217 protein-coding genes and 1 tRNA gene (1 of these 218 running past the window's edge) are annotated in these 230,686 nt (G+C 33.9%); 123 read left to right on the top strand and 95 right to left on the bottom strand.

Annotated features, from left to right (window positions below):
- Positions 1–12 precede the first annotated feature (12 nt).
- From hemN to GJV85_RS04195, 4 genes are read left to right on the top strand one after another with little or no spacing between them, the layout of a single operon-like run.
- The gene (gene hemN / locus GJV85_RS04180) at positions 13–1,383 is read left to right on the top strand and encodes an oxygen-independent coproporphyrinogen III oxidase (protein WP_207562613.1); all 1,371 of its coding nucleotides are present in this window, start codon (positions 13–15) and stop codon (positions 1,381–1,383) included.
- 2 nt (positions 1,384–1,385) lie between these two features.
- Positions 1,386–2,669, top strand: a complete 1,284-nt coding sequence (locus tag GJV85_RS04185; RefSeq protein WP_207562614.1) for a (Fe-S)-binding protein — start codon at positions 1,386–1,388, stop codon at positions 2,667–2,669.
- Positions 2,670–3,440 carry a prolipoprotein diacylglyceryl transferase gene (lgt, locus tag GJV85_RS04190; protein WP_207562615.1) on the top strand — a complete coding sequence of 257 codons (771 nt, stop codon included), beginning with the start codon at positions 2,670–2,672 and terminating at the stop codon, positions 3,438–3,440.
- Positions 3,440–3,730 carry a DUF1294 domain-containing protein gene (locus GJV85_RS04195; protein ID WP_207562616.1) on the top strand — a complete coding sequence of 97 codons (291 nt, stop codon included), beginning with the start codon at positions 3,440–3,442 and terminating at the stop codon, positions 3,728–3,730. The genes lgt and GJV85_RS04195 overlap by 1 nt, the downstream gene beginning before the upstream one ends.
- A gap of 4 nt (positions 3,731–3,734) precedes the next feature.
- On the opposite strand, the gene GJV85_RS04200 is transcribed toward GJV85_RS04195, so the two are convergent.
- Both GJV85_RS04200 and GJV85_RS04205 read right to left on the bottom strand, forming a co-directional pair.
- Positions 3,735–4,223 carry a DUF2062 domain-containing protein gene (locus tag GJV85_RS04200; protein WP_207562617.1) on the bottom strand — a complete coding sequence of 163 codons (489 nt, stop codon included), beginning with the start codon at positions 4,221–4,223 and terminating at the stop codon, positions 3,735–3,737.
- The gene (locus tag GJV85_RS04205; RefSeq protein WP_207562618.1) at positions 4,204–6,330 is read right to left on the bottom strand and encodes a bifunctional diguanylate cyclase/phosphodiesterase; all 2,127 of its coding nucleotides are present in this window, start codon (positions 6,328–6,330) and stop codon (positions 4,204–4,206) included. Before GJV85_RS04205 ends, GJV85_RS04200 begins: the two co-directional genes overlap by 20 nt.
- 241 nt (positions 6,331–6,571) lie before the next feature.
- Here GJV85_RS04205 and GJV85_RS04210 point away from each other — a divergent pair, with 241 nt between their 5' ends.
- From GJV85_RS04210 to GJV85_RS04225, 4 genes are read left to right on the top strand one after another with little or no spacing between them, the layout of a single operon-like run.
- Complete coding sequence (locus GJV85_RS04210) at positions 6,572–7,861, top strand: DEAD/DEAH box helicase (protein ID WP_207562619.1); 1,290 nt, start codon at positions 6,572–6,574, stop codon at positions 7,859–7,861.
- Complete coding sequence (gene truC / locus GJV85_RS04215) at positions 7,861–8,604, top strand: tRNA pseudouridine(65) synthase TruC (protein WP_207562620.1); 744 nt, start codon at positions 7,861–7,863, stop codon at positions 8,602–8,604. Before GJV85_RS04210 ends, truC begins: the two co-directional genes overlap by 1 nt.
- A gap of 18 nt (positions 8,605–8,622) precedes the next feature.
- Positions 8,623–11,181 carry an aminopeptidase N gene (gene pepN / locus GJV85_RS04220; RefSeq protein WP_207562621.1) on the top strand — a complete coding sequence of 853 codons (2,559 nt, stop codon included), beginning with the start codon at positions 8,623–8,625 and terminating at the stop codon, positions 11,179–11,181.
- Between the two features lie 27 nt (positions 11,182–11,208).
- A complete protein-coding gene (locus GJV85_RS04225; protein ID WP_207562622.1) occupies positions 11,209–13,497 on the top strand; it encodes a hybrid sensor histidine kinase/response regulator in 2,289 nt (762 codons plus the stop codon).
- Between the two features lies 1 nt (position 13,498).
- Here the strand turns inward: GJV85_RS04225 and GJV85_RS04230 are convergent, their stop codons facing one another.
- Together GJV85_RS04230 and GJV85_RS04235 are read right to left on the bottom strand one after the other, a co-directional pair.
- Positions 13,499–14,239, bottom strand: a complete 741-nt coding sequence (locus GJV85_RS04230; protein ID WP_207562623.1) for a response regulator transcription factor — start codon at positions 14,237–14,239, stop codon at positions 13,499–13,501.
- A gap of 62 nt (positions 14,240–14,301) precedes the next feature.
- Positions 14,302–15,258 (bottom strand): 5'-nucleotidase, encoded by a 957-nt coding sequence (locus GJV85_RS04235; protein WP_207562624.1) that lies wholly within the window; start codon positions 15,256–15,258, stop codon positions 14,302–14,304.
- 53 nt (positions 15,259–15,311) lie between these two features.
- On the opposite strand from GJV85_RS04235, the gene GJV85_RS04240 reads away from it, so the two are divergent.
- Together GJV85_RS04240 and GJV85_RS04245 are read left to right on the top strand one after the other, a co-directional pair.
- Complete coding sequence (locus GJV85_RS04240; RefSeq protein ID WP_207562625.1) at positions 15,312–15,557, top strand: GIY-YIG nuclease family protein; 246 nt, start codon at positions 15,312–15,314, stop codon at positions 15,555–15,557.
- Complete coding sequence (locus GJV85_RS04245) at positions 15,550–16,002, top strand: YaiI/YqxD family protein (protein ID WP_207562626.1); 453 nt, start codon at positions 15,550–15,552, stop codon at positions 16,000–16,002. The genes GJV85_RS04240 and GJV85_RS04245 overlap by 8 nt, the downstream gene beginning before the upstream one ends.
- A gap of 18 nt (positions 16,003–16,020) precedes the next feature.
- Here GJV85_RS04245 and GJV85_RS04250 read toward each other — a convergent pair whose 3' ends face one another.
- Positions 16,021–16,641 (bottom strand): putative metalloprotease CJM1_0395 family protein, encoded by a 621-nt coding sequence (locus tag GJV85_RS04250; RefSeq protein ID WP_207562627.1) that lies wholly within the window; start codon positions 16,639–16,641, stop codon positions 16,021–16,023.
- A gap of 61 nt (positions 16,642–16,702) precedes the next feature.
- Between GJV85_RS04250 and GJV85_RS04255 the strand changes: the two genes are divergently transcribed.
- On the top strand, positions 16,703–16,924 hold the full coding sequence (locus GJV85_RS04255; protein WP_207562628.1) for an RNA-binding S4 domain-containing protein: 222 nt from the start codon (positions 16,703–16,705) through the stop codon (positions 16,922–16,924).
- Positions 16,925–17,065: 141 nt separating this feature from the next.
- Positions 17,066–18,064 (top strand): hypothetical protein, encoded by a 999-nt coding sequence (locus tag GJV85_RS04260; protein WP_242689832.1) that lies wholly within the window; start codon positions 17,066–17,068, stop codon positions 18,062–18,064.
- Between the two features lie 58 nt (positions 18,065–18,122).
- On the opposite strand, the gene GJV85_RS04265 is transcribed toward GJV85_RS04260, so the two are convergent.
- A complete protein-coding gene (locus tag GJV85_RS04265; protein WP_207562629.1) occupies positions 18,123–19,703 on the bottom strand; it encodes a peptidoglycan-binding domain-containing protein in 1,581 nt (526 codons plus the stop codon).
- A 143-nt stretch (positions 19,704–19,846) separates the two neighbouring features.
- Here GJV85_RS04265 and GJV85_RS04270 point away from each other — a divergent pair, with 143 nt between their 5' ends.
- The 19 genes from GJV85_RS04270 to GJV85_RS04360 all read left to right on the top strand — a co-directional run bounded on the left by GJV85_RS04270 (position 19,847) and on the right by GJV85_RS04360 (position 33,950).
- A complete protein-coding gene (locus tag GJV85_RS04270) occupies positions 19,847–20,329 on the top strand; it encodes an OmpA family protein (protein WP_207562630.1) in 483 nt (160 codons plus the stop codon).
- A gap of 282 nt (positions 20,330–20,611) precedes the next feature.
- Positions 20,612–21,025, top strand: a complete 414-nt coding sequence (locus tag GJV85_RS04275) for a hypothetical protein (RefSeq protein ID WP_207562631.1) — start codon at positions 20,612–20,614, stop codon at positions 21,023–21,025.
- Between the two features lie 3 nt (positions 21,026–21,028).
- Positions 21,029–22,213 (top strand): tyrosine-type recombinase/integrase, encoded by a 1,185-nt coding sequence (locus tag GJV85_RS04280; RefSeq protein WP_207562632.1) that lies wholly within the window; start codon positions 21,029–21,031, stop codon positions 22,211–22,213.
- Complete coding sequence (locus tag GJV85_RS04285) at positions 22,197–22,988, top strand: hypothetical protein (RefSeq protein ID WP_207562633.1); 792 nt, start codon at positions 22,197–22,199, stop codon at positions 22,986–22,988. The genes GJV85_RS04280 and GJV85_RS04285 overlap by 17 nt, the downstream gene beginning before the upstream one ends.
- 186 nt (positions 22,989–23,174) lie before the next feature.
- Entirely contained in the window at positions 23,175–23,378 is a 204-nt protein-coding gene (locus GJV85_RS04290) for a helix-turn-helix domain-containing protein (protein WP_207562634.1), read from the top strand.
- 243 nt (positions 23,379–23,621) lie between these two features.
- On the top strand, positions 23,622–24,335 hold the full coding sequence (locus tag GJV85_RS04295; protein WP_207562635.1) for a hypothetical protein: 714 nt from the start codon (positions 23,622–23,624) through the stop codon (positions 24,333–24,335).
- Between the two features lie 185 nt (positions 24,336–24,520).
- A complete protein-coding gene (locus GJV85_RS04300) occupies positions 24,521–24,895 on the top strand; it encodes a terminase small subunit (RefSeq protein WP_207562636.1) in 375 nt (124 codons plus the stop codon).
- The gene (locus tag GJV85_RS04305; protein ID WP_207562637.1) at positions 24,885–26,141 is read left to right on the top strand and encodes a PBSX family phage terminase large subunit; all 1,257 of its coding nucleotides are present in this window, start codon (positions 24,885–24,887) and stop codon (positions 26,139–26,141) included. Before GJV85_RS04300 ends, GJV85_RS04305 begins: the two co-directional genes overlap by 11 nt.
- A 564-nt stretch (positions 26,142–26,705) precedes the next feature.
- The gene (locus GJV85_RS04310) at positions 26,706–27,020 is read left to right on the top strand and encodes a hypothetical protein (RefSeq protein WP_207562638.1); all 315 of its coding nucleotides are present in this window, start codon (positions 26,706–26,708) and stop codon (positions 27,018–27,020) included.
- Positions 27,020–27,298: a zinc ribbon domain-containing protein gene (locus GJV85_RS04315; RefSeq protein ID WP_207562639.1), complete on the top strand. Its 279-nt coding sequence runs from the start codon at positions 27,020–27,022 to the stop codon at positions 27,296–27,298. The genes GJV85_RS04310 and GJV85_RS04315 overlap by 1 nt, the downstream gene beginning before the upstream one ends.
- Before the next feature lie 58 nt (positions 27,299–27,356).
- Positions 27,357–27,686, top strand: coding sequence for a hypothetical protein (locus tag GJV85_RS04320; protein WP_207562640.1), 330 nt, complete (start codon positions 27,357–27,359; stop codon positions 27,684–27,686).
- A gap of 242 nt (positions 27,687–27,928) precedes the next feature.
- Positions 27,929–28,168, top strand: coding sequence for a superinfection immunity protein (locus GJV85_RS13840; protein WP_430739171.1), 240 nt, complete (start codon positions 27,929–27,931; stop codon positions 28,166–28,168).
- A gap of 329 nt (positions 28,169–28,497) precedes the next feature.
- Entirely contained in the window at positions 28,498–29,178 is a 681-nt protein-coding gene (locus GJV85_RS04330) for a hypothetical protein (RefSeq protein ID WP_207562642.1), read from the top strand.
- A gap of 10 nt (positions 29,179–29,188) precedes the next feature.
- Positions 29,189–29,770 carry a hypothetical protein gene (locus tag GJV85_RS04335; protein WP_207562643.1) on the top strand — a complete coding sequence of 194 codons (582 nt, stop codon included), beginning with the start codon at positions 29,189–29,191 and terminating at the stop codon, positions 29,768–29,770.
- An 80-nt stretch (positions 29,771–29,850) separates the two neighbouring features.
- The gene (locus GJV85_RS04340) at positions 29,851–30,876 is read left to right on the top strand and encodes a hypothetical protein (protein WP_207562644.1); all 1,026 of its coding nucleotides are present in this window, start codon (positions 29,851–29,853) and stop codon (positions 30,874–30,876) included.
- Positions 30,877–31,368, top strand: coding sequence for a thermonuclease family protein (locus tag GJV85_RS04345; protein WP_207562645.1), 492 nt, complete (start codon positions 30,877–30,879; stop codon positions 31,366–31,368).
- Positions 31,369–31,371: 3 nt separating this feature from the next.
- On the top strand, positions 31,372–32,823 hold the full coding sequence (locus GJV85_RS04350; RefSeq protein WP_207562646.1) for a hypothetical protein: 1,452 nt from the start codon (positions 31,372–31,374) through the stop codon (positions 32,821–32,823).
- A gap of 39 nt (positions 32,824–32,862) precedes the next feature.
- On the top strand, positions 32,863–33,174 hold the full coding sequence (locus tag GJV85_RS04355) for an endonuclease (RefSeq protein ID WP_207562647.1): 312 nt from the start codon (positions 32,863–32,865) through the stop codon (positions 33,172–33,174).
- A gap of 32 nt (positions 33,175–33,206) precedes the next feature.
- Positions 33,207–33,950 (top strand): tetratricopeptide repeat protein, encoded by a 744-nt coding sequence (locus tag GJV85_RS04360; RefSeq protein WP_207562648.1) that lies wholly within the window; start codon positions 33,207–33,209, stop codon positions 33,948–33,950.
- Between the two features lie 87 nt (positions 33,951–34,037).
- On the opposite strand, the gene GJV85_RS04365 is transcribed toward GJV85_RS04360, so the two are convergent.
- From GJV85_RS04365 to GJV85_RS04375, 3 genes are all read right to left on the bottom strand, one after another.
- Positions 34,038–34,760, bottom strand: a complete 723-nt coding sequence (locus GJV85_RS04365) for an HNH endonuclease (protein WP_207562649.1) — start codon at positions 34,758–34,760, stop codon at positions 34,038–34,040.
- Between the two features lie 82 nt (positions 34,761–34,842).
- Positions 34,843–36,513 carry a DUF2075 domain-containing protein gene (locus GJV85_RS04370; RefSeq protein ID WP_207562650.1) on the bottom strand — a complete coding sequence of 557 codons (1,671 nt, stop codon included), beginning with the start codon at positions 36,511–36,513 and terminating at the stop codon, positions 34,843–34,845.
- Positions 36,513–36,857, bottom strand: a complete 345-nt coding sequence (locus GJV85_RS04375) for a nucleotide pyrophosphohydrolase (protein WP_207562651.1) — start codon at positions 36,855–36,857, stop codon at positions 36,513–36,515. The genes GJV85_RS04370 and GJV85_RS04375 overlap by 1 nt, the downstream gene beginning before the upstream one ends.
- Before the next feature lie 121 nt (positions 36,858–36,978).
- On the opposite strand from GJV85_RS04375, the gene GJV85_RS04380 reads away from it, so the two are divergent.
- The gene (locus GJV85_RS04380; RefSeq protein WP_207562652.1) at positions 36,979–37,476 is read left to right on the top strand and encodes a hypothetical protein; all 498 of its coding nucleotides are present in this window, start codon (positions 36,979–36,981) and stop codon (positions 37,474–37,476) included.
- A gap of 234 nt (positions 37,477–37,710) precedes the next feature.
- On the opposite strand, the gene GJV85_RS04385 is transcribed toward GJV85_RS04380, so the two are convergent.
- The 3 genes from GJV85_RS04385 to GJV85_RS04395 form a co-directional block, all read right to left on the bottom strand.
- Complete coding sequence (locus GJV85_RS04385; RefSeq protein ID WP_207562653.1) at positions 37,711–38,418, bottom strand: DUF445 domain-containing protein; 708 nt, start codon at positions 38,416–38,418, stop codon at positions 37,711–37,713.
- Between the two features lie 66 nt (positions 38,419–38,484).
- The gene (locus GJV85_RS04390; RefSeq protein ID WP_207562654.1) at positions 38,485–39,174 is read right to left on the bottom strand and encodes a response regulator transcription factor; all 690 of its coding nucleotides are present in this window, start codon (positions 39,172–39,174) and stop codon (positions 38,485–38,487) included.
- Positions 39,175–39,179: 5 nt separating this feature from the next.
- Positions 39,180–39,896 (bottom strand): sensor histidine kinase, encoded by a 717-nt coding sequence (locus GJV85_RS04395; protein WP_207562655.1) that lies wholly within the window; start codon positions 39,894–39,896, stop codon positions 39,180–39,182.
- Positions 39,897–40,040: 144 nt separating this feature from the next.
- Between GJV85_RS04395 and GJV85_RS04400 the strand changes: the two genes are divergently transcribed.
- The 10 genes from GJV85_RS04400 to GJV85_RS04445 all read left to right on the top strand — a co-directional run bounded on the left by GJV85_RS04400 (position 40,041) and on the right by GJV85_RS04445 (position 53,124).
- Positions 40,041–40,619: a hypothetical protein gene (locus GJV85_RS04400; RefSeq protein ID WP_207562656.1), complete on the top strand. Its 579-nt coding sequence runs from the start codon at positions 40,041–40,043 to the stop codon at positions 40,617–40,619.
- 6 nt (positions 40,620–40,625) lie between these two features.
- Entirely contained in the window at positions 40,626–42,275 is a 1,650-nt protein-coding gene (locus GJV85_RS04405) for an OmpA family protein (RefSeq protein ID WP_207562657.1), read from the top strand.
- Positions 42,262–42,762 carry a Rab family GTPase gene (locus tag GJV85_RS04410; protein WP_207562658.1) on the top strand — a complete coding sequence of 167 codons (501 nt, stop codon included), beginning with the start codon at positions 42,262–42,264 and terminating at the stop codon, positions 42,760–42,762. The genes GJV85_RS04405 and GJV85_RS04410 overlap by 14 nt, the downstream gene beginning before the upstream one ends.
- Positions 42,762–43,985 (top strand): sensor domain-containing diguanylate cyclase, encoded by a 1,224-nt coding sequence (locus tag GJV85_RS04415; RefSeq protein ID WP_207562659.1) that lies wholly within the window; start codon positions 42,762–42,764, stop codon positions 43,983–43,985. Before GJV85_RS04410 ends, GJV85_RS04415 begins: the two co-directional genes overlap by 1 nt.
- Positions 43,986–44,007: 22 nt before the next feature.
- Complete coding sequence (locus tag GJV85_RS04420; protein WP_207562660.1) at positions 44,008–47,109, top strand: efflux RND transporter permease subunit; 3,102 nt, start codon at positions 44,008–44,010, stop codon at positions 47,107–47,109.
- A gap of 48 nt (positions 47,110–47,157) precedes the next feature.
- Positions 47,158–48,090: a hypothetical protein gene (locus GJV85_RS04425; protein WP_207562661.1), complete on the top strand. Its 933-nt coding sequence runs from the start codon at positions 47,158–47,160 to the stop codon at positions 48,088–48,090.
- Positions 48,091–48,102: 12 nt separating this feature from the next.
- Positions 48,103–49,362, top strand: coding sequence for a hypothetical protein (locus GJV85_RS04430; RefSeq protein WP_207562662.1), 1,260 nt, complete (start codon positions 48,103–48,105; stop codon positions 49,360–49,362).
- Complete coding sequence (locus GJV85_RS04435; RefSeq protein WP_207562663.1) at positions 49,362–50,384, top strand: LPP20 family lipoprotein; 1,023 nt, start codon at positions 49,362–49,364, stop codon at positions 50,382–50,384. Before GJV85_RS04430 ends, GJV85_RS04435 begins: the two co-directional genes overlap by 1 nt.
- 13 nt (positions 50,385–50,397) lie before the next feature.
- Positions 50,398–52,188, top strand: a complete 1,791-nt coding sequence (locus GJV85_RS04440) for a lipoprotein N-acyltransferase Lnb domain-containing protein (protein ID WP_207562664.1) — start codon at positions 50,398–50,400, stop codon at positions 52,186–52,188.
- A gap of 66 nt (positions 52,189–52,254) precedes the next feature.
- On the top strand, positions 52,255–53,124 hold the full coding sequence (locus GJV85_RS04445; RefSeq protein WP_207562665.1) for a hypothetical protein: 870 nt from the start codon (positions 52,255–52,257) through the stop codon (positions 53,122–53,124).
- A gap of 177 nt (positions 53,125–53,301) precedes the next feature.
- Here GJV85_RS04445 and GJV85_RS04450 read toward each other — a convergent pair whose 3' ends face one another.
- Positions 53,302–53,697 carry a rhodanese-like domain-containing protein gene (locus GJV85_RS04450; RefSeq protein WP_207562666.1) on the bottom strand — a complete coding sequence of 132 codons (396 nt, stop codon included), beginning with the start codon at positions 53,695–53,697 and terminating at the stop codon, positions 53,302–53,304.
- Positions 53,698–53,753: 56 nt separating this feature from the next.
- Here GJV85_RS04450 and GJV85_RS04455 point away from each other — a divergent pair, with 56 nt between their 5' ends.
- The gene (locus GJV85_RS04455) at positions 53,754–54,125 is read left to right on the top strand and encodes a hypothetical protein (protein WP_207562667.1); all 372 of its coding nucleotides are present in this window, start codon (positions 53,754–53,756) and stop codon (positions 54,123–54,125) included.
- A gap of 17 nt (positions 54,126–54,142) precedes the next feature.
- Here the strand turns inward: GJV85_RS04455 and GJV85_RS04460 are convergent, their stop codons facing one another.
- The 23 genes from GJV85_RS04460 to GJV85_RS04570 all read right to left on the bottom strand — a co-directional run bounded on the left by GJV85_RS04460 (position 54,143) and on the right by GJV85_RS04570 (position 84,580).
- Entirely contained in the window at positions 54,143–55,609 is a 1,467-nt protein-coding gene (locus GJV85_RS04460) for a DUF1302 family protein (RefSeq protein ID WP_207562668.1), read from the bottom strand.
- Positions 55,610–55,613: 4 nt separating this feature from the next.
- Complete coding sequence (locus tag GJV85_RS04465; protein WP_207562669.1) at positions 55,614–56,396, bottom strand: outer membrane lipoprotein-sorting protein; 783 nt, start codon at positions 56,394–56,396, stop codon at positions 55,614–55,616.
- A complete protein-coding gene (locus tag GJV85_RS04470; RefSeq protein ID WP_207562670.1) occupies positions 56,396–58,777 on the bottom strand; it encodes an efflux RND transporter permease subunit in 2,382 nt (793 codons plus the stop codon). The genes GJV85_RS04465 and GJV85_RS04470 overlap by 1 nt, the downstream gene beginning before the upstream one ends.
- A gap of 56 nt (positions 58,778–58,833) precedes the next feature.
- Positions 58,834–60,750, bottom strand: a complete 1,917-nt coding sequence (locus tag GJV85_RS04475) for a methyl-accepting chemotaxis protein (RefSeq protein WP_207562671.1) — start codon at positions 60,748–60,750, stop codon at positions 58,834–58,836.
- A gap of 133 nt (positions 60,751–60,883) precedes the next feature.
- The gene (locus tag GJV85_RS04480; RefSeq protein WP_207562672.1) at positions 60,884–62,371 is read right to left on the bottom strand and encodes an NADH-quinone oxidoreductase subunit N; all 1,488 of its coding nucleotides are present in this window, start codon (positions 62,369–62,371) and stop codon (positions 60,884–60,886) included.
- Positions 62,368–63,846: a complex I subunit 4 family protein gene (locus GJV85_RS04485; RefSeq protein WP_207562673.1), complete on the bottom strand. Its 1,479-nt coding sequence runs from the start codon at positions 63,844–63,846 to the stop codon at positions 62,368–62,370. Before GJV85_RS04485 ends, GJV85_RS04480 begins: the two co-directional genes overlap by 4 nt.
- Positions 63,843–65,720: an NADH-quinone oxidoreductase subunit L gene (nuoL, locus tag GJV85_RS04490; RefSeq protein WP_207562674.1), complete on the bottom strand. Its 1,878-nt coding sequence runs from the start codon at positions 65,718–65,720 to the stop codon at positions 63,843–63,845. Before nuoL ends, GJV85_RS04485 begins: the two co-directional genes overlap by 4 nt.
- Positions 65,721–66,026 carry an NADH-quinone oxidoreductase subunit NuoK gene (gene nuoK / locus GJV85_RS04495; RefSeq protein WP_207562675.1) on the bottom strand — a complete coding sequence of 102 codons (306 nt, stop codon included), beginning with the start codon at positions 66,024–66,026 and terminating at the stop codon, positions 65,721–65,723.
- Positions 66,023–66,535 (bottom strand): NADH-quinone oxidoreductase subunit J family protein, encoded by a 513-nt coding sequence (locus GJV85_RS04500; RefSeq protein WP_207562676.1) that lies wholly within the window; start codon positions 66,533–66,535, stop codon positions 66,023–66,025. The genes nuoK and GJV85_RS04500 overlap by 4 nt, the downstream gene beginning before the upstream one ends.
- Before the next feature lie 39 nt (positions 66,536–66,574).
- Positions 66,575–67,099, bottom strand: a complete 525-nt coding sequence (locus GJV85_RS04505) for a NuoI/complex I 23 kDa subunit family protein (protein WP_207562677.1) — start codon at positions 67,097–67,099, stop codon at positions 66,575–66,577.
- Positions 67,096–68,391: a complex I subunit 1/NuoH family protein gene (locus GJV85_RS04510; RefSeq protein ID WP_207562678.1), complete on the bottom strand. Its 1,296-nt coding sequence runs from the start codon at positions 68,389–68,391 to the stop codon at positions 67,096–67,098. Before GJV85_RS04510 ends, GJV85_RS04505 begins: the two co-directional genes overlap by 4 nt.
- On the bottom strand, positions 68,388–69,761 hold the full coding sequence (locus GJV85_RS04515) for an NADH-quinone oxidoreductase subunit G (RefSeq protein ID WP_207562679.1): 1,374 nt from the start codon (positions 69,759–69,761) through the stop codon (positions 68,388–68,390). Before GJV85_RS04515 ends, GJV85_RS04510 begins: the two co-directional genes overlap by 4 nt.
- Positions 69,758–70,981 carry an NADH-quinone oxidoreductase subunit NuoF gene (gene nuoF, locus GJV85_RS04520; protein ID WP_207562680.1) on the bottom strand — a complete coding sequence of 408 codons (1,224 nt, stop codon included), beginning with the start codon at positions 70,979–70,981 and terminating at the stop codon, positions 69,758–69,760. The genes GJV85_RS04515 and nuoF overlap by 4 nt, the downstream gene beginning before the upstream one ends.
- Positions 70,978–71,415, bottom strand: a complete 438-nt coding sequence (locus tag GJV85_RS04525) for an NADH-quinone oxidoreductase subunit NuoE family protein (RefSeq protein ID WP_207562681.1) — start codon at positions 71,413–71,415, stop codon at positions 70,978–70,980. Before GJV85_RS04525 ends, nuoF begins: the two co-directional genes overlap by 4 nt.
- Positions 71,412–73,043: an NADH-quinone oxidoreductase subunit D gene (locus GJV85_RS04530; protein WP_207562682.1), complete on the bottom strand. Its 1,632-nt coding sequence runs from the start codon at positions 73,041–73,043 to the stop codon at positions 71,412–71,414. Before GJV85_RS04530 ends, GJV85_RS04525 begins: the two co-directional genes overlap by 4 nt.
- On the bottom strand, positions 73,033–73,551 hold the full coding sequence (locus tag GJV85_RS04535; RefSeq protein ID WP_207562683.1) for an NADH-quinone oxidoreductase subunit B: 519 nt from the start codon (positions 73,549–73,551) through the stop codon (positions 73,033–73,035). Before GJV85_RS04535 ends, GJV85_RS04530 begins: the two co-directional genes overlap by 11 nt.
- Positions 73,542–73,901 (bottom strand): NADH-quinone oxidoreductase subunit A, encoded by a 360-nt coding sequence (locus GJV85_RS04540; protein ID WP_207562684.1) that lies wholly within the window; start codon positions 73,899–73,901, stop codon positions 73,542–73,544. The genes GJV85_RS04535 and GJV85_RS04540 overlap by 10 nt, the downstream gene beginning before the upstream one ends.
- An 80-nt stretch (positions 73,902–73,981) precedes the next feature.
- Positions 73,982–76,912, bottom strand: coding sequence for an ABC transporter substrate-binding protein (locus GJV85_RS04545; protein ID WP_207562685.1), 2,931 nt, complete (start codon positions 76,910–76,912; stop codon positions 73,982–73,984).
- Between the two features lie 10 nt (positions 76,913–76,922).
- Entirely contained in the window at positions 76,923–77,315 is a 393-nt protein-coding gene (locus GJV85_RS04550; protein WP_207562686.1) for a response regulator, read from the bottom strand.
- On the bottom strand, positions 77,312–78,832 hold the full coding sequence (locus GJV85_RS04555) for a PAS domain-containing protein (RefSeq protein ID WP_207562687.1): 1,521 nt from the start codon (positions 78,830–78,832) through the stop codon (positions 77,312–77,314). Before GJV85_RS04555 ends, GJV85_RS04550 begins: the two co-directional genes overlap by 4 nt.
- A 3-nt stretch (positions 78,833–78,835) precedes the next feature.
- Complete coding sequence (locus tag GJV85_RS04560; protein ID WP_207562688.1) at positions 78,836–79,279, bottom strand: response regulator; 444 nt, start codon at positions 79,277–79,279, stop codon at positions 78,836–78,838.
- Positions 79,263–81,740 (bottom strand): ATP-binding protein, encoded by a 2,478-nt coding sequence (locus tag GJV85_RS04565; RefSeq protein WP_207562689.1) that lies wholly within the window; start codon positions 81,738–81,740, stop codon positions 79,263–79,265. Before GJV85_RS04565 ends, GJV85_RS04560 begins: the two co-directional genes overlap by 17 nt.
- Positions 81,737–84,580, bottom strand: a complete 2,844-nt coding sequence (locus GJV85_RS04570) for a PAS domain S-box protein (RefSeq protein WP_207562690.1) — start codon at positions 84,578–84,580, stop codon at positions 81,737–81,739. The genes GJV85_RS04565 and GJV85_RS04570 overlap by 4 nt, the downstream gene beginning before the upstream one ends.
- A gap of 217 nt (positions 84,581–84,797) precedes the next feature.
- On the opposite strand from GJV85_RS04570, the gene GJV85_RS04575 reads away from it, so the two are divergent.
- From GJV85_RS04575 to pyk, 9 genes are all read left to right on the top strand, one after another.
- Positions 84,798–85,529, top strand: a complete 732-nt coding sequence (locus tag GJV85_RS04575) for a fumarate reductase cytochrome b subunit (protein ID WP_207562691.1) — start codon at positions 84,798–84,800, stop codon at positions 85,527–85,529.
- Positions 85,529–87,514 carry a fumarate reductase flavoprotein subunit gene (locus tag GJV85_RS04580; RefSeq protein WP_207562692.1) on the top strand — a complete coding sequence of 662 codons (1,986 nt, stop codon included), beginning with the start codon at positions 85,529–85,531 and terminating at the stop codon, positions 87,512–87,514. Before GJV85_RS04575 ends, GJV85_RS04580 begins: the two co-directional genes overlap by 1 nt.
- Positions 87,511–88,245, top strand: coding sequence for a fumarate reductase iron-sulfur subunit (locus tag GJV85_RS04585; protein ID WP_207562693.1), 735 nt, complete (start codon positions 87,511–87,513; stop codon positions 88,243–88,245). Before GJV85_RS04580 ends, GJV85_RS04585 begins: the two co-directional genes overlap by 4 nt.
- 24 nt (positions 88,246–88,269) lie before the next feature.
- Positions 88,270–89,625 (top strand): NADP-specific glutamate dehydrogenase, encoded by a 1,356-nt coding sequence (gdhA, locus tag GJV85_RS04590; RefSeq protein WP_207562694.1) that lies wholly within the window; start codon positions 88,270–88,272, stop codon positions 89,623–89,625.
- A gap of 5 nt (positions 89,626–89,630) precedes the next feature.
- Positions 89,631–90,803 carry a mechanosensitive ion channel family protein gene (locus GJV85_RS04595; RefSeq protein WP_207562695.1) on the top strand — a complete coding sequence of 391 codons (1,173 nt, stop codon included), beginning with the start codon at positions 89,631–89,633 and terminating at the stop codon, positions 90,801–90,803.
- A gap of 72 nt (positions 90,804–90,875) precedes the next feature.
- On the top strand, positions 90,876–91,961 hold the full coding sequence (locus GJV85_RS04600; RefSeq protein ID WP_207562696.1) for a 4Fe-4S binding protein: 1,086 nt from the start codon (positions 90,876–90,878) through the stop codon (positions 91,959–91,961).
- A 2-nt stretch (positions 91,962–91,963) separates the two neighbouring features.
- Positions 91,964–92,719 carry a hypothetical protein gene (locus GJV85_RS04605; RefSeq protein ID WP_242689833.1) on the top strand — a complete coding sequence of 252 codons (756 nt, stop codon included), beginning with the start codon at positions 91,964–91,966 and terminating at the stop codon, positions 92,717–92,719.
- Positions 92,716–92,910, top strand: coding sequence for a YwbE family protein (locus GJV85_RS04610; RefSeq protein ID WP_207562698.1), 195 nt, complete (start codon positions 92,716–92,718; stop codon positions 92,908–92,910). The genes GJV85_RS04605 and GJV85_RS04610 overlap by 4 nt, the downstream gene beginning before the upstream one ends.
- A gap of 27 nt (positions 92,911–92,937) precedes the next feature.
- Positions 92,938–94,371, top strand: a complete 1,434-nt coding sequence (pyk, locus tag GJV85_RS04615; protein WP_207562699.1) for a pyruvate kinase — start codon at positions 92,938–92,940, stop codon at positions 94,369–94,371.
- A 16-nt stretch (positions 94,372–94,387) separates the two neighbouring features.
- Here the strand turns inward: pyk and GJV85_RS04620 are convergent, their stop codons facing one another.
- The 4 genes from GJV85_RS04620 to GJV85_RS04635 are packed head-to-tail and all read right to left on the bottom strand — an operon-like array spanning position 94,388 to position 98,083.
- Positions 94,388–94,894 carry a phosphatidylglycerophosphatase A family protein gene (locus tag GJV85_RS04620; RefSeq protein WP_207562700.1) on the bottom strand — a complete coding sequence of 169 codons (507 nt, stop codon included), beginning with the start codon at positions 94,892–94,894 and terminating at the stop codon, positions 94,388–94,390.
- A gap of 7 nt (positions 94,895–94,901) precedes the next feature.
- The gene (locus tag GJV85_RS04625; RefSeq protein ID WP_207562701.1) at positions 94,902–96,092 is read right to left on the bottom strand and encodes a sulfate adenylyltransferase; all 1,191 of its coding nucleotides are present in this window, start codon (positions 96,090–96,092) and stop codon (positions 94,902–94,904) included.
- Positions 96,070–96,957 (bottom strand): response regulator, encoded by an 888-nt coding sequence (locus tag GJV85_RS04630; RefSeq protein WP_207562702.1) that lies wholly within the window; start codon positions 96,955–96,957, stop codon positions 96,070–96,072. The genes GJV85_RS04625 and GJV85_RS04630 overlap by 23 nt, the downstream gene beginning before the upstream one ends.
- A gap of 1 nt (position 96,958) precedes the next feature.
- On the bottom strand, positions 96,959–98,083 hold the full coding sequence (locus GJV85_RS04635; protein WP_207562703.1) for a bifunctional 2-C-methyl-D-erythritol 4-phosphate cytidylyltransferase/2-C-methyl-D-erythritol 2,4-cyclodiphosphate synthase: 1,125 nt from the start codon (positions 98,081–98,083) through the stop codon (positions 96,959–96,961).
- Between the two features lie 191 nt (positions 98,084–98,274).
- On the opposite strand from GJV85_RS04635, the gene thiC reads away from it, so the two are divergent.
- Positions 98,275–99,669, top strand: a complete 1,395-nt coding sequence (thiC, locus tag GJV85_RS04640) for a phosphomethylpyrimidine synthase ThiC (RefSeq protein ID WP_207562704.1) — start codon at positions 98,275–98,277, stop codon at positions 99,667–99,669.
- Positions 99,670–99,779: 110 nt separating this feature from the next.
- Entirely contained in the window at positions 99,780–100,955 is a 1,176-nt protein-coding gene (locus GJV85_RS04645; RefSeq protein WP_207562705.1) for an Mrp/NBP35 family ATP-binding protein, read from the top strand.
- A gap of 259 nt (positions 100,956–101,214) precedes the next feature.
- Here the strand turns inward: GJV85_RS04645 and GJV85_RS04650 are convergent, their stop codons facing one another.
- The 3 genes from GJV85_RS04650 to GJV85_RS04660 all read right to left on the bottom strand — a co-directional run bounded on the left by GJV85_RS04650 (position 101,215) and on the right by GJV85_RS04660 (position 107,485).
- On the bottom strand, positions 101,215–103,062 hold the full coding sequence (locus GJV85_RS04650) for a GGDEF domain-containing protein (RefSeq protein WP_207562706.1): 1,848 nt from the start codon (positions 103,060–103,062) through the stop codon (positions 101,215–101,217).
- A gap of 86 nt (positions 103,063–103,148) precedes the next feature.
- Entirely contained in the window at positions 103,149–104,963 is a 1,815-nt protein-coding gene (gene glmS, locus GJV85_RS04655; RefSeq protein ID WP_207562707.1) for a glutamine--fructose-6-phosphate transaminase (isomerizing), read from the bottom strand.
- A gap of 17 nt (positions 104,964–104,980) precedes the next feature.
- Positions 104,981–107,485: a [protein-PII] uridylyltransferase family protein gene (locus GJV85_RS04660; protein WP_207562708.1), complete on the bottom strand. Its 2,505-nt coding sequence runs from the start codon at positions 107,483–107,485 to the stop codon at positions 104,981–104,983.
- 99 nt (positions 107,486–107,584) lie between these two features.
- Between GJV85_RS04660 and GJV85_RS04665 the strand changes: the two genes are divergently transcribed.
- From GJV85_RS04665 to GJV85_RS04765, 21 genes are all read left to right on the top strand, one after another.
- Positions 107,585–107,872 (top strand): putative quinol monooxygenase, encoded by a 288-nt coding sequence (locus GJV85_RS04665; RefSeq protein ID WP_207562709.1) that lies wholly within the window; start codon positions 107,585–107,587, stop codon positions 107,870–107,872.
- Positions 107,873–107,875: 3 nt separating this feature from the next.
- Positions 107,876–109,051, top strand: coding sequence for a class II aldolase/adducin family protein (locus GJV85_RS04670; protein ID WP_207562710.1), 1,176 nt, complete (start codon positions 107,876–107,878; stop codon positions 109,049–109,051).
- A gap of 199 nt (positions 109,052–109,250) precedes the next feature.
- A complete protein-coding gene (gene lsrK, locus GJV85_RS04675) occupies positions 109,251–110,813 on the top strand; it encodes an autoinducer-2 kinase (RefSeq protein WP_207562711.1) in 1,563 nt (520 codons plus the stop codon).
- Positions 110,814–110,821: 8 nt separating this feature from the next.
- The gene (locus GJV85_RS04680) at positions 110,822–111,433 is read left to right on the top strand and encodes a trimeric intracellular cation channel family protein (protein ID WP_207562712.1); all 612 of its coding nucleotides are present in this window, start codon (positions 110,822–110,824) and stop codon (positions 111,431–111,433) included.
- A gap of 35 nt (positions 111,434–111,468) precedes the next feature.
- On the top strand, positions 111,469–112,503 hold the full coding sequence (mqnE, locus tag GJV85_RS04685; RefSeq protein ID WP_207562713.1) for an aminofutalosine synthase MqnE: 1,035 nt from the start codon (positions 111,469–111,471) through the stop codon (positions 112,501–112,503).
- Positions 112,504–112,513: 10 nt separating this feature from the next.
- Positions 112,514–113,332 carry a glycosyltransferase family 2 protein gene (locus tag GJV85_RS04690; protein ID WP_207562714.1) on the top strand — a complete coding sequence of 273 codons (819 nt, stop codon included), beginning with the start codon at positions 112,514–112,516 and terminating at the stop codon, positions 113,330–113,332.
- Between the two features lie 3 nt (positions 113,333–113,335).
- On the top strand, positions 113,336–114,541 hold the full coding sequence (locus GJV85_RS04695) for a glucose-6-phosphate isomerase (RefSeq protein WP_207562715.1): 1,206 nt from the start codon (positions 113,336–113,338) through the stop codon (positions 114,539–114,541).
- Between the two features lies 1 nt (position 114,542).
- Positions 114,543–115,814, top strand: coding sequence for a nucleotide sugar dehydrogenase (locus GJV85_RS04700; protein ID WP_207562716.1), 1,272 nt, complete (start codon positions 114,543–114,545; stop codon positions 115,812–115,814).
- A gap of 1 nt (position 115,815) precedes the next feature.
- Positions 115,816–116,775 carry a Gfo/Idh/MocA family protein gene (locus GJV85_RS04705; RefSeq protein WP_207562717.1) on the top strand — a complete coding sequence of 320 codons (960 nt, stop codon included), beginning with the start codon at positions 115,816–115,818 and terminating at the stop codon, positions 116,773–116,775.
- 2 nt (positions 116,776–116,777) lie between these two features.
- Positions 116,778–117,347, top strand: a complete 570-nt coding sequence (locus GJV85_RS04710) for an acyltransferase (protein WP_207562718.1) — start codon at positions 116,778–116,780, stop codon at positions 117,345–117,347.
- Positions 117,344–118,429 (top strand): DegT/DnrJ/EryC1/StrS family aminotransferase, encoded by a 1,086-nt coding sequence (locus GJV85_RS04715; RefSeq protein WP_207562719.1) that lies wholly within the window; start codon positions 117,344–117,346, stop codon positions 118,427–118,429. The genes GJV85_RS04710 and GJV85_RS04715 overlap by 4 nt, the downstream gene beginning before the upstream one ends.
- Positions 118,430–119,692, top strand: coding sequence for a lipopolysaccharide biosynthesis protein (locus GJV85_RS04720; RefSeq protein ID WP_207562720.1), 1,263 nt, complete (start codon positions 118,430–118,432; stop codon positions 119,690–119,692).
- On the top strand, positions 119,692–121,416 hold the full coding sequence (locus GJV85_RS04725) for an asparagine synthase-related protein (protein ID WP_207562721.1): 1,725 nt from the start codon (positions 119,692–119,694) through the stop codon (positions 121,414–121,416). The genes GJV85_RS04720 and GJV85_RS04725 overlap by 1 nt, the downstream gene beginning before the upstream one ends.
- Positions 121,413–122,516, top strand: coding sequence for a glycosyltransferase (locus tag GJV85_RS04730; protein WP_207562722.1), 1,104 nt, complete (start codon positions 121,413–121,415; stop codon positions 122,514–122,516). Before GJV85_RS04725 ends, GJV85_RS04730 begins: the two co-directional genes overlap by 4 nt.
- Complete coding sequence (locus GJV85_RS04735; protein WP_207562723.1) at positions 122,506–123,615, top strand: glycosyltransferase family 4 protein; 1,110 nt, start codon at positions 122,506–122,508, stop codon at positions 123,613–123,615. Before GJV85_RS04730 ends, GJV85_RS04735 begins: the two co-directional genes overlap by 11 nt.
- On the top strand, positions 123,612–124,814 hold the full coding sequence (locus GJV85_RS04740) for a glycosyltransferase family 4 protein (RefSeq protein WP_207562724.1): 1,203 nt from the start codon (positions 123,612–123,614) through the stop codon (positions 124,812–124,814). The genes GJV85_RS04735 and GJV85_RS04740 overlap by 4 nt, the downstream gene beginning before the upstream one ends.
- Before the next feature lies 1 nt (position 124,815).
- A complete protein-coding gene (locus GJV85_RS04745; protein ID WP_207562725.1) occupies positions 124,816–126,912 on the top strand; it encodes an STT3 domain-containing protein in 2,097 nt (698 codons plus the stop codon).
- Positions 126,913–126,916: 4 nt separating this feature from the next.
- Positions 126,917–127,507 (top strand): sugar transferase, encoded by a 591-nt coding sequence (locus GJV85_RS04750; RefSeq protein WP_207562726.1) that lies wholly within the window; start codon positions 126,917–126,919, stop codon positions 127,505–127,507.
- Positions 127,507–127,911, top strand: coding sequence for an acyltransferase (locus tag GJV85_RS04755; protein WP_207562727.1), 405 nt, complete (start codon positions 127,507–127,509; stop codon positions 127,909–127,911). Before GJV85_RS04750 ends, GJV85_RS04755 begins: the two co-directional genes overlap by 1 nt.
- Positions 127,908–129,008 (top strand): aminotransferase class V-fold PLP-dependent enzyme, encoded by a 1,101-nt coding sequence (locus GJV85_RS04760; protein WP_207562728.1) that lies wholly within the window; start codon positions 127,908–127,910, stop codon positions 129,006–129,008. Before GJV85_RS04755 ends, GJV85_RS04760 begins: the two co-directional genes overlap by 4 nt.
- A gap of 47 nt (positions 129,009–129,055) precedes the next feature.
- Positions 129,056–130,750 carry a UDP-N-acetylglucosamine 4,6-dehydratase family protein gene (locus GJV85_RS04765; RefSeq protein WP_207562729.1) on the top strand — a complete coding sequence of 565 codons (1,695 nt, stop codon included), beginning with the start codon at positions 129,056–129,058 and terminating at the stop codon, positions 130,748–130,750.
- Positions 130,751–130,753: 3 nt separating this feature from the next.
- On the opposite strand, the gene GJV85_RS04770 is transcribed toward GJV85_RS04765, so the two are convergent.
- The 12 genes from GJV85_RS04770 to GJV85_RS04825 form a co-directional block, all read right to left on the bottom strand.
- The gene (locus GJV85_RS04770) at positions 130,754–131,647 is read right to left on the bottom strand and encodes a glutathionylspermidine synthase family protein (RefSeq protein WP_242689834.1); all 894 of its coding nucleotides are present in this window, start codon (positions 131,645–131,647) and stop codon (positions 130,754–130,756) included.
- On the bottom strand, positions 131,640–132,218 hold the full coding sequence (locus GJV85_RS04775; protein ID WP_242689835.1) for a Cj0371 family chemotaxis-regulating polar lipoprotein: 579 nt from the start codon (positions 132,216–132,218) through the stop codon (positions 131,640–131,642). Before GJV85_RS04775 ends, GJV85_RS04770 begins: the two co-directional genes overlap by 8 nt.
- Positions 132,219–132,665 carry a hypothetical protein gene (locus GJV85_RS04780; RefSeq protein WP_207562731.1) on the bottom strand — a complete coding sequence of 149 codons (447 nt, stop codon included), beginning with the start codon at positions 132,663–132,665 and terminating at the stop codon, positions 132,219–132,221.
- Positions 132,662–133,093 (bottom strand): hypothetical protein, encoded by a 432-nt coding sequence (locus GJV85_RS04785; protein WP_242689836.1) that lies wholly within the window; start codon positions 133,091–133,093, stop codon positions 132,662–132,664. The genes GJV85_RS04780 and GJV85_RS04785 overlap by 4 nt, the downstream gene beginning before the upstream one ends.
- Complete coding sequence (gene carB, locus GJV85_RS04790) at positions 133,093–136,353, bottom strand: carbamoyl-phosphate synthase large subunit (RefSeq protein WP_207562733.1); 3,261 nt, start codon at positions 136,351–136,353, stop codon at positions 133,093–133,095. Before carB ends, GJV85_RS04785 begins: the two co-directional genes overlap by 1 nt.
- Before the next feature lie 75 nt (positions 136,354–136,428).
- A complete protein-coding gene (locus tag GJV85_RS04795; RefSeq protein WP_207562734.1) occupies positions 136,429–137,178 on the bottom strand; it encodes a MipA/OmpV family protein in 750 nt (249 codons plus the stop codon).
- Positions 137,175–137,936: a rod shape-determining protein MreC gene (gene mreC / locus GJV85_RS04800; RefSeq protein WP_207562735.1), complete on the bottom strand. Its 762-nt coding sequence runs from the start codon at positions 137,934–137,936 to the stop codon at positions 137,175–137,177. The genes GJV85_RS04795 and mreC overlap by 4 nt, the downstream gene beginning before the upstream one ends.
- A complete protein-coding gene (locus GJV85_RS04805; protein WP_207562736.1) occupies positions 137,929–138,966 on the bottom strand; it encodes a rod shape-determining protein in 1,038 nt (345 codons plus the stop codon). The genes mreC and GJV85_RS04805 overlap by 8 nt, the downstream gene beginning before the upstream one ends.
- A gap of 9 nt (positions 138,967–138,975) precedes the next feature.
- Positions 138,976–140,220 carry an ATP-dependent Clp protease ATP-binding subunit ClpX gene (clpX, locus tag GJV85_RS04810; RefSeq protein ID WP_207562737.1) on the bottom strand — a complete coding sequence of 415 codons (1,245 nt, stop codon included), beginning with the start codon at positions 140,218–140,220 and terminating at the stop codon, positions 138,976–138,978.
- 41 nt (positions 140,221–140,261) lie between these two features.
- Positions 140,262–141,047 carry an acyl-ACP--UDP-N-acetylglucosamine O-acyltransferase gene (gene lpxA / locus GJV85_RS04815; protein WP_207562738.1) on the bottom strand — a complete coding sequence of 262 codons (786 nt, stop codon included), beginning with the start codon at positions 141,045–141,047 and terminating at the stop codon, positions 140,262–140,264.
- Positions 141,048–141,057: 10 nt separating this feature from the next.
- Entirely contained in the window at positions 141,058–141,501 is a 444-nt protein-coding gene (gene fabZ, locus GJV85_RS04820; RefSeq protein WP_207563133.1) for a 3-hydroxyacyl-ACP dehydratase FabZ, read from the bottom strand.
- 52 nt (positions 141,502–141,553) lie between these two features.
- A complete protein-coding gene (locus tag GJV85_RS04825; protein ID WP_207562739.1) occupies positions 141,554–142,636 on the bottom strand; it encodes an epoxyqueuosine reductase QueH in 1,083 nt (360 codons plus the stop codon).
- Between the two features lie 150 nt (positions 142,637–142,786).
- On the opposite strand from GJV85_RS04825, the gene GJV85_RS04830 reads away from it, so the two are divergent.
- The 4 genes from GJV85_RS04830 (at position 142,787) to GJV85_RS04845 (ending at position 148,742) form a co-directional block, all read left to right on the top strand.
- Positions 142,787–143,668, top strand: a complete 882-nt coding sequence (locus tag GJV85_RS04830; protein WP_207562740.1) for an ABC transporter substrate-binding protein — start codon at positions 142,787–142,789, stop codon at positions 143,666–143,668.
- 36 nt (positions 143,669–143,704) lie between these two features.
- Entirely contained in the window at positions 143,705–145,666 is a 1,962-nt protein-coding gene (locus GJV85_RS04835) for a putative bifunctional diguanylate cyclase/phosphodiesterase (protein ID WP_207562741.1), read from the top strand.
- Positions 145,667–145,735: 69 nt separating this feature from the next.
- Positions 145,736–147,466 (top strand): sensor histidine kinase, encoded by a 1,731-nt coding sequence (locus tag GJV85_RS04840; protein ID WP_207562742.1) that lies wholly within the window; start codon positions 145,736–145,738, stop codon positions 147,464–147,466.
- A gap of 1 nt (position 147,467) precedes the next feature.
- Positions 147,468–148,742 carry a diguanylate cyclase gene (locus tag GJV85_RS04845; RefSeq protein WP_207562743.1) on the top strand — a complete coding sequence of 425 codons (1,275 nt, stop codon included), beginning with the start codon at positions 147,468–147,470 and terminating at the stop codon, positions 148,740–148,742.
- Positions 148,743–148,774: 32 nt separating this feature from the next.
- Here the strand turns inward: GJV85_RS04845 and GJV85_RS04850 are convergent, their stop codons facing one another.
- Entirely contained in the window at positions 148,775–149,278 is a 504-nt protein-coding gene (locus tag GJV85_RS04850; RefSeq protein WP_207562744.1) for a peptidylprolyl isomerase, read from the bottom strand.
- 146 nt (positions 149,279–149,424) lie between these two features.
- Between GJV85_RS04850 and GJV85_RS04855 the strand changes: the two genes are divergently transcribed.
- Positions 149,425–151,452, top strand: coding sequence for an ATP-binding protein (locus GJV85_RS04855; RefSeq protein ID WP_207562745.1), 2,028 nt, complete (start codon positions 149,425–149,427; stop codon positions 151,450–151,452).
- Between the two features lie 20 nt (positions 151,453–151,472).
- On the opposite strand, the gene GJV85_RS04860 is transcribed toward GJV85_RS04855, so the two are convergent.
- Positions 151,473–151,643 carry a diguanylate cyclase domain-containing protein gene (locus GJV85_RS04860; protein WP_207562746.1) on the bottom strand — a complete coding sequence of 57 codons (171 nt, stop codon included), beginning with the start codon at positions 151,641–151,643 and terminating at the stop codon, positions 151,473–151,475.
- Between the two features lie 135 nt (positions 151,644–151,778).
- A complete protein-coding gene (locus GJV85_RS04865; protein WP_207562747.1) occupies positions 151,779–151,976 on the bottom strand; it encodes a hypothetical protein in 198 nt (65 codons plus the stop codon).
- Between the two features lie 229 nt (positions 151,977–152,205).
- On the opposite strand from GJV85_RS04865, the gene GJV85_RS04870 reads away from it, so the two are divergent.
- From GJV85_RS04870 to GJV85_RS04915, 10 genes are all read left to right on the top strand, one after another.
- On the top strand, positions 152,206–153,450 hold the full coding sequence (locus GJV85_RS04870) for a sensor histidine kinase (RefSeq protein WP_207562748.1): 1,245 nt from the start codon (positions 152,206–152,208) through the stop codon (positions 153,448–153,450).
- The gene (locus GJV85_RS04875; protein WP_207562749.1) at positions 153,450–154,106 is read left to right on the top strand and encodes a response regulator transcription factor; all 657 of its coding nucleotides are present in this window, start codon (positions 153,450–153,452) and stop codon (positions 154,104–154,106) included. The genes GJV85_RS04870 and GJV85_RS04875 overlap by 1 nt, the downstream gene beginning before the upstream one ends.
- A 133-nt stretch (positions 154,107–154,239) precedes the next feature.
- Positions 154,240–155,604 (top strand): OprD family outer membrane porin, encoded by a 1,365-nt coding sequence (locus GJV85_RS04880; protein ID WP_207562750.1) that lies wholly within the window; start codon positions 154,240–154,242, stop codon positions 155,602–155,604.
- 61 nt (positions 155,605–155,665) lie between these two features.
- On the top strand, positions 155,666–155,980 hold the full coding sequence (locus GJV85_RS04885) for a DUF485 domain-containing protein (protein ID WP_207562751.1): 315 nt from the start codon (positions 155,666–155,668) through the stop codon (positions 155,978–155,980).
- A 1-nt stretch (position 155,981) separates the two neighbouring features.
- On the top strand, positions 155,982–157,652 hold the full coding sequence (locus GJV85_RS04890; RefSeq protein ID WP_207562752.1) for a cation acetate symporter: 1,671 nt from the start codon (positions 155,982–155,984) through the stop codon (positions 157,650–157,652).
- 2 nt (positions 157,653–157,654) lie between these two features.
- On the top strand, positions 157,655–159,469 hold the full coding sequence (locus GJV85_RS04895) for a putative nucleotidyltransferase substrate binding domain-containing protein (RefSeq protein ID WP_207562753.1): 1,815 nt from the start codon (positions 157,655–157,657) through the stop codon (positions 159,467–159,469).
- Complete coding sequence (locus tag GJV85_RS04900; RefSeq protein ID WP_207562754.1) at positions 159,469–160,083, top strand: 3'-5' exonuclease; 615 nt, start codon at positions 159,469–159,471, stop codon at positions 160,081–160,083. Before GJV85_RS04895 ends, GJV85_RS04900 begins: the two co-directional genes overlap by 1 nt.
- A 6-nt stretch (positions 160,084–160,089) precedes the next feature.
- Positions 160,090–161,283 (top strand): NAD(P)/FAD-dependent oxidoreductase, encoded by a 1,194-nt coding sequence (locus GJV85_RS04905; protein ID WP_242689837.1) that lies wholly within the window; start codon positions 160,090–160,092, stop codon positions 161,281–161,283.
- A 98-nt stretch (positions 161,284–161,381) separates the two neighbouring features.
- Positions 161,382–163,343, top strand: coding sequence for an acetate--CoA ligase (acs, locus tag GJV85_RS04910; RefSeq protein WP_207562755.1), 1,962 nt, complete (start codon positions 161,382–161,384; stop codon positions 163,341–163,343).
- Between the two features lie 38 nt (positions 163,344–163,381).
- Positions 163,382–163,903, top strand: a complete 522-nt coding sequence (locus GJV85_RS04915) for a PAS domain-containing protein (RefSeq protein ID WP_207562756.1) — start codon at positions 163,382–163,384, stop codon at positions 163,901–163,903.
- A gap of 25 nt (positions 163,904–163,928) precedes the next feature.
- Here GJV85_RS04915 and GJV85_RS04920 read toward each other — a convergent pair whose 3' ends face one another.
- From GJV85_RS04920 to GJV85_RS04930, 3 genes are read right to left on the bottom strand one after another with little or no spacing between them, the layout of a single operon-like run.
- Positions 163,929–164,579, bottom strand: a complete 651-nt coding sequence (locus GJV85_RS04920) for a hypothetical protein (RefSeq protein WP_207562757.1) — start codon at positions 164,577–164,579, stop codon at positions 163,929–163,931.
- Positions 164,569–165,009, bottom strand: coding sequence for a ribosomal protein S18-alanine N-acetyltransferase (gene rimI / locus GJV85_RS04925; protein ID WP_207562758.1), 441 nt, complete (start codon positions 165,007–165,009; stop codon positions 164,569–164,571). Before rimI ends, GJV85_RS04920 begins: the two co-directional genes overlap by 11 nt.
- Positions 165,006–165,986, bottom strand: a complete 981-nt coding sequence (locus GJV85_RS04930; RefSeq protein ID WP_207562759.1) for a DUF2156 domain-containing protein — start codon at positions 165,984–165,986, stop codon at positions 165,006–165,008. Before GJV85_RS04930 ends, rimI begins: the two co-directional genes overlap by 4 nt.
- A gap of 211 nt (positions 165,987–166,197) precedes the next feature.
- Here GJV85_RS04930 and ppk2 point away from each other — a divergent pair, with 211 nt between their 5' ends.
- Together ppk2 and pyrF are read left to right on the top strand one after the other, a co-directional pair.
- Positions 166,198–167,016, top strand: coding sequence for a polyphosphate kinase 2 (ppk2, locus tag GJV85_RS04935; RefSeq protein WP_207562760.1), 819 nt, complete (start codon positions 166,198–166,200; stop codon positions 167,014–167,016).
- A gap of 51 nt (positions 167,017–167,067) precedes the next feature.
- Positions 167,068–167,751 carry an orotidine-5'-phosphate decarboxylase gene (gene pyrF / locus GJV85_RS04940; protein WP_207562761.1) on the top strand — a complete coding sequence of 228 codons (684 nt, stop codon included), beginning with the start codon at positions 167,068–167,070 and terminating at the stop codon, positions 167,749–167,751.
- Here pyrF and GJV85_RS04945 read toward each other — a convergent pair.
- Positions 167,748–168,401, bottom strand: a complete 654-nt coding sequence (locus GJV85_RS04945; protein WP_242689838.1) for a transglutaminase-like cysteine peptidase — start codon at positions 168,399–168,401, stop codon at positions 167,748–167,750. The genes pyrF and GJV85_RS04945 overlap by 4 nt on opposite strands.
- 62 nt (positions 168,402–168,463) lie before the next feature.
- On the opposite strand from GJV85_RS04945, the gene GJV85_RS04950 reads away from it, so the two are divergent.
- Positions 168,464–168,553 (top strand) — tRNA-Ser (locus GJV85_RS04950).
- Positions 168,554–168,602: 49 nt separating this feature from the next.
- Here the strand turns inward: GJV85_RS04950 and GJV85_RS04955 are convergent.
- Positions 168,603–170,171 carry a hypothetical protein gene (locus GJV85_RS04955; RefSeq protein WP_207562762.1) on the bottom strand — a complete coding sequence of 523 codons (1,569 nt, stop codon included), beginning with the start codon at positions 170,169–170,171 and terminating at the stop codon, positions 168,603–168,605.
- Between the two features lie 4 nt (positions 170,172–170,175).
- Positions 170,176–172,407, bottom strand: a complete 2,232-nt coding sequence (locus GJV85_RS04960; protein ID WP_207562763.1) for a hypothetical protein — start codon at positions 172,405–172,407, stop codon at positions 170,176–170,178.
- 161 nt (positions 172,408–172,568) lie between these two features.
- Between GJV85_RS04960 and GJV85_RS04965 the strand changes: the two genes are divergently transcribed.
- Genes GJV85_RS04965 through GJV85_RS04980 form a run of 4 tightly spaced genes read left to right on the top strand, consistent with a single transcriptional unit; the run spans position 172,569 to position 174,933 of the window.
- The gene (locus GJV85_RS04965; RefSeq protein WP_207562764.1) at positions 172,569–172,718 is read left to right on the top strand and encodes a hypothetical protein; all 150 of its coding nucleotides are present in this window, start codon (positions 172,569–172,571) and stop codon (positions 172,716–172,718) included.
- A 60-nt stretch (positions 172,719–172,778) separates the two neighbouring features.
- A complete protein-coding gene (locus GJV85_RS04970) occupies positions 172,779–173,303 on the top strand; it encodes a tetratricopeptide repeat protein (RefSeq protein ID WP_207562765.1) in 525 nt (174 codons plus the stop codon).
- A 16-nt stretch (positions 173,304–173,319) separates the two neighbouring features.
- Entirely contained in the window at positions 173,320–174,078 is a 759-nt protein-coding gene (locus GJV85_RS04975) for a DUF481 domain-containing protein (protein WP_242689839.1), read from the top strand.
- A gap of 51 nt (positions 174,079–174,129) precedes the next feature.
- Positions 174,130–174,933, top strand: a complete 804-nt coding sequence (locus GJV85_RS04980) for an inositol monophosphatase family protein (protein ID WP_207562766.1) — start codon at positions 174,130–174,132, stop codon at positions 174,931–174,933.
- On the opposite strand, the gene GJV85_RS04985 is transcribed toward GJV85_RS04980, so the two are convergent.
- The 6 genes from GJV85_RS04985 to GJV85_RS05010 all read right to left on the bottom strand — a co-directional run bounded on the left by GJV85_RS04985 (position 174,899) and on the right by GJV85_RS05010 (position 179,533).
- Complete coding sequence (locus GJV85_RS04985) at positions 174,899–175,573, bottom strand: HesA/MoeB/ThiF family protein (protein WP_207562767.1); 675 nt, start codon at positions 175,571–175,573, stop codon at positions 174,899–174,901. The genes GJV85_RS04980 and GJV85_RS04985 overlap by 35 nt on opposite strands.
- Before the next feature lie 14 nt (positions 175,574–175,587).
- Positions 175,588–176,385 carry a carbon-nitrogen hydrolase family protein gene (locus tag GJV85_RS04990; protein ID WP_207562768.1) on the bottom strand — a complete coding sequence of 266 codons (798 nt, stop codon included), beginning with the start codon at positions 176,383–176,385 and terminating at the stop codon, positions 175,588–175,590.
- Positions 176,386–176,577 (bottom strand): exodeoxyribonuclease VII small subunit, encoded by a 192-nt coding sequence (gene xseB / locus GJV85_RS04995; RefSeq protein ID WP_207562769.1) that lies wholly within the window; start codon positions 176,575–176,577, stop codon positions 176,386–176,388. It abuts the gene before it with no gap.
- Positions 176,570–177,676: a homoserine O-acetyltransferase MetX gene (gene metX / locus GJV85_RS05000; RefSeq protein ID WP_207562770.1), complete on the bottom strand. Its 1,107-nt coding sequence runs from the start codon at positions 177,674–177,676 to the stop codon at positions 176,570–176,572. Before metX ends, xseB begins: the two co-directional genes overlap by 8 nt.
- 118 nt (positions 177,677–177,794) lie before the next feature.
- Positions 177,795–179,060 carry an O-acetylhomoserine aminocarboxypropyltransferase/cysteine synthase family protein gene (locus GJV85_RS05005; RefSeq protein ID WP_207562771.1) on the bottom strand — a complete coding sequence of 422 codons (1,266 nt, stop codon included), beginning with the start codon at positions 179,058–179,060 and terminating at the stop codon, positions 177,795–177,797.
- Between the two features lie 20 nt (positions 179,061–179,080).
- A complete protein-coding gene (locus tag GJV85_RS05010; RefSeq protein ID WP_207562772.1) occupies positions 179,081–179,533 on the bottom strand; it encodes a hypothetical protein in 453 nt (150 codons plus the stop codon).
- 76 nt (positions 179,534–179,609) lie between these two features.
- On the opposite strand from GJV85_RS05010, the gene GJV85_RS05015 reads away from it, so the two are divergent.
- A complete protein-coding gene (locus GJV85_RS05015) occupies positions 179,610–180,320 on the top strand; it encodes a YebC/PmpR family DNA-binding transcriptional regulator (protein WP_207562773.1) in 711 nt (236 codons plus the stop codon).
- 180 nt (positions 180,321–180,500) lie between these two features.
- Positions 180,501–181,685 (top strand): IS3 family transposase, encoded by a 1,185-nt coding sequence (locus GJV85_RS05020; protein WP_207562774.1) that lies wholly within the window; start codon positions 180,501–180,503, stop codon positions 181,683–181,685.
- Positions 181,686–181,705: 20 nt separating this feature from the next.
- On the opposite strand, the gene GJV85_RS05025 is transcribed toward GJV85_RS05020, so the two are convergent.
- From GJV85_RS05025 to GJV85_RS05110, 18 genes are all read right to left on the bottom strand, one after another.
- Positions 181,706–182,491, bottom strand: a complete 786-nt coding sequence (locus GJV85_RS05025) for a type II secretion system F family protein (protein ID WP_207562775.1) — start codon at positions 182,489–182,491, stop codon at positions 181,706–181,708.
- Positions 182,488–184,224, bottom strand: a complete 1,737-nt coding sequence (locus tag GJV85_RS05030) for a GspE/PulE family protein (RefSeq protein WP_207562776.1) — start codon at positions 184,222–184,224, stop codon at positions 182,488–182,490. The genes GJV85_RS05025 and GJV85_RS05030 overlap by 4 nt, the downstream gene beginning before the upstream one ends.
- Positions 184,225–184,233: 9 nt before the next feature.
- Positions 184,234–184,776, bottom strand: a complete 543-nt coding sequence (locus GJV85_RS05035) for a hypothetical protein (protein WP_207562777.1) — start codon at positions 184,774–184,776, stop codon at positions 184,234–184,236.
- Positions 184,773–185,621, bottom strand: coding sequence for a tetratricopeptide repeat protein (locus tag GJV85_RS05040; protein WP_207562778.1), 849 nt, complete (start codon positions 185,619–185,621; stop codon positions 184,773–184,775). Before GJV85_RS05040 ends, GJV85_RS05035 begins: the two co-directional genes overlap by 4 nt.
- Entirely contained in the window at positions 185,614–186,423 is an 810-nt protein-coding gene (locus tag GJV85_RS05045; protein WP_207562779.1) for an ATP-binding protein, read from the bottom strand. Before GJV85_RS05045 ends, GJV85_RS05040 begins: the two co-directional genes overlap by 8 nt.
- Before the next feature lie 12 nt (positions 186,424–186,435).
- The gene (gene mshL, locus GJV85_RS05050) at positions 186,436–188,067 is read right to left on the bottom strand and encodes a pilus (MSHA type) biogenesis protein MshL (protein ID WP_207562780.1); all 1,632 of its coding nucleotides are present in this window, start codon (positions 188,065–188,067) and stop codon (positions 186,436–186,438) included.
- Positions 188,068–188,080: 13 nt separating this feature from the next.
- Positions 188,081–188,527 carry a hypothetical protein gene (locus GJV85_RS05055; RefSeq protein WP_207562781.1) on the bottom strand — a complete coding sequence of 149 codons (447 nt, stop codon included), beginning with the start codon at positions 188,525–188,527 and terminating at the stop codon, positions 188,081–188,083.
- The gene (locus tag GJV85_RS05060) at positions 188,527–189,204 is read right to left on the bottom strand and encodes a hypothetical protein (RefSeq protein ID WP_207562782.1); all 678 of its coding nucleotides are present in this window, start codon (positions 189,202–189,204) and stop codon (positions 188,527–188,529) included. Before GJV85_RS05060 ends, GJV85_RS05055 begins: the two co-directional genes overlap by 1 nt.
- A complete protein-coding gene (locus GJV85_RS05065) occupies positions 189,201–190,736 on the bottom strand; it encodes a hypothetical protein (protein ID WP_207562783.1) in 1,536 nt (511 codons plus the stop codon). Before GJV85_RS05065 ends, GJV85_RS05060 begins: the two co-directional genes overlap by 4 nt.
- Before the next feature lie 11 nt (positions 190,737–190,747).
- Entirely contained in the window at positions 190,748–192,034 is a 1,287-nt protein-coding gene (locus GJV85_RS05070; RefSeq protein WP_207562784.1) for a M99 family carboxypeptidase catalytic domain-containing protein, read from the bottom strand.
- On the bottom strand, positions 192,035–193,018 hold the full coding sequence (locus GJV85_RS05075; RefSeq protein ID WP_207562785.1) for a L,D-transpeptidase family protein: 984 nt from the start codon (positions 193,016–193,018) through the stop codon (positions 192,035–192,037).
- The gene (era, locus tag GJV85_RS05080; protein ID WP_207562786.1) at positions 193,002–193,895 is read right to left on the bottom strand and encodes a GTPase Era; all 894 of its coding nucleotides are present in this window, start codon (positions 193,893–193,895) and stop codon (positions 193,002–193,004) included. Before era ends, GJV85_RS05075 begins: the two co-directional genes overlap by 17 nt.
- Before the next feature lie 66 nt (positions 193,896–193,961).
- Complete coding sequence (gene hslU, locus GJV85_RS05085; protein ID WP_207562787.1) at positions 193,962–195,290, bottom strand: ATP-dependent protease ATPase subunit HslU; 1,329 nt, start codon at positions 195,288–195,290, stop codon at positions 193,962–193,964.
- Positions 195,290–195,832 (bottom strand): ATP-dependent protease subunit HslV, encoded by a 543-nt coding sequence (gene hslV, locus GJV85_RS05090; protein WP_207562788.1) that lies wholly within the window; start codon positions 195,830–195,832, stop codon positions 195,290–195,292. The genes hslU and hslV overlap by 1 nt, the downstream gene beginning before the upstream one ends.
- Positions 195,832–196,278: a 50S ribosomal protein L9 gene (gene rplI, locus GJV85_RS05095; protein ID WP_207562789.1), complete on the bottom strand. Its 447-nt coding sequence runs from the start codon at positions 196,276–196,278 to the stop codon at positions 195,832–195,834. The genes hslV and rplI overlap by 1 nt, the downstream gene beginning before the upstream one ends.
- Positions 196,278–197,009 carry a ferredoxin-thioredoxin reductase catalytic domain-containing protein gene (locus tag GJV85_RS05100; RefSeq protein ID WP_207562790.1) on the bottom strand — a complete coding sequence of 244 codons (732 nt, stop codon included), beginning with the start codon at positions 197,007–197,009 and terminating at the stop codon, positions 196,278–196,280. The genes rplI and GJV85_RS05100 overlap by 1 nt, the downstream gene beginning before the upstream one ends.
- A gap of 21 nt (positions 197,010–197,030) precedes the next feature.
- The gene (locus tag GJV85_RS05105) at positions 197,031–198,266 is read right to left on the bottom strand and encodes an argininosuccinate synthase (RefSeq protein ID WP_207562791.1); all 1,236 of its coding nucleotides are present in this window, start codon (positions 198,264–198,266) and stop codon (positions 197,031–197,033) included.
- 170 nt (positions 198,267–198,436) lie between these two features.
- On the bottom strand, positions 198,437–198,820 hold the full coding sequence (locus GJV85_RS05110) for a flagellar protein FlaG (RefSeq protein ID WP_207562792.1): 384 nt from the start codon (positions 198,818–198,820) through the stop codon (positions 198,437–198,439).
- 118 nt (positions 198,821–198,938) lie between these two features.
- On the opposite strand from GJV85_RS05110, the gene GJV85_RS05115 reads away from it, so the two are divergent.
- The 4 genes from GJV85_RS05115 (at position 198,939) to GJV85_RS05130 (ending at position 202,052) form a co-directional block, all read left to right on the top strand.
- Positions 198,939–200,147, top strand: a complete 1,209-nt coding sequence (locus GJV85_RS05115) for an MFS transporter (protein ID WP_207562793.1) — start codon at positions 198,939–198,941, stop codon at positions 200,145–200,147.
- Positions 200,144–200,386 carry a hypothetical protein gene (locus GJV85_RS05120; RefSeq protein WP_207562794.1) on the top strand — a complete coding sequence of 81 codons (243 nt, stop codon included), beginning with the start codon at positions 200,144–200,146 and terminating at the stop codon, positions 200,384–200,386. Before GJV85_RS05115 ends, GJV85_RS05120 begins: the two co-directional genes overlap by 4 nt.
- Before the next feature lie 71 nt (positions 200,387–200,457).
- Positions 200,458–200,739: a hypothetical protein gene (locus GJV85_RS05125; protein WP_207562795.1), complete on the top strand. Its 282-nt coding sequence runs from the start codon at positions 200,458–200,460 to the stop codon at positions 200,737–200,739.
- A complete protein-coding gene (locus tag GJV85_RS05130; RefSeq protein WP_207563137.1) occupies positions 200,739–202,052 on the top strand; it encodes an MATE family efflux transporter in 1,314 nt (437 codons plus the stop codon). Before GJV85_RS05125 ends, GJV85_RS05130 begins: the two co-directional genes overlap by 1 nt.
- A gap of 36 nt (positions 202,053–202,088) precedes the next feature.
- On the opposite strand, the gene GJV85_RS05135 is transcribed toward GJV85_RS05130, so the two are convergent.
- Positions 202,089–202,334, bottom strand: coding sequence for a hypothetical protein (locus GJV85_RS05135; RefSeq protein ID WP_207562796.1), 246 nt, complete (start codon positions 202,332–202,334; stop codon positions 202,089–202,091).
- An 80-nt stretch (positions 202,335–202,414) separates the two neighbouring features.
- Complete coding sequence (locus GJV85_RS05140) at positions 202,415–203,452, bottom strand: coproporphyrinogen III oxidase (RefSeq protein WP_207562797.1); 1,038 nt, start codon at positions 203,450–203,452, stop codon at positions 202,415–202,417.
- A gap of 115 nt (positions 203,453–203,567) precedes the next feature.
- Between GJV85_RS05140 and GJV85_RS05145 the strand changes: the two genes are divergently transcribed.
- The 10 genes from GJV85_RS05145 (at position 203,568) to GJV85_RS05190 (ending at position 214,940) form a co-directional block, all read left to right on the top strand.
- Positions 203,568–204,356, top strand: a complete 789-nt coding sequence (locus GJV85_RS05145) for an MlaE family ABC transporter permease (protein ID WP_242689841.1) — start codon at positions 203,568–203,570, stop codon at positions 204,354–204,356.
- Positions 204,357–204,496: 140 nt separating this feature from the next.
- Positions 204,497–204,808: a hypothetical protein gene (locus GJV85_RS05150; protein WP_207562798.1), complete on the top strand. Its 312-nt coding sequence runs from the start codon at positions 204,497–204,499 to the stop codon at positions 204,806–204,808.
- Complete coding sequence (locus tag GJV85_RS05155) at positions 204,790–205,725, top strand: MlaD family protein (RefSeq protein ID WP_207562799.1); 936 nt, start codon at positions 204,790–204,792, stop codon at positions 205,723–205,725. Before GJV85_RS05150 ends, GJV85_RS05155 begins: the two co-directional genes overlap by 19 nt.
- Positions 205,722–206,378, top strand: a complete 657-nt coding sequence (locus GJV85_RS05160) for a hypothetical protein (protein ID WP_207562800.1) — start codon at positions 205,722–205,724, stop codon at positions 206,376–206,378. The genes GJV85_RS05155 and GJV85_RS05160 overlap by 4 nt, the downstream gene beginning before the upstream one ends.
- Positions 206,379–208,328, top strand: a complete 1,950-nt coding sequence (gene ligA, locus GJV85_RS05165) for an NAD-dependent DNA ligase LigA (RefSeq protein WP_207562801.1) — start codon at positions 206,379–206,381, stop codon at positions 208,326–208,328.
- 98 nt (positions 208,329–208,426) lie between these two features.
- On the top strand, positions 208,427–209,089 hold the full coding sequence (locus GJV85_RS05170) for an OmpA family protein (RefSeq protein WP_207562802.1): 663 nt from the start codon (positions 208,427–208,429) through the stop codon (positions 209,087–209,089).
- 2 nt (positions 209,090–209,091) lie between these two features.
- The gene (locus GJV85_RS05175) at positions 209,092–210,882 is read left to right on the top strand and encodes a TolC family outer membrane protein (RefSeq protein WP_207562803.1); all 1,791 of its coding nucleotides are present in this window, start codon (positions 209,092–209,094) and stop codon (positions 210,880–210,882) included.
- Positions 210,883–210,938: 56 nt separating this feature from the next.
- Complete coding sequence (locus tag GJV85_RS05180; protein ID WP_347402371.1) at positions 210,939–213,059, top strand: type I secretion system permease/ATPase; 2,121 nt, start codon at positions 210,939–210,941, stop codon at positions 213,057–213,059.
- A complete protein-coding gene (locus tag GJV85_RS05185; RefSeq protein WP_242689842.1) occupies positions 213,052–214,377 on the top strand; it encodes an HlyD family type I secretion periplasmic adaptor subunit in 1,326 nt (441 codons plus the stop codon). The genes GJV85_RS05180 and GJV85_RS05185 overlap by 8 nt, the downstream gene beginning before the upstream one ends.
- A gap of 2 nt (positions 214,378–214,379) precedes the next feature.
- Positions 214,380–214,940 (top strand): response regulator transcription factor, encoded by a 561-nt coding sequence (locus tag GJV85_RS05190; protein ID WP_207562805.1) that lies wholly within the window; start codon positions 214,380–214,382, stop codon positions 214,938–214,940.
- On the opposite strand, the gene GJV85_RS05195 is transcribed toward GJV85_RS05190, so the two are convergent.
- Entirely contained in the window at positions 214,932–215,375 is a 444-nt protein-coding gene (locus GJV85_RS05195; protein ID WP_207562806.1) for a GatB/YqeY domain-containing protein, read from the bottom strand. The genes GJV85_RS05190 and GJV85_RS05195 overlap by 9 nt on opposite strands.
- Before the next feature lie 73 nt (positions 215,376–215,448).
- Here GJV85_RS05195 and flgH point away from each other — a divergent pair, with 73 nt between their 5' ends.
- The 4 genes from flgH to GJV85_RS05215 all read left to right on the top strand — a co-directional run bounded on the left by flgH (position 215,449) and on the right by GJV85_RS05215 (position 220,170).
- Positions 215,449–216,174: a flagellar basal body L-ring protein FlgH gene (gene flgH / locus GJV85_RS05200; RefSeq protein WP_207562807.1), complete on the top strand. Its 726-nt coding sequence runs from the start codon at positions 215,449–215,451 to the stop codon at positions 216,172–216,174.
- Positions 216,119–217,708, top strand: coding sequence for a hypothetical protein (locus GJV85_RS05205; protein ID WP_242689843.1), 1,590 nt, complete (start codon positions 216,119–216,121; stop codon positions 217,706–217,708). Before flgH ends, GJV85_RS05205 begins: the two co-directional genes overlap by 56 nt.
- Before the next feature lie 11 nt (positions 217,709–217,719).
- A complete protein-coding gene (locus GJV85_RS05210; RefSeq protein ID WP_207562808.1) occupies positions 217,720–218,928 on the top strand; it encodes an EAL domain-containing protein in 1,209 nt (402 codons plus the stop codon).
- Between the two features lie 141 nt (positions 218,929–219,069).
- A complete protein-coding gene (locus tag GJV85_RS05215; protein WP_207562809.1) occupies positions 219,070–220,170 on the top strand; it encodes an ankyrin repeat domain-containing protein in 1,101 nt (366 codons plus the stop codon).
- 61 nt (positions 220,171–220,231) lie between these two features.
- On the opposite strand, the gene GJV85_RS05220 is transcribed toward GJV85_RS05215, so the two are convergent.
- Complete coding sequence (locus tag GJV85_RS05220) at positions 220,232–221,203, bottom strand: NAD(P)-binding domain-containing protein (RefSeq protein WP_207562810.1); 972 nt, start codon at positions 221,201–221,203, stop codon at positions 220,232–220,234.
- A 176-nt stretch (positions 221,204–221,379) separates the two neighbouring features.
- Positions 221,380–222,918: a SulP family inorganic anion transporter gene (locus tag GJV85_RS05225; protein ID WP_207562811.1), complete on the bottom strand. Its 1,539-nt coding sequence runs from the start codon at positions 222,916–222,918 to the stop codon at positions 221,380–221,382.
- A gap of 224 nt (positions 222,919–223,142) precedes the next feature.
- Between GJV85_RS05225 and GJV85_RS05230 the strand changes: the two genes are divergently transcribed.
- From GJV85_RS05230 to GJV85_RS05240, 3 genes are all read left to right on the top strand, one after another.
- On the top strand, positions 223,143–223,280 hold the full coding sequence (locus GJV85_RS05230; protein ID WP_207562812.1) for a hypothetical protein: 138 nt from the start codon (positions 223,143–223,145) through the stop codon (positions 223,278–223,280).
- Positions 223,281–223,347: 67 nt separating this feature from the next.
- Positions 223,348–223,731: a phosphate-starvation-inducible PsiE family protein gene (locus GJV85_RS05235; protein ID WP_207562813.1), complete on the top strand. Its 384-nt coding sequence runs from the start codon at positions 223,348–223,350 to the stop codon at positions 223,729–223,731.
- Between the two features lie 26 nt (positions 223,732–223,757).
- Positions 223,758–224,384, top strand: coding sequence for a tetratricopeptide repeat protein (locus tag GJV85_RS05240; protein ID WP_207562814.1), 627 nt, complete (start codon positions 223,758–223,760; stop codon positions 224,382–224,384).
- Positions 224,385–224,404: 20 nt separating this feature from the next.
- On the opposite strand, the gene GJV85_RS05245 is transcribed toward GJV85_RS05240, so the two are convergent.
- Positions 224,405–225,196 (bottom strand): magnesium transporter CorA family protein, encoded by a 792-nt coding sequence (locus tag GJV85_RS05245; RefSeq protein ID WP_207562815.1) that lies wholly within the window; start codon positions 225,194–225,196, stop codon positions 224,405–224,407.
- Positions 225,197–225,358: 162 nt separating this feature from the next.
- Between GJV85_RS05245 and GJV85_RS05250 the strand changes: the two genes are divergently transcribed.
- The 3 genes from GJV85_RS05250 to GJV85_RS05260 are packed head-to-tail and all read left to right on the top strand — an operon-like array spanning position 225,359 to position 228,946.
- Positions 225,359–226,318 carry an ATP-binding cassette domain-containing protein gene (locus GJV85_RS05250; RefSeq protein WP_207562816.1) on the top strand — a complete coding sequence of 320 codons (960 nt, stop codon included), beginning with the start codon at positions 225,359–225,361 and terminating at the stop codon, positions 226,316–226,318.
- Complete coding sequence (locus GJV85_RS05255; RefSeq protein ID WP_207562817.1) at positions 226,311–227,591, top strand: HlyD family secretion protein; 1,281 nt, start codon at positions 226,311–226,313, stop codon at positions 227,589–227,591. Before GJV85_RS05250 ends, GJV85_RS05255 begins: the two co-directional genes overlap by 8 nt.
- Entirely contained in the window at positions 227,588–228,946 is a 1,359-nt protein-coding gene (locus GJV85_RS05260) for a TolC family protein (RefSeq protein ID WP_207562818.1), read from the top strand. Before GJV85_RS05255 ends, GJV85_RS05260 begins: the two co-directional genes overlap by 4 nt.
- Here GJV85_RS05260 and GJV85_RS05265 read toward each other — a convergent pair.
- On the bottom strand, positions 228,935–230,686 hold the 3' portion of the coding sequence (locus tag GJV85_RS05265; RefSeq protein ID WP_207562819.1) for a valine--tRNA ligase. The gene runs 879 nt beyond the window's last position; 1,752 of the gene's 2,631 nt are visible here — the last part of the coding sequence; its start codon lies beyond the right edge, outside the window; it ends in the stop codon at positions 228,935–228,937. The genes GJV85_RS05260 and GJV85_RS05265 overlap by 12 nt on opposite strands.

The raw sequence follows: 230,686 nt of genomic DNA on the forward strand, positions 1-230,686 counted from the left end.
ATAGAAAAGATAATGGAATTAGACTTCGCAAAATACATAAAGTACTCAAAACCAGGACCGCGTTATACTTCTTACCCTACGGCCTTAGAGTTTAATGACACATACAAATATGAGCAGTATATTCAAAAGCTAGAGTCTCAAGACAGCTCCCGTCCTATTAGCTTGTACTTTCACCTTCCATTTTGTAAAAATGCTTGTTATTTTTGTGGGTGTAATGTTGTATTTACTTCTAAGGAAGATAAAATGCTGCGTTATATCGAGTATCTTAAACGCGAACTAATAATTTTATCTGGGCATGTTGATTGTAAACGCGAAGTGATTCAGATGCATTTTGGCGGAGGGACCCCTACCTTTTTTTCAGCAGAGCAACTTAAAATCATTATCGATGAGATAAAGTCATACTTTCCAAATTTTGTTGATGATGCAGAGATATCTTGTGAAATTGATCCTCGTCATATCAATGAAGCACAAATGAAAGTAATGAGTGAGGCTGGTTTTAATCGTGTGAGTTTTGGTATTCAAGATTTTAATGAAAAAGTACAAATAGCAGTTCACCGTGTACAGCCTTATGAGATAACAAAAAATGCGATGGATTTAGCAAGGAAATACAATATGGTTTCCGTAAATGTAGACCTTATATATGGTCTTCCTTTTCAAACACTAGAGACTTTTAAAGAGACACTCTCTCTTGCTTTAAGTCTAAGTCCAGATAGATTTGCAGTTTTTAACTATGCACATGTCCCTTGGCTGAAAAAAACTATGAGAAAGATTGATGAGACGACACTTCCTCTTGCTGATGAGAAACTTCAAATCATGCAGTACACTATAGACTTTTTAACAAGCAATGGTTACAAAATGGTAGGAATGGATCACTTTGCAAAACCTGAAGATGAGCTTTTTAAGGCGATAGAAAAGGGTGAACTACATAGAAACTTCCAGGGCTACACTACTAAGGGTGGAGCAGACTTAATTGGTGTTGGCCTTACTTCAATAGGTGAAGGTGTCGATAGTTACAACCAAAATTTTAAAGATATGAAGCTTTATGAAGAGGCTATAGATGCAAATCGTTTGCCATTTGAACGCGGAGTAGTCTTAAATGAAGATGATCAAATTCGTCAGTATGTGATTATGGAACTTATGAGTAACTTTAAAATCGATATCAATAGATTCCAAAAGCTTTTTGACATTGAGTTTAAAGTATATTTCGCAGATGCTATTAAAGAATTAGAACCTTTTGCTCTAGAAGATTTAATTATTATGAATGACGAGAAAATAGAGTGCTCCCAAACAGGAACACTCTTGGTTAGAAACATAGCAATGGCGTTTGATGCATATATGCATCAACATGCAAGTAGCACAAAAACATTTTCAAAGACGGTGTAAAGATGGGTAAATTATTAGAAGATATTTTCAGTTTTGATGAGATACAAGATGATTGTGTCAAGTGTGGTAAGTGTATACCAGTATGTACGATTCATATCGTAAACCCAGATGAGGTGACATCTCCACGTGGTTTTATAGATCTACTTGGTGCTTATAAACGTGGTCAGTTAGACTTAGATAAAAATGCTAAAGATATATTTGAATCATGTTTTTTATGTACTAACTGTGTTGATGTATGTCCAAAAGAGTTGCCAACAGATATGATAATTGAGCAAGTTCGTTCAGATATAGCGGATAAATTTGGCATTGCATGGTATAAAAAAGCCTTTTTTCTACTACTACGTTATCGCTGGATGAATGATATAGCGTTTAAACTTGGTTGGGTATTTCAAACTTGTGGCTTTAAGATAAAAGCTGAAACTGACTCTATGAACTCGCGTTTTTCTATTCCAATGTTAAAAGCGGAGAGAACACTGCCTAGTTTGAGAAAAAAATCATTTTTAAACTCTCACCCAGAAAGTATAGATAATGGCGGGAAAAGAAAAGTAGCTATCTTTATAGGGTGTCTAGCAAACTATAACTATGTAGATATTGGAAATTCACTATTAGAAATCCTAGGAGCTTTAGAGATAGACGCTTTTTTAGCAAAATCTCAAAAGTGTTGTTCCGCTCCTGCATACTTTACAGGTGATTTTGATACAGTTGATAATAACGCGAAGTTTAATATCGAATACTTTGAGAGTTTTTCTAAAGACGTAGAAGCTATCATCGTTCCTGAAGCTACCTGTTCAGCAATGCTTAAAGTTGACTATGAACACTACTTTCATGACCAACCAGAGTGGAAGGCCCGTGCAAAGGCTATTATGGAAAAAGTTTATATGGCTACAGAGTGGTTGCAAAATCATACTGAGTTAGAAGCGCTTTTAGCCACTAAAAAACAAGATACGAAAATAGTTACTTATCATGACCCTTGTCATGCAAGAAAAGTTCAAGGAGTATATGAAGCACCTAGGAACTTAGTGAGACAAAACTATAACATCGTTGAGATGAGTGACCCTAATGCTTGTTGTGGTTTTGGCGGAGTGACTATGCAGACTGAAAAGTATAGATTTGCCAAAGCGGCAGGAGTTCCTAAAGCGGCTATGATTAAAAAAACAGGTGCTGAGATAGTAAGTGCAGAGTGTTCGGCTTGTAGAATGCAGATAAATAACTCTATGGGTTTAGCTGGAGTTGATACAGTCTTTAAGAACCCAATAGAGCTAATAGCTGAGGCACTAAAAAACTAGATGGAGCATTTTGTTTGGGGTACGGACCCAGTTGCACTCTCTTTTGGAAGCGTAAGAGTTTTTTGGTACGGTATTTTCTTTGCGAGCGCAATTCTCTCAGGTTTGCAGTTTATAAAATGGGTATATAAACGCGAGGGTAAAAGTGATGAGTCTATGGATGCTCTTTTTACTTATGCTGTTATTGGCATAGTTGTAGGGGCGAGGCTTGGACACTGTTTCTTTTATGACCCGGCATATTATTTAGCAAATCCTCTTAAAATTATTGCTGTGTGGGAGGGTGGTCTTGCCTCTCATGGCGGAGGCATCGGCTTTATCATTGCACTTTGGTTTTATGTAAGAAAATATAAAATGAACTTTATATGGTTACTTGATCGTGCGACTATGCCTACGGCAATCTTTGCATTTTTTGTTCGAATGGGTAACTTTATGAACTCAGAAATAGTTGGAACAAAGAGTGAACTACCGTGGGCTATAGTATTTAGTAGAGTTGATGAGTTTGCTAGACATCCTGCCCAAGTGTATGAAGCTATTTCGTACTTAGCTATATTTTTTCTACTTACGTATTTATATAAAACTAGAACTTCTTTAAAACCTGGAATTCTCTTTGGAGTTTTTTTAACTACAGTTTTTTCAGCAAGATTTTTAATAGAGTTTGTAAAAACAAAGCAGGCAGCATACTCAACTGAGATAGCTCTTAGTACAGGTCAACTGTTAAGTATCCCATTTCTTATTATTGGTGTGGGATTTATCATTTGGAGTTATAAAAAGTAGTGCAAACAGCTATCTTCATATACTTTATCTTTGTAAATATAGCTGCGTTTGTGGTCTATACTTTCGATAAGTTTCGCTCTCGTGTTGGAGCTTCTCGCATTTCTGAAAAAGAGTTGCATACTTTTTCACTTATAGGTGGATTTTTAGGAGCGACGTTAAGCATGGCTCTTTTTCATCATAAAGTCTCAAAAGTCTCTTTTTTGCTAATACATATCGCTATTATGATACTTTGGATAGCTTTAATTCTTTACTATTTTACTCAAATTGATGAGCTCAACTTTATCTCTTAAACTATTATCTATGATGTCTATGTTTTTTCTTTGCTGAATGCACTGAAGATTTCCAAAAATGATTTACCGCCCAGTAAGCTGATAATGACCCGATAACAGAGTAAAAGAGCGTTCCTACATAGAGTGGTATAAAAATATTGTCTATATTCTCACTAAACCAGTTAAGAGTCATCTCAACAGGAGCTATCTCAGAACCTAGAAAAAAAGCACCCGTCATATACTCCATATAGTACATTGGTGGCATTGTAAGGGGATTACTAAGCCAACACATAGCTAACGCGATGGGTACGTTAAAACGTACAAAGGGCATGAAAAGTAGTACGGCCGCCATCTGCATTGGCATAGGTATAAACGCTATAAATATACCTATAAGAACGCCACGAGATATCATTCTTCTATTAGTAGCTAAAAACTCTGGTGGTATTTTCGACTTTTTTATAAAGGCTTTTAATTTTTCACTTTTTGAAGTCTGTTTAAGTGTCTTTCTTATCATTACTTTTACCTAAAATAGCTTGAGGCTTATCAAAGTAGTATCCTTGAGATTTGTTCACGCCTAGAGTAATGAGTTTATCATTAATCTCTTTATTCTCTACATACTCGCCTATTGTTTCTATGCCCATCTCTTTGGCAAACGCTACTATTACTGAGGTAATAAGAGCAGAGCGTTTGTCATGGGCAATCTCTTTTATAATACTACCATCAATTTTTATGAAATCAGCTTGAAGACGCATTAGATGTTCAAAGTTTGAGTACCCTGTACCAAAATCATCAATGGATATTCTACATCCATAAGATTTTACCTTGTTTATAAACTCTTCAATTTTGTCAAAGTTCTCTATACTTTCACTCTCTACAATTTCAAATATAACTCTATTTGATATATTATATTTTTCTAAAGTTTTAATAATAAAGGCTGTTATATCTTTATCTAAAATATCATCTATTGTAATATTTATAGAAAATTCATAGTCTGTCTCTTTAAATACTTCAAAACTTTTTTTAATTACAATTTTTGTTAGTTGTTTATAAAGTTTTGCTTTTTTTGCAATTTCTAAAAAATGAAAAGGTATGATAGGGTTGCCATCCTTGTCAATGAGTCGTATAAGTGTTTCATATTTGTTAATTTTGTTATTTGCATTGTCAACTATGGGTTGGAAATAAATGGTGATTCTATCATCATAAATAGCATCTTTAATCTCTTTAATCCATCTTATATTATTCTCATACTCAGTTGAGAGCGATAATTCATCACTATAAATAACTAATATTTTTGATCTTCTTTTAGCTGCAATAAGCGCCATGTGCGCCGTTTGTAAAAGAAGTTTATTTTTTTCTAATGATATACCAATCGTTACATTAAGTGATATTTTTTGATCTCTAATCGTTATAACATTCTCACTATTATGATGAATTAAGTTTGTTGCTATAGCAATGATTGTCTCGGTGTTTCTCTGTGTACATGTAATTATAAATTCATCACCACTCTGTCTATATAGATTTGCGTTATCTATATGCTCTATTTCAGACAAAAGAAAGTTGGCAAACTCTTTTAGTACTTCATTACCAAAATCCTCACCGTAGAGATTATTGATTTGACTAAAGCTGTCTATATTAATAAGCATACATGACACTCTTGGAGGATCTTTAATTTTGTCTAAAAGGGCATTTCTATTTTTTAGTTTTGTTAGACTGTCTACATATAGCATCTCTATAAGCTTGTTTTTTTGTGCTATAAGTTTACTTATATTGTGCCTGATAGCGATAAACTCTACTATCTCATTATCTTTATTAAGGATAGGCGAAATAGTAGTATCGACCCAGTAACTGCTACCGTCTTTAGCAAGGTTTTCTATATGTCCATGCCAGGTTTTTTTTGAAAGTATTGTGTCCCAGAGCTCTACGAAAACAGACTTGTGAGTACTTGGATGGCGTACTATGTTATGGTTTTGTCCTATAACATCTGCTTGTGTATAGCCCGTTATGTTGTAAAAGTTTTGATTTGCAAAAGTAATAAAGCCATCAAGGTCCGTTCTAGTAACTATAAGGTTGTTGTCAATGTTTGATTTATAACTCTCAAGATATGAAATATTGTCACTGAGTCGCTGATATGCATTTTTGTCATTTTCATTTATAAAATACTTTATAAGATAGTATATACCCGACAAGGCAGCAGATATATTTAAAAAGATAAAAACTTCTATAGTACTTTGTGAAACTTTTTGTAGCGGAAGTTGCATCAACCACTGGTCAATAAAAACTGAAAAAATAACTAGGGCTATAAAGGAGTAGAGCCAGTATATGGATTTTGATTTTTTTTCATGTATAAGGGATGCTATAGGAGCAAAAAAGGCCCATAGAAATATATAACCACTCTGCGCAAATCCCCCAAGAGACCACATTAGAAAAAATGGCAAGAGTAAAATTAAGAACATTTGTGTTTTTTGCATTATAAGAAGGTTTTTATTTTTACTAAAACGCCAAATCGCATAGAGAGATGAAGTTGCATAAGCTAAAGGGATAACTGAAGAGAAATTATGACCTAAAGAGAGGTAGATAACAAACCACACAAGGCAGACAGGACCAATAATAACAGGAACCATTGTAATTGATATTTTTTTTAGTCTAATCTCTTCAGTATCATTGGATTCTAAGCCACTCTGTAAGGTCTTATCTAAATATTTTTTAATTATTTTAAATATAATTCGTTACCTGTTATGTGATATTTTTTTGATTATATCATAGATATATGAATATATTATGAATAAATTATGAATATATTGTGAATAATGTAAAGAGTGTGAATAATATGCTAAAATTACACATATAAATAGAAGGTAGAGAATGTCATTTGAAAAACTAGGAGTGTTTAAGCCCCTGCTTGATGCTATAAAAGATTTGGGTTATGAGAATCCAACATCTATACAAACAAAGGCAATACCTTATGTCTTAGCAAAAAAAGATGTTTTTGCTACAGCACAAACAGGAACAGGAAAAACTGCTGCATTTGCACTTCCTCTGCTTCAGCGTTTACGTAAACGCCAAGAGGGTAAGGGTGTGAGAGCTGTTATACTCTCTCCAACACGAGAACTCTCTATACAGATATATGAAGATATAGAGAAGTATGCTAAAAATATGGACATCAAAACTATGATTTTAGTGGGTGGAAAAGATTTAGACGCACAAAGAAACAAGCTTAAAGCGGGTGTTGAGATTGTTATAGCTACTCCTGGAAGATTGATGGAACATATGGAAACTGGACTTTCTTTAGTAGATGTGGAGACGTTTATACTTGATGAAGCAGATAGAATGCTTGACATGGGTTTTACTAAAGACATTAGAAAGATTCATCCACTTTTACCTAAACGCCACCAAACGCTTCTTTTCTCAGCAACATTTAGTGATAAGGTGAGAAAGCTTTCAAAGTTGATACTGACGAAGCCTATGTTTATAGAGACTGCAAAGAAAAATACAACAGTAGATACTATAAACCAAGTTGCCTACTTAGTGGATAAAGAGAGAAAAGCGGCACTTTTGGCTTACCTCATAGGTTCAAGAAACTACCCTCAAGTCTTAGTTTTTACGCGAACTAAAAAGAGTGCTGATGAGTTAGTTATAGAGCTTAAAAAAGATGGACTTAAGTGTGGAATCATTCATGGAGATAAAACAAAGGCAAATCGTCTTAAAACTCTTACTCAGTTTAAAGAGGGGCACTATAAAGTTTTAGTGGCGACGGACATCGCTTCTCGTGGACTAGATATTGAGCATCTTCCTTATGTTATAAACTACGAACTTCCATCTATTCCTGAGGATTACGTACATCGCGTTGGACGTACTGGTCGTGCTGGGCGTAATGGTGAAGCAATCTCTCTTATAGATATCTATGAGAAGTATGATATGAGAGACATTGAAAAGCTTATAGGTCAAAAAATACCTCAAGATACGGTTGAAGGTTTTGAGCCGGATCCTACTATTAGAAGAAAAGACGTAGACGAGGTAAAACTCAAAGCTGAACATAAACGTGCCTCAGATAAAAGAGAACGTAAACATAGTAAAAATAACTCCAACATGCCACAGACAAGAAAACAAGCGATAGCATCAAAGAAAAAAAGAAAAACTACAAAACGCGACTAATGTTTGAAGACTTCACTCTTGAGATAATCTACAAAGACGATTATCTCGTCGCAATCAATAAGCCCTCCGGACTTTTGGTCCACAAATCAATGATAGACCGCCATGAAATTTACTATGCTATGAAAATACTCCGTGACCAGATTGGGCAGTGGGTATATCCTATTCACAGACTCGATAAACCAACTTCTGGGGTACTTCTCTTTGCTCTAGATAGCGAGAGCGCAAAGCTAATGAGTGAGCAGTTTAAAAAACATACAATACAAAAAACGTATATTGCAGTAGGTCGTGGATATACACCAATAAAGGGCATTATAGACCATGCACTCAAAGAAAAATTAGACAAGATTGCAGATAAAGACATAAGTAAAGAAAAAGAGCCTCAAGAGGCAATCACAGAGTTTAAACTACTTGACACGGTTGAGATAAACGCCGCAGTGGGCAGATACGATAAAACGAGATACTCATTAGTGGAGTTAAAGCCTAAAACTGGCCGAAAACATCAACTCCGCCGCCATATGAAACATATGAATCATCATATTTTAGGCGATACAAAGTATGGAAGAGGAGAGCATAATAAATTTATACGAGAAAGATATAATATGAATAGATTGCTCCTTCATGCTATTGGCTTAGATATTTTACATCCATATACACAGGAACCATTATGTTTAAAGGCTTCTTTAGATGAGACATTTAAAAGTATTATTAATGAATTTGGGTGGAAGTTAGACTATAATAAATAAAAAAGATAAAGTGATATTATGAGCGAAATAGAAGCAATTTATTTAAAAGATTATAAGAAGCCTGCGTTTAGCATAGAGAGTGTAAATTTAGAGTTTGATTTGTATGAAGAGTTCGCTATTGTAACAAATATTATGAAGATGAATAAAGTTGATGGGAATGAGAAAACTTTAGAGCTTCATAGTACTGATTTAGAGTTAGTAGAACTTTATATCAATGATTTAAAACTCAAAGAGAGTCGCTACATTATTTCAAAAGAGTCACTGAGCGTACTTAACGTACCATCGGAGTTTACTCTCAAAGTAGTCAATAAAATTTACCCACAAAATAATACAGAACTCGAAGGCTTGTATAAGTCAGGTTCGATTTTTTGTACGCAAAATGAACCGGAGGGTTTTCGTAGCATAACACCATACTTAGACCGTCCTGACGTAATGAGCGTCTTTACCACTACTGTGATAGCAGACAAAGAAAGCTACCCAGTACTACTTAGTAATGGAAATAAAGTTGATACAAAAGACAGAGTCGATAAACGCCGTAGCGTTACTTGGCACGACCCTCATCCAAAACCCTCTTATCTTTTTGCGCTTGTCGCAGGTGATTTAGGAAGTATAACTGATGAGTTCACAACTGCAAGTGGTTCTAATGTAGAGTTAAATATCTACTGTGATAAAGGTAATGAGTCAAAGTGTTACCATGCAATGAAGTCGCTTAAAGAGGCAATGCTTTGGGATGAGCAGAAGTATGGTCGCGAGTATGACTTAGATATCTACAACATTGTCGCGGTAGATAGCTTTAACATGGGGGCAATGGAAAATAAAGGTCTGAACATCTTTAACTCCGCTTATGTTCTCGCAGATGAAGATAGTGCGAGTGACGCAAACTTTATGGGTATCCAGTCCGTTATAGCGCATGAATACTTTCATAACTGGACAGGAAACCGTATTACCTGTCGTGATTGGTTTCAGCTTACTCTTAAAGAGGGACTTACGGTGTTTCGTGATCAATGCTTCTCGGCTGATTTAAACTCTGCAGAGGTTCAACGCATAGATGACGTAAAATCTTTAAGAGAACGCCAGTTTGTAGAAGATGCGTCTCCAACGGCACACCCAATCCAGCCAAAATCATATATATCTATGAATAACTTTTACACCTCTACCGTTTACGAAAAAGGCGCTGAGGTTATAAGAATGATACATACCCTTTTAGGTGAAGAGAACTACCGTAAAGCTACTGACCTCTATTTTAAAAGTTTTGATGGACAAGCGGTAACTACGGATGATTTTTTATGGGCTATGCAAGAGGCAAGTGGAATTGACTTGAGTGCGTTTAAGACTTGGTATCATCAAAGTGGAACTCCAAAACTAAAAGTAGAGGAGAGTTTTAGTGATGGCGTTTATAAACTTACCCTAACGCAAGTTATTCCAAACGCCGTAGATTCAACTAAACAAAACCCTTATTATTATCCTCTTAAAATGGGACTTCTTGATGAATCTGGAGAGGAAATCCTCGCACAGACTTTAGTCGTGAGTAAAGAGAGAGAAGAGTTTATTTTCCAAAACCTAAAGAGCAAGCCTATTTTATCTATAAACAGAGCTTTTAGTGCACCTATTATCGTAGAACAAAAGAGTGCCGAATATGCATTTTTAATGAAGTATGATAGTGATAGTTTTGTAAAGTATGAATCAGCGCAAAACTTTGCCGTAGAGACTATAGAGTCCATGATGAGGGGCCAAGAGATAAACAGCTCCTTTGTTGAGGCTTATGGACATCTTCTTGATTTAGATATTGACCTCTCGTATAAAGCGCTGCTTTTGGAACTTCCATCAGTCTCAACACTTATGCAACGCCAAGATGAAGTGGATTTTGAACCTATATATGAGGCTAAAGAGAAGCTGGCTAAGCATTTAGCTGTGACCTTTGAAGATAAAGTAATGAAACTTTATGTTGATAATCATTTTCCAAATGTCTCGGCAATAGATAGTCTAAACATGGGTAAACGCTCCCTCAAAAATAGAGCTCTTAAAATACTTGCACCGTTAGAGACTCCAGCTATCGGTAAACTTACACAAGCACAGTATAATGAGTCTCTAAGCATGAGCGATAGAGTTGTTGCTCTTGATATTTTAGAGAACACCTTTAGTGATTTTGCACTTGAAGCACTGGGTGATTTTTACTCCAAATATAAAGATCAAACATTAGTTATGAACAAGTACTTCTCTATACTCTCAGCTTCACATAGAGAGGGTGTCTTAAAAAGGGTTATAGAACTGCAAAATGATGAGGTTTATGATGAAAAAGTTCCAAACCTTGTTCGTTCGCTCATAGGGGTGTTTGCAAGAAACTATAAGTACTTCCATGCAAAAGATGCAAGTGGATATAAGTTTGTAGCTGATAAAATTATAGAGATAGATAAAATAAATCCTCAGATGGCTTCAGGCCTAGCAGGTGCATTTAAAATTTATAGTAGAATAAACACTCTCAATAAAGAACTGATGAGAGTAGAACTTCAGAGGATATTAAACACTAAAGAGTTGTCAAAAAACTCTTTTGAAATAATTTCTAAAATTCTTAAGTAGATAAAACTAGATAAGAGGGGGACTTGTATGAAGAGTGAAATTCCTGTGTTATTCTCATCTATGGATAAGTTTATAGACTCAAAAGAGGAGATTTTAAAACAGTGGCTCGCTTATGAAACGCCAAAAAAGATACTCAAGCTTCACCTTATTGACAAAGAGTTTTTTATCCAAAATTATGCTGGTGGAGTGTTTGATTATTTTATAGGAGTTATCTCAGGGGAGCTTGAAATTGGTAACTGTCCTATTATGCAAGATCTTTTATCATACCTCAAAAACAGAGAGATTGAAGCTGATGAGCTTTTTGAGATATGTAGTCATTTTAAGCGTGCTATGGTTGATTTTACATACGATGAGGGGTTTAATTCAAAAAATATTTTTGATGAGATATCCTATATCTTTGACAAAAACTTCAGAGGTATCTTAAAGTACTATACAGACACGATTTTTCAAAAACTTATAGATGCAAGACAAGAAGCGTTGAGTGCTTCTCAAGCAAAAGAGTATTTTCTCTCAAATATGTCTCATGAGATACGTACACCACTAAATGCTATACTTGGATTTGTTCAAGTACTCTTAGATGATGACGTATCAAAAACTCATCGAAACTATCTAGATATTATTCACAATAGTGGCCAAAATCTTTTAAGTATTATCAACGATATTTTAGACTTTTCCAAACTTCGTAGTGGAGAATTTACACTTGATCCGAAGGTCTTTTCACTTCATGATGAGTTAAGCCATACTATGGAGCTTTTTGTAGCAAGTGCAAATGCTAAAAACATTTCCATCATCTCTTTTATAGACCCTCGTATACCCATAGAACTCTATGGAGATGCTCTTAGAGTAAAACAGATTCTTTCAAACTTTTTAAGTAACGCTATAAAATTTACTCCAGAAAATGGAATGATTAAAATAGAAGCATCATATACAAGTGGTGTGCTTAACGTCAGTGTTAGTGATAACGGCATAGGAATCCATTCTCAAGATTTACAAACAATATTTTCAGCATTTGCACAATCTCAACACTCAGTAGATAGTCGTAGTGATGGAACAGGCTTAGGCCTCTCTATATGTAATCAGCTTGCACAATTAATGGATGCGGAGGTAGGTGTCGAATCAACATTAGGTAAAGGAAGTACATTTTTTCTAAAAGTACCTATGCAAATACACAATAAACAGAGTAAAGTATTTAAAAAGATAGAAGAGTTTCAAAAACTTAAAACTGTTTTTTATATAAAAGATAAAAAAATAGGCTACAAGCATGAGTCTTTTATCAAATATGCCAATATATTTAATATGAATATTTCAGTAGTAGATAATCTTGATGGGGAGTTTGATTTATGCCTTTTTATTCATGAAGAGAGTAGTGAAGACCTTTTACAAAAAATACTTTTAAGTGATAAAAAATTTATAGCTATTATGAGCAAAAAGTATGATCTATATGAAGAAAACTCACACATAAATAGTATCTGCTTTCCTCTATACTGCTCCAAAATTCATACAGCTTTTGAAGAGCTAATAAACCCTGAAGTATACATTCCTTATGCGAAGAAAATATCTCAAAGATATAAGGGACATCTCTTGATTGCTGAAGATAGTGAAGCGAATCAAGAACTTATGAAAATACTTTTAAGTAAGTATGGTTTGACATATGATATAGCCAATAATGGTCTTGAAGCTCTTGAGTTGTATAAAGCAAAAAAATATGAGATGATTTTGATGGATGAGCAGATGCCAGTAATGAACGGTAATGAGTCTATAAGAAAAATAATTGAGTATGAGGAGAGTAGAGGCTTGGGACATACACCATCCTCTGTACTCACTGCAAATGTACTAAAGGGTGCTAGAGAGCGAAATCTTCTGAGTGGCTTTGATGCTTTTTTAGGTAAACCCATTGTTTTAAAAGAGTTAGAGAGAGTCTTTTCATCTTATCTTAAAAGTGAAAGTATAAGTGCTCGTCTAGAGCAAAGAGAAGAGAAGCAAGAAGTTAAAATAATTCTAGGGCTAAATAAAGCGAAACTACAAAAAGAGCTTCTTTTAGAAGAAGATGAACTACTTATGCTTTTAAATCTTTTTTTAGTAAAAATGAAAAAAGTTTTAGCACAACTTAGTGAGGCTATAGCTGATAAAGATTATAAAAAAATCGGCTTATTATCTCACTCCATAAAGGGATCTAGTAGTAACTTTAGAATAAAGAATTTACAGGATATTTCGACTGAGATGGAAAAAGCTGCTAAAAAAGATAATAGTAGCTACTTATATGAAAAGAGTTTAAAAGAGATTGTGAGTATCGTTGATAAAATCAAAATAGTATAAATCACTTCTCTATATAATATCCAACGCCCGAAGCACTTTTTATAATGTCAGTTGCTAACTTATTTCTTAAACGCCAAACTAGTGTCCTTAGACTGTTTTGTGTAGCATCTCCATTTTGCCAAACATAAGTTACAGCCTGCTCAAATGTGATCACTTCATCTAACTTAGCAACTAAAAGTCTTAAAAAAGCATTCTCTTTTTTTGTAAGTTTTATCTTCTTACCTTTATAGAAAATCTCAAAACCAGAGACAAATATATGGTAACCATCTCCAAATTTTATAATTTCTTCATCACCTGTTTTTTGATTCTTGAGCATATCTCCAATACTATTATGAGATAAAACAATACTATTTTTTCGATTGTTTTCCATATCATATTTAAACAGAGCCATTTGAATGGTTGCATGTAGAGAGTTCGGGTCAAATGGTTTTACAATATAGCCGTAAGGTTCAGTTTCTTTGGCTTTTTCAATGACTTCATCATCACTATAAGAGGTAAGGTATATAAATGGGATATCGTACTTTTGACGTATGATATTTGCTAAGATGATACCATCATCACTCTCTTGTAGAGATATATCAATGATGACAATATCTGGAGTATGAGTAAGAATCTTATTTTCAGCTTGTTCTATATTGTCACAAGCACCAACAACACTATAACCATATTTTTGTAGCGACATGTTTAAGTTAAGTGATGTTATCTCATCATCTTCAACTATTATAATTTTGTTTTTATTCATATGAAATTATTATAATACAATTTGTAATAATTAACAAGAAAATTATATATTTTTATAATATTTTATTTTAAAAGCTGTAGCTTTGAACTTGATGGGTAAAGTACTTTTCCAGAAGGAACAACAAGCGAAGAGTTTTTCAGGTGAACATCTTGGTCATCAAAAAAGATATGTGCCTTAAATGATTTAAGAATCTTACTCTTCTCTAAGCCACCAAGAAAAAAAGCTTCATCTACATAAACACCCCAATGTCTTAATGTTTTTATCACTCTTAGATCAGAGGGTGCGTTTCTTGCAGTAACAATAGCTATACGGATAGGAGAGAACTCCATTTTCATAGGTAGACGCTCTTGAAGTTTTGCTAACTTCTTTAAGAAGGAAGCAAAAGGTCCCTCATTCATAGGTATATTTTGAGACTTTTGTTCGTTGTTATGAAAAGCTTCTATACCTTCTTCTTTATAGACTAACTCACTACTCTCATCAAAAAGTACAGCATCTCCATCAAAAGCAATCCTTACTTGTTCATCTGAAATATCAGGCTTATACTCTGGGGGTATATTTAAAACTGCTGAGGCACAGACACCATTGTCTATGACCTTTTGAGCATCTTCTTCATTAGTAGTTAAAAAAAGATCTACATCAAACGCTTCAAGATAATCAGCACTAGATTCCCCTGCAGTAAAGGCAGAGCGAGTGATACTTAGCTCTAACTCTCGAATAGTGTTAAGTACTCTAACACCAGTGTCAGGAGAGTTCCTTGACATAATGACAACTTCAACAAGTGGTGCCTCTCCCTTTTTTTGATATCGATTTAGATTCAGTAATGCTCTGACAAGTGGATAGCCTATACCCGTTTCAAGTAATACGTCCTCATGCTTTAGCATAAACGCTCTGTAGATATCTATCGCGGTGTTAGGGTGTCTTTTAAACTCCTCTTTATAGAGGTTGTCAGCTTCACAAAGATCAAAAAGTGCTGTTGCTGAGATACCTATTACCAGTGTATTTTCTAAATTAAATGCCAAAGTAAATCCTTTTGTAAATTTATTATAGTAAAATAATTACATTAAAGGAAAACATGGCTTATTTTACATACATACTTAAGTGTAGCGATGCAACTCTCTATACTGGAATCACTACAGATATTAAACGCAGAATTGATGAACATAATAACTCTGACAAGGGTGCAAAATATACAAGGTTGAGACGGCCAGTCGAACTTGTTTATAGTGAAAAGAGTGAAGATAGAAGTAGTGCCTCTAAACGCGAGTATGCCATAAAAAAGATGTCGCGTTTAAAAAAACTGGAGCTTATAAATGCTTAGCATATATGTAGATGGAGATGCTTTTCCAAATCCTCTTAAACCAATACTTTTTCGCTCAATTGAGCGTTTAGGTATAAAAACAGTAGTTGTAGCGAACAAAAAGATAGACATCGGAAAGTCAAAAAATATCACATATATGATAGTAGACGCTGGAGCAGACGAGGCAGACCACAAGATAGTAGAGATGGTCCAAGAGGGTGACCTAGTTATAACTGCTGACATACCACTTGCAGATAGAGTGATAAGTAAGAACGCACATGCGATAGACCATCGTGGAGAGCTTTATAGTGTTGATAACATCAAACAGTATCTTGCAATGAGAAATTTAATGGATAAGATTCGTGAGAGTGGAGAGATAACCAAAGGTCCTAAGCCTTTTTCAACTAAAGATGCACATGAGTTTGCAAATCAAATTCATAGGTTTTTGACAAAACATTTTAAATAACTAGAAATATAAAAAAATTTAGGCTGGAATATCTAGTCTAATAGTATTATCATCTTCTTTTTTTTCATTAATATCATTTAAATTATTTTTATAGGTATCTTGACCTTGTACTTTTTCTAAATCTTCTTTAGCTTTTTGCTGTTGTGCTTTCATCTCCATAACGCGAGCACTCGCCGCAACTGCAAAGTCTTGAGAAGATGGTTCACCCGCAGCCATTGCAGAAGCTATCACTTGTCTTGCATTTCTAATAGCCTCTTCAGGAGTGGATGCGGCTGGAGTAGTTATAGATACTTCTCCACCAATAGCATACATCTTTCCATCAGGACCCTGTTGGTAACTAAAAGAAGCTGCCCCCGTCATTCCACCACCAGCTCCTTGATGAGCTGACTCATGTGCTTTAACTTCAGCATCACGAGCTGCTAAATCTTTGACGAGTTTTTTTTCATCTTCGCTAAGCTCATCCACAGATGAAGCAGATCTTTGTTCTTTTTCTTTTTGGAGTTTTTCTATTTGAGCTTGAGGGCTTTTGTCCTCTCTTTTTCTAAGAGGGTCCTCTTCAACGACAAGCATCTCTTTGTCGTTAAGTCGAATAGTATAATTTGAACCGATATCGTAAAGTGTACTTAATCCTATCTGCATAATCTCCATTATAGCACTTAAACGCTATTATTTCAATAACTAATATTATATGGATAAATAAATGGAATTTGAATTAAAAGATGAGTATATAGAACTTTTTAAACTACTCAAAGTTTTAGATTTAGTAGATACAGGTGCTCAAGCAAAGATGATAGTCTCAGATGGTTATGTTCTTAGAAATGGAGAGGTTGAGTTAAGAAAACGAGCTAAGATAGTCGCCGGTGACCATCTAACAGTAGGTGGTGATGTAACTATAGACGTAGTTGCCGCTAAAAAATCATAAATAGATAGATAAAGAATATTTTGACTACTTCTAACTTCTAGTATGTCAAGATATTTTTTTATTAATTAAATAGTTTCCTTCCACAATCATTTCACAATTACTTCATATACTACCCTTGTAATAAAAATAAAGGATAGCAAAATGAAAACATTTAACAAAACTTTACTAAGCCTAACAATGATAGGTTTTGGACTTTTTTCAACAAATTTACTAGGTGCCCAAGGGGTTAGATTTACTATAGTTGATGGCGATGTTAGTCAAAAGTATGCAAAGATGATTAGCACAAGCCTTGAAGATACAGGCTTTGTCTTGTCTGATCCACATGAAAGAATTAATGATGCATATGCAAAAAGATATGGTAATCCAGAAGATCCAGATTATGATAAAGATGAGTGGAATGTAAACTTGGATAATCTTGGGTTTTACACTATAGCGCATGATGAGAAGTTAAATAAACTACTTAAGGTTGCTCCAGAGCTTGGTGGTTTTTCACCTTTTAATCATCTTATTTATAAGAATAAAAGTGAAAACAAAACATATGTAGGTCATTTAGACCCAAATACAATGCTTGATATTGTCGGGGTTAAAGATTCTAACGTAAGAGAAGAGTTTGTATCTCTATTTGATCCACTTGATAAATGGATTACTGATGAGTTGGGTGGTGAAGTAAAAACAACAACATTTGACTCGTTGTCTGCAAAACCAATGATGACATACGAATTTGAATTTGATAGACCAGAGGATATAACAGAGTTTACTGCAACATTTCAAGAGGAGTTTGAAGCTGCTTTTGAAGAGAACAAGTACATCATAGCCGGTTTTAAAGACTTCAAAGAGGGGTATGAAGATTTAGAGATGGAGTTTGAAGAGTATGATGCTTACTGGGTTTACTCTTTATGTCATTTTACATTCTCATACAACATGTTTAATAAGGGTCGTCCAGATACGGGAGTTTTTGCACCGTGTTCAATGTATATGTATATCAAAGAGGGAACAAACAAATTAGTGATTGGTATGCCAAAATTATCAAACTGGATTGCTGTAGGCAGTGTAAAAGATAGAGCAAAAATTGAGTGGACTAAAAAGATAGACAGCGAAATCATGTCGATTATGAAATCTCTTGGTGCTAGAGAGATTTAAATTTTAAGTGCACCACATTAATATGTGGTGCACTATATAGAGAATATGTTTATTAACCTTAAAGTCCTAAAGACTCTAAAGTTTTAAGTGTTAAAGCACCTTGAGATAACTGATTATCTTTTTGGTAAGCTTTTATAGCTTTAGTAGTTTCAGGTCCGTAAATACCATCAATGCTTGTAATAGCATACCCTTTTTCTTTTAGTGCAGTTTGAACTTTAGAAATTACAGCAGGATTTGTGTTTGTTTCACATAAAATTTCTTGCCATCTTAGGTATGAATCTGAAGTTTTTGAAACTTTTTTATATGAACTGTAAACAGCTGGAATCTCTTTTGTTCTTTCTTGAGCTGGTGTGTCAACAACTCTTGTTTTAACGATTTTACTAATACATGGGATTTCAACTTCTTTTGTAGTTGCTGGAGTAGCAATTACTTGTCTAGTGATTGTTTTGTAAACAGCTGGAGTTATAACTTCTTTTGTAGAAGCAGGAGTATCAACTACTTGTCTAGTGATTGTTTTGTAAACAGCAGGAGTTATAACTTCTTTTGTCGTTGCAGGAGTATCAATAACTTGCTTAGTTACTGTTTTATAAATAGCAGGAGTTACAACTGTTTTTGTACTCGGAGTAGTTGTAACATCTTTTGTACTAATTGTTTTATATACAGCCGGTGTAATTATTTTTTTAGTATGTGCTGCTACATCTACAACTTTTGTCGTAACAGTTTTATATTTTGCAGGTACTTCAACAAGACACATAATCTCACCTGTTGAATCATCCATCTTTTCTATTGCACCATGACCTCTCTTCCATGTTGAATATGCATTTGCAACAAGAACCTCTTCTGTTACTGTTTTATAAGTAGCTGGAATAGTAACTAGTTCTGTTTTTTCTTCTGCTACCATTACTTCTTGTGTTGAAGTCCCATAAGTTGCTGGAATAACTACTAGCTCTGTTTTCTCTTCACTAATAAGTACTTCTGAAGTTACAGTTTTATATGTAGCAGGAATAGCTTTAAGCTCTCTTTTTTCCTCTGCAACCATTACTTTTTCTGTTTGTGTTTTGTATGTAGCAGGAATAACTTTAAGCTCTCTTTTTTCCTCTGCAACCATTACTTTTTCTGTTTCATTTTTATATGTAGCAGGTACTGATATGAGCTTAGTACTAGGCTCTCTTATCATTACAGTTTTTTCTACTACTTTATAAGTAGCAGGAATAATTTCTATCTCTGTTTTAGCTTCTTCTTGTAATCTCTCAACTAAACTCTCTTCGTATACAGCTGGAACAAGAACACGTGCATAACACTCTCCAGTTTTTGCATTTGGTGGGATAAGTGCATTTGAAACTGCATTTGCATCTTGTATCTCTGTTGAATGCGTTTGAGCTTCAGTCATGCTAGCTTCCATAGGCTCTCTTGACTCTAAGTCTTTTATTTTACTATTAGCATTATTGAGCTGACTTGTAGTGCTATTTAACTGATTTGTAGTACTATCAAGTTTTCCTGCTTTCTCGTTTGCTACATTTAACTCTTGTGTTAACCTTTGTATCTCTTGATCTTTTTGAACGTCTGTCATAGTAGAACAACCTGAGATCGCTAGAGCGATAGAAGATGCAACTACAGATGTTTTTATATATTTATACATTTGAATCCTTTTTTATTTTGGGAATTGTAACCACAACAAATGAGTTATTAGTGAGTGAATATATATAATTTTTTTTAATATAAAAATCACTCTTTACTCATTAATCAATGGTATAGTTCTATTAAATTTATCAAGGAATGAAAATGAAAAAAATATTTATATCTTCGTGTATGGCGATGTCTCTTTTTACAGTTGGGGCAAATGCTAAAAATTGTATTATGGTTGAAGAGTTAAATGTAGAGTTTAAAAATGCTTCTACTATATATAGTAATGATACTGAGAAGAAAGAGGTTCATAATTTTGCTAAATTTATGAAAGAAACAGATGTTTATGCAGTTATTGAAGGTCATACTAACTCTATAGCTAATGCTAAGTATAACTACGACCTCTCTACAAAAAGAGCTGTAAAAGTAATGAGTGAACTAGAGGCTTTAGGTGTAGGCAAATCACATGTAAGAGCTATGGGTTTTGGTGAAACCACACCTTTATATGACAACAGTACTAAAGATGGAGCAGACAAAAACAGAAGAGTTATTGCTGAGGTATTTAATTCCGCAGAGGAACTTGATGCATATATTAAATCACAAAAAAGTAGAATTAAAGGTATTGTTTATAAAGAACAATAATACCTATATCCCTATTGGATAAATAGGGAGCTCACTAATCCAATAAGTCCACCAAAGACTAAACCCCCTACATTTACAATCTTTTACAATCTTCTATAGCTACCTAAATAAGGCATTTATAAGTCTTTCATTATTCTACCAGTATTTACAGTCTTTTGCAGTATTATGCTATTATCATCCTATTTGTTGTAAAACTTTGTTGTAAAAAATACTTATAGTAGGTATTTACAAGGGATAAATAATATTACAACATTTTATTTGTTGTAAAAAATAGGTTTTAGCATGAGTTTGAGACAAGAATATCCACACGAAAAAATTTTAGATAGATATATAATGAGTAACAAATTAATTGGTGAATCTATGCCACATATAACTAAATCACTTAGAGAATATATGAGTATTAAAGATATCGAATTACTAGAGTCTTTACTAGAGACAGTAACAATTTACAGAGCTACATCTATACTCGAAGCAAAAGGAGATATAAATGATATTGGACAAAGTTGGACACTTGATATAAAAATAACTCAATTCTTTGCTTATAAAAATATTCATCAAGAAACAGATAGATGTGTAATGACTTCAACAATCAAAAAAGAGTTTATTTTTGCTTATATTGGAGAAAGAGAAGAAAGTGGGTGTGTAGTTAATTATACAAAGTTAGAAAATATAAGTTATTCTAAAATAAAGGTTTGAAAAATGGGTTTTAGAAAGATAAGAGCTAAGAAATATAGTGGAATTTATGAGTATTTCAAAGACAGTGATAAAGATAAAAAAACTATAGCTTTTTATATTTCATATCGTGACCTTGATAATAAAGTTAAAAAAAATAGATGTGATGCTACAAGCAAAGAAGATGCTTTACAAATTTTAAATGATAAAAGAACAGAATTAACAAGAGATAGAAACGAAATACAAAAAGATGCTTCACTCCTACACCAAAAAGTAATGAATAAAAATTTAACGCTTGAAGATATTTCGAAACTTTATTTTCCTACTAAAACAGCTAAAACAATTAAAATGATTAGTGCAGGGTATTACAGTCATATTAATCCTATATTGGGAAAGATAAAAATAACTAAGATTAAAACTACTGATATAAAAAATCTCAGTGATGTACTTAAAGAGAAAAAATCAAGACATGGAACACCACTCAATCCAAGAACGGTAAAAAAACAAATTGCTAACTTAAGAGCCTTGTTTAATTGGGCAGTAAAAGAAAACTATGTTGATAAAAACCCTGTTGTTATAAAAGAAATCATTAAAGTGGATGCCAATGAAGCAGGACGGGTTTTATCAGATGAAGAACTTGAAAAACTATGGAACTTAGATGAGTTTCAACTAAAACCTAGATTATTATTGTTTTTAAAAGCTTGTTACCATACAGGAGCTAGACCGTCAGCCGTTATGGACATACAAGTAAAGCATATTAACTTTGATAAAGGAGCGATACATATTAGAGCCATGAAGCAAGGAAAACCCTACGATGCTAGAGTAAGTAAAGAGTTATTAGATTTACTTCATGAGTGGATACTAAAACATAACTTAGTACATGATAACTTCATTTTTTTCCCAATGCAGCTATATAAGAGATCTACAACTGACAAAGAACGAAAGTCTATTAAAAATAGTTCAACAAGATACTCAGGTTATGCAGAACTACTAAGAAAAATATTTGATAAATACTTTAATCAAAATATAGGAACTTATGATCATGCTTATAGAGTGACTGTTTATACTATGAGGCGAACAAGTGCAACAAATGTTTATAAAAAATTTGGAATAGTTCATGCAAAAAAGTTTCTAAATCATACCGAGATTAATACCACGATGAAATATCTAAATATTGATGATGATATGGAGGTAATTGATTATGGGCTTTAAATATAACACAGGCACTATTATAAATCAAACGAAAGAATATGAATACCGAATAACAGATAAACATGATGATATACTTAAAATATATCTTGGTATTGATGCTCAGGGGTATATTAATGAAGTTTTTGATTATGTAATGGAAAAAGATTTAAGCTTATTAGATAATGAACAAGATATAAAACTAAAAATAAAAAATTTGGAAAAAAAAATATCAGATATTGATAAAGAAGTAGTTGTTATTAAAACTGCTAAAGTTGGAGATATGACTGATGAAGAAGTCGAAGGCGCATTTAAGAGAATAGCTGAACAAGAAGGAGGATTTAGTGGTATGTTTGAATATAATAATCTTTGTTTTGCAAAATATGTGCTTGAAATGCCAATGCCTAAGTTTATTAAGTATATAAATCTAAGTACAGACATTGCCAAACATGCACAAAGTAACTTTCAAGCTCTAGTATTGTATTACATGATAGGAATATTTGATGAACATTATAGTGCTAAAACTTTGATGATTAAATCCAAAAATAAAACAGCAGAAAAAGATTCATTTATAGCATCACTTAATCATCTTAAAACATTACTTCCTGATTCTATTTTGGACTATGAGTCCGCTATCGATATTATTGATATGAATTTTAAAAATGAAACAGAATATGATAATAAATTTAAAAGTCGTATTAAGAATAAACTAAAAGAAGCGGGATTTAGTAAAAATAAAATAGATAGGCATATTATGTCTATTTTAGAACAATATATAAAAGTAGGTTCTTTAAACTAAATACAATTCTTTTACCCTCCATAACATTACATTCTGTCCTAATATTTAAGAATAGAATGTCTATTCAAACGAATTCAATTCTAGTAAAATTTCAGCATATTACAACATAGCTTTACTAACTTTAGCATTGGATAGCACATCCTTTTAGTTTAGTCAAATGTATAAATTAAAATATAAGGAATTACTATGACTTATGAAGAGTTTTTAGCCATGCTAAGAGACAATTACAATAAGATGCTGCTCACAAAAAAAGAAACAGCAAAAGAGTTAGGTACAAGTGAAGCAACTATTGACCGTTTGAGAAAAAATGGACTAATTACATCTAAAAAAGTGCTAGGACAAATAATGTTTTCTATAGATGAAATCGCTCGTTTTTTAACAGTAAGTTAGTTTATATTAGACTTGAACTCTAAAGTAGATATTAAACAATCTTTCTAAAAAAATATAGGAGATGTAAAATGTAAAAATAATCCTTATTAAATGAGATTAAGAAGAGAATATTTCTGTGTAGTTACTGAAATTCTACTCTATTAACTCATACAAGTCAATACAACAATGGTTTTTATTCATTATGAATAATCAAAAAAAATAGACACATTCTCGATGTCTATTTTTAAGCATAAAGGAAAAATTATGAGAATACAAACTGATAGTATTATTTTTCAACTTCAACATGAAAATGAAGGATCGTTACTAATTGCTGAAAGGCTAGCATCACATATGAAATGGAAACTTGAAATTTTAAAATCAATCCCTGTCCGGCCAATAAAAAAGCATAAAGAACTATGGAAAAAAACCTTTGGGCGAGATATACCTAAAAGTGCTTCTTTTATAGCTATTTTAGAAACATCTAGTGGTATAAAAATTATATTAATTAAATATGGAAATTCTAAGTTCCTACAAATAGAATTTCATGGTCTTGATGGCCTTACAAAAGATATATATTCTCGTAGTGATAATGCAGTATTATTAAATTCAACGTTAAAAGAATTTATTAAATTATGGAATGAGCCTGTAAGGTTAATGCGTTTAGATAGAAGTGTAAACATAGCTGGCCAAAAATGGGAAGATTATACTAATAGTAGACAGCATAGAAAATTATGTCGTAAACGTAAGCCTGAGTTATTTAAAACAACAACAATATTTTATCAGAATAAAAAAAGAAGATACATTAAAGTACTTGCCTATGATAAGCAACAGTGTAATGGTCTTGATTATGCTGTTACTCGTATTGAATGTAGATTTTTAGCTCAATACTGGAATAACTTGTCTGGTGAAATATCAAATGTGATTGATATAGCTATTAAAAAAGCAGATTTGTATATAGAAGAAAAACTATTATATTAAGTGTATGTAAAAAGTATTCTATATTAAACACCTACAAAGTATGTTTAGATGGCGATTGGAGGAGGATGAAAAAGTGTACATGAGATTTAAGTAAAACAGTATTTTAGAGAAAGATGTTAATTTGATAATCAACATAGTCACACAGTAATGAAGATGATGAAAAATATAGGTATAGGGTAGGTAACATGTCAAAGCAAGTAACTGAAAAACAACAAAAGTTCTGTGAAGAATTTATGCTTACAAGAAATCTTACAAAGTCTGCTCTAGGTGCAGGATACTCTAATACTTTCGCACTTAAAAAATCATATCAACTTATGAATGACCAGAAGATACTTAAGAGGATTGAAGAGTTGGAAAAAGAGTATTTCACCAACCACTTTAAAACACTTGGTATTAAAGCTGTTGAAGAGTTGATGGTAATCATAAACAGTGGTACTTCAAGTGAGAAACTTCGTGCCATTGAAATTGCCTTAAAGCTCAATGGTTTTACTCAAGGTATTTCCATAGAAGCCAATACGAATGATATATCTATAAAAGTGAAGTTGCCAGATGGAATATGATATAGATTTATCTAGTGCTAGTGATTTTATGAATAAAAAAGCATATGATATGCTTCATATTTTGGCATCTAGATACATCATTAGTTATGGTGGTGCAGGCTCAGGTAAAAGCTATGGAATTACACAATATATTTTGATTATGATCTTAACTTTAGAAGGGCATAGATTTTTAATAGCAAGAAAATATGCAACATCTCTGAAACGTTCAGTCTTTCAACTCTTTTTAGATTTAATTTTAGAATGGGGACTATCAGATCTTTTTAAAACCAATCTTACTGATATGACAATCACTTGTCTCAATGGTAATAAGATAATGTTTGTCGGCCTAGATGACGTGGAGAAGCTGAAGTCAATAGCAGGTGTTACAGGCATATGGATTGAAGAAGCCACAGAAGTTACAGTAGAAGATTTTATGCAACTTGATCTTCGTCTTAGAGGTAATACTAAACATCATCTGCAGATTTTACTTTCATTCAATCCTACTTCATCTAGATCATGGCTTAAAAAGAGATTCTTTGATAAAAAAGATGATAATGTTCATATTATCCATACTACATATAAAGACAACAAGTTTATTGATGAGCACTACAAACAGACACTTGAAAATTTAATAAATCAAGATGATAACTTTCATAAAATCTATGCCTTAGGTAAATGGGGTACCCTGAAAGGACGTATATTTGAAGAGTATAAGACAATTGATATATTGCCAGAAGATTATCAATTACGTAAGTATGGTTTAGATTTTGGATTTAATGCTCCGATGGCTCTCATTGAGATACGAGAAGACAATAATAACCTTTATCTATATGAGTGTTACTACAGAACAAAGACTACAACTGATGAGTTAATACAGTATATGAAACAAGAAGGTATATCAACCCGTGATTCTATTTATTGTGATAGTGCTGAACCTGACCGTATAGAGACGCTTAAAAATGCTGGGTTTAATGCAATAGCAGCAAAGAAGAATGTAAGAGCTGGTATTGATGCTGTTAAGTCTAAAAGTCTACATGTATCTAAACAAAGTACTAATCTAATAAAAGAATTTGATAACTATAGCTGGAAAGAAGATAAGGATGGCAATAGCTTAGAAGAACCAGTTAAGTTCAATGACCATCTTATGGATGCATTGAGGTATGCTGTATTTACTACAGAGAGACACGCTCGTCAAATTATTGTTAGTCCAAGAAGAAAGACACGCTTTGCAGGATATGGAGACTATAGTGGATTTAAAGGATTTTAAATTAGCCATCTTATACACAATTAAATACATAGGCAAAACAATACAATAATATTAGGACTATTAAATAATGCTAGAGTTAAGTTAGAGCATTGCAGATGATATTGTCACCGGCAGACCTAAAATAGGCATCCAAGATTATTGTTAAGTCCTGTTTTTGGATTTATCTCACATAGTCCAAAAGATACCTGTCCATTTTAGGTCCGCTAGTAACACTCAGATAGAAGTATTTGAATGTGTACTAAATGGATACATGAAAGAACCCACTAAAGAGAATAGAAGTTTAAACGATACAGTCAAGTTGTTAAGAGGCGAGTGCATGTATGCAATAATAAGGTATACAAGAAGCAGATAGAGAATATATATGGTCATTTTAATATCGTATTATGTAACTAAATATAATATTAAATAAAATTATAATACTTAAAAGAACTAATTACATTATTTTAAGTTTATGATTTGTTTTAAAAAGATAATATATGTTAATTGAAGTAATAATGTTATTTCTGCTAATAGTTTAAAATAAAGGATAAACCATGAAAATATCAAAAGTATTAAGTAGCGATAATGAGTAAAAAATTAATTACAATAATATCTATATTTATTCTTTCAATAGTATTTCTATCTCAGATTACTTTGTTTGTTATTCAACCAATGGGAGCAATACCAAAGGGCAAAACATTGGTAATATGGAAATTAAACAAGACTAATTTTATAGATAGTGCAGATGCAATGTGTGTAAGAGAAACTGGCAGTTTAAATATATTATGTAGAGGTATGATGATGTCCGCAGTAATAAGTAAAAGTTCTGTACTTATGAAATTACCTTATAGTAGCTCACTATATAGCATATCAACAGGTGGAAAGGAGTATAGCAGGTAATGGAAATAATTTTTTATGGAATGATATTAGGAGTAATACCAGCAATGATAGCTCAATCTAAAGGTCGTTCTTTTTTACTATGGTGGTTTTATGGAGCAATGATTTTTATAATAGCACTCCCCCATTCACTACTTATATCTAAAGACCAAAAATCAATAGATGAGCAGTCATTATCAGAAGGTATGAAAAAGTGTCCTTATTGTGCTGAACTTATTAGAAAAGAAGCAACTATATGTAGATATTGTCAAAAAGAACAAACAACTAAAGAGGAAATATAAATGAAAAACAGATTCTTAATATTAGCATTAGTAGTACCAATGTTATTAATAGCAGGAAATGCTAAGGATAGAAATAGACAATAATGAAAAGTATAATTCGACAGGCTCCTCTTATGTTGATTATGAAGAGATTAGTTCACTAATAAAAGGATTGAAATATATTGAGTCTATTACAAAAAATCCCACAAAACTTAAGAATTATGAAGCAATATATAAAACAAATGGTGAACTTGAGATAACAAATTTCAATTCCAGTAGTGGAAACTTAGTTGCAGTTCAAGCAGGTAGATATAGTGGTAAATCTATATATCTAGAATTAAGTCAAGTCAAAGAGTTAAAAGCAATTCTTAGTGAAGCATATACAAAAATAAAATCAATGAAAAAATAAACGTGTTTCATGGAAACATCATAATTTAGATTGTTTATGTAAGAATAAATTAGTAATAAAATGTAAATAACTTAGAAAAGGTTCTTTTGTGTTGAAAATTAGTAAGGTCGAATTAGTTATATTCTTAATTTCGTTGGTTGTGACTACAATTTTTTATTTTAGTAATCAGAATATGGCTTCTTTTCTTATTATTCCTCTTGCATTTGTTGCTACATGGATTTATATGATGCCAACAGTAATAGCTGAAAAGAGAGCATCCAAGCCTTTTTCTTATAGGAGTGCTGAATTTTTTATTAGGATTTACACTTTTAGTATGGGTAGCTTGTTTTATATGGGCTTCTACAAATAGAAATGAGGAATCGAATAATTCAATAAGAATAAATATTGCAGAAGAAATTGAAAAATTAGATGTATTAAGAAAAAAAGGATTACTAACGGATGAAGAATTTAAGCAACAGAAATTGAAAATATTAAACTCTTAATAGCCTCTTTAAGCTTCTAAAATAAAAGTCAAGAGAACTTGCATTATGTTAACCACTAAATCCCTATAAAAGCCACTTTAAGGTTTAAATTTCAATAATTAGTATTCTATGTGTTATTCTTAAGAGGGTAAAAAAGGATAAAACCCTAAATATAGGGATTTGCTACTTTAAGAAATAAAGTTTTTGTGAGTTTAAGTTTTACTGCTCCTTTATGGACTTTACTTCCATACATTGTAGCTCAAAATTAATATTAACCTTTTATATTAAAAAAGCTATTTGTAAGTAAATATGTAATACTGTTATATAAAATTAACTTACAATGGACAAACATGATATACAAGAAACTAAATTTTATAATACCTGTAGTAATAGCATCAGGATTAATGTTGTCTGGGTGTAACTCAGGACCAAAACCTACATTAGTGCATATACCTTCATTGAAAACTATATCAAAAGCTGAGATTGGACAGAATATGTTTGAAAGTATTTATGCTGTTTATAAGCATGAAAATGAGGTGAAATTCTTAGATAACATAGACAAAAGTAAATATACATATGATAGTGATAGATATACATTTTATATGAAAAAAATAGATAATCAATGTGTAATGATTAGAGAGAATGGTCGTACCCATCTATATGATAAAAATTGTGATGGTGTATTTACTCATGGAAATAATGATTTATTTAGTGATGGAAAACTTGATAAGGAAGTGAGATATACAACTGTTCCAGCTAAACCTAGTAGTATACTACCAAGTTCATGGAAATATGATGTCTTGTATCAAGGTAAAATTGAAAACAAGCTGAACATAACATTTCGTGAATACTATTACTCACCTACAGTTCGTAATTTTATGATACGAGATTCGTTTACACAAAATATACAGTATGAACTTAATGAAAATGGTAAGGCAATGATTGGTTTTAAAGGCTTGAGAATCAAAGTACTAAAAGCAACAAATTTGGATATTGAATATCAAGTAATTAAAGATTATGACAAGATATAGAAGGAAGATTATGACAAAGTTATTATTAATAGCCTTACTAATGGTCAGTTTATTACTTACTGCTTGTGGTGGTGGAGATTCTACTACTGGTACAAATACTTCAGACTATCTGATAGTAGCTGGGAATACTAAAGGTTTTGAAATGAAATCAAATGGTAAAGTTTTATCAGGTGGTACAGGTTGCATTAGTGCTAGGATATATGATAGTAATGCTAATAGCCTTGCTCTAAGTAATAAAGTCGTAGACCTCACTCCAGGAACATATACTGCTGTATTTACTTCAAGGAGTAGTACATCACCAAATTCAATTGGTGCATTATATACAACTGAATCTACTTTTCAGGTTCCAGCTGTAATTTATAATAACCTTTATTCAATCACTGCAGGTACTACACAACTATACAAACTTACCATATCACAAACTACATCTTTTGCAATGAGTAGAACACAAACAGCTTCAAGTTTATATGATGAAAATTTAAACTACATCACCACTTCAGATACATTTACATTAAATACAGGAACTTATTATTTATTAGCATATTCAATTAACTGTGGCGTTGCAGGTAGTTTCAATATGGCTGAACTTTAACATCTAAATACATGAGATAGTTACAAGGCTAGAGAAGATAAAGGCTCAAAAAGAGTACCAAGTAACCAAGGGATAATGAAATGATATTAGATGGTCTATATCTATATAGATATGCTAACAGTGATAGAATTGAATTAAATGGGATTCACAGTAAAGAATCAATTATTGAACTGATGGTAGACGAATGGATTTACTATATGGAATGTCATAAATGCGGTAAATCAGACTATTGTAAATACACGGAACCACATAATGTTAACCCTGATAAAAAAGCTGAAATTAAATGTGGAGTTGCAAAAGATTTTATTACTAATTATATAAATAACACTTTTGATAGTATCGAAGATTTAGAGATTGAACAAAAGCAAGCTTATTTAGATACAGCTTATTACTTATCTCAATATGTACAAAGTGCAGAAATAGGTATTGGTACTTTGATAAATGAAGATTATTTAAGTGTATGGGGAGAGTTTGCACCTGCACTGTATGGTTTTACTAAAGAGCCATTAGATTATTTAAACAAAGCTCATAAAGAAATGAAGCATGTAGGAATGTTTAGAAGTAAAAAGAGTTTGATATTAGTTGAAGGCTATAGTGAAAATATTTTTGTAGATAATTTTTCTGACATCAAGGTAGTGAATTATGAAGGAGAAGGTAGAATAAGATACGACAAGATAGAATTTTTAGTGCAAGAATATCAAGAAGATGGTTACGAAGTTTATTTACAATCTGATATGGATGGAAAACCACATAATGACAAAGTAAACAAAATAATTAATGGAGGATTAATAAAAGAAGAAAATATATTTCAATTTAAACACGACTTTGAATCCTCCATTCCAGCAAAACTTTTTTATACAATACTAATAGATAACGAATTGATTAGTGATACATTTGAAAACTTTGAAGAAGGTATAGATTTACAACGAGGTATAGTTCATTATGTTGAGACGAAATATGATATTAGTATTAATAAAAGAATGATAGCAACTGAAGTTAGTTTAGCAATACATAAATATTCTAGAAGAAGAAACCTATATCAAGATGAAAGGTTTTTAGATACTGAAATAGGAAAGTTTTGGAATTTTATAAGGAAAGTAAACTAAGTGAAATTATTACTACCTATTCTAATCTCAGTCAGTCTGAATGCAGATATAGGGGTACTAAAAAAAGTAGTTGATGGTGATACTCTTAACTTCACAAATGATAAATGCAGACTACTTTATATTGACACTCCTGAAAGTAAGAGAAACAAGAAAGCTAAGCTAGATACAAAGCAATGTAAAAACTTTACATTAGATACTATGGTTAGAATAGGCAAGCAATCAACAGAACATGCTCAAACACTTGTTGAGGTTGGTAAGTCATATAAGTATGAAGTGATTGGTAAAGATAGGTATAATCGTTCTCTATGTGTTGTATACACTCCCATAGGTATATTTAACGAGTTGATGGTTAGAGATGGTTATGCAATGCCTTATGAGAGCTATATGCCAAGTAAACTAAAAAGTAAATACCACAAATTATCTAGAGAGGCTAAGCGACTTAATCGTGGACTATGGAAGTCTTATGATATTGATTGTATAGGTAAATATTGATTAATGAAAAGAATACCATACAAAAAACTTCAAAAGTATAATAGAATAAGAAAAAATACATATTCAAAACTACTTCGTAAATATTCTGTTAGACAATGGTTGACTTGTATACGACAGATAAATATAAAAATGTATAACTATGAAATTTATGACCAAAATAGTAGACTTAAATATAAGCCAGAGTTCCTAACTGTTAATGCAGACATGGCGATTAGGGTGGCGAAAGATAATAACAATGATTTTGAACTTCCAGTACCTGGACAATGTGATTGGCTTACTAGCACAGAAATTAATCTAAGTGATGGTCCAAAAAGTTTAATTAAACTATTTGGGGTTGGTGGCATATCATTAATGGCGGTATGGCAAAACAGGCTTCTGTACAATCAATCAAATATGCTTGCTAGAATGCATGTCCTATATAAAAACTATGATAGCCAAGTTGTATCTGCTATAGGTATATCAATTAAAGATATTTATGTAATATTATTAGCTCTTTCAGTTGTATATCAAAAGAAAAAGAAGATTTATTTAAAAAAAGATGCTCTTATCCATCCTGAAATAGAAAGCCTAAGTAAAGATAAAATAATAAAATTTTTAGCTTATTTTTCAAGAACATCAGTTCAGTATAAAGCAGAGGCAAAACAAGAGAAAATATATGAAAACAGCTTTGGTAAGTTCAAGTATCTTATTAGATATCCAATTATAGAGCTAGAGGAAGATTTATATATAGTCCCCGTCTTTGAACAACTCCTTGATACTCTATCTAATAACTTGTATTTTTTATTATTGGAACATTTTCACAATATTAGTAAAAAGTCATCAAAGAAGTTTCTTGATAATTTTGGCAATATCTTAGAAAAATATGTTTTAGATTTGGCAGGAGATGTATTTGAAGCAAAAAATATAATTAGAGCCGACGATATTGTACCAAATGCTAATGAATTAAGATGTGAAGTTGTAGCATATGATAATAATAAGGCATTAGCTATAGAAGTTAAAAAAATGAACTTTAAACGAGATGCTATAATTGATATAGATAAAATTCATATTGATGATGTGTTAGAAAAACACTTAGTAAAAGCTTTCAAGCAAATTGAGAATACACTGAATTATGTAGATAAAGAAGTGCAGTACGGAATTATTGTAGTTCCTGATATTATGTTGAGTCTCTCAAGTATGATTGATTATATGAAGGTTCGCTTTAAAGGCACAGCAAAGTTTGATGATGGAATATTTATCTGTACATTATCATGGTATGAAGCTTTAATGGCTAATAAAGTCGACATTGTTTTTGATATATTAAATAAAGCCTTTGAGCGAGAGTTTCATGAAGGCAATGATATTATAATGGTAATGGATGATATGAAACAAAAAGGGTATAACATAAAAACACTCAATGAGAATTTAACAAACAGCACTTTAGATATATTAAAAACAATTGAAAAGAAATATTAAGAGGAGCATCTCTCTATAGCTTAGTATATTTTTTAGCACTTGTTCCCTGTAGTAGGTGAGTTAAATGCATATAGAAAGAACTTTAGATTTGATTTTGAAGAAGCGAGTGGTGGTCAATATGGTGAATGCAAGTTCGATGTTCTCTTTAAAGATAAAAGAGCTAGAGTAAAAGAAGAGCTTAGCGGTGTGATTGCAAGAGACTATCTATACTTCAACAAACAATATAAAATGAAACTCTCAAATCAAGAACTAAAGAAGTATCAAGCTTTGAATCACCAGTATCTTCTAAGATTATGCATTATTTACTGGAATGATAAAAAAAGTGGTGCTTTTAAAATATATTATGTATAATTTAGAAAATTTAATGGATACAGGTATTAATAATGAAATTTTTAGTTTTTTCTTTATGTCTTTTATTTCTTACTGGTTGTTTTGACAATCCAATAAAAAAAGCTGCTGAAGCTTTAAAAGTTGGTGATGTATCAAAAGCTTTTACTCTATATAAGATTGCAGCTGAAGATGGTAGTTCTAATGCACAATACGAGTTAGGGCTTATGTATGAGAAAGGTTTACTAGGAACACCAGATTATCAAAATGCTTTTAAATGGTTTGAGCAATCTGCCAAACAGCAAGACCCTCGCGGAGAGTTCAAACTAGCTTATTATTATGAAGGTGGCATGGGAATACCAAAAAATTATAAAAAGGCAATAAAATGGTACACTCTCTCAGCAAATAAAAATTATTCCTTCGCAATATATAATTTAGGAGTAGCTTATTATGAGGGCAGATTAATCAAGCAGGACATGCTGAAAGCACTAGATTTATGGAAGCAAGCTGCTATGTTAGGAGATGCATCTTCTCAATTTAATATTGGAGTACTGTATTCAGAGGGCAAAGTAGTCGCGAAAAGTTATAAGGAAGCAGCTGAGTGGTATAGGCTAGCAGCAGAGAAAAATTATACTCAGGCTCAGATGAATCTAGGTTACTTGTATGATGAAGGTTTAGGAGTTCAAAAAAATAAAATTACAGCTTATAACTTATATATTAAAGCAGCAGAAAAAGGTCATCAAGGTGCTCAAAATAATTTAAACATATTATGTCGAGAAAGTTCTTGGGCATGCAAATAACAAATCAAATAATTAATCAGTATACTATAATCTTCAAAACTAAAAGGTATTAATATGTAAAAAATAGTTCTTACATTGTGATGATTTTCATTTATATATAATTTCTTTTAATTTATCAATATTAATAGGTGGATTTTCTTTATGAAGCATTGCATGACAATTTGGGCATACTGGTCGAAGGTCCTTTATTGGGTTTAATCTGTATTCTTTTCCAATCTCAGAAATAGGTCTTATATGATGGACATGTATAAAACCTGTTCCAATAGCACCATATGTATCTTCAAAGTTAAACAAGCATACTTGGCATTTTAAGCCATAGTATTCAATACATTTTTCTCTTGCACTGGAGTCTCTTTCATAACGATTTACTGTAGTTTCTTTTTTTGCACCTTCGTAGTGAATTTCAGTTTCATCTATATCATCTGGGTAAATAATAGTTGCCTGACGATTTAGCATATTGGTGTACTTATGAACTATTTGTCTACTCTTATGCATATTGGTTGGAGATTTTTTTTCATAGTACTCGATATTTAACATTACAGATTGGAGTGCATTTTTAAGTATGCTTTCACCAAAGTCCTTTAAAAAGTTTTCAAAAAAATATTCCAAAGTTTCGGCATTATTTGTTCTGGCATAATGACGACCTTCATACATACATTTAAAGTTATAAATTATATCTGATGCAGAACCTCTATTCATACCAAGTTTTTCCGCTTCAATTAATGCATTTTTTTTACTAGTTTGATTAAAGTATACACTTTTGGCAAGTTCATAAATATATGTAATTTCTTTTATTGTAATTCTTGGCATGACTAATCCTCTTTTAATTTTTCAATTAAATTATACCTAGCTAGTAGTAATGCTACAAGTGATAGGAATATTAATAGTAATTTCATATGTTTATATACCTTCTAAAGTATGCTTCAAGCTTTTTATCGTAGCAATATACATATGTTCCCTTAATAGCTCTATACATTATAGTTTTATATATATTGATAATGTAGTCGTGAAGTTGACTCTCATTGATACTAGCTTTACCATTTCTATCGTGGTAATTCTCTTTAATAACTTCTATTTGCTTAGTAGTTTCATTGTATGTAATCTCACTACCAAATATAATTCCTGAATAGTTTAAGTCATATCCTTGTGTTGTATGTATACAACCCATTTCTGTAATGTCATTAACAGAATTAATCCAATCTTCTAGTTTTCTATTCCAATAAAGGTCTATGCCGTCAATAGTTACATCTGGTTGAGTACTTTCTTTTGAAACCCACTTCCACGAATAACCAGATATTATCCTAGTAAGACCATGCTCTTTCTCTTTTTCTTGCAAGGAGTCTAGCATAAATTTCATAGATGAAAATAACTTAAGTTCATAGTGAGGTGCATCCCACTTTACTAACTCTGATGTATTGTTTGTAAGTAGTTTATCAACAAATTCTATATAGTCACCACCACCTTCAACTCTCAACTGAGATTTTAATACAAGTACATTTGCTTGCTGTTTTATAGCATCAAATTTCTTTTTCTCTATATCCGAAGGTTTAATGGATTGCTTAGCATCATAGAAGAACAATTGATTATCACTTGATAACATTATCCAGTCTAATTCTGTACCTTCATACTTATCAAGATTAAAATGCTTATTTGTTTTATCAAACTCTCCGTACCCAGTGATGTTCTTTCTTCTTTTTAATCGGTGTGACTCATCAACAACAAGTAAATCATAATGAGCCTTCTTAACTTCATTGGGTCCAATAACCATACTAGGTGTTAGTCCATGTATACTTTTAAAAACTTTCTTGAGAGTCTTTCTAAGTGGTGTCATAGGAACAACTAAAGCTATATTTAACACCTTCTTCCCGATTTTTACTTTTACTCTTTGGGCTAATTCAATAAGAGAATTAACTTCTAAGTCACTTTCTTCATCTTCATCGACTTCACTCAATAAAAGCTTGATTAGATAAACAGCTAGTATTGTTTTTCCAGTACCAGCACTACCTTGTATGAATGTTGTATTTGTAATTTCAGGTGAGAGTAAAGTGTATAAATAACTCTTTAGAGATGTAAACTGGTCATCAGAGAGACTTTTATATGGAGAATATTTAAATAAATCAGAGTTTTGAATATCTAGAAGGTCATGTTTTACAAGGTTCTCGAACTGAAGGTTTTTCCATATATCTTTAAATGTATTTTCGTATTTCTCTTTTTGATAATACTGATGATTTACTATTCCATCATTTCCGTTAAGAAGTTTATAGTGACCATCTCCAAGCATGTTCTGAATAAGGTTGGACTCTATGTCTAGTACAGATGATTTATTAAAGTAATGGCTAAATATAATCTTGATATTTTTTAGTTTCTTTTTTTCTGGATGAGCTAAATGTTGCTTGAGCCGATTAATTATATTAGTTGTTTCACCAATGTAAGCTTGTTTATCTTTTTCACTATAAATTATATACACTGTAGGAAAATTATAATACGTAGGTGCTTTATCAAGAATATTATAAGAAGCAGTGTGGTCAAATATAAAGTCTCTAGTTATGCACTCAAATGACATTAAATATCCGTATACTTTTTAAATGAGCCTTTCACCTTATCAATAGGGTATTTCTCTTCATTCTTTTTCATCTTTTCGATAATTGCTTCTTCTAAGTCTATATCTAGCTTAGTGCATAGTTTCAATAAGTAAATGGCAATATCTGCTACCTCTTCTTTAGCATGTTGTTTTGTACCTGAAGGTAAATTATTAGATTGTTCTTCAGTTAACCATTGAAATATTTCGTTTAGTTCACCTACTTCTCCAGTTAGAGCCATTACAATATTTTTTGGTGAGTGGTATTTATTCCAATCTCGTTGTATTGAAAACTGTTCAATTTTATAATTAATCTTTTTTATATCCATGTAATAATAACCTTTTATAATGATATATGTTTAAATATTATAACTAAACTAAATCTTCTCAATATATCAATTTATTAGATAAATGAAAACTAGTGTAATATACAATGAAAAGGCTATAACTTTGTTAATAAAGAAAAAGATTGAAGAATATACTTCTTGTAAGCAACTAATTGAGGAGCATTTGGAGAAATTAGAAAACCATAAATTAATGTCATGTAAATTAGAAGATGTTCCAAGTAGTTCACATAATTATATTTATGCTGACGGTACTTTTAATATAATGAAAGTGAGGTCTATTGTTGGTGTCGGGGAAAAAACTTGGATGCAAGCATTAAATGACATTTTACCCCAAGGTCACAACTTTTCATCTGAATACAATTGTAGTGGAAAAAGAGATGGAAAAAATCCGTTTAGTTTAGCTTATTTTAATGCTTCTATAGAAAATAAATCTGAACTAGGTCAAGGTAATGAGACTGATAGGGAATGGGCAGTTGTTGAAATAGATGGTAGGATTCATGTTAGAAATGGAAAGCATAGAACAATCATTGCTCGAGCACTATATTGCTTAGGAATGATAAACTCAGAGATACCAGTCAATAAATTATGTAAAATAAGTTAGTTTATTGAGTTATAACAGTACATACCATCACCAGCATTCGTCTTAGTCTCTTTAGTACCATTGCCTATCATTTCATCTATCTTTTGTGTATTTTATGATTATGTAAAAAGAATTCTTTTTACATAAGTGAATATTTTGCAGTTTTTGTCAATATTTAGCATATTTAGAGTGATTTGTTGTAAAAATATGTTGTAAAATTAAATAAGTAATCTCTTTGTGCTACCTATTATAGGGCTATATGAAAAATGAACTAACAAGCCCAATTAGCCCACCAAAAACTCCACCCCAAACGACTAGCCACTCTAGATGTTCTTTTATGAGTTTTTGGAGAATCTCTTTTACGAGTTGTGGCGTTAGCTCGTTTAGTCTCGTGTCTATGACACTCTCAATCGACTTTAACATATCATCATTAAGTGATGAACTTTGCATATGAGTAGCTAATGTCGCGTTAAATGCTTGCGAGTTTACTATCTTTATTACTGCAGCTTTCATCTTTAGTGAAAATGGCTCTCGAAGATTATCTAGTGCTGCTTCTCCTCCAAACATACCGAGCATTCCACCAAATGATGACTCCATTACCGTTTTACTTAGTGCATCAAATGCAGGTGTGAAATCTGTCTCTTCTATGATAGGCTCTAGGTTTATTTTTTTCTCTTCATCTTCAAAAAAACTCTCTAACTGCTCTCGTGTAAAAAATTCACTCATCATTAGGTTTTTTATAGCCTCTTTGAAAGCCTCGAAACGCGAGGGAATGACGCCCGAGCCATAAAGAAAAGGAACTTTTTCAAATAGCATATGAACAGCAAGTTGGTTTGTAAGGGCTCCAGAGAGTGCAAAAAGACCGCTAAAGAGTAGGGCGGAGTGTAGTTCCAAAAGAAGATATGAGAGTGCGATTAGTGCTACTGCTATGAGGTTAGTTATTAAACTTTTATTTATTTTCAACATTTTTCCTATTGGGCATATTTAATAGTAATTATACAAACTGAGTGAATCTAGAGCTAATAAATGTTAAAGCTCTATTTTATATCCAACGCCAAAAACATTTTTTATAGTTCCCTCGGGAAGCTTCCTTCTTAAACCTTTGATAAGAGTTTTAAGAGCATCGCCTCTAGGTTCATCTGAGTCATACCATAACTCATAAATTATATCATCTGAGCTAAATATTTTGTTTATATTTGAAAATAGTAGACTTAAAAGTTCTATCTCTTTTCTTGTTAAAGTATCTACTACATCTTGATGCATCAACTGTTTGTTTTCTTGGTCCCAGTAGTATGAATCTTTCATTTTTATTATTGTGTTTGAAGTAATCGAAAAGTTATGTATCTCTTCTTGTGCCAACTCTATGGCACTTTTTAAGTCCGAGCGAGAAACAGGTTTAACAAGATATTTTGTCAGCTTTAACTCACTCGCATTTAGAAGTGTTTCGACATCAGAGTTGGCAGTTAACATGATAGCTCTTGTTGTGTGATCACTCTCTCGTATCTTTTGAAGAAATTCAATCCCGCTCATCCCCGGTAGATTTATATCTATAATTAAAATTGTAGGATGCTTTGTTTTATAAATTCTAAGTGCATCTTGTGCATCTTTAGCCTCATAGATGGTATCAAAAAAACGTTTTAAATACTCTACATAGTTACGTCTTACTTCAGTTTCATCTTCTACATATAGAAGTTTATACATTGACTTTTTCTTTTCCATTCTTCCTACTCTTTTGGTAGTGCTATATAAAAACAACTACCATCATTTTGATTTTTAACATTCAAGGAGCCATCTAGGCGTTCATTTAGGATTTTTTTTGCCATATAGAGTCCTAATCCGGTCCCTTGCGACTTATGCTTCGTTGTATAATAAGGCTCAAAAATCTTACTCATAACACTTTTAGTAATACCACCAGCATTATCACAAATAGCAATGAGATATTCACTTTCATTTTCAGTAAGTTCAAGCTCTATTTTTGCATTATAAGTGTTTCTGTTAAGTAGGGCATCTTTAGCATTGTTTAATAGTACAATTATTATCTGTTTTAATTCACCATGATAACATTCATGTTGAGCATCTATCATTAAGTTAGCCTTGAGTGTGATAGATTTCTCTTGTAGACCAGGCTTGAACATCTCTATTGCATCTTGTAGGGTTTCATTGAGGTTAGCTTTTGTTTTAAGAGTGTTTTGTGCAAAATAACCTCTGAAATCATCTATGGTATTTGACATGTATTTTGTAAGTGCTTCTATCTCTAAAAGTTTCTCTTCAATCAATGGTTCATTAATACCTTTATCATAAAGTATTTTATCTATCATACTTACTGAAGAGTTGATTTGAGAGAGTGGTTGTCTCCACTGATGTGCGATATTATCCATCATTGATTTGAGTGAATCTAACTTCTCAGCATCTATTTTTTCTCTTTGAATTTCATCAAACATTACAAACTAAAACCTCATATTTTATAAAACTATAAGTATATTATAGCAAATATTATAAAAAATCCACTCAATATTTATAAGTATAGTGTATACTACAAATATATAAAATCAGATGAAATTTAATCTGCTATTAAAAGGGTAAATATGAGTAAAGAAGCAAACACAAAACCAGATAATGACATTTCACAATTAGGGAATGTTGACCAGATAAGAGAGATACTTTTTGGTTCTCAGTCACGTGAACTAAAAGAAAAATTTGATAAAATTGAAGAGTCTATCAAGCTAATGCATGATGAAATGCGTAAAAAACTAGAGCAAAATCAGCTTGACTTTAACTCTAAAATAGATGCAGAAATAGATGGTATATCTAGAAAAATTAAAAATATGCTTTCAAAGCAACACGATGAATTCTCAGATGTTAGAGAGAGCGCGCTTAAGCAGGAAAAACGACTACAAACTTCTCTTGAAAATTTAGAAGAGGAACTTAACGCTAAACGCGAACAAGTTCAAAAACAACAAAATGAAAACAACTCTACACTTCGAAATCAAATGGATACTCTTAAAGATGAACTTATTGAAGTGTTAAACAGTAAAGTTTCTGAACTAGGAGAAGTGAAACTATCTCGTGATGATGCAGCTGAAATTATGATGGAAGCGGCTATGGCGATGAAAGGAACACAGATAAATCAACAACTTTCAATGGCACAGATAGATACGAAATAGTATACAATGAAAGAAAATGAAGAGACTATATCTCAAGATAAGGCTTTAGAGGAAGCTCTTAAGCCAATAGTTAACTCTCTTATTGATAAAAATTATGAGACATCTCAAGATAAAATAGCATCTCAAATGGCACCTCTTATTGGTAGTGCTATTCGTGAGCAGATAAGATCTCAAAAAGATGATGTAGTTGATGCCCTCTATCCTGTTTTAGGTAATATGATAAGTCGTTATGTGACTAAGACTTTAGAAGAGTTGTTAGAGAACATAAATAAGCAGGTTCAAGAAGGTCTCTCCTTTGAAGCTCTTAAGCGAAAAGTACAGGCTAAGATTCAAGGTGTGAGTGAAACTGAGTTACTATTTTCACAAAGTTCAACTTCTAATATTCAAGCCATACTTTTAATAGACAAAGAGACAGGTATAGTACTTGCACATGCCGAAAACCCTAACCATGCAGTAAGTGAACCTGAAATGTTAGCCTCTATGATGACGGCTATTAGAAGCTTCGTTAATGATTGGGTAGAGCAGAGTGATACTCATCAAGAGCTCGGTGAGATAGATTATGGCGGTAACAAAATAATTCTTGAAGCAAGTGGCTATAGTTACCTCGCAGTTATTGTAAAAGGGGCGGCAAGTAAAACTACCTATGACATGATTAGGGGTACACTTGAGAAAGTCGTATTGGAGTATGGTGAAGAGATAAAAGCATTTAATGGAGACCTAGAGAGTTTTTCTAACCTTGAAGTTACTAGGGAGTTAGCTAAAGTCTTAGATACTAAGCAGGTAGAAGAAGAGCCAAAAGAAGCTAAAAAAATTCATCCACTTATATTTATATTGCCGATTCTTTTATTGATTTGGATAGCTTATGCTATGTACAATAACTATCAAAATGATGCATTGCAAAGCCAAGCAAATGAACTACTCTATAAAACGCCACAACTTACATCTTTTCGAATAAATGCAAACCTAAAAGATGAGCAATTTACCCTGAGTGGAGAAGTTCCATTCTCTTACCATAAGCAACTAGCTCAAAAACTTTTAACTGGCATAGATGGAATACAAGAAGTAAAAAATAATATAATTGTCACTTCTGGACTTAAAGACCCAATGCAAATTAGTGCTAATATAAACTATCTATTATCTGGACTTAATACTCAAGAGGGGATAAACATTGATTATTATTACGACTATGACAATGTCACACTCATTGGTAATGTTTGGAGTAGTAACTATAAAGATAAAGTTTTAAATGCCATACAAAAGATAGATGCACAGATGAGCATAAAAGATGAAATTAAAGTTGTTCCACCAAAATTAGATAAGAGTATTTACTTTGATAAAGGCTCATCAAGCCTTACAAAAGAAGCTCATACATCTTTAATAGAGATAATAATACTTTTAGAAAAGTTAAAGGGTGATGGTTTGATAACAATTACATCTTATAGTGACTTGATTGGTTCAGTAAAACGTAACCGTGAGCTCTCTGAACAAAGAACTAGAAATATACTGAACTATCTTCAAGAAGAGGGAAAACTTAAAAATGAGTTTCTTCTTATAAATAAAGAGACCCCGCCAGAGGGAGTTGATCCAAGTGTGGATCCAGAGAAGGCGAGATGTGTCATAATCTCGTATAAAAAGGGAATAAATGATAGCATATAAAGTAGTTATGGTTGGAGACTTTGGTGTTGGTAAAACAAGCTTGGTCCGCCGTATTGTAGATAATAGCTTTAGTGATGAGTATCTCAGCACAATTGGCGTTTCAATATCAAAAAAAAATTTAGATAATGCAACTCTAATGCTATGGGATATTGAAGGACATACAGAGTTTAAACCAATATTTAAACAGTATTTACTGGGTTCTAAAGGCTTTATAATAGTCGCAGATATTACTCGTGAAAATACTATAGAATCTATAAAAAGGCATATAGAACTCTGTCACTCCATTATGCCTGGTTCACCAATCTGTGTGGCCCTTAACAAGTGTGATATGAAACATGATGTGTCTGAGGAAAATAGACAAGAGTTAAAAAAACTTAGTGAAACTATTGTTGATATCTACTTTACTTCTGCTAAAAATGGGGACTCTGTTTTAGAAATATTTACTGCATTAAATGATAGTATAGCCACACAAATAAAGAAAAGATAATGGAGATGATTACTAAGCTCATTTGTGAGAAAAATAAAATATCTTATGTGGTTTTTGACAAAAAATTCCTTATAAAAGATTTTAACTCTTCACTTGAGCTTATAGTAGATGAACCAGATAATTTAAAGCAAGCAACAGATATACGAGAGGTTATGTGGGAGTTTGTTGGTTTAGAAAACCGCATGGAAGAACTCTATAGTGGGCTTGAGAGTGTTATCCATTTTCCGATGATAAAAAAAGATGAGAACTATTATGACCTTGATGTTGAAACATATATCAATGAAGAGAATGAAAGAGTTTTTATCGCTTATCTTATACAAAAACCTAAAGAGTCTCTTGGTTATATAAATATGATAAAAGAGATAAATAGACGAACACTTATCTTAGAGAGTGATGATAAAAAAAATCAAGAAGAACACTATAATCTTATTAATAAAAAATTACTTAGTTTTAATGTTGATATGGATGGGATCATAACACTTAGCAATGATGCATTTTCTTATTTTTTTGACCTCTCAAGTGATCAAATTTTAGGAAAGCATTTCTCCTACTTTTTTAAAGCAAGAGATCTCACCTTACATGGAAACACAAGTATTATTTTTAATGCAATTAACCAAAAAGAGGAGATTATCTCTTTTCATGCTAATATTATTCCCTTAGCAAAAGAGGGGATAACTTATGAAAATATCATTATCTGTCAAGATGTAACTTATCTTAAGCGCATAGAAAAAGAGTTAGTGTTCGCCGCAAGTCACGATAGTCTCACAGGACTTGCAAACCGTTCTCAACTTTTAAAAAAAATGGATAGATCAATTACTAAACGAAATGGAGTTTTAGGTAATTTTTCGATCTGTTGTATTGATTTAGATAAATTTAAGCCAGTTAATGACAACTATGGACACCATGCAGGAGATATGTTACTCAAGCATATTGCAAAAGTACTTACAGATTTCGTACGTAAAAAAGATATGGTTGCGCGTATAGGTGGTGATGAATTTGTTATATTTTTTGATTCTTTAAGTGAAAAAAAATCTCTTTGTAAAATGATAGAAAGAATAGAAGAACTTCCATCTAAAAAACCTTTTATATACAGTGAAGAAGATATTATTGAGTTTTCTTTTAGTTTAGGTGTTGCCTCATTTCCTAGAGATGCTAAGGACTCTCAGACACTTTTAAATGTTGCTGATAAAGCTATGTATATGTCAAAGAAGAGTGAGCATTAAAAAGTATGATGTATAATACTTTATGATTAAATATATACAATACTTTATAGAAAACACAAGACTTAACTATGCTGTTCTAGTTTTTTTAGCATACTTAGGCATACAAGCTTACATAGATATTCCCAAAGAGATATTTCCCAATGTTGAACTTGACAAAATAAGTGTTAGAGGTACTTATGCAGGTGCTAGTGCATCAAACATGGAAAAAATGGCTGTTCGAGAGATCGAAGATGGAGTCAGTAATATAAGTGGTATAGATAAAACGGAGACTACTATAGCTCCAGGTGCATTTACTATGACACTTACTCTCAATGAAAATGCAAATAAAATAAATATTTTAAATAATGTCAAAGATGCAATTGCCCTAACAAAACAGTATCTCCCCTCAGATATGAACGAGCCAACGGCCACCATTATAGACAGAAACAGGCCCCTTGTAAAACTCTCAGTTTCATCTAAAAATCTTTCACGTGGAGAACTCACTGAAGTTGCCAAAGAGATAAAATCTAAAATTTCCAAGATAAAAGAGATAAGCGATGTGACAATTAGAGGGGACTCTGACCAAGAAGTTTCCATAAAGATAAACTCCCAAGCCATAATAGCCTATGGGATAAATCCTGCAAGTGTGATAAGCGCTATCTCAAACCTCTCATATATTTTCCCAATAGGAAATATAGAACAAAAGGGCAACTTCGCATTTATCTCCACGGTTAATGGCAAGGCAGATGTTTTAGCATGGCAAGAGAGTATACTAAACATTGAGTCTAAGTACATACGTCTTGGAGACATTGCAAAAGTTGAGATAATATATCCACAAACAACAACGCTCTCCTCTTTTAATAATAACGCGACATTAACGCTAGTCATCTCTAAAAGTGAAAAAGGAAACTCTCTAGAGCTCTCTAAAGAGCTTAAAAATTATGTTGAAAAAATATCTAAAAATTATGAGGATGTGAATTTTAACTTTTACGAAGATAGCTCAAAGCCAATTAAAAATCGTTTAGATACTGTTATATCAAACTTAATGTTTGGGCTTATTCTTGTTTTCTTAGCACTCTTTATATTAATAAATCTTCGTATAGCATTTATCGTTTCGCTGGGTATTCCATTCTCATTTATTATAGGCTTGCTCTTTATCTATCACATGGGCTACTCTATAAACATAGTCTCGCTTTTAGGAGCACTGATCGTCATAGGAATAGTCGTTGATGATGCTATTGTTGTTGGTGAAAATATCCAACGCCATATTGACGAGGGTATGGAGATTAAAGAGGCATCTATAGTTGGTGTTAAGGAGATGATGCTACCCGTATCACTTGCAACTATTACCACCGCAGCTGCATTTTTACCGATGTTTCTAATGCAAGGTGAGATTGCACTCTTTTTGATTTTGGTGCCTATAGTGGTCGTTATGATACTTTTAGGCTCACTTATCGAGAGTTTTTTCTTCTTGCCACTTCATGCAAGAGAACTTTTAAAAAAGAGTAACAACCTTGTTGATTGGAAAGGTTTTCAAAATTTTTATATGAGGGTTTTAGCTTTTCATATACACTATAAAAAAACATTCTTACTTACATTTTTAGTTATTATCCCTATAGTGACAGTTTTTACTGCAAAGTCTATGAAGTTCCAGTTTTTTCCAAATTTTGATGGAAACAATCTTTATGTGAGTGCAAAACTTGATATAAACACTCCTATAGAAGAGACTTTTTTAATAGCAAAAGAGATAGAAGCAGAGCTAATGAAGCATGCTGAAGAGTTCTCTTTAAAGTCGACGTCTTCGACTACTGGTTATAGACGAAGTCTTTCAGGTGAGACAGAGTTTAACAACAATGTTTTTTACATAACTATGGAGCTTTATGATAAGCAAGAAGAGAATTTTATAAATGCATATATTAACCCTCTACTCAATTTTAGTTTCGACTTTGATAACCCTGAAAAAATACGTGAAAAAAAGACGTTTGAGCTCTCTCCTCGAGCTAGAGAAATAGTAGAGCCCTTTAGAGAGAAGTACAAGATGCTCGAGCTTGGCGTTATGGAAGATAAACCAGGGCTTATAAGAAGCGATATACAAGTAAACCTCTCTGGAGCAGATGATGAACTTTTAGAGAGAAGTATAAAAAAACTAGAAAATGAGATATCACAAATTGAGGGAATATCTAACTTTAGTGACAATATTAAGTATGGAAAATTAGAATACAAAATAGAGATAAATAATTATGGTGAGAGTTTAGGGCTTAGTGAAGCTTCCATCTCTAAAGTACTGAGTGATTATTTCTTAGAACGCAGACAATCCACAACTTTTAATGTCAATGGCATCATGGAGATAAAAACGCAAGACTTAGCTAAGGATGAAACGCAGACATTTCTTGATTTTAACATTGCAGTTGGTGATGGTAGATATGTCAGACTGAGTGATGTTGCAAATATAAAAGAGATACGAGACTATGAAAAGATAGATAAACTCAATGGAAATATTGTAAAAACAGTCTATGCAAACGTAGATAAAAGAAAAATAACTCCTGATGAAATTTTAGAAATTTTAGAACCTACGTTTACAGAGATATCAGCTTTAGGCATAGAAGTAAACCTACTTGGCGAAAAAGAGAAAAATAAACAACTAGCAGGCGACATGAAAAAGAGTGTGATTTTGGCAATATTTTTGATATTTATAACGCTACTTTTAATCTTTTCAAAAATTAAATACGTTTTAATGGTTATGAGCGTGATACCACTTTCCATTCTTGGAGCACTTCTTGGGCATAAACTTCTAGGTATGCCACTTACTATGCCTTCTATAATCGGGATATTAGGATTGGCTGGCGTTGTAATAAATGATGGAATAATAATGCTCGATTTTCTTCATGGAACACATAAAAGTGAAGAGTTTTTTACTAGAGCAAAGCATAGACTTCGTCCAATTTTAATCACTTCTATCACAACATTTTTGGGACTGTTTACTCTTATTTTTTATGCTAGTGGACAAGCTGTAATTCTTCAACCAATTGCAATCTCTATAGGCTTTGGTTTGGTATGGGGAACATTATTAAATCTTATCTATTTACCGACTCTCTACGCCATGGTAAATGGGATAAAAAATTACAAGCCTTTAAGAGTAGGTTAAATAACTTTCCCCTATTATGGTGTAATCTAAAATACTGGAGAGTTATTAATGTTTTATAGTGTGAAAAAGACCTATTTACTTTTTTTACTTTTACTTTCATCAATTTTTATAATGAGTGGATGCGCTAAAAGTCAGATTTTGTTAAATACCTATGTTGGTCCCAAGAAACCCAAAGAAGTTACTCAAATGCTTGACAATAGTGACTCATCGTCTGGATACTTAGAAATAGAACTGGTGCATACTATTTTAAGTGCAGATGGAATTATCTCTGATAAGTCATTTGAAAGTAAACTTCTCTCGAGTCTTAAAAAGTTTATCACCCAAACAAACTTTATCTCTGTGAGTGAAGTTGAAGACAACAGTAATATGTCACTTGATATGAGAGTTTTAGTCTTTAACTATAAAGAGAGTACAAACAGTATTGATGGACTTATCGGTGTTGAATTTAACATTCGTAAAGATGGAACCGTTTTTTATACACAAAACTATAAACATAACATTAAACGCTACTCAAAAGCTGGAAAACAAGGACTCCCATCAAAAGGTGAACTATTCTCAGAGGCAGCGGATTATCTCGCTAAAAAACTTATAAAAGATATCTCTCCAATGCAAACGCGTAAACTTGTCGAGCTAATGCCACTTCCATCTTCTTTAGAGTATACGATAGCGTATGCAAAGAGGCAAAACTTTGAGGGTGCTATAAAGGGGATGAAAACGTATCAAGGAGAAAAAACTGCTGAGTACTATTTCAATTTTGGCGTTTATTGTGAGGCTTTAGCTTCCCAAACAGACGACTTAGCACTGCTTACAAAGGCAAACGAGTATTACGAAAAGGCGATGGAGCTTAGTCAAGGGGATAATGAGATTATAATCAAAGGCAAAGCAAAGTTTGATAAGTACTATAAGATAATCCAAAAAGTTGCTGATCAAAAAGCTAAAAATGCTGAAAAAGATAATAACAGCATGTTCCAAATATTATAAACAAGGTAATAGATGTTCAAAGAGTTTAAAAATAAATCATATAAATTAGCACTTATAACAGTACTTGCTATCTCACCATTGTCACTACAAGCTACATCAAGTGGTGGAATTATTGAGGGTTCATCTGAATCATCTAGTGCTGCTATAGAAGATCCTAGTTTTGAAAAGCAGATAGTAAGAATAAATGTAGGTATAAATCTAATACGAATAAATACAGATATCCTAGAAACTATGCCGGTGTCTGCAGATACAACTTGGGTTGATGAGATCATCTCCCCGATGGATTATAATGCTGTCAATAATTTAGAAGACGTAAAAAATGATGTATATTACTCAACTGTAAATATTACTAACCTTATTCAAGGCAAATATCTTAACATTAGAATGAGCCCTTTAGAGGCTAGACTCTATTGGGAAGCATCTATTCTTTATAAAAATGCTAGAAACAATAATCCTGATTATAAATTACCAAGTATGAATCAGTTCCCAGATATCACTGATACAAAATCATATACATCATTTAATGAAGATGAAAAAGTTGCAATTATCAATGTAGAAGCTACTAGCTCAAACCTGTATAATAATGTAGAGGCTGCTGTGATTTCATTACTCCCTGAGGATTTACAAGAGAGTGTAAGTTCTGCTAAAGCTGAGTATGATGTTTCAAAAGAGGAACTAGATGTAGCAAAATCAAATATTGAAAATATAAAAGCATGGCTAGATGACGATGCAAATAGCGACAGTGATGAGCGAGCTGAAAAAGAGGAAGAGTTAGAAGTGAGTAAAGCTTTTGAAGATGAAAAATCATTGGCATTTGATGAAAAGCAGAGTATCTACTTTGAACTTTTAGCAAGTGGAGCTGAAGCGATAGAGTCTAATTTTGATGAATCAAAGGTTCCTTTAGCACAAAAACTTGAGCATCTTTTAGATGCGGTTGATAATAATGCCATTGGCGCACTTAGTATGTTTGCAGCCGCATTCACAGGTATGGGAAGAGGCTATGGCGTTATAGATGATGAAGTTAAAGCTATGGCAATAGCTCAAGGTTTGACAACACTTATAGGAAATCAAAAAGAGTTTATCATACAAAGAGCTACTAGAATGGGAATTGGGACACTATTTGCCATACCAAATATAGGTATAGGTAGTTATTATGCTTCAGCCCAACTAAACAAAATTGGAAAATACCAAGATGTTGTAAACGCTGTTTTAGAGGCGGCAGAAGTTGCTGAAGAAATTGCTGAAGAGACTACTAAAGGAGCTGCTGAATAATGAAAATATTTTTAAAGATGATTTTTTTAACTTCACTTACTACCCTGTTTATAGGGTGTGGTGGAGCTACTGGACCAACACCATCGGCACTTCCACAATGGTATCTAAATCCGCCTCAGTCAAATCAGAGTTTTTACTATGGTGTGGGAGAGGGATCTTCTAAAGATGCTGCAAAAGCCAATGCTTTAGCACAAATAGGTGGAACTATCGCAGTAAACATCTCTTCTGAATTGGACATGAAGACAGAAGTACATAACGATGAGTATAGTGAAAATGTCAAGACTCAGACTAAAGCATCTGTTGAGAAGATAAAGTTCACAGGTGTTAATGTTATTGAAAATGCATATATAGCTGGGAAATACTACAGCTATCTTAATGTAGATAGAGCAGTTCTTTTTGATGCTCAAGAGAGTGCTATGAAAGTTGATTATGCAAATATTAAATCTTTGTATAAAACTTCAAAAGAGGGCAATATATTTGAGTTAATCAAAAATAGAGATAAAATAGAGTCGAAAATATCAACGCTAATGTCAAAGTTTCCGATTTTAAAAGCGATTAATTCAGGATTTAACGAATCTGTTTACTCAAGTGAACTCTCTAAGATAAAAGAAGATTTAAGAAACTCTCCTAGCCGCGCTATGGTCTATGTGAGTCATGAAAATTCAAAAGAGTTAGCTGAAGTTCTTAAAAATCATATCTCTACATATGGAATGACTCTCGTTGATACGCCTCGCAGCGCAAATGAGCAAAAGAATCTTCTTAAAGTAAACGTGAGTAGAGTAGCGCAAGAAAAAAACGTTAAAATGTCCGATCCAAGACTCATAGGCGCTAGTTTTGCCGACGTTACCGTCACGTTAACAACAAGAAATAGTACAAATAACATAATCGCTCAAAATAGAGTAAACATTATCAATATCTCAAAAGATGGATATGCAGCGGCTGTTGTTAAAACAGCAAAGTTTGAAAGAGAGATTCAAAAAAGAGGTATATTAAATATACTCTTAGAAAATGCGGCTAAGTAGCTAAACTTAATATATGAGAGATAGTTTTTATAAACTTTTTATACTACTATCTCTTATCCTCCTCACTCCTCTTTACTCCTTTGAATCATTAGAGTTACAGAAGCTTGCACAGGAGTCTTACTGGAGTAAACTACTCCATTTTAATGAAGTCAGTAGTATTAATAGTAGAGATTTTTTTCTATCAACAGATAAAGAGATAACTCCCTATGGTGAACTCACCTCTACCCTTGAAGCATTTAGAGCAGACCCCGCATTGATATGTAAGTATCCAGCACGTTACAAGTGGTTAAACTCAAAACTCAAATTAAATATTAAGCATAGTAAATGTGAAAAACTAGATATGTTTTTGGCTCATAAGTTTGAGAAAATAAGTATGGTTTTTACATCTGAGAGATATAACTCTTCCGCATCTGTATTTGGACATACATTTTTAAAGCTAAGCGGGAGAGAGAACTCTTTTGTCATTGACTATACTGCTAAGGTACCTGATAATGTTAATGGCCTCTCATATGCATATAACGGCATATTTGGTGGGTACAAAAGTAGCTATAAATTCTCTTCATTTATGTTAAAAGAGTATGAGTATACAAATGAAGAGTTTCGCGATTTAATCACATTTGATTTAAACTTTTCAAAAGATGAGATAGAAAATATTATGCTACATCTCTATGAAGTACTTGAAACTAGACAGGATTACTATTTTTTAAGTAGAAATTGTAGTTCAGAGCTTATCAAACTCTTAGATTTAGGTAGGGAGGAACTCTCTCTCTCAAAAGAGTTGGCTCTAGTAACTTTGCCCATAGAAGTTGTGTATATACTTGAGAAAAATAACTACATAAATAAAATCTCCATTACACCCTCAAAAATCAGACTTTTTAATTCTTTAACATCAACTCTAAGTAAAAAAGAGACAGAGCTTTTAAAAAAGATAGTTACAAAAGAGATAGGAGTGCATTACTTAAGAGATACTAAGGAGATATCAGATGTTCAAAAAAAGAAAATAGTATCTGCGGGAATCTCCTATATAGAGATAGACTCTTTGAGTGATGACTTTGATAAGAGTTTAGTCTATCCTCTGATGAAACTTATAAAACTTCAAGAAGTCTATGGCTACGAACTAGCTTTAAATGATGAAGTACTTAGTGAGATACCTATTTCAAATAAGTATCACCAACTTAGGCTGGGAGGAGTAGCAGGAGATATTCAAGATAGCTATGTAAATTTAGATTATAGATATCTCTATAGGCATAGGTTTGATCTACTTGATAGTGTTGAAAAACATGGAAGTGTAGAGTTTTTAGATTTATCATTGAGAGTTAAAAACAAAGAGTTAGAACTAAATTATCTTACTTTCTTTAACCTAGAGTCATTGCCAATATCCACAGACTACTTTTTTACTCCTACAAAGACAGTACAGATAGGCCTTAAACGAGTGTTTTATGATGAGAATATCTATAGTTATTTTAATTACTCTTTAGGCTATAGAAGAGAGTTGGCAAAAAATTTAACATATCATTTAAGTGCTAAAGTTGGGCTCTATTATTATGATAAACCATCTGCTATGGCTCAGGCTGGTGCATATCTCGAGTACAATAATATAGAAGATTTTAACCTTCAGCTTGCTTATGAAAGTAGCTGTTTTTATAATGCAGTAGATGAATATAAATACATGAAAACAGAGCGATTTTTAATAAAAACAAATATTGCTATTTTGGATAATTATAGGATTAACTTATTTATATCACATGAACGTGATATAGAGATTTACAATAGATTTGGTATTAAATATAGTTTAAATTTTTAATTTAGGTTTAATATCTAATTAATTTAACAAGAGTTATAATTTGTTATATTACTTTAAGGAATGACAATGAAAAGAATATCTTTAAGTTTAATCGCTTTAGCTCCATTTTTAATGGCTGCAGAGCAATATGTAAGTCCACATGATGGTGAAGTGCAAACAGTAATTACGAATCAAGCGGTTGTAAATGAAGTTCTTAGTACTCCTACGACTGTAGAAGCAGCGGAAAATGTCAAAATAGCTAATACTGGTAGTGTTGGTGCTCAAGTTGTGTTTTCTAACAAGATTAATATTGTAAATATTCCTTTGGCATACTCTATCACTGATAGTATTGCAGTAGATGTTGCAGTTCCTTTTGTTCAAAATAGTGTTAATGAGAAGAGTGGTATTGGAGATGTCTCAGTTGCACTTAGTTACAACTTTAGTAATGTAATCGATACAATAGGATTAAACACTACTAGCTTACGTTATAAGTCGACATCAGGTGGAGATGCCCTCGATGGCCTTGGTTCAGGTGCAAGTGCATTTACTCTTTCTCATGCTATAGTCAAGAGTATGGGTTCAATACTTTTACATGGATCGCTTTTATATACTTTAAATAGTGAAAATGATATTCAGGCGAGATATGGAGATGCATATAATGTCATGATAGGTGAGTCTCATTCATGTCTTTTAACGGACTACTTGACCACTACAACTAAGTTGACATATTTTCATAATGACGAATCTACTTTTGGTGGAAATGGAAGAAATGATGAGTTAACTACTGCTGATTTTTATTTAGAATTTAGTAGCGCAAAAATTTTAAGCTCTATTCCTTTAGCGATAGGGGTTAAAATACCTGTAATATATGAAGCCGGTACAGCAACCACAAACGGCTTTAGTCCTGATGCAGGGAACTCAGTTATGGCTTATTTCAGTGCTTCAAAAGCGTTTTAAAAAGAGCTTTCTTAGTGTGCATTAGCACACTAAGAGTATAAAAATCCACTCTAGTAAAACATCAAATATAAAGCTCCCCAGAGGAGAAATATGAAAATTCCTAAAATAGTAAAAGTTATTGAAAGTCTTACAAAAAGATAGAGAAGAAACTTTAAAAAAGGTGGCACTATTTATATTCTATTTGTAAGGAACTGTTTTTATCTTCAGTTCCTTCGTAGCATACTCAATGCCACCAAGTAGATTAATAACATTATATTTCATTTCATTAGAGAGAAAGTCTGCAACTATAGCTGTTCTACTCCCAACATGACAAATAAGAGCAAATGTTTTTGATGTATCTATTTTTGTATTTAGAACATGCAAAAAACCCTCAACATCATAGTTACCCTTTTCATTAAAAAACATGATTGGAATAGAACCCTCAATCAGCCCCATCTCTTTCCACTCACCGGGTGTTCTTATGTCAACAATTTTTATACCTGAGTCAATCATCTCTTGAGATATGTAACTGTTTTTTATCTCTGCAAAAAGAGAGATACTAAAGAGTATAAGTAGTAAAACAATTTTTTGCATAGGATTCTCCAAAATAAATTGTATAATTATATCTATAAAAGCTAAACAGGATAGAAATGGCAGCCTCACAAAAAGCGATAGACAACTCTAATAGACTACGTTACATAAGAGCACTGGAGCGTTTTCATAAAGGAATGGTTTCTTACCTTATGAATACTCCTGAGTTAACACATAAGGGACTTAATAAAAAGATAGAAAATAGCCTTAAACTACTTAAACGCACTCAAGAGATGGACCTTTATAAGGGTGAGTTAAAAGATCTTCAAATGCTTGTAAAAAAGATGATTAGCTATAAAGATTCTGAGGAAGACATAGAAAACATCAAAGAAGAGCTCTTACACAGCTCAAACCAACTTGATAAGAGTAAAAACGCTAAACGCTACAAAAAAGATAAACACTCGGGCTCTATGTTAGATGAGTGGGAGTAGAGAGTCAAAGACTCTCATTAAAAACTAAAAGTAATATCCATAAAGAGTCTGTCATTATTACTATTGGCTTGCATTATCTCTCTATCACCACCAATATAATCAACAATACCCGCATTTGCTACAACACCATCCATTAAATCATACTCAGCCCAAACTCTAGCAAAGCCACCTTTTTGCCAAGATGAGCCAAACATACTTACTAAGGCAGTTGCGTTTAACGTATCATTTAAAAAGCTTTTTGTAGCTCTTAGGGCAGTCTGTATCTCATCTTCATCTACAAAGTCAGGAACACCACCCATCTGAGTCTCATACTCGAAAATATGTCTGTTGGCTATCTCAAGAGATAAAACAGTGTCTTTAACTCCCATATAGTCAAATCCTACTAATAGATCAGCTCTATCTTTTTCATCCGCCGTTGAGTTATATCGCACACCATTTATAAACGCGACTTCGGATTTAAGTAACCAACTTCCACTTGCTATATTTATTGCACTTCCAAGCATATTTATCTTACTTACAACTCTTTTAACACTACTAAGCGGAGTGCTTGGTGATGGGATTTTGTCAAAATGCCATTTTTGATCTAAAACATTTGCCCCATAAAAAGAGAGGTCCCATCCTGAAAAGACACCATTAGCTCCAAGGGCATACTGAAGATTATCAAGCGAATGTTCAGGTTGGACTAACTCTATAAATGGATTTGGAGCGCTACTAAATATATCTAATGCTGGAAAAAACTCACCATTGGGAGTTGCTTCTAGCATAATTCTACTCTCAGCTATGAGCATAGTAGAAAAGTTCCAATCTTCGTGATAATAATCAAGTTTAGCCATAGTTGTGCTAAGGCGTAAGTCTTCAATATCAGTCAGACCTGGAAGACGATTATCAAGAGGGTTTATAACATCAGTGATACGGATACTATCAGATTTTCCCCATACAACTATTTGACGACCAATTTTTAAGTCTATATCTCTAGTGATACTTCCTTGAGCATATATATCATCGATTCTAAGTTGGGTTTGGTAGGCATCTAGAACATTTTTAGCATAGTTTTTATCACTATGAATATCATAAATGAGATCATAAAATGCATCGCCACTCGCACGAAGTTTCCATTTTTTTGATAGTTTATAGTCTGCTTGTAGATACAGAGCAGTTTGTGCTTGATTAAATCCACTATAGTCTATACCACTAACGGTGTGTCTTTGGTATCCATAGGATGATTTAAACGCTACATTACCACTAAGTGATAGCTTACTTGGCTCTTCTTGAAGCTCTTGGACTTCTTCTTCATTTGTGTAATCAGACTCTTCATCAAAACCATCAAGTTCACTCTCCTCTTCAAATCCAGAGATATCATCACTTGATATATCTTCATCAGTAGAAAAACCACTCAAGTCATCATCTATGCTCTCATTTGCTTGTATTTGTGTAGAGCAAAGTAGAGTTATGAGAAAAAGTGAAAGAAGTGATTTTTTTAGCATCTTCTTAGAGACCTTTCTCTAGCGATCTTGTAGTAAAAAGCGACTCATCTAAGTTCTGATTGTACTTAATGTCTGAGAATTCAAATGTAGTTTTATGAAGAGTTTTTTTACCCTTTTTAGTTGTCATTTGCATCTGTGTAGCAGTCCAAATGCCATCAATCTTCTCTAAACCCTTTACCATCATATACTTGAGCTTGTTCCCAGCTTTTATATAGTTAAGTGCTTGGATGATTACAAAGTTGTCTTGTCTTATAAACACTATAGACTTTGTATAACCCGTCTCTTCTATAGTCTTCTCAGACTTTGGCGTTACAAGCATTTGCCATGTTTTATGCCCTTTGATAGTTGGCTCTTTCATAATCTTATAAGTATAGTCTTGAACATTTCTTGAGGTCATATCTGAGTAAGTAAAATCACTTCCCATAAATGAGGAGCTCTTGTCACTTGAAGCGATGCGTTTTACTTTTTGAAGCTCTGGAAGGTAGAGCCACTGGTCATCATCAGCATTTGAATCCTCATAGTCATAAGTTAAAAAAGCTGTGTTTGCTACATCAGCAGGGGAGAGGAAGAACATCAACTTTAGTTTGTCTTCCCCCTTATCTTTAGTAAATGTTTGAAGATCTCTTACTCTTGTGTTTCCACTCTTATCTGTCATAATCATTTTCATTTTAGATGTTGAGTTGTCTCCATCATCTCTATCATGAACTTTTTGCGCTATCTCCTCTGCAGTAATTGCTAAAAGCGAACTCAGTGTTAAACTTGCTATGAGTAGTGTTTTTAAAATCATTATTTATCCTTTGTTATAAGTGTAAGTAGGGCAGGCCCTAATATAATGTTAGAAAATAGAGCGATAGTTATCGCTCCACCTGCTAAGATACCGAAGTTTATAAGGTTGTTAAGGGATGCAAACATATAAACATAAAATCCTAGTGAAAGTACTATAGAAGTCGCTACAAGTGCACGACCAGTTCCTAGCATTGTGTTTTCAACTGACTCTTTTACATGAAGTCCACGATGATGGTATTTTGCGAAGTTATGAAAAAAGTGAACAGTATCATCAACACTTAGTCCTATTACTATGGCACCAACAAGCATAGTAAACATATCTAGAGGCATGTTTACCATTGACATAAAGCCTATAGTCATGATGATAGGAAGTACATTTGGAATCATACTAATTAGTCCAATTTTAACACTTCCAAGAAGTATAACCATCATAATGGCAATGAGTATAAACGCCACTACATAACTCACAGCCATAGAACTCATAGCTGCTGAGAGCGTTCTTTGAAAAAGTGGTACCATACCTGTAACAGTAACTTCAACGCTATCTCCTAACTCAGACTCAAGAAGGTTTGTGAGTTTGTCACTTATCTCAGCATACTCTCCCGCTTCCATCCATGGAAGTTTAAATGTAAGACGAGCTTTTGAAAAACTACTATCTACTAAGTCTTCTAAGTCATCACTTCCACTGTTTTCAAAAAGTAAAAACTCTTGAGGTATAAGAGCATCATTGTCTGTTATGGCATAGTACTCCTCTTGATTTGCATGAAGTGCACGGTGAATCTCTTTAAGAACTTCTGCAACACTCCATCCTTTTCCAACAAAGTGCTTGTCAGTTTTGAGCTCTTGTGCTTCTTGAACGAGTCTATCTATTTTCTTTAAAAGATCAGAGTTATAAAGTCCATTCTCCTTTTTTGTATCTAGGATTACTTCCATAGTTACAGAACCACGAAGTGCATGGTCAACTTTTGCCGTTGAGAGTTTAACTGGTGAGTCATCTGGCTGCCAGCTTAGTGGGTCATGTTTGAACTCAACTGTTGATGCAAAATATACCCAAACTACAATGATAACGACACTACTTATAACAATCTTTTTTGCATGAAAAAAACTAAAATCTGCTATTGCTATTAAAATAGCATCCATCTTTTGAGACTTCTCTATCTGTTTTGCTTTTGCTGGTTTGATTGGTAGAGTAGCTAATATAGCAGGTAGTAATACTATAGTGTTAACAAGGGCTATCATAACACCAGCTGCTGCAAATATACCCAAGTCAGCAATAGGTGCTATAGAAGCAGTTGAAAATGATAAAAGACCAGCAGCCGTTGTAAGTGAAGTCATTATGATAGCTAGGCCTGAGTGACCAAGTGAGTAGCTTATTGCTTTGTTTTTATCCCCATTTGCATTTAGATGCTTAAAAAACATTGCAAGTAGGTGAACAACAGCACCTATACCAACTGCAAGTAAAAATGATGGAAGTATCTGCGTTGGTATAGTGATAGGAGTTCCAACAAGTGCCATAGTACCTACAGTTGTCAGAAGTGAGATAACAACTATAAATATAGGAAGTATAACCGCACTAATTCTACGAAATACTACAAAAAGAAAAACCATCATCATAAGGAGTACTAGTTTTACAAACTTTTGCATATCTTTTTGAACAGATTGTTTGTTATAGTCATTCACTGCGAGTGAACCTGCTATAAAAACATTGAAGTTCTCAGATTTAAACTCTTTGGCAATTTTATCCGCAGCTCTTACCATTTCACTCTTGGATGGATCAGTTAAAAACTCTAACTCTACATTGCTTGAGTCTTCACCAAAGCCTTCAAGCTCATTATTTCCTTTTGTAGCTTCATATGCACTAGGTTCTAAAATGATAGTAGTGAAAGTATGTGCTTCGTTAAAAAGAAGATTCTTATACATAGCGTTATTAAGAGCTATTTTTTTTATGGCTTGGAGCTCTTGCTCATTTTGTGGAAAATTCTCTAGAAGGTCTTCTACTATGAGTCTATCACCTTGACCTCTAGTGTTTCTTGCGTTTACTAAAGAGGTGATGTCATTTAGGTGTGGTACACTGTTTTGAAGTTCATTGTGCAGAGATTGTAGTTTTTTGAGTACTTCTAAGTCAAACACATTTTTAGTCTCAACTACAACCATAATCTTTTCATCTTGACCAAACTGCTCTTTAAACTTTTCATACTTGACTAACGCAGGGTCATTAGCATGTAAAAAGCCTTCAGTAGATGTATCGATAGTAATCTTAGGAATGTTTGATATTACTAACATACTTAGCAGTATCATAAGAAGGATGATTTTTTTTGGATGTTGGGTGATTTTCTCACCCATTTTTTCAAGTCTGTTTTCGCTCTTTGTTCGCCAGTTCATATACTCACCTTGGTATTAAATTATTATAATAATACAAGATTTGTATTAGTCAAACGTTAAGCACTCTCTTCACTTGATTCTTTTAACATTTTATCTAAAAGAACAAATAGCTCTTCAGACGCGTTTTCCATATTTTCAAAGTTACTTAAAATTTCATCTGTATTATTTAAAACGTTCTCTCTCATATTTTCTTTCTCAAGATAAGCTACGTTTTTGTTTGCATTTTTATGCACTACGTCATGAGGAAGAGCAACTTGTGAGTATGTTCTAGTATTTTGGAATCTACGTTTACCCTCTCCACTATACCAAACGCCTAGATTACACTCATGTGAGCTTAACTCTTTAAGTATCTTTTTCATTGACATCATAGAGTTGTAAGCACGAGACTTGTAAAGTATATGGTCTATTTTTGCAAGAACGATAAAGATACTGTTCTCCATGTGGTAAGAGTAGTCCACTATTTTTGTAGAACTTTCACTTAACTCAACAAGTGTTCCTTCAAAGTTTTCTATCTTCTTAGTTGACTCATCAACTGTTTCTTTCATACTCTCAGAGCTTGTTTGTATCTCGCTCATACCCTGTTGGAGTGATTTGATAGAGACTGAGATCTCACTTGTTGCCTTATGTGTTCTCTCTGCAAGTTTTCTTACTTCATCAGCAACAACGGCAAAACCACGACCATGCTCACCTGCACGTGCCGCTTCAATAGCAGCATTAAGCGCGAGGAGGTTTGTTTGATCAGCGATGTCAGTAATAAGTTCAATAACTGAAGTAATACTATTTGTCTGAGATGCTAACTCTTCGATATTCATATTATTTGCACTTACTTGCTCATTAAGTGTATGAAGTTCGCTAACAGCCTCATTGATATTATTTCTTGAGTCATTTGCTAAATCAGCTGCTGATTTTGTTTGATTTGTAACCTCTTTAAGGCTAGTAATATTCTCTTTTATCTCTGTTTGTATCATCGTTAATGATTCTGAAACATTTACACTTTTGACACTCAGTTTAGAGTTAAATGAATCTTGTTGTGTTTTTGCATGCTGCTCTTTCATGAAGTCTATACTTTTTGAAACATTATCAATAGCTTTAACAAACTCGCCATCCATACCTGCAGATGAAATTTGATGGGTAAATACACCTTTTGATGCATCCGTAATTGTTGTGTTTATCTCTTCTATTAAGTTTTCAACATGTTCAAGGAGTTTACTTAAGTTTGCACCCATAACGCCAAGCTCTGTGTCATCACTATGTGAGTCATCACATTTTTGTGAAAAATCACCTTTTTCAGAGTGACTTATAAGAGTTGTAAATCTTGCTATACCCTTAACAATTGATTTTCTAATAAGTGTAGCTACTACAAGAACTAAAGAACCAACAAGTATTCCTGAGAGTAAAACTAGATATTTGTAAAATGCAATTTCAAACTCTAAATCTTGTGATGAACTAGCTAGCTGCTCCTCTTTGATCTTTACAAGTTTCTTAAAAGACGTACGAGACGCGTTTGCGTATGGCGTTAATTCAAGCTTATATTGAGCATACACTTTTGAAGTATCATTTTTTATCTCATCTTCAGATAAGTTTTCCATCATTTCAAGAGAGTTGTTTAAAAATAGTAATGTTGAAGACTCCGCCTCTTTTACTAAGTCAAGGGAGTCATCTTCTGCCATAAGTGTTTCTATAGAGTTAAAATGAGCTTCTATCTCTTCAATCGTATCTTTAAGTTTACTTATTCCTTTGTCATAATCTCCACCGAGCATAATGTCTCTGGTTGTTCTACTAACATAGTTTAAGTTTTTCTCAATCTTTAAAGTACTAAGACCCGCTGACATTGAACTACTGCGTAGATGTTTATACTCTATTTCAATTTGAGTCATCGCACCAAATACAAAGATAGTGGCACCAAAGATAGAAAAAGAGGCCATGATGATGAGGTAATTCATCTTTTTTTGAATACTCATTTTGTCAAACATATAAATCCTTTAAAGTCTAATATTTAATCTGAGGTTTATATTAGCATAATGATTTTGGATATGATATAAATTTTAATAAATTATTAAATATTTCTACTGATTCTAGCTAACTAAACAACAAATAGGAATAATTTTAACTCAAAGACAATATAGCACTCCTCGCAATGTCTATAAAACCATCGGCACCAGGAACAAAAGGAATCAAAGACGTACCAATCCCACCCCAAATCACTAGTAGAGCCATTATGACAATTATTATTGTACTAATATCTATGGGAAACTTTTTTTGTGGGCTCTTTGATGGATAGAAATACATCATAGCAATGAGTTTAAAGTAGTAGTAAACAGAGATAAACGCGGTAAGGATTCCTAGGCCTGTGAGAAAAAACTGACCAGATTCTATAGCAGAGGTAAATATATAGAACTTTCCTAAAAAGCCTATGGTAGATGGAAATCCAGCAAGGCTCAGCATAAAGATACTCATCATTAGAGCTATATATGGGCGTTGCTGAGCAAAACCTTTGAAGTCTTCATAACTCATCTGTTTTCTACTTTTTGAAGCGATAAAACTCAAAACTCCAAAAGAACCAACAGCACTTATGAAGTAAGCGATGAGATAAAACATAATGGATGAGGCTGCAAACTGAGAGTCAAGACCTATAGATGATAAACCAATAAGTAGATATCCACTATGGACTATGGATGAGCCGGCAAGCATTCTTTTTACTAGCGTTTGACTGATCGCCAGCCATGAGCCACCAATAAGCGTTAGTATGGTAAGAACTTGGAGTATCTCTGTCCAAAAACCATTAATGGAAGCAAAGTTAACTATGTATAAACGTAGGGCTATGGCAAAGATGGCTATTTTAAAAGTAGACGCCATAAACATAGTAATAGGATAGGGAGCACCATGATAGACGTCAACTATCCATGAGTGAAAAGGAACAGCTCCAATTTTAAACATTATGGTTACCATAATAAATGTTGCGCCAACAACGAGTAGAGTCATATCTTCCATATTTGAGCTGTTTACATAGAGTGATATATCATCAAGTGTAGTTGAGCCTACTGCGGCATATATGAGAGCAGTTCCTAAAATGAAAAATGCTCCCGTCATGGAACCTAGAACCATGTACTTCATCATAGCCTCAGAACTTATCCCTTTGTTTTTATGAAAACCAACGAGAGTGTAGACACTCAGTGAAGCAATCTCTAGGGCTATAAACGCACTAAGAAGTTCATGTGCATGAGAGAGCATCATCATTCCAAAAACGCTAAAGAGAATGAGCGCAAAGTACTCTCCACTAAAGTATGTACGAGATTTGAAGTAGTCATTGTTTACGAGAAGGGTAAAAATAGCGCCTGCTGTAAACATCATGTCAAATATGCTAGCAAAATCATCAAGTATAAACGTATGCCCAAAGATATCTTCAAAAAGGTAAGTAGTGGTGTAGTTTGAGAGCGTTAAGTACTCCGTTATAAATGAGATACTTAAAAAGAATACGGCTATAAGATTAAAAGTATGAAGCGATATCTTAGTAGAGTTACTTAAAAGCATAAGAACAAACGCACCGATTACAACACTCATCATAGGGAGTGCAAAGTATAACTGCTCAATCATTGTAGTCCTTTTGTCGCAGATAAAACCGCTTCTAAACTAGAAAGGAGTTGTGGCTCAAATGAGCTAATAAAAAGAGATGGAGCGATACCAGTCACTAGAAGTAAAACCATAAGTGGAAAAAGTAAGAGCAGCTCTTTAATATCTAAGTCTTTAAAGTCTGTCTCGTTATTTGGAGTGCCAAAGAGTGTTCTTTGAAGCATCCAAAAGATATATATCATCGCCGATAACATTGTTAAAGCTGTAAATACTCCCACCCAGATATTATATTTAAATGCACCAATAATTATGAGCAGTTCCGCTACAAAACCACCAGTCCCAGGAAGACCGGCTATACTCAGTGCAAAAAAAGCAAAGAAAAAAGTAAAAAGAGGAGCCTTTGAAGCTATGCCTCCAAGCTCTTTTATATTTACAGTTTTAAATCTTTTGTATGTAAGACCTATCATGATAAAAATACCAGCAGATGCTAACGCATGTGTCGCTATAAAATATAGAGTACCACTCCAAGCATACTCATTTGTTAAAAAGAGACCTAATGCAATGAGTGAGAGATGCGACCCCGAAGAGTATGCAAACATCCTACGAAGATTGTCCTCTGTAATAGCTCTTATAGCATAGTATAAAAGTCCTACAAGTGCTTGTGCTATGATAATTTTTGCATAGTAAATAAGAGTGGTATCAAAAAGAGAAAACCCAAAACGCCAGATTCCATATATGCCTAGTTTTGCCATGATTGATGACATGATAACAACAGCAGGAGTAGGTGCTGAACCATAAGCTGGAGCCATCCATGTATGAAAGCCAACAAGTGGGATTTTTATAGCAAACGCGAGTAGAAAACCCGCTGCAAGAATTATGGAAGTTTTTGCGTTAAAATCAATTTTCATTAAGTCAACTAGTGCAAAACTCCAAATTCCAGTCGTCTCAAAGTGCATATATCCAATATAAAGGATTGAAAAAAGCATACTCATCGAACCTAAAATAGTAATGAGTAAAATCTTCATCGAGTTGTACTGATGCATACCGTTTCCATACTTACCAATCATAATGAAAATCGGTAGAAGCATAGTCTCCCAAAAGAGATAAAAAAGAATCAAGTCAAGTGATAAAACCGCTCCACTAACGCCAGTTTGAAGGAGCATCATGTTGTACCAGTACCCTTTTCTATCCTCTTTTAATATGTAGAGATATAAGGGAGGCATAAGAATGGTAATCAGTAGTAAAATTACTAAAGAGAGATAATCAAGGCCAAGGTAGTAGGATATACCACTATTTTTAATCCAAGGAAGATTTATTACAAATTGCATACCCCCATTTGGGTCAAACTCATAGCCAAGGTATAGGACAAGTATAAGCGTGCCAAGTGAAGAGAGAATAGCTCCAATCTTAAGTGTTTCGAGTGATGCTCTAAATACTCCGAGCATAATTGCCATAAAAAGTGGAAGAAAAATTATCTGAGTGAGGATACTTGACATCATAATTTCACTCCTAGTTTATAGATCATATAGAGGGACATAGCAGAGATGCCAACTAAAACATATAGAGCATAATAACGCACCTTTCCATTTTGAAGTTGCTCAAAAAGGTAGGCTGCTTTATGGTACCCGCTTACACTCAAGTTTATTGCGCCATCAAAGATTTTTGGATCGAGAGTTTGCGCTATAAAACTACTTAAGAGTAAAAGAGGTCTTACAAATATAAATGTATATATTTCATCAATGTAAAACTTGTTTATGATGAGTTTTCTTACTCTGTTATCAGGAAGTGTCTCTTTAGCATTTGTTGCAAACATCTTATAGGCTAAGAGCATTCCACAAAAAGCTAAGAGTACATTGAGTGCTCCGAGCATATACTCTACTTCATGAGTTATATGAAGCTCTATGTCTGGAAGCACTAAGAAGTTGTTAAACAAAGATGAGCCACCATAGGCCTCATTAAGACCTAGAAAGCCAACGGTAGTGCTTCCAAACGCCAAGACAACTAGTGGCAGAGTCATCGATGATGAGACATTTTGAAGTTCATGTTTATGCTCGCTCTTTGCATGAAAAACACTAAAGAGCAGTCTAAACATATAAAACGCCGTTAGAGCCGCAGTAAGTGAGCCCATAACCCATAAAAGATAGTTTTCTGAAGCAAACGCCATCACTAAAATGGCATCTTTAGAGAAAAAACCTGCAAATGGAGGGATACCACTAATGGCAAGTGTCGCTATAAACATAGTAATGTAAATAACTCTCAAATCCTTTTTAAGCCCACCCATTTTAAAGATGTTCTGCTCATGATGTAGAGCTATTATGACGGCTCCCGCTCCCATAAAAAGAAGAGCTTTAAAAAAAGCGTGAGTGAAAACATGAAAGATTCCACTACTATAAGCGCCTAGACCTACGGCTATAAACATATAGCCGAGTTGGCTCATAGTAGAGTAGGCGAGTATCTTTTTTATGTCACTTTGATATGAAGCGAGTATGGCCGCAAAAAGTGCTGAAAAAGCTCCTATATAGGCTATGAAAAGTCCAATATCAGGTATTTCACTGTAGATAAAACTGTATCTACTAACCATGTAAACGCCAGCTGTTACCATAGTAGCTGCATGAATAAGGGCAGAGACTGGAGTTGGTCCAGCCATAGCATCTGGTAACCAGACATACAGAGGAATTTGCGCTGATTTTCCCATAGCTCCAACAAAAAGTAAAAAACCTATGAGGCTAAGTCTCTCATTATCTATGAGCTGTATATTTGCTTTAATAGTATCAAAGGTAAAGCCACTCCCCTCAAGAGAGATAAAAAGAAGTGAAATACCTATGATAAAACCAAAATCTCCAACGCGGTTGAGTATAAAAGCCTTATTTGCCGCCGTTACGTTTGAAGACTCTTGGTGGTAAAAACCTATAAGAAGGTAAGATGAAAGACCAACAAGCTCCCAACCTATAAACATCATGATAGGATTATCAGCTAAAACTAAGAGAAGCATACTCCCCATAAAAAGGTTAAAGTAGGCAAAAAACTTTCCATATCCCTCATCACCTCTCATATATCCAGCCGCATAGATATGTATGAGTGTACCTATAAATGTTATAAAAGATATCATGATAACAGAGAGTCTATCAGCCATAAACGCGATAGAGATATTTAATTCTCCTATATGAAGCCATTCAAAGAGTGTTGAGTGGATAGTGGGTACACCATTTATAAGCTCAAAAAGAGTAAAAAGAGATAAGAGTGTGATGAAAACGGGAGATGCTATACCAATGAGAGTATATATAAAAGTGTTCTCTTTTTTTGTATTTAAAAGATAAATAATAGTCAAAATAAGAGCTGAGATAAATGGCGTTATTACGATGAGGTTTAGCATCTATTTCACCTTACTTAGTTTTTTATAATGATCACTATCTAAAGTTCTACTCTGTCTGTATAGATGTGTAATCATTGCTAAAAAGAGAGCCGCTTCAGCGGCAATGACTGCTATAAGAAGTAGTGCCATAACTGAGCCATTTGCATCGCCTAAAAGTTTTGAGAGCGTTGCTAAAAGTAAATTTACCGAACTTAGCATTAGCTCTATGGACATATAAATAACAAATAGATTTCGTCTACTGATAATTCCAACGAGTCCTATGCTAAATAGTATGGAGACTAAAAGAAAAAACATATTTGGAGTCATGATTTGTCTCCTTTATAGACTACTTTATCTCTAGCGATGATTATTGCTCCGAGCATAGCTGCCAAAAGGAGTATGGAAACTATCTCAAAAGGAAGGACCCACTCACTAAAAAGAAGCTTTCCTATGAGTTTAGAATCTATAGAGTCCCCCTTTGTAAAGTAATCAGGAAGAGTTGATAAAACTTTGTAGAGTAAAAGAGTAAAAGGAAGCACTAAAAGAGAAGTGAAAAATACCCATTTAAACTTGTTTGGCTCATCAGGGAGTGCTTCTTCTTTTGCGTTTACCGTAAGAATGGTTAGCATACTAAGAACTACTACTCCACCAACGGCTACCATGATTTGGGAGATCGCTAAAAATCTACTATCAAGTAGAGCGAAGAGTCCTCCAAGAGCTATCATGGCGAGTAAAAAACCAAAAGCACTAAAGAGGGTCTGCTTATTGAGTATCATAGCAAGTGCACCACCTATCATAAAGAGGGCTAATATGGAAAATATACTAATCTCTAGCACAAGTGAACTCCATAAAATCGGATATGAAAAAGCATGTTATTAGTCTCTGGCACATGAACAGACCTCCCCAAAAGCTCCCTTGTTTGCCAAGAGTTGCTCCTTGTCTAGTACAAAGTCCTCGCGTTTATTTCCAGTTAAAGAAAATATACCCGTATCCATTCGAATGGCATCACAAGGACAAGCCTCAACGCAGTAACCACAAAAAATACACTCAAGAGTATCTATTGAAAAGCTCTTTGGCATCTTCTCATCATGTCCATCTTCTCTCTCCTGCGCTTCTATAAACATACAGTTTGATGGACAGGCAGTCGCACACATAAAACAAGCAACACAGGCGATGCTATCATCTGGGCGGTGAGTGAGTCTATGAAGTCCACGGTATCTATCTGTTATATCTTGAGGTTGCTCCTCTGGATATCTTAGAACATCCACTGCGTTTATATCTGAGAGGTTCTTAAAAAAGTGTTTGAAGGTGATTTTCATCCCATCATATATAGCAGGAAGATAGAGTTTATCTCTAACACTACTACTGGCACGTTGTACTACTTTTACATTTTGACTCATAAGGAGACTCCCACAACTACTAGAGCTGTTACAAAGATGTTTAAAAGAGCTAGTGGCAGAAGATAGTACCAGCCCAATTTTTGAACTTGGTCATAACGAAACCTTGGCAAAGTCCAGCGAATAAGAATAAAGAACATATTAAAAATCATCAATTTTACTACAAAGGTAGCTATCTGAATAACTGTAACATATATAGACTGTGCTAAAAGATTTTCACTAAAAAAAGCGAGATAGAGTAAAATAAACTCAATGGCAATAGTCATCACTATAAATGCAATAGTGAAAAATTTTGTCTCAAACTCTCTTCCCTTGTCTTGTGCCATGCCAGGGCGGACTCTGTTGTTTTTTTGCATCCATTTTATAAACAAAGTAACAACTATAGGTGCCGCTATCATGACACAAATAGCGAGGGTAGTGAAGTTGTCAAGCATCATCTGCGTTGAGATGTATGGAAGCTGATAACCGCCAAATATCATGGTGATTATGACCGCACTTGCTGTGTTCATCGCGATGTACTCCGCCATAAAATACATAGCAAACTTCATAGCACTGTACTCTGTCATAAAGCCTGCGACTATCTCACTCTCTCCTTCAGCCACTGTAAAAGGGTTACGATTAGTTTCGGCAAAAAGAGTTATAATGAGTATGATAGAGGCTATAGGTTGCATAAATATCCCCCATGCTGGTAAAAATCCAAAGAGTAACTCACTTTGAGAAGTAACCATGGCGTTAAAGTCTACCGTGTCATATGTAATGATAAACGCGAGTATACTCAGACCTAAAGGCAACTCATAACTCACCACCATAGAAGCAGCACGAGCCGCTCCTAAAAGGGAGTATTTGTTATGAGAGAGCCATCCTCCAAAGATAACGCCAATAACGCCAATAGAGCTCACTGCTAAGTACCAAAATACACCAAAGTCTATAGGTAGAGGTTGGACTCTTAAGTGCTCATCGCCAATGATGAGTGTATCTGCAAAAGGAATGACCATAAACGCCAAGAGTGCTGCTACAAATGTGATGATGGGAGCGAGCATAAAGAGCCATTTTCCACTTTTTATATGCGATGGGTAGTACTCCTCTTTTAGAACGAGTTTTACCACATCTGCAAAAGATTGCACCACTCCACCAAGACGAAAGCCAAAAATGTTGGTTCTGTTAGGTCCGAGTCTATCTTGAACGAGTCCTGCAGTTCTGCGTTCTAACCACACTAGGACAGGTATGGTCATAAGGGCTAAAAGAGTCCCAAGAGCAAAAGAGGAAATGGCTACTATTATGGAAGCTGTACTCATACTTTTAGCCTCTCTAACCACTCTAGGATTTTAGGCATTGGAGTGTTTTTGCGTACCGCTTGTTGTGAGTACTGCGTTATGCCATCTTCATTTGTTAGAGTTCCTGCATTTTCACTATATGCCGCTATAGGCAGAGTAAGTGCGGAGTGTTCGCGTTTATGCGTTAAAAAGTTTATGTTTGAGCTTGCGTTAAAGTTTTGTGGGTGGTTAAAGTTTATGATGAGACTTGAAGTTTTTGGCTCATTTGTATCTATCTGTAGCGTCTCAATGCTCTTATAGTTAGCTCCGCGTTTAGAAGACTTCAGCATATCATCGCCAAAACTTTCATCTTCATATATAGCTAGTGGAGAGTGAACTCTCGCATTTATAGTTTTTGCAAAAAGAAGTATAGCTTCCATCTCTTCTGTATATAGATTTGCATCTATTACTATTGAGATACTATCTTTACTATTTTCTATCAACTGTATGGCATTTTGAAGGGCTTTGTCTTCATCTATCACTTCACCATTACGAGTAGCTGATTCTTGACGGTTCTCTTGAAGTTCTTTATAACTAAGTCGTCCCTCATCACAGATGAAAAATCCGTTAACGGCATCGTTTCTTCTTGGGCGAAATCTATAGACTACATCATCTTTATACTTTTGTTTGTTATGGTCTATGTGGATATTACACCCTTTCGCACACCCTTGACAGATGGCAGGAGTAGTCTCTAAAAACCAGACGCGTTGTGCAAATCTAAAGTCTTTAGAGGTAAGCGCTCCAACAGGACATAAATCCACGACATTCATGGCATAAGGGTTTGATAGTGGACGACCAGGCATTGTTGTGACTTTTGCATCATCACCACGACCGACTATTCCTAGCTCATGTGTTCCTGTTATCTTATCTGTAAAGCGTGTACACCTAGCGCATAAAACACAACGCTCTTGATCAAGCATAACATTTGCGCCAAGGTCTACGGCTTTAGCGTGTTTGACCTTCTCTTGGATTGTGACTTTTGTACTGTGTAGGCCATAGTCCATATAGAACTCTTGGAGTGAACACTCTCCCGCTTGGTCACAAATAGGACAATCAACAGGATGATTTATAAGTTCAAGTTCTAAGATGTCCGTTCTTACCTTACAAATCTCAGGAGTGTTAGAGAAGACTTCCATCTCTTTTTTTATGAGTGTATCACAGGCAATTTGTGGACGCTTTTGCCCTTTAATGCCAACCATGCACATTCTACAGTTCCCATCAGCTCCAAGAGATTCATGGTAGCAAAAGTAAGGAACTTTAACTCCCTCTTTTATAAGAAGATCTATAAGAAGTGAACCCTCTTTAGCTTCATAAGTTTTTCCATCTACAATTATATTTATCATTTCACTCATGATACCGCTCTTTCAAACTCATCTCTGAATTTTGTTATAAAGGATACTATTACGGTTGATACTGAAGGGGCAAAAACGCAGATGGTTTTTCCATTCATAGTGTCCGCTAGTTCTAGGAGTTTATCTATGTCATCTGCCGAGCCGCGTTTATCTAAAATCTTTGCGACTATCTTATCACTCCAACCAGTTCCCTCACGACAAGGTGTACACTGTCCGCAAGACTCTTCATGATAAAACTCTAGTATGTTTTTAAGAGCTTCAACCATGTCGGTATCTTCATCCATAAGTATCATACCGCCAGTACCTAAAGAGCTTCCAATATCTCTTAGAGCTTCATAATCAAGCGTCAGCTTTTCACACTCATCTGCAGTTAAAAGACCACATGAAACGCCACCGGGAATGAGGGCTTTTAGTTTTTTGCCATTTTTAACGCCACCACCGTAATGGTTTATATACTCCATCATGGATATGCCAAATTCAGCCTCGTAAACTCCAGGGTTTTGAACATGTCCACTCATAGCAAAAAGCAGTGTTCCTGGACTCTTCTGTGTCCCGTAAGCTCTATAAGCATCGGCTCCATTTGCTACTATGAAAGGTACGGATGCGATGGTTTCGACATTGTTTACAAGAGTAGGATTACCAAAAAACCATTCGGGCTCTTTTTGTTTTGGTTTTAGACGTGGGTGTCCGCGTTTACCCTCCATGGACTCTAATAGAGCTGATTTCTCTCCACAGATGTAAGCGCCAGCGCCACGGTGGATAGTGATATCCGTCTGATTTAGGAGTCCATCTTCATAAGCCTCATCAATGGCGTTTTGTAAAATATCTTGATACTCTTTATACTCTCCGCGAATATAGATATAAGCGTGTTTTGATTTTATAGCGTAACAAGTAAGAATAATTCCCTCAATAAGAAGGTGAGGGTCATAGGTAATTATCTTTCTATCTTTAAAAGTACCAGGTTCACTCTCATCACAGTTTACCGCTAGGTATGAAGGTTTATCACCATCTTGTGGTATTAACTCCCACTTCTCTCCAGCAGACGCTCCCCCTCCACCTTTACCGCGAAGGTTTGCGTCTTTGATGATTTTTATTATTTCAGTAGGAGTGAACTCTTGCATTTTTGTAAGAGACTCATATGCTCCATGAGCTTTGGCGACTTCTAACGTGTGGCTATTTTCAATATCGAATTTAGAAGAGACTATTTTGCACTCTCTCATAATAGCTCCTCTAAAATTTTATCAACTCTTTCAGTCGTAAGGTTTTCATAGTTTTTATCATCTATCTGCATAACGGGGGCGCTCCCACAAGAGCCTAAACACTCTACATGGATGACGTTTATGTCTTTAGATTCTAAATGTTTGAGTATCTCATCGCTTCCGCAGAGCTTACATGAGAGTGTTTTACACACCTGTACATCAACTTTTTCTACTGGTGAGAGTCTAAACATGGTATAAAAAGTGATGACTCTATAAATCTCCATCGGAGGAATTCCTATCTCAGCACTTATTACGTCTATGGCATCCATCTTGATAAAACCATCTTGATACTGAGCCATCCACAAGCAAGGTAGACAGAGCGCGGCTGGGTCTGGATATCTCTTTTTAAGTTCAGCTATTTTTGTTAGATTTTCTTGTGTAAAGTTAAAACTCATCTATCCATCTCCCCCGCTATGATATTAAGACTTCCTAAAGTCATTATGGCATCCGCTACTTGATAACTCTCTATTATTTTTGGATAAGCGGCTATATGATAAAAACTTGGTGGTCGTACTTTTACCTTGTAAGGTGTTCCACTTCCATCGCTTTGTATGTAAAAACCTAACTCGCCATTTGCCGCTTCAAAGGCTCCATAATACTCGCCTTTTTTTACCTTAACGCCATCTATGACGAGTTTAAACTGGTTCATCATATCTTCTATCCCACCATAAACGCAAGACTTGCTTGGCATGATGATGCGTCTGTCATCTATGTTGAAGTCGCCATCAGGGATTCGCTCTACAGCTTGGTTGATTATCTTTATGCTCTCGTTTATCTCTTCAAACCTAACCATGAGTCTGTCGTAAGTATCACCCACAGAACCCACGACCATATCAAAGTCAAAGGTATCGTAGTAGTAGTAAGGGTTCGAGAAACGCAGGTCGTAAGCGACACCGCTCGCACGTAGGTTTGGTCCGGTAAAACCATACTCTATTGCTTGCTCGGCACTTACTGGGGAGATATCTTGAACTCGTTCATTATAGATGCGGTTATGCGTTATCATCTTAAGTGATTCCGTTACGCCCTTGTCTACCTTGGTAAGTATGTCGGCTAAATCTTTTTGCCAACCATCATACAGGTCATGAGTCATTCCACCTATGCGCATAAAAGAGTTCGTGAGTCTTGCACCCGTAAGCTTGGACAAAAAGTCATAAGCATCATTTCGAGGGTTAAAAAGATACCAGTAGTTTGTCTGCGCTCCCATATCTAGAAGTGCGGCGGAGAGACAAACTAAATGGTCTATAACGCGAGAGAGTTCCGCTAAGATGACTCGTATAAATATTCCCCTATCGGGAAGAGTGATGTCCATCATATCCTCAACGGTTTTTGCAAATGCGATGTTGTTCATAAGTGCGGAACAGTAGTTGAGTCTGTCGGTATAGGGGATGATTTGGTTGTAGTTATGGTTTTCACAACTCTTCTCAAAACCACGGTGCAGGTAACCTACTTCAGTAACGCCAGCTACTATTTTTTCTCCATCAAGCGCTGCTAGCGTTCTGATAGTTCCATGAGACGCAGGGTGTGATGGACCAAGGTTTACTATCATCAGTTCATCTTTTTTCATGTCAAGACCTCTGGAGTCTAGAAGAGGTTTCATCTCGTCCATCAAGTCTTCTGAAGAGCTGCAGTACTGCCCTTTAGTGATTTCATAATCTTTTCTCATAGGATGCCCTACAAACTGATGATGATTAAGTAAGCGCTTGAGATTTGGATGGTTGATGAAGTTTATGCCGTACTGGTCATACACTTCGCGTTCAGCCCAATTGGCACTACTAAAGAGAGAAGATAGTGTCTCTACTCCCTGTTTTTCGTCCACTACATGAACTCTATACATCAGAGTCTCTTTAAACGCAGAGTGACGGAGTATGTAAATGAGCTCAAATCTACTCTGTGATGGATGAGTTTTATGAAGGTTATCTACCGCCGTTATATCTAGTAAAAGAGTAAATCCTAGTTTTTCTTTAGCGTTTGTGATGACTTCTAGGAGCTCATTAGGCTCTATGGTAGTGATGTTAGACGTCATCAAGCTTACCTTTAAACTCTTGATGCTTGACGCTAAAACTCTCTTCGCGTTTGAGTTGTTTTTGTATATCCATAACTGCGTCTAAAATAGCTTCAGGACGAGGAGGACATCCCGCTACATAAACATCTACAGGGATTATCTCATCTATGCCTTGAAGGGTTGTGTAGTTATCATAAAACCCACCAGTAGAAGCACACGCTCCAACGGCTATGACCCACTTAGGCTCAGGCATCTGATCATACACTTGCTTTAAGATGGGTGCTTGTTTGTAGCTTACTGTTCCAGCGACAATGAGAAGGTCCGCATGACGAGGAGAAAAACGCAGTACTTCAGCTCCAAAACGCGAGATATCATAACGCGAGGCTGCCGTTGCCATAAACTCTATGGCGCAACAAGCCGTTCCAAAAACAAAGGGCCATAGAGACGCTTCTCTTCCCCAGTTTACAACCGCATCTATCTTTGTTGTGACGATAGCCTCATCGAGCATATTTGCGTTACTTAAGTCCATTTTAACATTCCTGATTTATATACGTAAACGAGACCGCCTATGAGCAGCGTCATAAAAACAAACATCTCTAAAAGAGCAAAAAGTCCAAGTTCTCTTAGGTTTAATCCCCATGGAAACATAAAAAGAATCTCAACGTCAAAAATCAAGAAGATGATGCCAACAAGAAAAAACTTTACGTTAAAACCATCAAAAGAGTCTTTATGAGTGAGGCGTATTCCGCCCTCTACGGGTTCGTTTTTTCTGACATTGTCACTTTTTGAACCAAGATATTTAGTCAAGTGAAATAGGATAGGGAGCAGGGTGACAAGAACAAAAATCATAATAGATGCTAAAAAAATAGAGTCGGTCATTGCTCTCTCTTTATTATTTTATTTATTATTTATAATGTCCATTATAGCATTAGAATATATAAGATAGAGATTAATAAAGATTAAATATTAGACATATTTGTTTTTATAGGAATCTCAACTCTAAAACAAGTTCCTTTGTCAATGTTTTCCCAAGTAAGTGTACCTTTAAAGTGTCTCTGTAAAATTAGTTTACTCATATATATTCCCAGACCTCTGCCATTTTCCGCTTTTGTAGATACGTAAGGCTCACCAAGTTTTTCTAGCACTTGTTTATCTATGCCACGGCCATTATCGCATATAGTTGTGATTATGGAGTCCTCTTTTTCATCTATTGCTATAGATATCTTTGCATCAGGAGTTTTAGAGTTTAAAAGTGCCTCTTTAGCATTGTTGATGATGTTTAGATATACCTGCAGTAACTCATTTTTAAATATAAAGAGTTTAGTCTCGCTGGCATTGGTAAGTTCTAGGTGTATATTATTGTTCTCAAGACTTTTTTTAATAATCTCAATAGTGGAGTTTAGCACCTCTTGGAGTGTCGTCTCTTTTTTCTCCTCATCAGCTTGCAGGTATCCTCTAAAGTCATCTATGGTATTTGATAGTACCTGCGTTTGGTTGAGTATAATCTGGCAAGATTGTTGAATATCATCTTTTTGAATATCATCTTTAAGTTCCATATCTACTATGATATTGTTAGCCGTCATAGAGACTACTGTAATGGGTTGGCGCCATTGATGTGCTAGCATTGAGACCATATCGCCCATAGCCGCTTGGCGAGATTGGGCTATCATAAGTTCTTCTTTATCTTTGAGCTTATTTTCCAAAATCTTCTGTTGAGTCACATCCATAACTGTGCCAAAAATGTGAGTGACGTCACCTTTTTCATCTAGGTCAAACTCAGCACTCCCTGTGATATAGTGAACTTCGCCACTTTTATTTAGTATGCGGTAGTCGTACTTATAGGGGTGTTTCTTCTTTAGTGCAGATTTATATAACTTTTCTACTTTTTCTCTATCTTCAGGGTGTACTTTAGAGATAAAGTTTTGATGGGAAGCTTCAAACTCTAGTGGATCTTCGCCAAGTATCTCGTACATCTCATCTGACCACTCGGCTAAGTCATTATCTATCTTTCTGTACCACCATCCAGTGTGTGCTAGAGCCTCTGCACGTTGGAGTTTTCTTGTTTGACTTTGAATTAAGTCGCGTAGGTGCATTGTTTGCGTTATGTCTTGGAGTGTTCCCTCGGAGTGTATAAGCTTTCCATCGGAGTCAAACCTATGTCCACCTCTAGCCTCTATGTACTTTATGCGAGAGTCATCCATGATGACTCTGTATGTAAAGGAGTAAGTTTTTTTATGCTTTACAGCGCTCAAATATTTACGTAAAGAAGCAGTACGGTCATCTGGATGTACTTTAGCCCAAAAAATATTACGTGTTGTGGTCTCTGTAGTATCTTCATACTCAAAAATATCATAGATGCTTCTTGACCAATAAAGCTTATCTTCTTTAGCATCATACTCCCAACTTCCTAGCTTTGCTATCTCCTCAGCACGTTTAAGTCGTTTTGTCTCTTTTTTATAGGCTGATTGAATTTTTTCTACTTGTGTAATATCTTCAAAAATACAGTGTGTTTGTACAAAATTCTTATTTTTATCATAAATAGTATAGCCATTATACGAGGCGAGTATCTCCTCACCACTTTTTGTTTTCATCTTAAAGGTAACTCTTCTTGTAAAACCTTCTTTCTTGAAAAGCGGAAATTTTTTTTGAAAAATAGAGTGATACTCAGGCATGACAAACTCAGAAAAATTTCTGCCAAGTATCTCCTCTTCTGTATACTCTAGTAACTCAAGCCAAGCTTTATTTGCCTTTAATATATTTCCGTTTATATCAAGAGATTGGTAGGGGAGAGGAGCCAAGTCAAAAAACTGCTGATACTCATCTTTTAGTCTGTTTATAAGAACGCTTTTTCTATATTTATAAAAATGATAGAGAAGTAAAAGTGCGAGTAAAATGCCAAACAAAAAGAGAAGCTCTTGTAGGGCATCCTTATCCATATGGTATTTGTCATCATAGATAAACCCATCAAGTTTAATATCAACCTCTTTATCAATAAAGCCTAGAGCTTTATAATAGTGTGCTATATCTTTCCAGCGTGATTCACTCATATGACCTAAGGGAACGATGGGAGCACCTATGAGTTTTTGTAATTCATTTGCTTCAAAAAGAAGTAATTCTTGTGTCTTGTTCTGTGTATTGTACTTTTTTAAGATAAGCTCTACAGTCTCATCCATATGCTCAAATGCATACTCCCAACCCTCTAGACTTGCATCTGTAAATGCTTTGACTATCTCAGGGTGCTCATGAAGCATTAACTTAGAAGTAAACAGAACATCGTTATAAAAATCTATGCCATAATCTTTTGGATGCAAAATAGTATATTTGACTCCAAGAGTGTTTAGTAGATAGGGTTCGTTACTGACATAAGCACTAAAAGCATCTGTCTCATCATTTACAAGAGAGAGAATATCATGAGATGTATCTATAAGGTTTACTTCATCTGTAGCAATACCATTACGTCTAAGCATCGCTAATATCTCTACAGCCTGTATAGGATTTTTTGGTAGCATAATTCTCTTTCCAACCAAATCGCTCACTTTTGCGATTCCCGACTCTTTTTTAACGATAAGGTGTATTGGAGAGTGTTGAAAAATAGAGCTCAGCGCTATAAGTTGTTTTCCTTTGAGCTGTTCGACCACAATGCCTGAACCGTAAACGCCAAAGTCTATGTTACCACTGGCAACATCCGTTATAACATTTTTGTCCGTTCCCTCTAGTATCTTTACGTCAAATCCATGCTTTTCATAAAACCCCTTCTCTTTAGCCATATAGTAACCCGCAAACTGAAACTGATGTTTCCATTTGAGCTCTAACGTCACACTCTTGTCATGAGCATCTAGTAATGCAAAATTTACTACTAAGAAAAAGAGTGTTTTTAAAATATAGTGCATAAGAAGAGCCTTATACTTTCATTTTTTTTGAGACAACTTCCATCATCTGCAGGAGTGTGTCTAATGAAGCAGGCTTATCTATAAAAAAGTCAACTTCATCTTTTTTAATATCTGAGTCGCTTGATATACCACTCATCACTACAGTTATGGTGTCTGGTTTAAGTGCTACAATCTTTGAGAGCATCTCTTTACCACTCATTTTTGGCATCTTTAAATCCGTAATTACTAAATCATGAAGCTTTTTTGAAAAGAGCTCAAGTCCAGCTTCTCCATCTTCAGCAATATCCATCTCAGTGAAAAACTTTTGTAAAAAATTGGCGGTCTGATTGCGTATGCCCTCTTCATCTTCTACATAAAGAAGTTTTATATTGCTCATAGCATCATGAGATTCTTTTATATTCATCGTGTCTCCCTAGTATCTTTTAATGGCAACATAATCATAAAAGATGCACCATCTTCGTTATTTTCCCACTCTAGCTTTCCTAAAAGGTGTTTTTCTACTATTATTTTAGACATATAAACTCCTAGTCCGGTTCCACTTGCCGCTCTTGAGGAGACATATGGTTCTCCTAAGTGTTTTAGTATCTCTTTGGGGATTCCTCCTCCATTGTCAGAGATCTGTACTCTTACATATTCATCATCTTCACTCACCTCAATATCTACATAGGCATTTTTTACTTTATTGCTTTTGAGTGCATCTTTGGCATTATTTATTATATTTAAAAAGACCTGTAGGAGTTCATTTGCAAAGAGCAATATTTTGCTTTTAGAGTGATTTACTACATCTATTTTTATATTATTGTTTTCTAAACTTTTTTCTACCATCTCTACCGCACCATCGACTATGTCACAAACGCAGACTGAAGTTTTTTCTTTGTTAGGTTTTAAAAAGTTTCTAAAATCATCTATGGTTTTAGAGAGATGCTGAGTCTGAGTTAGTATCTCATCGCCCATCTCTACTAACTGCTCACTTGCTATCTCTTCTTCTAACTCGATGTCTACTTTTAGATTGTTTACAGCCATGGCTATAACCGTTATGGGTTGTCTCCACTGGTGTGCTATCATCGCTATCATATCACCCATGGCAGCTTGGCGAGATTGGGCTATCATAAGCTCTTCTTTGTGTTTAAGTTCAAGCTCAAGTTCGACGCGCTTTGAGATGTCTACATGAGTTCCAACCATTCTTAAGGGCTCTTCATTTTCGTCAAATTCAACTATTTTCGCTTTTGATTCTAACCAGATATAGTGACCATCTCTGTGACGGAGTCTAAATGTTTCATTAAAATAACCTCTTTTATTCTTAAGGTACTCTTCTAACTTTTTATCAAGACTTTGAACCTCTTGGGGGTGTAACCTGCTATGCCATGTATCTATAGTGTTTTCGAGTTCATCATTACTATATCCTAGTTGCTCTTTCCATCGCTCGGAGATATAGAGTTCGTTAGTCTGAATGTTCCAGTCATAGAGCCCATCATTTGTAGCAACTATAGCATACTCATAACGCTGTGTTAACTCTTGGAGCTCTTTTTTTTGTAAATGGCGTTGTAAAGCATAGTTGATACTCTTGTTTAGCCAGTATCCATCAAGTTTTGATTTATCTAGATAATCCTGTGCACCAAGTTCTAATGCTTTAATGGCTATGAGTTGATCTTCGATTCCAGAGAGAATGATGATAGCAAATTTATTTGTAAATGATGAGAGGGAGAGAAAAGTATCCATCCCATTACTATCGGGTAGATTTAAGTCCATAAGCATCAAGTCAGGCAAGGGGTTGTTATTAAGCCAATCATGAGACTCACCAAGCGTCATGACATGATTTATCTCATAGCTAGCCGTTTTGTCCTCACTCAGATACTCCTGAATCAGTCTTGCATCTGCTAGTGAATCTTCAAGTAGGAGTATTGAAAGCTTATTTTGCATGACTTATACCTTAGTAGGTAGTTTTACTATAGTAAACCAAAAATTTTCTATAGTCTCTACTATCTTAGAAAACTGCTCAAAATCAAGTGGTTTTTGAATATAAGAGTTTGCATGAAGAGAGTACATCTTTATTATGTCCTCTTCAGCCTTTGAAGATGTTAAAACGATGACGGGAATCATCTTCAGGTTGTCATCCTCTTTTATCTCTTTGAGCACCTCTCTACCATCTTTTTTAGGAAGATTTAAATCAAGAAGTACTAGATCAGGTGTAGGCGCATCGCTATATTTACCGAGTTTACGTACAAAGTCCATAGCCTCTTGGCCATCTTCAACTATATGGAGGTTATTAGCTATTTTTGAGTCATTCATAGCCTCTTTGGTTAGGCGGGCATCTGCGGGGTTATCTTCTACTAAGAGTATCTCTACTGCATTATGATTGGTCTGCATTTTTAATCCTTAAATTATTTGGTATTGTAAAGTAAAAGGTTGAGCCGCCATCTTCATTTGAGTCTATCCAAATCTCTCCGTGATGTCTCTGTACTATGCGTTTACACACGGCAAGGCCTACGCCCATTCCTTCGAACTCTCCACGTTTATGAAGCTGTTGAAATATCAAAAATACTTTTTCATACTGCTCTTTGGCAATTCCTATACCATTGTCTTTAAAGGAAAAAGTCCAAATCCCATCAGCTAGTTTAGCCTTTATCTCTATGCGAGGAGCCTCTTTAGAGTATTTTATCGCGTTTGAGATGAGATTTTCAAAGAGTTGTCGCATCTGTACTTCATCGGCAACTAAAAGAGGTAGTTTTTCACTGATAATTTCAGCGTTATGCTCTTGGATTTTTAGTGTTAAGTTCTGTTTGACATCCTCGAGTACTTGGTTCGTGTCTATCTTCTTAAAAGGAAAACCGTGCGTTTGAACTCTAGAGTACTGAAGCAGTCCATCGATGAGCATCTGCATTCTCTTAGCCCCATCAAAGGCAAAACCTATGAACTCTACGCCTGCCTCATCTAAAACACTCTCATAGCGTTTTTTGATAAGCTGTACATAACTTGAAACCATTCTTAGTGGCTCTTGAAGATCATGTGAAGCGATGTAGGCAAACTTTTGTAACTCCTCGTTTGAGTGTTGGTACTGTCTATTTAGGGCACTGATTTTTTGTGTGCTCTCTTCACTTTTTATAAAACTTACTATGTTGTTAAAGAGATTTTCACTAAAAGCTATCTCTTCGACTGAAAACTCTCTTGTCTCATTTAATCCCATATCATAGAGATCTATTGAACCCTCTTGAGTGTCGTTTATCATGATTTTTTTATGTATGTTTGAAAAAGCATCTGTGGAAATCTCTTCTCCAAGCTCGTAAGCCTTGTATTTGATAAATACTCTAATGTCATCTGCATGTAAAAAACCTGTTGGAATGATGCGAATAAGTTTCTCAAGTTTCTCTCTAAGCGTTCCCTCTTCGTTAAAAACTCGACCAATCTCATAAAGAGCGTTTACCTCTTGAACACGCTGTTTGAGTTGCTCGTCGATCTTTTTTTGAGTTGTAAGGTCATTATAAACGGCAACTATCTCGCCTGATGAGAGTCTAAACACATAGTTTTCTCTCCAACCAATTATCCTCTCATCTTTATAAAATGACATAGGAAAATGCTCCGAAACACCAGTTTTGTTAACTCTTTGTAGAACATCAAATATTCCCATCTCTTTAACGGCTGGAAATTTCTCAAGAAGACTTTGCCCTATTATCTCCTCCCTTGAGGTTTTCTCTATCTTTAACATAACGTCATTTACGCTATGAAAGATAAAATCAGTGCCATCTGAAGTGGGAGTATAGAGCACTATGGCATCATTTACGCTACTAAAGAGCTCTTCAAAGCGTTTTTCATTTTCCAGTATTTCTTGAGTTGCTTGTCTGTTTTGAGTGTTTATACTCTGCTCAAGTCGGTTAAGTCCTCGTCTTAATAGAAGCAGGATAAATACTCCAGAACTAAGTAAAATTGCGAACATAGAGATGATAGTCGTCATCCAGCTATCCAAAACTCCTATGGTGTCTTCTTTAAAGAGAATGATGTTTGCGGCGTACTCTCCACGCGAGTCATAAAGATGCTTCGTATGTATGGTGTACTTTTGAGAGTTATACTCAAGCTTGTAGTCATCTTCAAAGTGAAACTCTTGAGGAATGCTCTGCAACATTGCCATTATCTCTGGCGTGGTGGATGACTGTAGGACAAAACCGTTATGATCATATTTTTTGTCTTTCGCATAAAGGTCTAAGAGAGAGCTGTGAACAAAAAAGAGCGCTTGGGCGTCTAAAATATTTTTCATTTTATCTAAAAAGAGTTCAGTGCTTACCCCAATACCTAAGGCACCAAGATATTTCTCACCATCCATAATTGGCACGATAGCCCTGTATACAAGAGCATGTATCCCCGTCTCATAGCCATGTATAAGTTTATGGTCTTTATGTATCTCTTGAATCATTGGACGTAGGTTTGCTATGTTCTCTCCATATACATCTGGTTTATGCATACGTAAAAATGAAGTTCCATCGCTGTTGTGAAAATGTATAGTCTCTATGTATGGATTACGTTTTTTATATCGTTTGACTAATTTATCTGTATATGCATAAAGATTTTTTCTATCTTTTTCTTTAAAATATTTCATAATTTTTTTATCTTCTACTATAACATTAGCAAAATGTATGATGTCTGAAATATTATGGTTGATAACATGGTCAAATGTTTTATGCAGAGTGGTGTTAAAGTACTCATTTACATTATCTATTTTTTCACTTGAACGTAGATAAATGATACTTCCAATGGCAATGGCCATTATGAATGTAATGGCTACGACACCTATGATTAAAGAGCGTTTTAACTCCCGTACGTTTGCAATGGACTTCATGATGTCTCCTCGTTTTGTAGAGGTATCTTCAGTTCAAAGCAGGCACCCCTTTGTATGTTTTTCCACGTTAAGATACCTTGCAAATGTTTCTCAACTATGATTTTGGACATATATAAACCCAGACCTGTACCACTTTTAGCTTTGGAAGAGACATAGGGCTCGCCAAGATGTTTTAGTATCTCTTTTGGGATTCCCTCTCCGTTATCACAAAAAGTAGTTATGACATACCCTTCGTCTTCTCTAAGAGTAATCTCTATGGATGCGTCTTTTACTTTTGAACTCACTAGAGAGTCTTTTGCATTGTTTATAAGATTTAAAAAGACCTGAAGTAGCTCATTTGGATAGGTTAAAATTTTATGTTTGCATTGTGAGTCTACCTTTAGGAGAATATTGTTATTTTTTAAACTTTGGCTTATCATACTAAGTGCACTCTCAAGGACTCTGCAGACTTCGACAGACTCCTTCTCTTTGTTTGGTTTGAGAAAGTTTCTAAAATCATCTATAGTCTGTGAGAGATGTTTTGTCTGTTGTAAAATGCCATCGCCCATACTATGTAACATAGCGGGGCTTATCTCTTGTTCAAGTTCTAAGTCTACTTTTAGATTATTTATAGCCATGGCTATAACGGTGATAGGCTGTCTCCACTGGTGCGCTATCATCGCTATCATATCACCCATAGCGGCTTGGCGAGACTGTGTTATCATTATCTCATCTTTTTTTTGTAACTCTTTTTTTATACGATAATCTTCAGTAATATCTAGGCAGACTAAACCAATATCAAAATTTTTATCTTTATGCTCTATTTTAAACCCTAAGACGCGTTTGATATGCTCTTTTCCTTTTGCATCTAGCATCTTTTGAATCTCTTGTGCATATCCATCTTCTATGATTTTTTTCTCAAACTCAGATACTGAGTCTGCTATATCTGAAGGAAGAAGATCATAAGCTGTTTTGCCGATAATGTCCTTTGTATCAAAAAATTTAGATACAGGATCGTTCGCATATATGATATGGCGTTCTTTATCTTTTATGATTATACCTGCAGGTATATTTTGCATAAAGAGCTCAAAAAGGGCTTGAGACTCTTTGAGAGATCCCTCTAGCTCTTTTTGTTTTGTTAGGTCGGCTGTATTTGCAACCAAACCAATTATCTCTCCATCATCAGTTTTAAGAGGTGACTTGGAAGTAAGCATATATGCTTTTCTTCCATCTGGATACTTCACCCATTCAAAATTTGATAATGTTTTTTCTTGTTTAAATACCTCTTCATCCATCGCTCTGTAAAAGTCCGCTTCTTCTTTAGCAAATAGCTCATAGTCGGTTTTGCCAATAATCTCAGCTCTACTTTTACCTATAAGCCTCTCCATACTATGATTACACTCGAGATAGCGAAACTGCTCATCTTTTACAAAAAATATACTATCCATAGAGTTAATTGTATTGTTTAGTAGATATCCTAACTCCTCAAACGCGGTAATATCAGTAAGGGTTACAACACTACGTCTATTTTTGTCTAGTTTAAGCTCTTTTTCCCATACTAAAAACGTATGCTCTTTTTGCTCATGAAGCATCTTTACTCTATGTGTTTTTGTAGGATTTAAGCGGATATACTCCAACCAGTGAATACCATTCATATCAGTCTGAAGATAGCCTCTCTCTTCTAAAAAGAAATCGCAAATACAGTCATGCTCTGCGATAAAGTCCTCTTTTGACTCATAAGAGAAAAACTTTAGCATTGCAGGGTTGACCGTGTCAATATGCTCCCCATCGGTTGTTATCATAATGTCGGGAGTAACTTCAAAAATAGCCTGCGTTTTAGCCTCGCTCTCTTTGAGTGCTTGAATGTGTTTGTTATATATTTTACTCACTTGCGACTGATAAATATTTATGCGTATGTAGACAAACCAAATCAAAAATGAAAATAGACTCAAAAGTAAAAACGCTAAAGAAACTTGTAAGTAGCTACTAAAAAGCTTGGTATTACTCAAGTTTTGAAAAAAGAGAAGTTTTACTTTTTCTTTGTTGTTCCTATCGCTAATGGTAAAAAGATGAGTGAAATAGTTTGCACCATCAAGAGAGAACTCAACACTATCTTTAAGGGGTGAATGTGCAGTAAACGCTTTTATGAGAGAGCTTAAATGAGGTGTTGGGTTAGAGATTAGACCATATTGAGCAATATTGAGCAGTGTTGGTTTGTTAAATGTTTTTAAATCTACTTTATCAATAAAAACAAGGCCTTCAAAACCTGTAATCTCCTCTATGGAGTCAATGAGAAAATTTGGATTTACACCTACTTCTATAGCACCAATATAGCTGTTTTGTTTATCAAAAATGGGAATCATCACTCTAAATACAGTAGCGTGTTTACCTGTTTCATAACCCGTTATAATCTTATGTGAATTTGTTATCTCCTTAATCATAGGCCTTACTTGTGTTAAGTCATCACCAAAGAGTTCGGGTTTATGCATGCGTAAAAAGGAGTTTCCATTAGCGTCTAGTATGTGCAGAATATCGACGCTTGGCTCCTCTTCTCTAAAAGAGTTCCAACTCTTTTGTAAAGCGGCGTGAGCAGCTTCTCTATCTTTACTCTGAAATAACTCTACTATGTTTGTAGTGTCGATTAATCTTTTGATTCTGTATGTAAAATTGAGTTGATGATATTTTATAGAGTAGTTGATACTTCTTTGTATCTGTTCGTGATATTCACTTTTATGTTCGTCTCTAGTAGACTCTTCTATGTAGACTGTAATGGAAATAGCGATAAAGAGTAGTAAAAACATGGAAACTATAATGGATAAGATAACTTTTTTACGAAGAGAGTCTGTAGCTAAGGGGTTCATTAATATCACCTTTTGAGATTAAAAAAGATTGTACTTATTATAGTCTAACTAAATAATATTTTAAAAAAACTTTATTTTATTTAAGTGACTATTTATATATCGTAAAATATATTGAATAGAGTGAGAAAGTTTTTATATAAAATTATGTGAGTGTACAGAATACTCTTATCAATATTTGGGTAAAATAGATGAAAATAAATACTGTTTTGGAGAATAAATGAGAGATAAAAAGATAGATAAAACACCGGCAAGACTTGATTTTATTCAGAGTGCTACGGGTTTAATACTCGTTATTTTTATAATGGGGCATTTACTTTTTGAAGCCTCTATCCTTATCTCTGAGGAGATGATGTACAGAGTGACGATTATGTTTGAAGGGTACTACTTCTTTGGTGAAACATACCCTGGCATCGTATCATTCTTCGCTGGGGCGGTTGGCGTGATATTTGTTGTACACGCGGCTACTGCAATGCGAAAGATACCCTCTACTTATAAGAAGTACAAAATCATTAAAAACCATACAAATCAGTTAAAACATGAGGATACGTCTTTATGGCTTATTCAAGTTATAACGGGTTTCATGATGTTTTTTATCGCTCCTATTCACATCTATATCATGATGGTGGAACCATCGGACATAGGTCCTTATGCAAGTTCAAGTCGAATAGTAGACGAACTTATGGGGCCACTTTACTTTTTGCTTCTTTTAGCAGTCGTCTCTCATGCATTTGTCGGACTCTATCGTTTAGCTCTAAAGTGGGGCTTTATGGAGGGAAAAAACACAAAAGTTTCTCGTGCACGATTTAAACTTCTTATGAAGGTAATGATAGTGCTTTATATAGTTGTAGGTCTTGCATCTTTGGCAAAATACACTTACATAGGCTTGACTCATGACTTTAGTGATGGAGTGAAGTATAAATCAGAGAGTATTATTATGGAGAGACACTAATGAAAATTATATACACAGACGTTCTTATCATTGGTGGTGGTTTAGCAGGGCTAAGAGTTGCTACTGGCGTTAAAGAGAGAGGCCATGATGCAGTTGTTTTAACACTTGTGCCACCAAAGCGTTCACACTCCTCAGCAGCTCAAGGTGGAATGCAAGCATCTTTAGCTAACTGTAATATGGGCGAGGGTGACAATGAAGACATACACTTCTCCGATACTATCAAAGGAAGCGACTGGGGAGCAGATCAAGAAGTGGCTCGTATGTTCGTTCATTGTGCTCCAAAAGCCATAAGAGAACTTGCTCACTGGGGTGTTCCTTGGACTAGAGTTCATCGCGGAGATCATAACGCCATCATCAATGCAAAAAAAGTTACTATAACTGAAAAAGATGAGGCTCATGGGCTCATCACTGCAAGAGACTTTGGTGGAACGAAAAAATGGAGAACTTGTTATACATCTGATGGAACAGGTCACTCTATGCTTTACGCTATGGATAATCAAGCACATAAAGAAAAGGTTGAGATTCATGAACGCCAAGAGGCTATGTCACTTATAGTAGATGATGGACGCTGTTATGGAGCGATTTCAAGAAACTTAATGACAGGAGAGCTCGTAGCCTACGTAGCAAAAGCGACAACAATCGCTACAGGTGGTTATGGAAGAATATATAGCGTTTCTACAAACGCCATTATCTGTCAAGGAATGGGTCAGGCAATAGCACTTGAAACCGGAGTGGCAACCTTAGGAAATATGGAAGCCATACAGTTTCACCCTACAGCCATCGTGCCAGTTGGAATTTTGACAACAGAGGGGTGTCGTGGTGATGGAGGACTTCTTCTAGATAAAGATGGTTATAGGTTTATGCCTGACTATGAACCTGAGAAAAAAGAGCTTGCAAGCCGTGATGTTGTAAGTCGTAGAATGACTGAGCATATAAGAAAAGGTAAGGGTGTTAAGTCACGTTATGGAGATCACTTGTGGCTTGACATCACAATACTAGGGCGTGAACATATTGAGAAAAATCTTCGTGAAGTAAAAGAGATATGTGAGAACTTCTTAGGAATAGACCCTGCAGTTGACTGGATACCAGTTCGTCCAACACAGCACTACTCAATGGGTGGGATTCGTACGAAATATACGGGCGAGTCACAGACATTAAAGGGACTCTACTCTTGTGGAGAAGCGGCTTGTTGGGATATGCATGGTTTTAACCGCCTTGGAGGAAACTCTGTAAGTGAGACAGTTGTTGCAGGAATGCTAGTCGCTGAATATATCAGTGACTTTTGTGATTCGCATGAAAGTTCAATGCACATTCACTCTTCTAAAATTGAGATAGCTTTAAAAGAAGAGAATGCAAAAATAGATGCCCTTTTAGCAAATGAAAATGGCGAGAGTGCTTTTAAACTTCGTCGTAGAATGGAAGAGATACTGATGGACAAAGTTGGTATCTTTAGAAATGGAGAGGACCTTCAAGATGCGGTGAATGAACTTGAAGAGCTCTATAAACGCTCTAAAAACATAGAAGTAACAGCAAAGTCCCGTGCGGCAAATCCAGCGTTATTTAATGCCTATAGAACGCAAAGAATGTTGAAGTTAGCACTTACGGTAGCTTATGGAGCACTTCTTAGGACTGAGAGTCGTGGAGCTCACTCGCGTGAAGATTATCCATCTCGAGATGATGCAAATTGGCTCAAACGCACAATAACTTCATGGCCAGACCCTGAGCAAACTATGCCAAGTGTCTCTTATGAAGATATTCCTATAAGTAATATGGAAATGCCACCAGGCTTTCGTGGATATGGTAAGGATATGACTGAAGCACACCCTGATAGTAGAGTGAGACAATCAGCAGTTGATGCGATAAGAGAGAAGTTTGAGAAAGAGGGTGCAAGTCGCCAAGAAATCCAAAATGCGTTGATGCCATTTTTAGATAAACTGCCTAAAAAATATCGTGGTACTAATGAAAGATTAGGAGAGAATGTATGAGTGAAGAGAATAATAGAGTACTAAAAATCAGTATATTGCGTTTTGACCCTAATGACCCTGAAGATTTTCCACATATGGAGACATTTGAAATAGAAGAAGCTTATGGAATGACACTATTTGTCGCTCTAAATGAGATACGAGAGCACCATGATAACTCTCTAAAATTTGACTTTGTATGTCGTGCGGGAATTTGTGGATCTTGTTCAATGCTAGTAAACGGTAAACCCACTTTAGCTTGTAGAACACTTACTAAAACATTGGGTGAGAGTATCACTTTAGCACCACTGCCACTTTTTGAACTTATCGGTGACTTATCTATCTATACTGGTAAATGGATGAGAGGTATGAACGAGAGACTTGAGACTTGGATACATACAGAAGAGGGTACTTTAAATGTTGATAAGTTAGAAGAGAGAATGGAGCCAGCACTTGCTGATGAGATTTATGAGTTAGATCGCTGCATTGAGTGTGGTTGTTGTGTAGCAGGTTGTGGTACAATTCAGATGAATAAAGATTTTGTCGGTGCAGTCGGTCTTAATAAAATAGCACGTTATCATTTAGATCCAAGAGATAAACGCAGTGAAGATGATTATTACGAGATAGTTGGTGATGAAGATGGTGTTTTTGGTTGTATGACGCTTCTTGGATGTGAAGATGTTTGTCCTAAGGATTTACCTTTACAGAGTAAGATTGCGTACTTAAGACGAATGATGGTTAAAAATGCATATTAAAATTAATAATTTAGGAAAAGATAAATGTCTATAGCAGAAGAAGAGATAAAAAAATTTGAGAGAGGCGATTGTGGTGAAAACAAAGTTTTTTATCAAGCGATGGAAGAGGTTATATACTCTATTGCACCATTATTAGAGTCTGATGATAAATATACTAAACATGCAATTTTAGAGCGTTTAGTAGTTCCTGATAGAATTATAAAGTTTAAAGTAACATGGATGGATGATAATCAAAACATCATGGTTAACACAGGTTTTCGTGTGCAGTTTAACAACTCACTTGGGCCATATAAAGGTGGATTGCGTTTCCACCCTAGTGTAAATGAGGGGATACTTAAGTTTTTAGGATTTGAGCAGATTTTGAAAAACTCACTTACAGGTCTACCAATTGGTGGAGCTAAAGGGGGAAGTGATTTTGACCCTAAGGGTAAAAGTGACTTTGAAGTTATGAAGTTTTGTTCTGCATTTATGACAGAGCTTCATAAATATATAGGCTCTCGCATAGATATCCCCGCTGGTGATATTGGAGTTGGGGCTCGTGAAATTGGTTATCTTTTTGGAGAGTATAAGAAAATCACATCAACATATGAGGGTGTTTTAACTGGAAAGCCATTTATGTTTGGTGGCTCACTTATGCGTCCTGAAGCTACTGGATATGGTGCTGTTTACTTTACTGAGCAGATGCTTGAGATAGAGGGAAAAGAGCCATTGACTGGTAAGATATGTACTGTAAGTGGTGCAGGAAATGTTGCACTTCATGCTATAGAAAAACTACAGCAAATTGGAGCTATTCCTGTTACATGTACAGACTCAGGAGGAACTATTTATGACAAACGCGGAGTAGATATCCAGCTTCTTAAAATTTTAAAATTTGAAGAGCGTGCTTCTCTTGAAAAATACTTGGTAATTCACCCAGAAGCTACATATATTCCTGTATCAGAATACCCAGAGGGTGGGCATGCTGTTTGGGATATTCCATGTTATGCGGCATTTCCATGTGCTACACAAAATGAGCTTACAGATGTAGATGCTCAAAACCTAATAGTAAATGGTTGTGTAAGTGTTACAGAGGGTGCAAACATGCCATCAACTCCAAAGGCCATTAATGATTTCTTATCTCATAAGGTCTGTTTTGGTCCTGCAAAAGCTGCAAATGCTGGTGGTGTTGCGGTGAGTGAATTTGAGATGTCTCAAAATGCTTCAATGCAAAAATGGTCTTTTGAAAAAGTAGATAATAAGTTAAAAGAGACTATGCAACAGATATGTACAAGAGTTGCTCTGACAGCTAAAGATTATGGCGTTGAGGGTAATTATGTTGATGGTGCAAATATTGCAGGCTTTAAAAAAGTAGCAGATGCTATGATAGCTGAGGGCATATAGGTAAGATGTATGATGAGTTACTAGATAAGTTAATAGCACTTAATCTGAATTTTGATTTTTTTGGTTTAAATAGTGCAAAATTAATCTATATAGTTCTCCTAATCGCAGTAATATACTTTTTTAGAAAGATAGTTTATGTGACTTTAGAGAGAAATATTCTTAAAATATCCTCTATTAAAGACTACTCAACGCAGATACTTGGGAGTGTTCGAACTCCCATAGAATACATCATTATAATCATAAACATAAATATGATTGTCTATGTTTATGATGATTTTCATACTATAAACTCTATCGCAACTATTTTCAATATTATCTATGGCTTTTTCTTAACGCTTCTATTTTATAAAGTGCTTAATGCTGTTGCGTTAATCAAACTTAAAACTCTTAGTGATAACTCAAATATAAAAAGTGATGTAGTAAACGTAGCCCTTAAAATTGTAAACTTTATAATTTTAATCATTGGATTGCTTGTTGTGCTCTATTTTGCTGGAGTAGATCTTACTGCTGTACTTTCTGGTTTAGGGATAGGTGGACTCGCCGTTGCGTTTGCTGCTAAAGATACAATTTCAAACTTTTTTGGCACACTCTCTATACTTATGAGTGATGTTTTTTCACAAGGAGATTGGATAGAGATAGATGGAAGGGAGGGTGTTGTAGTAGAGATTGGTCTTCGCGTTACAACACTTAGAACTTTTGATAATGCCCTTATAGCAATTCCAAATGGCACCTTTGCTTCAAAAGATGTAAAAAACTGGAACAAACGCATACTTGGTCGTAGAATAAAAATGAAACTCAGTATTAGGTATGACTCAAAAAGTGAAGATATAAAAAATGCTGTAAATGAGATACGAATAATGTTAGAAAAGCATCCTAAAATTGCAGGTAAAGAGACTAAATATAAGTATCAGAGACTTAATCAGCATGTGGCTAAGCTTGTTTCTAAAGATGACTTAGAAGGTGTCAAAAGCACTCTTTTAGTCTACCTAGATGAGTTTTCAGACTCGAGTATAAATATCTTAGTTTACTGTTTTACAAAGTCTGTACTTTGGGATGAATGGCTTGCAACAAAAGAGGATGTGATGCATAAGATAATGCATATAATTGAAAAGAATTCATTAGCATTTGCATTTCCATCTCTCTCACTCTATAATGAGAGTACAAAAACACAAGAGTAAAAAAGTCTCGTTATTCTATCTTCAGTAAAATGTGATAAAATCGTTTTTTAAATCAATACAAAGAATTTTAATATGATAAATTTAAGTGCAGGTGCTTGTGTACGCTCTTTGAGTGTAGATAGCGAATGTAATAAATGTGAACTAGTATGTCCTACAAATGCAATAGTAATCGGTGATAATACACTCCCCTCTATAAACTTTTCAACATGTGTAACTTGTGGAGCCTGTGGGGGTGTTTGTCCTAATGAAGCTCTTGCATTAGAAGAGTTTAACACTACAAACTTCTTCTTTGATTTTTTAGAAGAAGAGAGTGACTTACTCTCATGTAGAAAAAACGTGCCATGTATCTCAGCCCTTAGTGTTGAGCATATTATCTCATTAGCTATTTTGAAAAAAGGTATTACTTTTGATATGGGCTATTGTGATGGCTGTGATATAGCATCTACATGTAAACCTCAAATTTTGAAAAACCATGAAGAGGCAACATACCTACTTGAAGCTATGGAGAGTGATGTTAGCATCAAGCTAGAAGATGTCTCTTATGAGAGTGAAACAAAAGAGAGTGGTAGAAGAGAGTTCTTAAGTGCTGTTAACCTTCAGAGCATTGCGAAGGTTAAAAAAGGTTTTGAGGATGAAGTACAAAAAGCCAATGATGAGTTGGTTGAGCACTCTTTAAGTAAGACAGATATCGCTCTAATTAGGAAAAAAAGTATACCAAATAAGAGAAAAATTCTTTTTACCGCAATAAAAAGAGTTGAAAAGCCATCACAGTTTCATGTAATTGATGGAAGTGAGTTAAGTTTTACTTCTACAAAACTAATGAAAGAGGATGCTTGTACAGCATGTCAGATGTGTTATAGAGTCTGTCCAACAGGTGCCTTAACATCTGATATGAAAAACTCTAAGATAGACTTTGATCCATTTATGTGTATAAAGTGTCATGTATGTCATGATGTATGTGCTCCAGATGCTATTACACTTTCAAGTTCATACAATGTTAAAGAATTTTTTGAACCAACTGTTCAAAACTTAGTATCTTTTAGCGTGCAACGCTGTGATGAGTGTAATGCATACTTTAGTACAAACTCAGGGGATAAACTCTGTTATAGATGTAAAATAGAAGAAGAAGAAGCCAAAGAGCTTTGGGGGATAGAATAATGATGAATAACGACAACCAGATTTCAAATCAGACAACACTATTTGGATATATTGGTGAGCATGCTGGCGCAAGTAGGTTTTCTGCCATAATAAACAAGACATTTAAAGAAAATGGTAGTGATGCGATGATGATTCCTATGAATATAAGAGAAGATGATTTATACTTTACAGTCTCTAATATGAAAAAGTCTCATGTTAATGGAGCAGTTATATCGAGTGAGTATGTTCATCTAATCCCTGAAATAGTTGACACTGCTAGTAGTATGGTTAAACGCAGCGGAATGTGCGACATAGTTTTTAAAGAGGGTGAAACTCTAAGAGGAGATATCTTTAGTATTCGTGTTTTAAGCGAGCACTTAAAAGATTTACTCGCATCTAAAATCGCTATCATAGGTGTAAATCCTTATGCTAAAGCTTTTTCATTCTTAGCATGTGGATTCGAGGTGAGTTACTTTAATGATAATCTTGAAGAGCTTATGGCATTCACTCAAGAGGTAGAACTTCCAAATGCAGATATTAATAGAATAGCATTTGATATGGAAGTTGACTTATCAGACTTTGATGTAGTTCTTGATTTTTCAAGTATGGATATATTGTCTATGATAAGTAAGCTCCCTAAAGTATCTATGGACATGAAAAACTCTAAACAGTTCTCAGCGCTTAAAAAAAGAGCAGATGAGTTAGGAAGTGAGTATGCAAGTTATGATACTATATTGGATAAATTAACAAAAAAAGTATATAAAGAGATAGTTAAATGATTGATGGGACTAAGCGAGTAAATATTAAGCATGGTCTATCAGTCGCAATAGTATTAAAACAAGACCAATCCACTGGACTCTTAACAGATGGAATAGTTCGCGACATACTTACAAAGTCTCCAAATCATCCTCATGGTATAAAAGTAAGACTCATGAGTGGTGAAGTAGGACGTGTTAAAGAGATATATTAGACATTTTATAAAACTAAGGATAGCTCCATGAAAAAACGTACAAAGATTTTAGCGACAATTGGGCCAGCATCGGATTCTCTTGAGACTTTAGTAGCGTTAATAAAAGCCGGAGTAAATGTTTTTAGACTTAACTTCTCTCATGGAACGCATGAGCAGCACTCACACGTACTTAAAAAAATCAAAAAAGCGATGGAAGTTACTGGACTTATAGTTGGAGTCTTACAAGATATAAGTGGACCAAAAATCCGTATTGGTGAGCTAGAAGAGGATTTCTTACTAGAAGAGGGTGATAAAATCATCTTCACGAAAGAAGAGATTATGGGGCATAAACAAGATGATGCTCTCTACCGCGTTTGTATTAACTACCCTCAAATTCTGCAACAATTAAAGATAGGCGACTTCATCTATCTTTACGATGGAATAATCAGAACAAAAGTGTCAGATATATCTAATGGGAATGTTGAAGTTGTAGTAGAAAATAGAGGTATACTCTCCTCAAAAAAAGGTGTAAACTTTCCAAATACACGTTTAGGTGTTGATGTTTTAACCCAAAAAGATAAAAATGATATGGAGTGGGGAGTTGTAAACGAAGTAGACTTTATGGCCATCTCTTTTGTTCAGAGTGCTGCAGATATGATTAAAGCTAGAGAGATTATTGAAGCACTTGGAGGACGACAAAACCTTATAGCAAAGATAGAGAAGTTTGATGCCATTGAGAATATCGATGCAATAATCCAAGCAAGTGATGGACTGATGGTTGCTCGTGGAGATTTAGGGATAGAAGTTCCCTACTATGAAGTACCAAATATCCAAAAAATGCTTATCAATAAGGCGAATGAAGCTTCTATACCTGTTATCACTGCAACCCAAATGCTTCTCTCTATGACAAAAAATCAAAGAGCAACACGTGCCGAGATAAGTGATATAGCAAATGCAGTCATGGATGGAACAGATGCTGTGATGCTCTCTGAAGAGAGTGCTGTAGGTGATTATCCTGTTCTTGCAGTTCAAACTATGTCTAACACAATTATAGAGACTGAAAAACACTACAACTACTATAAGTTTGATGAGTTTAAGATAACTGATAGCGGAGACACTATTAATAAGTCGGCAGTGAGCCTCTCTTGTGATCTAAATGCAAAAGGAATTTTCTCCATTACATCTTCAGGCTCATCTGCAAGAAAACTTGCACGTTATAGACCAAAAAAGACTATCTATGCGATAACACATGATGCATTGACAAGAGGACAGATGACACTTATATGGGGTGTTATTCCTCTGATGTCTGTGAGAAAAGAGAGCCTGGAAGTTATACTTGACTCTTTGATGGTTAGAGGACTTGAAAATGGTTCTATTAAAAAGAAATATAGCTATATTTTAACAGCAGGTGACCCTATTGGTAAAGTAGGCTCCACAAATATGATACGCGTTATTTCACAAGAAGATATGTATGCATATTAAAGAGACTATAAGATAGCTAGATAAGAGTAGAAATATAAAGATAAGCTTGCCAAAGAGCTGCACTCGATATTCCAGCAGCGGCTCCAGCTATGATATCATCACCCATAACACCAACTCCACCCTTAGCTTCACGATCAATCCTACCTATAATAGATGGTTTTGCGATATCAAAGTAACGAAATAGAGCAAATGAGAGTATAGATTGGATTAAAAATCCATTACTTAACACTACAACTTCTGTAAGTGACACAGTAATTGCCGGGGCAATACTTAGGGCAAACCACATACCTGCAAGTTCATCAATTACAATGCGTTTATCATCATGAATTTTACTTTTTTCTTCATATCTATTGATAGCTTTTATAGCTATTATGGAGATAAGAAGCGTTGCTAGAAAAAGTGTGCTTGCATCAAAGTAGATAAGGATTAGCATGCCAAGTGGAAGAGAAACTAGTGTTCCAAAAGTTCCAGGAGCCTTTGGAAATAGTCCACTATATCCAAGGGTAATAAAAAAGTAGTTCATGAGTTTCCTATGTAAGAGATGTAGTTTGATAGAGCTTCATAAGCTCAAGGTAGAAATCTTTTTCACTATGTTCTTCTAGTAGCCCTTTAGCAGCAAAAGTATCATAGTATAGTTTTTCAAGATTTTTAAATCTGTTTGGATAGAGTTTAGCTAGAAGTAGAGCAGAGATCTCTTTTCGAATAAGTACTGCAGGTGGAAGTATACCTGCTTCAAGCAGTTCTAAAATCGAGTCAGAGTGATAAGAAATCTGGTGGTGCTGGCCATGTGGGCAAGTATTTTTACTCACAAGCGTTGTACATTGATCACAATAAACATACTCACTAGCAATCTGTATCTCTATATCTATTCCTGTTACTCTGTCAATGATAGATTTGTTTGAGTTACAATCATAAAACATTCCAAGACCTGCATGGTTTCTTCCTATAGTCATTCTGTCGCAGCCGTAGTTTTTTGCGACAATAGAGTCAATTATAATCTCATTATATCCTGCAAAAATATAGCTATTTTCTAAAGGGACAACTATAACTCTATTTTTAGGTAAAAAGTTGTTAATGAAGTACTCTAGAGCCTCTTTTCTAATCTCATAATTAATATTATGACTGTCATATGGCTTGAGTAAAAATATAACCAAGAGGTCAGTACTCTCTAATGTTTGGCGTATTAAACGCTCATGACCACGGTGCAGAGGGTTTGCTGCCATAAACAGAGATGAAGTATGTTTAGCCTCTATAAGTTTTTTAGCCTCTTCTATTTTATTTTTATTGATATTCTCTTTAGGTTTTATTAATGTATACTCACCACTTATCGCCCATGAACCAAGTCTTTTTATTGTGGCCATAACTCCAGGGTGAGTTGCATCATCAGTTCCATAGATATGTTTGACTCTCTCATTTGGATCTATTTTATAAGTCTCTTCAATAATAAGAGTGGCAAACTCGTCTCCCTCGCAGAGTATAGTAATCTCTTGACCTATTTCAAGCTCTGAAATTGTTTTTTCATTTTTTTTGCCTGAAGGTGCGAGTATGAAAGGAAAAGGAAAAGATTTTCCATCTAAGAGGCCAGTTTTTAAAACCTCTTCAGAACCCTTTTCACACATAAGCTTTGTTACTGGAAGTAAAAGAGAGTTTGCAACAAGTTCTAAGACTGAAGCAGCTTCTTTATCTATATATATTGTTTTATTTTTTCTTGATGATGTCATACTTTTTACGTTTTTCCCATAAACTTTTACGTGAAATACCCAATTTTTTTGAAAGTTCAGTATCAGGATATTTGTCTTGATAGTTTAAAACAATAAACTTAACATAATCTTCGATAGGAAGAATTTCGCCCTTATCAAAGACATTTCTTTCACTCTCAATCTCAAGTACTCTATGTTCAACTTCTTCAACTTTATCAGTACTTGAAACTATAATATTTTTACCCGCAATCAGGTCACAAAAAGCTTTTTTATCAGCTTTTTTTAGAAGCTGATAGTCAATTATATATATAATAGAGTTCTGAGGAAGTGAGTTTACTTCAGTTAAAGTTTTTGCATCATTTAAAGTTAAAAAGTGAATAGGAAGGTCTCTCTTTTTTGCATAATTAAAAGCAAAAGCATCCGCATGTTTTTGAAAACTTGATGAGATAAATAGAGGCAACTCAACATCTTCAAAACTTTTTTCATATTTTGCATTTAAAAAATTATGTGAGAGATATTTTTCATATGCAACATTTCTATGTTTGAGTTTTTCATAATCTTGATAGTGATTTATCTTACGAATAAGCTCCTCAATCATAAATGGTTTTAGAATATAGTCCTTTGCTCCAGCGCTTAATGGTTTTGAAACAGTGTCATTACTAATATATGAGACCATAAGAATTACGATTGAGCTTTTAAAAGTCTCTATTACTGGATTAAAATCTTGACCGTTTATGTTTGTCGAAAGAAGTACAACATCATAATTATGACTTCTAATTGCATCTTTTGTTGATGTACACATTTCACATGTGTGCCCTAATTCGCCAAGTTTTGTTGCTATACTTTGTGCTAAATAAACTTCGTTTTCTATTATTAGTATCTTCATATTATCCTATAGTTTTCCAATTAAAATATTTTAAATTTGCATTTGCATAAACGCCAACACCCTCTTCTCGACCAATAAAGCCAAGCTTTTCAGTTGTTGTCGCTTTTACGTTTACTCTACTCATCTCAATTTTTAAAATCTCTGAGATGATTTTTCTCATAGCTTGTTTATAAGTGCCAACTCTCGGTTTTTGAGCGGCTATTGTAATATCTACATTTACTATGATGAAACCAAAGTTGTATATTTTTGTAACAACTCTGCGAAGTAACTCTTTTGAGTCTATACCTTTATAGCTCTCATCATTATCTGGAAACATCATCCCGATATCACCCATTCCAGCTGCACCTAAAAGAGCATCTATGAGTGAATGGAGTGCTACGTCCCCATCACTATGAGCCTTGAAACCAAGCTCAGAGTCTATCTTTACTCCACCTAGCCACATATCACCACTATCGTCAAATGCATGTACGTCAAAACCGTTTCCACTGAGAATATCTTGTGATGGAGCCTCTAAACATGGAATCTTATTTAAGTCTTCTATATAAGTTATTTTATGAGCAGACTCTTCTCCAAGAATAAACTCGCGTTTGCCACCATTTGAAACTATCGCGCTACTCTCATCTGTAAACTCTTCATCTTGATTTAACGCAGATTGAAGAACCTTAGTTCTAGATAACTGTGGAGTTTGAACTCTTTTTACTTGCTCTCTATCTATAGTCTCATCACCGTAGACTATAGTGTCAGTAACTTTTAAGTATGGAACTATAGAGTCACTAGAGCCTTTTTTGGCAATAATTCTTTGCAAAAAATCATCACTTATGCATGCTCTAGCTATATCACTAACTAAAACAAATTCTGTGTCCACTTCTACAAGAGCATTTTTTAATGACTCTTGACGTGTTTTGCCACCTGTTACAAAAGTATACTCAGCATAGTTTTTCATAAAACTTATATCTTCAGATGAAGAAACGATGATAATTTTAGAAAAATTGTTACTACTTTGAAGTCTATGTGCTACAAAATACCACAATGGTTTATGATCTATTCGTAACCACTGCTTTTTAACATCCATAGAAAAGCGACTAGAACTCCCAGCCGATAGTAAAATAAGTGTCAAATCCGACAATTTTTCTCCTAAATATCAAAAGTGTTACGATATTATACACTGTGTATTCTTTTTTTTATCTTCAAGGTGATTTTTATTACTCAATATATCCTAAATTATAAATGCAGTTAGGTAACTTTATCTTAGATTAACTTTATTTGATTATATTGCCACATATAGTTTAGTGTAAAATATATTATTTAGGAGAAATTATGAGATCTTTATGGTTAAAAGAGCGTGAAAATGATGCTGTTCGCACACAGATGTACTATGCAAAGCAAGGCATTATTACGGGCGAGATGGAATATGTAGCAAAAATAGAAGATTTATCTCCTGAGCTTGTTCGTAGTGAGATAGCACGTGGACGTATGATTATACCTGCGAATGTTAATCACGAGTCACTAGAGCCAATGGCTATTGGTATTGCAAGTACTTGTAAAATAAATGCAAATATTGGTTCATCTGCAATTGCAGCTGACATTGAAGATGAAGTTGAGAAAATGAAAGTTTCTCAGAAGTACAAAGCAGATACTGCAATGGACCTCTCAACTGGTGGTGATTTAGATGAGATTCGTAAAGCAGTTATAAATAACTCAAAAATCCCTATTGGAACAGTACCTATCTATCAGATTCTACACGATGTTGGAAATAAAATCGAAGATTTAACTATTGAAGTTATGTTAGAAGTTTTAGAGCGTCAAGCACAACAAGGTGTTTCTTACTTTACTATCCATGCAGGTTTCTTACTTGAGACTATGCCTAAGGTAGCTAAACGTAAAATGGGAATCGTTTCTCGTGGTGGTTCTTTAATGGCTGCTTGGATGATGCACTACCATAGAGAAAATCCTTTCTATACTGCATTTGATGATATCTTAGATATTTGTGCTAAGTATGATGTTTCTCTTTCTCTAGGTGATTCACTACGTCCTGGTTGTTTAGCAGATGCTTCTGATGAAGCTCAGCTTGGTGAGTTGAAAGTTCTTGGTGAACTTACACTTAAAGCTTGGGAAAAAAATGTTCAAGTTATGATTGAAGGTCCAGGTCACGTGCCTATTAATCAGATTGAACGTAATATGAAAATCCAAAGAGAACTTTGTCATGAAGCTCCTTTTTATATCTTAGGGCCATTAGTTACTGATATTGCAGCTGGATATGACCATATCTCTTCTGCTATTGGTGCAGCTGTTGGTGGATGGCATGGTGCTTCAATGTTATGTTACGTAACGCCAAAAGAGCACTTAGGTCTTCCAAATGCTGATGATGTACGTGAAGGTATCATTGCTTACAAAATTGCTGCTCATGCTGCTGATATTGCTAGAGGTCGTAAAGGTGCTAGAGATGTTGATGATGCTATGAGTGATGCTCGTTATACATTTGACTGGGAAAAACAGTTTGAATTAGCACTTGATGGAGATCGTGCTCGTGAATATCATGATGAAACTCTTCCTCAAGATGTATTTAAAGAAGCAGAATTCTGTTCTATGTGTGGACCAAAATTTTGTTCTTACAAGATAACTCAAGAAATTATGGACAATCCAGAGATGATTGCTCAGATTGCTGCTGATGCTAAACTAGCTGAAGATGCAAAATTTAGAGAAGCTATATAAATATATAAAAGCAACTTTAAATATGAAGAGTATTAAATAAGACAATTTTTGTCTTATTTAGATACGCTAAAGTGTCGAAATTATAAAATTTAACATAAGGAATAAACATAATGACTGAAGAAATTGTAAAGTCAGCACTTTCAAAAGTTATGTATCCAGGTTTTACTAAGGATATTGTAACTTTTGGTTTTGTAAATAATATAGAAATAAATGGAACTGATGTAAGTGTAACTATTGATATCACTTCTAGTGCTCCAGAAGTAGCACAACAGTTAAAAGATGAGGCAACAGCAGCACTAAAAAGTGCTGGTGCATCAGCTATAAATTGTAATATTAAAACTCCAGTAATTCCAAGAGAAGGTTCTTCTAAAGGCAAAAATATTGCTCCACAGATTAAAAACTTTTTAATGGTAAGTTCTGGTAAAGGTGGAGTTGGAAAATCAACTACATCTGTTAATATCGCTATTGCTCTTGCTGCACAAGGTAAAAAAGTTGGTCTTTTAGATGCTGATATCTATGGTCCAAATATTCCTCGTATGATGGGTGTAGACGGTATGAAGCCTGAAGTAAATGGAAATAAAGTTATTCCTATTAAGGCTTATGGAATCGAGATGATGTCTATGGGTGCACTTATGGAAGAGGGACAAGCTCTTATCTGGCGTGGTGCTATGATCATGAAAGCTATAGAGCAGTTCTTACGTGATATCTTATGGTCAGAGTTAGATGTGTTAGTTATAGATATGCCTCCAGGAACTGGTGATGCTCAGCTTTCACTTGCTCAGGCAGTACCTGTAACTGCTGGTATCACAGTAACTACACCACAAGGTGTTTCTTTGGATGACTCTCGTCGTTCACTAAACATGTTTCAAAAACTTGACATTCCTATCGCTGGAATCGTTGAGAATATGAGTGGATTTATCGCACCAGATACTGGTGTTGAGTATGACATTTTCGGTAAAGGTACAGCTCAGCCAATGGCAGATGAGTTTAATACTAAAATAATTGCTGAAATTCCAATAGAGCCAAGTATCCGTACTGGTGGAGATGAAGGTAAGCCAATTACCTTTGTTAACCCATCTTCTGAATCTGCTAAGCGTTACTTAGCTGCTGCAGAATCTATTTGGGCTACAATAGAAGAAGTAAATGCAAATGGTGGTGCTAACAATGAAGGTGTACAACCAACTACACCTCCAGGAGTAAGTGCATGTTCAACTGGAGCGGCTGCTGCTGCACCAGCACCTAAAGCAAGCGACGAAAGTTGTGGTACAGGATGTGGTTGTCACTAGTCTGACAGCTCCATCTTCTCTATTTTAAAATAGATTTATTTCTATTTTAAAATTTATATCTTCAATTCTTTTTCTTTTTCTATCTTCATAAAAAATACTTCTTTTAAATAAATTTTCTAATACCTTTAAACTCATGATGTAATAAACTTGATATTATATTGAAGTAAAGTTCATTTGAGGCTATCTTGCTTGATTGTGTATGGAGAAGATAATTGAGAGAATCCCCAATCATCTAGTAGAAGTTTTTATACCTTAAAGGTTAGCGTAGCTCATCACTCTCTGACATCTCTATCGTGTACTCAACTATTTTATTTCTTCCCGTAGTTTTAGCAACATATAGAGCAGTATCAGCAAACTTAATACACTTCCAGATAGTATCACCATCGGTAGGGTACTTTGAGATACCTATACTCATAGTTTTTTGGATAGTCTCTCCATTACCAACATCAAAAACAAGCTCAGAGAATGCAGAGTGTATAAGATTAGCAACTTTAAGAGTACCTTCGTCATCAGCATTGTGAAGCATAACGACAAACTCCTCTCCACCATATCTTATTGCTAAATCAGCTTCTCGGATACTTTCTTTAAGTAGTTTCCCTATCTCAACAATAACTTTGTCACCAATATCGTGCCCATAAGTATCATTAACACTTTTGAAGAAGTCAACATCAAGCATTAAAACACTATAAGTTTCATCTTTTCTATGTGCTTGATTAACTAATGTATCTATAAACTCTTCTAAAAATCTTCTGTTATATAGACTAGTCATTCCATCACGTAGAGATGTGTCGCGAAGTTTTGCCATTAAAATCTTACTCTCAATAACTGGTTTAGCAGCTTCTAAATAGTTCTTGATGCTTGGAATAAATACATTTACTTTACTTACTTCATCATTATTTAAATTATCTATCGAGATAATAAGTGCATTATCTTCATTTATATTAAATGGTATACATACATACTCAAGGTTTCTTGAATTACATGTTTTACATAGGTCAGTAAACTCCGTAGATATAACATCTGTTTTAGTTCTATGTGCACGGCAAAGTGAAGCCTCGTTATTAACTTCTTCATTACATATACTGCTTTTGGTTGTATATATAACCTTGCGTGTGTTTTGAATAACAGAAACTTCATAAAATGTAAAATCAAGTAGATTATATTTATTTTTCAGTACATCTACAATTCTTGAGTATACTAAGCTTTTTGATGAGTCAAGTTCTATTGTCTTTTTAAATTTATAGATATCAGATAACTCTCCGATAATAGTTTTCGCCTCATGAAGTGGGTCAGCAGATGAGACACACCCTTGAGGAATAAAAGTAGAGAGATTATATTTTATATCTCCAAAAGTGGATTGCATTTTATGAAACAGAGTATTAAGTTGCGATACTATATTCGCTCCATCCCCTTTTACTGTAGTTTCAAACTCATGAGTGAAATCTCCACTATACGCTTTTTTAATTCCTTTTTGCATATTTGAAAAGAGCTGCATATATGGTGATATATAGTGGTTGATAAGTATAAGAACTATGATTATAAAGAGTATATTTATAGCTAGAATTTTAAGGATAGTCATCATTCCACTGCTACGCATATCTGTGATATCTAAACTTATACTTACAGCACCAAGAGTGTCCCCACGTTGTACATCATGACACTTTAAACAGTTTGCTTCTCCACCACTAATAGTTGCCGTATATGGAATGGATACTCTTAGAATTATGTTACCTGTAGATTCATCTATCTTTTGAACCATTTTACCAGTTTTGAGTACCTCTTCATCTATCGCGTCTCTAACAGTTTCACTATAAAAGCCATCTCCGAACTGTTTTGATAGAGCTTCTGAACGCACTAACCATAAATCTTTAACTTCGTCATTATTATTTGATATTTGATCTAAAAAGTATTGGCGTTTGTCCATAATACCATTTACCATGTGTGCAGTTAAGCCATCTTTAACTATAGCGGCCGTTGTACTTGCACGTTGTACAGCATCTTTGATGCTATACTCACGAAAATTTAATGACACATTTATGATAGTTGCTCCACCTAGTGCTAGGAGCATCAGGGTGACGATGAAGAGTAGTTTAGATTTTGTTCGCATGCAGATTCACTTTATTTTGATTTTCCCTATTATATTAGCAAAACTAATATAAAACTAGAATGAATAAAATGAGAATAAGGCTATGTTTACTCTACGGTAACACTTTTTGCTAGATTTCTTGGCATATCAACATCATTACCTAATCTGATAGATATCTCAAGTGAAAGAAGTTGAACTGCAACCATCATCTCAAAAAATTCTAACATATAATGAGCATGTTCTTTTGTTCTAATATAATCATCTGCTTTGTCAAACTCTATAGGACTGATTGCACATATAGTAGAATCTCTTGCACTTAACTCTTCTACATTACTTTTTGATTTTTCATAGAGTAGATGTTGTGGGAGTAAGGCAATAGTAAAGAGTTCAGGGTCAGCCAACGCAATAGGACCATGCTTCATCTCTCCACTAGGATAACCCTCAGCATGGAGATATGAGATCTCTTTTAGCTTAAGTGCACCCTCTAGAGCTAGAGGATAAAAAACATCTCTACCAATAAAGAAAAAACCATGCCCATGTAAATAACGTTTAGAGAGTCTCTTTATTTTCTCATGCATAGCATCACTTACTTTTACAGAAGCTGGAACTTCGCGAAGAAGGTGTATCTGTGAAGCTATCTCATCGCTTGTTAGGGAATTTTTTAGTTTTGCTACATAAAGTGAGAGCATCCAAAAAATCGTTACTTGTGTAGCAAAGGCTTTTGTAGATGCAACTCCTTTTTCAACTCCCGCTCGCGTTAAAATAGAAGAATCAGCAAGGCGCACCATTGAAGAGTTATCAACGTTACAAATGACTAAAGTTTTTAGGCCAGCTTTTTTTGCCATCTTTAGAGTCTCTAGCGTATCGGCAGTCTCTCCACTCTGTGAAATGACAATAAAGAGTGTGTCGTTTGTCATTATTGGCTCTCTATAACGAAACTCTGAAGCTACTTCAACAGATGTTTTTATTTTAGAGTAGCGTTCAAACATATATGAAGCACTTAGAGCAGAGTGATAAGACGTTCCACAAGCACAAAGTTTTATCTCATTTATCCCCTCAAATAGTGACTTATCCAACTCATCAAAAATGACACTGTCCACACTTAAGCGCCCTAGAAGCGTGTCCGTTATAACATCAGCTTGCTCATAAATCTCTTTTTCCATAAAAAATCTATATCCATCTTTTTGAGCTGAGAGTTTGTTTGTTGAGAGTTTTGTAAAGTGTGGTTTTTGAAGTTCGTCATCTGAATTAAAAATGACAAGTTCATTAGGAGTTACATAGCCATAGTCGCCATCTTCAAAGTAGTTTACATCTGTACAGTGTCCTATAAGAGGAGTGTCAGAAGAAGCAAAGTATTTTTCATTTTCTTTATTAACTCCAACTAACATCGGAGAGCCATTTTTGGCAAAAAAGATACTCTCCCTCTCACCTTTATATACAAGTAAAATTGCATAAGCACCCTGAAGCTCTTTTATAGTGTTTTTAAAGGCTTCAAATGCATTTTTTGTGTTTTTAAGATTTTTCTCAAACTGATGAACAATAACTTCTGTATCTGTTTGGCTTAAAAAAGTAACACCACTCTCTTGAAGCTCTTTTTTTAACTCAGCATAATTCTCGATTATTCCATTATGTACAACATAAGAGCTCTCACCTAAATGTGGATGTGCATTTAACTCTGTTGGTTTTCCATGTGTTGCCCATCTTGTGTGACCAATTCCTATAGAAAATTTATCTGTGACAAAATCTTTTGTTTTTTCTTCTAAGTTTACTAGTTTGCCTATAGCTTTATAACTCGAAAAGTCACCATCTTGAAGTACTGCGATTCCAGCGGAATCGTACCCACGATACTCTAACTCTTTTAAGCCACTAAGAAGTATCTCTTTAGAATTTTTTTCACCCAAGTAACCGACTATTCCACACATATAAAACCTTTAATAACTTATTTTGACAACTTTTCGTAAATATCTTCGACATTATTGCATATATTGCTCTGTTTGTCCATTAAAAAACTATCTCTTACTTTCTTTTTTGTAGAGTGGATTTTTGCGGTTATGATGTTTATTTTTAACTCTTCAAAGCAGTTCATCACATAAGCGAGAAGTCCAGGCTGATTTGCAGTATGAATAGAAATTTCAGCATGAGTTAGAGAGTGCTCACAATCTATACTTATCTCTTCTCTTTTTATCTCTATACTTTTGACACTTATAACTTTATCCATGTCAAAGGATGCATGAATAATCTCTTCAAGTGCTATAAGTTCACTTCCATCAATATTTTTTATAAAGTCAATTTTAAAATATTTTATACCATCAAAGAGTGTAAAGATTTCCATTGAAGCAACATCTAGGTGAGAAAGTGAAGCGAGTAAAAAGCCAAGATTTAGTGGAACACGTCTGTATATCTCAATAGTTAAAGATTTATCCGCCTTAGTTATAAAGCTGTACTCTTTTGTCTCTTTAGCTTTTTGAGCAATATTTAAGATGTCAATTGGTGTATGTTTAAAGAAAAATAGATTTGATTCAACTCCAAGAATTTTTTTACCAAATGTTCTAGGCAACTCTTTAAACTCTTTAAGATTCTGAACTCTTTTTTCTATGATAAGGCGTTTTTTTGCATCGGTGATTCTGTCGCTATTTTGCGCTACTTCAAGAGAACTTTGATAAAGATCATATAGTAGTTTAGAGTTAAAAGAGTTATATGTGTCACCTCCAACACCATTTATGTCTGCATAGGTTAGTACATATAAAAGGTTTAGGTTTTTAACGTTTTCGATTTTTGACATGAACTTATAGAGCGTTTTCTCATTATGAATATTTTCTTTAAACGCCACATTACTCATGAGAATATGATGTTTTACAAGTATTACTGCACGATCTATAGAGTCTTGTTTGAGTCCCATCTTTTTAGCAAATGGAACGATGAGTTTTGCTCCAACTTCACTATGGTCTTGCTTTCTGCCTTTTCCAGTGTCGTGAAAAAATACAACAATTTTTAAAAAAAGTTTTTCTTCTTGGGTAAACGTATCATATAAATCTTTTATAAAAGGCTCTTTAATATTTTCATATGACTCAACGCATTTTATAGAGTGAATGTCTACTGGATAGTGGTGATAACCATCAAACTGAGGCAGATGTAAAACTTTTCTGAAGTTTGGAAAGAGTTCATGGAGAATACCCGCATCATAAAAGAGCCTTAAAAAGCTATAGGAATTTTGTTTCATAAGAAGTTGTTTTAAAAGTAAATAGGTTTTTTTCTCTAAAGGATGTGATATTTTAGAGTATGTAAATTTACTTAAAAAACCAGCGTCGAATTTATATACTTTATCTTCTAAGCTTATAAGGAGTTCTAATAGTCTATTTATATGAGGGATTTTTAAGCTAAACGAGACATATATTCTATTGTTAAACTCATATACGCCTTTTTGTATTCTGTTTTTCCTAAGTGTGGGAATCATCTCTTTATCATAGATATATGGACGGATCATCTTTTTCGTAAATATTCTTGTGAAGTTATCTATTCTCCATCCCGCTTCAATAACCTTTGAAGAGAGTTTTTTTTGATTTTTTATTCCGAGTAATTTAGCGACGCTTGGAACATACTCAAGTCTAAGAGTGTCCTCCTGTTTACCAGTGACAAGGTGAAGGGCGCTTCGTACGCGATAAAGAAGTTCTAGCGCAATTCTATACTCTTTATAAGAGTCTTCTTGAAAGAGTTTACCTGAGAGTTCACGAAGACTATCTGTTCCATAAATGGTATGAGAAATCCAGTGAAGAAGATGTGAGTCGCGAAGACCTCCAACGCACTCTTTTATGTTAGGCTCCATTGAAATTGGGAATTTTTTTCTTCTTATTTGAGCTTCTTGTACTTTTGCAAGAAGGAACTCTTTTTGATTATATAGTCTTAGTCTTGTAAGTTCACGTTGCGTTGATCCCCAAGTAAAAGGAGAACCTATTATTAAACGCGACTCCATTAATGACGTACGAATCGTGATATCTTCATTAGCGGCTCTGAAGAGGTCCTTTGTTTCATGAACACGATGTCCAAGTTTGAGACCTGCATCGAGCGCTAGATAAAATAGCTTTTCTATAATAAGCTGAGTGTTATAACCCTCTACCTCTTCAAAAACTATAAGTAGGTCTATATCGCTATGTACACAGAGCTGTTCACGGCCATAACTTCCAAGTGCGACTACAGCTATGGGAATGGAGCTTCTCATGGGAAGATAGTCTCCAAACATACGTCTAAGTATAGTTTTATACATAGTTGATATGATGGAGTCTAAGGCTTTTGTATGTTTTACTAAAAAGTCTTTTCCTTGATTTTTTGTAAAAAGTTCAGGAAGTGACTCTTTGTACTCTTTTATATATTGTTTAAAAAGTTTAGAGAGTTCAAAGTCTGAACCATTCTCATCTATGACGTCTTCTATTTCGGCTAATAAATTCATCTTTAAATCTCGATTGTATTTTTTATAGAGTATATTATAGTTATTTAAATTTGATATAATCTTTTAGATTAAAAATTATGCAATAAGGAACTAAATAATATGACAATTACTAAGAGTGTAACATTTATAGCCAAAGAGGGGAGTGAAGAGAAGATGAAAGAACTCCTCACAGCAATGGTAATCCCTAGCAAGGCAGAAGATGGTTGTATATTTTATGAGATATTTCAGTATGAAAAAGATAGAAAAAGATTTATGGCAGTAGAGACTTGGAGAGATGAAGCTGCACTTGATGGGCATAAAGCTTCAGCACACTATAAAGTATACAAGTCTTCGTATGAGCCATATTGTGATGATAAATATTCAGATGAACTCGAAGTTTTAGGCTAAGCAATGCAAAATTTATTTGATGATAAAAAAGCGCAAGAGTGTCAAAGTGATTTAGATTTAAGAGTGTATACGTCAAACCTTTTAGGTCAAAGTGATGAGCTAGTACTTCATGGTGGTGGAAACACCTCTGTAAAGAGTAAGGTTGATGGTGAAGATATACTTTTTGTTAAAGGGAGTGGTTGGGACTTAGTAAGCATAAAGGCTGAGGGTTTTGCACCAGTTAAGTTAGATACTCTTTTAGAGATGGCAAAGTTGGAAAAACTGAGTGATAGTGAGATGGTAAGTGGACAAAAAGCGGCTATGATAGACAGTTCTGCTCCTAATCCATCAGTTGAAGCTATATTACATGCCTTAATCCCTTTTAAATTTGTAGACCACACGCATGCTGACGCTATTGTGACTATATCAAACTCTAAAACAGGTAAGGAGAGTATCAAAAAACTCTTTCCAAACTTTTTAATAGTTGATTACGTAATGCCTGGCTTCATACTAGCGCATACTATTTACAAACTAACGCAAGGTATTGATTGGAAAACTTTAGATGGGATAATTTTACATAACCATGGAATTTTTACTTTTGATGAAGACGCTAAAGCTTCATATGAGAAGATGATAGATGCGGTAACTCTTGGGGAAGAGTTTTTAGACGAAAACGCGATCTTAGAGATTTCGAGTGAGTTTAACAGTACTAAATGCGACATGTCAAAAATAACTGAGGCTATATCTGAATTAAAAGGTTATAGCGTTTCACTCAACATTAACCAAACGCCATTAGCGAACCATTATGCTTCACAAGAGAACTTAAGAGAGTTGGCCTCTCGTGGCGTTTTAACGCCAGAGCATATTATAAGAACTAAGCGAATCCCACTTATTATGGAAGATACAGACTTAGAAGCTGGACTTCAAAGATATATGGACTCATATAAAGAGTATTTTGATACGTTTGCCACAGATGAGATTATGCTAAACGCGGCGCCAAACTATATGGTGATAAAAAACATTGGTGTTATTTCTTTTGGAAAGAACAAAAAAGAGGCAGCCATAGTTAATGACATAGTAGAACATACTATGAAAGCTGTTCTAAGAGCCGATAAGCTTGGTGGGTATGAGAGTATAAGTCTTAAAGATAGTTTTGAGATGGAGTACTGGGAATTAGAGCAGGCCAAGCTTAAGAAATAGTTTTGGCTATCAAATAGTTTCATCGCTTTTAGAACTTTCCTTTGAGAGGACAAATCCTCTCTTAGCTCACGAGCCTCTAAAAGAAAAATTCAAAAAGCTATATATCTAGTTGTTTTTCAAGCTCAGACCGTAGGGAGGATTTGTCTTGTAAAATGACTAGATATATAGCTTGGATAGAGTAGATACATAAGGGAAATAAATGGAATACCTCATGGCCATAGATGCAGGAACGGGTAGTGTTCGCGCTGTGATATTTGATACTCAAGGAAATCAACTTGGAGTGGCCCAAGAAGAGTGGACACACCTTGAAGAAGAGGGCGTTGCTAACTCTATGAGTTTTGATTTTGAGTCAAATTGGGATTTGGTGTGCGAGTGTATAAAGAACTCGATTTCTGACGCTGGAATTAATACTAAGGATATTGTAGCGCTAAGTGCTACAAGTATGCGAGAGGGAATTGTACTTTATGATAGTGATGACAAAGAGATTTGGGCAGTTGCAAACGTTGATGCCAGAGCGAGTGAAGAAGTTAAGTATCTAAAAGAGAACTTTGAGGGTATAGAGGAGGAATTTTATAGAGAGAGTGGACAAACTTTTGCTCTTGGGGCTCTTCCGCGTTTGATGTGGCTTAAAAATAACAGAGCTGAACTTTATGACAAAGTAGCGCATATCTCTATGATAGGAGATTGGATTTTAGCTCGTCTCTCAGGTGTGATTACTAGTGATCCAAGTAATGGTGGAACTACGGGAATATTTTCTTTGGCTAAACGGGACTGGATGAGTGAGATGGCTACAAAAGTGGGCATCAAAGATGATATATTTCCAAGTGTTTTAGAAGTTGGAACTTTGATGGGAAACGTAACTGAAGCAGCTTCCGAAGAGACGGGACTCTCAACTTCTACAAAAGTGGTAATGGGTGGAGGCGACGTTCAGCTTGGTTCTGCTGGTCTTGGAGTTGTTAAAGCTGGAGAGGTTGCAGTGCTTGGTGGATCTTTTTGGCAGCAAGTTGTAAACATACCAAGTCAAACGCCACCTCCTAAAGATATGAATATACGAGTAAACCCTCATGTTATAAATGGACTCTCTCAAGCCGAAGGCATTACATTTTTCTCAGGTCTTGTAATGAGATGGTTTAGAGACGCATTTTGCGATATGGAAAAGTTAGAAGCTAAAGAGAGAGATATAGACGTATATGAAGTACTAGAGGAAAAGGCGAGTAGAGTTCCCGTAGGTTCATATGGAATTATGCCTATATTTTCTGACTCTATGAAGTACTCTAAATGGTACCATGCTGCACCTAGTTTTTTAAACCTGAGCATTGATGCTGAGGTGTGTAACAGAGCTTCAATGTTTAGAAGTTTACAAGAGAATGCTGCCATAGTCTCTAGCATTAATCTAGAAAATATAAAAGCTTTTAGTGGGATAGAGATACAAGAGATAGTTTTTGCAGGAGGAGGGAGTAAAGGAGCTCTTTGGTCACAAATACTTGCAGACGTCACAGGATATAGAGTGAAAATCCCTAAGGTGACTGAAGCAACGGCTCTTGGAGCTGCTATGGCTGCTGGAGTGGGCTCTGGAATATATGATTCGCTTGAGGATGCAGCTGAAAAACTTGTAGTTTGGGATAAAACATATGAGCCAAACCTGAAAAATAAAAAAATATATGATGAGATAAAAGTAAAATGGCAGAGTGCTTACAGGGCACAGTTAAATTTAGTAGATGAAAACATTACCACTTCTATGTGGCAAGCACCAGGGCTTTAGAGGGTTTAATGATAGAGTATACAGTTATCTTAGATATTATCGGTACCATCGCGTTTAGTCTCTCTGGCTATATCCTAGCCGCACGTGCTAAGTTTGATATATTAGGAGTGATGGTTCTAACATTTATTACCGCTTTTGGTGGGGGTGTAGTTCGTGACCTACTTGTTGATAGAATACCGTTTATATTTCATGCAACGTATCCAATCACTATAGTCCTTGTAACTATAATCATCGCATACGTATTTAAACTGCATAAGCATACAAAACTGACAGACAATATAATCTTTCACTTGAGTGATAGCATAGGTCTGAGCATGTTCGCGTTTACTGGTGCAATAGTCGGTTTTGATGCAGGGTTTAACCTTGCTGGTGTAGTCTTTTTATCATTTTTAACCGCTGTTGGTGGGGGAATTATTCGTAGTGTGATTATGAATGAAGTGCCTTTTGTTTTAACAAATGATTTTTATGGAACTATAGCTATTGTTTTAGGCTTTTTAGTCTGGTTGTGTAAAACTTTTGAGTGCTTGAATACTCCTAGTACTATCGCTCTTTTAGTCTTTGGTATCGTTATGCGACTCTTTGCTATAAAGTATCAATGGAAACTTCCAAAATTAATCTGATATAATTCGATTTAATAAAATAAGGTATATAAAATATGAATAGAATAAACTTTGAAGATGCTCTAAAACTTTATGATATGGATTTTTTTGAGCTTGGCGACCTTGCTGACAAATGCCGTAAAGAGCTACATGGCAATAAAACTTACTTTAATATAAACCGCCATATTAACCCAACAAACGTGTGTGCGGATGTATGTCTTTTTTGCGCATACTCCGCTACTCGTAAAAATCCCAATCAGTATACAATGAGTCATGAAGATATACTCAAGATAGTTGAAGAGATAGATAAAAATGGAGCTAAAGAGGTTCATATAGTCTCCGCGCATAATCCTAACGTTACGCTTGATTGGTACTTAGGAATATTTAAAAAGATTAAAACGCAGTATCCTCACATCCATGTAAAGGCATTAACTGCCGCTGAGGTAGATTTCTTGTCTCGTCATCATAAGTTAAGTTATGATGAGGTTTTAGACTTGATGATTGAAAATGGCGTTGACTCTATGCCGGGCGGTGGGGCTGAAATATTTGACGAGAAAGTAAGAGATAAGATATGCAAAGGAAAAGTGACGTCTGATCAGTGGTTCGAGATACATAGAAAATGGCATGAACGCGGTAAAAAATCCAATGTGACCATGCTCTTTGGTCATGTAGAATCTCGCGAAAATAGAATTGATCACATGATGAGAATTCGTGAGCTTCAAGATAAAACAGGCGGTTTTAACTGTTTTATTCCTCTTGTTTATCAGACAGAAAACAATTACTTAAATATAGAAGCTCCTATCACTGCAAATGAAGTACTAAAAACTATGGCAGTCTCGCGTTTAGTTTTAGATAACGTTCCTAACCTAAAAGCTTATTGGGTAACGTCTACCGTAAACCTTGCCTTAGTCGCGCAAGAGTTCGGAGCAAACGACCTTGATGGAACAATAGAAAAAGAGTCTATAAACTCAGCGGCAGGCGCAAAGAGCGCTAATGGCGTTAATCTAGAAGATTTTACTGCATTAATCAAAAATAGTGGTTTCTCTCCAGTTGAACGTGATAGCGTTTACAATGAACTTAAGGTTTGGTAAACATCTATAAATGAACATATCGGTTGTAATTCCTACATATAATCGATATGAGTTTTTGAAACGGGCGCTAAAATCCGTTTATGCTCAAACTTATGCTCCTCAAGAAATAATAGTCATCGATGATGGCTCAACTGACAATACTCAAAATATACAAATTGACTTTCCTGATGTTAAATACTTTTATAAAGAAAATGGCGGTGTTTCATCTGCTAGAAACTTAGGTATTAAAAACGCAAGTTTTGCGTGGGTGGCATTTTTAGATTCAGATGATGAGTGGGTAGAGATGAAGCTTGAAGAACAAGTAAACTTTCATAAAAAAAATAAAGATTATTTAATAAGTTATACCAACGAGATTTGGATTAGAGACGCTAAAGAGGTAAAAATACCAAAGAAGTTTCAAAAGCATGGAGGAGAGATTTTTAAAGAGTCGCTTTCATATTGCAATATCGCACCATCTTCTGTAATTATTCATAAATCACTACTTGAATTAATTGGAAACTTTGATGAAAATCTAGAAGTTTGTGAAGATTATGACCTATGGTTAAGAGTATCGTTAGAACATAAAATAGGATTAGTAGATAAAAAACTTATCAAAAAATATGCAGGACATGAGAATCAGTTAAGTTTTAAACACTGGGGTATGGATAGGTTTAGAGTTGCATCACTTGAAAAACTTTTAGAGTGTAACGATATCGAGAAAAAAGAACTAATAATAGTAGAACTTATAAAAAAATATACTCTGTTACTTAAAGGTGCTTTTAAATATGATAAAATTGATGATATTAGTTTTTACAGTGAAAAAATTGAAATAATGAAAAAGGAACTTTAACTCATGAACTACAATGACAACTATAATCCAAGCATATCTGATGAAGATGTATTTATAGAGATACTAAAAGAGAAAGAGCATATTGGCTATTATAATCTTGCACATCAAGATACAACTTCTTTTAAAGAGTATGCAAAAGGTGTGAAGCAGAGTAACGTTGTAGTGATGGGAATAGGTGGAAGTACACTTGGAACTTATGCAATATATAAGTTTTTAAAACACTCTAAGGAACTTAGTAAACATCTTTATTTTCTAGAAACTACTGACCCAATAGATATTCAGTCAAAGCTTGAAGGGATAGACCTAGAAGATACTCTTTTTATAGTGATATCGAAGTCTGGAACTACTGTTGAGACAATTTCAATATTTAAATATATTCACTCACTTGTTAAAATCGATAAAACAAATACTCTTATAATTACAGAACATGACTCAAAACTTAACACTTATGCTAAAGCTAATGATATGCAAACATTTGAGATTCCTAAAAACGTTGGTGGAAGATTTTCCGTTTTTTCTGCTGTAGGATTAGTTCCTTTAGCAATTGTTGGCATAGACATAGATGAGTTGCTTCGTGGAACAAAAGAGGTACATGATTCGTTTTTTTATAAAGAGGCGGAGTATAAAAGAATCTTAAAAAAGGCGAGATTTTTTGTAGAGTATAAAAATAGTTTTAACATTAACGTAGTTTTTTCATACTCTTCGCGTTTAGAGGGTTTCAACAAATGGTATATACAACTTTGGGGTGAATCACTTGGTAAGGTAGATATAAATAAGACAAATCAAGGTCTTACTCCTGTAGGAATTATAGGGCCCATAGATCAGCACTCCTTTTTACAGCTTATAGTAGAAGGCAAACGCGATAAGACAGTCACAGTAGTCAAAGTAGATAACTTTTACAATCACCTAAAAATTCCTCCAGTAAAACTAAAAGGACTTGAAGAGTTAGACTATCTAGATAACATAGAGTTCTCTTCACTTATAAACAAACAAGCAGACGCGACAATAGAGTCTATAAATAACCTAGGGGATATTCCATGTGACGTGATAAGTATAGATGGCGTTACAGAGTATGCGATAGCAAGTCTAATGTATGAGTATGAGTTACTTACCTCTGTATGTGCAAAATTTATGTACATAGATGCTTATAATCAGCCTGGTGTTGAGAGCGGAAAGATTATTTTAAAAAATAAATTAAAAAAGAAGTAAAATGAAGATAAAGATTGGAGTAGTTGGACTTGGGTATGTTGGTTTGCCCTTAGCGCATGCCTTTAGTGAAAAGTATGATGTAGTAGGAATAGATATTAATGAAGAGAGAATTAGTGAATTAAATAGTGGTTTTGATAGAACGCTAGAGTTAAGTAATGAACAAATTCAAGATGCTTTAAAATCAGGAATTAGCTTTACAGCAAATGTTGAAGATATTAAAGCATGCAATATTTATATAGTCACAGTCCCAACACCAATAGACTCTACAAATACTCCAGACTTAACACCACTTATAAAGTCTTCTCAGATGATAGGGAAGGTCTTAAAAAAAAGGGATATTGTTATCTATGAATCAACTGTATATCCGGGGGTAACTGAAGATGTCTGTGTTCCAGAACTTGAGAAAATAAGCGGACTTGTTTTTAATAAAGACTTTTTTTGTGGTTACTCTCCTGAGAGGATTAATCCAGGAGATAAAGAGCATACAGTTACGAAAATACTTAAAGTCACATCAGGTTCAACTCCAGAAATAGCAAACAAAGTTGATGAACTTTATAAGTCTATAATTACTGCTGGAACATATAAGGCTTCTAGTATAAAAGTTGCTGAAGCTAGTAAGGTAATAGAAAACACACAACGCGATGTAAATATAGCCTTAATAAATGAGCTCTCCTTTATATTTAGTGCAATGAAGATTGATACAAATGAAGTAATAGAAGCCGCTGCAACTAAATGGAACTTTATCAAGTTGAAACCTGGTCTCGTTGGTGGTCACTGTATAGGTGTTGATCCATATTACCTTACATATAAGGCGGAAGAGTTAGGATATAAACCAAATCTTATTTTAGGTGCAAGACAGATAAACAATAGCATGGGTAAATATATAGCAGAACAAACGATAAAAGAGATGATTAAAAAAGATAAAAAAATCAAGAACTCTAATGTATTAATTTTGGGTGTAACATTTAAAGAGGATTGTCCTGACATGAGAAATACAAAGGTAGTAGATATTATCGAAGAGCTAAAATCTTATGATTGTAATGTAGATGTGTATGATCCATGTGTCGATCCAAAAGAGAAAAAACAACACTATAAGCATGGAGTAATTGACAACCCATTTACGAAGGATAAAAAGTATGACTCTATTGTTGTAGCTGTTGCTCATAAGGAATTCATTACATTAGAAATGAAGGATTATGAGTCTATTTTGTCTGGAGAGAGTGTAATAATGGATGTGAAGGGTATAGTAAAAAAACCCTCTTGGAGATTGTAATATGAAAAACTTTGCACTTATTGGAGCTGCAGGATATATCGCTCCTAGACATATGAAAGCAATAAAAGAGACTGGGAATAATCTTGTTGCAGCACTTGACCCATACGACGGAATAGGAATAATGGATAGTAATTTTCCTGAAGCTTCTTTTTTCACTGAGTTTGAAAGATTTGATAGGTTTGTAGATAAGTGGAGAAGGGATGGAAACAATAAAATTGACTATATGGCAATAACATCTCCAAACTACTTACACGATTCACACATACGTTTTGCACTTAAAAGCGGAGCTGACGCTATATGTGAAAAGCCTCTAGTACTTAATCCACATAATATAGATCAATTGAAAATTATAGAACAAGAGACAGGTAGAAAAGTATACAACATCCTACAGTTGCGTTTACATGACTCTATTGTCGCTTTAAAAGAAAAGGTAAGCAAAGAATTAGTAGAAAATCCAGATAAGGTTTACAATATAGATTTAACATACCTTACATCTCGTGGTAAATGGTATTTCACTTCTTGGAAAGGTAATCAAGAAAAGTCTGGTGGAATTGCTTCTAATATTGGTGTGCATTTCTATGACATGCTCTGTTGGATATTTGGAGATGTTGAAGAAAATATCGTCCATATTAAAACGCCAGATACAAACGCTGGATACTTTAAACTTAAAAATGCGACCGTTAGATGGTTTCTTTCCGTAAACTATGAGTATTTACCAGAAGACGTAAAAGCCAAAGGAATACGTACCTACCGTTCTATTACTGTAGATGGTGATGAGATCGAGTTTAGTGGTGGTTTTACAGACTTACATACAAGAAGTTATGAAGAAATACTCAAAGGTAATGGCTTTGGTCTTGATGAAGCTTATGGTTCTATTAGAACTGTATCAGCTATTAGAAACTCAGAGCCAATTGGAATGAAGGGCGATTACCATTCATTTTGCAAAAAAGTATTAGTGTAATTATGTCTTCATATTTTTCGCATGAATCTTCATATATTGATGAAAATGTAAATATTGGCGACAACACCAAAGTATGGCACTTCTCACATATCTTAAGTGGTAGTAACATTGGAAAGAATTGTTCTTTTGGTCAAAACTGTGTAGTCGGTCCAAATGTAAATATTGGCAGTGGCGTGAAAGTCCAAAACAATATTTCAATTTATGAAGGCGTAGAGGTAGAAGATGATGTCTTTTTAGGCCCATCTATGGTTTTTACCAATGTTATCAATCCAAGAGCATTTATAGTTCGTCGCGACGAGTTTAAAAAAACATTACTAAAAAAGGGTTGCTCTATTGGAGCAAACACTACTATCGTTTGTGGAATTACTATAGGAGAATATGCTCTTATAGGTTCAGGTGCTGTAATAAACAGAGATGTGAAACCTTATGCACTTATGGTAGGTGTTCCTGCTAAACAGATAGGTTGGGTTGGCATTTCTGGAAATACTTTAGACTTTAATGATAATGTAGCAGAAGATGAGTATGCTAATTATGAGATACTAAATGAAGAGTTGAAGGTAAGAAAAAAATGAAGATAGATTTCGCAAATTTACAATATCAATATCAACTCTACAAAATTGAAATAGATGAAGCAATACAATCAGTACTGGATAAATCTAACTATATCATGGGAGAAGAAATAACTCAGCTTGAAAATTCATTACAAAAGTTCACAGGGGCTAAACATGCAATAACATGCAGTAGTGGTACAGATGCACTACTTTTGGCTATGATGGCATTAGACATCAAACCAGGTGATGAAATCATCACAACTCCATTTACATTTATAGCTACGGCTGAGACTATAGCACTTATGGGAGCAGTTCCAGTTTTCGTAGATATAGATGAAAAGACTTATAATATTGATACATCTAAAATAGAAGAAAAAATAACATCAAACACTAAAGCTATTGTTCCCGTTTCCCTTTATGGTCAACCCTCAGATATGGATGTAATCCAGTCAATAGCAGATAAACATAATTTAAAAGTTATTATTGATGGTGCACAGAGCTTTGGAAGTAGATATAAGGGTAAAACTGATTCTAACTTAGGTGATATCTCTACAACATCTTTCTTTCCAGCTAAACCATTGGGTTGCTTTGGAGATGGTGGAGCAGTTTTTACAAATGATGATGCACTTGCAAGTAAAATGAAAAGTTTAAGAGTTCACGGCCAGTCTAAACGCTATCATCACAAATACATTGGAATGGGCGGGCGTTTAGATACTTTGCAAGCGGCAGTTTTGAATGTGAAATTAGCACACTATAAAAAAGATTTGGCACTTAGACAAGAAGTTGCACAAAAATATACAGAAGTGTTTCAAGAGAAAGGTTTAATTCTTCCATTCATAAATGACAAGGCTACATCAGCTTGGGCACAGTACTCTGTCCGTGTAAAGTATAGAAATGAACTTCAAGCTAAACTAAAAGAAGCCGGAATTCCAACCGCTGTACATTATCCAGTCCCACTACATCTTCAAGAATGTTTTGAGTACCTTGGATATAAAGCAGGTGACTTCCCAGTTGCAGAGATTGTTTCACAAGAGATTATGAGTCTACCTATGAACCCTTATGTAAGTGAATATGAAATTCAATATATAAGTGAGAACTTATAGTTGATAAAAAGACTTAAACCAAAATCAGAGTTTAGTAGAAATGTTTTAACTTTAATGATGGGAACTACGATTGCACAGGCCATTCCTATAGCAATTAGCCCAATCTTAACAAGGATTTACACTCCTGATGATTTTGGTGTCTTTGCTTTATTCTTAGCACTGGTTGGTATATTTAGTAGTATTGCTAGTGGAAGATATGAGATGGCAATAATGCTCCCTAAAAAGGATGATGATGCTATAAATATTTTTGCGTTAGGCTTATTAATTATAACTATAATTACAATAGTTTTATTTTTAATAGTGTGTTTATTTCATACTGATCTAATCAACATTTTAAACACCAGTAGTATCGATAAATGGCTGTACTTTATACCAATTACAGTGTTTTTTATGGGATTTTTTAATTTACTTTCTTTGTTTAGTAATAGAATTGGGAACTATAAAGAAATAGCAAAGGCACAAATTGTAAAATCTATAGGTTCAGCTATTATACAACTGTCGATAGGCTTCTTTAAAAGTGGAGTGACCGGTTTAATTAGTGGTCAAATCATTTCAAATATATTAGCAAACACTAAACTACTTCAATCTCTTTTACATGAAAGAAACTTTACATCAAAAATCAAAATATTTAAAATGATTGTATTGGCTAAAAAATATAAAAAATTCCCACTCTATCAAGTTCCTCATGCATTTTTGAATACTTTGGCATCTAACATCCCTGTATATATGTTTTCAATATTCTTTTCAAGTATGGTAGTTGGAATTTACTCGTTAAGTACAAGGATTGTCTTTACCCCACTAATGATAATTGCAGGTGCAAGTTCAAAAGTATATAATCAAAAAGTTACAGAACTTTATAATAATGGAGGTGATGCCTATGGATTTACATTAAAGCTTCTAGCATCATTATTTAAAAAAATAATAATTCCATTCATTCTTATTATTCTATTTGCACCGGATATTTTTGCTTTTATATTTGGTGAAATTTGGAGAGATGCAGGTGTATACACACAACTACTCTCCCCGTGGATTTTTATGACATTTTTTGTAACGACAATATCATTTTTGACAAGTTTAATGTCATTACAAAAAAAAGCACTTTTTTTAGAAGGAATATATTTTTGCTTAAGAGTTTTAGCAATTATGATTGGTATTTATTATAATGATGTACATATTGCACTTATCTACTTTTCAATAGTTGGTTTTTGTATGTTGAGCTACAATATGGTTTGGATGTTAAATGCATTAAAAGGAGTAAAATAGTGCCTGGATTATATGGAGTAGTATCTAAAAAGGAGGTTGATTTACATGAAAAGATATATACTTATTTTTACTCTTCAAAACATTCTGAAACTCTTAATGAAGAACTGAGATATAAAAATTTTCTTTATGGTAGAAGTGTAATAAATAAATTTTTAAATGATAGAGTACTTTATGAAGATAAAAATTTAATTATTGCTTTTGAAGGTGTTTATTTTAATAAAAAATCAATTTTAACTTCCAATGAAATTGCTAATAAATATAAAAAAAATAGTATTAATTTTATTAAAGATATTAAAGGTGAATTTAGTGGATTCATTTATGATAAACAACTAGATAAATTATTTTTATATAATGATCATCTATCAACTAAACCTATTTACTATTATAAAGACAATGATTATTTTATCTTTGCATCAGAATTTAAAGTTATTACTAAACTACTTCAAGGCTTAGCTATTGAGAAAGTATTGGATTATGATGGGGTATATTCAATGTTGACCTTTGGATATATGCTTGGTGAGCTTACTTTTGAAAAGCAGACAAAAAAGTTAGATTATGCCACTATATTAGAGATTGATAGTGAGTTAGAGATTACAAAGCATAAATATTTTAGATATGAAAAAAAAGAAAATTTTAATTTAACAAAAAAAGAGATTATAGAAAATATAGATAAATTACTGGTAAGTAGTATAGATAGATGCTGGAAAAAAGATAAAGAATATGGCTACTCGCATCTCTCATTTTTAAGTGGAGGTCTAGATAGTCGAGTCAATGTACTCTTAGCAAAACAACTGGGCTATACTAACACTTTGACTATGACATTTTCTCAGTCTGGAAGTAGTGATGAAAAAATAGCTCAAGAAATATCAAATAAAGAAGGTTTTAAACATATTTTTTATTCACTAAACAATGGAAAGTTTTTGGAAGCTAATTTAGAGAAGTACATAGAAGCAAATGATGGGTTAGTAAACCTTACTGGATCTGCTGCTGGATATGCGTTCTTATCAACTATCAATTTTAAACACTTTGGTGCTCTTCATACTGGACAAATAGGCGATTTACTCTTTGGTTCATATGTAAAAAAATCTTTTGATGTATCTAGTGGAATCATGAGTAATCAAAAAGAGTTATTAAAAAAAATATCCTCTTTTGTTGAGTTTAGAAAAAAATATAATGATAACTCTGAAATATTTGGATATGAGCAAAGGGTGATTAATGGAGCACTTAATGGAGATAGAACAGTTTCACATTATGTAGACATGGTCTCACCATTTTATGATAGAGAATTAATAGAGTTTTGCTTAACAATTCCCGATAAATATAAAAAAGATGAAGCAATATATTTGGATTGGTTTAATAAAAAACATAAAAAAGTATCTCAATATAAATGGGAAAGTGCAGGAATTAAGCCAAGGTACTCAAAGATAGTTAATATTGCTAAGATAATAAAACGCTATAAAAATGCAATATTACGGAGAATAGGATTTAACATAAATGATATGAACCCATTCGATATATGGATGCGACAAAATAAAAAGATTCTAAAAACCTTAGATAAGTATTTTGAAGATAATATTAACAATATTGATGATTTACAACTCAAAGAGCAATTAAGTGATATGTATAAAAGAAAAATAGAGTTTAGTCATTATGGAAGAAATAATAAGTACTTAGTTGTTACACTTTTATTAGCATTAAACCTGCACTTTGGAAAAACTAAATGAGACTATTAATCATTGCAAATAGTACTACTGTGTTTGGAAAAGAACTTAAAAATGAACTTGAAGATATTGGAGAACATGTAACTCTTTTAGACTTTGAATCACTAAAACTTTTTAGAGATAATTTTATAGAGGATATGAAGTATTTTAATATATTTTTTAAATACAAAAAAATACCAAAAATAAGTATGTTTTTTAGAATGCTTTATATTAGAAAATTAATAAAAGAAAATGATTTTGATATTATAAATATACATGTATCACGTTGGTTTTATCTATTAATTTTACCAACTTTAATGAAAAAAAAGTTTATAATTACATTTTACGGGAGTGATTTTTACAGAACATCAAATTTTATAAAAAATATTCAAAAAGTAATATATACTAAAGCAGATAGAATCACTTTTACAAATCCTATTACGAAACAAAGTTTTTTAGATTATTATCAAGAGTTTTATGAGAAAAGTTATGTATGCAGATTTGGACTTAAAACACTAGACTTTATAGATAAAAATAGATATAAAGATAGAGGGGAAATTAAAAATATTTTGGGTTATTCACAAGATAAGATAATTATTACTTGTGGATATAATGCAACAGTAGCACAACAGCATGAAATAATAATAAAAAACTTACTTAAAATCGATAAGAAGGCTCTAAATAAAATCCAATTTATTTTTCCTCTTACATATGGGGATAATAGTAATAAAAAAAGAATAAGAACTATTTTAAAAGATACAAATTTAGACTACATTATTCTTGAAGATTTTTTATATACAGATGAAAACGCTTATATTAAACTAGCTTCAGACATAATGGTAAATATTTTGAAAACTGATAGTTTTTCAGGAAGTATGCAAGAGTTTTTATATGCGGAAAATATTGTGATAACAGGTAGTTGGCTTCCTTATGATATTTTTGATAAAGAGGGTATTTACTACCAAAAAATAGATAGTGAAAATGAACTATCAATAAAACTTGAAAATATTATAAACAATATTGATGAGTACAAAGAGAATTTATCAATAAACAAAAATATTATATATAAGCTCTCAAGTTGGAAAAATAATATAAATAGTTGGAAAGATATTTATGCAAACTAAAATAACACATTTAACATCTGCTCATCCACGATATGACACTCGTATATTTATTAAGATGTGTTGTAGTTTAGCTAAGCTAGAAAGCTATAAAGTTAATTTAGTAGTCGCAGATGGTAAAGGAGATGAATATCTCAATGATGTGAATATTTTTGATATTGGTGCAAAAAATGGTGGGCGTTTATCTCGTATGACTACAACGGTCTCTAAAGTATTTGACAAGGCAGTTAAACTAGAGAGTGATATATACCATTTACATGATCCTGAACTCATTCCTATAGGTTTAAGACTCAAAAAACTTGGAAAAAAAATTATTTTTGATGCACATGAAGATGTCTCAAAACAGATTCTCTCAAAACATTACCTCAATAAATATATAAGAGTCATATTATCCAAAGTTTTTGGTATGTATGAAACTAGAGCATTTAAAAAATTTGATGCTATTGTTGGAGCAACACCTTATATAAGAGGTGAGTTTTTAAAGATTAATACAAAGACAGTAGATATAAATAATTTCCCTATTGTAGAAGAACTAGGTGAGAATGTTGAGTGGAATAGTAGAAAGACTGAAGCTTGCTATATAGGTGCTATTGCAGAAATTAGAGGAATAAAAGAGATAGTAAAGGCTATAGGTCTAACAAAAAACTGTAGATTAAATTTAGCTGGAAAATTTGTAGAAGCGAGTGTTGAAAAAGAAGTTAAAGAGTATGCTGGATGGAATAGGGTGAATGAGTTAGGATTTGTAGGAAGAGAAGAAATAAAAAAGATACTTCAAAGGTCTAAAGTAGGTTTAGTCACTCTTCACCCGATAATTAACTACCAAGATGCACTTCCCGTTAAAATGTTCGAGTATATGGTTGCTGGAATTCCTGTCGTGTCTTCTGATGTAAAACTGTGGAAGAGTATAGTTGATGATGCAAATTGTGGTTTATGTGTAAATCCACTTGAGCCTGAAGAGATTACTAATGCTATAGATTATTTGATTTCAAATGATGAAGTTGCTAAGAGAATGGGTGAGAATGGTAAAAAAGCAGTTATTGAAAAATATAACTGGCGAATCGAAGAGAAAAAGTTATATGAACTTTATGAGAGTATAGTTTGAAAAATATTTGGATAGTAAATCATCATGCTGTGACTCCTAAAATGAGTGGAGGGACTCGACATTATGATTTTGCAAAAGAGCTTATCTCTCGAGGTTATAAGGTATCTATAATTGCTTCAAGTTATCACTATGCAAAACTTGAAGAGATGAAAAAGTATCCACAAAATAAATACTGTTTAAAAGAGCAGGTAGATCAAGTACAATTTATTTGGATAAAAACACCTGCATATAAAACTAATGGAATCTCAAGAGTTAAAAATATGTTAAGCTTTGCGGTAACCCTTATAAAAGAGGTTCCAAAATTAAACTTAGAGAGACCTGATGTGATTATAGGCTCATCTGTTCACCTCTTTGCAGTTTATGGTGCATATAAATTGAGTCAAAAATATAATACTAAGTTTATAATGGAAGTCCGAGATTTATGGCCGTTGACATTGATAGAAATGGGTATATCGAAATGGCATCCATTTGTAATTCTTCTTGGTTTTTTGGAGAAGTTTTTATACAAAAAAGCATCAATTATTATCTCAACACTTCCAAAAGCATATAAGCATATAGAAAAATTTGTAAATAAAGACAAAGTTATATGGATATCTAATGGAGCTACTGTGAGTAGTTTTAGTGATGAGTATAAACAAGTCTTAGATACAAATAAATTTAACATTGTATACACAGGTTCTCATGGTTTAGCAAATAGTTTGGAAACATTAGTTGAAGTAGCATATATATTAAAAGATAAAAAGGACATTTTTTTCACCCTAGTTGGTGATGGCCCTTTAAGAAAGAGTTTACAAGAAAAAGCAGTAAAACAAGGGCTTAAAAATATAAAATTTATAGATACAGTAGCAAAAAGTGAGATAAATAATTATCTAAAAAGTGCAGACTTATTGTATGTAGGCTTGAAAAACTTAGCACTTTATAGATTTGGTATGAGTATGAATAAGATATTTGATTATATGGCATCAAAAAGAGCTATAATATTTGTAAGTAATATTGATGATAATATAATAGAAGAGTCCAATGCAGGGATAGTTATTAAAGATAAAAATGTAGAAAAAATTGCAACTGCTATATTGAACTTTAGTCATCTTGAGAAAGAAAAACAAAGAGAGTTTGGAACTAATGGGTATAACTATTTAGTAAAGAACTTTGATATAAAAGTTTTAACAGATAAACTAGAACAAGTAATTAAGGATTGAAATGTTTGACATAAAAAAAGAAAATATAGATTTAAAGTATGCACTACTGCTTATAGTAATCGCATATACATTTAGTATAGCTATTAGAATGATTTGGGTATATCAGTTTAGTGGTGCTGATAGTTTTTACTGGAATAATCAACTTATGATTAATACAAATGATGGCTATATATGGGGGAGTAGTGCTCTTCATGAGTTAACAAATGAATTTGAAAATAATTCTAGAATTGTAGATATGTTTAAATATGGAACTGTCTTTTTTACATATTTAGCAGTAAAAATTCTACCATTTAGTCTAGATACAATCATGCTTTATATGCCCGCTGTAATTTCTAGTTTAGTCGTAATTCCAATCATTTTAATTGCAAGATTATATAATCTTACTCTATGGGGTTTCTTTGCTGCTCTTATTGGCAGTATTGCTTGGAGTTATTACAATAGAACAATGATAGGATACTACGACACCGATATGTTTAGTGCAATGGCACCTATGGTAATACTCTATTTTCTAATTAAAACAATCGAAGATGAAAGTTTAAATAATGCACTTTTTTCATCCTTATCGATATTAGTTTACCCATTTTTATATGATGCAGGCTTATCTATCGTATATGCAATAGGCTTGTTATATATGGCTTATATGATTGCATTTCATAAGAAAGAGTATTTTACATATCAATCTATTATATTAATATCAGTGGCACTAATGGGTATTGCATGGTTTATTAAATTAGCAATTATTTTTGGGCTTTATTTTTTATTTAAAAATAGAGAGTTTCCATTAAAGCAGCTCATTATAGTGTCAATTATATCTGTAATAGTTTTCTTAATTAGTGGAAATGTTGTTTCAATCATTTTAGCAAAAATAATAGGTTATACAGTTCGAGGAAATGAAAATGAAGGCTTGAAGTTTTTTCAAGTTGCTCAAACAGTTAGAGAGGCTGGAAAGATCCCCTTTGAAGTAATGGCTAATCGTATTAGTGGGAGTAGTCTAGGTGTTATTATATCTTTGATAGGTTATGGTTTACTAGTTTTAAAACATAGACCATTTATACTTGCCCTTCCTCTAATTGGTATAGGTGTATTTTCTCTTTTTGGTGGACTTAGGTTTACTGTGTATGCTGTTCCTGTTGCTGCTATGAGTAGTGTTTACCTTTTTTATGTTTTGGCTAGTTTTACACAATCAAATATTAGAAGATATGCATTAGTTATTACTTTAACTGCGTTTATGCTTTACCCAAATATCAAACATATAGTTGAATATAAAGTGCCTACTGTCTTTAACAAATCAGAAGTACAAATTTTAGATAAACTGAAGTCTGTTTCAAGTACTAAAGATTACACTATAGCTTGGTGGGACTATGGCTATCCTCTTTGGTATTATACAAATACAAACACACTAATTGATGGTGGAAAACACAATCATGACAACTTTATAGTATCTCAAATTCTAACAGCTGACTCTCAAAGACAGGCTGCAAACTTAGCAAGACTATCTATAGAGACTTATGTATCAAGTGAGTATAAAATTGTAGCGGATGAAATATTTAAAAACAAAATGCAAGAACAAATAAATCCAAATATAATGTTGGACGAACTAATGTTAAGTGACTTTAAGTTACCTCAAAAAACAAGAGATATTTATCTGTATCTTCCCAATAGAATGCTCAATATATTACCTACTGTTTCACTGTTTTCAAATTTAGATTTAATGACTGGAGAGGCAAAAGAAAGACCTCTTTTCTTTATTTCAAGAAATTTTAAAGATACTGGAACTACTATTAATCTTGGTAGTGGTCTTACTATCCTAAAAAATCAAGGAAAAATAGAGATAGGGAAAAATCTAGTTAGTATAAATAACTTTGTCGTTACTGCATATGATAATAAAGGTAAATTTACTAAGAACATACAAAAGTTAAATCCAAACTCAAATATTAATGTAATATATATGAAGAATTATAATCAGTTCTTAGTTCTTGATAAAAAAATGTATAACTCTCTGTTTATTCAACTTTTTGTTTTAGAAGAGTATGACGGATCTTTTTTTGAGCCTGTTATACTTAATCCATTGGCAAAAGTATATAAACTTAAGGTTTAATAGTATGAAAAGAGTGCTTGATGTTATTCTATCTTTTTCTTTAATATTATTGTTATTACCTATTTATATTATTGTGGCATTATTAATAAAAGTAACTATGGGCTCACCAATATTATTTAAACAAGCTAGACCTGGCTTTAATGAAGTTTTATTTTATATATTTAAGTTTCGTACAATGACAGATGATAGGGATATAGAAGGCTGTTTATTGCCAGATGAGAAAAGGTTAAAAGGAATAGGTAAGTTTATAAGAAGTACATCTTTAGATGAACTTCCCCAACTTATAAATGTATTAAAAGGTGATATGAGTTTTGTAGGACCACGACCTCTACTTGTTGAATATCTTTCTCTGTATAATGATGAGCAAAAGAAACGCCATAGTGTTCTTCCAGGTATAACAGGATGGGCACAGGTTAATGGTCGTAATGCAATTAGTTGGCAAGAGAAGTTTAAATTAGATATTTGGTATGTAGATAATCACTCTTTTATTCTTGACATAAAGATACTTTGGCTGACTTTCTTAAAGGTTATAAAACGTAGTGATATCTCTTCAAGCTCAGCTCAAACAATGGAAACATTCAAAGGAAATGAATAATGCAAGATGAAGATCGTTTTAATGATTGGAAAAAACCTGAAATTGTTGAAGCTCAACCAACTAAGTACAACTGGATAGTACAAAATAAAGCTGGTTTAGAGTTAGGATATAAAACAGATATTGGAGCATTTTCATATATAAATGCAAAATATGGTGTAATTATCGAAGATTATGTTCAAGTAGGTTCACATTGTTCTATCTATTCAGTTTCTACAATTGATAATAAAACAGGAAGAGTTCACATGAAAGAAAACTCCAAAATTGGAAGTCACTCTACAGTACTACCTGGGGTCACAATAGGAAAAAACTCTATAGTTGGAGCACATAGTTTAGTATTGTCTGATATACCAGATAATGTTATAGCCTATGGCGTACCCGCAAAAGTTATGAAGGAGTTATATTGAGAGATAGAATTTATTTGTCATCTCCACATATGAGTGGTAATGAACTGAAGTACATAGAAAAAGTATTTGAAAGCAATTATATTGCACCATTGGGTGAGTATGTCGATAAATTTGAGCAGAGTGTGAAAAACTATACCGGAGCTAAAAATGCACTTGCTGTTATCAATGCTACATCTGCAATACATTTAGCATTAAGAGTTTTAGGTGTAGGAGAGGGTGATGATGTACTTGTGTCTACTTTCACATTTATAGGCTCAGTTACTCCAGTACTCTATCAAGGTGCAAATCCCGTCTTCATTGATAGTGATAAAGAATCTTGGAATATGTCCGCTAAACTTTTAAACAAATACTTATTAACATGTGATAAAAAACCAAAAGCTTTAATCCTTACACATCTCTACGGTATGAGTGCTGATATAAAAAAAATAACTGAGATTTGTAAACTTCATGGAGTATTTCTGATAGAAGATGCGGCAGAGTCTTTAGGTGCGACATATGACTCTCAGCATACAGGCACTTTTGGTGACCTAGGTGTTTACTCCTTTAATGGTAATAAAATTCTAACAACTAGTGGTGGTGGAATACTAGTAAGTGAGAATAAAGAGTATATAAAAAAAGCAAAGTATTATGCCACACAAGCTAGGGAAGATGAGATCCATTATGAGCATCTAGAATATGGATACAACTATAGAATGAGTAATGTTTTAGCTGCTATAGGTGTAGCCCAAATGGAAGTGTTAGAAGAGCGCGTAAATAAAAAAAGAAAAATATTTGAATGGTATAAAGAGTTTTTAGCTGATAATGATAATATTGAGTTTATGTCTGAATTAGACAATAGTCGAGGTAATAGATGGCTGACTGCACTTAGGCTTAAAAATATAGACTACCATGATGTTATAGAAGCTCTTAATAAAATAAATGTAGAGAGTCGTCCTCTTTGGAAACCTATGCATATGCAAGTACTATTTAAGGATTCAAAAAGTTATTTAGATGGTACGAGTGAAAATATATTTGCAAACGGCATCTGTTTGGCGAGTAGTACGACAATGAGTAAAGATGATGTAAAAGCTATTTGCGAAGTGATATTGTGCTGCTAAAACCAAATATATTAAATAGGAAGTTATTTTTTATACTTTCAGATATTATGACTATTATAATCTCAACAATCATTGCATTTAATTTAAGGTTTGATTTTGAGATACCAGAAAAGTTTATTGCTTCTATCATCTCTATCACACTATTTTTAATATTTCTGAGAGTCTCCCTGTTTTCTTACTTTAAAGTTTATAACATTAGTTGGAGACACTTTGGTTTTAAAGATACCTATAGTATTGTTTATCTAAGTGTTTTTTCTACTTTCTTACTTATAGTCGTAGTTATTTCTTTGAAAAATGTAGAGATTATTATACCTAGATCCATTATAGCCATTGAGTTTTTTATATCGCTTGTGATGTTTTTAGCAGTTAGGATAAGTAAGCGTTTGTACCTAGAGAGACATAGTGTGAATATAAATGGAAAAAGTACAATAATAATCGCAGATATTGATAGGGCAAATAATATTTTACGTGCTATAAATACTCAAAGTAGTGACTATTACCCAATAGCAATTATTAATGAAGAGTATGAAGATGTTAAGATGGATGGTATTGAAGCACATTCATTTGATGAGTTTATTAAACTCGGCCTAGAGTGTGAAGTGGCAATAGTTGATGAAGCGATTGAAATAAGTACAATATTTGATAAATTAAATAAACAGGGTATCTCTAATATAAAGATATCGAGTGGTTATGGAGACTACGGTGCTCAAATAAACGATGTCTCAGTAGAAGACCTCCTTGCTAGAAATCCAAAGGATTTAGATAAAGAAAAAATATCTTCTTTTATTCAAGGTAAAATTATTTTAGTGACTGGTGCTGGTGGAAGTATTGGTAGTGAGATATGTAGACAGTGTGAACTTTATGGTGCAAAAAAATTAATATTGCTTGATAATAGTGAATATAATTTGTACTCAATTGAAGATGAGATAAACAATATTGAGACAGTAGCAATAATGCAGAGTGTGGTAGATAAGGACTCTCTAGAGCAGAGCTTTAATCTTCATAAACCAGAGTTAGTAATTCATGCAGCAGCGTATAAACATGTTCCACTTGTAGAAGCAAATGCAAATGCCGCTATAGTGAATAATATCATAGGTAGTAAAAATATCATCGATACAGCAATAAAGTATGGTGTAAAAAAACTTGTTATGATATCTACTGACAAAGCAGTGCGACCAACAAATATTATGGGTACCACTAAACGTATTTGTGAACTTTATGCTCAAAACTCTAATGGTAATGGTACAGATATCGTAGCTGTGCGTTTTGGTAATGTACTAGGTTCTAGTGGAAGTGTGATACCTAAGTTTAGAGCACAAATAAAAAGTGGAAAAAATATCACAGTAACACATCCAGATATTACTCGCTACTTTATGCTTATCCCCGAGGCTTGCGAGTTAGTGCTTCAAGCGGGAGCAATTGGCACGGGTGGTGAGATATTTATCTTAGATATGGGTGAGCCTATTAAGATAGTTGATTTAGCAAAAAAGATGATAGAACTAAGTGGTAAACCAAATATAAACATAGAGTTTACAGGTTTACGTCCTGGAGAAAAACTTTATGAAGAGTTACTAATAGATGATAGCGACGCTAAAACTGAATATGAGTCTATTACCGTAGCAAAACCAACCCTTTATGACATAGATACATTAAACAGAGACATTGATGAGTTGATACACTCACCAAATCAATTGGAAAAATTAAAAGAGATAGTTCCAGAGTTTAATCATCAAACTAATTAACGACTAAACTAAAGTGTGACCTATAAATTCATTTGATTCATTAATAAAACCCATTCCACATGCTTCATAAGCAAAAAAGACGTTTGCCTGAAACTCTGTTGGCTCGACGTCATCTTTAAGGTATTCTGAGTCTGGATAGAGTTTTTTGAGTACTTTGAGTATTCCTTTGGCTTCAAATACGGCAGTATATGCAGGATTGAGAATGATTGCTTTTTGATTATTCATTATATCCGTTAAAGTTGTTAAGAGCTCTGGTTCATTATAGGACATCTCTTCCCATCTATAGTGTTTATACCAGTACTCATACTCATTATCTTTACTATCACTGATGCCATTTTCACCAAACTGAGTATTTTCAAGGTACTCAAAACCTGTATTAAATCCAGCTTCTTGCGCCATCTGTTGTAAAAACTGTACGGCTTTTTCATCATCCTCATTATCACTGAGGGAGGAGAAGAGAATACTCCAACCATCATAAAGAGACTCAAATTTATCTGTATCGTCAAAAAGAGTGATAAGTCTTTTAAAGTTTTCACTTATTTTTTTGTAAACCTCGTTAAACTGTTTTTTTTCATCGATGCCATTTACTTTTAGCGTTTCATACTGCTCTAGAGCTATTTCATAAAGGTAAGACGGGGAATCAGCATTAAAGCCAAGAAGTTCTATATTTTCATTAAAACTAAACGAGCCATAGATATGCCAATGAACATCACTCTCCCAGCTTTTTTTTATAACTTCGACAAGGTTAAAAGGGATGCCTACATCAAAAAAAAGGTCATTTTCTATGATGTGCTCAACTGCTTCTACGTACATGTCATAGAGCTCATTGGCTGCTTCGTAGTATTCTTCAGCTTTGTTTACTTCTAGTTGATAAAGATTGTTAACTATTTTAGCCACCGAAAAATCCACCACTTCTTGAGCTTGAACTACTTTTTGAGCTACTACCAAAAAAGCTTTTTTTACCTGAACTTTTTGAAGCTGCCGCCTTTCCTGCTGCTGAGCGACTATAGGCACTTCTATTTGTAGAGGCTGAGTTTCTAGAAAAACTTTTGTTGTTCATAAGAGCATTACCAATCATGTTACCCATTAGTGAACCAGCTGCTACTGCAAGTATAGTTCCGGCGAGCCCCATTCCTGCACTTCCAGCTCCATCTCTTAGTGTTTCAGACGTTCCGCTCTGAACTTTTTGATACTCTTGTTCAGCAAGTGCTTTCATCTCTGCTTCGTTCATAAAACGCTCAACTATATGCCCATTTTCATCTTTTTCACGGATGATAGCACGAGATGGACCATCTGTTGGCATCTCTTCAACAACGACATACTTACCATTTGTCTGTTGTTCTATCACTAAAAACTTGTTTTGTGCTTGTTGTTCTTGTGGCGCTTCACAGCCTGTTAACGCACTCATCATTAAGACACTACTACTTCCTAAAACAATTCTGCTTGCAGTTTTAAATATGTCACTCATTTAATAATCACCTTTTAAATTTTTTTTATCAAAAGTCAGTACTTTTTTTAATTTATAGTCGTAAAACGTAACTTCTTTTCTACCATTGTAAATAATATCACCAGTATAGGTATATTTCTTTGTTTGTAGCAAAACATTATTTTTCATTAACATAATCTTCCCTACTTGATTTCCTATTGAAAAAATAAGAGTTGAGAGAGACAGTGCAAATAAAGTTCCTAAAATAGCGAGAGCTATTTTATTGCTAAGATAAATAGTTATATATCCAAGTAGGATTGAAAATGTAATAAAAACAAAGATATTTTGATGATCGGCAAATAAAATATTATAATAAACTCCTACACTATTTTCATCTGTATAGTGTAGTTTTATACCTAAAAAAAGAAAAAAATCAAGAATAAACGTAAAAAAAATACCACTTAGTAGTGCTTGTACTGCTTTACTCATCGCAACCTCTTTATCTTTTTTAAATTTATTTTATACAAGTTTGATGGCTTACCTTCATATAAACCTTTTTTGTCTTCTATTATTATATCAGCTTTTTCTTCACAAAAATTTCTCTCATAAGCTTTACCACTCTCATTTGCGGAGCTTGAGTTATTCCATGCTATTTTTCTAAGAACAGATGAGTTTAGAGTATCTTGTGCCACTCTAAATGCTCTGTTTTTAACGATAAAGGTAGTTTTCTTGGAGCGACGTACTTTTGATTTAAGTGGGGAGGGAACGCGTATGCTATTTTGTTTCAATGCAGAAAAACTTTTATAGACTTTTATGAAAGGTTTTGTAGTCTCACGTGACTTTATCTCGTATAGTTTTTTCTCATCTTCTGACAAGAAACCGACAGTTGTGTCGGTCTGAATTAATATGACATTCACTATTTTAGTAGAAAGTCTTGGAGTGCCGTTGAAGATGACCATGAATCATCACCCATCTCATCAAGAGCTAAAATAGTTGCTCGAGCAGCGCTAAGCGTTGTGAAGTATGGAATATTACGTCTTAGAACTTCTTGGCGGATAACTACAGCGTCTTTTTTAGACGTATTATTATCTGATGTATTGATGGCCATTGCTATCTCATCATTTTTCATACTATCTTCAATATTTGGACGGCCCTCAGAGATTTTGAGAACTCTCTCACAAGCTATACCAGCTGCTTCAAGAATCTCTTGAGTTCCTTTTGTGGCAACTATTTTAAAGCCATGTTTTACTAAACCTCTTCCTATCTCTGCGGCATGCTGCTTATCTGTATCTACAAATGATAGAAAACAAGTTCCCTCTGTTGGAATTTTATTTCCAGCAGAGAGTTGCGCTTTGGCAAAACTGATGCCAAAGTTTGAACTTATACCCATAACTTCACCTGTTGATTTCATCTCAGGGGAGAGTACTAAATCAGCACCGTAAAGTTTATGGAAAGGAAATACAGCCTCTTTTACTGATACATGACCTTTTAGGTGGGGACGTCTGAGACCATTAGCCTCTTCAACGATATTGTATTTATCATAATATTTCAGCGCATCAACAAGTGCTTCACCCATCATAACGCGAGTAGCAACTTTGGCAAGTGGCATACCAGTAGCCTTAGATACAAAAGGAACGGTACGTGATGCGCGTGGATTTACCTCTATAAGGTAGATTTCATCTTGGTAGATTGCATACTGAACGTTCATAAGCCCTACAACGCCAAGACCAAGCGCGATAGTCTTTGTCTGTTGCTCAACCTTTTCTATCATCTCAGTACTTAAGTTTACAGGAGGAAGTGAACACGCACTATCTCCAGAGTGGATACCAGCTTCTTCGATATGCTGCATAACTGAACCTATATAAACTTCTTTACCATCGGATATACAATCAACATCTAGCTCTATAGCTTGGTCAAGAAATTTATCTATTAAAACAGGGGCTTCATGAGATACAGAAATTGCAAGTGTCATATACTCGGCAAGCTCTTCTTGTGAGTAAACTATTTTCATTCCACGGCCACCAAGAACAAATGATGGACGAACGAGTACTGGAAAACCTAATCTCTCAGCTATTTCAGGAGCTTCTTCTTTTTTACGAGCAAGTCCATTCTCTGGTTGTTTAAGATTATGTCTATTTACAAAGTCGCTAAACTGCTCTCTATCTTCAGCAAGGTCAATAACTGCTGATGTAGTTCCTACTATGTTAGCGCCGATTTTAGTAAGGCTGTCTGCTAGTTTAAGTGGCGTTTGTCCACCAAAGTGAACTATGATACCATCTGGTTGCTCGTTTTCTATAACTTCCCGAACGTGCTCAAAGTCAATAGGCTCAAAATAAAGCACGTCAGAAGTATCATAATCAGTAGAGACTGTTTCAGGATTACAGTTGTACATGATAGACTCTATACCCATCTCTTTAAGTGCAAATGAAGCATGTACACAACAATAATCAAACTCAATACCTTGACCGATTCTATTTGGTCCGCCACCAAGGATAAGAACTTTTTTCTTATCACTTATACGATTTGTTACATTTGGCAGTTTCGTGATGTTGGTAGTTGAGTAAAGGTATGGAGTAAGTGCTTCAAATTCAGCAGAACATGTGTCAACTTCATTAAATTCCACTTGTACTCCAAGTTCTTTTCTTTTTGCATAAACTTCATTTTCACTCACATCTTGATTTGAGTTCTTCTTGATTAACTGAGATATACGCTTATCTGAAAATCCATCTACCTTAAGCGTTCTCATAAAGTCAGAATCTAAAAGAATCTTATCAGTTACTTTTGTTTCCGCTTCAATTAATTCCTGCAACTGATATAAGAACCAATGGTCAATCGCACATGTTTCGTACATCTCTTCAATGCTCATTCCACGGCGAAAGCCTTCTGCTACATAAAGCATTCTATCTGCGTTTGGACGACGGATCTCATGTTTTACTTCTTCTATATCAGCGTCAATCTCATCGAAACCACAGAGTCCAGTCTCAAGTGAACAAAGAGCCTTTTGCATAGACTCCTTAAACGTACGGCCAATCGCCATTACTTCACCAACCGATTTCATGCTTGTACTTAAAGTACTAACAGCCTCAGGGAATTTTTCAAATGTAAAACGTGGAATCTTTGTAACGATATAATCTATAACTGGCTCAAATGACGCAGGAGTTCCTGTGATGTCATTGGTAATCTCATCTAGAGTAAATCCAACGGCAAGAAGCGTTGCAACTTTTGCTATAGGATAACCAGTAGCCTTAGACGCAAGCGCGGAAGAGCGCGAAACTCTTGGATTCATCTCAATTACTATCATGCGGCCAGTTGTAGGACAGATCGAGAATTGAACGTTAGATCCACCAGTATCAACGCCGATTTCTCGTAAAATGTCAAAAGACGCGTTACGCATTCTTTGGTACTCTTTATCCGTAAGAGTAAGTGCAGGAGCAACGGTAATACTATCGCCAGTATGCACGCCCATTGGGTCGAAGTTTTCTATAGTACAAACGATGATACAGTTGTCCGCTTTATCACGGATAACTTCCATCTCATACTCTTTCCATCCAAGCATAGACTCCATAATTTCGATTTCGCCTACTGGAGAAGCGGATAAACCCTCTTGCGCTAGTTTTTTAAACTCTTCCATATTGTAAGCAACGCCAGAACCCCCACCAGCTAGTGTGAAAGAAGCTCTAGAAATTACAGGAAAACCAATCTCTTTAACTACTGAAATTGCTTCATCAACGCTGTATGCGTTAGCACTTTTTGGTAAGTCCATACCAATTTTTATCATAGCTTCATTAAACGCCGAACGGTCTTCACCTTTGTGTATAGCTTCTGGAGTTGCACCTAAAAACTCCACACCCTCGAGCATCCCTTTTTCATACATAGATGTTGCAACGTTTAAAGCTGTTTGTCCACCCATAGTTGGTAGAACTGCATCAACTTTTTCATCTTTGATGATTTTAGCGATAATTTCTTCTTTGATTGGTTCAATATAAGTTCTATCTGCAAACTCAGGGTCAGTCATAATAGTTGCAGGGTTTGAATTGATAAGAACTACACGGTAGCCTAACTCTTTTAATGTTTTAACAGCTTGAGTGCCTGAGTAGTCAAATTCACAAGCTTGACCGATGATAATCGGACCAGAACCTATAAGTAAAATAGTATTTATGTCGGTGCGTTTTGGCATTTTATACCTTTTGAAATAATGTCTTTAAAATTTAGAGATTATAGCCAAAAGGCACTTAATATTTGATGAGAAACTTTAGTACTCAAAGGTATATATTAGAGAAAGTAATCCTGAGTAGATAGTGCTTTCATCTATTAGTGGAGAGTTTTTTGCACTTTGTGGAATTTGGTCTGCTCTTAGGTTTGCTAAAACTGAGAATTTATCATTTATATCATAGTTTATAAATGTTTGAACTCCAATTTGTAATCCACCCTTTGGAGTATAAACGCCATAGGATGTTCTTGCAGCTTCCTCCGCTTTTACACCATAGTAATAGTTTACAAACTCATCAGATTGGTAGGTAAGTATGGCGCTTGGATAAAATGTAAAATCCCCTAAGTTATACTCATCGCCGAGTTCAGCCTTAAGTAGCCAAGTATCATGTCTACTTAGTACATCGCTAAGGGCCATAATCTCTAAATAAGCATCATTATATGAAGCACTAAACGCCACTCCACCCTCAAAAGAATTCTCTCTCTCATCCATACCTATAACGGTAGAAGAGTCACTACTTTCATAACCGAAGGTTCTTGGTTGTGCAGTGAGGGAGAGTCCCCATGAAAACTCCTTACCTTTTGAACCAAGAAAGTACATCCCAAAGCGACTCCATCTTATATAAAAAAGTGAATTATCAAAGAAAATTACAGGGGAGAGTACAAAGATAGCCGCAACATCTTTATATGGTTGCGTTTGAATATATGGACCAAGACCAATAGTGATTTTCTGTTTTGTATCATCCGCATATATATTGAGAACAAATAGTAATAAAATTAGAAGATATTTCATTTTATTTTCCTTATAAGGTGAAAGTAGTTTGGTTTTTGGTCTTGATAGTACTGCTCAATTATGGCGTTTTGATACCCTTGAGAAGACGTAACAGAGAGTACTCTACCAACCTTGAGACCTGCGAAAAATATATTATCAAGTCCAGAGGTAGTCACTTCATCTCCGGTTTTTATTTTAAACCATGTTGGAATAAATTTTACCATTATATTTTTTTCGTTATTTCCGTGCGCTATTCCTGGTGCGTTTTGTTCTCCTACATAAACGGCGTAGGTACTTTTAATGTCACGGTTTAAAACTCCAAGAGCTCTTTCATTCTTTGGTATGACTATACCTGCAACTAGTCCTTGATAGACAAGGCCATATATTTTTGAAGCATTGTAGTCAGGCATATCTATCCATACCCTGTTGAAGTCTCCAAACTTTTGATAAGAGATGCTGCGAACGAGTTCAACATTTGGATTTTGCGATAATGTAGAGTTGTTAATTTTATATATGTCACTTATCTCATTGGTTAACTCTTGAATAATAAGCTTGTTTTTTTCATAATCTTTAAGCTGTTCTTTTTGTGTTTGTATAAGTGAAGCTTGAAAGGTATGTCTATCTATGGCGTCTTGAAAAAATTGAGTTGTGTTATGATAACTTGTTTTTATGTAGTTTAGAGATGAAATAATAGGGGATTGAATAGTTGTATTATAGTAAACTGCACCTATAACAAGGGCAGCTATTACTAAAAAGTAAGAAAATAACTCTTTATTCATTCTCAAAAAGTTCTTGTAGAAGATCTATCTCTTCAAGTGCTCTACCAGTTCCACGCGCAACTGCAAGGAGAGGCTCATCAGCAACAAAAACGGGAATTCTAACTAGGTCAGAAAGGTACTTGTCTAACTGACGGATTAGCGCTCCACCACCCGTTAAAATGATACCATGGTTTACGATATCTCCAGCTAGGTCAGGCGGCATTCTCTCTAAAACGTCACGAAGCGCTTCAGCTATCTCTTTTAGAGGCTCTTTCATAGCGTCTCTTGCATCTTCACTTGTAAGCTCAACTGAACTTAGAAGTCCTTCAACTTGATCTCTACCATTTACTATCATTGAGAGTTCTTCATCTAGAGATACCGCTGTACCGATATTTATTTTGATATCTTCAGCAACGCGCTCACCTATAAGAAGATTATATTTTTTTCTTACAAAGTTGATGATTCCCTGGTCTATTTTATCTCCCGCAGTACGGATTGACTTTGAAAGTACAAGTCCACCAAGAGATACAACACCAATCTCAGTAGTACCGCCACCAATGTCAACAACTAAGTGACCTTGAGGCTCACGAATGTCTACTCCAGCGCCAATTGCAGCGGCCATAGGCTCTTCAATAAGAAAAACTTCACGAGCTCCAGCGCTTAAAGCAGATTCGCGAACAGCTTTTCGCTCAACCTGCGTTAGACCGTAAGGCACGCAGATGATAATACGTGGAGAGATTAAAGAACTTCTTCCATGAGCTTTTTCGATGAACTTACGAATCATCTTCTCTGTCATATCAAAGTCAGCTATAACGCCATCTCTCATAGGACGGATAGCGCGAATGTTACCAGGAGTTTTTCCAACCATCTCTTTAGCTTCATGTCCAACAGCTAAAACGCGCTGTTGCCCATACTTCTCAGTCTTTACGGCAACAACTGATGGTTCATTAATAATAATTCCACGGCCCTTTGCAATTACAATCGTATTTGCCGTTCCTAAGTCAATAGATAAGTCGTTTGAGAAGAGTCCTACTAGTTTATTAAATATCATACTATCGCCTTATGCTGTTTTTTTTGTTGTTTGTTTGATGTAAACAGGCTCTTGCGTCCCTTCTATTACTTCTTTAGTGATAAGCACTTCATATCCAGCATACTCTGGAAGTTCGTACATAATGTCTATCATATTCTCTTCTAGGATAGCGCGAAGACCACGAGCACCAGTTTTGCGTTTAATAGATTTCTTAGCAATTGCAAGAAGAGCGCCTTCTTCAAAGTTTAACTCTACATCATCAATGGAAAAAAGTTTCTTATACTGTTTGATAAGAGAATTTTTAGGCTCTGTTAATATACGAACCATATCATTTTCACTGATCTCGCTAAGTGAAGCGATAATAGGAAGACGCCCAACAAGCTCAGGAATAAGACCATAATGAACTAAGTCATCGGGCTCAACCATGTCGTAAGTTGGTTTTTTCTCATCCTTGCTTTTTTTATCATGTCCAAAGCCTAGTACGTTATCACCTTGTTTGCGTTTGAGTAACTCTTCAAGACCATCAAACGCACCGCCACAAATAAATAAAATATTTGTAGTGTCTATAGCCGTAAACTCTTGATTAGGGTGTTTACGTCCACCTTTTGGTGGAATGTTCACTGAAGAGCCTTCTATTATTTTTAGTAAAGCTTGTTGTACGCCTTCACCTGAAACATCACGTGTAATAGAACGGTTTTCACTCATACGAGAAACCTTATCTACTTCATCTAAAAAGATGATTCCCTTTTGAGCACGATCAACGTCTCCATCAGCTGCTTGAATGAGTTTTGTTAAAATATTTTCAACGTCTTCTCCTACGTATCCAGCCTCAGTCAAACTTGTAGCGTCGGCTATGGCAATAGGAACGTTTAAAACTCTAGCAATCGTTTGCGCCATAAGTGTTTTACCACTCCCCGTTGGACCTATTAGAAGTACGTTTGATTTAGCAATTTCAGTATCGTCATTTTCAATTTTTACATTTTTAAAGATTCTTTTATAGTGGTTATAAACAGCGACGCTTACAAGTTTTCTTGCTCTTTCTTGTCCTATGATATAGTCACCTAAAAAGTTATATAACTCTTTTGGCGTCATAAGTTCACCTACTGTTTCTAGTAGCTCTTCATTATCTTCATCATGCATAGCTTTTTCATCGCCAAACATAATCTTATATGCAGAAACTACACAGTTTTTACATATGTAAACGCCATTTCCAGCGATAAGCGGATTTTTTTCGCTTTCACTTGCATCACAAAAACTACAGTGTCTGTTTATCATGTATCTATTTCCTTAATATTGCTATTTTATATTAAACGCGACTAAACGTTTTTTCTCTCAAATGGAATTCCGCGTTTTGTTTTAAGAACAAAATCACATAACTCTTTTACATAATGACTCTTAGTTGTCTCTAAAATAGTTGTTGCACTATCTTTTAGCGGCTGTCCTGATTCAAAGAGATCTCTATATGCGGATTTTAAATCATTTATATCGTCTCTCTCAATATGTCGTCTAAGCCCGGTAAGATTTAAACCTCTTAGAGATGCACGATTGCCCTCTGCCATACAAAATGGTGGAACGTCCTGAGCTAAAGCACTCGCTCCTCCAACCATAGCGTAATCGCCTATATGAACAAACTGATGGATAGGAGTCATTCCACCTACTACAACGTAATCACCAAGCTCAACGTGACCTGCTAATGTCGCAGCGTTTGCTAAAATGCAGTGATTGCCAATGATAACGTCATGGCCTAAGTGAACATAACCCATAAAAAGGTTGTGGTTACCGATGATAGTTTTACCACCGCCACCTTTTGTACCAGGATTAAAAAGGGTAAACTCTCTAATCGTGTTGTCATCGCCGATGATTAGTTCAACGTCTTCACCATTAAATTTTAAATCTTGTGGAATGGAACCAATAACGGCATGTGAAAATATTCTATTATTTTTACCTATAGTTGTTTTTCCGTAGATACAAGCGTTTTGAGCGATAGTCGTTCCATCGCCAATCGTTGTTTGCGCTGAAATAAAACAAAAAGCTCCTATTTCAACGTTTTCACCAATAATTGCGCCATCTTCAATAACGGCCAGTTGGGATATTTTAGACATCTAATATCTTTTACTTGTCAACTATCATAGCTTTGAGCTCAGCTTCAGAGACGATTTTGTCATCTACGTAAGCTTCACCTTTAAGTACCCAGATAGGTCCCTTGTTCTTGATAACGCTGATTCTATACTCTAGTTTGTCACCAGGTTTTACTGGAGATCTAAATTTTGCTTTATCAATGCTCATGAAGTAAACTACTTTTTTAGCAGCGTCTTCTGGAGACATGTCCATACTTTTAAATGCGAGTAGTCCACCGGCCTGGGCCATTCCTTCAAGTATCATAACACCTGGATATATTGGATGACCTGGAAAGTGGCCTTGAAATATATTTTCACTAATAGATACATTTTTATATGCGATGAGCATTTCATCGTTTACAATATCCGTAACACGGTCGACGAGTAAAAAAGGGTATCTATGAGGTAGTATCTGCTGAATTTCAATAACATCCATAATCATAATAGTATAGTCCTTGATAATAATTTTGTTTATTTTATCTAAAAAAAGATTATATTATGATTAGTTTTTCTTTGACGTCTTCATATGTTTTTGAATCAAGGTTAATCGTGAGTTTCCCATCAGGTATATTCTCAAGCACTATTATGGGACTCAAGTCATAACTTGTGGAGTTTATTTTAGCTCTAAACTCTAGTTCTTTTTCCATCTCTAAAGGTTTGTAAATCATCTCTTTTACGCTTTTGTACTGTGTAGAGTTTTCACGGTTAAAGTAATCAAGCGTAATAAATTTTATCTCATCTCTATTAAAGTAGTGAATGTTTTGAGAGTCAAATTCTATGCGTCCTTGAGCCCTTTTTTTTGGAAGAGTAGAGTAACTAAGGGCATAAGCATCTAAAACATCTTTTTTGCCAAGCGTTACTTTAAAATTAAACTCTCTATAGTTCAAAAATTTTTGTTTAACGATTCTGTAGTTTACATTTTCATCTTCGAGTCTATTTCTGTGAGTATACATTGCTATTCGCTCTTCAATGGAAGCGGGAAGTATGGCATTTGATATTGGGGAGAACATCTCATCCATGAGTCTATCTTGTTGCTCTCTTTGCATAGTTAAACCAAAGATGCAACCACAGTAGTCTTGGCGGTATAACTGCTCCTCTTTTGTAACGCGACTTTGATCTTGTGTTCCTCCACCGGAGCGATAATCAACGGCTATAAACTCAACGCCGTTTTTCTCATAAAATTCATCACCCACGCGTTTGAGTTGCTCTTGTGACTTTAGGGGACTTACAAGCAAGGTCGTAGTGATTTTTTTCTCTCCTAAAGTGAGAGCTTTCTCTGCACTTACACTGAAGCGTTTATCAAAACAGACCTCACAACGTGCTCCTTTTTCAGGCTCTTTTTCAAGTCCACGAACAGCTTGAAGCCAGTTCTCATAATCATATTCACCCTCTAGAAGTTCAATGCCCAACTTATTACAACTTCGTTGTACATCGAGTAAACGCAGTTGGTACTCTGAGTAAGGGTGAATGTTTGGATCATAAAAAAAACCGGTGAGTTTTTCATCTGGATAGTCGTGTTGGAGTTTTTGTAAAAAAAAGTGTGAATCAACACTACAGCAGATATGAACTAACATGAAAAATCCTTGGCATTATATAGACGTAATTATAGGTTAAATATCTTTATATTACTCAATAAATGATATTAAAATACGCCTTTTATTATAAATTAATCTACAAATGAATATGATACTTCTATTAGTAAAATTTATAAACTTGGAATTTTCATGAGATATCGAGTACTTTTATCATTATTTATGTCTGCATTTCTACTAATGTCATGTTCATCAAATGATTATGAAAAACTCGAAATTTCTACAACCACATGGATAGGTTATACACCACTTTTTTATGCTAAAGAGAAGGGTTGGCTGAAGCCATTAAAGATAAAACTACAACATGTAAGCTCACTAAGTGAAAATTTATATCTTTATGATGCTGGTAATTCAGATGCTTATGCTGGAACTCAGTATGAGTATAAACTTCTTGTTAATAAAAAACCGACACTAATGCCAATCATACTTTTTGATCGCTCTAATGGTGGGGATGTTGTTATGAGTAATCTTACTATTTCACAACTAGAAAAAAAAGATGAAATAGATGTATATCTTGAGATGGACTCTATAAATAAGACAATCTTTGAAGATTTTGTTAAGGCATATAACTTACAAAATAAAAAAATTAACTATATTAATAATGATCAAGCTGCTATAGCTGAACTAGATGTGACAAATCTAACAAAACCTACTATAATTGTAACCTACACCCCGTATAATATAAAGCTAAAAAAGCATGGTTTTAAAAGTATCGCCTCGACGAAAGACTCCTTGAAACTTTTAGTTTTAGATGCTTTATATACAACACAAGAGACATACTTTAAGCATGAAGAACAGTTTAAAGAGTTGAAAAAACTCATTGACACTTCTATAGAAGTGTTAGAGAAAAATCCAAAAGAGTACTATAAGGGCATTAAGCCTTATATACTTGATTTAACATATGATGAGTTTACAAAAACAGTAAGTGATATAGTTTGGATAAATAAAGATATATCAAAAACACTAAAAGCAAGAATGAAAGCAGCACACTTTCCAAGTAGTGGACTGCTGTAGTAAATTATGATTACAATTAAAAAGTTTACCCTCATAATGTTAAGTATTATACTTGTTAGTGTATATGCTATTTTTATAAAAAACTATGAAGAGCAAAGAGAAAAAACTGCTAATTTAATTTTAAATACTATCAAAGATGATGTTTCAGAAGTAAGTTATTTACTTTCAAAAAGCATTAAAAATAATGAAAAAATCAATAAGTATAGAGCAATACTTGATAGGACGACCTCTAATAATAGTTTTGTTTCGACAATTATGGTGATAGATGGTAGTGAAGTTTTAATTACAACTAACCCACATAACAATACTGCTCCGAGAAAAGCAGATCTATATTATGATAAATCTCTTACAGATTTTGAATATTTATCGACTCAAAAAGGTCTAGAAGGCAGAATACGTTACTATCAAGGTTCTACTCTTCATGAACTTGAAATAGTATTTTTATTTGATAGTGATGAAATTAAAGAGCTATTTAATGAGACAAAGTTAAGTTTCTTTTTTTATTTTGGACTTTTTCCTATAGTTTTACTTTATCTGTCATGGACAATAATTAAATACTCAATTGTAAAACCTTTAGAAAAACTAAGAGCATATGCATACCATCAAAGTGATATACCAAAAAAATTATATATACATGAGATGGAAGCTATACGTTCATCTATGGTGCAAACATTCTCTAGACTTGATAGGGAACAAAAAGAGTTATATAAAATGGCAAGGACTGATATTTTAAGTGGATTAGCTAATAGGGTATCACTTAAAGAGTATCTTGAGAGGTTAATATTAGATAGTGATTATGATAAAAAAGAGTTTGCTTTTTTGTTTTTAGATTTAGACCATTTCAAAAGTGTAAATGATGAACTTGGTCACTTAGTTGGAGATGAACTACTAACAGTTGTCTCTTCTCGTGTTCAGGAGTTATTACCTGAAAATAGTTTTATTGCACGTGTTGGTGGGGATGAGTTTGTGATAATCTTGCACAATTATGCTTCACTTACTAGTTTAACTTCACTGATGGACCAACTGCAAGGTTGTATAGCTAATCAGTGGATCATTCAATCACACCCTATTCATATAACAAGTAGCATTGGTATCGCTTTTTATCCAAAAGATGCAAGGGATTTGACTACACTGATGCAACACTCAAATGTAGCTATGTATGAGGCAAAGAAAAAAGGGCGTGCACAGTATCATTTTTATACAGAAGTCTTAAATAAAAAGGTTCAAAACACAATTGCTCTTGATAAAGATATGCGTAAAGCACTTGAAAATAAAGAGTATGAACTTTACTATCAACCTAAAACAGATGTAGAGAGTGGACGAATTATTGGTGCTGAAGCACTTATTAGATGGAACTCACCTGATAGAGGTTTTGTTGGACCAAATGTATTTATTCCCTTGGCTGAAGAGAATGGATTTATCATAGAACTTGGAAACTGGGTTTTACAAGAGGCTGTAAATCAGCAGTTAGAGTGGAAGCAAAAGGGCATGGACATTACTATTTCAGTGAATGTTGCAACAAAGCAACTTTTAGATAATGCTTTTGAGTATGTATTTACATCTATAATGGATATGAGTGGCGTTGATCCTAGTAAAATTGATATAGAAATTACTGAGTATCTATTTTTAAAAGAGACACAAAAGAGTTTAAGAGTTTTAAATATGATACATGACTATGGCTCTACAATCTCTTTGGATGATTTTGGTACAGGCTACTCATCACTCTCTTATCTTAAAAGATTTCCTATTGATAACCTAAAAATCGATAAGGTTTTTATGGATGATTATGCAACTGAAGATGGTGCTGTGTTTGTTGAGACAATAGTAAAAATGGGCCAAACATTAAAGCTACATGTAATCGCTGAGGGAATTGAAGAAAAAGAACAGGTCGAATATCTTTCAAGTATTGGGTGTGTAGCTTATCAAGGATATTATTGCTCTAAACCTCTTAATGTAAATGAGTTTGAAAAGTTTTATAAGGCATACCTGACACTCTAATATTTGATGTATGTTAGATTAAGATTTTTTAATATAGAATAGGTGTAAAGATACTTTAGTGGGGCTAATATGAAATTTGATAAAAACTTAGATGATTTACTCTTTGATTTAGCTCCTAGCGCACTTATATTGCAATCTCTTGATGGTTCATTATTAAAAGTAAATGAAGAGTTTTTAAATATTATTGGACACACGAAAGAAGAACTTAATAACCTTTCTTACTGGGACTTAATACCTTTAGATGGGCACGAAGAAGAACAGGCACAACTTAAATATCTACAAAACGAGAGAGGAAATATTTCTCATAAAAAAGAGTATATTCATAGAGGTGGACACCATATTAATGTCTTGCTAAATAGAACACTGTTAGTGCACGAGAAAAAAGCATATATTTATACAAATATTATAGATATTACACACTCTGCAAAAAAAGAAGAAGTCTTAAATAGTGCACAAGAACTTGCACATATTGGCCACTGGTATTTAGATCTAATTACGGGTGAACTCTCATGGTCCGATGAAACATATCGTATCTTTGGGCTTCAACCACAAGAGTTTACTGCAACTTATGATTCATTTGTACAGAGGATATATGAAGATGATAGAGAGGCTGTAAATAGTGCATATACAAACTCTATAGAGTTAGATGAGGCTTATGAGATAGAACATAGAGTTATTCGTCCAGATGGCGAGATACGTTTTGTTATTGAAAAATGTAAACATTATCATGATAAAGGTGGAAAAATAATTGGCTCGATTGGTACTATAATAGATATTACAGAGAGAAAAGTGAATGAAGAGTTATTAATAGAAGCTAAAAACAGAGCTGAAGAGGCAAATTCAACTAAGAGTTCATTTGTTGCAAATATGTCTCATGAACTGCGAACACCCTTAAATGCTATTTTAGGTTTTTCGAATAAAATGTTTAAAGACCCAAATATGGGTAGTGAGCAAAAGTTACACTTACAAACTATAAGCTCTTCTGGAGAACACCTTCTTAATATGATTAATGATCTTTTAGATATGTCAAAAATTGAAGCTGGAGAGATGAAGGTCTATGATGAAGAGTTTGATTTACGTAAAACCATAAGAAGTATTTCTGAGCTGATGTCACACCAAGTCAATGCAGATTTAGTTACTTGTCAATTAAGTATAGATGAAAAATTACCAAAATTTATCATGTCTGATGAGAGTAAAATAAAGCAGATTTTATTTAATATAATAGGAAATGCTATTAAATTTACTAAAGAGGGACATATAAAATTTACAGTATTATTTTCTCAAGCCCATAGAAAGGATTCTTTAGAGATAGTTGTTGAGGATACTGGCTGTGGCATTGAAGAGAAGATGATTGAAAATATATTTAAACCCTTTGTTCAAAATGATGGCATTAAAAAGATAGAGGGGGGAACAGGACTAGGGCTGTCTATATCTAGAAATCTTGTTAATTTAATGGATGGTTCCCTTAGAGTTGAGAGTGAAGTTCAAAAAGGGACTAAGTTTTACATTATACTACCTATAAAGGTACTAGAAGGTTCTCCTGAGATAAACGCGAAACCTGTTCAGACTCATAAAACTAAAAAAGAAAAGACAAAAGCAGTTAGAGTAGATTTAGATCCTAGAACAATTGATCTCTCAAGTAGGAAGTTGATAATAGAAGCTGCACTTATAGGTAGCGGCATGAAAATAAAAAAAGAGTTAGATAAGATAAAAGATTTAGATAAAGATATATATGAATTTATTCAACAAAAAATGAAGGTATATGATTTCGATTCTATAGTTTCACTATTAAAGGTATAAAATGGCTCAGAATACAAATATATTGGTTGTCGATGATACAGTAGTAAATCTGGAACTTTTAGAGATAATTCTCTCTGAAGAGGGTTATGATGTGCGTACTGCAACTAGTGGAGAGATGGCTTTAAAGTCCATACAGAGACAAAAACCAGATCTTATTTTACTTGATGTCATGATGCCTGGAATAGATGGTTATGAAACATGTGAAATGATAAAAGAGGACCCTGAACTCAAACAAATTCCAATCATTTTTTTAAGTGCAAAATCTCAAGCAGAAGATAAAGTAAAAGCATTTACACTTGGTGCAGTTGATTATCTTGTAAAACCTTTTGAGACAATAGAAGTTATAGCTAGGATTAAAACACATCTTTCAATTCATTTTTTAGAAAAAGAGTTAAAACAAAATCTCGAAATAGTGGATAAGTATGTAATTATGTCATCTACTGATATAGAAGGAAAAATCATAAAAGTAAGTAGTGCATTTTGTGAAATGTCCGGATACTCTTTGGAAGATCTCTTAGGAAGTAATCATGCGATTCTAAGAAGTGGAAGTAGTACAGATAAACTCTATAAGGAGTTATGGGAGAGTATAAAATCAGGACAAACATGGAAAGGTGAGATAGAAAATATCAAAAAAAATGGGGATACATATTGGGTTGATTCTATAATTTCTCCAAATATTGATGATAATGGAATCATAACTGGATATACATCTCTTAATAGTGACATTACAGATAAAAAAAGAATTGAACTCTTATCTATTACTGATCAGCTAACGGGACTTTATAACAGAAGACACTTTAATGATGTGCTCAGTGATGAAATAAATCGGGCAATGAGACATGGATCAAAGTTATCTTTAATGATGCTAGATGTAGACTTTTTTAAACAGTATAATGATACATATGGGCATCAAGATGGTGACGATGTTCTTGCAACTATCGGCCATACTCTTAACTATAAATCATTTCACCGAACTAGTGATACTAGGTTTAGACTAGGTGGTGAAGAGTTTGGTGCAGTATATGTTACAAGTACAAAAGAGGATTCACTTTCAATTGCCAATGAAGTTTGTAGAAGTATTCAAAATCTTCAGATTGAGCATAAATCAAGTAGTGTAGATAAGGTTATAACAGTTTCTATCGGTTTAGTATCTATAGATTTTGCAGATAAGAAAAATTATAAATATGATAGTGATAGTTTATATAAAATAGCAGATGATGAACTTTATAAAGCTAAAAGTGGAGGACGAAATAGGGTGAGTTTTATATCATTTTAACTCCTAAGATTAAATCCTAGGAGGCATTAAAACTATGAGCGAGACTCTACAACTTCGATAGAGTTAATGTCATCTTGACCTTGAATAGTGCTTAGAACTTTAAAGCTCTCTTCATCATCTTCTTCAATCGCACCAAAAACAGTATGTACACCATCTAAGTGTGGAGTATCAACAAAAGTGATGAAAAACTGGCTTCCACCTGTATTTGGTCCAGCATGCGCCATAGAAAGAGTTCCCGGCTTATGTACAGACGTGTTTGATGCCGTTTCACACTTTATAGCCCAACCAGGTCCACCAGTTCCAGTTCCAGTAGGACAACCACCTTGCGCCATAAACCCGGGGATAACGCGGTGAAAATTAAGGCCATTGTAGTAACCAGTGTTTGCTAAGTGTGCAAAGTTTGCGACTGTATTTGGAGCTTCTTCTGGCAATAGTTTTAACCAGATATCACCTTTACTTGTAGCTACTTTTGCATACTGCTGTTTTAGTGACTCTTCTGCACTAATTTTATAATCTTTTAGTTCTTTTCCAAACATAACATTCCTTTTATATATAATTTCGACATTATAGTTAAATATTCTAAATAGTAGAGTTATAGTATGGTATGAATCATTTTTTATAAATAAATACATGATTATAAGAATAACTTTGCTAATATTAAAGCATTTATATAAGGATATTTATGAGATACATATTATTAATATTTGCTCTTTTTATTTTATCCTACTCAAATGATACTGCTTTATCTTATGCGCATTTGAGTGATGAAGAGAAATCCTATCTATTAAAAAAATCAGAGATAAAAATGTGTATAGACCCTGATTGGATGCCATTTGAGAAAATAGAAGAGGGCATGCATATTGGAATGACTGCTGATTATTTTAAAATTTTCTCTAAGAAAATTAGTATACCAATTGTTTTAGTACCTACTAAAACATGGACTGAGTCATTGGAATTTGCTAAAGATAGAAAATGCGATATCCTTTCCTTGGCAATGAGTACGGCCGATAGAACTAAATATATGAATTTTACTCAAGCCTATTTAAAAGCACCTCTTGTCATCATTACTCAAATTACAAAACCTTTTATTGATGATCCAGTAAGTGTTATATCAAAACCGTTGGGTATCACTAAGGGATATGCATTTATTGAAATTTTAAAGAAAAAGTATCCAAATATTAACTTAGTAGAATTTGAAACACTGCAAGATGGTTTAAACGCAGTGCGAAGGGGAAAAATATTTGCTTACATAGATAACCTAATAAGCTCTGGTTACTCTATACAAAAAGAGTATATTGGTGAGCTTAAAGTTGCTGGTAAATTTGAAACTACTTGGCAGTGGAGTGTTGGGGTTAGAAATGACGACTCTGTTTTATTGTCTATTTTTGAGAAGATTATATCATCTGTTAAAAGTGAAGAGTATAGAGATGTAATGAATAAATGGATAAGTGTTCAATATGAATCAAAGTATGATTATGAGCTATTTTTAAAAGTGGCTGCCGGTATGTTACTCTTGATAGTAATGTTGGCATTGAGGCATAATACTTTAAAAAAATATACAATTAAATTAGAAGAGAAAGAGAAAGAGTTAGAACAGTTGTCCGCAGCAAAGTCACTCTTCTTAGCAAATATGAGTCATGAGATTAGAACACCTTTAAACGCGATACTTGGCTTTATAAATCTCTTAAAAAAAGAGAGCCAAGGAAGAAGTACATCTTTAGAATATATAGATATAGTGGAAAATTCAAGTAAAACTTTACTTAATATAATTGAAGATATTTTAGATTTTTCAAAAATAGAGAGTGGAAAAATTTCTATTAACCTAGTTGATTTTAACCTAAAGGATGAACTAGGCTCAATTACACATCTTTTTGATGCAAAATGTTCAGAAAAAAACATTACATTATCACTTATATTTGAAGATAATTTGCCAGAAGCTATAAATAGTGATGCCTATCGAATTAAACAAGTGATATCAAATCTTTTAAGCAATGCTATAAAGTTTACACAATCTGATAAAAATATATATGTAAGAGTAGGCTTTAAAGATAACTATTTGAGAGTGAGTGTAGTGGACGAAGGCAAAGGTATATCTAGTGATAAACTGACGCATATTTTTCTTGCGTTTAATCAAGAAGATAATTCAACAACGAGAGAGTTTGGCGGAACTGGCCTTGGGTTAAGTATTAGTAGTGAGCTTGTAAAACTTCTAGGTGGAGAGCTCAAGGTTAAAAGTAGTATCGGTGTAGGGAGTGAGTTTTACTTTAGTATTCCTGCAAAAATAGTTAAAGATGTAGTGCATTTAAATAAGGGAGTTGAAGAGCTAAGCTTTAGTAATGAGAAGATTTTGGTGGTTGAAGATAACAGAGCTAATCAGTTGTTTATGAAAATTTTACTCCAAGAGATGAACCTGACCTTTGATATAGCAAATGATGGAGTAGAAGCTGTTGAAATGTTCAAGACCAATAAGTATGAAGTGATATTGATGGATGAGAATATGCCCAACCTAAATGGTATAGGTGCTACAAAAAAGATTATAAAGTATGAAAAAGAGAATGAGCTAATGCATACTCCAATTATCGCGTTAACTGCGAATGCGCTTAAAGGGGATAAAGAAAAATTTCTAAATGCGGGAATGGATGAATATATGACTAAGCCCCTAGAGAGAAAAGTGCTTACAACTAAACTACTACTGTTTTTAAAACACTAAAAGCTGTTTTGTACTCTATCTTATGGAGTGTAAAATTGAAAGTTACTCTTCTTATCGCTCTTGGCACCATACATAGCGATATCTGCATACTTTAATAGTTCGTTTGCTTCTGTGGCATGAGTAGGATAGATGCTTATTCCTATGCTCGCAGATATTTCAAGTTCATGCTCGTCTATGTGTAGCAGTTCCATCAACCTTAGTTAGTTTACAGTCAAAACTATTTATGTCTTCAGTTTTGTCAGACTCAAGAAAGAGTTCAACTTCATGAGTGGAAGAGAACCCCTCAATGAGAAAGTTAGATGAAATCTTAGATGTTGATAGCCCAATTAGCTCATCTCATTACATTGCGTTATCTTCTTGTCCTCTATAATGACAATGCCATCAGACGCTTTTTCAAATATAATTTCAAAAGCTTTATTTTGGTCCATGTGTTTTTTTAAAACACTAGATGAAAAGGCTATGTCTACGCTTCCTAAATACTCGTCTTTATAAAAGATGAGGTAAATATTACGAAACGAATGCATTATTTCCCCTCTTCTAGTCCTCTGACAATCTTTTTATTTGCTTTATACAGTATTTCTAAGACCTCGCTAAATAGTACATGAAAGAATATAACATATTACTTAATGGTTTAATTATGTTTATATAGTGCTAACTTGGTTTCTTTCACTGTATGAATTTTATATTTATTTATTTTCTAGCTAATTTACAAAGATGATGTTTTTTTGTAAATAATAAGGCTATAATTTTTTTATGAATAATTTTTTTAATAGTATATATACCTACATACTACATAAATCAAACACCATAACAATACAGCAGGCAAATATTTTTACAACTCTGTTTATTTTTATATTTACAATACTATTTGCATACCTTTTGATAACAGAGAACTATCATGATTACGAGAGAGCTTTGTATAGTAATGAAAAGAGTTTAGATACAAATATATCCCAAACTATATATCATGCAGATAGAGAAAAGAAGCTCAAAACTTTACTGATAAAAAATACCATAGCTATAGTGACACTGGCATTTATACTCTTTGGGATAATGCTTGGCTTTTATAAAATATTTAATACACTGTTACAACGTGATATGCAGGCATTTTTAGACTTCTTTAAAGAAACTGCACACAGTGAACAGGTACTTAATCCAAATGTTATTTTTTTTAAAGAGTTTAAAACTATGGTCAGTTATGCAAACAGTATGGTTGATACCATTAGTGAAAAGAAACGCGACCTTGAAGAGTTAAACTTAAAACTAGAAGATAAGGTCAAAGAAAAAACCGCAAACCTACAAGAAACAAATGCTAACCTAGTTAAAGAAAAAGAGTTAAGAGACAACATACTTCAAGCTCAAAAAGAGTTTTTAAGACATACCATTCATGAGACAAATACTCCACTAAGTGTTATATTGACAAGTATAGACCTTCTAAGTATGAACAATAAAAAAGATAGACACCTCTCAAAAATAGAGGCTGCAACAAAAAATATATTTAATATCTATGACGATTTAAGCTACTTAGTTAAAAAAGATCAAGTGGAGTATCCTCGTATAACAGTAGATTTAGACCTTTTTCTTAAAAGTAGAATAGACTTTTTTAGTGAAGTAGCACAACTCTCGAAGCTTGAATTTGTTTATACCTCAAGTCAGAGTCAAACATTTATATATTTTAACGAGACAAAACTACAAAGAGTTATAGATAACACTCTAACAAACGCCATAAAATATACCTTAGCAAATGAAAAAATATATATAGGGATTAGCGTTATGGGCAGTTTTGTAGAACTATCGGCCGGAAGTAAATCAAAAGAGATAAAAGACACTGATAAAATATTTGATGCATATTATAGAGAAGAAGAACATATAGAGGGTTTTGGTATAGGGCTAAGACTTGTTAAGAGTATTTGTGAAGAAGAAAATGTTAAGATATATGTAGATTCTAGCGATGAGAAAACTACTTTTAGATATAGATTTAAGATGATGGGTGAATAATGAAGATACTATTACTAGAAGATGAAGTGATGTTAAATGAGTCTATTGAGGAGTATTTAGAGTCTCAAGGACATGCCCTAGAGAGCTTTTTTGATGGACTTGAAGCATATGAGTCTATAAAGAAAAATGAGTACGACTTACTTATACTAGACATTAATGTCCCTGGTATGGATGGCCTTACATTTTTAGAAAAAATACATGAGTTAAAGATTCATGTACCAACAATATATATTAGTGCATTAGTAGATATAGAAGATATTTCACGTGCATATAAACTTGGTTGTGTAGATTATCTAAAAAAGCCGTTTCATTTAAAAGAGCTTATACTTAGACTCGATAGGATTGTCCTCTCTAACGATGTGCCTAGAGTACATCTAAGACTCTCAAAAAATTACAGTTATGATCAAGAACACTCAACGCTTCTTTTTAATGGACTAGCCCAAACACTTACTAAACGCCAATCTCAGATAATAGACCTCTTATCTAGAAACAGAGGTAGAGTGGTAGACTTTGAGCAGTTTAGTATCTATATATGGGATGATCAAGTAGTGGATAACGCCACCATTAGGGCTGAGGTAAACAGACTTAAAAAGTTCCTCCAAGAAGATATTATTAGTAATGTTCGAGGAATGGGTTATATGATAGAGAAGCCATAAATATAAAACTACTGTTACAAATTTTCACAAGTAGAATATTTTTAACAATAAGTTTTTAAAATATATCCTTTGCTATGTTCGTGCTATTTTCATGCTTTACTATTAAAGTGTAAAAATAGATAGGGGAGTTAATATGAAGAAAAAGATTGTACAAAGTCTACTGGTTTGTGGACTTTTAAGTTCTGTAAATGCAGTTGCGGCTGAAGACTTAAGCAGTATGTTCTCGCAAGGTAAAACAAGTGGACAGATTAGAGAGTTTTCTGTTGATCGCGAGTATCAAGGGAGCGCAGGAAACACTACGCATAGAAGAGCAAACGCAGTTGGTGGTCATTTAAAGTTTGAGACTGCAGACTTTAAAGGTTTCACTTTTGGTACAGCGCTTTACACAACAAACGGTTTTTTAAATGATACAGACTATACGAATGAATCTAAAGTTGACGCAACGCTTTTTGGTCCTGGAAATGGAAACCTTAGTTTTGTAGGTGAAGCTTATTTGAACTATAAGCATGAAAATACTAACTTCAAAGCGGGTCGCCAAACATTAGAAACTCCTATGGCTGGAGGTGATGACGCTCGTATGATTCGTAATCTATTTGAAGCGTATATGCTTACAAATACGGACATAAAGGGTGTTACTCTTACAGCTGGACACATCGCTGGTTTTTCACAAGGAACGTTTGGTCGCGTTTATAATGCTGGAGCAGATAGTGCAAATGCACTTTTAGCAGTAACTGGCGGTTATTCATATGTAGATACAAAAAACAATGTTGGCCAATTTGTAAACATGGGAACATATGCCGTTGGCAAAAAAACAGATGGCGTTTCAGTTGCTTCTGTTGTATATACAGATATAAAAAATCTTAAACTCCAACTTTGGGATTACTATGCGCATGACTTAATGAATGTTGTCTATGGGCAGGCTGATTACTCTTGGACATGTCTTTTAAATAAAGACGTAAAACCATATGTAGCGGGACAGTTTATAAAAGAAGATAACGTTGGAGATGATTTAGCTGGTGATGTAAATGGTTTTTACTGGGCTGCAAAGTTGGGTGCAAAAGTTGAAAATTTTAATGCTTATATAGCATACTCACAAACAACTGAAAATACAGCCGCTGAGGCTGCTGCTGGTGGAACTGCAAACGCCATTTTAACTCCATGGGGTGGTATGTCGGCGTTTACGCAAGGAATGGTGACTCGTCACATGTATCTAGCGGGTACTAAGGCTTCAAAAATTGCAGCAAGCTACAACTGGAAAGGCTTCGGTCCAAACCTCTCTACTCTTGCATACTATACATCATTTGATATGCATGAAAATAGTGGATATGGAATTGAGAGAACAGCAACTGAAGCTGGTTATGATATCATTTACTACCCAGAAGCTGTAAAAAATCTACAGCTAAGAACACGTGCTAACTTTCCAAGAACATTTGCTGAGGGCACATCGGGAACAACTGGCTGGAGCGAGTACAGACTTATCGTTAACTATAATTTTTAGTACCCCACTTAGGCTTTAGCCACAGGGGCATCGGCATTTAGTGCCAGAAAAGGAAAATAAGATGAATAAAGAACTTGTAGAAAAAATTAAGAACAATCCTGATTATCAGGAGTTGGTCGCTAAGAGAAGTAGCTTTGCACTAAAGCTTACTGTAGCTATGTTAGTAGTATATTTTACTTTTATATTAACAATCGCGTTTAATCCTGCAGCACTTGGCTCTCAAATGTCTGCAGACTCTGTAACAACTATTGGCATTCCCATCGGAATGGCAATTATCATTTTCGCGTTTATATTAACGGGAATATATACTAAAAGAGCGAATTCTGAGTTTGATGATTTATCAAACAAAATTAAAGCATCGATAAAGGATAACTAAGATGAATGTGAATAGAATATTTTTATTTTTAATTCTCGGCTCAATTGCAGTATTTGCTTCTGGAACTATAGAAGGTGCTATTGAAAAACAGCCCTTAAATATGTCGGCAATTGTAATGTTTGTTATATTTGTAGGAGCAACTCTCGGTATCACTTACTGGGCTGCTAAACGTACAAAATCTGCAAAAGATTTTTATACTGCCGGTGGTGGTATAACTGGTTTTCAAAATGGTATGGCAATCGCTGGTGATTATATGTCAGCTGCATCTTTTTTAGGAATATCTGGTCTTGTATACTTGAAAGGTTACGATGGTCTTATCTACTCAATAGGTTTTCTTGTTGGTTGGCCAATCATTCTTTTTATGATAGCTGAACCTTTAAGAAACTTAGGAAAGTACACATTTGCTGACGTTGCGTCATACAGACTTCGTCAAACGCCAATCCGCTCACTTGCAGCATCAGGTTCTATCGCAACGGTTATTCTTTACCTAATCGCTCAAATGGTTGGTTCAGGAAAACTTATCCAACTTCTTTTTGGTCTTCAGTATGAAGTAGCAGTTATCCTTGTTGGTGTACTTATGATTCTTTATGTAACGTTTGGTGGTATGCTTGCTACTACATGGGTACAGATTATTAAGGCATTTTTACTTCTCTCAGGTGCGACATTTATGGCTATCGCTGTTATGGCTCACTATGACTTTAGTTTTGGAGCACTTTTTGCACATGCAACGGAACTTAAAGGTGTTGAAATTATGAGTCCGGGTGGTCTTGTATCTGACCCTGTTTCAGCTATCTCGCTTGCAGTAGCACTTATGTTTGGTACGGCTGGTCTGCCACACATTCTTATGAGATTTTTTACCGTTGCTGATGCAAAAGAAGCACGTAAATCTGTTTTCTTTGCAACTGGATTTATCGGTTACTTTTATATCTTAACTTTCATCATCGGTTTTGGTGCGATTGTTATGGTATTTCAAAATCCTGCATATTTAGATATGGCAAAACAGGCTATTAGTGGTGGTTCTCCAATTCTTGGTGGAAACAACATGGCAGCTATTCACTTATCACACGCTGTTGGTGGTGACTTCTTTTTAGGATTTATCTCGGCTGTTGCGTTTGCTACTATTTTAGCGGTTGTTTCAGGTCTTACTCTTGCGGGTGCTTCGGCAATCTCTCATGACTTGTATGCTTCTGTTATAAAAAAAGGTCAAGTTGATTCTGTAAAAGAGATGAAAGTCTCTAAAATTGCTACAGTTGTTTTAGGAATCGTTGCTATTATCATGGGTATTATGTTTGAAAAACAAAACATCGCGTTTGTTGTTGGTCTTGCGTTTGCAATCGCAGCTTCAGCTAACTTCCCTATTTTATTCCTTTCAATGTACTGGAAAAAATTAACAACTCGTGGTGCCGTTATTGGTGGTTCGTTAGGTCTTGCAACAGCAGTTTTACTAGTAATTCTTGGTCCGATTGTATGGGTACAGATTTTAGGAAATGCAGAAGCTATTTTTCCTTATAAATACCCAGCACTTTTCTCCGTTAGTGTATCATTTATAGGTATCTGGTTCTTCTCTATAACTGACAACTCTCATGATGCTCAAGCTGAGAGAGAAGCCTTTGAAGCTCAATATATCAGAAGTCAAACAGGAATAGGTGCTGAAGGCGCAAGTGAGCACTAGCAATGAGTCTTTTAGATCAGAGAAAATTAGTCGAGTCTATTCACCCTTTTGAGTCATTAAGTTCAAGTGAGCTTGATGACTTGATGGGTAAAATTGATATAGCTTACTATACTAAAGAGACACTTCTCATATCTAAAGATTTAGAATCTATCGTTTTTTATATCATCATCAAAGGCTCAGTTAATGAGTATGTTGATGATGAACTTCATAATGTCTACTCAGAGGGCGATAGCTTTGATGCAGATGCTCTCATATACTCAAAAACAGAATCAAAGTTTGTCGTAGAAGAGGATTTAATCTGCTATGAAATAAAAAAAGATGATTTTCTTGAGCTTATGCAGAACAAAAAAATACAATCCTACTTTCTTGAAGACTTTATCTCAAGACATCAACAGCTTAAAGAACATGAAATATCAAATGACTTATCACCGTTTTTGATGTCAAAAGTCTCTGAGATATTTCTACATAATGTCTGTATAGTAGATGCGGATGAGAGTGTTTACAACTCTTTAAAAAAACAACGCGACTCCCAAGCTAATGCGATTATAGTTAAAAACGCAGATGAATACTCTATAGTTACAGACAGTGACTTAAGAGAAAAAGTTCTCTTAGGAGATATATCTGTCCATGACAGTGTTTCTAAAATTGCCACAAAGGGCATTATATACATAGATAAAAATGATTTTTTATTTAATGCACTTTTAATTATGACTCAGAGTAATGTTAAACGCATAGTAGTAAAAGATGCAGAGGTTATAGTAGGAATCCTAGAGCAGATAGACCTGTTGAGTTTTTTTGCAAATCATTCGCATTTAGTTTCTGTTAGAATTGACAAAGCAAAGAGCGTTGAGGATTTAAAAGAGTTACAAGTTGACATCAAAAATATTATAGTGACCCTTCGCGCTAAAGGTGTAAAGGTTAGGTATATAACGAAGCTAGTCTCAACTCTTAACATTAAGATATATAAAAAACTTTTTAATATGTGTGTCGATCAGTCTCTCAGAGAAAAGTGTACCTTGATAGTTATGGGAAGTGAAGGAAGAGAAGAACAAACCATCAAAACTGACCAGGACAATGCTCTGATAGTTCAAAATGGCGAAAATATAGAACTCTTTGAAGAACCTATGAAAAGATTAAACAGTTATCTTTTAGAGCTTGGTTTTCCAAAATGTAAGGGTGAGATTATGGTCAGTAACTCTTTTTGGAGAAGAGATCTTAGTTCTTATAAAAAGCTTATAGATGATTGGGTATGGAGCATGAACGAAGATAGTATCCAAAACATAAGTATTGTCATGGATGCTAAAGTTGTAGCTGGTAATGCTTCGCTATTAGAAGAGTTAAAAGCCTATCTTCATAATAGTTTGATGGCACGTGCTGATATCTTAGCCCATGTCGCCAAAGCTATCTTGAATTTTGAAACACCACTATCTCTTTTTTCTGGTTTTGTTACAGACAAGAAAGATGAGAATAGATTAGACTTAAAAAAAGGTGGAATCTTTGCAATAGTTCACGGTGTAAGAACGCTCTCTTTAGAGTTTGCCATCAAAGAGACTAACACTGTAGAGAGAATTAAAAAGCTTAATGATAGAGGCATTATTGATAAAACTTTTGCGATGGAACTGATAGAGAGTTTTGACACTTTGAGTTCTGTACGTTTACATGCAATGCTAGAAGCGGGAAGTGAAGAGTCGTATAATCAAATCAATCCACATAAGCTCTCCAAGGTTCAACGCGATCTTTTAAAAGATAGTTTTAAAGTGGTAAATAGATTTAAAAAGTTTATCAGCTTTCATTTTCATTTGGAAATGGTGAGCTAATGTTCTCTTTTTACTCTCACTTCAAACGCAAGAGAAACTTTGCAGGTTTAAAAGATGAAACGTATAAGTTTTTGTTTGAAGAAGATAAAAGTGATGAATTTGTAGTTTTTGATACAGAGACAACAGGATTAAATCCAAAAGTAGATGACATCCTTTCTATTGGAGCTGTGAAGATAAAAGATAACAAGATTTTAACTTCACAAACTTTTGAGGTTTATGTGAAAAATACAAAAGAGATAAGTTCTAAAAGTATTGAAATACATGGTATTAGAACATGTGATTTGAAAAATGCAAAAAAATCTGATGAAGCTATAAAAGAGTTTTTACACTTTATCGGTTCAAGGAGGTTAGTTGGTTATTATCTAGAGTTTGATGTGAGTATGATAAACAAATATACTTTACCAATGCTTGGCATAAAATTGCCAAATAAAATGATAGAGGTCTCAGAGTTGTATTACGATGCACAAATAACAACCATACCTCAGGGAAATATAGATTTGCGTTTTGATACCATGTTAAAGAAATACAACATACCAAACATGGGTATTCATAATGCGGTAAATGATGCCGTTATGACAGGTATGATTTTTTTAAAACTTCAAAATGCAAGGTAGAATCAAATGATGAATAGAGTTGTAGTTATCGGTGGTGGATATGGTGGACTTAGAGCAGTTGAAGGTTTATCTACTTATGAAGATATTGAGATTACACTGATTGATCAAAATCCATATCATTATCTACAAACACAGGCCTATGGATACATAGCAGGGGAGTTTGATGTAAATGAAGTAGCTGTTGATTTATACAACTGGTCTCTTGGTTTTAAAAGAGTGAAGTTTATTCAAGCAACTGTGAGTAGTGTAGATTTTGTAAAACAAGAAGTATTTATGGGAGAGGAGCAACTCTCTTATGATTATGTAATCTTGGCATATGGAGCTAAGACAAACTTTTTCTCCTTTATAGAAGGACTTCGTGAAAATAGCTATGGTGTAAAAAGCCTATACCGTGCTTTTAACTTTAGAAAAGAGTTTGAAAATGTCATCTACAAAAAACTTCAAAACACAGACGACTCAAGTTCACAAGAGTTAAATATTGTCATAGGTGGAGCTGGGTTGAGTGGTGTTGAGGTAGCTGCTGAGATGGCACATGTTATTAAAAACTATAGCAAAACCATAGGCAGCAGAGCAAAAGAGATAAAAATATATCTCGTAGATGCAAGTGAGACTATTTTGCCAGGAACAAGTGATTATATTATAAAAAATACATTTAAAAGACTTGAGAGTTTAGGTGTAAATATTTTAACAAATGCTTTTATATCAAAGGTAGATAAATCATTTGTCTACTTTAAAGATGCAGAGCCATTAGAGTATAGTTTTATGATATTTACAGGAGGCATTAAAGCTTCGCCATTAAATGAAGTGATTGAGTCAGAAAAAAATAAAATGGATCAACTTTTAGTTGATAAAAATCTGAATATTTCTGGATTTGATAATGCTTTTGCAATAGGTGATTGCATAGAAATGAAGGGAGCTGATGGAAACATTTTAGCACCTACGGCACAAAGTGCAGAACGAAGTGCTGAGTATGCTGCTAAGGCTATAAAGAATCGTATAGATGGAACACAGTATAAAGGTTTTAATTCGAGCACGATGGGAATTTTCGTTGCACTTGGTGGTAAGTATGCCGTCGGAGAAGTATTTAAGTATATAAAGGTTCGAGGTTATATTGCATATACACTAAAGACAGCCATCACTTATGGATATTATATTGGGCTAAGGCTGCGTATTAATACGGGATTTAAAAATAGAATTTAAATGGAGATTGAATTATTATTCAAGCTAAGATTGATTCTTGCTTGGCTATAATTTTTCAAATTACTATAGATAAAACTTAACAACAAAAGGAAAGAAGAATGTCACAAATAGAAGCTAAACCAGTTTTTCAACCAAACAAAGAATTTGCTAAAAATGCAAGAATTAAAAATATGGATGAGTATAATGCACTGCAAAACAGAGCTATTAATGATTATGAAGGTTTCTGGGGTGATGCGGCTAAAGAGAAGCTAGACTGGATTGAACCATTTACAAATGTTTTAGATGAGAGTAAAGCTCCATTTGTAAAGTGGTTTGATGGTGGTAAGCTTAATGTTGCTGTACAATGTATTGATCGTCACTTAGATACTCGTAAAAATAAAGCGGCTATCATTTTTGAAGGTGATCGTGGTGATGTGCAGACTATCACTTACCTTGATCTTTATAAGAATGTAAATAGATTTGCAAACCTTCTTAAAGAGGACTTTGGCGTTAAAAAAGGCGATAGAGTTGTTATCTATATGCCTATGATTCCTGAGGCTGCTTATGCGATGCTTGCCTGTGCTAGAATCGGTGCTATCCATTCTATTGTATTTGGAGGTTTTTCTAGTGAAGCACTTAAAGATAGAATCGAAGATGCTGAAGCAAAAGTAGTAATTACAGCTGATGGAGCTTATAGAAAAACAAAACCTTATATGCTTAAACCAGTAGTTGATGCAGCACTTGAAGGTAAAACACCAGTTAAAAAAGTTCTTGTTGTTGAGAGAAATAATGAAGAGGTAACTTGGAAAGCTGGTCGTGACTACTCTTATAATGAACTAATAAAAGGTAAATCAGCGGTATGTGAAGCTGAAGTAATGGACTCAGAAGACCCACTGTTTTTACTTTACACATCAGGTTCTACTGGTAAACCTAAGGGTGTTCAACATAACTCAGCAGGATATATCCTTTGGGCTCAGATGACTATGGAGTGGGTTTTTGATGTTAAAGAGAACGACACTTTTTGGTGTACTGCTGATGTTGGTTGGATAACAGGGCATACTTACATAGTATATGGTCCACTTGCAATGGGTGCGACAACAGTTATGTTTGAAGGCGTTATCACTTACCCTGATGCTGGTCGTCCTTGGGCGATGGTTGAAAACCATAGAATTAACCAGTTCTATACAGCTCCTACAGCTATACGTGTTTTACATAAAATGGGTGAAGATGAACCGGCTAAATACGACATATCTTCACTAAAAGTTTTAGGAACAGTAGGCGAGCCAATAGATCCTCCAGCATGGAAATGGTACTACGAGGAAGTTGGGCAAAGTAAATGTGCTATCGTAGATACTTACTGGCAGACTGAGACGGGTGGTCATATAGTTTCTCCACTTCCAGGTGCAACGCCGATTAAGCCAGCTTGTGCAACACTTCCACTTCCTGGAATAATGGCGGAGATTTTAGATCCTGCTACTGGTGATAAAGCAGAAGTAGGGGAGACTGGCTATATGTGTATTACAAAGCCTTGGCCTTCACAAATTCGTGGTGTTTGGGGTGATGAAGAGCGTTATGTTAAATCTTACTATGGTGATGTGGTTAAAGATGGCAAGGCTGTATACTTTACTGGTGATGGTGCACGTTATGATGAAGATGGCTACATAACTATTACTGGTCGTACTGATGATGTTATTAATGTCTCGGGTCATAGAATGGGAACCGCTGAAGTCGAAGCAGCTATTAAAAAGCACTCAAATGTAGCAGAAGTTGCAGTTGTAGGTAAGCCACACGAACTAAAGGGTGAGGGTATATTTGCATATATCGTACTTAAGTCTGATGATGGCGTTGCAGATGAAGTTGAAGAAGTTAAGACAATAAACAATATAATTAAAAAAGAGATTGGTAATATAGCTATTTGTGATGATATGGTTTTTGCTCCAGGACTTCCAAAGACACGTTCAGGAAAGATTATGCGCCGTATTTTACGTTCAATTGCAAAAGGCGAAGAGATAACGCAAGATATTTCAACTTTAGAAGACCCATCTGTTGTAGCTAAAATAGAGGCGATGGTTAAAGGCTAAGTTACTTTCTCTTTAAACTAACATTTAAGGTTGAACAGATGAATGAAGTACCATTTGAAGCAGAGATTCCACAAGGAAAGTTGATTCTTTCTCGTACTGATTTAAAAGGGATAATAACCTATGCAAATGAGACTTTTGCACATGTCTCTGGCTACCAAGTAGCCGAGCTCATTGGAAAGCCACATAAAATAGTACGTCATCCAGATATGCCTCGTTCAATATTTCATCAAATGTGGGATACACTAAAAAGTGGACAGAAATGGAAAGGTTATGTTAAAAACCTTCGGAAAGATGGTGGATACTATTGGGTACACGCTAGTATCGTTCCACTTTCAGAAGGTGGCAAAATTGTAGGCTATAAGTCATCAAGAGCTTATGTAGAGCCACATAAACGCCAAGAGATTGATAAAAAATATGCTTTAATCCGCGCTGCTGAAGAGGGACAAATTTCATTTACAATGAGTTTGTCTTCATCACAGTGGAATAAAATAAAAGATAAAGCAGAAACACAAGGCGTAACTTATCAAGAAGTAGTCAAAAAATTGATTGATAAAATGTAATTCTAGACATACTCTAATATACTTTTTAGATATGTATCTTCTCATTTAACAAACTTCTTTGTCTCTGGATTATCGTATCGTCACTCTGCACGATTCTCTTAAATTTTGAGTAAAGCTTGTACTCTAAAAATATAGAGAACAGTCCAAAAATAGCTAAAAGTATCAATATACTTGTTAGTTTGATTTCAAAATAATCAAATATCATTGCAGAGACCGCCCCACCAATAATCGCAGTTGAGAGGACAAAAGATCTCAACATTAAGTAATCTTTGAGCTCTATCTCATCCTTCATAAAGTCAATGGTGTGAATCCTAGAAATTTCAAACGTTATGGCTTGAAATGTAAATATAGTTAAAATCGTATATGTAAATAGAGGCATGTTAATATTGCTTAAATAGTAGCTGCTAATTTGTATAACGTCTAGTAGTATGACAAAAAGGTATATCATATATATTTTTACTTTTTTAAAGAGTGGTTGTACTAAACCATCTATAGCTCCTACAAGCATATAAAAACTAATCATATATACTGGAAGGTATGTCCCTTCAAGTTTAGTGATATAAGGCATTAAAACCCAGTCTATATACGTACTTAAAAATAAAACTATGATTTGTAGTTTTAATAACTTACTGTTTTTTAGCTCTTTAAAGAGTTTTGTATAATTTTTATATGCCATTGTCTTTTTTCATTATGAACGCGTCACATCCATCAAGATAAAACCTATGCTCTATTTTAGTTGTTTCAAATTGAAAGCTCTTATACAAAGAGATAGCACTTTGGTTATCACATCTGACTTCTAAGAGTATACTTTTAAAACTAGACATCTCTAACTCTTCTAAAGCTTTTTTGAGCAGTAGTTTCGCTATGTTTTTTCCTCTATGCTCTTTTTGTACGCCTAGTGAATGTATCTTCGCGTTTTTTCGTTTTATGAGTACTAAAATATAAGCTACTACAACATCCTCTATTTTTGCAAGATAAATGAGGTTGTTGTTTATGTGATATCTTAGAGAAGCTTTAGAGAGTGGAAAGTTCTCTTTTTGAAACAAGCTATTCTCTAATAAATAGAGCTGGCTCAACTCTTTTATAGTTGCTTTGCTAATTGTCATTTTTGGTAAATAGTATACTTTGGTATTAATCTAAAAGGTCTATAGGACATTTTGACCTTTTTTAGATTTTCAAATCCCATGTCGTCGCCAACATTAATAAGCATTACACCATAGTGCTCTTTTAACACTTTAGAAAATTCACGGAATATAAACTGAGCGCATCCGAGAACTTCAAAGTCGGTTTTTTCAATAATAACGCTTGCCGTGTCGCCATTTATTTTCTCTCCAACAGTGAAGCCTTTTAACTCGTCATTTATATAGATGACTATGCCAATGAGGTTAAGTAGTTCATAATGTTTTAACATCTGCTTGATTGCATGCCTCTCCTGATGGATGCCTTCTAAAAAGACCTCCGCTTCTTCTTTAGGCATGTACTTGACTCTATCAGATACCCATTTGTTAAATAGACCTATTATTTCATCAGCATGTTTAGTAGAGTCAAGAGTTTCGATGGCATAGTCTGAATATGACTTAATAAACTTGTTTATCTCTGTTCTTTTTGTATGGTAGCTATTTCCACGTAGGTTGATAAGTGCGTCAACTTGGTAAATATAGTCTACTAGTTTTTTTTCTACCAAGTAATTTTCAAGCATTTCAAACATGCTTCCAACTTCGTCGGTAGACTGAACAAACTCTTCAATCATTGACTCTTGGACATAGTCTATGCGGGCATAGTATGGAGAACTGTTATTTTCATTCATAATAGCAAAACATTCAACGATGCTATCTGTAATATATTTTTTCTTTCCTAATGGAGGAAGAAGCATAGTTAACTCACCTCCCGTCATAACAAATAGACAAAAACATTTATTGATGATAGCGTAGAAGCCACTGCTGTTCGCTAGCCAGATATAGTTTGCTGCAAACGTATAGTCGCTAATATCTACGCTTAGTTTTAAAAGATACTTTTCAATTACTGATTTTGAGTCTATTGTAAATGGTTTGAGTTGTTGTTTACCTACTGACAAATTTGCCATTGTATTCCTTAAGAATTTAATTATATTTCGGAATAATACACAATATTTTTCTTTTTGCGACTATATTTTTTATACCCTTTTAATAGGCCTGTTTTTAGGCCTTTTTACTGCCTGCTTTTGTTTGATTATTTAGAGAAACTTTAAATTTTTTATAGAATTTTTAAAAAAATAGATATAGTTTCATTTTAATTACAAAAATGGACAAAAAATTATGGATTCATATAACTTAGATGAGCTACAAAAAGAAGAAGCGATAGTAACTTATGCTGAAAATTTAGCATTAGAGCCATATCAGGCTGAACTAGTAAAACTACAACAACATTTAGAAAAATATAAAGAAAAACTGGTAATACTATTTGAAGGGCGTGATGCCGCAGGAAAGGGGAGTGTAATAGGAAGTGTTAGTAGATATATGAATCCAAAACATTATCGCATTGTCGCTTTGGGCAAGCCTACAGAGAAAGAGCGAACACAGTGGTATTTTCAAAGATATATAAAGAATTTTCCATCTGGTGGTGAAATTATTTTATTTGACAGAAGCTGGTATAACCGAGCAATGGTAGAGCATGTATTTGGTTTTTGTAGTGAAGAGGAGCATGAGTTGTTTATGAAGCATGTGGTTCCTTTTGAAGAGTCTGTCGTAGAACATGGCACCACACTAGTTAAACTCTACTTTAGCGTTAGTAAAGAGAAACAGTCTCAAAGATTTGAGCAAAGAAGAACGGATCCCCTTCGTCAATGGAAACTCAGTGAGATTGACCTTCAAGCACAGAGTATGTGGCATAATTTTACTGATACTAAGTACAGAATGCTAAAGTATACTAGCCATGAAAAGGCACCCTGGTATGTGATTCGTTCAACTAATAAACATAAGGCTAGGTTAGAGACAATGAAATTAATTCTTAGTAAAATGCAGTATGAAGGCAAAAGTGAAACTCTTAATTTTGAAGCTGATGAGAAGATACTCTTTAGTGCTAAAAAAGAGTTGGAGATTATGGATAAAGCACAATTAAAAGAGAACTCTAAGTAATCACACCCATCAAAATGTTATAATCTCATTATTAAATTATAAAGAGATAATATGGAACTATGTGTAGCCTTAGATTTACCCACAAAAGAAGAAAACTTAGCGTTAATTGAAAAAATTAAAGATTACGATGTTTGGCTCAAAGTCGGACTTCGTACCTACATCCGTGATGGTGAAGATTTCCTAAAAGCCATTAAGCAAATAAATCCAGATTTTAAAATATTTTTAGACTTAAAACTTTATGACATACCAAACACTATGGCTGACGCTGCTGAGTCTATCATGGGTTTAGGTGTAGATATGTTCAATGTCCATGCAAGTGCTGGTAAACGCGCTATGCATACTGTAATGGAGCGTTTAAGTAGATATGATAGTCGTCCTATTGTTTTAGCCGTTACAGCTCTTACATCTTTTAGTGAAGAAGAGTTTCAAGACGTTTATGAAAATAAGATAGCATCTAAGGCAGATCAGTTTGCAAAAGACGCAATGGATAGTGGACTTGATGGCGTTGTATGTTCAGCTTATGAGTCTAATTCTATTAAAAATATAACTTCAAAAGAATTTATGACTTTAACTCCAGGCATAAGACCGTTTGGTGAAGACTCAGGTGATCAAAAACGCGTGGCGGACGTTGCCTTTGCTAAAGAAGCTTTGGTTGACTTTATAGTAGTTGGTCGTCCCATATATAACGCAGAGAATCCTTCTGAAGTGGTAGAAAAAATTTTAAAACAGCTTTAAAGGTTGTTTTTCACTTTTTCTTCTAGTTCTTCAAACTCTTTAGCCCTGTCTGCCACCTTAAGAAGATTCAAGTTCTTGGATAGCTTGAAGACTCCGGTAGAGTTTATGAAGTACTCTGCTTGTAAATCATGGCGTTTATCTAAAGGAAGTATCTTAAAACTCAAATTATCTAAAATTAATGGAGAACTGCACTGTGTTTTAAAATAACTCAAAACCATATGGCTCCCACCTTTAAACTTCTCTTTTACAACAGTGATAAATAGCTTTTTGTCATCAAATCCAAGTTTTATAAGCGTGTAGTATTTAATAATCACATAATCTTCGCAATCCCCATAACCTACAGTTAAAAACTCTTTTGGAGTAGCCCAATTATTCTCTTTATTTGTAATGATATCATCGTATTGCGGGAGTAGTCTATTGAGATAGACATTTACGGCTCTTAGTTGCTTCTCTTTAGAATAACTTGTAAAGAGTTTGATTTTTTTTGAGTAGTCGATTACTCTATTTTTAGCTATTTTACTCTTTTTTTGAATATGTGATATTTCTATATTAGTAAATGATGGGTATTCACTTGAGAATAAAATAGTACTAATTAGAAGTATAAATAAATTTTTAATAACTTTGCCTTTTACTCTTTTGAGTATTGTCACATTTCTTTTCTTGTTTTAAGCTAAGTATTATTAAATTACTATTATAATCTCGTTCTTCAAAAGGACAAGTGGGTGAGCGGCTGAAACCACATCCCTGCTAAGGATGCGTATGGGTAACTGTACCGAGAGTTCGAATCTCTCCTTGTCCACCACTTGAAGAAACTAACATAATCCATATAAATTTAAATCATAACTAAATCACTATTTTTCCAAGAGCAACTCTTTGATAAGTTTTATGCTTTTTTCACTATTTTGTTTTTGAAGCTGTTCAGTTAATATTTCCTCTCTCAAACTTTTATTATCTATAGTGGCAATTGTTTTTAATGCAAGATTTTTGACTTTGATACTGTTTGAATTTAATGAAGCTTGTATTTCATCTAAAAAATTTTTAGCTCCTGCATTTTGCATAGAGAGTAGTATGTTTTTTTCTTTTGACAGTGACGTTGCGCTGGCATACTCTGAACGTATGTAACTTACTATAGCCTCTTTATTTTGTTCATCTTTTGCATACCTTGAAAGCGCTAACAACGAAGTGTCAGACTTGTCGTCATTTAATTCATCTCCTCTGGTGTCACTTATGCCAATAAGTGTCTCTATAGTTTGCACCGACGGTTTAGAAATGTCTCCTAAGGCTATAATAGAGCGGATTTTATTTATGTGTCTAGTTTTATCATCTACTGCAAGTTCATTTAGAAGATCTTCTGCTTCATCTGTATTTACTATAGGTAAAATTGCAATCATTCGCATGCTTGTTACGTCATCAGATTCTAAAATTATTTTTTTCAACTTGTGCGTTTCATTTGGAAAAGCTTTTATATACTGTTTGATATTTGTTAGAGTTGATTTTTCATCAATTTTTGTACTTAACTTTTCTAATGTTGTATGTGTCTGTATAAATTTTTTTTTAATATTATCATTTGATATTTTTTCAAATATATTAATGTCTTTTTGTTCTAGTAAAGTAAATTCGGCAAGAAGTGTTTTAATGTCTTTTTTTTCTTTATAGATTTTTAATGATTGGTCTATGCTTTGAGGAATCTTCTTAAGAAAGATAATATTTTTATTTTTTGCAAACCGATTTCCTTCTTCATCCAATAAAGTGATACTCTCAGATAGCTCTAAGCGTTTAAGCCAACTACCTTTAGCATCCACAGTAGCTTTTGTTATTGAATTAGTTACGTTAGCGCCATACTCTTTGCTAGGGTTTATAACTTGGGTATATCTACTTTTTTGTTTTTCTATGGAGTTAGAAATTTTTTTATAAAAAACGTCATAAACACCTATTGAGTCTTTTTGCTCTATTTTATAACTTTGTTTATCCAAGTTAATTATTTCAAGAGAGTATATTAGTTGAAGTAATCCAGCAAAATTTTCAATTTTTCCTGGAAACTTAAAATCTAACACTTTACCATCTAAGCTATATTTTACTAAAAACATCGATTGGTAATAGGGCCTTAATAGATCTAATACATTTTTGTCGACACCCACTCCCTCTAAATTAAATGAGGATAACTCAAATAGACTCCATATATAGTTTTCGCTTTTTTTCAAAATTCTCATATTTAAAAGTGCGTCAACTTTATACTTATATGAAATATCTGTTGGTATTAAATCACTCTTTAGTAGGATAGAATCCTGTGAAAAATTGAGCTCATATACAGAATCATTATCATATGTATAAGCATACAAATTACTTTTTGAGTTTGTAAAAAATAAATATAAGATAAGTATAGATATGAGACTTATGGCAAGTAAAAATATTTTTTTCATTAGCTTACTCACAATTATCAGCAATTGGAATAGAGAAAAGCGTTTGAGATTTATCTAATATTTTTGACGTATATTTTCCTCCACTCCAGTTAGCAAAATCTTTTCTTCTTGTTCTATTTTTCCAATTTGTCTCTGTTGGTTCTGAAAATTTATATGGACCATAGTAGTTTGCATATGCGTATATTTTGCCATTTAACGTATTGATATAGTTGGTTATATTCTCATGCAATCTACCATCTATACCAACTATATAGTCCCCTTCATCAACCAATACAAGTGAGCCGGTTATAGTGTTTGTAAATCTTTCAGATAGAAGCCATAACTCTCCTCCAATGCCTGCGCTATAGTCCACATCTACAGTACAACAGCTAATAGCGGCACCGACTCCAGCCTCTAAATAAGCACCTATATAAGCATTTGGCTCAATCATTGCAGTAATAGAAGTCATCCCGTCAAGCCCAATTGAAGCATCAAATCCTATTCGTGCTTCTGCGCCAGCTCTAACGACTACAGGAATTATGGAAAACATGATAGTCTGTTCCCTTTCTATGTTTTTTCCAACTCTCATACTCTGATCTAAACTTACTAAAGAAATATTTGTTGTAGATGAAGTTTGATACGTTTTTAGTTTCTCTTTCGTTGCCTTGTAAGCTTTTTGTTTTAAAAGAGTTGCTCTTGAAGTGACAGTGGAAGTCGTTGTATTACTATCTGTGCTTGTGTTTGTATCTGTTGTATTTACGTCACGAATTGAAGTCTTAGGTAATAATTTTTCTTCTTCAACGCTTAGTGTGACAATAGGGGTAGTCAATCCGCTCACTTGCGCTAATGAGTTACTTTTTGAGTAAAAATTATTTCCTAATGATGAAAGCTCGATGTCGTAGCCTGTATCTTCAAAGGAGCCTGGCTCTAAATCGGCTGTAGCTTTAACTCTTAAAATTCTAAATTTTGTATCAGAGAATCTCCTGACTCTGATTGAAGCGTAAGTTTTTGCATGTAAACCACTCACGTCTAAATATGCTCGTCCTAGAAGGTAGGCACCTGCTCCAAATCTTCTTCCGTATTTATATTTTTCATAAGTTTTTTCATAATTTAATTTTTTTAATCCACATTCTGAGTCTGCTGATGACGCAAGTCTCGCTGCAGATGGTTGATAACTTGGAGATAGATTCTGTGACTGGTATATACTTGCTATTGAGTTAACCAACTCTTGAGATAAAGTTATATTAAAAGGGCTAGAAGTTTTATTGTTTTGGGTGTTTAAAACTCCCTCATCATCAGATGATATTTCAATATTTATTTTTCCCTCTATTGTGTTTCCAACAAAGATGTTTACATTTTTAATTATATCATCTACTAATTTTTTTAAGTCTTGACTGCTTAGAGCTAATTGCAGATCTATATCTTTTTCTTCATTAGCTTCTATATCACCTATATTCACTTCTTCTAAAAACGTATAGTTGATGTCTAGCGACTTTGTATCGTTATCTTCCGAGTCAAATGTTAGTGAGCTATTATTTTCATTTATGGTTAATATAGGAACATCAATACATTTTCCATAAAGTTCAACACATGCTTTTATTTTAACATTTGAAGCACTCTTTATATTTGACCTCACTTTTATTGTCGCACTGGCATATAGTGGTTCATCAAGAGCATAGAGTGTAAGACCAGCGTCAATAAGGGCATTTAGATTATCGGTAGAATTGATTTCACTTGAGAGTATAGTATCATTTTCTCCATCAGTTCCACCATGTTCTAAATCTAATGTAAAAGAGACTAACTCAAGCTCAGGCTTATTGTCATCCTCAACAATCTCAAAACTATTTGTTGAGTATGTGCCTATCACTTTTTGGCTATTACAAACTTCTATGTTTAACTTATAGGTGCTTAAGTTTATGTCTTCTGGAACTGTAAAGTCATATAAATACTTGTTTGTTCCTTCTTTAATTTCAGCTAAAGATTCAGAATGAAACCATACAGTTGAATTGTTTTTATTTAAATCCTCTAAAGCAAAAAATAAAAAGATAGCTGAATCATTGTTATCTAAAGAGTAATTAGATGATGAATACAAATCTAACTCTACGCTTTGAATAGTACTTTTATACATTAAACTAGAAGATAATTTAGAACCCAATATGTCAAAATCATCATGAGAAGTTTGATTTGTACCTCCATCTGTAGTACAACCTGTAATTATTAAAATTACAAAAAAATATAAGAATAATTTTATTAACATCTGAAACTCCTTTACCCTATATACCAATATTATAAAAATAATTAGGTTATATAATTATTAATCAGTAACTATTTTTGTAAGATTTTTTCAATTTAGAAGTCTACAAAATAAATTCATTTGTTCGATATATCAGTATAACTCTATAGATAAAAGGATTTATCATGTTAATATACATCGACGACAGGGAAGACGAAGAGTTTGACGATTATGATTATGAAAATGGGCAGCCAGGTGGTACTTATGGGTATGATTATGGTGAGGAAGAGGTATTAGAAGATTATTCAAATGAAACTGAGAACTGTTTCGATTAGGATTATACACTTCTTTAGTATTATATAGATATAATTCTCACAAAAAAATGAGGATCAAAATTGAAAAAAACGTTAATGATAGTAGCTCTTTTAGTAGGTCTAAATCTAGAAGCAAATATGGTAGAAGATGGAATAACGGCGTCTAAAAGTGGAAATCATAAAAAAGCGCTAGAGCTTTTTGAAAAAGCTTGTGAAAATGATAACGCTATGGGATGTAACTACGCAGCGCAGGCTTACAACGTAGGTAGAGTGGTACAAAGAGATTTGGATAAGGCTGTAGTCCTCTTTACTAAGAGTTGTGACAAAGGTCTTATGGACGCTTGTATGGTACTTGGTAGAAACTACTACATCGGCCAAGGCGTAAAAAAAGATATCGTAAAGGCGAGAGAGTTACTTGTTCATGCATGTGATGGCGGCATCTCTGACGCATGTTTTAAATCTGGCCTTATTTATGAACTAGGACAAGGCGTAGCACAAGATTTAACTAAGGCAAAAAGCTTTTATAAAAAATCTTGTGAACTTGGTGAGAGTGATAATGACGCTTGTAAGTTTCATAAGCAACTTACTCATGCTGGCGTAAAGTAGTTTTTAGAGTTTAACAATGATAAAATTTTTTATATTTTTAGTATTAATTACAACACACACTTTATATGCGCTAGTAGCAATTGCTCCCGTTGATATTGGAGCTAAAGAAGGTTTAAGTGGTAAGGTCGAAGCTGGATTTGAGACTAAACGCGGAAACACAGATAAAGATAATTATCAAGCCTCTTTAAGACTCCTATATGATGAAGGTCAAGAGTATGTAGCTTGGGGAGAGATCTCTTTAGAATATGGTCAGTCTAATGCACGTAAAGATACAAATAAGGCCTTCTCTCACGCTCGATACATACATGCATTATTAGATAGAAAAGATTTAGTATATGAGCTATTTACACAGCTGGAATCTGATGAGTTTAGGAAGATACATAGTAGACTTCTACTCGGTGCTGGTATTAGATATAGGTTCTTCAACAATACCACGAAAGGAAAAGGCTACTTTGGACTTTCAGCTTTTCACGAGTATATTGACTATACAAATAGTAACCTAAACCCTTTAGAAAATAATCAGCGTTTAAATAGTTATATAGCCTATAGTGTTAATTTCTCACAAAGTTCTAAATTTTCAGCATCGATATATTATCAACCAAAAGTGCATGATTTTAAAGACTATATACAAACAAATAGCATTGAGTTAAACTTTAAAATCTATAAACAACTACTATTAAAGTTAAGCACTATTTATAATATTGATACAAAACCGCCAAGTGGCGTTAAAGAGGTTGATTTTACGCAAAGAGTTACTTTTATATATGACTTTTAATGTTTTTGGCATAAGCGCTTAACATAGTCTTTTATTTACAAGGAGTTTTAAATGAGAAATATTTATCTAATAATTGCAAAACAGATTGTAGATGAAGCTGGAAGAATTATAAGAGAAGCTAGAGAGACAAATACTTTTAGTTTTAAATTTAAACAAGATGATACCCCTATAACTAATATTGACCAGCAAGTACAAGATTATATGACTAAACGCTTAAAAGATAATTTTGACATTCAAGTTATGGGTGAAGAAAATTGTGAAGAGATTGATGAGTCAAAACCTTACTGGGCGATAGACCCAATAGATGGAACTTGGGCTTTTATAACCCATGAAAACACATCTGCCATCAATCTCTCTTTAATCGAAAATAACGAAGTTGTCATTGGGATAGTTTATAATCCTTTTACAAATGAGTTTTTTCAAACAGAAAAAGGTGAAAAGTCTTACATAAGAATGCTAATGCTTCCTTTAAGAGAAAATAAAACTGTAGCGGTAGTTAATTTTAAGCCAGAACGTTCTCACCCAATAGTTAAGAGTCTTAATCAACTTTTTAAAGAGAATAAGATTAAAAAATTAACTTCAATTGGTGGATCGATTACTTATTCAATGTGTATGGTGGCTAAGGGCGCGTTTAGTAATTATATAGCTTATTTTAACTCAAACGCAAGCCCATGGGACCTCTCAGCCGCATATCTAATTATCAAAAATAGTGGAGGGTACGTAACTGATTTAGATGGAGTGGAAATAGACCCAATCCACCATAAAGGTTATATCATAGCAAGCGCAAACGCAGACGCTAGGAATGACTTTTTAGCGATGATTAATCCGCTTTTGGCAAACCAAACTTCTGAGTAATAAGTTCACCGTCTTCATTAAAAAATAGATAGTAAAGAGTGTCTTTTTTTACGCTAAGACCCGCTAAATAACGCAGAGCTAAATTTGCTTGTAGTGATGCTATGTGCATAACAATTGGAGCGGCAATTCCTGCTGGAGTTTTTTTGATGATTTTAAAAGCGTCATTAAATGATGAGTTTTCTATAAACGCCACTTGACCATGCCAAGCTTCAACGCTTCCATATAGCCATGGCATATTGATACTTTTTGCATAAGCGTTAATATCTCCACGAGTTGGCAGATTATCCGTTGCATCTATAATAAGGTCTACTTCTATCCCTTTTTTAGTCCACTCAATAAAATTACAATTATGCGCAATTGCTTTTGCATATGGGCATCTTTGCTCGATGAGCTGAGAATTAATTAAAGCTTTATTTTCCCCTTCATCACCAACTTTAAAAGCTATCTGTCTATGAATATTATGTAGACTGACTTCATCAAAGTCAATCATATGAATCTCACCTATTCCAGTTGACCCAAGAGCAAACGCCAGAGATGAACCTAAACCACCCGAACCTACAATGGCGATTTTTTTATCTTGAAGAAGTAGTTGTGTTTCTTCTCCCCATAGTTGTACTTGACGGTGAAAATATTGCATCATGATTTATTCCTTATTTAAGATTTAATTCTTTTTTTTATAGCTTCTTTAAAACCCCATGAACGACGCGCTTGTATAACTTCTGAGTGGTGTATGTCAACAAGCATCAACTCCTCTTTATTTCCTAGGTGCTCTTCTACATACCCATTTGGAGAGGCTAAAAAAGAGTCACCGTAAAATTTCCAAGTAAACTCTTTATCATGATACTCTCCTATGCGATTTGCTCTTAAAATATAAAAGTTATGAGTAAACGCACGTGCCACTACTAATGCTTTCCACCTTTCATAGGAGTCAAACGTAGATACGCTTGGTACTATAAGACAATCTATATTTTTAGATTCCAGTTTTCTAAACAGATCATCAAAGTGTAGCTCAAAACCACTAATAATGGCAAATTTTACTCCATCTACTTTAAATATCATAGGTGAAAGCGTAGAGGAGATGGTATTTGAGAAAAACTTTTCTTCATTCCAATGCGAGTAGTTGATAAGATACTGTTGGTAATAATAGGATGTGGAAGATGGAGAAAATTTTACTATGGTTTTGTAGAGTTCCTTCTTTTTAACAATTATTAGTGGAGCTATAATAGTTATAGAATAAGTGCTTGAGAGCTCTTTTAGTATTTTTGTCTGTTGTTCTGCTTGCTCCTTGATCATACTAAGAGACATGTTCTGTAACTCTTTAAAAAATGGGTTAAGTACATACTCTCCTAGAACAAGAACTTTAACGCCTTTTGTACTAGCAACCCGAATATGGTTATAAAGTTTTGTAGAACTTAAACCTTGGGAGTTTAACTGTAAAACGGCAGTTTTCATTTATGAAGCTTTTATCTCTGCTATTTTGATCTGAGCGTCTTCTAACATTTTTGTAGCTTGGGTAAGCTCTTTCATTCCATCTTCATAAGCTTTTACACTATTTTGCAAGGTGATTTCCGGATTCATTAACGTCTCTAGTATTTTTTTTGCATTTTCAAGTTTTTCTTCAAAACCTACTGTTTTTTTATCCATTTAGCATATCCTTTATATTATTTTCAAACTTAGGCAACTCTACAAGAAACGCGTCGTGACCATAGTCGCTATCAACGTCTAAATAGGTATAGTTTATATTTCCAATGGCGTCTAATTCATCTGCAATCTCTTTCATCTCAAAGTTTTTAAATAAAACGTCATTTTTAAAACTGATGAGATGTAGTTCTGCGGTTACGCGTTTGAGCGCTTCGCTTAGAGAGTCAAACCCACGACTTAAGTCGTAAATATTTATCGCTTTTGTAATGTATAAGTATGCTAAAGGGTCAAACCATTTAGTAAAATTATAGCCATTATACTCTAAGTAAGTCTCAATTTGAAATTTTCCAAAAAGCTCATAAAGCCCATCTGTGCGTTTATAATCACGACCAAATTTTTCTCGCATTGATTCAGGAGATAAAAAACTAATATGCCCAGCCATACGACCAACAGCCATACCTGAAAGACCGTCTTCTTGTATAAGTAATGGGTCGTAATACCCTTGTCTAAAATCAGGGTCCTTTAGAATCGACTCCTGTGCTACTTTGTTAAACGCGATGGCCCATGGCTGCGTTGCATGGGTCGCTGCCAAAGAGATGATTTTGTTAGAAAAATTTGGATAGTGTACCGCAAATTGGAGAGCTTGCATTCCACCCATGGAACCACCAATAATTGCATGAACTCTATGAATATCAAGTCTATCAAATAGTATGCGTTGCGCCTTTACCATATCTTTTATGCTTACAACGGGAAACTTATAACGGTATGGTTCATGATGTGGATGCTGTGGACTCATAGGACCGGTTGAGCCAAAACAGCTTCCTATGACATTGGAACATATTACGAAATATTTATCGGTGTCTATAGCTTTATTTGGACCTATTAGACCATCCCACCAGCCAGCTTTTACTTCACCTTCGTAAATTCCAGCGGCATGGTGCGAGCCTGTAAGAGCATGACAAACAACAACTACATTACTCTTATCATCGTTGAAAGTTCCATATGTTTCATAAGTAATATCATAAGGCTCTAGTATACGTCCACTCTCCAGATAAAGAGGGTTTGTAAAATGCTCAGTATGTGTTTGTAGGTTTAAAGACAATTGCTGCTCTTATTGTGGATTAATAGTGCTATTTTATCGAAAGTGACTTAAAAAACTATTTTTAAAGTGTAGAGATTTCTATCTCTTACACACTCCAAGAGGGAAGTGTATAATTTAATTAGGCTTCGAGTGCCTGTTTAATATCGGCTATGAGGTCTTTAATACTCTCTAATCCACATGAGATACGAATAAGTCCAGCAGGAACACCACAAGCATTTAACTCTTCTTGCGTTAATTGTTGGTGAGTCGTTGAAGCTGGGTGAGTGATAATTGATTTTGAATCACCGATATTTACCACTAAAGAGTAAAGTTCAGTCGCGTTTACTATTTTTGTAGCTTCTTCTAGGGATGAAACTTCAAAACTAAGTAGACCACTTGACGCGCCATTGTCGAAATATTTTTGTGCGTTTGCATAGTTTGAATTACTCTTCAATCCTGGATAGTTTACTTTTAACACCTTTGGGTGTGACTCTAAGTACTCTGCTAATTGTAAAGCATTTGAGGAGTGTTCTCTCATACGAAGAGCAAAAGTTTCAATACCTTGGATAAACAGCCATGAGTTAAATGGAGAAGAAACTGCGCCAATATCACGCAGTAGTGATAAACGAGCTCTGAGCGTATATGGTGGAAGCGGCACGTCAACATAGACTAGGCCATGATAAGAAGCATCAGGCTCATTAAAATGAGCATAACGAGGATTTCCCTTTAGTTTTTCTAGTAAACCCTTTCTCTCTACCATAATGCCACCAATAGCTAGACCTTGACCAGTAGTGTATTTTGAAGCGCTATGAACGGAAATATCCGCACCAAATTCAAATGGACGACAAAGAACGGGTGTAGCTACCGTGTTGTCAACAACTGTTAAAATACCATGTTTATTAGCAATCGCAGTAATCGCTTCAATATCAGCTACGTCAATACTTGGGTTTGTTAATGATTCAAAAAAGATAACTTTTGTTTTATCATCTACAAGTGCTTCTATCTCCTCTGGCTTATGTACGTCAAAGAAACGCGACTCAATTCCAAAGCGTTTAAGTGTATGTGCTGTTTGTGTTAGACTTCCACCATAGAGTTGTTTTGCACATACGATATTGTCACCAGCCTCTGCCGCATTAGCTATAGCAAAAAATATAGCACTCATTCCACTTGAAGTAGCAATAGCAGCTTCTCCACCTTCTAATTCTGCAAAACGTTTTTCAAAGACATCTGTTGTAGGATTATTTAGGCGAGTATATATATAACCTAGCTCTTTGAGTGCAAAAAGATTTGCTGCATGCTCAACATCGCGAAATTCATATGCAGTTGATTGGTAGATAGGAACGGCCATAGTTCTTGCCCCATCTTTTTGGTATCCTGAGTGTAGTGCTTTTGTTTGTAAATCCATATTTTTTCCTTTTTAATAATTTAGAGTTTAGTCACTGCTAAGATATCATCTTTAGTCTTTTGAAGAAATTCAAGAATATTTTTTTGATAAGCAAGTGTATCTGGATCACGTGTTAGATTCACTAGAGGCGTTAACGCTTTGATATCTATTTTCTTTGCATATCTTGGTACTATTTTCAACTCTTTTTGTATACTGATTATAAGAGAGTCAACATCAAGTCCATTGTCATCCGTTACTTTTTGTACCAACTCTTTAGTAGACATCATAAGTAAGTTTGCACGGTCATCATTTCCATCATAAATATTAAGAGAGATGTCTTTAACTATTGTAAAAATATCTTCATTAATATGCTCATTGACAGATATAATTAAAGCAAAAATTTTAGCACGAAACTCTAAAGATCCATGATGATGGACAAATAGTTCTCTAAATGCATTGAAAAAATGGTGTTTTATCTTAAATCCAAGCTGCATTTGTAATCCTTATGCGTTATTATACATCTAAATGATATAATTTCATTTATAAATAAAAGAATTAAGGAATATTTTTATGGGTAGAGCGTTTGAGTATAGAAAAGCATCAAAATTAAAGAGATGGGGAGCAATGTCTAAGCTTTTCCCAAAACTTGGTAAGATTATTACTATGGCTGCAAAAGAGGGTGGAATTGATCCAGATAGTAACTCTAAACTTCGAACAGCTATACTCAATGCCAAAGCTGAAAATATGCCAAAAGATAATATTGAAGCAGCGATTAAGCGTGCAAGTGCAAAAGACACAGCGAGTATGTTAGAAGTTAACTTTGAAGGTAAAGCCCCTCATGGTGTTTTACTATTCATAGAGTGTATGACAGATAACAATACTAGAACAGTGGCAAATGTGAAAAATATTTTAACTAAGCAAGGTGGAGAGATGCTTACAAATGGCTCTCTAGAATTTATGTTTGATAGAAAAGCTCTCATAGAGTTTAACCTTAAAGAAGGAATGGATCTAGAAGAGCTAGAATTAGAACTTATTGATGCTGGCCTTGAAGAGATTGAAGCTGAAGATGGTGTTTGTATGGTAACGGCAGATTATACAAGTTTTGGAACATTGACTACAGCACTCGAAGAGATGGGTGTTGAGATAACAAAAGCGAACTTAGAAAGAATGGCAAATACTCCAATAGAGATATCCGAAGAAGCTCAGGCTGACATTGATAAAATTTTAGAAAGATTAGAAGATGATGAGGATGTACAAAATATTTTTACTAATTTAGTATAAATAACTTATGAAATATGTAAATACTATTTCTAACTACACACATGAAGTGAAGCAATCAAAATTTATTGCCTCACTTATTCCCTTTGAAGAGTATTATAATGCCCCTAAAATCTAAGACAGTAATTCAGTAAGATTTATTTTCAAAAAAGTTAAAATAATTACGAATTATGGAGATAAATTATGAGTAGAAAAAAAGGGCAAACTTACACTGCCGAACAAAAAACTAAAATAGTCTTAGAAATGTTAAGAGAAGAGATGACAACAAGTCAGATAGCGACTAAGTATAAAATCACTTCTCAATCATTGGGAAAGTGGAAAACTCAATTTTTAGAAAATGCATCTTTAGCGTTTGATGTTAGTGGTGCTACTAAAGCTTACCGTGATGAGATAGAAGAGTTAAAAACTGAAAATGATGGACTTGCTAAAGCACTTGGTAAAGCAACTATTAAAGCGGAGTGGGCAGCGGGAAAGTTAAAGAGCTTGGACTTGATAAATAAAAAGTCTCTGATAGAGTCTAAGCATAATAAAATATCTGTGTCAGAGCAGTGTGAAGTGATAGGTATAAGTAGAAGTCATTACTATTACAGACCAGCACCAATGAGCCAAGATGATATAAAACTACTCCACAGAATAGATGAAGTAGCTACTGAAAATTCAGAGTATGGTTATAGATTTATCCATGAGCAATTAAAAGAGGATGGCTTCAGTATTGGAAAGCATCGAGTGCTGAAGTATATGGGAATACTTGGCATACAAGCTATCTATCCAACTAAAAAGAAACTAACAAGCCTCAAGAATCAAGCACATCCAATTTATGAGTATCTACTCAAACAATATTGGACTAAGATTGGAAGAAAAAAGAGTGTTTATGTGCCAACTCCAAACGAAGTGTGGAGTGGAGATATTACTTACATCCGTATCAATGGTGGCTTTATGTATTTAGCAGCCGTTATAGACTGGCACAGCAAGGCTATTCTCTCATATAAAATATCAAACTCAATGGATGCAACACTAGCTACTGATGTTCTTGAAGATGCACTCAGTAAATATCCTAAGCCTAAAATATTCAATTCAGACCAGGGCAGCCAATATACAAGTCATGAACATACACGGTTACTTAAAAAACACGATATTCAAATATCAATGAATGGCAAAGGAAGAAGCATAGATAATATTGTCATTGAGAGATTTTTCAGAACTCTCAAGCATGGAAATATTTATATAAATGATTATGAAACAATTAAAGATTTAAAAGAAGGAGTTAAAGCATATATTTACAAATACAATTTTAAGAGATTTCATTCAAGTTTAGATTATAGAAAACCCATGAATGTCTATCTTGAATATCTGAAAAATGTAGGGTAAGGTAACAAGTACTTATGAAATTAAATCTTTAGAATAGTTGTCTTGATTTTTAGGGGCATTATAGAATATTTTAATGTGATAAATGACGCAAAAAGTATAGCTCCTAAATATATACCATAATTATTAACAAGGTTCTCCAAGGTTAATAAAATTAAAGTTGGTAGAGGGAGTTCAGCACCTAACTCCTCAAAAATGGATTTAAATTGTGGTACAACATATGAGATAAGAACTGTAAAAGCTACAGCCATAGCTATCATTACATTTCTTGGGTATGCCATAGCTTTTTTAAACTTTGTAATATTTGAGCGAATCTCCTCTAGCATATCAGCTAAAGCATATAATGATTGATCTAGATTACCAGTTTTCTCACCTAATAGAACCATTGCTATTGTTAAGTTCCCAACTTCAAACCTAAAGTTTTCCATTGATGCTGAGAGAGAATATCCAGAGTTAATATCATCTGCTAGTTTAGAAAATACTGTTGTTAAAGCTTCATCATCACTTGCATCAGCGATTTGGTTAAGCGAATCGTGTATAGATATACCTGCATTTGTCATAACTGCAAGTTGTCTCACAGATGCAATTAGAGCATCTGGTTTAATTTTTTTCTTTCTAATATTTTTAAGTAGATTTTTTTTGAATCTTTCAAATTGCTTATCTAAGGGCTCTTGTCCCTCAGCCACTTTGATAATAATTCCAGAAAATTTTAACTTAGCATAGCTAGTCGCTTCTTGTTTATTCTCAGCATAGAGACCCTGCTGTTCTTTTTTACCTTTGGTTAAGACTGTGGCAACAAAATATTTCATCCTTTAGCAACCTTGAGAATTTCTTCAATACTAGTAACACCATCAATAGCTTTTTGAATACCATTTTGAAAGATGTCTATAAAACCATCTTTTTTAGCCTGTTCAAGCATCATGTCTTTAGAAGCACCTTTTGCTATTAAAGATGAGAGCTCTTCTGTAATATTTAAAACTTCACAAATCATCTCTCTTCCCATATATCCACTATCACCACACTCTTTACAGCCTGCACCCTTGTAAAATCTAGTGCCTTCAGGAATGATGCCGTCTATCTCTTCAAGAACAGTCGCTGAGAGTTCCTCTTCCACTTTACAATGCTTACATATTTTTCTTACAAGTCTTTGTGCTTGAATAGCAACGAGTGCCCCACTAATGAGGTAGTGCTCAATTCCCATATCAGCCATACGAGGTATAGCACTTATAGAGTCATTTGTATGCAAAGTGGATATAACTAGGTGACCGGTAAGAGCTGCTTTAATGGCAATTTCAAGTGTTTCTTGGTCGCGAATTTCACCTATCATTATCTTGTCAGGATCCTGTCTTAATATGGAACGCAGTGCATCTGCAAAACTAAGTCCAACTTTAGCATTTACTTGTACTTGTTGAATAAGGTTCATTCGATACTCTACAGGATCCTCAACGGTAATGACTTTATCTTCAACATTTCTTAGCTCATTAAGTGCACCGTATAAGGTTGTAGTTTTACCACTACCAGTAGGTCCAGTTACCAAGATAATACCATAGGGAGCAGCAAGCCCTTTAAGAAGTTTTTGATAACTAACTGAGTCCATTCCGGCATCTTCAAGTCTCACAAGTGCTTTTTCTTTATCTAAAACACGCATAACAATAGACTCACCATAAAGAATAGGTAGTGTAGAGATACGAAAGTCATATTCACGTTTTCCTACAGCTGTAGAAAAACGGCCATCTTGAGGTTTTCTTTTCTCTGCTATATCTAAGTTAGCTAAGAGCTTAAGTCTAGATGCTAAAGGTGGATAGATGTTTTTTTCAAATATAAATGTTTCTATTAGTTTTCCATCAACTCGTCCACGTACGACACAGTTTTTTTCAGTTGGTTCTATATGTATATCACTTGACCTCGCATTAATACATGTTTTTAAAATAACATCAATAAGTAAAAGAATAGAAGATGCCTCTTGCTGCTCTTCTATAGAATTGATAGAATTTAGTTCATCTTGTATCTTCTTAACGAGATCCTTGACACTATCCTTAAGTGCAATTTTATATAAGTATGAAGCAATCTGCTTTTTTGTAGAAAGAGCAATTTTTACAATTTTTCTTGGAAATAGCCTCTGCATAGCCTCTTGAGCATCTATATTAAGAGGGTCATGAAATGCAATCGTTATGCTCATTTCATCTTGTGAAACAGGAATTACATTAAATTTTTGAAGTTGAGCCAAGGGCACTTTACTTGTCAGGTTATAATCCATATCTATTGAATCTAAGTCTACAAACACCTGATCAAGTTCGTGAGCAAGTTTTTCTAAGACTACTTTTTCATGGATATAATCATAATTGTCAATAATAGAGAGGTCATAAACACCATCTCTTACTTTTTGAACAATGTAACGAACAAGCCTATCCATAGTCATAAAACCAGAAAGAGTAATATCACGTAGTATTAAATTTTCGCTGATACCTTTTGCTAAAAGTCTATCAACTTGGCCCTTCATAATTGAGCCTTCAGCGAGTAAGTCTGTTGTTATTCTATCCAAAAGAAACTCCTACCAGTATACATGGCGTTTTATAAGAATTGTATCATAAAATTCTTCTATAACTATCTTATTTAATTTATAGTCTTTAGTAAGATATAATTTATAACTTAGTTTAGTGTCGTTAGGATCCTCAAAAAGATAAAATTTTCTAGGTAGATGCTTACCAATCTTTGAGTACATATCAAAAATTTTAGATAATATATACTCGGTTGTAGGAAGAGAAAAAGTCGATAAATCATAATTATCAATTAATGCATGATAAAGTAGTTTTTTCTGCATCAGTATTACTGAGAAATATGCAGAGTTTGCTCGGGACTCTTTTGAATGTTTGAGTACAGCAGCGGGAACAGCTAGTCTATCAATGTAGTCTGAGTATAGACAAGAAAATGCATATAAAGAGACGAACTCCTCATCTTTCTTATGTAGTTTAAAATTATCAAAACCTATACTACAAACCTTTTCATATTTTTCATTCTGATAGAGATCAAACATATCCTGTTTAATATCTGCATAAAGATTTATAGTTAATAAAATAAAAAGTATTATTCTCATTTAAATTTTCCTGAGTGGATATCGTCAAGAAGTATTCTAGCACTACTTGATTGGGATGATTTTATATACTCCTGAAGAGTTTTAGTTGCCATATCTTTTTTACCCATTTTAAAGAGTGATTTTGAAAATATAATCCAACTAGCTTCTATATCTTTATTTATTTTGTTAGTAATTAAAGAGTAGTTATATGCTTGGTTATAGTTACCTAGTTCGTAGTATTTTTTAGCAACAAAAAGGCTCAAAGCAGGGTTGTTATTTTTTTTAAACCTTCTAATAATATCGTTAATATCATTTTGAGTATTTCTTTTTTGTATATTAATATGCTTAGGCTCTTCTTCTGTAGGTTTGTCTATCGTGGAAGTTTTAACTTTTGGAGTAATCTTTGTATCTACCTTTTTATCGGGTACTATTTCTTTGATAGACTTTTCTTCTTGCTTTGGAGCTACAGTAACTACTTTTCTAGTTTCAGTAGGAGTATCATATGTAGGAGTACTTTTGTTGTAGTTATTATATGGTTGAATTGAACTTTGCATTTTTTTCATAAAATTTAAGGATGGCTCTAGTTGCACAGTTTTTTTATTTAAGGGTGCATTTACTTGCTCAATTACTTCTTCTTTTTTAACCATAGGTGGTAGTTCTTTTTCTATGACAGGAAGCTCTATCTTTGTTATCTCTTCTTTAGTGGATGAAGTGATTTTGGTATCTATTTTTTCTTTTGGATCAATAACAAAGATATAGAGTATCGAAGAAATTATGGTTAAACTCACAAAAATAGTTATATGAGGGATGAATGATTTGATCTTATAGTGTAACCAACGTTTTTCTAGTTCAATTATATTAAGCATTAATTAGACCTGTATGTATAGCAGACATTTCAATAATCTTATTTGAGACACTATCAGTTTTCAAAGAAGAGATTTTTTTTTCACTTTCATATATTGAATAAATGTCAAAAAGTGTATAGAGAAGTTTGTTGGTATCTCGATAATTACCATTTGTAATTTTATATATCCTATTTACTGATTTCATTGTAAACATGTTAGCACTATCAAAACAGTTTGCTTTCATAAGTTTTTTTTGGATATATATTTTAAGTTCACTCACAGAAGCATTCTCTAGCTCAATAGTCTCCCATATTCTTGTTTGAAAATGCTCTTTTGCAATAATATCTTCTTTTTCAGTTTTATGAAGTGTTATAACAAACTTAATTGTTCTTGTGTCAGAGAGTAATCGTATTTTTTCCATCAAGGCTTCAGAGTATAATTGGGCTTCATCTAATAGAACCACGGGAATAGTTTCAACTTCTTTGGAATTAACAACTTTCATAAATTGAGTGAAATTAAGTTCACCACTATATTTAATATTAAAAATATCTTGGGCAAGAGTTTTGTAAAATTCACTCTCGTCTAAAATAGGAGTTTGGTAAAGGTAAACCTCTTGAGATGAAGATAGGTCATTATATAGTTTTGTTAAAAACATACTTTTACCAGTACCTGGCCTACCATAAAGAAGTACCATTTTTAACGGTTTCTTTATGGAGTCTTTGAGGGATTGGTAAATTGTTGATACTCTGTCGAGTTGTATGTAGTCTTTAGCATTTACAATATCTAGAAATACATCTTTAGAATTTACAAAGATACTGCTCATATATATATACCCTTACTTTTCTATAGATAATTTGTCTGAAGATTTCTTTGTCTCTTTTATTATATTCGTAACAAACATATCCTCATCCAAACCTTCATAACCTAAGTCAGAAAGAGAAACAGAACTTTTTTCTTTCTGAATGATGTGTGGTTCTATTATAATAACAAGTTCTTCTACTTGTTTGATTTTTTCTTCATACTTAAATAGATAACTAATAATAGGTATATCACCGAGAATAGGAACCTTATTCCCTTCATATATACTTTTAGTATTAATTAAACCACCAAGGATAATTCTATTTCCATCTTTTACGGTTACCACAGAGGAGAGTTGACGACGATTTAAATCTGGTGGCATATCTCTCCCTGAATTATTTGTAGTAGATATATCCTGTGTTGTCTCAGAAAGAGATGGATTGATCTTTAATGTTATCGTTTTATCATCAGATATTTCTGGAGTTATAGTTAATAAGACTCCCGCGAAGACAGATTGAACATTATCATTTTGTGTTGTCGCTGCAACACCTCCACTACTACCTTGTTGATTTGTCGCAGTTTGTATTTTATAAAAATACTCTGTACCAGCAGTAATAAGTGCTGGTTGATTATTTAAAGTTAAAACTTTTGGATTTGATATAGCACTTACATCACCTTGTGTTTGTAAAAATTTTATAACTTCATTTAAACTAGCAGTTGCTTTAATATTTACCATTTTAGAAACACCTTTTATTGTGTCTGCGGCAACTGCTAAAGTAGTTATATCATTACCTGTAAATTCAGATACATTTTGGTGATCAATTGTATTTATACCAACTTCAAAGTTTTGAAGAGCATAAAGTTGCTTCCAATCAATACCGGTAGTTTCGCCTTCATTCATAGTAACTGAAAGTAATTGAACATCAATTAAAACTTGTAGTTGTACTTTATCTTGAAGTCTTTTTAGATATCCTTCAAATCTATTCATCTGTTTAGATGTTGCAGTCACAGTAATTAAACCAGCATTTTTATTTATTATTGGAGCGCTTGCTTTATATGAGTCATGTGGACGATTTAGGATACTTTGAAATTCTAAATCTAGAGCTTCCCAGAATTTTACTTCGTCTGTACTTTCAATCTTTATACCTGTTTGAGAGTTTGATGATGCTCCTGCTTGAGTTCCCATCATTCCGTTAGCCCCACCACCCATAGCTCCAGCAGTCGATGATCCGCCCATTGATCCATTCATCCCACCTTGTGGAGCAGCCGAAGAGCTTAATGTTACATCAGTACTACCTGTACTTTTTCTTTGAGAAAGTATGTAATCAATCTCAAAAACTTTAGTAGTTAAATAGGAAATTTTTAATAAATTATCGACAAGCGTGTACGATAGGTTATTTTCTAGTAATATAATATTTAGAACTTCATCAATTGTTAGATTTTTTAAATTAGTTTTATTTAAATTAGTATTGAGAAATTTCTCTGCATTTGGATCAGTTACTATTATGCTAAAACCACACTCATCACTAAGTTGATCAATAAAGTCAATTATTTTTGTGTTTTTTGCAGAACTAATACTAAACAGTTCATAAGAACAATCCGCAAAACTTGTAGTGGATAGCAGCAGTGTTAGTAGTGTTGTGTAAAGTTGTTTTTGCATATATTTCATTATGGTTCCTATGTTATCGTCTAAATTTTAGTTTGTTGATATTACTCTTTGTTGAGAGTAATATTTTCTTCTTTTGCTTTGTTAAAAGCACAGAAGTAGAAGTGACTTCATCTATAGAATATCCATTGATTTTATCCCCTAGTCTATACCATTTTTCATTAATCATGGCAGAGTTATTTAAAATTAGAGATAAATTGAAAATTTCATTCGCTTTTGTTGTAACTATCTTAGATGAGCTGAGTGACTGAGTCGAAGAGATATTTTTAACTGATGGCTTAATCTCTTTATCCTTCTCATTTTTTAAAAAAATGAATGGATCTTTAATATGCGAAAAATCATTTCTTTTCATTCCGGATCTTTGAGGCTTGATAGCTTGAACCTGTTCATCTACCCATGATAATTCATTGGCAAATGTTTCAATAGAAAAAAGAAAGAATATTGGGATAAATATTGTTTTCATTAGTAAGTTATCCCCCATACTGAAATATTTAAGTCACTATGTAGTGTTTTGTCAGCACTTAAGTGTAAACTATGAATATCGACAACTAATTCACTCTGTTCAAGGGAATTAATAAAATGTAAGGTATTTTTAAAGCTTCCAGATGATTTTAAACTAATATCTAAAACATGTCCAAATGAATTCTCAGTTGAGGCATATTTGTTTTGAAAATTTAGTAATTTTACATTATTTTTCTGTGCATTATCTGATATTGAATGAATATATTCCCCCCATGTTCTCTCATCATATATAAGAGAAGAAATAGTCTCTATTTTAGTTTTAATATAAGCATTGTTATCTTTATGTACTATTATCTCTTTATTAATATTACTGATATCTTTTTTAAGTTCAGTAATTTTAGACTCTGGATTCTTATTTATAAAACTATTGTCTATGTTGATCTTACTTTGTAGACTTTGTACACTTTTACGTGTTTTTTCAAATCCTTCTAAAGAACTATCCCAAAACAGCAAATATGAAAATGCGAATATTAATGATACAATCATCATATATGACATGTATATATCTTTTTGAGTTTTGTCCTTAAACATCCCGTCGATAGTATGTAGATAGTCTTCTATGTTTAACTTTGGAAGATTGATTTTTGGTAAATTTACTTTTGGAAGACTTATATTCATAATATAACCACCTCTAGTGGACTTAGATAAACTTTACTCTCTTCATCATACGATATGTCTTCAAGTTTAAATTTAAATTTTCCTTCATACTCTTTCGTCATAAATTCAACAAGTTTTGTTATCTTTTTATCTTTAGAAGCAACTAAACTTAAATTAAATATTTTTTTATTTTTTATCTCGATATAGTTTAGGGTTTCCATTTTAACACCATATTTATTTAAATCTTTTGTTAGTAGTGCTATTAACTTTGCTTTCATTGGATAGTTGACTTTTACATCATGTATCTTAATAAGAGTATTCTTTTTATTAATATACTCATTTTTTGCATCACTTAAGATCTGTGTTGACTTAGTTTTGTCTGCTAATCTATTTTTAAGAGTGGCTTCTCTTGTGATTTTGACAATATGCAACTTATTATACTCCTGCTTTAAAAAATCTTCTTGTAGGAGTTGTGCATAATTTAGTACCCAGTAGCTTACAGGATAAGCAAAAGCAAGAGCAAAAGAGGCAGCAATTAAAAGAATTATTTTTCCACTTTCGCGTTTAATAAATGATGGCGGTCGATTATAGACTGTAAAGTTACAATCATATCTAGCATCTTCTTCTATTGCCGCATATATATGCATTAATGCATGAATCTGATCTATATAACTCTCTTCACTCTCAAAGCCATAATCAAAGTTAAATTGACTAGATTTTATGTGTAGTTCAACTTCAAGCATCTCATCAAGTTGTGTCACAGTCTCAACTTGTGAACCTATAAAGATTTGCTCAAACTTTTCAATCTCAAAAGCTCTTTTTGTATATGTTAAAATATCATTTACATTTGAAAATAGTTCTTTGTATAGTTTTATAAAGTAAGACTTATAGTCACTGTCAGTATCTCTTAAACTTTGAGTAGTGAAAAAATTGAAGAAACTACTGTACTCTATTCTCTCGCCATAAAGCTCACAAAATCTTTCATGCATATCAATAATGGAAAATTTAATTGATTTGGTATAAACAAACTCTTTATCTGCATATATCGTAACGAATGCATCACTTTCTTGTATATATATAAAACAGTGTACACCTGCACTATCTATAATTTCTTTAGAATATAGTGATTTTAATAGTAAAGGAGCAGGAATAATTACATCTAAATATTTTATTTTCTCAATAGCTCTGGAGAAACTATGTGTAATTTTAAGAGGATCAACAATAAAAACATGAAAAAATCTATTGTTTTCATCAAGATTATTAAATGTTTCTATATATTGTATCTGATATTCTACTGCTTGATCTAAGGCTAATTCATCATATGCCTTATTATTGATTGCATCATATAGGTCTTCATCAGGAATATTTTTACTAATTTCTATCTGTGCATTAATAAAATCTTTTGTATTTAAGTAGGATATTGCAAATTGATCCTTAGAAAATGAAGGAGCAGAAGCACTATTTATAAAGCTTGATACACTACTTGTATATGTGTCATTGTATGGGTTAACTGATATAACACTTGAAAAAGAGTGCTCGTCTGATCTACTCATTAAACCTATTCCTATTTAAATTGAACCATTAGCATGGAACAAAACTCATTTTTATTATAAAATTCCACTCTATAGAGACGATTGTCTTTATCAAGTGAAAATCTTTTATTCATATCTTTTAAAGCAATCTTAATGCCACTCTCATCTTTATGGCCTTTTTTTTGAAAGCCAATAACATTAACACGGTAGTTTTTACTCTCTAATACCTCAAAATCGGCACTTACTTCAAAAGATGAAGCTTTTTTTACATTTGTTACTTCATTATCTACAATTACATCGTAACTATCTTGGCAACTTTTCGATAAAGTAAAGTACTGTGGTCTTAAAGTAGTTATTTTTTTATTACCTATATATAAAGAATAATTATTATTAATTTTCTTTACATCCCCTAGAGGATGGGTGAAATTAAATACATTACTCTTCGATTTTATCGGAATATAGCTTAAAGATTTTTTTATATTATCTAAATTAAATGAAATAACCCCATTTATTGTTATATTTCCATAATTATTAATCAGTTTACCTATCTCTTTCTCATTAAACTTAAAGTCTCTTTTAAACTCAATACCCATAATATTCATATACTCCTCTATCGCTAGAAGTTGATAAAAAACTTTTTCAGTCAGTGAAGAGAGGTCTTTGCTTGTCTCGATTGCAAATGCAGGTTTACTATTTGTAACAGCGAAGTAAGTAAGAGAGAGTTGCATTGCCTCATCGTCATATTTTGTATTTGTATTTTTTACATCAAAGCTATGGTGTTTTTTTAGTAGTTTCTTATTAATATTGTTTTTTACACTCATTGCAATATTATTTAGATTTCCAAATGGCTGATCTTGTTTGAGATTGCATTGGTCTATTACGCATGTCTGCCCCCATGCATTTGGATTAAATATACTCCCTTTATTCTCTTTTCGATAAAAACCATGACCATCATGAAGGTTTAGAACAAGAGAAACTTTTTTAGAGAGTATGATTTTTTTTATTTCATCTATCGTTTTTTTGTCTTTATCACCCTTTTTTATATATGAAAATTTTCTGTTCATATCTCCATGTATGCCCCGACTATTATTGATAATACTCTCTTTATTTAAATTTGGTATTATCCATAAGTTTTTAGAGGTGATTTTATAGTGAGTTTCTAAAATTGAAGCTGCAAAGTAACCTCCAGGTTCATTTCCATGAATTCCTGCAATAACTAAAAGAGTAGTATTAGAATCAGGATTCTCTTTTTTAATTAACTGTATCTTTGCATTTAGAGAGCTAAGGAGTAAAAAAGAGATTAATAGTACAAATTTCATCTATTTCTCAGTTATAATTTTCATTTTATTGTTCTCTAACTTAACTATTAAAACTTTATCTCCAGTAAACTCGAAACTATTAGATTTATAAATTTCATAAAAAGTGATTTTGTACATGTTTTTACTGTTAGGATAAGGTATTACATTAATATTGTTAAAGATTATGCTCTTGCTCTCTCTCTTTTTAAACACTCTTGTTTTATATGTATTGAATCTTTGAATATCCATGCCATCAAATCTTATAAATTCTGGTGCATAAAAATTTAAATAAGATTCTATATCACTGTAGAGCCATGCATATCTCCATTCATATAGTTGGCTAAGTAGATTAGAGAAGATTTCTTTGTTTTCATTTTCACTGATTTTTTGCTCATCAATTATTAAAATTGTTTTTTCAATATCAATATTTCTATCCAAACACTCTATACTTTGATTATTTATAGCTATACAACCTTTGGTATATTCATCCCTTTCTTGTTCAGTAGGAAGCCCATGTATCCATATTCCTGATCCATTTTTACCCTTATATTTATCATAAATATTAGGATAAGATGTAACAAACGCCATAGGCCCATAAAAAGAGTCTACTTTAGATATTTTTTTTATGAGATTATAAATTCCTACGGGAGTTTTCAGGTCACCTTCTTTGTACTTATCACCTTTAACCTCTCCAGTGAAAGCTCCATACTCTTTTTTTAATATATATCTTTTTTTATGATCTTGCATGTAAAGAGAGAGAGTAGGGCCTGATTTATCACAAGCTAAAACATTTGTGTAAGATTCTATATAGCCGAATCGTGTATCAATGTTCTTTAATTGACTATCCCAATACTCTTTGTTTGTTAAATCTTTATCTAGAGTCTTTTCAATATTTTCTATACCGTGTATTCTGTATTGAGTGAGCGTATCTGAGAAAACTTCCATAGAGAAAATAGTTAATAATAAAAGAAGTTTGAAAAATTTAAAATTATTTATCTTGAGCATTGCTATATCCTATCTCTTTTAAAAAGTTAACGTCCTTTGTCCAGCCTTTTTTGACTGTTACTTGAAGTTGTAAGTATGCTTTTTGCCCACTAAGTCTTTCAACTTTTTCGCGTGCTGATTTTCCTATTCTTTTTATACAATCACCACCCTTACCAATAATAATCCCTTTTTGAGACTCTTTTTCTATGATAATTGTTGCGTATATCCTATCTATTCCATTGTCTTCTTCGATAGAATCTATAATTACATCAGACTCATAAGGAACTTCATCACTTACATTCTCAAAAATTCCCTCACGAATAAAGCCCGCATAAATGTCGCGTACTAATTCACTTGTTAAATCTTCGGGGTCAAACAGAAAAGGTGAGTCTGGCAAGTTTTTAGCGATAGTGTTTAATAAGTCTACATGACCAACTTTTTTAGGAATTGCAACAGGAATAAGCGCTTCAAAGTGTTCAGAAAATTGATTGTATGCATTAATGCACTTAAAAAGTTTTTCTTGCTTTACTTGGTCGATTTTACTTATCACAATAATATGCTTGACCTTGCCATTATTGATCTTTAAAAACTTTTCATAATGTTCAATGCCATCTGTTACAGGCGCTAAGTAAACTATTAAGTCACAATCTCCCATTGCTTTGAGCGCTTCATCAAGCATATATTGATTGAGAATTTTTTCTTTCTCGTGTAGTCCAGGAGTATCGACAAATATAATTTGTGTATCTTCATGCATCACGATAGCGTTAGAACGTTTTCTCGTTGCATTGGCTTTTTGGCTAACCATCGCTATTTTCTCACCAAGAAGTGAGTTCATTAGAGTACTTTTACCTGCGTTTGGACGGCCAATGAGTGATACGAAACCAGCTTTTGTTGACATATGAAATACCTTGTTTGTTTATTTTTTTATAAAAGGCGATAAAGCCTAACTTGACGCTAAACTATATTATAAAATATAACGCGATAAATCGTCATCTTCAACAACTTCATCTAGTTTATCATGAACTAATTTTGACGTTATAACAACCTCTTCACCATTATGCTCATCGGCATCAAAACTAATCTCTTCAAGAATCTTTTCAAGAATAGTATGCAGACGTCTAGCACCTATGTCTTCTGTGAGCTCATTGGCACGATACGCTAGTTTAGCAATAGAACGAATAGCTTCATCTTCAAAAGTCAGTTTCATTCCCTCAACGCCTAAAAGCGCTTCGTATTGTTTTAAAAGTGAGTTTGTAGTTTGCGTTAAAATTTTGTATAACGTCTCTTCGGTTAATGATTCAAGTTCAACGCGAAGTGGAAAACGTCCCTGAAGTTCAGGGATTAAATCACTGGGTTTACTTACATGAAACGCTCCAGCAGCTATAAAAAGTATGTGGTCGGTATTAATCGTTCCATACTTAGTTGAAACGCTACTGCCCTCTACGATTGGTAAGAGGTCGCGTTGTACACCCTCTTTAGAAGGGTCGTTTCTACCTTGTGATTTTTCACTTAGAGCTATTTTGTCAATCTCATCTAAAAAGATAATACCACCATCTTCAGCACGTCGTAGAGCTTCTGCGTTTACGCTTGTCATATCAAGTAGTTTTGTACTTGCTTCTTGTCGGAGTAAAACTTTTGCATCTTTTACGGTAACTTCTTTTTTATTATCTTCCTTATTGATGCTTGCGAAAACTTTAGAAAAACTCTCTTGTACTTTTGCCATTTCGGGAGGAAGGTTAGTGTCATTAAACTCTACGTTTATTTTATCAAACTCCAACTCAATTATCTTATTATCCATCTCACCATTTTGTACTCTAGTTTCCATAGCTTGAAGCAGTCTTTGATAATCATCTTGTTTAGATTCACTTGCAGATTCTGGTAGGGGAGGAAGAAGTTTTTCAACTATTTTATTTAGTATATAGTTTTCTATTTTATCTTGGTTGGCTTCTTCTTGTTCGGCTTTAACGATAGCAATGGAATTTACAACTAAGTCTCTTATCATAGACTCTACGTCGCGACCAACAAAACCAACTTCAGTATATTTACTCGCTTCTACTTTTATGAAAGGAACTTTCATCATCTTCGCAAGGCGACGAGATATTTCAGTTTTTCCAACACCAGTTGAACCTATCATCAGGATATTCTTAGGCATTATCTCATTTTGAAGTTCACTCTCTAGTTGCATTCTTCTATATCGAGTTCTTAAAGCAAGAGCGATTGTTTTTTTAGCATTTTTTTGTGAAATTACATAATTGTCCAGGTAGGCAACTATCTCTTTGGGTGTTAAGTTCATTATTTTTGTTCTTCTAGTGTAAGTGTCTTAATATTGTGGTTAGTATATATACATAGGTCGGCGGCTATGGTTAAACTCTCTTTTACTAGAGCTTCTTCATCTAAGTCTGAGTATTTTTTTAGCGCGCGCGCAGCTGAAATTGCATAGTTTCCACCACTTCCAATTGATGCGATTTCTCCATCTTCAGGTTCAACTACATCACCATTACCAGTAAGTATAAAGATATGATCCTTATTTAGAACAATCATCATAGCTTCAAGGCGACGTAGAACCTTATCTTTTCTCCAAGCCTTAGAAAACTCAACAACAGACTTAATTAAGTCTCCTTTTTTATGTTCTAAAAACTCTTCAAACATATCAAACAAGTTAAATGCGTCAGCAGTGCTTCCAGCAAATCCCGCTAGGATTTTGCCGTGATAAAGCGTTCGAATCTTCGTTGCGTTACCTTTTAAAACAGTGTCTCCAAAGGTCACTTGTCCATCGCCACCAATAACGGCTTTATTCTTGCCTTTATAGGCTAGTATAGTAGTGGCATCAAACATTATTCGCCTTGAACGTCTACATGCAGAGTTGCATGAAGTCCATGACCAAGTTTAAAGTCTAAGTCATGCTCGCCAACACTCTTAATAGCAGATTTTTCATTGATGTGTTTTTTGTCAATTTCAATTCCATGCTGTTCCTGAAGTGCTGAGGCAATCTCCTCTTTAGTTACAGAACCAAAAAGGTGACCGTTTTGACCAAGTTTTTTAGTAATAATAACTTCAGCCTTATCAAGTTTTTTTGCTATATCCTTAAGCTCATTTACCTCTTTTTCAAGGTTTTGAGCAACTATAAGCTCATCTTGTGCATGTTGTTCTAAAATCTCTGGAGTAGCTTGTCTTGCAAACCCTTTTCCTATTAAAAAATTTTTTCCATAACCATCTTTTACTTCTTTAACTTCACCTTTTTTACCAAGGCTTTTTACATCTTTTATTAATAGTACTTTCATTATCTCTCTTTCTCCCCAGGGTATGCAACGATACCATAAGTTAAGTTTCCAATATTTGAATATCCCATATCTGTTAGAATTCTCGCAACATGCGCAGAACGGCTACCAACATGGCAATATAAAATAATGTTTTCTTCTTTAGTCAGTTTTACTTCATCAAGAGTTTGAAAAAAACTACTTGTTGGAACAAGAGCATCTGCTCCTTTTATATGTCCCATTTCCCACTCCATATGCTCACGTACGTCAACAAGTTTAAAGTCAACCATTTTCAGCTCACGTGCTTCTAACAAAGATGTCATTTCATCACCATCAATTTCACTCTGACTTAGAAGCATCTCAGCTTCTTTTTGTGTCAATCCACGAGAGTGTGTATGTGCTGTTTCTAGCATTCCAAGTTCTACTCGTTTTGCCGCTGCAAACTCTGGTGTACAAAAAATTCCACAGTGACATGCACCAAGCTCTGGAATCTCTTTTTCTATAGCCGGAGTACAAGGACAAGTTCTGTTATCAACACTTTGAGGTTTTCCATCAACTTCTTCAACCATAAAACATGGACAAAAAAGTTTATTGTACATCATCTTGTTACGAGCAAGACCCATCTGTACACCTTCATTTACTTCATCTTCTGGATTATATTCCCAACCAAATTGTTCAATAACTTTATCGGTAAATTTAATAGTTTTTTGCATTCTCTCTTGAAATTCTGGTGAGTTCATATCTATTTTAATCATAATTTTAATTCCTTTAGTTTTTTAGTGGTTTCTTTTTTTCCCAGCAATAATACGTCTAAGTGCATTTAATTTGATAAAGCCTTCAGCATCTTTTTGATTGTATACTTCATCTTCTTCAAAAGTTGAGTGCTCTTCAGAATATAATGACATGTCAGATTCTCGACCTACAACTTCAACATTACCTTTGTATAGTTTTAGTTTAACATTACCTTGAACATACTTCTGTGTAGTATCAATAGCGGCTTGTAGCATTTCACGCTCTGGTGAGAACCAAAAACCATTATAGATAAGTTCTGAATACTTAGCAATCATTCCATCTTTCATATGTGCTTCTTCTCGATCTAAACAGATTGATTCTATAGCGCGGTGAGCTTTAAGCATGATAGTTCCACCTGGCGTTTCATAGCAACCACGTGCTTTCATCCCAACAAAGCGATTTTCAACTATGTCAATTCTACCGATACCGTGTTTATTTCCATAAGCATTGAGAGTTCTAAGAATAGTAGCTGGGGACATCTCTTCACCATTAATTGAAATAGGGTCACCATTTTTATAGCCAAGTGTAATATACTCTTTTTCATCTGGTGCGTTTTCAGGTGAAGAGGACCATAACCACATAGACTCTTCTGGCTCATTCATTGGGTTTTCTAAGTGAAGACCTTCATAAGAAATATGTAAAAGGTTAGCATCCATAGAGTAAGGGCTAACTGTTGGGTTTCCATCTTTATCTAAGTGTTTTTGATCAATTTTAATACCGTGTTCTCTTGCATAAGCTAAAAGTTTTTCGCGTGAGTTAAGATCCCACTCTCTCCATGGAGCAATAACTGTAATGTCTGGATTAAGACCAAGGTATCCAAGTTCAAATCTAACTTGATCGTTACCTTTTCCAGTAGCACCATGACTTACAGCGTCTGCACCCATTTTATTTGCAATTTCTATCTGTTTTTTAGCGATGAGAGGGCGTGCAATAGATGTACCTAAAAGATACTCACCTTCGTAAATAGCATTTGCTCTAAACATAGGAAATACATAATCTTTTACAAACTCTTCTTGTATGTCAAGAATAAAAATATTTTCAGGCTTTATACCATTGTCAAGTGCTTTTTGACGGGCAGGTTCAACCTCTTCACCTTGACCTAGGTCCGCTGTAAATGTAATAACTTCGGCTTTATATTCATCTTGTAGCCATTTTAAAATAATACTTGTATCTAAACCGCCTGAGTATGCCAGAACAACTTTTTTAACTTCTTTTTTCATATAAAACCTTGTCATTAGAGAAATAATAGTCGTGATTATATCTAAAGATAGGTGAGTATTTACTTATGTAAGGATATTGTGCTTCTTTATATAAGCATAAATAAAGTTAAAAGAGTAGAAATTATGAGAGTGTGAGAGTTAAAAAATTAAGAACTTAAAAGGGCAGCGTTTTACCCTTTTAAGTCAAATAACATTCCTGTTACTTCTTGCATTTTTGGTAAAAAATCAGCAGCTTGTTCTGCTGGGAATCTTCTTATTAACTTACTTGTTTCTGATTCTATTACAGATACATAAAATACATCTTGGGAATCAACACCAAATTTGATATTCGTATTCATAGGCTTCATAGCATTGTTGAGTTGGTCAACTAACTCTTGAACTTGTTCCTTAGAATTTAACTTTTGCGGTGTAGTATTATCTTGACTCTCTTTGACTAAGTCAACCTGTTTAGGTTGTTGTACTTGTTGTTGAACCTGCTGAGTAGCTCTTCCTTGAGTCTCAACTGCAGTTGTTTGGGACTGTTGTTGTCTTGCAACATTTGCTATGCCATCCATGACTTGCTCCTTTTAAAGAATAGATATTATACACAGCATATCGACAAAGAAAAAAATAACTTTAGTAAATCTATAAAGAAATTTAATTTTTTATGAATTTTATGATAATCTTGCACTAATGAAAGAATATATATCCCTCCTGCAAACGCAACCAATCCTTAAACGGCTCTCTTTAATACAACTTATTTCATATTTTGGAGCATGGTTTAGTAATGTTGCAATTTATACACTTTTACTAGACATGGATGTTGCTCCAAGTGTAATCGCTCTTGTCGCAATGCTTCATTTTTTAGCTGGTGTAATTCAAGCGCCTTTTTCAGGTTCCATTATAGATAGTTTCGCTCCAAAAAAGTTGATGCTAACGCTTATATTTACAGAGATAATTGCAACATTTTGTCTTATTTTTGTATCTTCATTATCTGACTTATGGCTTTTATACATACTTATACTTGTTAAAATGGCAGCAGCATCTTTTTACTTTACAACTGAAATGTCGCTACTTCCAAAGTTATTAGATGGGGATAAACTTCAAAAAGCAAATGAGATTCATTCTATTATTTGGTCACTTTCATACACACTAGGTATGGCTCTGAGTGGCTTTGTAGTTTATTGGTTTGGAGTGAAGTTAGCCTTTATTTTAGACGCGTTTATGTTTGTCATCGCATTTATCTTACTTTTCAATCTTGAGATTAAAGTAGAGATGATAAAAACGGGTGAAAACTTTCTGCAAATGATGCGGGGTACTTTTGGTTATCTCAAAGGACACCCTTTAGCAATGCACCTTATGATACTTCATTCATTTGTAGGTCTAACGGCATTTGATGCTTTAGTCGCACTGATGGTTGATAAATACTACTCTGCAATCATTGCAACATCATTGGCACTAGGTTTACTCCACTCTGCACGTGCAGTTGGCTTAGTGATTGGACCTATGGTCATCTCTAAATGGATTAATAACAAACGCTTGATATATATTTTTATATTCCAAGGTTTTGCTATTTGGTTATGGGCATATGTGATGCATAATTTTTATCTTTCACTTTTAGCCAGCATAGTTGTGGGTTTCTTTACAACAACGCTTTGGTCTTACACTTACACGCTACTTCAAAAGAATATAGAAGAGAAATATTATGGCCGCATTGTTGCATACAATGACATGTTGTTTCTAAGTTCAGCAACTCTTACCTCTTTCATGATAGGTTATCTTTCAACGCATGAGTATTCATTAGAGAGTATTAGCGTCTATATTGGCATTGGTTTTCTTCTTGGAGCAATCTATTTCGCATGGATTTTAAAGAGTCAAAAGATAAAGGATATAAAAGAATGACATTTGCAATACTCGGTGGGATACTATTAAACATAGGGGCGTTTTTAACCTTTAAAGGAAAGATATATCAGGCAGTTATAGTCTATCTTTTTGCCGATGTCTGTTGGATAGTAATGGCTTATGAAAGAGATGATTTTATAGGTGTGGTTTTGATTATTATTGGAGTGATTTTTGGTACCTTGGCATTTTGGAAAATGAAAAGTGGAAGCATGAGTAAAACGTTAAATGAAAGTGAATAATATTAATTTTATTGCAATAACTCTATTTAATTATCATTTAGCTAGTATACGAAAAAATAAAAAGTTAGAAAATGAATAGTAAAATATATAAATCAAAAGATGGTGAAATAAGTTTAGAAAACTTAAGAAGACTCTACTCAGCGGTAGTTATAGATATGCAGGGTGAAGTGGCTGAGATGAGTTTAGAGTGGTTTGACCTTTATGGTGAAAAAGTAGAGCTACACCATTATGTGTTGGTATTTGATTACACTCTTCCTGGTGAAGACATTCGAGATAAAAAAGTTTTAGAGTTCGCTACAAAAGATGAACTTCTTGAGAGTATGGCAGAGGTAGCAGACTTATTTCAAAATTAATCTCACCCGATACTAAAAAAGTTTTCTCTCTAGCACTTCCTGCTGCACTTAAACACTTAGTTAACATACTCCAGATTCTTATCGATATGCTTATGGTAGGTACCATTAGTACAGCCGCACTTGCAGCCGTTGGAATGAGTATGCAGTTTATGATGATAATCAATGTACTCATGACTCTTTATGTCGTGGGCGGAAACGCTCTTATCTCGCGTTTTATAGGTCAAAGACGAAAACGCAGGGCTTCAGCGCTATTATATTCACTCACTATTTTTGCAATAATTTTATCTATTTTTATTAGTATAGGTGGGTATTTTTCTAGTGAAGCTATATATTCACTTATGGGTGCTCAAGCTGACGTGGTAGAGCAGGGAAAGATATATTTTGAAGTACTCTCTCTTGGAATAGTGGTGATATTTATAGATAACCTACTCTATAACGCACTCTCTGCAGCAGGAGATACAAAGAGTTCCCTTTATATAAAACTTCTCTCAGCGGCACTCAACGCCTTTTTAAACTATGTTTTGATTTTTGGTCATTTTGGTTTTGATGCTATGGGAATAGAGGGAGCCGCAATTGCTACAATACTTGCATATAGCTTTAATGTTATAGCCTATTATATACTTATTAAAAAGATGAATTCAAAACTAGATTTTTTACCTCTTATTCGTATGAAAGATATGAAGCGAGTTTGGAATATTGGCTGGAGTGCAGCCCTTGATAGAGGAATATCAAGTATGAGCTTTCTTGTTTTTGTCTCTATTATCACTGCATATGGTACGGCTGAACTTGCTGGATATCAAGTAGGTCTTCGTATCGAGGGCATCGCTTTTATGCCTGGATTTGGATTTTCTATTGCTGCGATGGCATTAGTTGGTCAAAATATAGGAGCACTCTCCTATGATAAAGCCTATAGAATGGGAATTATAAGTGGGAGAATGGCATATATATTTATGGGAAGTGTAGGCTTTATATTAGTCATTTATCCTGAGTTTCTTATAAGCTTTTTTACGAAAGATGCACTAACGATAGCCGTTGCTTCAAAGTATCTTATACTAGTTGGTTTAGCACAGATTCCTTTAGCGATTATGTTCGTCTACTCAGGTGCGTTAAGAGGGGCGGGGGCGACAAAAATAACCCTTATAGTCAACGTTTCGTCTCTTTGGATACTTCGCGTTATACCATCTTATATCGCTTATGAGTTAGGTTATGGGATTATTGCTATATTTATAATTATGAATATAGAAACCCTGATAAAGGGTCTTATATATTGGTATATTTATTCCAAAAAGAGTTGGCTGTATACTAAGGTTTAAAAGTTCTTGAAACCTTAGCGAAAATAGAAAAAGAGTCTATCTTCCTCCTTTTTTAGAACCTTTATACATATTTGCAGAACCAGAGCCCGAGCCATAGTTTGAACCTGAAGTAGATTGAGAAGCATTCTTGTTTTTATATCTTTTTTGCTCACCAGAACCTTGTCCATCTTGGCTCTTGCTTCTCTCTTGCATCTGTTTCATTTTAGCCTCATGCTCAGCATAACTATCTTCTGCAAAACAGCCAGCTATGATGAAAAGTGAGATTAGTAAAATTATTTTCATAATCTTGTCCTTTATATTTGAATAAAGGCATTATAACTAAGCAGAGTGTAGTATAAATGTAGTCTTAGTGAAGAATTTTACTAAGATTTAATATGATTATTTACAGTATCTGGAATAGTGTTGCCACTCGCTTGCATACTTAGCGCTTGAGGATATTTCCTATAGTGCACTCTTACTATCTCGGCAAGTTTCTCTTTTGTTCTCACATCCACGCTTCCATCTTCATCTATGGCATCTGCTAAAGCTTTAACAAGTTTGTCTTGAGGAGTTTCTACTTTAGAAGCCCATGATTGTAGGAGTTCTTTATTTACATGTGAAGGAAGTGAACCCATGATGCCTACGTCATTTTGATTATGGATGAGAAGACCAGACGTTGTTCCTCTATCAAGCGTGAGTACTTGAAAAAGATAGAGCGTATGGTAGTCGCGTTGCTTTTGCATATCTTCATTTGAGATGCTTTTTCTAGACTTAAGAGCGTTAGTTATTATGTCAATGTATATATCTATCACGCCCTCTCCAAACTGTTCGGCAAAATTATAATCATTTTGTTTACTGTCACTCTTATAGTTTTCTAGGTAAAAGTGAGAAACGCCACGATGGCGTTTAAGGGCTGGAATGTAAAAGTATTTATCACCTTGGGGAGCCGCCTCTTCAAACGTCTCTAAAGATAGCCTACTAAGTTCGGCGTCAAAAATGTTTTTATCATGTTGATTGTAGATACTTGGATTTAAGTCTGCCATTAAACGCCAATAAGCGCTTCCATCTCTAAGCTGGGTTAAACTAATATGTATATGAATAGAGGGTACATGAGGATTTTTAGGATGTATGATCGTTGATATCGCAGTAGCGCTTTTGAGGCTTTTCTCAGGCATCTCATCATAATGAACTTGAGAGACGTTTACGCTTGCGGTATTGAAAAGTTCTTCATCTCTTGCTTCAAATCTACTTCCACCACCATGTATGCCATTGTCTCTGAGCCAAGTTACTTCTTCAAACTCTTTGTTTGCGCCTAAATCTTTAGAGAGTTTATTGAGTTTTGTTACAAACCTATTTTGTAAACTTCTAACAAGTTTGTATGCTCCAAGGGCGTCATCAGAGTTTGACATAATCATATTCATTATATTTTACCTAGTATATTTTTTCTAATTCTAACATAATAGGGAGACTCTTTTGTAGAAGATTTAATCTTATTTATGAGATAATCAAACATATTTTAGAAGATAAGGCAGCAGGGTGTTTACAAAACTAATGTTACAAGTTGGAGAGAAGTCTTTGTCTTCTTTGTCATCCGTATATGAAGTTTTTCATTTTACTTTTATATGTTTTGCTCATATGCTAAATCCTAAAAGTTATAATCCTGCAATGCGAATGGTGCTAATAAAGCAGATATATTTTACCGCTGTTGGGATTATTCCACTTTTTACTACAATGGCGTTTATATTTGGTTCGGTCATTATTGGCGTTGTTATTTTACTTGCTACAAAGTACTCTCTTCAAGATCAAATAGGTTCCATTATCATTACCTTTGTTATAGATGAGTTTTCTCCATTTTTTACAGCGCTTTTAATCTCGCTGCGTTCAGGCGCTGCGGTCAATACGGAAATAGCGGTAATGAGCGTAAACAGAGAACTAGATACTTTAAAAGCTTATAAGATAGACCTCATAGATTATCTTTTCTTGCCTCGTATCATCAGTGGAATAATCAGCGTTACGTCACTCTCCATACTTTTTGCCGTTATTATGCTCACTAGTGGTTATATCTTTACATTTTTTTATATGAGCATGGACTTTCTCGCATATAAATACCTTCTTATAAACGCCATTGAAGTAAAAGATATTTTAGTCTTACTCATTAAGGGAGTCTCTTATGGTTTAGTTGTTATGTTAATACCTATATACAGTGGATTTCACACACAGGGAAGTTACACTAATATACCTATATCAGTCTTAAATGGCATGGTCAAGCTTTTTATTGCTATATTTTTTATCGAGGTGGCATCATTACTAATTCAATCACTTTAAGACTCTTCGCAAATAAAGAAAATATACGAGAGTATATAGATTCACAAGAAGACTATTCTCTTATTTCAAGTAAACTACCACTTATTTACAATCTTGATATTGTAGAAAATATTGCACTTATAAAAGAGGTGCATGAGCATATGGACACTCCAGTAGCTCAAGGCATAGCTAGAGAGTATTTAGATAAAATTGGTATATCGCATATATCTTTGTATCGCGCGCCTAGTTGTTCATCATTAGAGATATTTTACACTATGTTTATTCGAGCTATAATGACAAAAGAAAAAAAAATATTGATTGAAAGGCCTCATAAAATGATAGATAATCTCCAAGAGATAAATACTATTTTAAAAATGCTAGAGTCGATTAATGATGATAAAGAGATTGTAATATTAGACACTTATGACAATGAATTTTACTATGAAGGATGCATATGCAATATAATAAGATAAAGTTTGCCGTTGGCGTTTTTGTAACCATACTCCTTATAGTTATGGTTAGCTCTTTTTATTTTGTTTTAAATGAGAAGGGTTTTTTTGATAAACGCTATAACTTTTCTTTTAATATAAAGAGCGCAAAATCTTTTAGCGTTGGTATGCCTTTGGAGTTTTCAGGCTTTAATATAGGTGTAGTTGATGATATATCTCTTAATGATAACGCGACTGTTGAGATAGTTTTTTCAGTAGATGAGCAAAATCGAAAATGGTTAAGAGAAGGAAGTTATCTTCGAATTGTAAAACCCCTCATAGGCTCACCCTATATAGAAGTAAATTCTGACCTTAGTAGAGATATTTTAGCGGAAGACTCTCGTCTAGAGATTATCCAAAGTGACGATATTAACGATATGATCTCAAAGCTTGACCCTATGGTTAAAAAAATAATTACTATTATAGATAGTATAGAGACAATTACGTCAAGTTTAGCGAGTGGGGACTCTGACTTGATGAAGACCTTTGCCAATTTGAACAAGTTTAGTGAAAAACTCTCAAAGAGTGACTCACTCCTTACAAGTGTAACGGGGGATGAAAAATCTACAAAAGCTTTGATTGACGCACTCAACGAGCTTAATCAAAGTATGAAAAATATTAAAAATATCACTAATGATGTTAGTAAAATAAGCACTAGTTTCGATGAAAAGGTAATCGAACCCGCTTCACAATCAACAAATAATTTAAATGAGATTATGCTTGATATTCGAGAAAAGTTAAAGGTTATCGATGCAACTGTACACTCTGTTGGCGGCTATGATGAGGATTTAGTTGAGGTTAAAGAGCAGATATCTGTGGCCATAGAAAAATCAAATCAGCTTATGGACAAGGTTGACTCTCTTATGCAAGACTCTCAAACCAAAGAGGTGCAACTACCATGATAAAAGTAGCTTCTTTAATCTTTATAATCACTCTTTTTAGCGCATGCTCCTTTAAAAAACCAAAAAATGAGTGGCAACATAGTAGTACAAACTCTTTTAGCGTTTATAGTGAAAACTTTTTAAAAGATAATAATCTAATCGCGCAAAACAGTCTTAAACGCTCAATCTCTTATGCAAAAAAGAGTGCTGATTTAGAGACACTCTCCAAAATATATCTAGGGGAGTGTGCTCTAAAAATCTCCGTTGGTTTAGAAGATAAGTGTCAAAAATATTTAAATATAAAAAGTTTAGTAAAGAGTGTGGAGTTAGACGCTTATTATAATTTTCTCTCTTTAAATGTAAAAGAAGAAGAGATTAGATTGCTTCCTGAGCAATACAAAGAGTTTGCAGAATATGTAGTGAAAAATGATTTTAATAAAGCTAGTGAAGCGATACTTGAGATAGAAAAAATTAGTTCTAAACTCATAGCAGCAGCACTTATAAAAGACAAACTGACTAACGTTGTGAGAGAAAAAGTACTTTATGAAGCATCGTTTTATGGTTATAAAAAAGCGGTTTTGTTCTGGCTTGAAGAACTTAAGAGATATACCACAGATACAGATGAGATTTTAAAAATAGAAAAAAAGTTAAATATTTTAAGGACAAAAGAGTAAATGACAAATAAAGAGTATATAAACGCCATTGAGAAACTAAATCTCTATTCAGTTCACTATTATGTATTGGATGACCCAATTACAACTGATGAGGTATATGATAAACTTTATCATGAAGTTTTAGAGTATGAAGAGAAAAATCCAAATGAGCTTCTTGCTTCTTCACCTACGCAAAGAGTAGGAGATGTAATCTCAACTGGCTTTGAAAAAGCAAGTCACCTCTCTCGTATGTGGTCACTCGAGGATATATTTGACAATGAGGGACTTCAAAAGTGGCTAACTAAGACATATAAATTAGATTCAAATATAACATTTTACTGTGAGCCAAAATTTGATGGAGCGAGTCTTAACCTCATATATGAAAATGGTGTTTTGATTCAAGGAATTACTCGTGGGGATGGAGAGGTCGGTGAGCTCATCACTCAAAATGTAAAGACGATAAAGTCTATACCTCTTACTATAGCACATAAATCACGTATAGAGATCCGTGGTGAAATAGTTATCTTTAAAGATGAATTTGAAAAAATTAACGAGTCGCGTTTAAAAGCTGGTGAAGCTCTCTTTGCAAATCCTAGAAACGCAGCTGCGGGAAGTCTTCGACAACTTGATTCTAGTATTACAGCAGCAAGAAATTTAGTCTTTTTGCCTTATAGTGTAGGAGAAAATACTTTAGAATATAAATTATTACATGATATTATGGATTATATATATTCACTTGGATTTAGAAAGCCGCCAAAGAGAGAAGTTTGTAAGGATATGCAAGAGATAGAGTCTATCTATAAGCAGATGGTAGATGAGCGTGACTCCTATCCTATGATGCTTGATGGGATGGTAGTAAAAGTAGATGAAATCGCTTCACAGATAGATATGGGTTATACTGTGAAAGTCCCGCGTTTCTCAGTTGCTTATAAGTTTCCTGCAGTGGAGAAGATTACTAGAGTAAAAAAGATAGTGCTTCAAGTAGGAAGAACAGGTGCTGTAACACCAGTGGCCCAAGTTGAGCCTACAGATATTGATGGCGTTATAGTTGAGCGAGCCACGCTTCATAATTTTGATGAGATAGATAGAAAAGACATTCGCATAAATGACAAGGTTATTATTTTAAGAAGTGGCGACGTTATCCCTAAAATAGTAAAAGTTTTGACGCATGAACGCAGTGGTAACGAAGAGGTATATAAAAGACCAACTGAGTGTCCAGTATGCAATAGTGAGCTTCTTGACGAAGGTGTTCTTTTAAAGTGTCAAAACTTAGAATGCGAGGCTAGGGTTGTAAACTCAATTATCTATTTTGCTTCAAAGCCATGTTTAAACATAGATGGCTTAGGCATAAAAATAGTCGAAGCTCTTTTTACATCTGGACTTGTAAAGAGTGTAGTAGACCTTTTTGATTTAAGTTTAGAAAAACTTTTAGAACTCGAAGGCTTTAAAGAGAAAAAATCACAAAACTTATTAGATGCTATCCAAAATGCTAAAGGTTGTGAGTATTGGCGTTTTATAAATGCATTGGGTATAGAGCATATTGGCGAGGTGGCGTCAAAAACTCTCTCTGAGAATTTTGGATTTGACTTTATAAATGCGACAAAAGAGCAGATAGTGGAATGTGAAGGGATTGGTGAAGAGATGGCTGAATCACTTCTAGAGTTTATAAGAGTAAATATAGAAACTATTTTAAAATTACAAGACCTGCTTGAGCCAAAAGAGCCTATAAAAAGAGAAGAAGCAAAAGAGAACCCATTCAAAGATAAGATAGTTGTGCTCACTGGAACCATGAGTAAGTCCCGTGGAGAAATAAAAGAGGGCTTAGAGTCCCTTGGTGCTAAGGTCTCTAGTTCTGTATCTAAAAAAACAGATTTTTTGATATATGGTGAAGATGCAGGTAGCAAATATGATAAAGCATTAAATTTAGGTGTTAAGTGCCTCAATGAAGAAGATATGAATAATTTATTTTAACTTAAAAATAAAATCTATATTAGAATCTTTACAAAACTCACTATTACTTCACTTCTTAGTGTTAAAATACTGGAATTAAATAACTAAGGGCTTATTTTATGATAAAAATTATATTGAGTATATGGGTGCTAACATCTGCACTTTTAGCTGTAGAGTGTGGTAATAGTTACGATAGAAATGGCTGTGATGAGGTTTCATTTGGACTTGGATCAGATATGGCAATACAGCAGTATCAAGTGATATATGATGATGATCAAGATGGCGTTAGAGAGAGTATAGACAGATGTTTAGATACTCCACTCAAAGCAAAGGTTGATAAATATGGTTGTCATAAAGTTGAAGAACCTAAGGTAGAAGTTGTTGAAGAGGTAGTTGAAGAGGAGATTCTTGAAGAAGTAGCTGAAACTCAAGATGTTCAAGTTGTTACTTTAGAGGTCTATTTTAAAACGGCAAAGTATGACATCTTAAAAGAGTATCACGGTGAGGTTGAAGAGTTTGCAGAGTTCTTGATGGAAAATCCTGATTTTAAAGCAAGAATTGTAGGTCATACTGACTCAAGATCTAAATATACAAACAACATGGAACTCTCTAAAAATAGAGCAAATGCAGTAAAAGATGCATTGATTGCACTTGGTGTAGAGGCATCAAGACTTAGTTCTGATGGTGTCGGTCCAAATGAGCCAGTTGCAACAAACTCAACTGCATCAGGGCGTGCACAAAACCGTCGTATAGAAGTTACACTTACAAGAGATGGAGAATAAAAATGATTAAAAAAATTATACTTTCATGTGTAGCAACACTATCATTACTTCAAGCACAAACTCTGCGCCAGAGTGTCGAGGTTGTTTTAGATACAAACCCTATTGTTTTAGAGCGTTTATCTAACTTTAGAGAAACATCTAAGGACTTAAGCATTGCTCGTGCGGAGTACTTGCCAACTCTAGACTTAGTTTCAAGTCTAGGTTATGAAGCTACAGATAACGAAAATTCTAATATATTGGCTAAAGATACTTCACTTACATATTATGAGAACTCTTTAACGCTTATGCTTAACCTTTTTGATGGATTTAGCACAAACCGTAAGGTTGATTATCAAAAGGCAAGAATTGTAGCAGCTGCTTATAACTTTATAGAAAAGGCAAATGACACGGCGTTTGAGACTACAAGACGTTATATCGAAGTTATAAAGCAACGTGAACTTTTAGGTACTGCAAAAGAGAATGTATCTATAAATGAAGAGATTTTCGCAAAAGTAAAAGAGTTATATAACGCAGGTCTTACAACAAAGTCTGAAATGAGAAAAATAGAATCATCACTATTCCTTGCTCGCTCGAACCTAGTTGTTCAAGAGAACAATACTATTGATGCCGTATTTAATTTTAAAAAGAACTATGGTGAGAGAATAGATTTAGACACTTTAGAGATTCCTAGTTTTAATGTACTTTTACCTAAAACTTTGAATGAAGCAACTGCATACGCTGTTCGTAATAATCCATCTATTATGGTAAGTCAGTATAACATTAAATCATCTCAGCACTTAAAAAGACAAAAAGAGAAAAATTATTACCCAAAAATTGATGCGATGGTACAACAAAACCTTGATAAAAATACATATGGTTTAGAAGATGAGAGAAATAGATTCCGTGCAGGCTTAGTGTTAACTTATAATCTCTATCGTGGTGGAGCGGACGCAGATACAGTTTCAAAAGCTGTAAGTACTATTTATAGAGATGTCCAAACAAAAAATGAGTTACAACGCCAGATCATTGAAGGGCTTGAGCTTTCATGGTCAGCATATACTATGATAGAAAAACAACTTATTGAACTCCTCAGATATAGAGACTTTAGTATTGAAACACTAGATCTTTATAAAGAGGAGTATGATATAGGAAGACGTACACTTCTTGACCTGCTATCAGCTCAAAATGACCTAATAAATGCAAAGTCTCAAATCATTAGAGCAAACTACGATAGCCTTTTTGCTAAGTACCGTATTTTAGACTCTATGGGACTACTTGTAGCTGGAATCATGGGTAATGACTACAAGTACATGGAGAGAGTTGGAATAGTTGGCGTTGACGCAGTTGAGAATGAAGATACTCTTCCTGTAAATTATGATAATGACAAAGATAATATTCCTATGTTAACTGACATGTGTCAAGCATCTGCTGTTGATAGTGATGTCTTATCAAATGGTTGTGTAAACAGATCGAGTAATTTTTCAAAAGTAAAACATTTTGGTCTTATCCAATTTGATAGAGATGAAAATAATGTCAGCTCAATCGATGCTCTAAATAGTGTAATAAGTCAACTAATAGAAAATAATGAAAACCTCTCTAGAGTATTAGTAATGGCACATGCATCTAGTACAAGTGATAGAAAGAACGATTTAAATGCTTCAAAATCTTATGCAAACATGGTAAAAAATAGTATAGTTGATGCTGGTATAGATGATAAACTTATAAAAGTTGTCTCAGATGGTAGTAACGCTCCAATCTCTAGTGATGAATCACTTAATGATAGAGTCAACATTATAATGTACTTAAAGCAGTAGAACTAAGTTTTACATAGGAGTTTCATATCGAAGCTAACATTAATAGAGAGTCTCTTATAGAGACTCTAAGTCTTTATACAAAAGTTTATCATAAACATTTTAGCGTTGAATCGCTTAGTGCTGGACTCCCAAAGGAGTTAGGAAAAAGTGATTTAGAACTTTTTAGCGTAAAAGATTCAAAATCCCTCTTTACTCGTGCTTCACTAAACGCTGGATTAAAATCAAAACTTATAGAAATAGATTTGCATAACATATCTACTCTTCAGCTGCCTATGATACTGCTACTCTCATCAAAAGAGTCTTGCATCATAGATTCTTTGAGTGAGGATAAGAGCAGAGCAAAGATAATAACATCAGACAATCAAGACATACTAGAACAATGGGTTAATTTAGATGAGTTAAACAAGAATTACCTTGGCTTTTCATATATGATTAAAAAAATCTATAAGTATGAGAATGAGCAAACAAATACACTGAAAATAGACCAAAAACACTGGTTTTTCTCAACCATAAAACTTTCTAAAAACATATATAAGGACGTATTTTTAGCATCTATACTTATAAATCTTTTTATACTAGCAACGCCACTTTTTACTATGAGTGTTTATGATAGAGTAATACCAAATAACTCAATAGAAACGCTTACTGTCTTTGCGGTTGGCGTTTTAGTAGTTTATATAATCGACTTTATATCAAAATATATACGTTCGACCCTTCTTGAAGTAGCTGCGAAAAAGAGTGACGTCATCATCTCTTCAATAATTTTTGAAAAAGTTATGGATATAAAAATGAGTAGTTTTCCCTCTTCGGTTGGTTCGTTTGCAAACAATCTCAAAGACTTTGATACCCTAAGATCTTTTTTTACTAACTCTACTCTGACGGCACTAATTGATTTTCCTTTTGCGATTCTCTTTTTAAGCGTTATATATTACATTGGTGGCAATATTGTTATCGTTCCTCTTACAACCATAGTTATACTTCTTATTTTCGCACTTCTTATTAAAGGGCCAATTCAAAAGTATATAGAAGAACTCCATCAAGTCTCTGCACAAAAGAGCTCTATCATTGTAGAATCACTTCAAAACATAGAAACGCTAAAAACTTTAGGAATGTCTTCTCATATGCAGTGGTCTTGGGAAGAGACAGTGGGACAATCTGCTTCTATCGGTCTTAAGTCACGTATTTTATCATCACTCATTCCAAACGTAACAAGTTTTTTTATGCAGTTAAACAGTGTACTTGTAGTTGTTTACGGCGTTTTTCTTATAAAAGACTTTGAACTTACTATGGGTGGACTAATCGCCGTAGTTATTTTGACTTCTCGTGTTTTAGCTCCTATGGGACAGGCAACTGGGCTTATCACAAACTATGAAGATGCGAAAACTTCTTATAAAATCATAGATGATATTATCAACCTTCCAAGTGAAAGAGCGGAAGCTTCTAAGTATGTGGAGTATCCAAGTTTTGAAGGTGATATAGAGTTTAAAAATGTAAGTTTTGCTTATCCTGGAACTGACGTTTTAGTCTTAAACGACGTCTCATTTTCCATTAAAAGTGGAGAGAGAGTAGGGATAATTGGCAGGATTGGTTCTGGAAAAAGCACTATAGAAAAGTTAATACTACGTTTGTATGAGCCAACGGAGGGAACAATTCTACTCGATGGAATAGACATCAACCAAATTAACCCTGCAGATTTGCGTCGAAATATTGGCTACGTCTCTCAAGAGATACAGCTCTTTAAAGGGACGCTTAGAGATAACATCATCTATAGAGCTTCGTATGCAAGTGATGAAGAGCTAAAACGCTCTAGCAAAATCAGTGGAGTTGAAGAGTTTGTTAAAAGACATCCTCTTGGATTTGATATGCCAATTGGTGAGAGAGGAACGGGAATCTCTGGTGGTCAAAAACAAGCCATTGGAATAGCAAGGTCTTTTCTTTACAATGTATCCATAATGCTTTTTGACGAGCCTTCAAACGCCATGGACCAACTTACAGAGAATAACCTAATAAACTCTTTTAAAAAGAACCTTAGAGGTAAAACGGCACTTGTGGTAACTCAAAAAATGAGTATGCTTGAAGTTGTTGAGAGAGTTATAGTGATGAGTGAGGGAAGAGTCTATCTAGATGGAAAAAAAGCAGACGTAATTAAAGCTCTTCAAGGTGGAAAAAGTGCATAAAAATAGATTACACTCTGAAGATTATGAATATATAAACTCACTCTCACAGGCAGTTTTACAAAAGTCTCCTTTTAATCTTCGCATAGTTCTATATCTTTGGACATTAGTTGTTGTAGTCTTTTTACTCTGGGCTAACTTGGCAAAGATAGATGAGCTTGTTCGTGCGGATGGAGAGATAGTTCCCGGTGGAGATAATCAACTCATTCAAAATCTTGAGGGCGGAATAATTGAAGAGATATTAGTTTCAGAAGCTCAAATGGTAAAAAAAGGGGATGTCTTAGTTAAGATTGACAATAGAAAGTCAACATCTACCTATGCATCAAGCAGATTAAAGTCTCAAGAACTCCAAGCACAGATATTTCGTCTTAAAGCAGAAGCTACAGGTTCTGATTTAGAAGTTGATAAGAAGTTTAGAAAAAAATACCCAGAGCTTTATAAACGCGAAAAGAAACTCTACAGTATAAATAAAAGTTACATTGACTCTCAGAGTAATATTCTTAAACAACAGAAGTACCAAACAGAGAGTGAATTAAGAGAGTCTCGTACAAGAGTAAAAGATTTAAAGCGTAGTTTAGCGCTTATTAAAGAAGAGATAGTCATAAATGAGCCTATGGTTGAAAAGGGCATAAAGTCTAAAATAGACTTCTTAAAACTTCAACGCGAAGAGAATGACATACGTGAACGCTATAACTCAGCAAGAGAGTTAATCCCGCGTTTAAAATCTTCTCTTAGAGAGATAGAAGAAAAAAAGTCAGAGATTAAGCAACGTTTTATGAGTGAGGCGCAAGAGAAGTTAAATGAACTTACTTCAGAGCTTTTAAGGATAGAAAATAAATCTGACGCCCTGCAAGATCAGGTAAAAAGAACCGTGGTTATCTCTCCTGTAAATGGGCATGTGCAAAAACTATTTGTGCACACTCTTGGTGGCGTTATAAAGCCAGGAGACGACATAGTTGAGATAGTTCCCTCGGATGCCGCTCTTTGGGTAGAAGTAAATGTTAAACCGGCAGACATCGCATTTATATATCCATCGCAAGAGGCAATGGTAAAGATAAGCGCTTATGATTTTGCAATCTTTGGTGCGCTAAAAGGCGAGGTAGTAAGCATAAGCGCAGACACTATTATGGATTCAAAAGAAAATAGATTTTATAAAGTCAAAATTAAAACACAGGTGAGTCAGTTCTCTAAAGAGAGAAAAATAATTCTTATGCCTGGTATGACTGTAAACGCAGATATCATTACTGGCAAAAAAACCGTAATGGATTATATTTTAAAGCCAATACTTAAGACTAAGCAGTATATGTTTAGCGAGCGATAAGTATGAGTATATATCTTTTAAGTGATAAGAAAAACTATCTTGAGTACTGGAGTACTCATATAGCTGATGCTAAGGTTATAACCCTTAACAGTCTGGCTAATTTAAAAGTTTCAGACATCTTAATAGTTGATAGCTTTTTATATGATGAAAATTTAAAGATAGCAGCAAAAACAGTAGTCTTAGATAATGAACCAAATTTTGAGAAGTGTATCTATCTCTTACAACATGGTGTAAAAGCTTACGGCAATGTTTATATGCATCAAACACATATTCTCTCGGCACTTGAGAGCGTGAAAAATTCAAAAGTATGGATGTATCCAGATTTTATTGGTGGTATGATAGGACTTTCAAATAAAGATGTTAAAGATTTGTCAGAGGAGAAGTTAAGCGTTTTGACTAAACGCGAGTATGAAATTACTCAGTTGATACTTGATGGTTTAACAAATAAAGAGATAGCGATAAAACTAACTATCTCTACAAATACAATTAAAGTCCATACAAAACACATCTATGAAAAACTAGATGTAAATGATAGACTCTCCTTGTACTCGCTTTTACGATAGAAGAGTTTTGACTACCTCGTTGATGCGTTTGCCATCAGCTTTTCCTCCAAGTGTTTTACTCGCACTTCCCATTACTTTTCCCATATCTTTCATAGTCGTAGCACCAACTTTAGAGATTATCTCTTTTAGGGCAGCTGTAAGTTCATCATCACTTAATTGCGCTGGCAAGTAAGGCTGATAAAACGCTATCTCGTCAAGCTCTATTTTCATTAAGTCTTCACGTCCAGCATCTTTGTACTGACTTGCTGCATCATCACGGCGTTTAACTTGGGATTGGATAATTTTTATAATATCATCATCACTTAACTCTTTTCTCTCATCTACTTCTATCTGTTTAAAAGCACTAGTAAGTAAACGCAGAGCATCTCTTTTTGTTGTCTCTTTTGCTTTCATAGCGCTTTTTACATCTTCGTTGATTCTTTCTCTTAATGTCATATTTATGGGCCTTTTCTTGGAACTAAAATTGCTATAATTATAACAGAAATAAAGAGACAGATGGAACTAACTTATGAAAAGAACTATTATCACTATTTACACACTATCTTTTGTTATACTTACTTTTAATGGATGTACTGCTGCATTAATGGATCCTGAGATAAACTTTGAACCACCTGCTTATGTAGAGCAGATGCCAGCACGAGACGATGAGCAGAACTTCTCTTCAACTGGTAGTATCTTTGGTCAAGGGGATAACCCACTTTTTTCAGACCATAAAGCTATGAATGTAAGTGATATAGTTACTGTAGTTATTTCAGAGACAGCGCAGAGTTCAAATACTGGCGCAAAACAGCTCTCAGAGACTGACACGGCGACTTTAGGTGGCGGACTCTTCTCAAGTGCAGGTGGAGCAAACGGCAGAGTAGCAGGTGGCATAGCTGGTCTCAATGGCTATACTGATGTTGGGTTTAATACAAACTCTGTAAGTACCTTTCAAGGTCAAGGTTCAGCAACAAAAGACGCTAGCTTTACAACGACTGTTTCTGCTAGAATAGTAAAAGTACTAAAAAATGGGAACTATTTTATAAGTGGTAAACGCGAGATGCTTATAGATGATCAAAAGCAGATCATCCAGATAAGTGGCGTTATACGACCTTATGATATAGATCAAAACAACAATATCAACAGTGCTCAGATGAGTGATGCAAAGATATTGTATAAAACAGAGGGGGATATGGATCGTGCAACAGAACAAGGATGGGGAAGTAAAATGGTGCAAGCAATTTGGCCGTTTTAGTCTCGTATATTTATTTTTAGTAACAGTAGTGTCTGCAGAGAGTTTTGCAGATTTTAAACAAGCAGAAGCTCAGGCTTTTTCAAAGTACAAAGACGCACGCGATGCAGAATTTAACAACTACCTAAAAGCTCAATGGAAAGAGTACAACGCACAACTGAGTAAACCTCTTTATGAAAAACCAAAACCAAAAAACATAACACCTACAATTCAAAAGCAGATAAAAAGCATAGGGCCAAAGATCAATATAGTCATTAAGAAGCCTAAGGTTGTAGCTAAGAAAATAGAAGAGCTTACTCCTCCTCCAAAAGAGATAAAAAAAGAGCCTATAGAAGAACCTAAAGAAATTGTCAAAAAACCAAAAGTGATAGTTAAAGAGATAATAGAAGAACCAAAAAAACCAATAGTAAAAAAAGTTGAAAAAGTACAAGAGATTGTAGTGAGTAAAGATATTAACTTTAACTTTTTCGGACAAAAACTTGGATTTAACATAGATGGTAGTTTTAAAAGAGCAAAGTTCTATCCTTATGATCAAAGTGGTATATTAAACTTTTTTGACACTATCGCATCAGGTGATTATGAACATACAGTAGCTGAGATAAAAGCGACAGCTTCAAGACTTAATCTAAATGACTGGGGCGTTTATCAGTTGGTAACACAGTTCTCAAATAATGTAACGGCAAATAAAGATGACAATAAACTATTGAGTTGGTTTATCTTTAATAAGTTAGGATATGAAGTAAAAGTAGGTCTTGCAAACAAACATGTGATTCTGATGCACTATAGTAAAAAAATAATCTACTCAACGCCAAACTATAATTTTAATAATAAGAAATTTTATGTAGTTGCAAATTATGCTAAAGGCTCAGTTGGTAAGCTTTACACATATAAACAGAGTTATCCTGGTGCGAACAAGGCGATGGATTTAGAACTCAGTTCTCTTCCAAATTTTGAAGCAAATCTAAAAAGTAAAAGTGTTTCATTTAGACAGCTTGGAAAAGAGTATAGTGCTTCGTATCACTATGACCAAAACCTTATAGACTTCATGGCAACGTATCCTCAGGCTGATTATGAGACATACTTTAACTCCCCAATGAATGAGTCCACATATAAAGAGATAGCAACAGATCTTAAAAAATATGTTAATAATCAACAAGCAAGTGTTGCTATAAACTTTGTTTTAAATTTTGTACAAAAAGCATTTAAATATGAAAGAGACCATCAGCAGTTTGGAAGAGAAAAAGTCATGTTTGCAGATGAAACTCTCTACTATAGCAAGTCAGATTGTGAAGATAGAGCAATACTCTTCTCATATCTTGTAAAAGAACTCTTTGGTGTTGGTGTCATAGGTGTGAAATACTCAGACCATATGGCAACCGCTCTATATATCCCTATGGAGGGTGATAGTGTAAAAGCAGGAAGACGTAAGTTTGTAATAGCAGACCCTACTTACATAAATGCAAATATTGGTCAAAGTATGCCTAAATATAAAAGAAAAACTCCAGATAGTTTTATAGTTGTCAAAAGAGATGATTAATTAATATGGAGATGTTAGTAGAGACTTTAAGCCATCTTCCAAGTAACAGGGAGCTTATTGAGAGATTGAAAACATCAAAAAAGGTGAACTATTTTTTAATAAATATAGATAATTTCTCAAATATCAATAATGCATATGGATATGAGAGTGGGGATATAGTTCTCTCGGATGTAGTGAAATTTTTAAATATGATCAAGCCCCAAAACTCAAAAATATATAGATTTACCTCTGATAAGTTCGTTTTACTTGATGATAGAGACTTAGAAGAAGATGAGCTTAATAAAATTGCTGAACTAATATTGTCATTCTTCTCTCAAACAGAGATTTATATAAATGATGAGATCTATATCAAAGTCTCTTTAAGTATTGGAATATCTGTCGATGAGGGTTTAGATAACATAACCCAAGCAGAGATGGCTATTAAAGATCTTCGTAGCTCTAAACGCAACCATTATGCTATTTATAACTCCTCTTCACTCTTTATAAAAAAAGCAAAACAAAATATATACTGGATACAAAAGATTAAAGAGGCAGTAGATAATGAAGAGATAATCGCTTATTATCAACCGATAATAGATAACAAGAGTGAAAAAATCACGAAGTATGAATGTCTAGCACGAATAAGTGATGAAGATGAGATTATCTCTCCCTTTGTTTTTTTAGAAGCTGCAAAGGTCACAGGAAACCTTCCTTATGTGACCCGCTCCATCATAAGTCAAAGTTTTGCGAAGTTTAGTGGTACGGATTATGAATTTTCTATCAATATTACGGGAGAGGACTTAGTATTAGACTATTTAGAAACTGTCTTAATGAAGAACTCTCTAAAGTATGGTATTGACCCATCTAGAGTTGTTTTAGAGATGCTTGAAGACATTACTACACTTGAGTATAGTACTATGTTAAAACAGTTAAATTCACTCAGGCAAAAAGGTTTTAAAGTCTCTATAGATGATTTTGGAGCTGAAAGCTCTAACCTTTCACGACTTCTTGAAATAGAACCTGATTATCTTAAAATCGATGGTGTTTTCATAAAAAATATATTGAGTGATAAAAAGAGTCAAATTATAGTTGAAGCAATAATTATGATGTGTAAGAACTCTAAGATAGAAATTATTGCTGAATATGTTCACTCTAAAGAGGTTTTTGAGAAGATTAAAGAGTTTGGCATAGAGTTCTCCCAAGGTTATTACTTTGGAGAGCCTAGCCCTAATATAAAATAGCAGAATAATAAGCTAATTCCTTCTCTTTCCAAATACAGCTTCTATATTCAAGAACAATACGAAATTTTATATTTAATAAAATCAGTTATTTACTAAATATTTTAGATATAATCCGTGAAAATAAATGAAGGAAAATATCATATGTATTATGGATTTAAGTTTAAAAGTAGACTGAGTATTGTTACAACATTATTTGTTGCATTATTATTATCGGGTTGTTTAGCATCTTTATTGGATGTTCCAGGGAGTGCATACAATAATGAAACAGAGCAATTAAGTAAGTTGCTTAAAGAAGGCGATAATGTAAATGGTTTTAATGATGCCGGTGTTGCAGGTATACATTATGCTGCAAAAGCAGGAAACTTAAAGGCATTACGTATTTTATTGGATAATGGTGCTGATGTTAATTTAAAGGCTATTAACAAATATAATGGATGGAGCCCTTTACATTTTGCGATGACTATTCCAAAGTATAACAGTAGTAGATATCAATATAAAAAACTAGATGTAGTAAAACTACTTGTGCAAAAAGGTGCTAAATTAGATTATAAGGGCCCTAATGGTGAATCACTACTCCATATAGCCAGTGCTCAAGCATATAAAGGCTCAGATAAAATTACTGCATATTTAATAAGCTCAGGTCTTAACATAAATGAAAAAGATTCAAAAGGTAAAACTCCTTTTGATTATGCATTGAAAAATCTTAGCTTTTCTAATATCACTGTTTTAATGAAAAATGGAGTTAATTTTAATAACTATAAGGGTCCTGATGGGAGTAGTCTATTTCACTTAGCTGCAGGAGAAGTTCTTAGAACAAACAGTGCATTGGACTTTATAGACTACCTTATTTCTCAAGGATACGATATTAATAAAGTTGATGAAAATAAGAAAACAGCATTGCATTATGTATATAAAATTGATATAGATGAAAAAAATAAAAAATATCTACAATTAAAAACAGATGCTGTCGCTACTTTGATTAAAAAAGGAGCTAACTTAACTGCACAAGATAATTATGGTAATACTGTTGGGCATTATGCTGCATGCGATGGTAATATTGGAGTTGTTTCAATTTATAGAGCACTTTATAAAAAATATAATTTATCAAATGTAAGAAATAAGAAAAATCAAACAATTGAAGAGTTATATAAAGGGTATGCAAATTGGCATAATAAAGTGGCAGACCCAAATACAAGTGTAAAAGAAATGCTTCTACTTAAATATCCACCTTCATGTATATAGTAGTTAGTAGGGCTTTATAGCCCTTAAATATTGAGTTTTGAAAGGTTTTTTAGTAGTAAAGTTATTGTTTTAGGCAGTAATTATCTTTTTTAATTATGTCTTGTACTATGTTATAGCCATGATTCAAAGCTAATGCAATAGAGCCACCTAGAGGGCCGGCAATGTCTCCGGCTATATATATACCATCAGAGTTTATGTGATTTTCATCAACTACTGGTTTGCCTTTTTCATCAACAACGATAGGCGTCTTGCTCAAGAACTCCTTAGGCGTTGAACCTCCTAACGCATAAATTATTCGATCATACACTAAAGAACTATTATCGGAAAAATTTACCCTACATTTTCCCTCTTCATCAGTTACGCTGAGTATGTCTACTCCAAGTTTTAATTGTATGACGCCTTCTTTAACGCTATCTAGAAGATTTTTAGTGTTTTTTGGATTAGCTCTTGTAATCTTATCTCGTCTATATGTAAATGTTACTTTATTGTCAGTACGTATGAGGTATGCATACTCCGCAGCGCTATCTCCACCACCTACTACAAGTACATCCTCGTGACCTGGACAATCTGTAATATTAAAGTTAATGCGATCTTTCAAGCTTTTTGGTAAATCATAATCAGGCTTGTTTGGTTTTCCCATCTTACCAATTGCAACTACAATATATTTTGCTATAAAGGTTTCATTTGTATTAGTCTTGATATGAAAATGGTTCCCCTCTTTGCTTATTTCATCTATCTCGGTTGAAAATTTTGTATCAATTCTATGATCTAGAAGTGATTTATTAAATGTCTCTAATGTACCATTCTTTGTGCCATCTTCAAACTCTATATTTCCTTTTAAATCAACTTTGAGACCTTTCCAATCACGGTCTACGGGCTTTCTGTCATCAAAGTATTTTCTAATGGTTTCTGAATGATTTTGACCTTTTTCAAAAAGAATAATATTATTGATACAACATAAAACACTCTCAACCGCAGTTGCTATTCCCGCTGGACCAGCGCCAATAATCGCTATATCATATATTTTTTGCATCGTACATCCTTTAAAAGTGTAAGTAAATTATAGTGATTGATAATATCTAATAAAAGTGTAAAAAGTTATAAAAAAATAAATATAGTATAAGAGTTAAAAAATGATATATAGAGAGAACACAGTTCATGTAAATAGGGCTTTAGGCCCCTTTATTAGATAGTTATAGAAAAAAGATTTTAGTAGTTAAACGCCACTTTATATGTAGGATCGTCTTCTTCATAGCTACAGTGCGGCCCCGCTTGTTTTAATATCTCTTTACAGTCAGGACTTAGGTGACGAAGCAGTAAGTTCTTTCCTGCTTCTTCATACTTTTTAACCATGGCGTCTATAGCCTCTACCCCTGAGAAGTCAAGTACTTTTGCGTTTTTAAAGTCGATAACAACGCGAGGAGGGTCTTGGTCGATGTCAAAGTTATCTGAAAACGTTGTAGCCGACGCAAAGAAAAGCGGACCCTCTAACGTGTAGACCTTTGTTCCATCTTCTTCAGTATGCGTTTTTGCCCATATACGAGCGTGTTTCCACGCAAACACTAGCGCAGAGATAATAACGCCAGCGATCACCGCTACGGCTAGGTCTTCAACAACTGTGATGATAGTCACTACAATCATTACAAAAACGTCAGCTCTAGGCATATGTTTGAGATGTGAAAAGCTTGACCACTCAAAAGTTCCAATGCTCACCATAAACATTATCCCAACTAAAACGCCAACTGGAATAGTGTTGAGAACATCTGTCATTGAAATCACTAAAACTAGTAAACCAACAGAGGCTACAAAAGATGAAAGGCGACCTAGACCACCAGACGTAAAGTTAATGATAGATTGACCAATCATTGCGCATCCCGCCATACCTCCAAAGAATCCAGCAGTCATGTTTCCACATCCAAGCGCGATACACTCTTTGTTGCCACTTCCTCTCTCGCCACTCATCTCATCAAGTACGGCTAGCGTTAAGAGTGACTCTATGAGCCCAACAAGTGCCATGATGATAGCATATGGAAGAACCATAATGATAGCGTCCATACTAAAAAGAGTATCTGGAATGATAAGGTGAGGAAGTTGTCCTTTAAACTCACTCAAGTTTGCTAAAGAGCCTACCGTTATAGTATCTATTTTCATAAAGTAAACAACCAGCGTAAGTAGAACAATTGCAACAAGTCCAGATGGTACAGCTTTTGTATACTTTGGTAAAAGATACATTATAAGCATTGTAATTCCTACAATTACATACATAGTCGCACCTTGTCCATCAAAGAATTTAAACTGTGCCATTGCAATGACAATCGCAAGGCCATTTACAAAACCATACAGGGCAGGTTGAGGCACTAAACGGATAAACTTACCAAGTTTAAGAACTCCAACTAAAACTTGAATTGCTCCTGCTATAATAGTTGCTAAAAGAACATAGTTAAGCATATGAAGGTAGAGATCATCACCACTTAAACCAGCAAGTGTTAGTTTTTCATTGGCTTGCATAACAAGTCCAACCATAACGACAGCAACGCTTCCCGTAGCACCAGAAATCATTCCTGGTTTACCTCCAATGATAGAAGTAATAAGACCAATAATAAATGCAGCATAAAGACCAACAATAGGACTCAGACCTGCAATGAAACTAAATGCGATAGCTTCTGGGACAAGAGCAACAGCAACTACTAAACCAGATAAAACATCATTTTTGATATTTGCTGATGTGTATTTTTTTAAATCAAACAAGTTTTTAGCACCTTAAATAGAGTATTTTAAAATTTCGCAATTATATCTAAATAGTAATGAACTTCTTCTTTTTAGGATTAATAGAACTTATAAACTTATATATAGTGATGCTTATAAACACAACTATTATAAATAGAAGGGCATTAATAACAAAATATCATATTATGAAAATTGATCTTTTTATTGTATAATTTCTTATATAAATTATAAAAGGAATTAATACTATGAATCATGTATATTTATCAGAAACAGTAATTAACAATGCATTAGCTACTCATGTTATAACATCAGTAGAAGCGGAGATGTTAAAAAAGAAAGTCGATTGTCAGGTGAGTATATATAAAGCTACTCACAAGCTTTAAATATTTAACTATAAAACAATCTATATCTACTTTTTTTAGAGTATAATTTGAAAAAATAAGGTTGTCCATGAAGCATGTTTTTAAAATAGAAAAACTCCCTATATTTATCAAGTTTTTCATTACTTTAATTCTATACTATAGTGTTAAAGATTTTACTTTAATTAACTCGTTTACAAAATTGGCAGTAGCTCTGCTAGAGTTTATCATCATCTTAGAGTTAGTTCGAATGCTAATAGATTTTCTTTTTAGTGATGAGAACCGTATTAATCTAAGACTTATGATAGATTCAACCATAGTCTTCTTTATTCGCGACGTTTTACTTATCGTTACTGAAAAATTTGATTCGATTAAAATATTTTCTATGCTTGGCATAATATTGTTACTATTTATATTTAGAATTATCGCTATGAAATACAGTCCCTCTCATATGGAAAGCAAAAAAATAGCATGAAAAATATTTATAAAAGGTTGGTTTAAATGAAAAAATTAGTATTGGCGTTTAGTTTACTTTTTAGTATAACTCTCTATGGAGACTTGTATGAAAAGGCTCTTGATGAGTATGAAAATGGCAATGTAAAAATAGCTGCGGGCTTATATTTAAAATCTTGTGATAATGGAAACAGTAATGCCTGTTATAAATTAGGAATGATGCATGTTAAAGGCGAAGGCGTAAGCCAAAACAATAAAATAGCAGGTAGCCTTTTTGTAAAATCATGTGACAATGGTAATGCTGATGCATGTTTTAACCTAGGTATAATTTATGAAGATGGAAAAGCAGTAGTAAAAGATAAACTAAAGGCTAAAAAGTTTTATGAAAAAGCTTGTGAAGGTGATAGTTCAGATGGATGTTTGTATCTAGGAAAAATGTACTTAAAGGGAAAAGTAGTAAAACAAGACTATAAAAGAGTGATTGAACTTTACAATAAATCATGTAATTTAGAAAATGGCGAGAGTTGTTATAGTTTAGGTCTTATGTACTTAGAAGGTGAAGGTGTAAGAAAGAATAAAAGTACTGCTAAAGAATACTTTGGAATTGCCTGTGATAATGGAAATAATAAAGGGTGTAAACAATACCGTACTCTCGATAATGTAAACACCAAGTAAAATAGACTAGATAAAACTAGTTATCTCTCGATCTTTTTTCGCCACTTTTGTACAAAAAGTGATGTGATAATTACCATACTCATCATTATCGACACTGCGTAGTAAGTACCTATTTCACCAGTTGCAAAAGGTAGGCCAGTCGTATTCATACCAAAAAAACCAACTAGAAGGTTTAGCGGAAGGAATATAGCTGAGATAATGGTTAGAATATAGATCATTTTATTCATTTTATCATTAGATTTTGCATTGTAAAAACTGTATAAATAGTCTAGTTTAGAGAGTTGTAGCATTGCTGAACGCATTGTTCTTTCCATATGCTCATGTATGTCTACATAATGATTCATAGGAAATCCATCAACATCTTTGTTGTAGTCAATAAACTCTTCCATAGTAGTTGCAGTTCTAAGTAGTACTCTTTCTATACGTAATATTTCTAGTTTTACAGCTAGCCAATTATTTAAAAAATCACTATCCGCCATATCTGAGTATAAACTCTCTTCCATATCTGAAATAGTCTCTGCATATTTTAAAAATGATTTGAGTAATTTATCAAGTACCTTATCAACTAAAGTGTAGGGACCCATATAGACGCCATTTAACTCTTCGAACTTATTCTCTTTTATATTATAGAAATAACTATTCTCCTTTGTAAGGATAAAACCTAAAGAAACATTGTTTAATTCATCAGTTATAACAGGAATACGAAGAATAAGCATGTCGTATGTCTCATTTTCGTCAAAAATTGCAGGGTGTTTTTCATTATGTAAATCTTCTAAATGAAGCTTATCAATTAACTCTTCTACATTTTGCATAATCTATCCTTTAGTTACTGTAATCTAGTATTTCTTTATATTATTGGTATTTAGAGCATTGTATCTTAGGATTAGAAAACCAGGTACTTGACACAATAAAATTTAGTTTCTATTTGTTAAAAGGGGCTATAATTCTTCAATTTGTTTTGAGGAAAATAATTTATGGATATTAAAAAGAAACTTATCTCTAATGTCGTTAGTATAGTTAAAGAGGATAAACAAAATATCTTTTATCTTATATACTACTCTGTGATAGAAGCGATTCTATTGCTTTTTATCCCTTTAGCAACATCATTTATAATAAATAGTATTTTGTCTCACTCAACAATATCTATCGCAGTTCTAGGTACTATCGTTGTTATCAGCTTTATTTTAACCACTTTACTGCAAGTAGCAAAGCAGTATATCATTGAAAAATTTGAACAGAAAATTTTTGTAACTACAGGAATTAAAATAGCATCAATGGCTATGAAAATGAGAGCCTCGAGTGAAAATGTAAAAAATTTAATAGATAAGCATATGAACTATTTTTTTGACATTGGAGCGATACAAAAAATATTTCCAATACTACTTCTAGATGGAACTGCTCTTGTAGTGAAGTTACTCTTTAGTCTACTCTTGTTATTTGTGTTTGATATTACACTGTTTTTAGTAGGGTTATTCTTTTTTGTAGTATTCGTGATTTTATTATTTGTACTTGGTCGCAATGGAATTACCTATAGTATAGAGCGTTCAAACACTAAACATGATGCTATATATTATTTACAAAATATCCCCGAGATGGAGGGTGAAGAAGATAGTATACTCAAAGAGTTTGACGAGCATTTGATTAGGTTTGTTAACGCAAGAGTGAAAATATTTCATGTTGTAATGAGACAGCTAACACTTACCTTTATAATTGAAGGTTTGGTTTTTAGTTCATTTTTGATTATCGGAGGTTACTTAGTTATCAATAGTACTCTCCCCTTAGGTGAGTTTGTCGCAGCAGAGATAATTGTCGTCTCCATTACAAGTGCACTCAAAGATTTTATGAAGCAGATAGATTATATCTATGATATGACAGAAGGATTTTATAAAGTAGAGAAATTATCTCTTACATTACAAGGAGATGAACATGTCTAAGTACAAATATGAAGCATTAGAGATGCTACATCTTCATCCCTTCGTTAGAAAAGTATGGCTAGTTAGTTCAATAGTCTTTTTTATCTTTGTTTCAATGCTTTTTTTACCCTGGGAGCAGACTATAAAAGGTGAAGGAAAACTTATTGCAACAGACCCTATGCAAAGAGATTATAACATTTTAGCTACGATAGATGGTTTTGTAGATGAAGTATATGTACATGAAAATCAGTTTGTTAAAAAGGGTACACCGCTTTTTAGACTTGTTGACCTAGACAAAGAATATGATGAGAAATTAAAATCTATTCACCTTAGCTCTCAAGAACAGTATGTAGATTTTCAGAAGCAGGTAGAAAATATTCAAGAAAAAGGTGATAATTTAGAGAACTACCTCAGAGTTGGACTAAATGTTTATACTCAAAAATTCCAACAGATTAAAAATAAGATAGAGAGTTTACGTCTTAAGAAGGTCTCTTTAGAAAAAAATCATGAGATAGAGAAACTGAATGTTTCAAGATTGGAAACACTCTATAAAGAGGGAATAGAGTCTAAGAGAAATTTTGATTTAGCGCAAAATATTTATGTAAAAGCAGAAGCAGAGTTAAAAAAGATAGATATTGATATAGAGATAGAAAATAATAATCTAGATATTATCAAACAAGAAAAAGAGAAGTTTTTAAAAGAGACACAAAACAAGATTAAACTCTTAGATAACTCTAGTTTAAACTCTAAAGCAAAATTGAAATCTATTTCTCAAGATATTCAAAGAAATAGTTTAAATGTGCAGCGTTACGAGAGTGGGACTGTTGTAGCTCAAAGAGATGGCTTTATTGTACGAGTACTACAAAATGAAAAAAATCGCCTAATAAAAAAAGGTGATCCTATCATTCATTTTTCACCCTTGATTTCAGATAAAAGTATTCTCTTAAAGATTTCAGACTTTAATATGCCACTCTTAAAAGAGGGCTTACCAGCTAGAATCATGTTTTATGGTTGGCCAGCACTACAAATATCTGGTTGGCCAAAAATCCGTTATGGAACATTTGCCGGAGTAGTAGAAAAAGTAGAGCCGATTTCACATGAGAAAGGTTTTTACTATGCAAGGGTTGTAGAAGATCCTAAAGAACCATGGCCTAAAGGTGATAACTTGAGAGTAGGGACTCAGTCTACTATATGGGTGAGGCTAAATACTGTGCCAATTTGGTACCAAATGTGGAGACTCATGAATGCTTTTCCCCCACAGATGCTTACTCCAGTTGTAGAGAAGAAAAAGTGAGATACTTCTTAGCTCTACAGCTCCTCTTAGTAGAACTTGTAAGTGCGAATGAGCTCTTTAAAAAAGAGATGATTCTTGAGTATTTTAAAGAGTCTAATCCATTTGTATATAGCGCCATAGCAAATGAGAATAGATATAAAAATCGAGACCTCTACTATCAAGGTGAGTTAGATAACAAACTCTTTTTAAAGTATGACAAAAAAGAGTACCCAGTCAGTGAAGCTGAGTTTTTTGACATAGGTGTGCAAAAGCCACTTGAAAATGGCATAGAACTAACTTTGGCATATAGAAAGGCAGAAGGTACACAAGAGTCTAACAACATCAAAACAGGTGATGATGGGGAGGCTAGGGTTGGAGTAAAACTACCGCTATTTTCTTTAGCCCATGGTATGAACGATAGAAAGTTAAATATTGAGACTGCAAGGTTACAGAGGGTTAACCTGAGTAATGATTCCAAAAATAATTTAAGAATTCTATATTTTAAGACCTACTCTGAATATGCAAAAGTTCTTTACTATAAAGCTGTGATAGAACTTCAAAAAGAACTTTTAAACAAGGCAAAAAAGAGAGAGAGTATAGTTAGTGATAGAGTAAATGTTGGTTCTGTGGCAGAAGTAGCCCTTTTAGAAGCACAACAACAAATTATCAACAGAGAGCAGTCTCTCATCTCATCAGAAAATGAGTTCTCATATGCACTAGAGAACTTTTTAAAGTATCTTAATATTTCACGCGAAGAGTTTGAAAGTCAGTATAGACTCTTTAAGCTTGAAGAGATAGAACATGCAAAAGTTGATTATGATGAGTTCTTAGGGATGGCGTTAGAGAATAGGCCAGATTTAAAAAAGTATGACATAGAACTAAAAAAAATTAAGTTGGAGCAAAAACAGACTAACTTACTAAACTATCCAAAAATGGACCTATCTTTTTATGGAGTGCACGACTTTGAATATGAGAGTGGATTTAAAGTGGCGTTGGATATGGATTTTCCAATAGAGAGACGAAAGTACGACGCGAAAGTTCTGGAAAATAAAAATAGTGTTTTAATGATGCAAACAGATAAGGCTAAAGAGATATTAAATATCAAAACAAATCTCCTTAACATTGTAAACTCGTTAAATACAATAGAGATGAATTTGGCTAGTTCAAAAAAAGAGATAGAGCTTCTTGAAACATTAGAAAAAGCAGAAAATAAAAAGTATGTTTTAGGAATGAGTAATCTATTTATGGTTAATCAACGCGAAGTATATACCTTGGAAGTGAAGAAAAAAGCGCTCAAATATAACTTTAAGTATCTTCTACTTGAACAAGAAGCACAAAGAGAAGCGGGCTTCTCTTTTAAAGAGTTAAGACTGTAGAGATTCTAACTGCTCTTTAACTTTTATAAGCTTAGCTTCCGCATCCGCTAAAGCCTCACGGTTTTTCGTAAGCACATCTTCGGGTGCATTTGCGACGAAACGCTCATTTTTAAGCATGCCATTTAGTTTGTCTATCTCTTTTTGAAGTTTCTCATCTTGTTTTGTAAGTTTTGAGATAATAGAGCTCAAGTCTATAGAATCAGTTGGTATAAATGTCTCACAAAAGTCAGAGATGTCACTCACGGCGTTTTCTATCTTAGTCTGAGTAAACTCTACCTCTGTTACTTTAGCAAGTTTTATAATGAAAGGAAGCATCATATTTTGCTCATCTTCACTTATACCATCTATCTTTACAAATGCTTTTTCTATTTTTTGGTTTGCCAAATCAACAAGTACTTTTGCACGACGAATAGATACGATAGCGTCCATGATAACGTTGAACTTTTTCTCTTCAGCTTCTCGTTGTTTTGTTTTATGAGGATAAGGCATAATCATGATAGAGTCGCTATCTTCTAAAGACGTTCCAGATAACTCATGGTAAAGATACTCTGTAACAAAAGGCATAAATGGGTGAAGTAGTTTCATTGCCTCTTTAAAGATAGCTCCAAGTTCAACTATAGAAGCTTTGTCAGCTTTAGATAGCTCGATTCCCCAACCACAAAACTCATTCCATATAAATCTATATATGATAGTCGCGGCATCATTAAATTTGTACTCATCCAGTGCTGCGCGAACCTCTTTAGTAGCTACGTTTAAACGCGATGTCATATACTTACCAAGTTCAGTCTCTACACAAAAGCCTGCCATGTCTGGGAATACATCTACATTCATCTGCAAGAATTTCGCAGCGTTGTATAATTTATTTGTGAAGTTACGGTTTAACTCAAGCTTTTCCGTACTCATTCTGATGTCACGACCTTGCGCCGCTGAAATTGCAAGAGTAAAACGCAGGATATCTGCAGAGTATTGATTTACCATGTCAAGAGGGTCGATGACGTTACCCTTAGACTTAGACATCTTATCGCCTTTTTCATCACGAACGAGAGCATGAAGGTAGATGTGCTTAAATGGAAGCTCGCCATTGAAGTTTTCACCCATCATCATCATTCTAGCTACCCAGAAGAAAAGAATGTCAAATCCAGTGATAAGAAGAGTGTTTGGATAGAAGTCTTTCATATCGTCTGAGCGAAAAAGTTTGTCCATCTCAACATCACCATTACCCCAACCTAGAGTTGAGAACGGCCATAGAGCAGATGAGAACCAAGTATCTAAAACATCAGGGTCTTGTGTTACATTTTTACAAGCACACTTTGGACAAGCTTCAGGTGCATCTTCTTGAGAAACAAACTCGTGGTCGCACTCATCACAGTAAAATACTGGAATCTGATGTCCCCACCATAACTGACGAGAGATACACCAGTCACGAAGTTCACCCATCCAAGAGTTGTAAGAGTTTATCCAGTGAGGAGGGAAAAACTGTGCTTCACCTGCATTTGTCTTCTCTATAGATTTAGCGGCTACGTCTTTTTTAACAAACCACTGTCTTGAGATATATGGCTCAACGATATTTTTACATCTGTAACAGTGTCCTACTTGATGCTTATGGTCCTCTATCTTAACGATAAAGCCTTCTTCTTGAAGTCTGTTTACGATAGTCTCACGAGCCTCTAAACGCTCTAAACCTTTAAACTCGCCAGCATAGTCGTTTAATATACCTTTTTCATCAAAAACTGTAATGAA

The sequence above is a fragment of the Sulfurimonas aquatica genome (assembly GCF_017357825.1).
Lineage (GTDB): Bacteria > Campylobacterota > Campylobacteria > Campylobacterales > Sulfurimonadaceae > Sulfurimonas > Sulfurimonas aquatica.

Bases quoted from the DNA above. Each gene is read 5' to 3' on its own strand.
- hemN (WP_207562613.1), top strand. From the start codon at position 13: ATGGAATTAGACTTCGCAAAATACATAAAGTACTCAAAACCAGGACCG.
- GJV85_RS04185 (WP_207562614.1), top strand. From the start codon at position 1,386: ATGGGTAAATTATTAGAAGATATTTTCAGTTTTGATGAGATACAAGAT.
- lgt (WP_207562615.1), top strand. From the start codon at position 2,670: ATGGAGCATTTTGTTTGGGGTACGGACCCAGTTGCACTCTCTTTTGGA.
- GJV85_RS04200 (WP_207562617.1), bottom strand. From the start codon at position 4,223: ATGATAAGAAAGACACTTAAACAGACTTCAAAAAGTGAAAAATTAAAA.
- GJV85_RS04205 (WP_207562618.1), bottom strand. From the start codon at position 6,330: ATGGTTCCTGTTATTATTGGTCCTGTCTGCCTTGTGTGGTTTGTTATC.
- GJV85_RS04210 (WP_207562619.1), top strand. From the start codon at position 6,572: ATGTCATTTGAAAAACTAGGAGTGTTTAAGCCCCTGCTTGATGCTATA.
- truC (WP_207562620.1), top strand. From the start codon at position 7,861: ATGTTTGAAGACTTCACTCTTGAGATAATCTACAAAGACGATTATCTC.
- pepN (WP_207562621.1), top strand. From the start codon at position 8,623: ATGAGCGAAATAGAAGCAATTTATTTAAAAGATTATAAGAAGCCTGCG.
- GJV85_RS04225 (WP_207562622.1), top strand. From the start codon at position 11,209: ATGAAGAGTGAAATTCCTGTGTTATTCTCATCTATGGATAAGTTTATA.
- GJV85_RS04230 (WP_207562623.1), bottom strand. From the start codon at position 14,239: ATGAATAAAAACAAAATTATAATAGTTGAAGATGATGAGATAACATCA.
- GJV85_RS04240 (WP_207562625.1), top strand. From the start codon at position 15,312: ATGGCTTATTTTACATACATACTTAAGTGTAGCGATGCAACTCTCTAT.
- GJV85_RS04245 (WP_207562626.1), top strand. From the start codon at position 15,550: ATGCTTAGCATATATGTAGATGGAGATGCTTTTCCAAATCCTCTTAAA.
- GJV85_RS04250 (WP_207562627.1), bottom strand. From the start codon at position 16,641: ATGCAGATAGGATTAAGTACACTTTACGATATCGGTTCAAATTATACT.
- GJV85_RS04255 (WP_207562628.1), top strand. From the start codon at position 16,703: ATGGAATTTGAATTAAAAGATGAGTATATAGAACTTTTTAAACTACTC.
- GJV85_RS04260 (WP_242689832.1), top strand. From the start codon at position 17,066: ATGAAAACATTTAACAAAACTTTACTAAGCCTAACAATGATAGGTTTT.
- GJV85_RS04265 (WP_207562629.1), bottom strand. From the start codon at position 19,703: ATGTATAAATATATAAAAACATCTGTAGTTGCATCTTCTATCGCTCTA.
- GJV85_RS04270 (WP_207562630.1), top strand. From the start codon at position 19,847: ATGAAAAAAATATTTATATCTTCGTGTATGGCGATGTCTCTTTTTACA.
- GJV85_RS04275 (WP_207562631.1), top strand. From the start codon at position 20,612: ATGAGTTTGAGACAAGAATATCCACACGAAAAAATTTTAGATAGATAT.
- GJV85_RS04280 (WP_207562632.1), top strand. From the start codon at position 21,029: ATGGGTTTTAGAAAGATAAGAGCTAAGAAATATAGTGGAATTTATGAG.
- GJV85_RS04290 (WP_207562634.1), top strand. From the start codon at position 23,175: ATGACTTATGAAGAGTTTTTAGCCATGCTAAGAGACAATTACAATAAG.
- GJV85_RS04295 (WP_207562635.1), top strand. From the start codon at position 23,622: ATGAGAATACAAACTGATAGTATTATTTTTCAACTTCAACATGAAAAT.
- GJV85_RS04300 (WP_207562636.1), top strand. From the start codon at position 24,521: ATGTCAAAGCAAGTAACTGAAAAACAACAAAAGTTCTGTGAAGAATTT.
- GJV85_RS04305 (WP_207562637.1), top strand. From the start codon at position 24,885: ATGGAATATGATATAGATTTATCTAGTGCTAGTGATTTTATGAATAAA.
- GJV85_RS04310 (WP_207562638.1), top strand. From the start codon at position 26,706: ATGAGTAAAAAATTAATTACAATAATATCTATATTTATTCTTTCAATA.
- GJV85_RS04315 (WP_207562639.1), top strand. From the start codon at position 27,020: ATGGAAATAATTTTTTATGGAATGATATTAGGAGTAATACCAGCAATG.
- GJV85_RS04320 (WP_207562640.1), top strand. From the start codon at position 27,357: ATGCTAAGGATAGAAATAGACAATAATGAAAAGTATAATTCGACAGGC.
- GJV85_RS04330 (WP_207562642.1), top strand. From the start codon at position 28,498: ATGATATACAAGAAACTAAATTTTATAATACCTGTAGTAATAGCATCA.
- GJV85_RS04335 (WP_207562643.1), top strand. From the start codon at position 29,189: ATGACAAAGTTATTATTAATAGCCTTACTAATGGTCAGTTTATTACTT.
- GJV85_RS04340 (WP_207562644.1), top strand. From the start codon at position 29,851: ATGATATTAGATGGTCTATATCTATATAGATATGCTAACAGTGATAGA.
- GJV85_RS04350 (WP_207562646.1), top strand. From the start codon at position 31,372: ATGAAAAGAATACCATACAAAAAACTTCAAAAGTATAATAGAATAAGA.
- GJV85_RS04360 (WP_207562648.1), top strand. From the start codon at position 33,207: ATGAAATTTTTAGTTTTTTCTTTATGTCTTTTATTTCTTACTGGTTGT.
- GJV85_RS04365 (WP_207562649.1), bottom strand. From the start codon at position 34,760: ATGCCAAGAATTACAATAAAAGAAATTACATATATTTATGAACTTGCC.
- GJV85_RS04370 (WP_207562650.1), bottom strand. From the start codon at position 36,513: ATGTCATTTGAGTGCATAACTAGAGACTTTATATTTGACCACACTGCT.
- GJV85_RS04375 (WP_207562651.1), bottom strand. From the start codon at position 36,857: ATGGATATAAAAAAGATTAATTATAAAATTGAACAGTTTTCAATACAA.
- GJV85_RS04390 (WP_207562654.1), bottom strand. From the start codon at position 39,174: ATGGAAAAGAAAAAGTCAATGTATAAACTTCTATATGTAGAAGATGAA.
- GJV85_RS04395 (WP_207562655.1), bottom strand. From the start codon at position 39,896: ATGTTTGATGAAATTCAAAGAGAAAAAATAGATGCTGAGAAGTTAGAT.
- GJV85_RS04400 (WP_207562656.1), top strand. From the start codon at position 40,041: ATGAGTAAAGAAGCAAACACAAAACCAGATAATGACATTTCACAATTA.
- GJV85_RS04405 (WP_207562657.1), top strand. From the start codon at position 40,626: ATGAAAGAAAATGAAGAGACTATATCTCAAGATAAGGCTTTAGAGGAA.
- GJV85_RS04410 (WP_207562658.1), top strand. From the start codon at position 42,262: ATGATAGCATATAAAGTAGTTATGGTTGGAGACTTTGGTGTTGGTAAA.
- GJV85_RS04415 (WP_207562659.1), top strand. From the start codon at position 42,762: ATGGAGATGATTACTAAGCTCATTTGTGAGAAAAATAAAATATCTTAT.
- GJV85_RS04420 (WP_207562660.1), top strand. From the start codon at position 44,008: ATGATTAAATATATACAATACTTTATAGAAAACACAAGACTTAACTAT.
- GJV85_RS04425 (WP_207562661.1), top strand. From the start codon at position 47,158: ATGTTTTATAGTGTGAAAAAGACCTATTTACTTTTTTTACTTTTACTT.
- GJV85_RS04430 (WP_207562662.1), top strand. From the start codon at position 48,103: ATGTTCAAAGAGTTTAAAAATAAATCATATAAATTAGCACTTATAACA.
- GJV85_RS04435 (WP_207562663.1), top strand. From the start codon at position 49,362: ATGAAAATATTTTTAAAGATGATTTTTTTAACTTCACTTACTACCCTG.
- GJV85_RS04440 (WP_207562664.1), top strand. From the start codon at position 50,398: ATGAGAGATAGTTTTTATAAACTTTTTATACTACTATCTCTTATCCTC.
- GJV85_RS04445 (WP_207562665.1), top strand. From the start codon at position 52,255: ATGAAAAGAATATCTTTAAGTTTAATCGCTTTAGCTCCATTTTTAATG.
- GJV85_RS04450 (WP_207562666.1), bottom strand. From the start codon at position 53,697: ATGCAAAAAATTGTTTTACTACTTATACTCTTTAGTATCTCTCTTTTT.
- GJV85_RS04455 (WP_207562667.1), top strand. From the start codon at position 53,754: ATGGCAGCCTCACAAAAAGCGATAGACAACTCTAATAGACTACGTTAC.
- GJV85_RS04460 (WP_207562668.1), bottom strand. From the start codon at position 55,609: ATGCTAAAAAAATCACTTCTTTCACTTTTTCTCATAACTCTACTTTGC.
- GJV85_RS04465 (WP_207562669.1), bottom strand. From the start codon at position 56,396: ATGATTTTAAAAACACTACTCATAGCAAGTTTAACACTGAGTTCGCTT.
- GJV85_RS04470 (WP_207562670.1), bottom strand. From the start codon at position 58,777: ATGAACTGGCGAACAAAGAGCGAAAACAGACTTGAAAAAATGGGTGAG.
- GJV85_RS04475 (WP_207562671.1), bottom strand. From the start codon at position 60,750: ATGTTTGACAAAATGAGTATTCAAAAAAAGATGAATTACCTCATCATC.
- GJV85_RS04480 (WP_207562672.1), bottom strand. From the start codon at position 62,371: ATGATTGAGCAGTTATACTTTGCACTCCCTATGATGAGTGTTGTAATC.
- GJV85_RS04485 (WP_207562673.1), bottom strand. From the start codon at position 63,846: ATGATGTCAAGTATCCTCACTCAGATAATTTTTCTTCCACTTTTTATG.
- nuoL (WP_207562674.1), bottom strand. From the start codon at position 65,720: ATGCTAAACCTCATCGTAATAACGCCATTTATCTCAGCTCTTATTTTG.
- nuoK (WP_207562675.1), bottom strand. From the start codon at position 66,026: ATGACTCCAAATATGTTTTTTCTTTTAGTCTCCATACTATTTAGCATA.
- GJV85_RS04505 (WP_207562677.1), bottom strand. From the start codon at position 67,099: ATGAGTCAAAATGTAAAAGTAGTACAACGTGCCAGTAGTAGTGTTAGA.
- GJV85_RS04510 (WP_207562678.1), bottom strand. From the start codon at position 68,391: ATGAGTACAGCTTCCATAATAGTAGCCATTTCCTCTTTTGCTCTTGGG.
- GJV85_RS04515 (WP_207562679.1), bottom strand. From the start codon at position 69,761: ATGAGTGAAATGATAAATATAATTGTAGATGGAAAAACTTATGAAGCT.
- nuoF (WP_207562680.1), bottom strand. From the start codon at position 70,981: ATGAGAGAGTGCAAAATAGTCTCTTCTAAATTCGATATTGAAAATAGC.
- GJV85_RS04525 (WP_207562681.1), bottom strand. From the start codon at position 71,415: ATGAGTTTTAACTTTACACAAGAAAATCTAACAAAAATAGCTGAACTT.
- GJV85_RS04530 (WP_207562682.1), bottom strand. From the start codon at position 73,043: ATGACGTCTAACATCACTACCATAGAGCCTAATGAGCTCCTAGAAGTC.
- GJV85_RS04535 (WP_207562683.1), bottom strand. From the start codon at position 73,551: ATGGACTTAAGTAACGCAAATATGCTCGATGAGGCTATCGTCACAACA.
- GJV85_RS04540 (WP_207562684.1), bottom strand. From the start codon at position 73,901: ATGACCGACTCTATTTTTTTAGCATCTATTATGATTTTTGTTCTTGTC.
- GJV85_RS04545 (WP_207562685.1), bottom strand. From the start codon at position 76,912: ATGCACTATATTTTAAAAACACTCTTTTTCTTAGTAGTAAATTTTGCA.
- GJV85_RS04550 (WP_207562686.1), bottom strand. From the start codon at position 77,315: ATGAATATAAAAGAATCTCATGATGCTATGAGCAATATAAAACTTCTT.
- GJV85_RS04555 (WP_207562687.1), bottom strand. From the start codon at position 78,832: ATGCAAAATAAGCTTTCAATACTCCTACTTGAAGATTCACTAGCAGAT.
- GJV85_RS04560 (WP_207562688.1), bottom strand. From the start codon at position 79,279: ATGCAGACCAATCATAATGCAGTAGAGATACTCTTAGTAGAAGATAAC.
- GJV85_RS04565 (WP_207562689.1), bottom strand. From the start codon at position 81,740: ATGAAGTCCATTGCAAACGTACGGGAGTTAAAACGCTCTTTAATCATA.
- GJV85_RS04570 (WP_207562690.1), bottom strand. From the start codon at position 84,580: ATGAACCCCTTAGCTACAGACTCTCTTCGTAAAAAAGTTATCTTATCC.
- GJV85_RS04575 (WP_207562691.1), top strand. From the start codon at position 84,798: ATGAGAGATAAAAAGATAGATAAAACACCGGCAAGACTTGATTTTATT.
- GJV85_RS04580 (WP_207562692.1), top strand. From the start codon at position 85,529: ATGAAAATTATATACACAGACGTTCTTATCATTGGTGGTGGTTTAGCA.
- GJV85_RS04585 (WP_207562693.1), top strand. From the start codon at position 87,511: ATGAGTGAAGAGAATAATAGAGTACTAAAAATCAGTATATTGCGTTTT.
- gdhA (WP_207562694.1), top strand. From the start codon at position 88,270: ATGTCTATAGCAGAAGAAGAGATAAAAAAATTTGAGAGAGGCGATTGT.
- GJV85_RS04595 (WP_207562695.1), top strand. From the start codon at position 89,631: ATGTATGATGAGTTACTAGATAAGTTAATAGCACTTAATCTGAATTTT.
- GJV85_RS04600 (WP_207562696.1), top strand. From the start codon at position 90,876: ATGATAAATTTAAGTGCAGGTGCTTGTGTACGCTCTTTGAGTGTAGAT.
- GJV85_RS04605 (WP_242689833.1), top strand. From the start codon at position 91,964: ATGAATAACGACAACCAGATTTCAAATCAGACAACACTATTTGGATAT.
- GJV85_RS04610 (WP_207562698.1), top strand. From the start codon at position 92,716: ATGATTGATGGGACTAAGCGAGTAAATATTAAGCATGGTCTATCAGTC.
- pyk (WP_207562699.1), top strand. From the start codon at position 92,938: ATGAAAAAACGTACAAAGATTTTAGCGACAATTGGGCCAGCATCGGAT.
- GJV85_RS04620 (WP_207562700.1), bottom strand. From the start codon at position 94,894: ATGAACTACTTTTTTATTACCCTTGGATATAGTGGACTATTTCCAAAG.
- GJV85_RS04625 (WP_207562701.1), bottom strand. From the start codon at position 96,092: ATGACATCATCAAGAAAAAATAAAACAATATATATAGATAAAGAAGCT.
- GJV85_RS04630 (WP_207562702.1), bottom strand. From the start codon at position 96,957: ATGAAGATACTAATAATAGAAAACGAAGTTTATTTAGCACAAAGTATA.
- thiC (WP_207562704.1), top strand. From the start codon at position 98,275: ATGAGATCTTTATGGTTAAAAGAGCGTGAAAATGATGCTGTTCGCACA.
- GJV85_RS04645 (WP_207562705.1), top strand. From the start codon at position 99,780: ATGACTGAAGAAATTGTAAAGTCAGCACTTTCAAAAGTTATGTATCCA.
- GJV85_RS04650 (WP_207562706.1), bottom strand. From the start codon at position 103,062: ATGCGAACAAAATCTAAACTACTCTTCATCGTCACCCTGATGCTCCTA.
- glmS (WP_207562707.1), bottom strand. From the start codon at position 104,963: ATGTGTGGAATAGTCGGTTACTTGGGTGAAAAAAATTCTAAAGAGATA.
- GJV85_RS04660 (WP_207562708.1), bottom strand. From the start codon at position 107,485: ATGAATTTATTAGCCGAAATAGAAGACGTCATAGATGAGAATGGTTCA.
- GJV85_RS04665 (WP_207562709.1), top strand. From the start codon at position 107,585: ATGACAATTACTAAGAGTGTAACATTTATAGCCAAAGAGGGGAGTGAA.
- GJV85_RS04670 (WP_207562710.1), top strand. From the start codon at position 107,876: ATGCAAAATTTATTTGATGATAAAAAAGCGCAAGAGTGTCAAAGTGAT.
- lsrK (WP_207562711.1), top strand. From the start codon at position 109,251: ATGGAATACCTCATGGCCATAGATGCAGGAACGGGTAGTGTTCGCGCT.
- GJV85_RS04680 (WP_207562712.1), top strand. From the start codon at position 110,822: ATGATAGAGTATACAGTTATCTTAGATATTATCGGTACCATCGCGTTT.
- mqnE (WP_207562713.1), top strand. From the start codon at position 111,469: ATGAATAGAATAAACTTTGAAGATGCTCTAAAACTTTATGATATGGAT.
- GJV85_RS04690 (WP_207562714.1), top strand. From the start codon at position 112,514: ATGAACATATCGGTTGTAATTCCTACATATAATCGATATGAGTTTTTG.
- GJV85_RS04695 (WP_207562715.1), top strand. From the start codon at position 113,336: ATGAACTACAATGACAACTATAATCCAAGCATATCTGATGAAGATGTA.
- GJV85_RS04700 (WP_207562716.1), top strand. From the start codon at position 114,543: ATGAAGATAAAGATTGGAGTAGTTGGACTTGGGTATGTTGGTTTGCCC.
- GJV85_RS04705 (WP_207562717.1), top strand. From the start codon at position 115,816: ATGAAAAACTTTGCACTTATTGGAGCTGCAGGATATATCGCTCCTAGA.
- GJV85_RS04710 (WP_207562718.1), top strand. From the start codon at position 116,778: ATGTCTTCATATTTTTCGCATGAATCTTCATATATTGATGAAAATGTA.
- GJV85_RS04715 (WP_207562719.1), top strand. From the start codon at position 117,344: ATGAAGATAGATTTCGCAAATTTACAATATCAATATCAACTCTACAAA.
- GJV85_RS04730 (WP_207562722.1), top strand. From the start codon at position 121,413: ATGAGACTATTAATCATTGCAAATAGTACTACTGTGTTTGGAAAAGAA.
- GJV85_RS04735 (WP_207562723.1), top strand. From the start codon at position 122,506: ATGCAAACTAAAATAACACATTTAACATCTGCTCATCCACGATATGAC.
- GJV85_RS04745 (WP_207562725.1), top strand. From the start codon at position 124,816: ATGTTTGACATAAAAAAAGAAAATATAGATTTAAAGTATGCACTACTG.
- GJV85_RS04750 (WP_207562726.1), top strand. From the start codon at position 126,917: ATGAAAAGAGTGCTTGATGTTATTCTATCTTTTTCTTTAATATTATTG.
- GJV85_RS04755 (WP_207562727.1), top strand. From the start codon at position 127,507: ATGCAAGATGAAGATCGTTTTAATGATTGGAAAAAACCTGAAATTGTT.
- GJV85_RS04765 (WP_207562729.1), top strand. From the start codon at position 129,056: ATGACTATTATAATCTCAACAATCATTGCATTTAATTTAAGGTTTGAT.
- GJV85_RS04775 (WP_242689835.1), bottom strand. From the start codon at position 132,218: ATGAGTGACATATTTAAAACTGCAAGCAGAATTGTTTTAGGAAGTAGT.
- GJV85_RS04780 (WP_207562731.1), bottom strand. From the start codon at position 132,665: ATGAGTAAAGCAGTACAAGCACTACTAAGTGGTATTTTTTTTACGTTT.
- carB (WP_207562733.1), bottom strand. From the start codon at position 136,353: ATGCCAAAACGCACCGACATAAATACTATTTTACTTATAGGTTCTGGT.
- GJV85_RS04795 (WP_207562734.1), bottom strand. From the start codon at position 137,178: ATGAAATATCTTCTAATTTTATTACTATTTGTTCTCAATATATATGCG.
- mreC (WP_207562735.1), bottom strand. From the start codon at position 137,936: ATGAATAAAGAGTTATTTTCTTACTTTTTAGTAATAGCTGCCCTTGTT.
- GJV85_RS04805 (WP_207562736.1), bottom strand. From the start codon at position 138,966: ATGATATTTAATAAACTAGTAGGACTCTTCTCAAACGACTTATCTATT.
- clpX (WP_207562737.1), bottom strand. From the start codon at position 140,220: ATGATAAACAGACACTGTAGTTTTTGTGATGCAAGTGAAAGCGAAAAA.
- lpxA (WP_207562738.1), bottom strand. From the start codon at position 141,047: ATGTCTAAAATATCCCAACTGGCCGTTATTGAAGATGGCGCAATTATT.
- GJV85_RS04825 (WP_207562739.1), bottom strand. From the start codon at position 142,636: ATGTTAGTTCATATCTGCTGTAGTGTTGATTCACACTTTTTTTTACAA.
- GJV85_RS04830 (WP_207562740.1), top strand. From the start codon at position 142,787: ATGAGATATCGAGTACTTTTATCATTATTTATGTCTGCATTTCTACTA.
- GJV85_RS04835 (WP_207562741.1), top strand. From the start codon at position 143,705: ATGTTAAGTATTATACTTGTTAGTGTATATGCTATTTTTATAAAAAAC.
- GJV85_RS04840 (WP_207562742.1), top strand. From the start codon at position 145,736: ATGAAATTTGATAAAAACTTAGATGATTTACTCTTTGATTTAGCTCCT.
- GJV85_RS04845 (WP_207562743.1), top strand. From the start codon at position 147,468: ATGGCTCAGAATACAAATATATTGGTTGTCGATGATACAGTAGTAAAT.
- GJV85_RS04850 (WP_207562744.1), bottom strand. From the start codon at position 149,278: ATGTTTGGAAAAGAACTAAAAGATTATAAAATTAGTGCAGAAGAGTCA.
- GJV85_RS04855 (WP_207562745.1), top strand. From the start codon at position 149,425: ATGAGATACATATTATTAATATTTGCTCTTTTTATTTTATCCTACTCA.
- GJV85_RS04860 (WP_207562746.1), bottom strand. From the start codon at position 151,643: ATGGAACTGCTACACATAGACGAGCATGAACTTGAAATATCTGCGAGC.
- GJV85_RS04865 (WP_207562747.1), bottom strand. From the start codon at position 151,976: ATGCATTCGTTTCGTAATATTTACCTCATCTTTTATAAAGACGAGTAT.
- GJV85_RS04870 (WP_207562748.1), top strand. From the start codon at position 152,206: ATGAATAATTTTTTTAATAGTATATATACCTACATACTACATAAATCA.
- GJV85_RS04875 (WP_207562749.1), top strand. From the start codon at position 153,450: ATGAAGATACTATTACTAGAAGATGAAGTGATGTTAAATGAGTCTATT.
- GJV85_RS04880 (WP_207562750.1), top strand. From the start codon at position 154,240: ATGAAGAAAAAGATTGTACAAAGTCTACTGGTTTGTGGACTTTTAAGT.
- GJV85_RS04885 (WP_207562751.1), top strand. From the start codon at position 155,666: ATGAATAAAGAACTTGTAGAAAAAATTAAGAACAATCCTGATTATCAG.
- GJV85_RS04890 (WP_207562752.1), top strand. From the start codon at position 155,982: ATGAATGTGAATAGAATATTTTTATTTTTAATTCTCGGCTCAATTGCA.
- GJV85_RS04895 (WP_207562753.1), top strand. From the start codon at position 157,655: ATGAGTCTTTTAGATCAGAGAAAATTAGTCGAGTCTATTCACCCTTTT.
- GJV85_RS04900 (WP_207562754.1), top strand. From the start codon at position 159,469: ATGTTCTCTTTTTACTCTCACTTCAAACGCAAGAGAAACTTTGCAGGT.
- GJV85_RS04905 (WP_242689837.1), top strand. From the start codon at position 160,090: ATGATGAATAGAGTTGTAGTTATCGGTGGTGGATATGGTGGACTTAGA.
- acs (WP_207562755.1), top strand. From the start codon at position 161,382: ATGTCACAAATAGAAGCTAAACCAGTTTTTCAACCAAACAAAGAATTT.
- GJV85_RS04915 (WP_207562756.1), top strand. From the start codon at position 163,382: ATGAATGAAGTACCATTTGAAGCAGAGATTCCACAAGGAAAGTTGATT.
- GJV85_RS04920 (WP_207562757.1), bottom strand. From the start codon at position 164,579: ATGGCATATAAAAATTATACAAAACTCTTTAAAGAGCTAAAAAACAGT.
- rimI (WP_207562758.1), bottom strand. From the start codon at position 165,009: ATGACAATTAGCAAAGCAACTATAAAAGAGTTGAGCCAGCTCTATTTA.
- GJV85_RS04930 (WP_207562759.1), bottom strand. From the start codon at position 165,986: ATGGCAAATTTGTCAGTAGGTAAACAACAACTCAAACCATTTACAATA.
- ppk2 (WP_207562760.1), top strand. From the start codon at position 166,198: ATGGATTCATATAACTTAGATGAGCTACAAAAAGAAGAAGCGATAGTA.
- pyrF (WP_207562761.1), top strand. From the start codon at position 167,068: ATGGAACTATGTGTAGCCTTAGATTTACCCACAAAAGAAGAAAACTTA.
- GJV85_RS04955 (WP_207562762.1), bottom strand. From the start codon at position 170,171: ATGAAAAAAATATTTTTACTTGCCATAAGTCTCATATCTATACTTATC.
- GJV85_RS04960 (WP_207562763.1), bottom strand. From the start codon at position 172,407: ATGTTAATAAAATTATTCTTATATTTTTTTGTAATTTTAATAATTACA.
- GJV85_RS04965 (WP_207562764.1), top strand. From the start codon at position 172,569: ATGTTAATATACATCGACGACAGGGAAGACGAAGAGTTTGACGATTAT.
- GJV85_RS04975 (WP_242689839.1), top strand. From the start codon at position 173,320: ATGATAAAATTTTTTATATTTTTAGTATTAATTACAACACACACTTTA.
- GJV85_RS04980 (WP_207562766.1), top strand. From the start codon at position 174,130: ATGAGAAATATTTATCTAATAATTGCAAAACAGATTGTAGATGAAGCT.
- GJV85_RS04985 (WP_207562767.1), bottom strand. From the start codon at position 175,573: ATGATGCAATATTTTCACCGTCAAGTACAACTATGGGGAGAAGAAACA.
- GJV85_RS04990 (WP_207562768.1), bottom strand. From the start codon at position 176,385: ATGAAAACTGCCGTTTTACAGTTAAACTCCCAAGGTTTAAGTTCTACA.
- xseB (WP_207562769.1), bottom strand. From the start codon at position 176,577: ATGGATAAAAAAACAGTAGGTTTTGAAGAAAAACTTGAAAATGCAAAA.
- GJV85_RS05005 (WP_207562771.1), bottom strand. From the start codon at position 179,060: ATGGATTTACAAACAAAAGCACTACACTCAGGATACCAAAAAGATGGG.
- GJV85_RS05010 (WP_207562772.1), bottom strand. From the start codon at position 179,533: ATGCAGCTTGGATTTAAGATAAAACACCATTTTTTCAATGCATTTAGA.
- GJV85_RS05015 (WP_207562773.1), top strand. From the start codon at position 179,610: ATGGGTAGAGCGTTTGAGTATAGAAAAGCATCAAAATTAAAGAGATGG.
- GJV85_RS05020 (WP_207562774.1), top strand. From the start codon at position 180,501: ATGAGTAGAAAAAAAGGGCAAACTTACACTGCCGAACAAAAAACTAAA.
- GJV85_RS05025 (WP_207562775.1), bottom strand. From the start codon at position 182,491: ATGAAATATTTTGTTGCCACAGTCTTAACCAAAGGTAAAAAAGAACAG.
- GJV85_RS05035 (WP_207562777.1), bottom strand. From the start codon at position 184,776: ATGAGAATAATACTTTTTATTTTATTAACTATAAATCTTTATGCAGAT.
- GJV85_RS05040 (WP_207562778.1), bottom strand. From the start codon at position 185,621: ATGCTTAATATAATTGAACTAGAAAAACGTTGGTTACACTATAAGATC.
- GJV85_RS05045 (WP_207562779.1), bottom strand. From the start codon at position 186,423: ATGAGCAGTATCTTTGTAAATTCTAAAGATGTATTTCTAGATATTGTA.
- mshL (WP_207562780.1), bottom strand. From the start codon at position 188,067: ATGAAATATATGCAAAAACAACTTTACACAACACTACTAACACTGCTG.
- GJV85_RS05055 (WP_207562781.1), bottom strand. From the start codon at position 188,527: ATGAAAACAATATTTATCCCAATATTCTTTCTTTTTTCTATTGAAACA.
- GJV85_RS05060 (WP_207562782.1), bottom strand. From the start codon at position 189,204: ATGAATATAAGTCTTCCAAAAGTAAATTTACCAAAAATCAATCTTCCA.
- GJV85_RS05065 (WP_207562783.1), bottom strand. From the start codon at position 190,736: ATGAGTAGATCAGACGAGCACTCTTTTTCAAGTGTTATATCAGTTAAC.
- GJV85_RS05070 (WP_207562784.1), bottom strand. From the start codon at position 192,034: ATGAAATTTGTACTATTAATCTCTTTTTTACTCCTTAGCTCTCTAAAT.
- GJV85_RS05075 (WP_207562785.1), bottom strand. From the start codon at position 193,018: ATGCTCAAGATAAATAATTTTAAATTTTTCAAACTTCTTTTATTATTA.
- era (WP_207562786.1), bottom strand. From the start codon at position 193,895: ATGTCAACAAAAGCTGGTTTCGTATCACTCATTGGCCGTCCAAACGCA.
- hslU (WP_207562787.1), bottom strand. From the start codon at position 195,290: ATGAACTTAACACCCAAAGAGATAGTTGCCTACCTGGACAATTATGTA.
- hslV (WP_207562788.1), bottom strand. From the start codon at position 195,832: ATGTTTGATGCCACTACTATACTAGCCTATAAAGGCAAGAATAAAGCC.
- rplI (WP_207562789.1), bottom strand. From the start codon at position 196,278: ATGAAAGTACTATTAATAAAAGATGTAAAAAGCCTTGGTAAAAAAGGT.
- GJV85_RS05100 (WP_207562790.1), bottom strand. From the start codon at position 197,009: ATGATTAAAATAGATATGAACTCACCAGAATTTCAAGAGAGAATGCAA.
- GJV85_RS05105 (WP_207562791.1), bottom strand. From the start codon at position 198,266: ATGAAAAAAGAAGTTAAAAAAGTTGTTCTGGCATACTCAGGCGGTTTA.
- GJV85_RS05110 (WP_207562792.1), bottom strand. From the start codon at position 198,820: ATGGATGGCATAGCAAATGTTGCAAGACAACAACAGTCCCAAACAACT.
- GJV85_RS05115 (WP_207562793.1), top strand. From the start codon at position 198,939: ATGAAAGAATATATATCCCTCCTGCAAACGCAACCAATCCTTAAACGG.
- GJV85_RS05120 (WP_207562794.1), top strand. From the start codon at position 200,144: ATGACATTTGCAATACTCGGTGGGATACTATTAAACATAGGGGCGTTT.
- GJV85_RS05125 (WP_207562795.1), top strand. From the start codon at position 200,458: ATGAATAGTAAAATATATAAATCAAAAGATGGTGAAATAAGTTTAGAA.
- GJV85_RS05135 (WP_207562796.1), bottom strand. From the start codon at position 202,334: ATGAAAATAATTTTACTAATCTCACTTTTCATCATAGCTGGCTGTTTT.
- GJV85_RS05140 (WP_207562797.1), bottom strand. From the start codon at position 203,452: ATGAATATGATTATGTCAAACTCTGATGACGCCCTTGGAGCATACAAA.
- GJV85_RS05150 (WP_207562798.1), top strand. From the start codon at position 204,497: ATGGACACTCCAGTAGCTCAAGGCATAGCTAGAGAGTATTTAGATAAA.
- GJV85_RS05155 (WP_207562799.1), top strand. From the start codon at position 204,790: ATGCAATATAATAAGATAAAGTTTGCCGTTGGCGTTTTTGTAACCATA.
- GJV85_RS05160 (WP_207562800.1), top strand. From the start codon at position 205,722: ATGATAAAAGTAGCTTCTTTAATCTTTATAATCACTCTTTTTAGCGCA.
- ligA (WP_207562801.1), top strand. From the start codon at position 206,379: ATGACAAATAAAGAGTATATAAACGCCATTGAGAAACTAAATCTCTAT.
- GJV85_RS05170 (WP_207562802.1), top strand. From the start codon at position 208,427: ATGATAAAAATTATATTGAGTATATGGGTGCTAACATCTGCACTTTTA.
- GJV85_RS05175 (WP_207562803.1), top strand. From the start codon at position 209,092: ATGATTAAAAAAATTATACTTTCATGTGTAGCAACACTATCATTACTT.
- GJV85_RS05190 (WP_207562805.1), top strand. From the start codon at position 214,380: ATGAGTATATATCTTTTAAGTGATAAGAAAAACTATCTTGAGTACTGG.
- GJV85_RS05195 (WP_207562806.1), bottom strand. From the start codon at position 215,375: ATGACATTAAGAGAAAGAATCAACGAAGATGTAAAAAGCGCTATGAAA.
- flgH (WP_207562807.1), top strand. From the start codon at position 215,449: ATGAAAAGAACTATTATCACTATTTACACACTATCTTTTGTTATACTT.
- GJV85_RS05210 (WP_207562808.1), top strand. From the start codon at position 217,720: ATGTTAGTAGAGACTTTAAGCCATCTTCCAAGTAACAGGGAGCTTATT.
- GJV85_RS05215 (WP_207562809.1), top strand. From the start codon at position 219,070: ATGTATTATGGATTTAAGTTTAAAAGTAGACTGAGTATTGTTACAACA.
- GJV85_RS05220 (WP_207562810.1), bottom strand. From the start codon at position 221,203: ATGCAAAAAATATATGATATAGCGATTATTGGCGCTGGTCCAGCGGGA.
- GJV85_RS05230 (WP_207562812.1), top strand. From the start codon at position 223,143: ATGAATCATGTATATTTATCAGAAACAGTAATTAACAATGCATTAGCT.
- GJV85_RS05235 (WP_207562813.1), top strand. From the start codon at position 223,348: ATGAAGCATGTTTTTAAAATAGAAAAACTCCCTATATTTATCAAGTTT.
- GJV85_RS05240 (WP_207562814.1), top strand. From the start codon at position 223,758: ATGAAAAAATTAGTATTGGCGTTTAGTTTACTTTTTAGTATAACTCTC.
- GJV85_RS05245 (WP_207562815.1), bottom strand. From the start codon at position 225,196: ATGCAAAATGTAGAAGAGTTAATTGATAAGCTTCATTTAGAAGATTTA.
- GJV85_RS05250 (WP_207562816.1), top strand. From the start codon at position 225,359: ATGGATATTAAAAAGAAACTTATCTCTAATGTCGTTAGTATAGTTAAA.
- GJV85_RS05255 (WP_207562817.1), top strand. From the start codon at position 226,311: ATGTCTAAGTACAAATATGAAGCATTAGAGATGCTACATCTTCATCCC.